General features: G+C 64.3%; 215 protein-coding genes, 3 tRNA genes and 3 pseudogenes (2 of these 221 running past the window's edge). 105 read left to right on the plus strand and 116 right to left on the minus strand.

The features are described 5' to 3' along the window. Both ggt (AC0L3B_RS04150) and AC0L3B_RS04155 read left to right on the plus strand, forming a co-directional pair. Nucleotides 1-343, plus strand: partial view of a gamma-glutamyltransferase gene (gene ggt / locus AC0L3B_RS04150; RefSeq protein ID WP_473380061.1) — the 3' end only. 1,409 nt of this gene lie to the left of the window's left edge; the window shows 343 of its 1,752 coding nt (coding positions 1,410-1,752); the start codon falls outside the window, past its left edge; the stop codon is at nt 341-343. Nucleotides 344-454: 111 nt separating this feature from the next. Next, nucleotides 455-1,749: pseudogene (locus AC0L3B_RS04155) on the plus strand (MFS transporter). Between the two features lie 10 nt (nt 1,750-1,759). Here AC0L3B_RS04155 and AC0L3B_RS04160 read toward each other — a convergent pair. Next, nucleotides 1,760-2,425, minus strand: a complete 666-nt coding sequence (locus AC0L3B_RS04160) for a glutathione S-transferase family protein (protein ID WP_018459684.1) — start codon at nt 2,423-2,425, stop codon at nt 1,760-1,762. 151 nt (nt 2,426-2,576) lie between these two features. Between AC0L3B_RS04160 and AC0L3B_RS04165 the strand changes: the two genes are divergently transcribed. The 4 genes from AC0L3B_RS04165 (at nt 2,577) to panE (ending at nt 6,423) form a co-directional block, all read left to right on the plus strand. Then, nucleotides 2,577-3,173, plus strand: a complete 597-nt coding sequence (locus AC0L3B_RS04165) for a DUF2239 family protein (RefSeq protein WP_085349217.1) — start codon at nt 2,577-2,579, stop codon at nt 3,171-3,173. A gap of 86 nt (nt 3,174-3,259) precedes the next feature. Next, a complete protein-coding gene (locus tag AC0L3B_RS04170) occupies nt 3,260-4,609 on the plus strand; it encodes an MATE family efflux transporter (RefSeq protein WP_026233859.1) in 1,350 nt (449 codons plus the stop codon). Nucleotides 4,610-4,698: 89 nt separating this feature from the next. After that, nucleotides 4,699-5,313 carry a 2-hydroxychromene-2-carboxylate isomerase gene (locus AC0L3B_RS04175; RefSeq protein WP_018459681.1) on the plus strand — a complete coding sequence of 205 codons (615 nt, stop codon included), beginning with the start codon at nt 4,699-4,701 and terminating at the stop codon, nt 5,311-5,313. 186 nt (nt 5,314-5,499) lie between these two features. Continuing rightward, the gene (gene panE / locus AC0L3B_RS04180) at nt 5,500-6,423 is read left to right on the plus strand and encodes a 2-dehydropantoate 2-reductase (protein ID WP_018459680.1); all 924 of its coding nucleotides are present in this window, start codon (nt 5,500-5,502) and stop codon (nt 6,421-6,423) included. A 12-nt stretch (nt 6,424-6,435) separates the two neighbouring features. Here panE and AC0L3B_RS04185 read toward each other — a convergent pair whose 3' ends face one another. From AC0L3B_RS04185 to AC0L3B_RS04200, 4 genes are all read right to left on the minus strand, one after another. Then, nucleotides 6,436-7,029, minus strand: a complete 594-nt coding sequence (locus tag AC0L3B_RS04185; RefSeq protein ID WP_018459679.1) for a c-type cytochrome — start codon at nt 7,027-7,029, stop codon at nt 6,436-6,438. A 216-nt stretch (nt 7,030-7,245) separates the two neighbouring features. Further along, a complete protein-coding gene (locus tag AC0L3B_RS04190; protein ID WP_085349220.1) occupies nt 7,246-8,526 on the minus strand; it encodes a PQQ-dependent sugar dehydrogenase in 1,281 nt (426 codons plus the stop codon). A 378-nt stretch (nt 8,527-8,904) separates the two neighbouring features. Continuing rightward, nucleotides 8,905-9,891 (minus strand): NAD-dependent epimerase/dehydratase family protein, encoded by a 987-nt coding sequence (locus AC0L3B_RS04195; protein ID WP_018459677.1) that lies wholly within the window; start codon nt 9,889-9,891, stop codon nt 8,905-8,907. A 75-nt stretch (nt 9,892-9,966) separates the two neighbouring features. Then, nucleotides 9,967-10,041 (minus strand) — tRNA-Gly (locus AC0L3B_RS04200). 276 nt (nt 10,042-10,317) lie between these two features. Between AC0L3B_RS04200 and trxA (AC0L3B_RS04205) the strand changes: the two genes are divergently transcribed. Beyond that, nucleotides 10,318-11,241, plus strand: coding sequence for a thioredoxin (gene trxA, locus AC0L3B_RS04205; protein WP_007598659.1), 924 nt, complete (start codon nt 10,318-10,320; stop codon nt 11,239-11,241). A gap of 31 nt (nt 11,242-11,272) precedes the next feature. Next, nucleotides 11,273-11,950, plus strand: coding sequence for an LON peptidase substrate-binding domain-containing protein (locus AC0L3B_RS04210; protein WP_018459676.1), 678 nt, complete (start codon nt 11,273-11,275; stop codon nt 11,948-11,950). 12 nt (nt 11,951-11,962) lie between these two features. On the opposite strand, the gene AC0L3B_RS04215 is transcribed toward AC0L3B_RS04210, so the two are convergent. Then, nucleotides 11,963-14,347: an EAL domain-containing protein gene (locus AC0L3B_RS04215; protein ID WP_473380062.1), complete on the minus strand. Its 2,385-nt coding sequence runs from the start codon at nt 14,345-14,347 to the stop codon at nt 11,963-11,965. Between the two features lie 9 nt (nt 14,348-14,356). Between AC0L3B_RS04215 and AC0L3B_RS04220 the strand changes: the two genes are divergently transcribed. Then, entirely contained in the window at nt 14,357-14,524 is a 168-nt protein-coding gene (locus AC0L3B_RS04220) for a hypothetical protein (protein ID WP_231191005.1), read from the plus strand. Between the two features lie 231 nt (nt 14,525-14,755). Here the strand turns inward: AC0L3B_RS04220 and AC0L3B_RS04225 are convergent, their stop codons facing one another. The 3 genes from AC0L3B_RS04225 to AC0L3B_RS04235 all read right to left on the minus strand — a co-directional run bounded on the left by AC0L3B_RS04225 (nt 14,756) and on the right by AC0L3B_RS04235 (nt 16,247). Then, the gene (locus tag AC0L3B_RS04225; RefSeq protein WP_198959232.1) at nt 14,756-15,349 is read right to left on the minus strand and encodes a cytochrome b/b6 domain-containing protein; all 594 of its coding nucleotides are present in this window, start codon (nt 15,347-15,349) and stop codon (nt 14,756-14,758) included. A gap of 47 nt (nt 15,350-15,396) precedes the next feature. Beyond that, complete coding sequence (locus tag AC0L3B_RS04230) at nt 15,397-15,675, minus strand: PepSY domain-containing protein (RefSeq protein WP_007598654.1); 279 nt, start codon at nt 15,673-15,675, stop codon at nt 15,397-15,399. Between the two features lie 221 nt (nt 15,676-15,896). After that, the gene (locus AC0L3B_RS04235; protein ID WP_473380063.1) at nt 15,897-16,247 is read right to left on the minus strand and encodes a hypothetical protein; all 351 of its coding nucleotides are present in this window, start codon (nt 16,245-16,247) and stop codon (nt 15,897-15,899) included. 104 nt (nt 16,248-16,351) lie between these two features. On the opposite strand from AC0L3B_RS04235, the gene AC0L3B_RS04240 reads away from it, so the two are divergent. Then, nucleotides 16,352-16,882 (plus strand): TetR/AcrR family transcriptional regulator, encoded by a 531-nt coding sequence (locus AC0L3B_RS04240; RefSeq protein ID WP_473380064.1) that lies wholly within the window; start codon nt 16,352-16,354, stop codon nt 16,880-16,882. Nucleotides 16,883-16,942: 60 nt separating this feature from the next. Then, the gene (locus tag AC0L3B_RS04245; RefSeq protein ID WP_007598651.1) at nt 16,943-17,140 is read left to right on the plus strand and encodes a Trm112 family protein; all 198 of its coding nucleotides are present in this window, start codon (nt 16,943-16,945) and stop codon (nt 17,138-17,140) included. Nucleotides 17,141-17,259: 119 nt separating this feature from the next. On the opposite strand, the gene AC0L3B_RS04250 is transcribed toward AC0L3B_RS04245, so the two are convergent. Continuing rightward, the gene (locus tag AC0L3B_RS04250) at nt 17,260-18,480 is read right to left on the minus strand and encodes a ubiquinone biosynthesis hydroxylase (RefSeq protein WP_085349222.1); all 1,221 of its coding nucleotides are present in this window, start codon (nt 18,478-18,480) and stop codon (nt 17,260-17,262) included. 139 nt (nt 18,481-18,619) lie between these two features. On the opposite strand from AC0L3B_RS04250, the gene tesB reads away from it, so the two are divergent. Continuing rightward, nucleotides 18,620-19,483 (plus strand): acyl-CoA thioesterase II, encoded by an 864-nt coding sequence (gene tesB, locus AC0L3B_RS04255; protein ID WP_473380065.1) that lies wholly within the window; start codon nt 18,620-18,622, stop codon nt 19,481-19,483. A 40-nt stretch (nt 19,484-19,523) separates the two neighbouring features. Here the strand turns inward: tesB and AC0L3B_RS04260 are convergent, their stop codons facing one another. Then, nucleotides 19,524-20,414 (minus strand): DUF4339 domain-containing protein, encoded by an 891-nt coding sequence (locus AC0L3B_RS04260; protein WP_018459667.1) that lies wholly within the window; start codon nt 20,412-20,414, stop codon nt 19,524-19,526. Between the two features lie 238 nt (nt 20,415-20,652). On the opposite strand from AC0L3B_RS04260, the gene AC0L3B_RS04265 reads away from it, so the two are divergent. The 13 genes from AC0L3B_RS04265 to xth all read left to right on the plus strand — a co-directional run bounded on the left by AC0L3B_RS04265 (nt 20,653) and on the right by xth (nt 34,253). Then, the gene (locus tag AC0L3B_RS04265) at nt 20,653-20,991 is read left to right on the plus strand and encodes a P-II family nitrogen regulator (protein WP_007598647.1); all 339 of its coding nucleotides are present in this window, start codon (nt 20,653-20,655) and stop codon (nt 20,989-20,991) included. Nucleotides 20,992-21,116: 125 nt separating this feature from the next. After that, a complete protein-coding gene (locus AC0L3B_RS04270) occupies nt 21,117-22,418 on the plus strand; it encodes an ammonium transporter (protein WP_368508978.1) in 1,302 nt (433 codons plus the stop codon). A 41-nt stretch (nt 22,419-22,459) separates the two neighbouring features. Then, nucleotides 22,460-22,774: an ArsR/SmtB family transcription factor gene (locus AC0L3B_RS04275; RefSeq protein WP_018459665.1), complete on the plus strand. Its 315-nt coding sequence runs from the start codon at nt 22,460-22,462 to the stop codon at nt 22,772-22,774. Next, nucleotides 22,771-23,145 (plus strand): SRPBCC family protein, encoded by a 375-nt coding sequence (locus AC0L3B_RS04280; RefSeq protein WP_085349225.1) that lies wholly within the window; start codon nt 22,771-22,773, stop codon nt 23,143-23,145. Before AC0L3B_RS04275 ends, AC0L3B_RS04280 begins: the two co-directional genes overlap by 4 nt. A gap of 42 nt (nt 23,146-23,187) precedes the next feature. After that, on the plus strand, nt 23,188-23,790 hold the full coding sequence (locus AC0L3B_RS04285; protein WP_018459663.1) for an ATP-dependent Clp protease proteolytic subunit: 603 nt from the start codon (nt 23,188-23,190) through the stop codon (nt 23,788-23,790). 435 nt (nt 23,791-24,225) lie between these two features. Beyond that, on the plus strand, nt 24,226-24,564 hold the full coding sequence (locus tag AC0L3B_RS04290; protein WP_007598642.1) for a P-II family nitrogen regulator: 339 nt from the start codon (nt 24,226-24,228) through the stop codon (nt 24,562-24,564). Nucleotides 24,565-24,602: 38 nt separating this feature from the next. Next, complete coding sequence (locus AC0L3B_RS04295; RefSeq protein ID WP_018459661.1) at nt 24,603-26,051, plus strand: ammonium transporter; 1,449 nt, start codon at nt 24,603-24,605, stop codon at nt 26,049-26,051. A gap of 204 nt (nt 26,052-26,255) precedes the next feature. Then, nucleotides 26,256-27,854: a caspase family protein gene (locus AC0L3B_RS04300; RefSeq protein ID WP_473380066.1), complete on the plus strand. Its 1,599-nt coding sequence runs from the start codon at nt 26,256-26,258 to the stop codon at nt 27,852-27,854. Nucleotides 27,855-27,973: 119 nt separating this feature from the next. Beyond that, nucleotides 27,974-28,378: a GFA family protein gene (locus tag AC0L3B_RS04305; RefSeq protein WP_018459659.1), complete on the plus strand. Its 405-nt coding sequence runs from the start codon at nt 27,974-27,976 to the stop codon at nt 28,376-28,378. Nucleotides 28,379-28,688: 310 nt separating this feature from the next. Beyond that, complete coding sequence (locus AC0L3B_RS04310; protein WP_026233857.1) at nt 28,689-29,903, plus strand: aminotransferase class I/II-fold pyridoxal phosphate-dependent enzyme; 1,215 nt, start codon at nt 28,689-28,691, stop codon at nt 29,901-29,903. Nucleotides 29,904-29,912: 9 nt separating this feature from the next. Continuing rightward, nucleotides 29,913-32,387 (plus strand): DNA translocase FtsK, encoded by a 2,475-nt coding sequence (locus AC0L3B_RS04315; RefSeq protein ID WP_204512914.1) that lies wholly within the window; start codon nt 29,913-29,915, stop codon nt 32,385-32,387. A gap of 151 nt (nt 32,388-32,538) precedes the next feature. After that, a complete protein-coding gene (locus AC0L3B_RS04320) occupies nt 32,539-33,294 on the plus strand; it encodes an outer membrane lipoprotein carrier protein LolA (RefSeq protein ID WP_018459655.1) in 756 nt (251 codons plus the stop codon). Nucleotides 33,295-33,437: 143 nt separating this feature from the next. Next, nucleotides 33,438-34,253 (plus strand): exodeoxyribonuclease III, encoded by an 816-nt coding sequence (xth, locus tag AC0L3B_RS04325; protein ID WP_368508975.1) that lies wholly within the window; start codon nt 33,438-33,440, stop codon nt 34,251-34,253. 121 nt (nt 34,254-34,374) lie between these two features. Here the strand turns inward: xth and AC0L3B_RS04330 are convergent, their stop codons facing one another. Further along, nucleotides 34,375-34,818 (minus strand): cyclic nucleotide-binding domain-containing protein, encoded by a 444-nt coding sequence (locus AC0L3B_RS04330; protein ID WP_007598631.1) that lies wholly within the window; start codon nt 34,816-34,818, stop codon nt 34,375-34,377. 58 nt (nt 34,819-34,876) lie between these two features. Continuing rightward, nucleotides 34,877-35,563, minus strand: coding sequence for a response regulator transcription factor (locus AC0L3B_RS04335; RefSeq protein WP_007598630.1), 687 nt, complete (start codon nt 35,561-35,563; stop codon nt 34,877-34,879). A 235-nt stretch (nt 35,564-35,798) separates the two neighbouring features. On the opposite strand from AC0L3B_RS04335, the gene AC0L3B_RS04340 reads away from it, so the two are divergent. Further along, entirely contained in the window at nt 35,799-36,335 is a 537-nt protein-coding gene (locus AC0L3B_RS04340) for a L,D-transpeptidase family protein (RefSeq protein WP_240543268.1), read from the plus strand. Nucleotides 36,336-36,341: 6 nt separating this feature from the next. After that, complete coding sequence (locus tag AC0L3B_RS04345; protein WP_204512915.1) at nt 36,342-37,115, plus strand: 2-keto-4-pentenoate hydratase; 774 nt, start codon at nt 36,342-36,344, stop codon at nt 37,113-37,115. A gap of 138 nt (nt 37,116-37,253) precedes the next feature. On the opposite strand, the gene AC0L3B_RS04350 is transcribed toward AC0L3B_RS04345, so the two are convergent. Further along, nucleotides 37,254-37,943, minus strand: a complete 690-nt coding sequence (locus AC0L3B_RS04350) for a YggS family pyridoxal phosphate-dependent enzyme (RefSeq protein WP_368508972.1) — start codon at nt 37,941-37,943, stop codon at nt 37,254-37,256. 108 nt (nt 37,944-38,051) lie between these two features. On the opposite strand from AC0L3B_RS04350, the gene AC0L3B_RS04355 reads away from it, so the two are divergent. The 4 genes from AC0L3B_RS04355 to holA all read left to right on the plus strand — a co-directional run bounded on the left by AC0L3B_RS04355 (nt 38,052) and on the right by holA (nt 44,188). Next, nucleotides 38,052-39,749, plus strand: coding sequence for a diguanylate cyclase domain-containing protein (locus AC0L3B_RS04355; RefSeq protein ID WP_018459650.1), 1,698 nt, complete (start codon nt 38,052-38,054; stop codon nt 39,747-39,749). Between the two features lie 197 nt (nt 39,750-39,946). Further along, nucleotides 39,947-42,574, plus strand: coding sequence for a leucine--tRNA ligase (gene leuS / locus AC0L3B_RS04360; RefSeq protein WP_473380067.1), 2,628 nt, complete (start codon nt 39,947-39,949; stop codon nt 42,572-42,574). After that, nucleotides 42,561-43,112 (plus strand): LPS assembly lipoprotein LptE, encoded by a 552-nt coding sequence (lptE, locus tag AC0L3B_RS04365; RefSeq protein ID WP_473380068.1) that lies wholly within the window; start codon nt 42,561-42,563, stop codon nt 43,110-43,112. Before leuS ends, lptE begins: the two co-directional genes overlap by 14 nt. A gap of 47 nt (nt 43,113-43,159) precedes the next feature. Next, nucleotides 43,160-44,188 (plus strand): DNA polymerase III subunit delta, encoded by a 1,029-nt coding sequence (holA, locus tag AC0L3B_RS04370; RefSeq protein ID WP_473380069.1) that lies wholly within the window; start codon nt 43,160-43,162, stop codon nt 44,186-44,188. 170 nt (nt 44,189-44,358) lie between these two features. On the opposite strand, the gene AC0L3B_RS04375 is transcribed toward holA, so the two are convergent. The 7 genes from AC0L3B_RS04375 to hemJ all read right to left on the minus strand — a co-directional run bounded on the left by AC0L3B_RS04375 (nt 44,359) and on the right by hemJ (nt 52,917). After that, nucleotides 44,359-45,243, minus strand: coding sequence for a ParB/RepB/Spo0J family partition protein (locus tag AC0L3B_RS04375; protein WP_473380070.1), 885 nt, complete (start codon nt 45,241-45,243; stop codon nt 44,359-44,361). A 79-nt stretch (nt 45,244-45,322) separates the two neighbouring features. Next, entirely contained in the window at nt 45,323-46,177 is an 855-nt protein-coding gene (locus AC0L3B_RS04380; RefSeq protein WP_018459645.1) for a ParA family protein, read from the minus strand. 30 nt (nt 46,178-46,207) lie between these two features. Further along, the gene (gene rsmG / locus AC0L3B_RS04385) at nt 46,208-46,981 is read right to left on the minus strand and encodes a 16S rRNA (guanine(527)-N(7))-methyltransferase RsmG (RefSeq protein ID WP_473380071.1); all 774 of its coding nucleotides are present in this window, start codon (nt 46,979-46,981) and stop codon (nt 46,208-46,210) included. 7 nt (nt 46,982-46,988) lie between these two features. Beyond that, a complete protein-coding gene (gene mnmG / locus AC0L3B_RS04390) occupies nt 46,989-48,869 on the minus strand; it encodes a tRNA uridine-5-carboxymethylaminomethyl(34) synthesis enzyme MnmG (RefSeq protein WP_018459643.1) in 1,881 nt (626 codons plus the stop codon). Between the two features lie 435 nt (nt 48,870-49,304). Next, a complete protein-coding gene (gene mnmE / locus AC0L3B_RS04395) occupies nt 49,305-50,663 on the minus strand; it encodes a tRNA uridine-5-carboxymethylaminomethyl(34) synthesis GTPase MnmE (protein ID WP_473380072.1) in 1,359 nt (452 codons plus the stop codon). A 306-nt stretch (nt 50,664-50,969) separates the two neighbouring features. Beyond that, nucleotides 50,970-52,235 carry a transcription termination factor Rho gene (rho, locus tag AC0L3B_RS04400; protein ID WP_007598612.1) on the minus strand — a complete coding sequence of 422 codons (1,266 nt, stop codon included), beginning with the start codon at nt 52,233-52,235 and terminating at the stop codon, nt 50,970-50,972. Nucleotides 52,236-52,482: 247 nt separating this feature from the next. Next, complete coding sequence (gene hemJ / locus AC0L3B_RS04405) at nt 52,483-52,917, minus strand: protoporphyrinogen oxidase HemJ (protein ID WP_018459641.1); 435 nt, start codon at nt 52,915-52,917, stop codon at nt 52,483-52,485. A 460-nt stretch (nt 52,918-53,377) separates the two neighbouring features. Here hemJ and AC0L3B_RS04410 point away from each other — a divergent pair, with 460 nt between their 5' ends. The 4 genes from AC0L3B_RS04410 to dnaQ are packed head-to-tail and all read left to right on the plus strand — an operon-like array spanning nt 53,378 to nt 56,212. Beyond that, nucleotides 53,378-54,217 (plus strand): pyruvate, water dikinase regulatory protein, encoded by an 840-nt coding sequence (locus AC0L3B_RS04410; protein ID WP_018459640.1) that lies wholly within the window; start codon nt 53,378-53,380, stop codon nt 54,215-54,217. An 18-nt stretch (nt 54,218-54,235) separates the two neighbouring features. Continuing rightward, nucleotides 54,236-54,844, plus strand: coding sequence for a Maf family protein (locus tag AC0L3B_RS04415; protein ID WP_473380073.1), 609 nt, complete (start codon nt 54,236-54,238; stop codon nt 54,842-54,844). Nucleotides 54,845-54,867: 23 nt separating this feature from the next. After that, nucleotides 54,868-55,467: a dephospho-CoA kinase gene (gene coaE, locus AC0L3B_RS04420; RefSeq protein WP_085349243.1), complete on the plus strand. Its 600-nt coding sequence runs from the start codon at nt 54,868-54,870 to the stop codon at nt 55,465-55,467. Nucleotides 55,468-55,495: 28 nt separating this feature from the next. Further along, nucleotides 55,496-56,212, plus strand: coding sequence for a DNA polymerase III subunit epsilon (gene dnaQ / locus AC0L3B_RS04425; RefSeq protein ID WP_085349244.1), 717 nt, complete (start codon nt 55,496-55,498; stop codon nt 56,210-56,212). Here dnaQ and secB read toward each other — a convergent pair. Beyond that, a complete protein-coding gene (secB, locus tag AC0L3B_RS04430) occupies nt 56,209-56,691 on the minus strand; it encodes a protein-export chaperone SecB (protein WP_007598595.1) in 483 nt (160 codons plus the stop codon). The genes dnaQ and secB overlap by 4 nt on opposite strands. A 415-nt stretch (nt 56,692-57,106) precedes the next feature. On the opposite strand from secB, the gene AC0L3B_RS04435 reads away from it, so the two are divergent. Genes AC0L3B_RS04435 through AC0L3B_RS04445 form a run of 3 tightly spaced genes read left to right on the plus strand, consistent with a single transcriptional unit; the run spans nt 57,107 to nt 59,890 of the window. Continuing rightward, nucleotides 57,107-57,802, plus strand: a complete 696-nt coding sequence (locus AC0L3B_RS04435; RefSeq protein WP_473380074.1) for a Tim44/TimA family putative adaptor protein — start codon at nt 57,107-57,109, stop codon at nt 57,800-57,802. Continuing rightward, entirely contained in the window at nt 57,780-59,303 is a 1,524-nt protein-coding gene (mltA, locus tag AC0L3B_RS04440) for a murein transglycosylase A (protein ID WP_473380075.1), read from the plus strand. Before AC0L3B_RS04435 ends, mltA begins: the two co-directional genes overlap by 23 nt. Continuing rightward, nucleotides 59,300-59,890, plus strand: coding sequence for a Smr/MutS family protein (locus tag AC0L3B_RS04445; RefSeq protein ID WP_473380076.1), 591 nt, complete (start codon nt 59,300-59,302; stop codon nt 59,888-59,890). The genes mltA and AC0L3B_RS04445 overlap by 4 nt, the downstream gene beginning before the upstream one ends. Here AC0L3B_RS04445 and AC0L3B_RS04450 read toward each other — a convergent pair. The 5 genes from AC0L3B_RS04450 to hslV are packed head-to-tail and all read right to left on the minus strand — an operon-like array spanning nt 59,887 to nt 64,061. After that, complete coding sequence (locus tag AC0L3B_RS04450) at nt 59,887-61,011, minus strand: hypothetical protein (protein WP_473380077.1); 1,125 nt, start codon at nt 61,009-61,011, stop codon at nt 59,887-59,889. The genes AC0L3B_RS04445 and AC0L3B_RS04450 overlap by 4 nt on opposite strands. Nucleotides 61,012-61,039: 28 nt before the next feature. Further along, the gene (gene hslU / locus AC0L3B_RS04455; RefSeq protein ID WP_018459633.1) at nt 61,040-62,344 is read right to left on the minus strand and encodes an ATP-dependent protease ATPase subunit HslU; all 1,305 of its coding nucleotides are present in this window, start codon (nt 62,342-62,344) and stop codon (nt 61,040-61,042) included. A 53-nt stretch (nt 62,345-62,397) separates the two neighbouring features. Continuing rightward, nucleotides 62,398-63,015, minus strand: a complete 618-nt coding sequence (locus AC0L3B_RS04460) for a DUF2585 domain-containing protein (RefSeq protein ID WP_085349248.1) — start codon at nt 63,013-63,015, stop codon at nt 62,398-62,400. Next, a complete protein-coding gene (locus AC0L3B_RS04465) occupies nt 63,012-63,497 on the minus strand; it encodes a GNAT family N-acetyltransferase (RefSeq protein WP_085359563.1) in 486 nt (161 codons plus the stop codon). The genes AC0L3B_RS04460 and AC0L3B_RS04465 overlap by 4 nt, the downstream gene beginning before the upstream one ends. Before the next feature lie 3 nt (nt 63,498-63,500). Continuing rightward, on the minus strand, nt 63,501-64,061 hold the full coding sequence (hslV, locus tag AC0L3B_RS04470; protein ID WP_018459630.1) for an ATP-dependent protease subunit HslV: 561 nt from the start codon (nt 64,059-64,061) through the stop codon (nt 63,501-63,503). 189 nt (nt 64,062-64,250) lie between these two features. Here hslV and hisB point away from each other — a divergent pair, with 189 nt between their 5' ends. From hisB to AC0L3B_RS04510, 8 genes are all read left to right on the plus strand, one after another. Beyond that, nucleotides 64,251-64,844, plus strand: coding sequence for an imidazoleglycerol-phosphate dehydratase HisB (gene hisB / locus AC0L3B_RS04475; protein WP_007604059.1), 594 nt, complete (start codon nt 64,251-64,253; stop codon nt 64,842-64,844). Between the two features lie 66 nt (nt 64,845-64,910). Then, entirely contained in the window at nt 64,911-65,441 is a 531-nt protein-coding gene (locus AC0L3B_RS04480; protein WP_377786764.1) for a DUF2628 domain-containing protein, read from the plus strand. After that, nucleotides 65,438-66,088, plus strand: coding sequence for an imidazole glycerol phosphate synthase subunit HisH (gene hisH / locus AC0L3B_RS04485; RefSeq protein ID WP_018459628.1), 651 nt, complete (start codon nt 65,438-65,440; stop codon nt 66,086-66,088). The genes AC0L3B_RS04480 and hisH overlap by 4 nt, the downstream gene beginning before the upstream one ends. Further along, nucleotides 66,076-66,822 (plus strand): 1-(5-phosphoribosyl)-5-[(5-phosphoribosylamino)methylideneamino]imidazole-4-carboxamide isomerase, encoded by a 747-nt coding sequence (gene hisA / locus AC0L3B_RS04490; protein WP_166517632.1) that lies wholly within the window; start codon nt 66,076-66,078, stop codon nt 66,820-66,822. Before hisH ends, hisA begins: the two co-directional genes overlap by 13 nt. Before the next feature lie 10 nt (nt 66,823-66,832). Continuing rightward, a complete protein-coding gene (gene hisF, locus AC0L3B_RS04495; RefSeq protein WP_085359559.1) occupies nt 66,833-67,609 on the plus strand; it encodes an imidazole glycerol phosphate synthase subunit HisF in 777 nt (258 codons plus the stop codon). Between the two features lie 100 nt (nt 67,610-67,709). Next, on the plus strand, nt 67,710-68,036 hold the full coding sequence (locus AC0L3B_RS04500; RefSeq protein ID WP_007598445.1) for a phosphoribosyl-ATP diphosphatase: 327 nt from the start codon (nt 67,710-67,712) through the stop codon (nt 68,034-68,036). Between the two features lie 20 nt (nt 68,037-68,056). After that, complete coding sequence (gene coaA, locus AC0L3B_RS04505; RefSeq protein ID WP_007598451.1) at nt 68,057-69,013, plus strand: type I pantothenate kinase; 957 nt, start codon at nt 68,057-68,059, stop codon at nt 69,011-69,013. 106 nt (nt 69,014-69,119) lie between these two features. Next, nucleotides 69,120-69,359, plus strand: a complete 240-nt coding sequence (locus AC0L3B_RS04510) for a hypothetical protein (protein WP_018459625.1) — start codon at nt 69,120-69,122, stop codon at nt 69,357-69,359. Nucleotides 69,360-69,443: 84 nt separating this feature from the next. On the opposite strand, the gene AC0L3B_RS04515 is transcribed toward AC0L3B_RS04510, so the two are convergent. From AC0L3B_RS04515 to AC0L3B_RS04535, 5 genes are all read right to left on the minus strand, one after another. Further along, nucleotides 69,444-70,073, minus strand: a complete 630-nt coding sequence (locus tag AC0L3B_RS04515) for a histidine phosphatase family protein (protein ID WP_018459624.1) — start codon at nt 70,071-70,073, stop codon at nt 69,444-69,446. A gap of 101 nt (nt 70,074-70,174) precedes the next feature. Then, entirely contained in the window at nt 70,175-72,400 is a 2,226-nt protein-coding gene (locus AC0L3B_RS04520; protein ID WP_473380078.1) for an ATP-binding protein, read from the minus strand. A gap of 140 nt (nt 72,401-72,540) precedes the next feature. Then, nucleotides 72,541-73,008 carry a hypothetical protein gene (locus AC0L3B_RS04525; protein WP_085349256.1) on the minus strand — a complete coding sequence of 156 codons (468 nt, stop codon included), beginning with the start codon at nt 73,006-73,008 and terminating at the stop codon, nt 72,541-72,543. A 119-nt stretch (nt 73,009-73,127) separates the two neighbouring features. Further along, a complete protein-coding gene (locus tag AC0L3B_RS04530; RefSeq protein ID WP_018459621.1) occupies nt 73,128-73,469 on the minus strand; it encodes a hypothetical protein in 342 nt (113 codons plus the stop codon). 55 nt (nt 73,470-73,524) lie between these two features. Next, on the minus strand, nt 73,525-75,063 hold the full coding sequence (locus tag AC0L3B_RS04535) for a YifB family Mg chelatase-like AAA ATPase (RefSeq protein WP_473380079.1): 1,539 nt from the start codon (nt 75,061-75,063) through the stop codon (nt 73,525-73,527). A 228-nt stretch (nt 75,064-75,291) separates the two neighbouring features. On the opposite strand from AC0L3B_RS04535, the gene AC0L3B_RS04540 reads away from it, so the two are divergent. Both AC0L3B_RS04540 and AC0L3B_RS04545 read left to right on the plus strand, forming a co-directional pair. Then, complete coding sequence (locus AC0L3B_RS04540) at nt 75,292-75,537, plus strand: PilZ domain-containing protein (RefSeq protein ID WP_007598461.1); 246 nt, start codon at nt 75,292-75,294, stop codon at nt 75,535-75,537. 80 nt (nt 75,538-75,617) lie between these two features. After that, nucleotides 75,618-76,403, plus strand: a complete 786-nt coding sequence (locus tag AC0L3B_RS04545; RefSeq protein WP_018459619.1) for a tetratricopeptide repeat protein — start codon at nt 75,618-75,620, stop codon at nt 76,401-76,403. A gap of 69 nt (nt 76,404-76,472) precedes the next feature. Here the strand turns inward: AC0L3B_RS04545 and AC0L3B_RS04550 are convergent, their stop codons facing one another. From AC0L3B_RS04550 to rsmI, 7 genes are all read right to left on the minus strand, one after another. Further along, a complete protein-coding gene (locus tag AC0L3B_RS04550) occupies nt 76,473-77,762 on the minus strand; it encodes a CpaE/TadZ family protein (RefSeq protein ID WP_018459618.1) in 1,290 nt (429 codons plus the stop codon). Continuing rightward, complete coding sequence (locus tag AC0L3B_RS04555; protein ID WP_018459617.1) at nt 77,759-78,493, minus strand: CpaD family pilus assembly protein; 735 nt, start codon at nt 78,491-78,493, stop codon at nt 77,759-77,761. Before AC0L3B_RS04555 ends, AC0L3B_RS04550 begins: the two co-directional genes overlap by 4 nt. A 57-nt stretch (nt 78,494-78,550) precedes the next feature. Then, nucleotides 78,551-80,068, minus strand: a complete 1,518-nt coding sequence (locus AC0L3B_RS04560; protein ID WP_026233853.1) for a type II and III secretion system protein family protein — start codon at nt 80,066-80,068, stop codon at nt 78,551-78,553. Nucleotides 80,069-80,078: 10 nt separating this feature from the next. Further along, nucleotides 80,079-80,882 (minus strand): Flp pilus assembly protein CpaB, encoded by an 804-nt coding sequence (gene cpaB / locus AC0L3B_RS04565; protein WP_018459615.1) that lies wholly within the window; start codon nt 80,880-80,882, stop codon nt 80,079-80,081. A 364-nt stretch (nt 80,883-81,246) separates the two neighbouring features. Continuing rightward, nucleotides 81,247-82,191: a glutathione synthase gene (gshB, locus tag AC0L3B_RS04570; protein ID WP_018459614.1), complete on the minus strand. Its 945-nt coding sequence runs from the start codon at nt 82,189-82,191 to the stop codon at nt 81,247-81,249. A 10-nt stretch (nt 82,192-82,201) separates the two neighbouring features. Beyond that, nucleotides 82,202-82,603 (minus strand): YraN family protein, encoded by a 402-nt coding sequence (locus tag AC0L3B_RS04575; protein WP_018459613.1) that lies wholly within the window; start codon nt 82,601-82,603, stop codon nt 82,202-82,204. Beyond that, on the minus strand, nt 82,590-83,540 hold the full coding sequence (rsmI, locus tag AC0L3B_RS04580) for a 16S rRNA (cytidine(1402)-2'-O)-methyltransferase (protein WP_018459612.1): 951 nt from the start codon (nt 83,538-83,540) through the stop codon (nt 82,590-82,592). Before rsmI ends, AC0L3B_RS04575 begins: the two co-directional genes overlap by 14 nt. Before the next feature lie 345 nt (nt 83,541-83,885). On the opposite strand from rsmI, the gene AC0L3B_RS04585 reads away from it, so the two are divergent. Next, nucleotides 83,886-85,139 (plus strand): penicillin-binding protein activator, encoded by a 1,254-nt coding sequence (locus AC0L3B_RS04585; RefSeq protein WP_026233852.1) that lies wholly within the window; start codon nt 83,886-83,888, stop codon nt 85,137-85,139. 51 nt (nt 85,140-85,190) lie between these two features. Here the strand turns inward: AC0L3B_RS04585 and hemW are convergent, their stop codons facing one another. From hemW to rph, 3 genes are read right to left on the minus strand one after another with little or no spacing between them, the layout of a single operon-like run. After that, entirely contained in the window at nt 85,191-86,345 is a 1,155-nt protein-coding gene (gene hemW, locus AC0L3B_RS04590) for a radical SAM family heme chaperone HemW (RefSeq protein WP_018459610.1), read from the minus strand. Continuing rightward, on the minus strand, nt 86,332-86,967 hold the full coding sequence (gene rdgB / locus AC0L3B_RS04595) for an RdgB/HAM1 family non-canonical purine NTP pyrophosphatase (RefSeq protein ID WP_018459609.1): 636 nt from the start codon (nt 86,965-86,967) through the stop codon (nt 86,332-86,334). The genes hemW and rdgB overlap by 14 nt, the downstream gene beginning before the upstream one ends. Before the next feature lie 11 nt (nt 86,968-86,978). Continuing rightward, complete coding sequence (gene rph, locus AC0L3B_RS04600; protein ID WP_007598482.1) at nt 86,979-87,692, minus strand: ribonuclease PH; 714 nt, start codon at nt 87,690-87,692, stop codon at nt 86,979-86,981. 180 nt (nt 87,693-87,872) lie between these two features. Here rph and hrcA point away from each other — a divergent pair, with 180 nt between their 5' ends. Beyond that, nucleotides 87,873-88,961 carry a heat-inducible transcriptional repressor HrcA gene (gene hrcA, locus AC0L3B_RS04605; protein ID WP_085349937.1) on the plus strand — a complete coding sequence of 363 codons (1,089 nt, stop codon included), beginning with the start codon at nt 87,873-87,875 and terminating at the stop codon, nt 88,959-88,961. Between the two features lie 95 nt (nt 88,962-89,056). Continuing rightward, nucleotides 89,057-89,674, plus strand: a complete 618-nt coding sequence (gene grpE, locus AC0L3B_RS04610) for a nucleotide exchange factor GrpE (protein ID WP_085349936.1) — start codon at nt 89,057-89,059, stop codon at nt 89,672-89,674. Nucleotides 89,675-89,815: 141 nt separating this feature from the next. Here the strand turns inward: grpE and pncA are convergent, their stop codons facing one another. Continuing rightward, entirely contained in the window at nt 89,816-90,538 is a 723-nt protein-coding gene (gene pncA, locus AC0L3B_RS04615) for a bifunctional nicotinamidase/pyrazinamidase (protein WP_473380133.1), read from the minus strand. Between the two features lie 146 nt (nt 90,539-90,684). Continuing rightward, a complete protein-coding gene (locus AC0L3B_RS04620; protein WP_473380080.1) occupies nt 90,685-91,626 on the minus strand; it encodes a hypothetical protein in 942 nt (313 codons plus the stop codon). A gap of 394 nt (nt 91,627-92,020) precedes the next feature. On the opposite strand from AC0L3B_RS04620, the gene dnaK reads away from it, so the two are divergent. The 8 genes from dnaK to AC0L3B_RS04660 all read left to right on the plus strand — a co-directional run bounded on the left by dnaK (nt 92,021) and on the right by AC0L3B_RS04660 (nt 99,501). Further along, nucleotides 92,021-93,922, plus strand: coding sequence for a molecular chaperone DnaK (dnaK, locus tag AC0L3B_RS04625; RefSeq protein ID WP_007598490.1), 1,902 nt, complete (start codon nt 92,021-92,023; stop codon nt 93,920-93,922). Between the two features lie 290 nt (nt 93,923-94,212). Beyond that, on the plus strand, nt 94,213-95,346 hold the full coding sequence (dnaJ, locus tag AC0L3B_RS04630; RefSeq protein ID WP_085359537.1) for a molecular chaperone DnaJ: 1,134 nt from the start codon (nt 94,213-94,215) through the stop codon (nt 95,344-95,346). Between the two features lie 88 nt (nt 95,347-95,434). After that, complete coding sequence (locus AC0L3B_RS04635) at nt 95,435-96,034, plus strand: class I SAM-dependent methyltransferase (RefSeq protein ID WP_085349933.1); 600 nt, start codon at nt 95,435-95,437, stop codon at nt 96,032-96,034. A 57-nt stretch (nt 96,035-96,091) separates the two neighbouring features. Beyond that, a complete protein-coding gene (locus AC0L3B_RS04640; protein WP_085359535.1) occupies nt 96,092-96,670 on the plus strand; it encodes an NADPH-dependent FMN reductase in 579 nt (192 codons plus the stop codon). 6 nt (nt 96,671-96,676) lie between these two features. Next, nucleotides 96,677-97,387: an orotidine-5'-phosphate decarboxylase gene (pyrF, locus tag AC0L3B_RS04645; protein WP_018459602.1), complete on the plus strand. Its 711-nt coding sequence runs from the start codon at nt 96,677-96,679 to the stop codon at nt 97,385-97,387. Between the two features lie 23 nt (nt 97,388-97,410). After that, a complete protein-coding gene (locus AC0L3B_RS04650) occupies nt 97,411-97,722 on the plus strand; it encodes a DUF1330 domain-containing protein (protein WP_027566211.1) in 312 nt (103 codons plus the stop codon). Nucleotides 97,723-97,980: 258 nt separating this feature from the next. After that, nucleotides 97,981-98,796 (plus strand): 4-hydroxy-tetrahydrodipicolinate reductase, encoded by an 816-nt coding sequence (gene dapB, locus AC0L3B_RS04655; RefSeq protein WP_018459600.1) that lies wholly within the window; start codon nt 97,981-97,983, stop codon nt 98,794-98,796. 81 nt (nt 98,797-98,877) lie between these two features. After that, on the plus strand, nt 98,878-99,501 hold the full coding sequence (locus AC0L3B_RS04660) for a 2,3-bisphosphoglycerate-dependent phosphoglycerate mutase (RefSeq protein WP_018459599.1): 624 nt from the start codon (nt 98,878-98,880) through the stop codon (nt 99,499-99,501). Between the two features lie 94 nt (nt 99,502-99,595). On the opposite strand, the gene AC0L3B_RS04665 is transcribed toward AC0L3B_RS04660, so the two are convergent. Together AC0L3B_RS04665 and AC0L3B_RS04670 are read right to left on the minus strand one after the other, a co-directional pair. Continuing rightward, entirely contained in the window at nt 99,596-100,492 is an 897-nt protein-coding gene (locus AC0L3B_RS04665; protein ID WP_018459598.1) for a methylated-DNA--[protein]-cysteine S-methyltransferase, read from the minus strand. Nucleotides 100,493-100,548: 56 nt separating this feature from the next. Beyond that, entirely contained in the window at nt 100,549-101,082 is a 534-nt protein-coding gene (locus AC0L3B_RS04670; RefSeq protein ID WP_018459597.1) for a DUF2244 domain-containing protein, read from the minus strand. Nucleotides 101,083-101,104: 22 nt separating this feature from the next. Between AC0L3B_RS04670 and nth the strand changes: the two genes are divergently transcribed. The 3 genes from nth to AC0L3B_RS04685 are packed head-to-tail and all read left to right on the plus strand — an operon-like array spanning nt 101,105 to nt 104,643. After that, complete coding sequence (gene nth / locus AC0L3B_RS04675; RefSeq protein ID WP_377786738.1) at nt 101,105-101,857, plus strand: endonuclease III; 753 nt, start codon at nt 101,105-101,107, stop codon at nt 101,855-101,857. Between the two features lie 34 nt (nt 101,858-101,891). Then, nucleotides 101,892-103,028, plus strand: coding sequence for an HlyD family secretion protein (locus AC0L3B_RS04680; RefSeq protein ID WP_473380081.1), 1,137 nt, complete (start codon nt 101,892-101,894; stop codon nt 103,026-103,028). After that, a complete protein-coding gene (locus AC0L3B_RS04685; protein ID WP_473380082.1) occupies nt 103,015-104,643 on the plus strand; it encodes an MFS transporter in 1,629 nt (542 codons plus the stop codon). Before AC0L3B_RS04680 ends, AC0L3B_RS04685 begins: the two co-directional genes overlap by 14 nt. Before the next feature lie 53 nt (nt 104,644-104,696). Here AC0L3B_RS04685 and AC0L3B_RS04690 read toward each other — a convergent pair whose 3' ends face one another. Further along, nucleotides 104,697-105,488, minus strand: a complete 792-nt coding sequence (locus AC0L3B_RS04690; RefSeq protein ID WP_473380083.1) for a phytanoyl-CoA dioxygenase family protein — start codon at nt 105,486-105,488, stop codon at nt 104,697-104,699. A 219-nt stretch (nt 105,489-105,707) separates the two neighbouring features. Then, the gene (locus AC0L3B_RS04695; protein WP_018459591.1) at nt 105,708-106,448 is read right to left on the minus strand and encodes a sulfate transporter family protein; all 741 of its coding nucleotides are present in this window, start codon (nt 106,446-106,448) and stop codon (nt 105,708-105,710) included. Nucleotides 106,449-106,640: 192 nt separating this feature from the next. Here AC0L3B_RS04695 and AC0L3B_RS04700 point away from each other — a divergent pair, with 192 nt between their 5' ends. After that, nucleotides 106,641-107,834 carry a CoA transferase gene (locus tag AC0L3B_RS04700; protein ID WP_377786733.1) on the plus strand — a complete coding sequence of 398 codons (1,194 nt, stop codon included), beginning with the start codon at nt 106,641-106,643 and terminating at the stop codon, nt 107,832-107,834. Then, nucleotides 107,831-108,778, plus strand: a complete 948-nt coding sequence (locus tag AC0L3B_RS04705) for a hydroxymethylglutaryl-CoA lyase (protein WP_368508956.1) — start codon at nt 107,831-107,833, stop codon at nt 108,776-108,778. The genes AC0L3B_RS04700 and AC0L3B_RS04705 overlap by 4 nt, the downstream gene beginning before the upstream one ends. Nucleotides 108,779-109,079: 301 nt before the next feature. On the opposite strand, the gene AC0L3B_RS04710 is transcribed toward AC0L3B_RS04705, so the two are convergent. Beyond that, nucleotides 109,080-111,515 (minus strand): heavy metal translocating P-type ATPase, encoded by a 2,436-nt coding sequence (locus AC0L3B_RS04710; protein WP_473380084.1) that lies wholly within the window; start codon nt 111,513-111,515, stop codon nt 109,080-109,082. Nucleotides 111,516-111,565: 50 nt separating this feature from the next. Between AC0L3B_RS04710 and AC0L3B_RS04715 the strand changes: the two genes are divergently transcribed. Continuing rightward, entirely contained in the window at nt 111,566-111,841 is a 276-nt protein-coding gene (locus AC0L3B_RS04715; protein ID WP_007598521.1) for a metal-sensitive transcriptional regulator, read from the plus strand. Nucleotides 111,842-111,947: 106 nt separating this feature from the next. On the opposite strand, the gene AC0L3B_RS04720 is transcribed toward AC0L3B_RS04715, so the two are convergent. Then, nucleotides 111,948-112,925 carry a YiiX/YebB-like N1pC/P60 family cysteine hydrolase gene (locus AC0L3B_RS04720; RefSeq protein ID WP_473380085.1) on the minus strand — a complete coding sequence of 326 codons (978 nt, stop codon included), beginning with the start codon at nt 112,923-112,925 and terminating at the stop codon, nt 111,948-111,950. 192 nt (nt 112,926-113,117) lie between these two features. On the opposite strand from AC0L3B_RS04720, the gene AC0L3B_RS04725 reads away from it, so the two are divergent. Beyond that, entirely contained in the window at nt 113,118-114,506 is a 1,389-nt protein-coding gene (locus tag AC0L3B_RS04725; protein ID WP_473380086.1) for a flavin monoamine oxidase family protein, read from the plus strand. A gap of 142 nt (nt 114,507-114,648) precedes the next feature. Here AC0L3B_RS04725 and AC0L3B_RS04730 read toward each other — a convergent pair whose 3' ends face one another. The 3 genes from AC0L3B_RS04730 to pheS are packed head-to-tail and all read right to left on the minus strand — an operon-like array spanning nt 114,649 to nt 118,929. Then, nucleotides 114,649-115,419, minus strand: coding sequence for a sulfite exporter TauE/SafE family protein (locus AC0L3B_RS04730; RefSeq protein WP_473380087.1), 771 nt, complete (start codon nt 115,417-115,419; stop codon nt 114,649-114,651). A 22-nt stretch (nt 115,420-115,441) separates the two neighbouring features. Continuing rightward, nucleotides 115,442-117,850 carry a phenylalanine--tRNA ligase subunit beta gene (pheT, locus tag AC0L3B_RS04735; RefSeq protein WP_473380088.1) on the minus strand — a complete coding sequence of 803 codons (2,409 nt, stop codon included), beginning with the start codon at nt 117,848-117,850 and terminating at the stop codon, nt 115,442-115,444. Further along, nucleotides 117,847-118,929: a phenylalanine--tRNA ligase subunit alpha gene (gene pheS, locus AC0L3B_RS04740; RefSeq protein ID WP_026233010.1), complete on the minus strand. Its 1,083-nt coding sequence runs from the start codon at nt 118,927-118,929 to the stop codon at nt 117,847-117,849. Before pheS ends, pheT begins: the two co-directional genes overlap by 4 nt. Before the next feature lie 31 nt (nt 118,930-118,960). On the opposite strand from pheS, the gene AC0L3B_RS04745 reads away from it, so the two are divergent. After that, nucleotides 118,961-119,491 carry a hypothetical protein gene (locus tag AC0L3B_RS04745; RefSeq protein WP_371258536.1) on the plus strand — a complete coding sequence of 177 codons (531 nt, stop codon included), beginning with the start codon at nt 118,961-118,963 and terminating at the stop codon, nt 119,489-119,491. A 1-nt stretch (nt 119,492) separates the two neighbouring features. Here the strand turns inward: AC0L3B_RS04745 and rplT are convergent, their stop codons facing one another. Continuing rightward, a complete protein-coding gene (gene rplT, locus AC0L3B_RS04750; RefSeq protein WP_007598538.1) occupies nt 119,493-119,852 on the minus strand; it encodes a 50S ribosomal protein L20 in 360 nt (119 codons plus the stop codon). Between the two features lie 81 nt (nt 119,853-119,933). After that, nucleotides 119,934-120,134 (minus strand): 50S ribosomal protein L35, encoded by a 201-nt coding sequence (gene rpmI, locus AC0L3B_RS04755; RefSeq protein ID WP_007598540.1) that lies wholly within the window; start codon nt 120,132-120,134, stop codon nt 119,934-119,936. A 270-nt stretch (nt 120,135-120,404) separates the two neighbouring features. Between rpmI and AC0L3B_RS04760 the strand changes: the two genes are divergently transcribed. Next, entirely contained in the window at nt 120,405-120,809 is a 405-nt protein-coding gene (locus tag AC0L3B_RS04760) for a hypothetical protein (protein ID WP_085385562.1), read from the plus strand. Nucleotides 120,810-120,926: 117 nt separating this feature from the next. Here the strand turns inward: AC0L3B_RS04760 and infC are convergent, their stop codons facing one another. Further along, entirely contained in the window at nt 120,927-121,466 is a 540-nt protein-coding gene (gene infC / locus AC0L3B_RS04765) for a translation initiation factor IF-3 (RefSeq protein ID WP_085349942.1), read from the minus strand. Between the two features lie 249 nt (nt 121,467-121,715). On the opposite strand from infC, the gene AC0L3B_RS04770 reads away from it, so the two are divergent. Both AC0L3B_RS04770 and AC0L3B_RS04775 read left to right on the plus strand, forming a co-directional pair. Continuing rightward, entirely contained in the window at nt 121,716-122,528 is an 813-nt protein-coding gene (locus tag AC0L3B_RS04770) for an alpha/beta hydrolase (protein WP_085362038.1), read from the plus strand. Nucleotides 122,529-122,672: 144 nt separating this feature from the next. Next, nucleotides 122,673-123,140 (plus strand): nuclear transport factor 2 family protein, encoded by a 468-nt coding sequence (locus AC0L3B_RS04775; RefSeq protein WP_018455732.1) that lies wholly within the window; start codon nt 122,673-122,675, stop codon nt 123,138-123,140. A 17-nt stretch (nt 123,141-123,157) separates the two neighbouring features. Here the strand turns inward: AC0L3B_RS04775 and AC0L3B_RS04780 are convergent, their stop codons facing one another. From AC0L3B_RS04780 to AC0L3B_RS04790, 3 genes are all read right to left on the minus strand, one after another. Continuing rightward, nucleotides 123,158-123,955: an acyl-CoA thioesterase domain-containing protein gene (locus AC0L3B_RS04780; protein WP_018455733.1), complete on the minus strand. Its 798-nt coding sequence runs from the start codon at nt 123,953-123,955 to the stop codon at nt 123,158-123,160. 200 nt (nt 123,956-124,155) lie between these two features. Continuing rightward, nucleotides 124,156-125,346 carry a tRNA epoxyqueuosine(34) reductase QueG gene (queG, locus tag AC0L3B_RS04785; RefSeq protein ID WP_473380089.1) on the minus strand — a complete coding sequence of 397 codons (1,191 nt, stop codon included), beginning with the start codon at nt 125,344-125,346 and terminating at the stop codon, nt 124,156-124,158. Next, nucleotides 125,295-125,987, minus strand: coding sequence for a glutathione S-transferase family protein (locus AC0L3B_RS04790; RefSeq protein WP_473380090.1), 693 nt, complete (start codon nt 125,985-125,987; stop codon nt 125,295-125,297). Before AC0L3B_RS04790 ends, queG begins: the two co-directional genes overlap by 52 nt. A gap of 170 nt (nt 125,988-126,157) precedes the next feature. Here AC0L3B_RS04790 and AC0L3B_RS04795 point away from each other — a divergent pair, with 170 nt between their 5' ends. After that, nucleotides 126,158-126,964, plus strand: a complete 807-nt coding sequence (locus tag AC0L3B_RS04795) for an undecaprenyl-diphosphate phosphatase (protein ID WP_473380091.1) — start codon at nt 126,158-126,160, stop codon at nt 126,962-126,964. A 33-nt stretch (nt 126,965-126,997) separates the two neighbouring features. Here the strand turns inward: AC0L3B_RS04795 and AC0L3B_RS04800 are convergent, their stop codons facing one another. Further along, complete coding sequence (locus AC0L3B_RS04800; protein WP_018455737.1) at nt 126,998-127,963, minus strand: complex I NDUFA9 subunit family protein; 966 nt, start codon at nt 127,961-127,963, stop codon at nt 126,998-127,000. A 163-nt stretch (nt 127,964-128,126) separates the two neighbouring features. On the opposite strand from AC0L3B_RS04800, the gene AC0L3B_RS04805 reads away from it, so the two are divergent. Then, nucleotides 128,127-128,213, plus strand: a tRNA-Leu gene (locus AC0L3B_RS04805). Between the two features lie 301 nt (nt 128,214-128,514). Here the strand turns inward: AC0L3B_RS04805 and AC0L3B_RS04810 are convergent. Beyond that, nucleotides 128,515-128,976, minus strand: coding sequence for a lysozyme inhibitor LprI family protein (locus tag AC0L3B_RS04810; RefSeq protein WP_240543373.1), 462 nt, complete (start codon nt 128,974-128,976; stop codon nt 128,515-128,517). Nucleotides 128,977-129,778: 802 nt separating this feature from the next. Here AC0L3B_RS04810 and AC0L3B_RS04815 point away from each other — a divergent pair. The 10 genes and pseudogenes from AC0L3B_RS04815 (at nt 129,779) to AC0L3B_RS04860 (ending at nt 140,624) form a co-directional block, all read left to right on the plus strand. Then, entirely contained in the window at nt 129,779-131,302 is a 1,524-nt protein-coding gene (locus tag AC0L3B_RS04815) for a hypothetical protein (RefSeq protein ID WP_473380092.1), read from the plus strand. Between the two features lie 147 nt (nt 131,303-131,449). After that, on the plus strand, nt 131,450-132,064 hold the full coding sequence (locus tag AC0L3B_RS04820; protein ID WP_007598566.1) for a ribonuclease D: 615 nt from the start codon (nt 131,450-131,452) through the stop codon (nt 132,062-132,064). 143 nt (nt 132,065-132,207) lie between these two features. After that, the gene (lptC, locus tag AC0L3B_RS04825; protein ID WP_085362035.1) at nt 132,208-132,936 is read left to right on the plus strand and encodes an LPS export ABC transporter periplasmic protein LptC; all 729 of its coding nucleotides are present in this window, start codon (nt 132,208-132,210) and stop codon (nt 132,934-132,936) included. Nucleotides 132,937-132,941: 5 nt separating this feature from the next. Beyond that, complete coding sequence (locus tag AC0L3B_RS04830; protein WP_473380093.1) at nt 132,942-133,652, plus strand: LptA/OstA family protein; 711 nt, start codon at nt 132,942-132,944, stop codon at nt 133,650-133,652. Between the two features lie 266 nt (nt 133,653-133,918). After that, nucleotides 133,919-134,917 (plus strand): LPS export ABC transporter ATP-binding protein, encoded by a 999-nt coding sequence (gene lptB / locus AC0L3B_RS04835; RefSeq protein ID WP_018455742.1) that lies wholly within the window; start codon nt 133,919-133,921, stop codon nt 134,915-134,917. A 90-nt stretch (nt 134,918-135,007) separates the two neighbouring features. Beyond that, nucleotides 135,008-136,621: an RNA polymerase factor sigma-54 gene (gene rpoN, locus AC0L3B_RS04840; protein ID WP_085349908.1), complete on the plus strand. Its 1,614-nt coding sequence runs from the start codon at nt 135,008-135,010 to the stop codon at nt 136,619-136,621. Nucleotides 136,622-136,702: 81 nt separating this feature from the next. Next, nucleotides 136,703-137,320, plus strand: a complete 618-nt coding sequence (hpf, locus tag AC0L3B_RS04845) for a ribosome hibernation-promoting factor, HPF/YfiA family (protein WP_026233016.1) — start codon at nt 136,703-136,705, stop codon at nt 137,318-137,320. A gap of 238 nt (nt 137,321-137,558) precedes the next feature. After that, a complete protein-coding gene (gene ptsN / locus AC0L3B_RS04850) occupies nt 137,559-138,020 on the plus strand; it encodes a PTS IIA-like nitrogen regulatory protein PtsN (RefSeq protein ID WP_018455745.1) in 462 nt (153 codons plus the stop codon). Between the two features lie 450 nt (nt 138,021-138,470). Further along, a pseudogene (locus AC0L3B_RS04855) lies at nt 138,471-139,605 on the plus strand (O-antigen ligase family protein). Further along, on the plus strand, nt 139,602-140,624 hold the full coding sequence (locus AC0L3B_RS04860; RefSeq protein ID WP_085349906.1) for a glycoside hydrolase family 5 protein: 1,023 nt from the start codon (nt 139,602-139,604) through the stop codon (nt 140,622-140,624). Before AC0L3B_RS04855 ends, AC0L3B_RS04860 begins: the two are co-directional and overlap by 4 nt. A gap of 165 nt (nt 140,625-140,789) precedes the next feature. Here the strand turns inward: AC0L3B_RS04860 and AC0L3B_RS04865 are convergent, their stop codons facing one another. The 8 genes from AC0L3B_RS04865 to AC0L3B_RS04900 all read right to left on the minus strand — a co-directional run bounded on the left by AC0L3B_RS04865 (nt 140,790) and on the right by AC0L3B_RS04900 (nt 148,051). Further along, a complete protein-coding gene (locus AC0L3B_RS04865; RefSeq protein WP_473380094.1) occupies nt 140,790-141,062 on the minus strand; it encodes a BQ00720 family protein in 273 nt (90 codons plus the stop codon). A gap of 51 nt (nt 141,063-141,113) precedes the next feature. Further along, a complete protein-coding gene (locus tag AC0L3B_RS04870) occupies nt 141,114-141,539 on the minus strand; it encodes an Hsp20 family protein (protein WP_007598583.1) in 426 nt (141 codons plus the stop codon). Between the two features lie 294 nt (nt 141,540-141,833). Next, nucleotides 141,834-142,913, minus strand: coding sequence for a sn-glycerol-3-phosphate import ATP-binding protein UgpC (locus AC0L3B_RS04875; RefSeq protein ID WP_085362033.1), 1,080 nt, complete (start codon nt 142,911-142,913; stop codon nt 141,834-141,836). Between the two features lie 5 nt (nt 142,914-142,918). Continuing rightward, nucleotides 142,919-143,767: a sn-glycerol-3-phosphate ABC transporter permease UgpE gene (gene ugpE, locus AC0L3B_RS04880; protein WP_027514732.1), complete on the minus strand. Its 849-nt coding sequence runs from the start codon at nt 143,765-143,767 to the stop codon at nt 142,919-142,921. Next, a complete protein-coding gene (ugpA, locus tag AC0L3B_RS04885; RefSeq protein WP_018455751.1) occupies nt 143,767-144,648 on the minus strand; it encodes a sn-glycerol-3-phosphate ABC transporter permease UgpA in 882 nt (293 codons plus the stop codon). The genes ugpE and ugpA overlap by 1 nt, the downstream gene beginning before the upstream one ends. A 47-nt stretch (nt 144,649-144,695) precedes the next feature. Beyond that, nucleotides 144,696-146,012 (minus strand): sn-glycerol-3-phosphate ABC transporter substrate-binding protein UgpB, encoded by a 1,317-nt coding sequence (ugpB, locus tag AC0L3B_RS04890; protein ID WP_085349940.1) that lies wholly within the window; start codon nt 146,010-146,012, stop codon nt 144,696-144,698. Between the two features lie 220 nt (nt 146,013-146,232). Further along, a complete protein-coding gene (locus AC0L3B_RS04895; RefSeq protein WP_026233020.1) occupies nt 146,233-147,450 on the minus strand; it encodes a CaiB/BaiF CoA transferase family protein in 1,218 nt (405 codons plus the stop codon). A 175-nt stretch (nt 147,451-147,625) separates the two neighbouring features. Continuing rightward, nucleotides 147,626-148,051 (minus strand): organic hydroperoxide resistance protein, encoded by a 426-nt coding sequence (locus AC0L3B_RS04900; protein ID WP_007598424.1) that lies wholly within the window; start codon nt 148,049-148,051, stop codon nt 147,626-147,628. Nucleotides 148,052-148,206: 155 nt separating this feature from the next. Between AC0L3B_RS04900 and AC0L3B_RS04905 the strand changes: the two genes are divergently transcribed. Continuing rightward, the gene (locus AC0L3B_RS04905; RefSeq protein WP_018455754.1) at nt 148,207-148,668 is read left to right on the plus strand and encodes a MarR family winged helix-turn-helix transcriptional regulator; all 462 of its coding nucleotides are present in this window, start codon (nt 148,207-148,209) and stop codon (nt 148,666-148,668) included. A gap of 16 nt (nt 148,669-148,684) precedes the next feature. Here AC0L3B_RS04905 and AC0L3B_RS04910 read toward each other — a convergent pair. The 3 genes and pseudogenes from AC0L3B_RS04910 to AC0L3B_RS04920 form a co-directional block, all read right to left on the minus strand. Then, nucleotides 148,685-148,926, minus strand: a pseudogene (locus AC0L3B_RS04910) (GIY-YIG nuclease family protein). Between the two features lie 135 nt (nt 148,927-149,061). Beyond that, nucleotides 149,062-149,137: transfer RNA gene (locus AC0L3B_RS04915), tRNA-Ala, on the minus strand. Nucleotides 149,138-149,203: 66 nt separating this feature from the next. Next, the gene (locus tag AC0L3B_RS04920) at nt 149,204-149,614 is read right to left on the minus strand and encodes a TIGR02300 family protein (protein ID WP_007598417.1); all 411 of its coding nucleotides are present in this window, start codon (nt 149,612-149,614) and stop codon (nt 149,204-149,206) included. 112 nt (nt 149,615-149,726) lie between these two features. Between AC0L3B_RS04920 and aroA the strand changes: the two genes are divergently transcribed. The 12 genes from aroA to AC0L3B_RS04980 all read left to right on the plus strand — a co-directional run bounded on the left by aroA (nt 149,727) and on the right by AC0L3B_RS04980 (nt 161,899). Continuing rightward, entirely contained in the window at nt 149,727-151,124 is a 1,398-nt protein-coding gene (aroA, locus tag AC0L3B_RS04925; RefSeq protein WP_143273208.1) for a 3-phosphoshikimate 1-carboxyvinyltransferase, read from the plus strand. Further along, nucleotides 151,121-151,759, plus strand: coding sequence for a (d)CMP kinase (cmk, locus tag AC0L3B_RS04930; protein ID WP_018455758.1), 639 nt, complete (start codon nt 151,121-151,123; stop codon nt 151,757-151,759). Before aroA ends, cmk begins: the two co-directional genes overlap by 4 nt. A 267-nt stretch (nt 151,760-152,026) precedes the next feature. After that, on the plus strand, nt 152,027-153,733 hold the full coding sequence (gene rpsA / locus AC0L3B_RS04935; protein ID WP_027566167.1) for a 30S ribosomal protein S1: 1,707 nt from the start codon (nt 152,027-152,029) through the stop codon (nt 153,731-153,733). Between the two features lie 264 nt (nt 153,734-153,997). Next, nucleotides 153,998-154,978, plus strand: coding sequence for a signal peptide peptidase SppA (gene sppA / locus AC0L3B_RS04940; RefSeq protein ID WP_018455760.1), 981 nt, complete (start codon nt 153,998-154,000; stop codon nt 154,976-154,978). A 172-nt stretch (nt 154,979-155,150) separates the two neighbouring features. Continuing rightward, nucleotides 155,151-155,456 (plus strand): integration host factor subunit beta, encoded by a 306-nt coding sequence (locus tag AC0L3B_RS04945; protein WP_007598410.1) that lies wholly within the window; start codon nt 155,151-155,153, stop codon nt 155,454-155,456. Between the two features lie 71 nt (nt 155,457-155,527). After that, a complete protein-coding gene (locus tag AC0L3B_RS04950; protein ID WP_204513028.1) occupies nt 155,528-155,920 on the plus strand; it encodes a lipopolysaccharide assembly protein LapA domain-containing protein in 393 nt (130 codons plus the stop codon). A gap of 82 nt (nt 155,921-156,002) precedes the next feature. Continuing rightward, nucleotides 156,003-156,674, plus strand: coding sequence for a phosphoribosylanthranilate isomerase (locus AC0L3B_RS04955; RefSeq protein WP_018455762.1), 672 nt, complete (start codon nt 156,003-156,005; stop codon nt 156,672-156,674). Further along, nucleotides 156,671-157,888 (plus strand): tryptophan synthase subunit beta, encoded by a 1,218-nt coding sequence (trpB, locus tag AC0L3B_RS04960; protein WP_018455763.1) that lies wholly within the window; start codon nt 156,671-156,673, stop codon nt 157,886-157,888. The genes AC0L3B_RS04955 and trpB overlap by 4 nt, the downstream gene beginning before the upstream one ends. Then, nucleotides 157,885-158,721: a tryptophan synthase subunit alpha gene (gene trpA / locus AC0L3B_RS04965; RefSeq protein WP_018455764.1), complete on the plus strand. Its 837-nt coding sequence runs from the start codon at nt 157,885-157,887 to the stop codon at nt 158,719-158,721. Before trpB ends, trpA begins: the two co-directional genes overlap by 4 nt. A 124-nt stretch (nt 158,722-158,845) precedes the next feature. Continuing rightward, nucleotides 158,846-159,787, plus strand: coding sequence for an acetyl-CoA carboxylase, carboxyltransferase subunit beta (accD, locus tag AC0L3B_RS04970; RefSeq protein WP_085362028.1), 942 nt, complete (start codon nt 158,846-158,848; stop codon nt 159,785-159,787). Then, on the plus strand, nt 159,784-161,127 hold the full coding sequence (locus AC0L3B_RS04975; protein WP_473380095.1) for a bifunctional folylpolyglutamate synthase/dihydrofolate synthase: 1,344 nt from the start codon (nt 159,784-159,786) through the stop codon (nt 161,125-161,127). The genes accD and AC0L3B_RS04975 overlap by 4 nt, the downstream gene beginning before the upstream one ends. A 31-nt stretch (nt 161,128-161,158) precedes the next feature. Continuing rightward, nucleotides 161,159-161,899: a metallophosphoesterase family protein gene (locus AC0L3B_RS04980; protein ID WP_473380096.1), complete on the plus strand. Its 741-nt coding sequence runs from the start codon at nt 161,159-161,161 to the stop codon at nt 161,897-161,899. 9 nt (nt 161,900-161,908) lie between these two features. Here the strand turns inward: AC0L3B_RS04980 and AC0L3B_RS04985 are convergent, their stop codons facing one another. The 12 genes from AC0L3B_RS04985 to ubiE form a co-directional block, all read right to left on the minus strand. Further along, nucleotides 161,909-162,922, minus strand: coding sequence for an ATP-dependent DNA ligase (locus tag AC0L3B_RS04985; RefSeq protein WP_473380134.1), 1,014 nt, complete (start codon nt 162,920-162,922; stop codon nt 161,909-161,911). A gap of 145 nt (nt 162,923-163,067) precedes the next feature. After that, entirely contained in the window at nt 163,068-163,388 is a 321-nt protein-coding gene (trxA, locus tag AC0L3B_RS04990) for a thioredoxin (protein ID WP_007598398.1), read from the minus strand. A 62-nt stretch (nt 163,389-163,450) separates the two neighbouring features. Further along, nucleotides 163,451-166,960 carry a double-strand break repair helicase AddA gene (gene addA, locus AC0L3B_RS04995; RefSeq protein WP_473380097.1) on the minus strand — a complete coding sequence of 1,170 codons (3,510 nt, stop codon included), beginning with the start codon at nt 166,958-166,960 and terminating at the stop codon, nt 163,451-163,453. Then, nucleotides 166,954-170,100, minus strand: coding sequence for a double-strand break repair protein AddB (gene addB, locus AC0L3B_RS05000; protein WP_473380098.1), 3,147 nt, complete (start codon nt 170,098-170,100; stop codon nt 166,954-166,956). The genes addA and addB overlap by 7 nt, the downstream gene beginning before the upstream one ends. Nucleotides 170,101-170,227: 127 nt before the next feature. Beyond that, complete coding sequence (locus tag AC0L3B_RS05005) at nt 170,228-170,950, minus strand: nucleotidyltransferase family protein (protein ID WP_018455770.1); 723 nt, start codon at nt 170,948-170,950, stop codon at nt 170,228-170,230. 124 nt (nt 170,951-171,074) lie between these two features. Then, on the minus strand, nt 171,075-171,392 hold the full coding sequence (locus AC0L3B_RS05010) for a PilZ domain-containing protein (protein WP_018455771.1): 318 nt from the start codon (nt 171,390-171,392) through the stop codon (nt 171,075-171,077). A gap of 129 nt (nt 171,393-171,521) precedes the next feature. Next, nucleotides 171,522-173,066 (minus strand): tRNA (adenosine(37)-N6)-threonylcarbamoyltransferase complex ATPase subunit type 1 TsaE, encoded by a 1,545-nt coding sequence (gene tsaE, locus AC0L3B_RS05015; RefSeq protein ID WP_473380099.1) that lies wholly within the window; start codon nt 173,064-173,066, stop codon nt 171,522-171,524. Then, nucleotides 173,063-175,567: a sensor histidine kinase gene (locus tag AC0L3B_RS05020; protein WP_018455773.1), complete on the minus strand. Its 2,505-nt coding sequence runs from the start codon at nt 175,565-175,567 to the stop codon at nt 173,063-173,065. Before AC0L3B_RS05020 ends, tsaE begins: the two co-directional genes overlap by 4 nt. Nucleotides 175,568-175,745: 178 nt before the next feature. Next, on the minus strand, nt 175,746-176,204 hold the full coding sequence (dut, locus tag AC0L3B_RS05025) for a dUTP diphosphatase (RefSeq protein WP_018455774.1): 459 nt from the start codon (nt 176,202-176,204) through the stop codon (nt 175,746-175,748). Continuing rightward, nucleotides 176,201-177,661, minus strand: coding sequence for a bifunctional phosphopantothenoylcysteine decarboxylase/phosphopantothenate--cysteine ligase CoaBC (gene coaBC / locus AC0L3B_RS05030; protein WP_473380100.1), 1,461 nt, complete (start codon nt 177,659-177,661; stop codon nt 176,201-176,203). The genes dut and coaBC overlap by 4 nt, the downstream gene beginning before the upstream one ends. Nucleotides 177,662-177,717: 56 nt before the next feature. Further along, nucleotides 177,718-179,292, minus strand: coding sequence for a 2-polyprenylphenol 6-hydroxylase (gene ubiB, locus AC0L3B_RS05035; protein ID WP_026233022.1), 1,575 nt, complete (start codon nt 179,290-179,292; stop codon nt 177,718-177,720). Beyond that, entirely contained in the window at nt 179,289-180,050 is a 762-nt protein-coding gene (ubiE, locus tag AC0L3B_RS05040) for a bifunctional demethylmenaquinone methyltransferase/2-methoxy-6-polyprenyl-1,4-benzoquinol methylase UbiE (protein ID WP_085349891.1), read from the minus strand. The genes ubiB and ubiE overlap by 4 nt, the downstream gene beginning before the upstream one ends. 81 nt (nt 180,051-180,131) lie before the next feature. On the opposite strand from ubiE, the gene mutM reads away from it, so the two are divergent. Continuing rightward, nucleotides 180,132-181,037 (plus strand): bifunctional DNA-formamidopyrimidine glycosylase/DNA-(apurinic or apyrimidinic site) lyase, encoded by a 906-nt coding sequence (gene mutM / locus AC0L3B_RS05045; protein WP_473380101.1) that lies wholly within the window; start codon nt 180,132-180,134, stop codon nt 181,035-181,037. A 273-nt stretch (nt 181,038-181,310) separates the two neighbouring features. Here the strand turns inward: mutM and AC0L3B_RS05050 are convergent, their stop codons facing one another. After that, nucleotides 181,311-182,051: a nucleotide-binding protein gene (locus tag AC0L3B_RS05050; RefSeq protein ID WP_473380102.1), complete on the minus strand. Its 741-nt coding sequence runs from the start codon at nt 182,049-182,051 to the stop codon at nt 181,311-181,313. A 238-nt stretch (nt 182,052-182,289) separates the two neighbouring features. On the opposite strand from AC0L3B_RS05050, the gene ggt (AC0L3B_RS05055) reads away from it, so the two are divergent. Next, nucleotides 182,290-183,969 carry a gamma-glutamyltransferase gene (gene ggt / locus AC0L3B_RS05055; RefSeq protein WP_473380103.1) on the plus strand — a complete coding sequence of 560 codons (1,680 nt, stop codon included), beginning with the start codon at nt 182,290-182,292 and terminating at the stop codon, nt 183,967-183,969. 77 nt (nt 183,970-184,046) lie between these two features. Here ggt (AC0L3B_RS05055) and AC0L3B_RS05060 read toward each other — a convergent pair whose 3' ends face one another. Next, entirely contained in the window at nt 184,047-185,405 is a 1,359-nt protein-coding gene (locus AC0L3B_RS05060) for a serine protease (RefSeq protein ID WP_026233023.1), read from the minus strand. Between the two features lie 229 nt (nt 185,406-185,634). On the opposite strand from AC0L3B_RS05060, the gene AC0L3B_RS05065 reads away from it, so the two are divergent. Beyond that, a complete protein-coding gene (locus tag AC0L3B_RS05065; RefSeq protein ID WP_204513039.1) occupies nt 185,635-186,438 on the plus strand; it encodes a HesA/MoeB/ThiF family protein in 804 nt (267 codons plus the stop codon). Nucleotides 186,439-186,447: 9 nt separating this feature from the next. On the opposite strand, the gene AC0L3B_RS05070 is transcribed toward AC0L3B_RS05065, so the two are convergent. Then, nucleotides 186,448-187,455 (minus strand): aldo/keto reductase, encoded by a 1,008-nt coding sequence (locus tag AC0L3B_RS05070; protein WP_018455783.1) that lies wholly within the window; start codon nt 187,453-187,455, stop codon nt 186,448-186,450. Nucleotides 187,456-187,570: 115 nt separating this feature from the next. Here AC0L3B_RS05070 and AC0L3B_RS05075 point away from each other — a divergent pair, with 115 nt between their 5' ends. Beyond that, nucleotides 187,571-188,482, plus strand: coding sequence for a LysR family transcriptional regulator (locus AC0L3B_RS05075; protein ID WP_473380104.1), 912 nt, complete (start codon nt 187,571-187,573; stop codon nt 188,480-188,482). 3 nt (nt 188,483-188,485) lie between these two features. Here the strand turns inward: AC0L3B_RS05075 and AC0L3B_RS05080 are convergent, their stop codons facing one another. Further along, nucleotides 188,486-189,487, minus strand: a complete 1,002-nt coding sequence (locus AC0L3B_RS05080; RefSeq protein WP_018455785.1) for a 2-hydroxyacid dehydrogenase — start codon at nt 189,485-189,487, stop codon at nt 188,486-188,488. A 327-nt stretch (nt 189,488-189,814) separates the two neighbouring features. Between AC0L3B_RS05080 and AC0L3B_RS05085 the strand changes: the two genes are divergently transcribed. Next, nucleotides 189,815-190,345, plus strand: a complete 531-nt coding sequence (locus AC0L3B_RS05085; RefSeq protein WP_026233024.1) for an SH3 domain-containing protein — start codon at nt 189,815-189,817, stop codon at nt 190,343-190,345. 133 nt (nt 190,346-190,478) lie between these two features. On the opposite strand, the gene irrA is transcribed toward AC0L3B_RS05085, so the two are convergent. After that, a complete protein-coding gene (irrA, locus tag AC0L3B_RS05090) occupies nt 190,479-190,970 on the minus strand; it encodes an iron response transcriptional regulator IrrA (protein WP_018455787.1) in 492 nt (163 codons plus the stop codon). Nucleotides 190,971-191,325: 355 nt separating this feature from the next. Here irrA and fabA point away from each other — a divergent pair, with 355 nt between their 5' ends. The 3 genes from fabA to fabI all read left to right on the plus strand — a co-directional run bounded on the left by fabA (nt 191,326) and on the right by fabI (nt 194,087). Then, nucleotides 191,326-191,847, plus strand: coding sequence for a bifunctional 3-hydroxydecanoyl-ACP dehydratase/trans-2-decenoyl-ACP isomerase (gene fabA, locus AC0L3B_RS05095; protein WP_007603915.1), 522 nt, complete (start codon nt 191,326-191,328; stop codon nt 191,845-191,847). 39 nt (nt 191,848-191,886) lie between these two features. Further along, nucleotides 191,887-193,110 carry a beta-ketoacyl-ACP synthase I gene (gene fabB / locus AC0L3B_RS05100; protein ID WP_026233025.1) on the plus strand — a complete coding sequence of 408 codons (1,224 nt, stop codon included), beginning with the start codon at nt 191,887-191,889 and terminating at the stop codon, nt 193,108-193,110. Between the two features lie 176 nt (nt 193,111-193,286). Then, the gene (gene fabI, locus AC0L3B_RS05105; protein ID WP_026233026.1) at nt 193,287-194,087 is read left to right on the plus strand and encodes an enoyl-ACP reductase FabI; all 801 of its coding nucleotides are present in this window, start codon (nt 193,287-193,289) and stop codon (nt 194,085-194,087) included. A gap of 86 nt (nt 194,088-194,173) precedes the next feature. Here fabI and AC0L3B_RS05110 read toward each other — a convergent pair whose 3' ends face one another. The 4 genes from AC0L3B_RS05110 to AC0L3B_RS05125 all read right to left on the minus strand — a co-directional run bounded on the left by AC0L3B_RS05110 (nt 194,174) and on the right by AC0L3B_RS05125 (nt 197,461). Beyond that, on the minus strand, nt 194,174-195,061 hold the full coding sequence (locus AC0L3B_RS05110) for a hypothetical protein (RefSeq protein WP_240550533.1): 888 nt from the start codon (nt 195,059-195,061) through the stop codon (nt 194,174-194,176). Nucleotides 195,062-195,133: 72 nt separating this feature from the next. Further along, nucleotides 195,134-196,090 carry a hypothetical protein gene (locus AC0L3B_RS05115; protein ID WP_456652947.1) on the minus strand — a complete coding sequence of 319 codons (957 nt, stop codon included), beginning with the start codon at nt 196,088-196,090 and terminating at the stop codon, nt 195,134-195,136. Further along, nucleotides 196,063-196,527, minus strand: a complete 465-nt coding sequence (locus AC0L3B_RS05120; protein ID WP_456652946.1) for a GNAT family N-acetyltransferase — start codon at nt 196,525-196,527, stop codon at nt 196,063-196,065. The genes AC0L3B_RS05115 and AC0L3B_RS05120 overlap by 28 nt, the downstream gene beginning before the upstream one ends. Nucleotides 196,528-196,534: 7 nt before the next feature. Continuing rightward, nucleotides 196,535-197,461: a hydrogen peroxide-inducible genes activator gene (locus AC0L3B_RS05125; protein ID WP_018455793.1), complete on the minus strand. Its 927-nt coding sequence runs from the start codon at nt 197,459-197,461 to the stop codon at nt 196,535-196,537. Between the two features lie 114 nt (nt 197,462-197,575). Between AC0L3B_RS05125 and katG the strand changes: the two genes are divergently transcribed. Then, entirely contained in the window at nt 197,576-199,744 is a 2,169-nt protein-coding gene (gene katG / locus AC0L3B_RS05130; protein ID WP_085362008.1) for a catalase/peroxidase HPI, read from the plus strand. Nucleotides 199,745-199,820: 76 nt separating this feature from the next. On the opposite strand, the gene pnp is transcribed toward katG, so the two are convergent. From pnp to rimP, 8 genes are all read right to left on the minus strand, one after another. Next, complete coding sequence (gene pnp, locus AC0L3B_RS05135; protein WP_018455795.1) at nt 199,821-201,974, minus strand: polyribonucleotide nucleotidyltransferase; 2,154 nt, start codon at nt 201,972-201,974, stop codon at nt 199,821-199,823. Nucleotides 201,975-202,350: 376 nt separating this feature from the next. Next, a complete protein-coding gene (rpsO, locus tag AC0L3B_RS05140) occupies nt 202,351-202,620 on the minus strand; it encodes a 30S ribosomal protein S15 (RefSeq protein WP_007598346.1) in 270 nt (89 codons plus the stop codon). Nucleotides 202,621-202,622: 2 nt separating this feature from the next. After that, nucleotides 202,623-203,741 carry a tRNA pseudouridine(55) synthase TruB gene (gene truB, locus AC0L3B_RS05145; RefSeq protein ID WP_018455796.1) on the minus strand — a complete coding sequence of 373 codons (1,119 nt, stop codon included), beginning with the start codon at nt 203,739-203,741 and terminating at the stop codon, nt 202,623-202,625. Continuing rightward, on the minus strand, nt 203,738-204,169 hold the full coding sequence (gene rbfA, locus AC0L3B_RS05150; protein ID WP_026233028.1) for a 30S ribosome-binding factor RbfA: 432 nt from the start codon (nt 204,167-204,169) through the stop codon (nt 203,738-203,740). The genes truB and rbfA overlap by 4 nt, the downstream gene beginning before the upstream one ends. A 156-nt stretch (nt 204,170-204,325) precedes the next feature. Then, nucleotides 204,326-207,028 (minus strand): translation initiation factor IF-2, encoded by a 2,703-nt coding sequence (infB, locus tag AC0L3B_RS05155; RefSeq protein ID WP_018455798.1) that lies wholly within the window; start codon nt 207,026-207,028, stop codon nt 204,326-204,328. Between the two features lie 70 nt (nt 207,029-207,098). Then, on the minus strand, nt 207,099-207,782 hold the full coding sequence (locus AC0L3B_RS05160) for an RNA-binding protein (RefSeq protein WP_018455799.1): 684 nt from the start codon (nt 207,780-207,782) through the stop codon (nt 207,099-207,101). A 22-nt stretch (nt 207,783-207,804) separates the two neighbouring features. Next, nucleotides 207,805-209,415, minus strand: a complete 1,611-nt coding sequence (gene nusA / locus AC0L3B_RS05165) for a transcription termination factor NusA (protein WP_007603900.1) — start codon at nt 209,413-209,415, stop codon at nt 207,805-207,807. Between the two features lie 2 nt (nt 209,416-209,417). Next, the gene (rimP, locus tag AC0L3B_RS05170) at nt 209,418-210,197 is read right to left on the minus strand and encodes a ribosome maturation factor RimP (RefSeq protein ID WP_018455800.1); all 780 of its coding nucleotides are present in this window, start codon (nt 210,195-210,197) and stop codon (nt 209,418-209,420) included. A 364-nt stretch (nt 210,198-210,561) separates the two neighbouring features. Between rimP and AC0L3B_RS05175 the strand changes: the two genes are divergently transcribed. Further along, nucleotides 210,562-211,644 carry a DUF2336 domain-containing protein gene (locus AC0L3B_RS05175; RefSeq protein ID WP_085362006.1) on the plus strand — a complete coding sequence of 361 codons (1,083 nt, stop codon included), beginning with the start codon at nt 210,562-210,564 and terminating at the stop codon, nt 211,642-211,644. On the opposite strand, the gene AC0L3B_RS05180 is transcribed toward AC0L3B_RS05175, so the two are convergent. The 15 genes from AC0L3B_RS05180 to trpS form a co-directional block, all read right to left on the minus strand. Beyond that, nucleotides 211,641-212,351: a tRNA (guanine(46)-N(7))-methyltransferase TrmB gene (locus AC0L3B_RS05180; RefSeq protein WP_085362005.1), complete on the minus strand. Its 711-nt coding sequence runs from the start codon at nt 212,349-212,351 to the stop codon at nt 211,641-211,643. The two genes, AC0L3B_RS05175 and AC0L3B_RS05180, sit on opposite strands and share 4 nt — an antisense overlap. Further along, on the minus strand, nt 212,348-213,505 hold the full coding sequence (locus tag AC0L3B_RS05185; protein WP_085362004.1) for a M20 family metallopeptidase: 1,158 nt from the start codon (nt 213,503-213,505) through the stop codon (nt 212,348-212,350). Before AC0L3B_RS05185 ends, AC0L3B_RS05180 begins: the two co-directional genes overlap by 4 nt. A gap of 85 nt (nt 213,506-213,590) precedes the next feature. Beyond that, nucleotides 213,591-214,004, minus strand: coding sequence for a helix-turn-helix domain-containing protein (locus tag AC0L3B_RS05190; protein ID WP_007598327.1), 414 nt, complete (start codon nt 214,002-214,004; stop codon nt 213,591-213,593). Nucleotides 214,005-214,214: 210 nt separating this feature from the next. Next, nucleotides 214,215-215,828, minus strand: a complete 1,614-nt coding sequence (gene lnt / locus AC0L3B_RS05195; RefSeq protein WP_247475031.1) for an apolipoprotein N-acyltransferase — start codon at nt 215,826-215,828, stop codon at nt 214,215-214,217. Then, nucleotides 215,825-216,943 carry a hemolysin family protein gene (locus AC0L3B_RS05200; RefSeq protein WP_026233030.1) on the minus strand — a complete coding sequence of 373 codons (1,119 nt, stop codon included), beginning with the start codon at nt 216,941-216,943 and terminating at the stop codon, nt 215,825-215,827. The genes lnt and AC0L3B_RS05200 overlap by 4 nt, the downstream gene beginning before the upstream one ends. A gap of 1 nt (nt 216,944) precedes the next feature. Continuing rightward, the gene (gene ybeY, locus AC0L3B_RS05205) at nt 216,945-217,454 is read right to left on the minus strand and encodes an rRNA maturation RNase YbeY (RefSeq protein WP_204513050.1); all 510 of its coding nucleotides are present in this window, start codon (nt 217,452-217,454) and stop codon (nt 216,945-216,947) included. 61 nt (nt 217,455-217,515) lie between these two features. Beyond that, nucleotides 217,516-218,574, minus strand: a complete 1,059-nt coding sequence (locus AC0L3B_RS05210) for a PhoH family protein (RefSeq protein ID WP_081747794.1) — start codon at nt 218,572-218,574, stop codon at nt 217,516-217,518. Nucleotides 218,575-218,578: 4 nt separating this feature from the next. Next, nucleotides 218,579-219,967 (minus strand): tRNA (N6-isopentenyl adenosine(37)-C2)-methylthiotransferase MiaB, encoded by a 1,389-nt coding sequence (miaB, locus tag AC0L3B_RS05215; RefSeq protein ID WP_473380105.1) that lies wholly within the window; start codon nt 219,965-219,967, stop codon nt 218,579-218,581. 192 nt (nt 219,968-220,159) lie between these two features. Further along, on the minus strand, nt 220,160-220,840 hold the full coding sequence (locus AC0L3B_RS05220; protein WP_018455809.1) for an HAD family hydrolase: 681 nt from the start codon (nt 220,838-220,840) through the stop codon (nt 220,160-220,162). Further along, entirely contained in the window at nt 220,841-221,296 is a 456-nt protein-coding gene (locus tag AC0L3B_RS05225) for a Fur family transcriptional regulator (protein WP_473380106.1), read from the minus strand. Between the two features lie 38 nt (nt 221,297-221,334). Further along, nucleotides 221,335-221,817: a ribosomal protein S18-alanine N-acetyltransferase gene (gene rimI, locus AC0L3B_RS05230; RefSeq protein WP_018455811.1), complete on the minus strand. Its 483-nt coding sequence runs from the start codon at nt 221,815-221,817 to the stop codon at nt 221,335-221,337. Then, nucleotides 221,814-222,512, minus strand: coding sequence for a tRNA (adenosine(37)-N6)-threonylcarbamoyltransferase complex dimerization subunit type 1 TsaB (gene tsaB / locus AC0L3B_RS05235; protein ID WP_018455812.1), 699 nt, complete (start codon nt 222,510-222,512; stop codon nt 221,814-221,816). The genes rimI and tsaB overlap by 4 nt, the downstream gene beginning before the upstream one ends. 85 nt (nt 222,513-222,597) lie before the next feature. After that, a complete protein-coding gene (locus tag AC0L3B_RS05240) occupies nt 222,598-223,167 on the minus strand; it encodes a NifU family protein (protein WP_026233032.1) in 570 nt (189 codons plus the stop codon). Nucleotides 223,168-223,341: 174 nt separating this feature from the next. After that, nucleotides 223,342-223,836 carry a universal stress protein gene (locus AC0L3B_RS05245; RefSeq protein ID WP_018455814.1) on the minus strand — a complete coding sequence of 165 codons (495 nt, stop codon included), beginning with the start codon at nt 223,834-223,836 and terminating at the stop codon, nt 223,342-223,344. A gap of 108 nt (nt 223,837-223,944) precedes the next feature. Next, nucleotides 223,945-224,015, minus strand: partial view of a tryptophan--tRNA ligase gene (gene trpS / locus AC0L3B_RS05250; RefSeq protein ID WP_018455815.1) — the end only. It continues 982 nt past the right edge of the window; the window shows 71 of its 1,053 coding nt (coding positions 983-1,053); its start codon lies off the right edge, out of view; its stop codon occupies nt 223,945-223,947.

Consider the following 224,015-nt stretch of genomic DNA (forward strand, 5'->3'; position numbering starts at 1 on the left):
GACCATCGTCCTGAAGGGCGGCAAGCCGGTGCTGGTGACGGGCTCGCCGGGCGGCAGCCGCATCATCTCGGCCGTGCTCCAGGTGATCGTCAACGTCCTCGATTACAAGATGGACGTCGCGGCTGCCGTGGCCGCGCCGCGGCTGCATCACCAATGGTTGCCCGACGAGGTCCGGGTCGAGAGCGGCTTTCCCGATGATGTGCTGCTCGAGCTGAAGGCGATGGATCATCTCATCGTCACGCCGATGGGGCAGACATCGGCGAATTCGATCGCGGTGACCGCCAACGGGCCGCTCGGCGCGCCCGATCCACGCACCCGGGGCGCGGAAGCAGCGGGGCAGTAACTCTGTACTTGCATGGCGCGAAGGCCGGCGGCCGGCTTGCGCGCGCCCCCGCGCGTGCTACCACCGCCAGGCCAGAGAAACTGCCAAAGAAAACACTGTCGGGAATCGCGCATGACCACCGTTGATCCGAACCAGCGCATCGAACGCGCCGAGATCGAGGACACCAGCCTTCTTGCCTTCTATCGCGACATGAACGCGCCGGAGCGGCGGACGTTCTGGGCGTGCGCCGCAGGCTGGGCGCTCGACGGCATGGACTTCATGATCTATCCGCTGGTGATCGGCACCATCATCGCGCTGTGGAAGGTCGATGCGGGGTCGGCCGGGCTCGCCGGCACCGTGACGCTGCTGGCCTCCGCGATCGGCGGCTGGCTCGGCGGCTATCTCTCCGACCATATCGGCCGGGTCAGAACGCTCCAGATCACCATCATCTGGTTCTCGTTCTTCTCGCTGGTCTGCGCGGTCGTGCAGAATTTCGAACAGCTCCTGATCGCACGCGCGGTGCTGGGCCTCGGCTTCGGCGGGGAGTGGGCGGCGGGCGCCGTGCTGATGGGTGAAGCGATCCGGCCGCAATATCGCGGGCGTGCAGTCGGCTCGGTGCAGTCGGGCTGGGCCGTCGGCTGGGGCCTCGCGGTGCTGTCGCAGGCGATCCTGTTCTCGGCTTTGCCGGCGGAGACAGCGTGGCGCTGGATGTTCGTGATCGGCGCGTTGCCCGCGCTGCTGGTGTTCTACATCCGCCGCTCGGTGACCGAGCCGGAGATCGCGGCTGAGGCCCGCGCCAAGCAGGCCGCGAGCGGCAATCGCCCGGCGCTCTGGGAGATTTTCTCGGGCCCGATCCTGAAGACCACGATCCTGGCGTCGCTGATGGCCACGGCTGCCAGGGCGGTTATTACGCCGTCACCTTCTGGGTGCCGCAGTTCTTGACCAAGGAGCGGCATCTGTCGATCGTCGGCTCGACCGGCTATCTCTCGACGCTGATCATCGGCTCCTTCATCGGCTATCTCACCGGCGCGTGGCTCGCCGACCGGATCGGACGGCGCAATCTCTTTCTGACCTTCTCGATCGGCGCGATAGCGGTTGTGCTGCTCTACACGCAGCTGCCGCTCACCAACGAGGTCCTGTGGGTGCTCGGCTTCCCGCTCGGCTTTTTCGCCTCGGGCTATTTCTCCGGCGTCGGCGCGTTCCTGACCGAGCTTTATCCAACGCGACTGCGCGGCTCGGGCCAGGGCTTTTGCTACAATTTCGGCCGCGGCATCGGCGCGCTGTTTCCGTTCCTGGTCGGAGCGCTATCGGCGACGACGTCGCTTGCGAATGCGATCGCCATCTTCGCGGTGGTGGCTTACGCGCTGTTCTTCATCGCCGCCTTCGCGCTCCCGGAGACGCGCGGGCGCGTGCTGCACGCGGACTGATGAAAGCTAACTATCGACCGACCTGATACGGCCCGCCCTTTTCGAGGGCGCGGCTGTACGCCGGCCGTGCATGAATGCGCTCCAGGAACGCCATCGCGTTGGGATGGCCGAGCTCCAGCCCGCCGCGCGCCTGGGCTGCCTCAAGCGGAAAGCTCATCTGAATGTCGGCGGCGGTGAACTCGTTGCCGGCGAACCACTCGCTCTTGCCGAGCTCGCCTTCCCAATAGTCCATGTGCTGCTTCAGCTGCGGATTGACCAGCGCAGTAAGCGCCTGGTTCGAGACCTTGCGCACCAGCGGGCGGAGCAACGCCGGCGCGCGCTTCGGCATCAGCGTGAACAGCAGCTTGAGCAGCAGCGGCTGCATCGCCGAGCCTTCCGCATAGTGCAGCCAGTAGGTGAAGCGCAGCCGCTCCGGCGTGTTCGGCGGCGGGACCAGCCGGCCGTTGCCATAGGTGGCGATGAGATATTCGATGATCGCGCCGGATTCGGCGATGGTGTTGCCGTTGTCCGTGATAACGGGCGACTTGCCGAGTGGATGGATGGCGCGGAGCTCCTTCGGCGCGCGCATGTCCGGCTGGCGCTGATAGCGCACGATCTCGTAAGGCACGCCCAACTCTTCGAGCAGCCACAGCACGCGCTGCGAGCGGGAATTGTTGAGGTGATGAACGGTCAGCATCGCGTGGTCCCCGGGGCTAGGCATGGTTCGATCGGCCGCGCGTTCGTGCCAGCCCGGGAACGCAATGTCGAGCCATCCGGTCGGGTATTTTAACCCGGGTATATTGACCTTAGCAATTTACCCGGGTATTAAAGCTGCCATCGCGACCAATATGGCAATGATTCCAATGCAGAAGACTTTCACCGCTTTCCAAGGGCATCGCCGTCTGGTCTCCGGGCCGGCAGGAGAGGTCGCGCTGGTCATCAAGAGGATGACGGAGCGGCCGGACGAGCCCATCATCATCTTCGAGGACGCCACGGGCAGATCGATCGACTTCGATCTGCGCGGCGGAGACCGCGAGGTGCTGGCGCGACTGGCGAAGCTGGTCCCGCCCCCGGTTGAGGAGACCCCATCGCCGAGCGAGCCGCGCGGTCGCGGCCGGCCGAAGCTCGGCGTGGTCGCGCGCGAGGTGACGCTGCTGCCGCGGCACTGGGAGTGGCTCAGCGCGCAAGCAGGCGGCGCCTCGGTCGCACTACGGAAACTTGTCGAAGAGGCGCGGCGTGCCAGCGGCGACAAGGACCGCGAGCGGCAGGCGCGCGATGCGGCCTATCACTTCATGTCGACCATGGCCGGCAATCTGCCGCAGTTCGAGGAAGCATCGCGCGCGCTGTTTGCGGATGATCGGCGGCGTTTCACCGGACTGATCGCAGATTGGCCCGCCGACATCCGCGACCACATTGTCAAGCTCGCCTACAGCGACCGCGCTTAGGTGCGCGCCTTCTCACAACCCCATCGACGGCCAGGCCACGCGCATTGCGCGTGGCGACGGTTTCGCAGGCCCTGAAAGGCCAATCCATGTCCGCAGCCAAGCCGCTCTGGAAAAGTTTTCTGCGCTTCCTCGCGCCGTTGATGCTGAGCAACGCGCTGCAATCACTGTTCGGCACCGTCAGCAACGTCTATCTCGGCCAGATGATCGGGATCGACGCGCTTGCATCGGTCTCGGTGTTCTTTCCGGTGATGTTCTTCCTTTTCGCCTTCGTCATGGGGCTGAGCACCGGCGCCACGGTGCTGATCGGCCAGGCCTATGGTGCGGGCGAGCAGGGCCGGATCAAGCTCATCGTCGGCACGACGCTCGCAATCGGCCTGCTGCTCTCGATTGCAATTGCACTGATCGGCGGCATCTTCAGCCGGCAATTGATGATGATGCTCGCAACGCCCGCAGACATTCTCGACCAGGCTAGCGCCTATGCCCGCATCATGCTGCTCACCATGCCGCTCGGCTTCGTCTTCCTGCTGATGACGGCGATGATCCGCGGCGTCGGTGACGCGCTGACGCCTTTGCTGGCGCTGGCCTTGTCGACCGCGATCGGCTTGATCCTGACGCCGATGCTGATCCGCGGGTCGTTCGGATTGCCGGCGGCCGGCATCACCAGCCCGGCCTGGGCGGCAGCGATCGCCAACGCGCTGACGCTGGTCGCGCTGGCGGCCTATCTGCTGCGGAGAAAACATGCCTTGGCACCGGACGCTGCACTGCTGCGCCATCTGCGGCTCAATCGTGTGGTGCTGGGACAGATCCTCGGCATTGGACTGCCGAGCGCGATCGGCATGGTGGTGATGGCGATCGCCGAGCTGGTGCTGCTCGGCCTCGTCAACGGCTTCGGCTCGAACGCCACCGCAGCCTATGGCGCGGTCAACCAGGTGATGGGCTACACGCAGTTCACGGCGATGTCGATTTCGATAGCAGTCTCCATCCTCGGCGCCCAAGCGGTCGGCCGCGGCGACAGAGCGGGGCTCGACGGCATCGTGCGCACCGGACTTGCGTTCAACATCGTCCTGACGGGCGGACTGGTGGCGCTGATCTATCTCGCGCCGCGCGCCGTGCTCGGCATCTTCATCACTGATGACACCGTGCTCGAGCTGGCGAAGAGCTTGCTCAACATCGCACTGTGGAGCTCGGTGCCGTTCGGCCTGGCGACGGTATTTTCCGGCGCGATGCGCGCTGCCGGCGTGGCACTGACGCCAATGCTGCTCGCGGTCTTCGCCATTATGGCGATCGAGCTGCCATCCGCAGTGATCCTGAGCCGCACGATTGGCCTTCAGGGTGTGTGGGCCGCCTATCCGATCGTGTTCTGCGCCATGTTCCTTTTGCAGATGGGCTATTACCTTCTGGTGTGGCGCAAGCGGACGATCCGGCGCCTGACCTGACCAAATCATCAAGAGATTATGACCGTCATTAAACGGTAGACCCGCGGCGCGCGCTGCGCCACAATGCGAAAAAAGCGACGTCAGGGAGCATGATTTTGACCCGCACAGCCCCGCAATTCCTGTTCGATTTCGGCAGTCCGAACGCCTATCTCAGCCATCTCGCGATCCCCGCCATCGAGCAGCGCATCGGCGTCAAATTCGAATATGTGCCGATCCTGCTCGGCGGCATCTTCAAATCGACCAACAACAAGTCCCCCGCCGAGACGCTTGCCGGCATCAAGAACAAGCGCGAATTCCACGCGGTCGAGACCGAGCGCTTCGTCAAGCGCTTCCAGGTGCAGCCCTATGTCATGAATCCGTTCTTCCCCGTCAACACGCTGAACCTGATGCGCGCAGCGATCGCGGCGCAGCTCGAGGGCGTGTTCGAAGCATATGTCGAAGCCGCCTTCCATCACATGTGGGGCGAGCCGAAGAAGATGGACGATCCGGAAATCGCCGCGAAGGCGCTGGCGTCCTCCGGCCTCGACGCGCAAAAGCTGTTCGCTCGCGCCGGGGAACCGGAGGTGAAGGGCAGACTGATCAAGAACACCGAGGAAGCTGTCGCGCGGGGCGCGTTCGGCTCGCCGACCTTCTTCGTCGGCAACGAGATGTTCTTCGGCAAGGAGCAGTTGCGCGAGGTCGAGGAGATGGTGTCGGGGAAGTGATTTTCTCGAAGCAGGGAAACCGAACAATGTCCTCGACGTCATCTTGGCGAAAGCCAGGACCCATAACCACCGGATCGCGTTTGGCGATAGGCGGGGGCTCCGACTTGTCCGACAAGAGGCAGTCGGGGTAATGGGTCCTGGCTTTCGCCAAGACGACGAAAAAGAACCAACAACAAGGACAATCCCATGCGTATCCTCGTGGTCGGCGCTGGCGCCATCGGCGGCTATTTTGGTGGCAGGCTGTTGCAGGCCGGCCGCGACGTCACCTTCCTGGTCCGGCCGCGGCGCGCCAGCGAGCTCGCGAGCGCCGGCCTCGTCATCAAAAGCCCGAACGGCGACGTGACCTTGAAAAATCCGCCGACCATTCAGGCCGACGCGCTCAAGGACAAGTTCGACGTCGTGCTGCTGAGCTGCAAGGCCTTCGACCTCGACGACGCCATCAAGTCGTTCGCGGCAGCAGTCGGGCCCAATACGGCGATCATCCCGATGCTCAACGGCATGAAGCATCTCGATATCCTCGACGACAAGTTCGGCAAGGAGCGCGTGCTCGGTGGCCTCTGCGCCATCGCCGCGACGCTCAACGAGAAGCGCGAGGTGGTGCAGCTCCAGCCGATGCAGTCGATCAATTACGGCGAGCGCGACGGCGAGCTGTCGGATCGCGTCAAGGCGATCGACGAGGCCTTCAAGAGCGGCATCGCTGGGGCCACCGCCAGCCAGAACATCATGCAAGACATGTGGGAAAAGTGGGTGTTCCTGTCCTCGCTGGCCGCGTCCACCAGCCTGATGCGCACCTCCGTCGGCAATATTCTCGCCGCTCCCGGCGGCAGGGATTTCCTGCTCGGCATGCTGGACGAGACCAGCGCGATCGCCACCGCGTCGGGCTACACGCCGGGCGGGCCGTTCTTCGAGCGCGTGAAGGGCAACCTCACCACCGAGGGTTCACCGATGACGGCCTCGATGTTCCGCGACGTCAAGGCGGGCCTGCCGGTCGAGGCCGATCACGTCATCGGCGACCTCATCGCTCGCGCCGATGCCGCCAAGGTGCCGGTGCCGAAGCTGCGCATCGCCTACACGCATTTGAAAGCGTATGAGAAGCAGCGGGTGGGGTAGCCGCAGCTTCCGCTATTTGAAATACGCGAGATAGTGCGAGACGGCGGTGATTTCCTCATCGCTCATGTGATAGGCGACATCGGCCATCGCAGCGCCACCGCCGCCGACGCGCTGGCTGCTCTTGTAGTCGTGCAGCGCCTTGACCAGGTATTCCTCGCGCTGGCCCGCCAGCCGCGCGACGGCCTTGGTGCCGGCAAAGCTATCCGTATGACATGAGGCGCAGCGGCGGCCGGCGGCAACTTGGGCGCCCTTTTTCGACAGGTCCGGATCCTTGTCCTCCGCCGCTGTGGGCGGCGTCAGCGCGGCGAAATAGGCGCCGAGATTGCGGACGTCCTCGTTGGTGATTTCCTCGGCGATGGGTTGCATCTGGTCGTTCTTGCGCGAGCCGGCGCGGAAAAACACGAGCTGCCATTGCAGAAATTGATCGGGCTGGCCCGCGAGCGAAGGAATGTTCTCGGTCTGCGAGATGCCGTTCTCGCCGTGACAGCCGGCGCAGACGGCGGCCTTCTCCTTGATCGCGGCATTGTCGGCGGCGCTCGTGGGGAGAGAACCGAGCGCGAGGAGCGCGACCGCGCTGATTGCGTGCGAGATGAACTGCCGGCGCATGATTGGAATTCCGATCTATCGAACGCGTCATTCCGGGGCGAAGAAGCGCGAGCTATGATGCGCAATGACGCATCTGAGAATTCGATAACCCGCGTTCGTGGCCAAGGGTTCCGGACTTGCGCGCAAGCGGTGCGCGATCGGAAACGACAGCGTGCGAAATTGAAATGAGAAAGGCTGCGGCGCCCTCTCGGCACCGCAGCCTCGCGTCGTCTTACGCTACTTCTTGCTGTAGCTGATGCGGTAGATCGCGCCGGCCCAGTCGTCGGCGACCAGGATCGAGCCGTCCTTGGCGAGAATGATGTCGTCGGGACGGCCGAGATAGCCTTGGTCGCCCTCGATCCAGCCGGAGGCGAACACCTCCTGCTTGGCGTTCTTGCCATCGGGACCGACGATCACGCGCATGATGCGGCCGCCCTGGTACTTGTGACGATTCCAGGAGCCGTGCTCGGCGATCAGGATGTTGTTCTTGTACTCGGCCGGGAATTGGTCGCCGGTATAGAACTTCATGCCCAGCGGAGCGACGTGAGCGCCGAGGTTCAGCACGGGCGGCGTGAACTCGGAGCATTTGTGGCCCATCGCGAACTTGGTATCCGGCAGATCACCCTGGTGACAGTAGGGATAACCGAAGTGCTCGCCGATCTTGCTGATCATGTTCAGCTTGTCTGAGGGCAGATCGTCGCTGATCCAGTCGCGGGCATTCTCGGTGAACCAGAACTTGCCGGTGCGCGGATCGACGTCGCCCCCGACCGAGTTGCGAACGCCGAGCGCATAGATTTCCGCATTGCCGGTCTTGGGATCGACGCGGCGGATCTGCGACACGCTGGTCGGGGGAATGCCGATGTTGAAGGGCGGTCCGAACGGAATGTAGAACCAGCCTTCCTTGTCGACCGCGATGTATTTCCAGCCATGCGCGGCATAGGACGGCATGTCGTCATAGACGACCTTGCCCTCGCCGGGATTGTCGAGCTTGTTTTCGATGTCGTCGTAGCGGATCAGCTTGTCGACCGCGATGACGTAGAGGGCACCGTCCTTGACGGCCAGACCCGTGGGCATGTTCAGGCCCTTGAGGATCGTCTTGACCTCTTTCTTTCCGTTGTTGTCCTTAATCGCATAGACGTTGCCGAGGCCGAATGAGCCGACGAACAGCGTGCCCTTGTCACCCCAGGCCATCTGCCGCGCGGCCAGCACGCCGGAGGCGTAGACCTCCATCTTGAAGCCCGGCGGCAGCTTGACCTTCTTGACGATATTGGCGAGCTCGGCGTCGGACGCGCCGGTGGGCGGACCCGACGGCGGCGCCAGGCCCTTCTGCGCCTCGGTCTCGTCGCCGAGGAACCAGTCGTCCGGCGGATGGGTCCAGAACTCCTTGGTGCCGGATTCGTATTTCTTGAGCGGCTTGTTCTTGTCCTGCTGCTGCGCGTGACCGACGCTTGTCCCCGCGAGAAGGGCAACCGCTGCAAGCGCCAGGACGGATTGAAAGACGGATCGATGGAATTTCATCGCGTCACTCCCCTAAGGCAGCCATCAGGGCTGCACATTTATTTTATTTTGCTATCGAGAGGCGAAGTTCGGACTCTGTCGAGAGGACAGACGCAGAAGGTTAGCACATCTGCGAGCGGTGAGAAGCGCGCCGCGTGCGCTGCGATAGCCCTCAGTAAAAATTGAGACGGAAAGGCAATGATCGCGAATGCCGCTACGACAACGCTCTCGCTGCAGCGCGGAATCGAGATCATGCGCGGCTAATTTGCAGGCAGCAGGAGGTCTGGAACAAAAAAACGCGAAAACAACCCCATGCAAAGTAGAACGGCTCCGGCCATCTTGCTGCCGGTGACTCCGGGTAGACATCTGACGGATCGAGCGAATTAGCAAAGGTGGCGGCTACGGGGCGACGGGGTAAGGACCATCGTCGAAAATCGTCTCATGATAGCCTTTCGACCCGACATCGCGCGCCAGCGTGCTGCGAAAATCGCGGTCATCGCGAAGGCATTTCAGGACATGCGCAAAGTCGAATTCGGGCCGCCAGCCGAGTTCGTGCCGCGCGCGCTCGTTGACATAGACGCGGTCAATCGCGGGGAACAGCCGCCAGTCTCGCGCCGCATAGAGCTCCGCACAATCCGGACAGAGCTCGTGCACCACACCGGCCGCGTCGCGCGCCAGTGCGGCGAGATGGCGCTGCTCGAACGGGCTCGTGGCTGACAGGATGTAGCGGGCAAACCCGATGTCCGGCGCGCGCTCGGCGGCGAGCAGATGGGCGCTCACCGCGTCCGCGATATCCAGCCGGCGATAGAGCAGCTCGTTGGCCTGCGCATTCTCCGGCGCGTAAGCCGACCGCATCGCCGGATCGTCATCGTCTTCCAGGAAGAAGCGCGAGGTCCTCAAGACCACGACAGGCAGGCCGCGCTCGCGACAGAACAGCTCGCAGAGATTTTCGGCCATCAGCTTGGTCGTGCCGTAGATGTTCTTCGGAATCGGCGGCAGGTCCTCGGTGACCCACACCGCGGCTTGGCCCGCCTCGGGGCGAAGCTGCGAGCCAAACGCGCTGGTGGTACTGGTGAAGACAAAACTGCGCACGCCGGCGGCCACGGCCGCTTCAAGCAGGTTGAGCGTGCCGGTGACGTTGGTGTCGACAAAGTCTTGCTTGCTGTGGGTCGCCACATGCGGCTTGTGCAGGGTCGCGGTGTGGATCACCGCGGTGACGCCGTCCATCTGGGCCCGGACGAAGTCGGAATCGACGATCGAGCCCACGGCATCGGTGAAGGGCGATGGCTTCAGGTCGATCCCACGCACAGACGAATCGCGCCCGCGGAGCGTGCGGAGAAGACCCTCGCCGAGATGGCCCGCGCTGCCTGTGACCAGAATTGTCATTCGAGACCCAAACGGCCGCCAGAGGCGTGGAAAACCACGTGCCCATCCGGCTCACTGGATGCTTTGGGAGAAAATTGGAGCGGGCGAAGGGGCTCGAACCCTCGACCCCGACCTTGGCAAGGTCGTGCTCTACCACTGAGCTACACCCGCATCCTGTGTCGGTCGCATGACTGCGCCGGCAACGGCTGTCGTATGCCAAAAGCGGGAGGGGAATGCAACAGCTACCGGCGGCATAGATGCGCAATCGGAGGCCCGATATGGACCCGAACGCGGCCAAATGCCCCAAAAAAGGCGCCGGAACCGGCGAATCGGCCCACACGGATTGAAATTCGGCCGTCCCGGCCCAATTTAGGGCCAACAGCGAAGCATATGAATTGGCGACGTGCTAAAGACCCGCCAATTCCAGACATCAGACGAGGGGATCCCGTGACGATCATCGACCAGGGTAACGGAGCAGCGGGCCCGGCTGCCGCCGATCTGATCAAGGACACGACTACCCAGACCTTCGTGAAGGACGTCATCGAGGAATCGAAGCGCCAGCCGGTGCTGATCGACTTCTGGGCGGAGTGGTGTGGCCCCTGCAAGCAGCTCACGCCCTTGCTGGAAAAAGCGGTCAAGGCCGCCAAGGGCAAGGTCAAGCTGGTCAAGATGAACATCGACCAGCACCCGGCGATCCCGGGCCAGATGGGCATCCAGTCGATTCCGGCGGTGATCGCCTTCGTCAACGGCCAGCCGGCCGACGGCTTCATGGGTGCGGTCCCGGAGAGCCAGCTCAACGCCTTCATCGAGAAGCTGACCAAGGGCGTGACCGCGCCGGGTGAGCCGAATATCGCGGAGATCCTCCAGGAAGCCGAGGCCGTGCTCGCAGAGGGCGATGCCGCCGCGGCCGCCCAGATCTACGCGGAGGTGTTGCAGCTCGAATCGACCAACATTGCGGCCCTCGCCGGGCTCGCGAAATGCTACGCCGTCTCCGGCGCGATGGAGCAGGCCAAGCAGACGCTGGCCATGGTCCCGGAATCCAAGCGCAACGACCCGGCTGTGAAAGCCGTGCAGACCGCGATCGATCTGGCCGAGCAGGCGGAACAGCTCGGGCCCGTCGCCGAGCTGGAACAGAAAGTCGCCGCAAACCCGCTCGATCATCAGGCCCGATTCGACCTCGCGATCGCGCTCAACGCGCAAGGCAACCGGGCAGCGGCCACCGAGCAGCTGCTCGCGATCGTCAAGCGCGACCGCAAATGGAACGACGACGGCGCCCGCAAGCAGCTGGTACAGTTCTTCGAGGCCTGGGGCGGCACGGACGATGCAACCGTCGAGGGACGCAAGCGCTTGTCGATCATCCTGTTTTCCTGACGCGCGCTGGCAAGGCCAGGGGACCCGGCAGATGCCGATCAACATCGAATATCGCGGGCCCGCCGACCTTCCGGAGATCCTTCCGGTGTTTCCGCTGCCGGGCGCGCTGCTGCTGCCGCGCGGGCAGATGCCGCTCAACATCTTCGAGCCGCGCTACCTCGCGATGATCGACGATGCCTTTCGCGACGGCCATCGCTTGATCGGCATGATCCAGCCCGACATCGCGCATTCGCCCAAGAATTCCGACAAGCCGGCGCTGTTCCGTGTCGGCTGTGTCGGCCGCATCACCCAGCTCGCGGAATCCGGCGACGGCCGCTACATCCTCGAGCTCACCGGTGTCTCGCGCTTCAAGGTCGTCGAGGAGCTTGAGGTTCTCACCGCCTACCGGCAGTGCAAGGTGGATTTCTTTGCCTTCGTCGACGACTTCACGCCGCGCATGGGCGAGGAGGAGGTCGATCGCGAAGCACTGCTGACGGTGCTGGCGGACTTTCTGAAGGCCAACAACCTCAAGGTTGACTGGGAGGGCGTCGAGACCGCTCCCAACGAAGCACTCGTCAACGCGCTGGCGATGATGTCGCCCTATGGCGTGGCCGAGAAGCAGGCGATGCTGGAAGCGCCCGACCTGAAGACCCGCGCCGAAATTTTGATCGCGGTGACCGAGATGGACCTCGCGAAGAAGCGCACCAGCGGCGATCCGCCGCTGCAGTGAGGGTAGGAATGCTCATGCAGCGTGGTAGGCCGCTTCGGCACCTCGCCGCAGCATGCTGGTGATGCTGGATGCAGGCATCGGCCGGCTGAAATAGTAGCCTTGTGTTTCGACGCAGCCTTCCTCACGGAGGATGTCCAGCTGCTCTTTCGTTTCGACGCCTTCGGCGGTCGTTATCTTGCCGAGGCTGACAGCAAAACGAACCACTGCTCGCGCAAGATGGTGCGCCTCTGCGCTCGGGCTGGATAGTTCGCTGACGAAACTGCGGTCGATCTTGATTTTGTCGAACGGGAATCTCTGCAGAAAGCTCAGAGACGAATAGCCGGTGCCGAAATCGTCCAGGGCAACTCGCACGCCAAGCTCGCGCAATTGTCCGAGCACCGCGAAAGCAGCCTCGCTATCGTGCATGATCACCGTCTCGGTGACCTCGAGCTCGAGCCTGTGTGGCGCCACTCCCGAACTCGCCAGCGCGCCGACAATGACAGCAACGAGTTCCTTGCTCCTGAATTGAGCGGGAGATAGGTTGATAGCGATCCTGACATGCGCAGGCCAATTGGCGGCTTCCGCACAGGCGGTCCGCAAGACCCATTCTCCCAGCGGCACGATAAGGCCTGTCTCCTCCGCAAGCGGGATGAATTCGCTCGGCGTGACCAGTCCTCGCTGTGGGTGATGCCAGCGGAGCAGGGCCTCGAAGCCGCGGGTCTCGCCGGTAGCGGCGCTGACGAACGGCTGATAGTGGAGCTCGAACTGACGATCGGCAAGGGCATCCCGCATATCGTGCTCCAGGTTGCGTCGCGCGTGCATGAGCTCGTCGAGTTCCGGCTCGAAGAAGCGGAATGCGCCACGTCCGCCACTTTTGGCGGAGTAGAGGGCGAGATCCGCGCTCTTCATGATCACGTCGGAATCGCTGCCATCGCGCGGCGCGATGGCGATTCCGATGCTGGTGCCGAGCGTGACCCGGTGATCGCCGAGATCGAAGGGCTCGCAAAGCGCCCTTCCGATGCTCTCGGCCAGGCCGGCAGCCTCCATGGCTGGATTGGTGACGTAATCGATCACTGCGAACTCGTCGCCGCCCAGTCGAGCGATCAACGCGGTTTCGGTGGTGCATTCGCGCAGGCGCGCGGCGACGGCGCGGAGCAGGGAATCCCCCGCCGGATGTCCAAGCGTGTCGTTGACTTCCTTGAAGCGGTCGAGGTCGAGCATGAGCACGGCCAAGTCGACGCCGCCGTTGCGGGTAACTGCGATGGCATGCTCCATCCGCTCCCTGAGCAGCACGCGGTTGGGCAGATCGGTCAACGCGTCATGTTGCGCCATATGAGTGATTTTGGCCTCAGACCGGCGCTGCTCGGTCACATCGAGATGTGTGGCAACCCATCCGCCACCGGCCATTGGCTGCCGCGTCACGCAGATCAACCGGCCGTCGGCAAACTCGTCGATCCTGCTTGAGACCGCATCGAACGGCAGCGCGGCCAGCTTCGAGATGAATTGCTCGGCAGCCCCCTCGCTGAGATCGCCCTTGAGGATTCCGTTCACGATGCGATGCCTGATGATGTCGGTGTGCGACGTCCCCGTCCGCAGCAGTTCCGGCGGCAGCCGATAGAGTCGGGCGTAGCGCTCGTTGCAGACGACAAGCCGCTTCTCGGCATCAAACATGCAAAGGCCCTCAACCATGTGGTTGATCGCGGTGTCCAGCCTGAGCGTCTGATCCTGCAACTCTCTCTGCGAGCCTTCGAGCTGCTGCCGGGCGATCGAAAGCTGGCTGATGATCTCCTCGAATTTGCTGGTTCTACTTGCCAGGCGGCGGTCGGCGAGTACGCCGATCAGGCTCATCCCAAGTACAGATAGTGCCACGCCGGCGATGGCGAGAGCGAGGAAAGTCGGCGAAAGCGACAGACTGTCGGTTGAACGCGTCGGATCTGGAACGATCTGCACGGCACCCATCGCCGTGAAGTGATGCGAGACGATAGCAAGGGTCAGCAGGACTGCCGCCAACAGTGCGCCCCAGGAGTTCTTGTACCTGACTGCAACAACGAGGGCGGCACAGCCGAGGCACATGCCCAGAATGACCGAGGCAAACACCAGATCCAGCGACCAGGTGACGCGGCCCGGCACTTCAAGTGCCCACATTCCGAGATAGTGCATGCTGGCGATGCCGCCGCCAATGACGACACCGCCTGCCGCGGCGCGCCACCGGCCGGAATAGCCGGCCGCAATGCCGAAGCCGCCGGACGTCAACAGCATTGCCGTAGCAAGTGAAAGCGCCGTCAGTACGATGCCGTAGCCGGTCGTAACGCCGGGTTCGTAGGCGAGCATCGCGACGAAATGCGTTGCCCAGATCCCATATCCGATGGCAGCGCCGGCAATCCCGATCCAGATCAACCGCGTTCTTGCGGGCGCCACGATCGCACGATGAAAGATACTGACCGCGACGCTACTCGCGAGCAAGCAGACCAGACCGGCGAGCAGGACAAGCCGCCAATCGTGCTCGACGGCAAGGCAAGCGAAAACCCGAAACATCCCAGCCGCTCCATCGTGGATATTGCCGATAGTGTGCGTGCTAATCCGCCTTCGCGTTAATTTTGTGCAACGCCTGATTGCATGCTTATTGGTTGCTTAACGTGGTCAGTGCAATTTGAAATCTGGCGGGCGCCCGCGCAGGACAATGCGCGCCACCGGTCGTAGAGCCAACCGAGAGCACTCTGGAACCGGCAGCGAGGCCTGGAGCGGAGGAAGGCGACACCGATTGGCGGGGGAGGAGACGCGCCGAACCGAAGCTTCGGTTCTGACACAATCAGAACCAATAGTGCTCTAGAGGTGATGACGGATGCGCTTACGTCCAGTGATCATCGCGCTGATCAGATTCTCGCGCTGAAGACGCCCCATCATCAGCACGCCCAAGACGTGCAGCACGATCAGGACGATGACCGCGTCGGATGAATAATGGTGAGTGTCCTCGACCCACCAGACACCGAAAAAGGTCACGGTCACCGACATCGCGCCCGTGATCGTCGAGACCGCCAGCGAGACCAGCAGCGCCACCAGCATCAACGTGCCGGCTGGATTGAGACCAATATAGCGGCCGGTGATGCCGCGGCGCAGATTCCAGAGATAACCCGGCGCGGCCCGAAGCCTGACGCCGACCATGCGAAAGCGCGAATAGCGGCTTCCCCAAAAACCCCAGACCAGACGGAACGCAAGAAGGCCGAGTACGGCATAACCGACGATGCGGTGAAGTCCGTCATAGACGGTCGGCGTGAACCACGCGGCCAGAACGCAAGCCGCGAGCGCCCAGTGCCAGAGCCGCAGCGGGAGGTCCCAGACCGCGACTGTCCGCGCGGCGGTTCGATCCGCGGGGGTCCGGTCGGACCCCCCGCGTGCGTGCGGCACCGTTTCTTCGATCAAGCGAGGACCACCCTCAGGCGTAGCATTGCGCAGACACTTCGCGCGGTCTACTTCGCAATCGTGTGCTTCAGGCTGAGATCTTCTGGGCTGTAGAACAGCTCGTAAAGCTTGCCTTCCTTGACGCCGTAGACCTCGTAGCACGAGCCTTCGATCTTGGAGCGCCGCACCTCGTAGCCGAGCGCCTTGGCCTTGGCTTCGGCGTCGCTCGCCGGCTTCCACGACGCCTTGTCGAGTTTGGTGCAGTCCTTGAAACCATCGGCCAAGGCTGCCGATCCCATGCCAATCCCGATCGTCAATGCAACGGCAACAACACGAATAACCTTCACGAACGTCTCCTCTTCTGTCGTGGGCGCTGCGCCGGCAGGCGAAGCGGGACCGAAGGAAGCAAAGCACATGATGAAGTCAATGCGGTTCGCGGCCAGTTCGCTTTAGAGTTATTCTAACGATCCGAAAAAGTTCAGCGCTCTCCGTATGCAGCGCGGATTTGAGACGACACTGCGGCCTTACGTCTCACGGTTTGACAGCAGGCTGATCCCGACGCGCAAGCTCAGTAGCCGGCGACCGCCATGACGACGACGGCCGTGAGCGCCATCCATCCAAAATGCCGGCCGCTTGTGGCCCATGCGTTGGCGAGAGCAGAGAAGCCGAACACACCGGCCATGGTGACGACGATCCAGTGACGCGCTGGCGCCGATTGCATCCAGGGCGCCGCGATCAGGAGCACACCGCCGCCGATCCCGGCGACGGTCGAGGCCTGCCAGACCAGACGGATCAGGGTGCGGAGCCGCTCCGGCTCGATGCGGGCGCGGGCAAAGACCTTGGTCTCGCCGAGAATGCCATGAATGAGGGCCACGGCAATGGTCAAGACCCCGGCGCACTGGAGCAAGAGATCACGCATCGGCAAAGCTCCCTGCATCTGGTCCATACAGTTGTGTATGGTGAGATAGGCGCTGGCCTGCCGGCTGTCAATACACTAGTGTATGTTTGCATCCGGAACCCGACATGGCCGAACAGCTGACCGCCGACAACTGGATCAAACAGGGCCTGAAGGCGCTCGCGAGAGACGGCTTCACCGCGCTGAAGGCCGATCCGCTGGCAAAAGCCATGGGGGTCTCGCGCGGCAGCTTCTATTGGCATTTCGCCGATCTCGGCGCGTTCCATGCTGCTCTCTTGAAGCGCTGGCGCGAGATCGCGGCCGAGCAGATCATCGCCGATGTCGAGGCGGACAGCGACGAGCCGCTGAAAGCGCTGCTGCGCAGGACTTTTGGCGCGCGGCTCGACCTCGAGCGCGCGGTGCGGAACTGGGCGGCCTTCGATGCGGCGGCACAAACGGCGGTGCGTGCCATCGACCGGCGCAGGCTCGACTATATCGAGGAGCTGCTGAGGAAGCGCGGGTTCGAGGCGGCGACAGCGCGAGCCCGCGCGCAAATCCTGTACTGGACGTTTCTCGGCTTCGCCCTGTCGGGCCCGCCAGCGCCGGCCGCGCGGCTTGAGGGCCTGCTCGACGAGATTCTGCGGATGGTTTCAGCTTGAGCGACGCGATGGGCTGTTACGATTTTTTATGCTAGAGGCAACCGACCGTCGGAGACCCCCATGAACGCGCCCACCGAACGCCCCGAAGCCAGCGTCGATCCCAAATTGCTGGAGATTTTGGTCTGCCCGCTGACCAAGGGCCCGCTGGAGTTCGATTCTGCAAAGCAGGAGCTGATCTCGCGCAGCGCCAAGCTCGCCTATCCGATCCGCGACGGCATCCCGATCATGCTGCCGGAAGAGGCCCGCAAGATCGATTGAGGGGACTCGTGGCCCGATGAGAGACTTGTAGCCCGGATGGAGCGCAGCGAAATCCGGGGTTCCTCGTATGACGCAGCGGCCCCGGAATACGCTGCGCTCCATCCGGGCTACCGAAAATCCTACAGCGCCTCGCCCTTCAACAGCCGCGGTATCTCACCGGTCAAACCCGCGGCTTGGCGGATAAAAAGATTCTTCAGCGGCGGGGCGCGATCGACGAGGCCGAGGCCGATGTCGCGGACGGTGCGCAGCAAGGTGGACTGGTTGGAGAACAGGAAGTTCAGCGAGTTGGTGGCAACGCCCATGGCCATGGTGTCGAAGCGGCGCCAGCGCTGATAACGTTCGAGCACGTCGACGCCGCCGATATCCATGCCGAGCCGCGCGGCATCGACCACGACCTCGGCCAGCGCGGCGACGTCCTTCAGCCCCATGTTGAGACCCTGGCCCGCGATTGGGTGGATGACGTGGGCGGAATCGCCGACCAGCGCGAGGCGCTGGGCAATGAAGGAGCGTGCGACGAAATAGGACAGCGGAAACGCGCGCGGCTTGTCGAGCACCTTCACCTCGCCGAGATGCAGGCCGAAGCGCTGCTCGAGCTCGCCGTGAAATTCCTCATCCCTCAACGCAATGATACGCGCGGCTTCGCTGCGGCGCTCGGTCCATACCAGCGAGGAGCGCTTGCCCGAAAGCGGCAGGATAGCAAACGGACCCGCCGGCAGAAAATGCTCTTCGGCGCGGCCTTCGTGATCGCGCTCATGGCCGACAGTGACGACGATGCCGGATTGATCATATTCCCAGCCGTGGGTGGCGATGCCGGCGCGCTCGCGCAGTTTCGACTTCGCACCGTCGGCCGCAACCAGGAGGCTCGCTGCAATCACGCTGCCATCACCGAGCGTCACGTCGATACCTTCGGCCCGCGCGTCGTAAGACGACACTGTGGTCGCGCGGAGATCGATGCCCTCGGCCTCGGCGCGCACCACCAGCGCATCAATGAGGCGGCGGTTCTCGACCATATGCGCGAAGGGCTCGCCCGGCGCGACGTCGCCGGCAAAGTTGAGGAACGCCGGACGGGTGGCGTCTTCCAGCTTGGAATCGGTGACGATCATGTCGAGGATCGGCTGCGCCTCGCCCCTGACGTCGTCCCAGGCGCCGATCGCCTCGAACAGGCGGCGGCAGGCGGCCACGATCGCGGTCGCGCGCGGGTCCCGGCTCGGACGTGTGGAGAGCGCGGGGTCGGCGACGATGACGGGGATCTCGGGGCCGAGCCCCTGGCGCAGCGCCAGGGCCAGCGCCAGGCCCGCAAACGCGCCGCCACCGATGACAATGCTACCCTGTACCGACATACCCAATTCCCGGCTAAATCCTGGCCTTGCTAGCAGACTTGAGGTGGGCGAAACAGTGCGGTGAAACAAGGGCGGATAGCCCCCATTGTGTCGATCCGGAGCAGCGAACCCCGGGGCGGCAAGGCGAAAGCTGAAATCCATGTCCAAGAGCCTGATCGACCTCATCTCGATCCTCGACCTCGAACAACTCGAGGTGAATCTGTTCCGCGGCAACAGTCCGAAGACCAGCTGGCAGCGGGTGTTCGGCGGCCAGGTGATCGGACAGGCGATGATTGCAGCGTGCCGCACCGTCGAGGGCAGGCTGCCGCATTCGCTGCATTGCTATTTCATCCTGCCGGGCGATCCGCAGATCCCGATCATCTATCAGGTCGAGCGCCTGCGCGACGGCAAGAGCTACTCGACGCGACGCGTCACCGCGATCCAGCATGGCAACGCGATCTTCTCGATCATGGTGTCGTTCCACGCGGAGGAAGAGAGCGCGTTCGATCATCAGGACAAGATGCCCGACGTGCCGCCGCCGGAAAAGCTGACGGCGGAGGAAGTCGCGAAGCAGCCGATGTTCAAGGAGATGCCGGAGTTCATCCGCCGCTATTATGAATCCGACCGTCCGATCGAGCTGCGCCCGGTCGAGCTCGGCCGTTATTTCGGTGAGAGGATCGAGGACGGCCGCATCCATGTCTGGATCAAGACCGCGGCAACGCTGCCGGACGATCCGGCGCTGCACATGTGCGCGCTGGCCTATGCGTCGGACTTCTCGCTGCTCGATGCGATTATGGCGCGCTACGGCCGCACCCTGTTCGACAAGCGCATGATGCCCGCGAGCCTCGACCACGCGATGTGGTTTCACCGCCCGTTCCGCGCCGACGAATGGCTGCTCTACGCACAGGATTCGCCGAGCGCGCGAAGCGGCCGCGGCTTGACCCGCGGCTCGATCTTCAAGCCTGACGGCACGCTGGTGGCCTCCGTCGCGCAGGAAGGCTCGGTGCGCGAACGGAGAGCCTAAGAGGCACAAGCACGATCGATCGCGCTTGTGCCTTTCGAGGTCAGGCCCGGAGCGATCCCCGCGGAGCCAGAACCGTCTCCGACGCGAACCAGTTCATGATCCAGCGATAGACCCACGGGATCGGGATAATGAAGCCGCACAGGAATGCGGCCACGATGCCCCGCCAGAGAATCCCGAGACCGCTGCCGTTGAACACGATCTCGCGCCGCGTGCCTTCGATGCTGCGGCAGAACCAGCGCATCTGAGCCGCGGCGACCCAGGCCCAGCCGATGATGGTGATGATGGAAATCGCGAACAGCAGGCTCCAGCCGACATAGGCCCAAACCGTGCCGGTGAAGCTCAGGCCGAGCGGCTGCCCATTGGAGGCGAGATTCGCGACCATCCATTTGATCAGGAGCCAGTACAGAACGAGCTGGGCGATGAACAGCAAATTGCTCAGCAAGGGAACGCCGATGTAGCCGATCACGACCGCCAGAACGATGAAGCCGAAATACCAGGGCACCAGCGCCATCGCATTGCCGGTGAAGCTGAGATTGGGCCGCCCGGGGACCTTCACGCAGGACACGATCCATTTCGTGTACCAGACGAACACCCACGGCACCGGGATGATGAAGCACATGCCGATCAGCATCACGATGCTGCGCCAGGTGAACTCGAGGATGCCGAAATCGACCGCCAGCGATCCTCCGGCGCCACCGCCGCCGTAGCCCCCGGAGCCCATCATCGGCGGGCCGCCAGCCGGCATCATCGGGGGCGCACCGCCCCCGCCGATCAGGCCGGGGATTTCGGCCGCCTTCTGCCAGCCGGCCATGCCGTCCGACCACACCAGCGTATCCGGACGCACGACTCCCTGGGCGACGAGGTCACGGAATTGCCCTTCCGGATAGGGCCCCTGCTGCTTGCCCTCGGATGCGTAGAACCAACTCGCCATGAAGCGTCCCCCTCGAACATAGTTTTGTACCGGCCGCGACGCTTGGGTTCATCGCATCCATGCCAAAAACGCATTGTGGAGGATGAACGGCTGCCCTGTACAGAGGCGGCCGTTCACATGGCCCAACGATTTTCCGCTTCAATCTGCAAGTTTTTTATGCCATTTGCCCGGAAAGATGCCAGATTGACGCTGCGCCGGGGACATACGGCGCGGCGCATCCCGGGGAATAGGCCTGACCATGAAACTCGTCGTCGCGATCATCAAACCCTTCAAGCTCGATGAGGTCCGTCAGGCCCTGACGGCGATCGGCGTCCACGGCATGACCGTGACCGAAGTGAAGGGCTATGGCCGCCAAAAGGGCCACACCGAGATCTATCGCGGCGCCGAATATGTCGTGAATTTCCTGCCGAAGCTGCGGATCGAGATCGCGGTTGCCTCCGATATCGCCGAGAAGGCCGTCGCGGTCATCACCGCGACCGCGCGCACCGGCCAGATCGGCGACGGCAAGATCTTCGTCACGCCGATCGATCACGCGACCCGCATTCGCACCGGCGAGACCGACAGCGACGCGCTCTAGATTTTTGCTTTGACGCGTTTTCTTTTCGCGAACCGGTAACCGCTTCGCTCGACAACGCTCTTCTTCGATCGCACCGGGCAACGGCGCCACGGCGTGCGACACAATCAATAGCTGGGGGAAACGACATGGCGGGATTGTTGCGCCGCGCGGCTGCTATCGCCGCGCCGATCGGGCTTGGGTCGATCATGGCTTCGCCGGCGCGTGCCGCGGGCTCCGAGATCAACACTGCCGACACCGCCTGGATGATCGTCGCCACCGCGCTGGTGCTGATGATGACGATCCCGGGGCTCGCGCTGTTCTATTCCGGCATGGTGCGCAAGAAGAACGTCCTCGCCACCATGGCGCAGAGCCTCGCCGCAGTGACGATCATCTCCATTCTCTGGGTCGCGTTCGGCTATTCGTTGTGCTTCGTCGGCGACGGCCCGTGGATCGGCACGCTCGACCGCTGGTTTCTCTCCGGTATGACCATGGACAGCGTCAACCCGGCGGCGAAGACGATCCCGGAAGCGCTGTTCATGCTGTACCAGATGACGTTTGCGATCATCACGGTGGCGCTGGTCGCGGGCGCGGTGGCCGACCGGATGCGGTTCTCCGCTTATCTCCTCTTTTCCGTGGCCTGGTTCATCTTCGTCTACATTCCACTCGCGCATTGGGTGTGGGGCGGCGGCTTCCTCGCCGGAATGGGCGTGCTGGATTTCGCCGGCGGCCTCGTGGTGCATCTGTCGGCCGGCACCGCCGGCCTCGTCGCGGCGAAGGTGATGGGACGCCGTCACGGCTACGGCACCGAAAATCTCTCGCCGTTCGATCTGTCGCTTGCGGTGATGGGCACCGGCCTGTTGTGGGTCGGCTGGTTCGGCTTCAACGGCGGCTCGGCGGGCGCAGCCAATTCGCGCGCGGTGCTGGCGATCATCGCGACCCATCTCGCAGCCTGCTCCGGCGCGCTGACCTGGGGCGCGATCGAATGGTCGACGCGGCGCAAGCCGTCCGTGCTCGGCATGATCTCCGGCGCGGTGGCCGGGCTCGGCACCATCACGCCGGCCTCGGGATTCGTGGCGCCCTGGCACGGCATCGTCATCGGCGTGATCGCAGGCCTCGTCTGCTACTGGGCCTGCACCTGGCTGAAGCACCGCTTCGACTATGACGATTCGCTCGACGTGTTCGGGGTCCACGGCATCGGGGGGATGACCGGGACCCTGCTGGCCGGCGTGTTCGCAACGAGCGCGATCGGCGGCACCGCCGGCGTGCTCGAAGGCCATCCGCAGCAGCTTTTTATCCAGCTCTACGGGGTCGCCGTCACCTTCGTCTGGTCGGCAGGCATGAGCTTCGTCCTGCTCAAGCTGGTCGGTCTGTTCGTGCCGTTGCGGGTCTCCCGCGAGCACGAACTCGAGGGCCTGGATATTTCGCAGCACGGCGAGGCGCTGCAGTAATTGGGCTTGCGCAACATATAAGCGTATGCTTATGTGTCGCCATGATCGAAGCCGACATCTTCAAAGCGCTGGCCGACCCGACCCGCCGCAAGGTCTTTGAGAAGCTTGCCGGCGGAAGCCTGAATGCCAGCGCCTTGCGCGACGGATTGGAGATCAGCCAACCGGCGATGTCGCAGCATCTCGCGGTGCTGCGCGGCGCGGGCCTGGTGCGCGAACAGCGGCAGGGCCGCTTTGTGAATTACGAAGTCGATCCCGAAGGAATCTCCGCGATCGGGGCCTGGCTTGCGCGCTACCGCGCCTATTGGCCGAAACGCATGGATGCCCTCGCCGATCTCTTGAAGGAGATGGATCAATGAGCGACGCCGTGAAGCCTGATCCCTCCGACGCAGACTTGGCGCTCAAAACAGACTTGGTGCTCGAATATGAATTCGATGCGCCGCCGGCCAAGGTCTGGCGCGCGGTGACCATTCCGGCTTTGCGCGAGCGCTGGTTGCCGGATTGCGATCTTGCGGGCGCCGAGCCGGAATCAGCGATCCCGGGCCAGGAGGTGCGCTACCGGCTTCGCGATTCCGAACCGCCGTTTCGCGAAACCCATGTCATCTTCCGGATCGAGCCGAACGAGGACGGCGGCACCCGCTTTCGCATCATCCAGCAAGCCTGCGAGATCCGTATGAAGCTGCCGCAGCCGGCCAACAGCAATGGCTGCCTGATGCGCGCGGCCGCCTGACACCAACACCACTTCATCACCCGCAGAAAATGGAGGTCGCCGATGCGCGACATGCTTCAGCTCGTCCCTATGGTCGTCGAACAATCCGCCCGCGGCGAGCGATCCTTCGACATCTATTCGCGCCTGTTGCGCGAGCGCATCATCTTCCTCAATGGCGAGGTCAATGATGCGATGTCCGGACTGGTCTGCGCGCAGCTCCTGTTTCTGGAGGCGGAGAATCCGAACAAGCCGATCAATCTCTACATCAATTCCTATGGCGGCGTGGTCACCAGCGGCCTTGCGATGTACGACACCATGCAATTCATCAAGGCGCCGGTGCATACGCTGTGCATGGGCACCGCGCGCTCGATGGGCTCGTTTCTGCTGATGGCCGGCGAGCCCGGTCACCGCGCCGCCCTGCCCAATGCGAGCCTTCACGTGCATCAGCCGCTCGGCGGCTTTCAGGGCCAGGCGTCCGACATCCTGATCCACGCCACCGAAATGCAGGAAACCAAGCGGCGCATCATCCGGCTCTATGCCCAGCATTGCGGGCGCCCCGAACCGGACGTGGAACGGACCTTGGACCGCGACCATTTCATGACCGCGCAGCAGGCGGTCGACTGGGGGCTGATCGACCGGGTCTTCGCGGAACGCAGCGCCGCCTGACGGTCTCTGCCGGGGACCCGTCCGGCAAGTCTCGCCCGCTCAAGCGGGTTGGCCGGTTGCGCGCATTCCGTGAGCACAAGTGCGAGGGGCCCGATATTTCGCGGCACGACAAGCCCTGCAATAGGCGTGCGCCTTACGGAAATACCTTTCTGCTGCCCTACGTGTGAGCACCAATGTGTCGACAGCCTGTCGTGCCTTTATTTTAATCAGGCATGGTCAGGTATTGAGCGCGGCGTAATGGCGCACTGCACCGCACTACGCGTCAAACGCGAAAACACCCGTTTTCATAGTCCGTTAGGCAACACGCCCGATCTGGCACGGCATTTGATTCTAAGGGTCCTGGCTGTGCCCGCGTAGTGAACTTTCTCCCTCGTGGCGAACCAGTCGAGAAGCGCCCGGCCACGTCCGGACCGGGCCCAAGCGGGGATAGGACCCATGAAAATTGTTATGGCGATTATTAAGCCATTCAAGCTGGAAGAAGTCCGTGACGCCCTGACCGCCATCGGCGTTCACGGTCTCACGGTGACGGAAGTCAAGGGATATGGCCGCCAGAAGGGCCATACGGAAATCTATCGCGGCGCCGAATATGCCGTGAGCTTCCTGCCCAAGATCAAGATCGAGGTCGCTGTCGCCTCCGACCAGGTCGACAAGACCATCGACGCCATCACGACCGCCGCGAAAACCGGACAGATCGGCGACGGCAAGATCTTCGTCATCAATCTCGACCATGCGGTTCGCATCCGCACCGGCGAGGCCGATGCTGCGGCCCTTTGATTTCGCGCTCAATCAAAATTCAATCAGGAGTAAATGAAATGACGTTTAAGCGTCCCTATGGCGCGGGATTGGCGGCTCTCGCAGTCGGCCTGTTCGCTGCGACCGCAGCCTACGCCGAGCCAACGGTCAACAAGGGAGACAACGCCTGGATGCTGACATCGACAGTGCTCGTGCTGTTGATGACGATCCCCGGCCTCGCGCTGTTCTACGGCGGCCTCGTCCGTTCCAAGAACATGCTCTCCGTCCTGATGCAGGTGTTCTACACCGTCTGCGTCGTCACCGTGATCTGGGCCGTGTACGGCTACAGCCTCACCTTCACCGGCGGTTCCGACTTCATCGGCGGCTTCTCCAAGGCCTTCATGATGGGCGTCACCACCGACTCGAAGGCCGCGACCTTCTCGGTCGACGCCAACATCTCGGAGCTCATCTATATGTGCTTCCAGATGACCTTCGCCGCGATCACGCCCGCCCTCATCGTCGGCGCCTTCGCCGAACGCATGAAGTTCGCGGCGCTCGCGCTCTTCGTCCCGCTCTGGGTCACGCTGATCTACTTCCCGATCGCGCACATGGTCTGGTACTGGCCCGGCCCGGACATGATCCAGGACGCAGCCAAGGCTCTGGCTGCTGCGGCTGATGGCGCGGCGAAGACCGCAGCGCAGGCCAAGCTCGATGAGATCAACGCCGACGCAGGCTGGATCTTCAAGAAGGGCGCGATCGACTTCGCGGGCGGCACCGTGGTGCACATCAACGCCGGCATCGCAGGCCTCGTCGGCGCCCTGCTGATCGGCAAGCGCGTCGGCTACGGCAAGGAGCTGATGGCTCCGCACTCGCTGACGATGTCGATGATCGGCGCCTCGCTGCTCTGGGTCGGCTGGTTCGGCTTCAACGCCGGCTCCAACCTCGAAGCCAACGGCGGCGCAGCCCTCGCCATGACCAACTCCTTCGTCGCCACCGCAGCCGCCGCGCTGTCGTGGATGTTCGCGGAGTGGATCATCAAGGGTCACCCGTCGGTGCTCGGCGTCATCTCCGGCGCTGTCGCGGGCCTCGTGGCCGTCACGCCTGCCGCCGGCTTCTCCGGCGTGATGGGTGCAATCGTCCTCGGCCTCGTGGTCGGCGTGGTCTGCCTGTTCTTCTGCACCGTCGTGAAGAACGCGCTCGGCTACGATGACTCCCTCGATGTGTTCGGCGTGCACTGCGTCGGCGGCATCATCGGCGCCCTCGGCACCGGCATCCTCGTCAATCCGGCGCTGGGTGGTGCGGGCATCATCGACTACACCGCGATCCCGCCGAAGGTTGCCGATTACGACTTCGCGGCGCAGATGATCTCCCAGGTCTGGGGCGTCGGCACCACGCTGGTGTGGTCGGGCATCGGTTCGGCGATTCTCTACAAGGTCGTCGATGTGATCGTTGGCCTCCGCGCCAATGTCGAGAGCGAGCGTGAAGGCCTCGACATCACCGAGCACACAGAGCGCGCCTACAACATGTAAGTCTCCTCCCGGGCGGGGCCTCCTCGGAGGTCGCGCTCACAACTACGGTTTGGGGCACATACCCGGCAATGTCCCGACCGTTGAGGGGCTCCAGCGCAAGTTGGAGCCCCTTTCTTTTGGTCCCGTGCCGCTGGGCCGTCATAAGTTAAATTGCATTGCTGCGAGCTTGCTGAATATCATGCTCCCCGTTTGGAGCAGGATTTCATGCGTCTGCCCTATTGCCTGGTCTGGTGTTTCCTGTTGCTCGCTTTGTCGAGCCTCGATGCCCGTGCGGACAAGCGCGTCGCGCTGGTGATTGGCAACGGCGCCTACCGAAACGTTCCCCCGCTCGCCAATCCGACCAACGATGCGGCCGATGTCGGCGCGGCCCTCAAGCGATCGGGGTTCGATCCTGTGGTCGCGACCGACCTCGACCAGTCCGCCATGCAGGACACCATTCTTCGCTTCGCGCGTGAGGCCCGCGGCGCCGATGTCGCCCTGTTCTATTACAGTGGGCACGCGCTCCAGTTCGCCGGCGTCAACTATCTGGTGCCTGTCGATGCCGTCGTTCGCGACGAGGTCGATCTGCGCCGTCTGGTGCGCGCCGACGAGATCCTGGCGGATCTGCAGCAGGCCAAGAACCTGCGCATCCTCGTGCTCGACGCCTGCCGCGACAATCCATTTGCCGACGAGTTGCGGCGAAACGTCGGACAGGGCCGTGGCGTCACCGTCTCACGCGGCCTTGCCAAGATGGAAAGTCCCGAGGGCACCATCATTTCCTACGCGACACAGGCCGGCCGGACCGCCGACGACGGCAGCGGCCGCAACAGCCCCTACACCAGCGCGTTCCTGGAGCACATCGGCGACAAGGGCAACGTCAACACGGTATTTCAGACGATCAGCGCCGGCGTCTACCAGCGCTCCAAAGGCTCGCAAGTACCGGAGCTGTCGCTGTCGTTCTTCGGCGAGTTCTACCTGAACGGCAAGCCCGAGACGGCGGCGTTGTCGCCTGCGACGCCTCAGGTCGATCCCTGCGCGGAGGCCGGAGACCATTGGCGTAGCGCGGAAGCGCTGGGAACGCTCGCGGCATTCAAGGATCACCTCGCACGCTTCCCGGCCTGCGCGTTCGCAGATCTGGCGAAATCGCGCGTCGAGACCTTGGCGAAACCATCAGACACCGCCAAGCGCGTAACCGCATTCGATGGAACCTGGATCGCGAAGGAGACTTGCGAGAACAAGCCCCCATTTCCCGAGGCCTATTTCCAGTATGCCCTGCGCGTCAAGGATGGCGTGCTGCACACTCTCTCCGGGGAAGAGGGCAAGCCCGGTGCCACAATCTATGACGGGAAGATTGAAGCGGATGGCAGCGCGACTGTCACCGTCAACGGGCTGATTGGCGAGAAGGATCCGCTGCGCCGCACAGCCGGCGCGCCCTATCAGTACAAGCTCGCACTCGAGCTGAAAGGAACCACCGGCGCCGGCGTCCGCACCGATACCAGCCGACCGTGTCGAATGGAACTCTCCAAGCTGACGACACAGAGCCCCGCTGCAAGTCCGGGCCAACCTGATTCGAAGCGGGCGCCCAAGCGCGAGGACAAGACGGCCGTGCTGCCGCCAGATCAGGCCGGAGCAGGGCAACCGCGGCAGACCGGAAGCGGCATGAGCTGTTCGTTCATGCGAAGCAGGTGCGCCACGGCATGCGTCGGTATGGGTGGCCGCGCGGATTGCGCTTCAACCGCTTGTCCACGGCTGGAAGCCGAGTGCATGAGCAGCGGGTGCTGGCGCGGCCGGGGATTCAACGGCTGCGGACTTGCCAAGAGATAGATGCACGAACCGGCTGCAGGAGGTCTGTCTTGGTCCGTCCAGGCGAAAGAAAAAGATTGCCATTCCACACCGCCCGCGCAGAAATATCGACCACAAGAAACAACAATCGGGAGGTCGTCATGCGTTTGGAAGGCGGATGCTATTGCGGCGAAGTGCGCTATGTCGCCGAGGGCGACCCGATGATGCAGGCGCAGTGTCATTGCCGCGAGTGCCAGTACATCTCGGGCGGCGCGCCCAACACCTTCATCGCGATGCCGGCGGCTGGCTTCAGCTACATCACCGGGCAACCCAAGCAATTCGCGCGCAAGGACCTCGAACGCGCCGTCACGCGCGAATTCTGCGCTCAATGCGGGACCCATCTGGTGACCAAGGTTCCCGGCCTGCCGGCGGCGATCCTGAAGGTCGGCACGCTGGACGAGCCTGCGCAGTTCCATCCGCAGATGGCGATCTACACCTGCGACAAGCAGGACTTCCACGCGATCCCCGCGGGCATGGCGACATTCGAGAAGCTGCCGGGGCATTAGGGCGCCTATCCGCCAAAGCCGTCATAAGCCGTCATGCCCGGGCTTGTCCCGGCATCCACGTTCTTGGACGCCGTCGGAAAGGCCGTGGGTGGCCGGGACAGGCCCGGCCATGACATCGCCAAGACGTCCACCCTCTCGCAATGGCATGACCAGCTCCGAGAGCCGCCCGTGGCCTCATTATTCCTGCTCTGGACCGAGGCGGCGACCGATGGTTAATCGCGTCTTAACCTCGCCCTATCTATGGTGAACTGAACCGCTTCCCGTCGGCGCCGTGCTGCGACCGGCTGTTCCAAGAGTGCTGGCGTCCAGAATGGCTATGACCGCTTCATCCCGTGCGCCGCAGGACAGTGGAAGCTCCGATAGCGAACGCTCTCCCTTCGTCCGGCTGAACGAGCTGCTGGCACCGCATCAGCCCGGCAAGCCTTTGATTTCGCTTGCCGTCGGCGAGCCGCAGCATCCGGTGCCTGATTTCGTCGGCCCGGTACTGGCCAAGCACATCGCCGATTTCGGCCGTTACCCCGCGAACAAGGGCACCGACCCGTTCCGCTTGGCCGCGGGCGCCTGGCTGTCGTCGCGTTTCAAGCTGCCGCGACCGCTCAATCCGGAGAGCGAGATTCTCGTCCTCAATGGCAGCCGCGAGGGGCTGTTCCTCGCCGCCATCGCGGCTGCGCGCTATGTCGGCCCGCGTCCCGGCAAGCCCGCGATCCTGATGCCGAACCCGTTCTATCCGGTCTATGGCGCCGGCGCCCGCGCCGCTGCTTGCGAGCCGGTCTACCTGCCGACCACCGCCGAGAACGGCTTCCTGCCCGATCTCGACGCCATCGACGAGGCGACGCTGGCGCGCACGGTGGCGTTCTATCTGGCCTCGCCCGCCAACCCGCAGGGATCGGTGGCCTCGCGCGATTATTTCATTCGCCTGAAGCAGCTCGCCGACCGCTACGGCTTCGTGATCCTCAGCGACGAGTGCTATTCGGAGATCTACACCCGCGAAGCGCCCGGCAGCGCGCTCGAATGCGCTGGCCCTGATTTCACCCGCGTGGTCGCGTTCCAGTCGCTGTCCAAGCGCTCGAACCTGCCGGGCCTGCGCGTCGGCTTCGCCGCCGGCGACAAAAAACTCATCGGCATGTTCCTCGAATTGCGCAACATCGCGGCGCCGCAGGTGCCGGTCCCGTTGCAGCATGTCGCGACCGTTGCTTACGGCGACGAGGCGCATGTCGAGGAGAACCGCAGGCTCTACCGCATCAAGTTCGATCTCGCCGACCAGATCATCGGCAATCGTTACGGCTATCGCCGGCCCGATGCCGGCTTCTGCGTCTGGCTCAACACGTCCGAAATCGGCGACGATGTGTCTGTGTGCCTGAAACTCTTCAAGGAAGCAGGCGTGCGCGTGGTGCCCGGCAGCTATCTGGCGCGGCTCCAGCCCGACGGCTTCAATCCCGGCGCAGGCTACATTCGCCTTGCGCTGGTGCAGGATGGCGAGACCACGGCGCAGGCGCTGCACCGCCTGGTCGAGACTCTGGGTTAGGCGGGGCCCATGAGCATGTCGACAATCGAACGTGTCATTCCCTTGGTCAGCCATCTGCCGCCCTCGATCCGCGAGGGGCTGGCGCGGCGCGTGCGCGAGCTCAGCGGTCTCGGCCTGATCGCATTGTCGGGCGTCGCCTCGGCGGCGCTGATGACCTGGTCAGTGCAGGATCCCAGCCTCAGCCACGCAACGTCGCGGCCGATCCGCAATATTCTCGGCTATGCCGGCGCGATCGGCGCCGACCTTGCGATGCAGATCCTCGGGCTCGGCGCGATCATGCTGGTCCTGACCGTCGCGGTCTGGGGCTGGCGCATGCTGACCCATCGCCCGTTCGACCGCGAGGCGCTGCGGCTCGGCTGCTGGATTCTCTGCACGGTGATCGCGGCGGGCTTCGTCAGCTGCTGGCCACATGGCGGCGCCTGGCCGCTGCCGACAGGCCTCGGCGGCGTGGTCGGCGATGCCCTGGTTCGCGCGCCCGCGGTGATCTTCGGACCGCCGGGCATGATCTATCGCATCGTGCTCGGCACGATCCTGTTCGCCGCGATGGCGGCGACCTTCCTGATCGCCTGCGGCCTCGGCGCACGCGAGCATGACGACGAACTCGCTGAGATCGAGGACGATGACAAGCCGCTCGACCTGGACGAGGAGAGCGATCGCGGTTCGGTATCGCTGGGCTGGCTGTTCCACGCCTTGATGAGCACGAAGGCACGGCTGATCTGGTTGCTTGGCGCGGCCTACCGCTCGCTGGTCTCGAGCGGACCGAAGACCAAGGCCGTTGCCTTCAGCCGTCAGGAGCCGAAGCTCGGTGGCGGCCGCGCCGCGCCGCCGATCTCGCCGCAGTCCGAAGACGAGCACGACGAGGACGAGCACGAAGAAGACCACGAGGAGGAAGAGGAGGAGGAGCCCGCCGCGCGCGCGCCGCGCAAGAAGGCTGCTCCAAAGGCTGCTTCCAAGAAATCTTCCGACAAGTTCGAGCTTCCGTCCGTGTCGGTGCTGGCCGCGCCCAAGGCCGGCGATCGTCAGCCGCTCAGCAAGGCCGAGCTGGAAACCAATTCGCGCGCGCTCGAAGGCGTGCTGCAGGATTTCGGCGTTCGCGGCGAGATCGTGAAGGCCCATCCGGGTCCCGTGGTCACGCTGTACGAGCTGGAGCCGGCGCCGGGGATCAAATCGTCGCGCGTGATCGGACTTTCCGACGACATCGCCCGTTCGATGAGCGCGCTGTCGGCGCGCGTCGCCGTCGTGCCGGGCCGCAACGCCATCGGCATCGAGCTGCCGAACGCGCATCGCGAAAAGGTCTATCTGCGCGAGCTGCTGGTCGCCAAGGAGACTGTCGATTCGGTTGCGAAACTGCCGCTCTGCCTCGGCAAGACCATCGGCGGTGATCCCGTCATCATCGACCTCGCACGCACGCCGCACATGCTGATCGCCGGTACCACCGGCTCCGGCAAGTCGGTCGCCATCAACACCATGATCCTCAGCTTGGTCTATCGGCTGCGCCCGGACCAGTGCCGCCTGATCATGGTCGATCCGAAGATGCTCGAACTCTCCGTCTATGACGGCATTCCCCATCTGCTCACGCCCGTCGTGACCGACCCAAAGAAGGCGGTGGTCGCGCTGAAATGGGCCGTGCGCGAGATGGAAGAGCGCTACAAGAACATGGCCAAGCTCGGTGTGCGCAACATCGACGGTTACAACACGCGCTTGCTCGAATTGAAGGCCAAGGGCGAAGAGCCGACGCGCACGGTGCACACCGGCTTCGACAAGGAAACCGGCAAGGCGATCTACGAGGAAGAGAAGCTCTCGCTCGACCCGCTGCCCTACATCGTCATCATCGTCGACGAAATGGCCGACCTGATGATGGTTGCCGGCAAGGACATCGAAGGCGCGGTGCAGCGCCTCGCGCAGATGGCGCGCGCCGCCGGCCTGCACGTGATCCTCGCAACGCAGCGTCCATCGGTCGACGTCATCACCGGTACCATCAAGGCGAACTTCCCAACCCGCATCGCCTTCCAGGTGACGTCCAAGATCGACAGCCGCACGATTCTCGGCGAGATGGGTGCCGAGCAGCTGCTCGGCCAGGGCGACATGCTCTACATGGCCGGGGGCGGTCGCATCAGCCGCGTGCACGGACCTTTCGCGTCGGACGAGGAAGTCGAGAAGGTGGTGCGCCACCTCAAGACGCAGGGACAGCCGGAATATCTCGAAGCCGTCACGGCCGAAGAACCCAGCGAAGACGAGGACGGCGCGGTGTTCGACGCGTCCGCCATGGGCGCGGATGGCGGCGGCGATTTGTTCTCGCAGGCTGTTGCGATCGTCAAACGCGACCGTAAGGCCTCTACCAGCTATATCCAGCGCCGCCTGCAGATCGGCTATAACCGCGCCGCATCGCTGATGGAGCGCATGGAACTGGAGGGCATCGTCGGACCCGCCAACCACGCCGGCAAGCGCGAGATACTGGTCGAGGAAGAAGACAGCCATATGTGAGGCGAGCCGCCTCAAACCATCATTCACGCAAAAACGTTATCTGCTTTTGGCCGAAATCACGCTAAAAGGGCGCCCAGCCACACAGGACGACGCGTTGATCAGACATCCGGACATTCGATTCGCTGCCATTGTCGCCGCGCGGAGCGCGCGCATGGCCGGCGTAATTCTCGTCACCGCCGCGATGGTGATCACGGCGTCGTTCGCGCAGACCGTTCCCGTGCCGAAGCCTGCACCGAAGGGCCGCGACGGCGGTCCGGCCGTTGGAGGGCCCGCGGTCACCGGCGCGACCCAGACGCCGCCCAATCCGGTGATTCCGGATCCACGCCGCAACGTGCCGAGCAGCATCTTCCAGACCTTCGATGCGAACCAGAAGGCCCAGGCCGCCAAGGTCAGCGCCTATTTGTCGTCATTGTCGACGCTGGTCGGGAATTTCGTCCAGGTCGGCCCCGACGGCAGCAAGACGCAAGGCGACTTCTACATCCAGAAGCCGGGCAAGGTGCGCTTCGAATATGACGCGCCGAGCCCGATCGACATCGTCGCCGACGGATCGTCGCTGGTGGTGCGCGACCGCAAGCTCGCGACGCAGGACGTCTATCCGCTGTCACAGACACCGCTGCGTTTCCTGCTGTCCGACCGCATCGACCTGATGAAGGACACCAACGTCGTCAACGTCTCGGCCGACGACGTCTTCGTCAGCGTCACCATCGAGGAGAAGCAGGCGCTGGTCGGCACCAGTCGCCTCTTGCTGATGTTCGGCGCCAAGGACGGCCAGTTGAAGCAGTGGACCGTCACCGACCCGCAGGGCTACGACACCACGATCGCGGTCTATAATCTGGATACGAGCAAGAAGCTCGATCCCGGCATGTTCAAGATCGATTTTACCAATTACGGCCCGTCGCCGGGCTGAGACTTACTCGCTGCTGCGATGATCGTCATGCCCGGGCTTGTCCCGGGCATCCACGTTCTGGACCTACAATCTGGACCTACAAAAAGGCGTGGATGGCCGGGTCAAGCCCGGCCATGACGGATGGAGTTTGTTAGATCAATCTCATGCGTTTTTCCCTGACAACCTGGAACATCAATTCGGTGCGGCTGCGCATCGATCTGGTCGCAAAATTTCTCAAGAGCGCGCGGCCGGACGTGCTGTGTCTCCAGGAGACCAAGTGCATCGACGACGCTTTTCCGCTGAAGCGCTTCAAGCGGCTCGGCTACGAGCATGTCGCGTTGAACGGCCAGAAGGGTTATCACGGCGTCGCCATCGTCTCGAGGATTCCGTTCGAGTCGAAGGACATCCGCACCTTCTGCGACAAGGTGGATTCACGCCACATCTCGGTATCGTTCGGTGAGAGGGCCGGGATCGCAAAGCCGCTGGTGGTGCATAATTTCTACGTGCCGGCCGGCGGCGACATTCCCGATCCCGCGCTGAACGAGAAATTCGATCACAAGCTCCGCTTCCTCGACGAGATGAAGGCGTGCGAGCCGTTGCATCCGCGCGGCGAGGATCGCCACATCCTGGTCGGCGATCTCAACGTTGCCCCGCATGAGAATGACGTCTGGTCGCACAAGCAGCTTCTGAAAGTGGTGTCGCACACGCCCATCGAAACCGAGAAGCTGCAAGCCGCGCTCGCCGCCGGCGAATGGGTCGATGTCGCGCGCGATCGCATTCCGATGTCGGAAAAGGTCTACACGTGGTGGAGCTACCGCTCCGCCGATTGGACTGTCGGCGACCGCGGCCGCAGGCTCGACCACATCTGGGTCTCGCGCGCGCTGAAAGATGCGGTGAGTGATTTCAAGATTTTGCGCGATGCGCGGAGCTGGGAGCGTCCGTCGGATCATGTGCCGGTGACGGTGACGCTCGAGGTTTAATGTCGCTCTGGCGAAAGCCAGGCCCATTACCACCAATCTTCGTTGTTGCGCGAGGACATCGGCAATCGCACCAAGCCAGAAACATTTGGGATGACGGGTCCTGGCCTTCGCCAGGACGACATCACGACGTCAGCTTCGCACCCGCCATCAATATATCGCTGGCGATCTGGCTGGAGCGCACCGCGAATTCGTCGCGCAGGCGGACGGCGGCGGCGGGGTCGCTTTCGAGCACACGCTGAAACAGGCTGCGCGCGACGCGGATGACGGAGGCGTGCTCGATCGCGATCGCGCTCGACGGCCGCTTCATCGGCACGATCAGCGCGAGCTCGCCGATCAACGCACCGGGACTTGCGATCATCTCCGCACCGGCGCCGTCGTCGACCCGGAAGGCGCCGCGCTGGACCACGAAGCCGGCATCGGCATCGTCGCCGAGATTGAACAAGACGTCGCCGCGGACGAAGTCACGCTGCTCGGAGCCGATCGCCAGCATGCGCAACGAAGCGTCTCCCAACAGGCGCAGTGTCGGGACACGCTCGAGAAGCGCTACATCATCGTCGATTGACATTCAGGTCCGGGGCTCAAGGGCACGCAATCTAAAACGATTCGCACGCCCCTGAAGCGTATCACGGCACCAGCTTGTAGCCACCGGCTTCCGTGACCAGGATTTCCGGGTTCGCGGCGTCCTTCTCGATCTTCTGGCGAAGCCGGTAAATGTGGGTTTCCAGCGTGTGGGTGGTGACGCCGGAATTGTAGCCCCAGACCTCCTGGAGCAGGGTCTCGCGCGAGACCGGCATCTGGCCGGCCCGGTAGAGGAAGCGGAGGATGGCGGTTTCCTTCTCCGTCAGCCGGACCTTGCGCGCATTGGCGGCGGTCAGCATCTTGGAGCCGGGCCGGAAAGAGTAGGGGCCGACCGAGAACACTGCGTCCTCGCTGGCTTCGTGCTGCCGGAGCTGGGCGCGGATGCGCGCCAGCAGTACGGCGAAGCGGAAGGGTTTTGCGACATAGTCGTTGGCGCCGGATTCCAGCCCCAAAATCGTGTCGGAGTCGGTGTCATGCCCGGTGAGCATGATGATCGGAGCCTTGAACCCGCCCTTGCGTAAGGAACGGACCACTTCGCGGCCATCGGTGTCGGGCAGGCCAACATCCATCAGGACGAGATCGGGGGCATTGGCCTTCGCGGCGCTCGCGCCCTTGGCGCCGGTATCGACCGCGGAGGCTTCAAATTCTTCGTGCAGCGACAATTGCTCCACCAACGTATCGCGCAGATCGGTATCGTCATCCACGATCAGGATCTTGCGGGCATTGGCCATAGGGGGTCATCCTTTTGGGGTCCGGCGCGGCGCGCATCCATGCTGCACCCAGCCGAGAGGGAAGTTTAGGGGTCGCCGTTATTATTGTTGTTCGTCTTGAAGTAGTGGGCTGTTACCGATTCACAAGCCAGAACCACTCTAACCTAGAATAGCAGGCCGTTTTGATGAATGTCCTGTAATGAATTCGACATCGCACGTTCACATGAAAAATAAAGCTGCTTCAGCTAGTTACACCATGAACCGGAGCGCCGGGCCGCTCTCGGTGATCCGCGTTAAGCCTGCCGCCGGGAAGCCGCGCCGGGGCTGGCTGACCGCCGGAGCGCTGACGATTCCGGTGGCGCTCGGACGCGGCGGCATTCTGGCGAACAAGCGCGAGGGCGATGGCGGCACCCCGCGGGGCAGCTTCCGTCCGAGGCGATTGTGGTGGCGGGGCGACCGGCACAGCCGCCCGCAGACCTTCCTGCCGGCCCGGATCATCACCGGCGAGGACGCCTGGTGCGAGGATCCCAAGGACCGTCATTACAATCAGGGAATCCGCCTCGGCGAGGGGCAGGGCGGCGACCGGCTCAAGCGGGCCGACCATCTCTATGACTTCATCATCGAAATCGACCACAATACGAGGCCGCGGATCGCCGGCCGGGGCAGCGCGGTGTTCTTGCATCTGGCCCGCGACAATTTCGGTCCCACCGCAGGCTGCGTCTCGATGACCGAAGCGGCGATGCGACAATTGCTGCGGCGGCTTGGACCAAAAACAAAAATCATCATCGGATGAGGACACATGCTCGACAAGGATCAGATCGCCGCCGCTTCGCAGGTCCTGGTCAAACATTGGCGCGACGGCACCAAGCTTGACGCGCTGGAGCCAGAGTTGCGGCCTCAGAACCGCACCGAGGCTTACGCCGTGCAGGCTGCGCTCAGCGGGACTTTGTTCGGCTGGAAGATCGCGGCAACGAGCGAGTCCGGACAGAAGCACATCAATGTCGCGGGACCGTTGGCCGGTCGGATCATGAGCGACACCGTGATCGCCGATGGCGGCACCGCCTCGATGAAGGGCAACGCGATGCGCGTCGGCGAACCGGAGTTCGCTTTCGGCATGGGGCGCGATCTGCCGCCGCGCGCGGCGCCATATACTGTCGACGAGGTGCTCGCCGCCGTGGACAGCTTGCATCCCGCGATCGAGATTCCCGATTCGCGCTTTGCCGATTTCGCCAGCGCCGGCGAGGCGCAGCTCATCGCCGACAACGCCTGTGCGCATCTGTTCGTGCTGGGCGCAGCGACGAATGCGAACTGGCGTGCCATGGATCTCGTCGAAGAGCGGCCGCAGATCACGCTACGCGGCCAGCGCTATCTCGGCCACGGCAAGAACGTGCTCGGCGATCCCCGCATTGCCCTGGCCTGGCTGGCCAACGAGCTGCGTGGCCTCGGCATCACCTTGCGGGCAGGGGAGGTTGTGACCACGGGCACGTGCCATCCGCCGCTTCCGATCCAGGCGGGTGATCGGTTTGTCGCGGACTTTGGCGCGCTGGGGAAGGTGGCAGTGGGGTTTGAATAGGCCCCACATACACCACCGTCATTGCGAGCGCAGCGAAGCAATCCAGAATCTTTCTGCAGAGGGACTCTGGATTGCTTCGCTCCGCTCGCAATGACGAAATCGAGAGTTCGTATGGCGCTCTGCCGTCGCTAACGGCTCTCACCGGCGCCCGAAGATCGCACTGCCCACGCGCACATGGGTGGCGCCGAGCATGATCGCGGTCGCATAATCCGCGCTCATGCCCATCGAGAGCTTCTTCAATCCATTGCGCGCGGCGACCTTGGCGGTCAGCGCGAAATGCGCCGCCGGCGGCTCGTCTACCGGCGGGATGCACATCAACCCCGAGATCGTCAGCCCGTAGGTGTCGCGGCAGCTCGCGATGAAAGCATCGGCCTCGCCGGGCGCGATGCCCGCCTTCTGCGGCTCCTCACCGATATTGATCTGCACGAACAATTCCGGGTGCTTGTTCTGGGATTCGATTTCCTTGGCTAACGCCTGGCAAATGCTCGGGCGATCGACCGAATGGATGGCATCGAACAGCGCGACTGCCTCTTTCGCCTTGTTGGATTGCAGCGGGCCGATCAGATGCAGCGCGATATCGGGGTAAACAGAAGTTAACGCGGGCCACTTGCCTTTGGCCTCCTGCACGCGATTCTCCCCGAATACGCGCTGCCCGGCGTCGATGACCGGGGTAATTGCATCCGCGGCGAAAGTTTTCGACACCGCGATCAGCGTCACGGAGGCACGCTCGCGCCGCGCATCCTTGCAGGCGCGCGCGATTTCGGCTTCGACCGCGGCGAGCGCGTTTGGTGAATGGCCGGTTAGCGGCGCGGCGTTGGCTTCAGTCATGATGTCGCATCGGAGCTGGTTGTTGCGGAGCTAGTTCTAATTTTACCGAGTTCAAGAAAGAGTTTTTGAACCCCTCGCTTTACCTTAGCCGCGGGGTGGGCAGCGAAGATGTCAAACGTCAGTTTCAACCGCAAACGAGCGAAACTCAAGCAGGTTCTCGGAATCCGGGCGCGGCTTGCGTTGCTCGCGGTGATTCTGGTGACGCCTTTGATGTTCGAACGCATCCGATCGCTGGAAGACACGCGCACACGGCAGATCGCACAGGCCACAGCCGAATTCACCACCGTTGCAAGACACAGCGCCGATGCGCAGCGCGAGGTGATCTCGTCGGTCGAGACCATCCTGAAATCGGAAGCTTTCATCCGCGCCTCCGCCGGCGGCATCAGCAAGAGCTGTGACGTGCTGCGCGCGAGCCTGCCGTCGAATCTTCCCTGGATCCGCACGCTTCTGATCGCCGGCCAGGACGGGCGCATCCAGTGCGCCACCAACAACATGTATGTCGGCCTGGACCTCAGTGACCGCCCGTATTTCCAGCAGGCGCAGGAAACCGGCCGCTTCGTCCTGAGCGACTTCATCCTATCGCGCCCGGTGCTGACACCGACCGTCATGGCGGTTTACCCGGTGTCCGCCTTCAGCGGCGTAGCGGATGCCGTCGTGCTCGCCACCGTCAACCTCGACTGGATGTCGAAGGTCATGAGCAATCTGGGGGGTCGCGCCGGCATCACGGCCGTGCTGGTCGACAGCACCGGCACCGTGCTGGCGGCACCGGCCGACCAGCATAGTGCGATCGGCCGTCCGCTCGACAACATGCCGCTGATGTCCGCGATCGCCGACAAGGCGCTGAGGTCTGACCAGGACGAAGGTTCACTCTCTTTCCTCGCTGCCGACGGCTCCCGCCGCGCGGTCAGCTATATCCGCATCGCCGGAACTAATGCCCGCCTGATCGCCAGCATCGACGAGGACAAGGTGTCCGCGGCCGTGAGCCGCGACATCCGCACCGCCTATCTCCAGCTCGGTTTCGTCGTCGTATTCGTGCTGCTCGGCGCGCTGATCGCAGCCGAGAAACTGGTGATCAAGCCGATCAGGATGCTCGCCGACATGGCCAAGCGTCTGGGCGAGGGCGATCTGTCGGCGCGTGCCGCGCGCAATCGCCTGCCGGCCGAGTTCGTGCCGCTCGCCCGCGCGTTCAACGCGATGGCCGCACAGCTCAGCCAGCGCGAACGCGAGCTGATGGCGAGCAATGACCGACTCACGGTGATGGCCTCGATCGACATGTTGTCGGGGCTTGCCAACCGCCGCGGCTTCCAGAGCCGCCTCGATTTCGAATGGATGCGCGCGCAGCAATATGGCAGCGACCTAGCGCTGTTGATGATCGACGTCGACCATTTCAAGCTGTTCAACGACACCTACGGCCATCTCGAAGGCGATTCTTGCCTGACCAGGCTCGGCGAATCGCTGTCCGGCATCGCCGCCGACACGATGGGCTTCGCGGCCCGCTACGGCGGCGAGGAATTCTGCCTGTTGCTGCCGAACACCGACGTGGCGCGCGCCGTCGAAATTGGCGAACAGGCGCGTGCGGCCGTGCTGAAGCTGGGCCTGCCGCACATCACCTCCGACCACATGATCGTCACCGTCTCGATCGGCGTTGCCGCGACCAAGCCCAACGAGAGCTTGCGTCCGGGCGATTTGATCGAAGCCGCCGACGCCGCGCTCTACGCCGCCAAGCACCGCGGTCGCAACAACGTCGTCGAGCATGGCATCACGGTGATCGACAACGGCGCGGCGGAAATGATGATGGCGGGCTGAGGGCTAACCCGCAGCCCGGACGCGATCGACCTCGCTCTCGGTGACCAGGCCCGGCGAGCCGAACAGGACTCTCCGTATTTTTGCGGAGCAGCCTTGCGGCGCCGCGCCGCCAGCGGCAACCCATTGACCCCCCGAGGACTTCTATGGCCTAGTCCGCCGTCTTTAGACGGCCAGATCCACGAAAACCCAACGATTCCATGACCTCCGAACGCTACAACGCCCGCGACGCCGAACCGCGCTGGCAAGCCGCCTGGGACCAACAGGCGATCTTCGTCTCCAAAAACGACGATCCGCGGCCGAAATACTATGTGCTTGAGATGTTCCCCTACCCGTCGGGGCGCATCCATATCGGCCATGTCCGCAATTACACGCTTGGCGACGTACTGGCCCGCTTCATGCGAGCCAAGGGTTTCAACGTGCTGCACCCGATGGGCTGGGACGCTTTCGGCCTGCCGGCCGAGAACGCCGCGATCGAGCGCAAGGTCGCACCGAAGGCCTGGACCTACGCCAACATCGCCGCGATGAAGAAGCAGCTCCGTTCGATCGGACTGTCGCTGGACTGGAGCCGCGAGATCGCGACCTGCGATCCCTCCTATTACAAACACCAGCAGAAGATGTTTCTGGACTTCCTGCGCGAAGGCCTCGCCGAGCGCGAGAAGCGCAAGGTGAACTGGGACCCCGTCGACATGACCGTGCTCGCCAACGAGCAGGTGATCGACGGGAAGGGCTGGCGTTCGGGTGCCGTTGTCGAGCAACGGGAAATGAACCAGTGGGTCTTCAAGATCACGAAGTACTCGCAGGAGCTGCTGTCTGCACTGGATACGCTGGACCGCTGGCCCGACAAGGTGCGGCTGATGCAGCGCAACTGGATCGGCCGGTCCGAGGGCCTGCTGATCCGCTTCGCGCTCGACGCGGCGACGACGCCGGCCGGCGAGAGCGAGCTGAAGATTTTTACGACACGCCCGGACACGCTGTTCGGCGCGAAGTTCATGGCGATCTCGGCCGATCATCCGCTGGCGCAGGCAGCCGCGGCTAAGAATCCGAAGCTTGCCGAGTTCATCGGCGAGATCAAGCGGATGGGCACGGCGCAGGAGATCATCGACACCGCCGAGAAGCAGGGATTCGATACCGGCATCCGCGCGGTCCACCCGTTCGATCCGAGCTGGAAGCTGCCGGTCTATGTCGCCAACTTCGTGCTGATGGAATACGGCACCGGCGCCATTTTCGGCTGTCCCGCACACGACCAGCGCGACCTCGACTTCGTCAACAAGTACGCTCTCGGCAACACGCCGGTGGTGTGCCCCGAGGGCCAGGATCCGAAATCATTCGTCATCACCGATACCGCCTATGACGGTGACGGCCGCATGATCAATTCGCGTTTCCTTGACGGCATGACCATCGATCAGGCCAAGGACGAGGTGGCGAAGCGTCTCGAGACCGAGCTGCGCGGCAACGCGCCGGTCGGCGAGCGCCAGGTCAATTTCCGCCTGCGCGACTGGGGCATTTCGCGCCAGCGCTATTGGGGCTGCCCGATCCCCGTCATCCATTGCCCGAAATGCGACGTCGTGCCGGTGCCGGATGCCGATCTGCCCGTCGAACTGCCGGACGATGCGACCTTCGACAAGCCGGGCAACGCGCTCGATCATCATCCGACCTGGAAGCACGTCACCTGTCCGCAATGCGGCGGCAAGGCTAGCCGCGAAACTGACACCATGGACACCTTCGTGGATTCGTCCTGGTACTTTGCGCGTTTCACCGATCCCTGGAACGAGAACGCGCCGACGACGCCCGCGGTCGCCAACCGCATGCTGCCGGTCGACCAGTATATCGGCGGCGTCGAGCACGCGATCCTGCATCTGCTCTACAGCCGCTTCTTCACCCGCGCGATGAAGGCGACCGGGCACATCGCCCTGGACGAGCCGTTCGCGGGCATGTTCACGCAGGGCATGGTAGTGCACGAGACCTACCAGAAGGCCGACGGCACCTACGTCCAGCCGGTCGAGGTGAAGGTCGAGACCGGCGCCAACGGCCGCCGCGCCACGCTGCTGACGTCAGGCGAAGACATCCAGATCGGCCCGATCGAGAAGATGTCGAAGTCGAAGAAGAACACGGTCGACCCCGACGACATCATCGAGACCTACGGCGCCGACGTCGCCCGCTGGTTCATGCTGTCGGACTCCCCGCCCGAGCGCGACGTGATCTGGAGCGATGAGCGCGTCCAGGGCGCCTCGCGCTTCGTGCAGCGGCTGTGGCGGCTGGTGAACGACTCTGTCGAAGCCGGCAAGGCCGCGCCGGCGGCGGCCCGGCCCGCCAGCTTCGGCCCGGACGCCACCGCCTTGCGCAAGGCCGCCCATGGCGCGCTGGACAAGGTCACCACCGGGATCGAGCGGCTGCACTTCAACGTCTGCCTCGCCCATATCCGCGAATTCACTAACGCGTTTGCGGAGATCTTGCAGCGTCCCGGCCAGCCGGCTCCAGATTTGGCCTGGGCGATCCGGGAGGCCAGCCAGATCCTGGTCCAGCTGTTCTCCCCGATGATGCCGCATTTGGCCGAGGAGTGTTGGCAGGTTCTGGGCCAGAGCGGGCTGGTTTCCGAGGCCAATTGGCCCCAAATCGAACGCGATTTGCTGGTTGAAGACAGTGTGACCCTGGTGGTCCAGGTCAACGGTAAGAAGCGGGGCGAGGTCACAGTTGCAACAGCGGCCGAGAATCCGGAAATCGAGGCTGCCGTTTTGGCCCTCGATGCGGTAAAACTGGCCTTGGATGGCAAACCCGTCCGCAAGGTGATTATCGTCCCCAAGAGGATCGTGAATGTTGTCGGCTAGGATCCGCATCGCAGCCCGCTTGCTGGCGGTCGCCGCACTGGCGGCCATGACGGCCGGCTGCTTCCACCCGATGTATGCCGAGCACACCGACGGCACCCCCGGTCTGCGCGAGAAGCTGATGGGGGTCGATCTGCCCCCGATCGCCAAAGCCAATGCCTCACGCGAGGCCCGGGTCGGCGTCGAGGTCCGCAACGCACTGGCCTTCAAGCTCTATGGCACTGCCACCGGCATGCCGCCAACCCACCGCCTCGAGATCCGCTTCGCAAGCAGCAAGACGTCGCTGATCGTCGATCCCAACACCGGCCTGCCGAGCAGCGAAAACTACGGTCTCGACGCCCAGTACAATCTGATCGAGGTCGTCAGCGGCAAGTCGGTGATGACCGGCACCACGTTCGCCCGCGTGTCCTACGACATGCCCGGCTCCTATCAGCGTTTCAGCCGCAACCGCGCGGTACGTGATGCTGAGGATCGTGCCGCCAACGAGATCGCCGAGAACATCACGACTCGACTCGCCTCGTTCTTCACCGCGGGCACTTAATTCATCCCGTCACCCCGGTTCGCCCGGAATGACGAGTCCCAGGCAACATGGTCGCGCTGCGCGGAAAAGAGATCGACGCCTTTCTCGCCCGCCCCGATGCGGGCCGTCCGATCATCCTGCTCTATGGTCCCGACGCCGGCCTGGTCCGCGAACGCGCGGATGCGCTGATCGCCTCGGCCGTCGACGATCCCAATGATCCCTTCTCGCTGGTCAAGGTCGATGGCGACGAGCTCTCCGCCGAGCCGTCGCGCCTCGTCGACGAGGCCATGACGGTGCCGCTGTTCGGCGGCCGCCGCGCCATCCGCGTGCGCGCCGGCTCGCGCAGCTTTGCCAGTGCTATCGACACGCTGGCGGAGATGGGCGTCAGGGATTGCCGCATCGTGATCGAGGCCGGCGAGCTGCGCCCGGAATCGCCACTGCGCAAGGCCTGCGAACGCGCCAAGACGGCCGTCGCGATCGCCTGCTATCCCGATACCGAGCGCGATCTCGCCAAGCTGATGGAAGACGAGCTCCGCATCGCCAATTTGCGCATCGCGCAAGATGCCCGCGCGGCGCTGATGTCGTTCCTCGGCGGCGACCGGCAGGCCTCGCGCAACGAGCTGCGCAAGCTCACGCTCTATGCCCATGGCAAGGGCGAGATCACCCTGGATGACGTGATGGCTGTCGTCGCCGATGCGTCGGAGCTGAAACTCGATCCGATCGTCGATGGCGCCTTCGCCGGCCGGCCCGAGATCGTCGAGAACGAGTTTGCCAAAGCCATGATCGCCGGCACCTACCCTGGCGTGATCATCTCCGCCGCGCAGCGTCAGGCGGCGTGGCTGCACAAATCGGCGCTCGCAATCGCCGACGGCACGCCTGCTTCTGCCGTGCTCGACAGCGGCTATCCACGGCTGCATTTTTCGCGGAAGCCCGCGGTCGAAACTGCACTGCGCAATTTCAGCGTGGCGCGGCTCGCCGCCATCATCGAGCAGCTCGCGACCGCCGCGCTCGACACCCGCAAGCAATCCACCCTCGCCGCCGCCATCGCCCAGCGCACCCTGATGGCGATCGCGGCCAATGCGAAGCGGCGGGGCTGAGCTTCCCAATGTAGCCCTGGCCTAGTGCGCAATTGCGCACGGGAGCCAGGACCCATTACCCCAGGGAGAGGTTTGGGGAAAATTCGTAGTCCGGTATTGCGACCAGCTCCAATCGAGACATCACGCGGTGTGGGTCCTGCCCTTCGCCAGGACGACACCGAGGGTGGAAGCTACACCGCGCCCTTCGCCAGCCGTCGCATCACCTCGTCGAGCTGATCGAGGTTGCGGTAGTTGATCTGCACGGAGCCGCCGGGGTCGCGGTGGCTCACCGTGACCTTGAGCCCGAGCGCATCACTGACGCGCTTTTCTAGATCGATCGTGTCAGGGTCTTTTTCCTTCGCCCCCGAGCGCGCCTTCTGCGGCTTGCGCTCCGGCACGCCCTCTTCATGCGCCAGCGCCTCGGCCTGGCGGACGTTGAGGCCCTCCTCGACGATGCGCTTGGCGGCCGCGAGCGGATCAGGCACGCCGATCAGCGCGCGGGCATGACCTGCGGTCAGCTCGCCGCTCGTGATCAGGGTTTGCACCTCGGCGGGAAGCTTCGTCAGCCGCATCATGTTGGCGATGTGGCTGCGGCTCTTGCCGACGACTTTGGCGATGTCGTCCTGGCTGCGTTTGAACTCGTTGGCGAGCGCGTGATAGCCGAGCGCCTCTTCCATCGGATTGAGGTCTTCGCGCTGCACGTTCTCGACGATCGCGAACTCCAGCGCATCGCTGTCGCTGATGTCGACGGGGACGATCGGCACTTCGTGCAGGCCGGCCATTTGCGAGGCGCGCCAGCGCCGTTCGCCGGCGATGATCTCGAAGCGGTCCTGCGCACCCTTCACCGGGCGCACCACGATCGGCTGGATCACGCCATGCTGCCTGATCGAATCGCTGAGCTCCCTGAGCTCGCTCTCCGAAAAGGTGCGGCGCGGGTTGCGCGGATTGGGCTTGATGAACTCGATCGGCACCTTGCGTTGCGCGCGCGGCCGATCGACATGCTGAGCCTCGCCGCCGACGTCACCGATTAGACTCGCAAGACCCCGGCCCAGTCGCGAACGCGCTTCGTCGGCCATCGCCAGCTCCCTTGGATTCACGATGCAGCACTCCAGAACTGAATTGTCGAAACTCGTAACTCGTAGGATCAACGCCGCTTCAATGCGTCGTCCGAAGCTCGCGCTCGCGCTGGATCACTTCGGTGGCGAGCCGCAAGTAGGCTTCGCTGCCGACGCATTTGAGATCGTAGACCAGCACCGGCTTGCCGTAGGACGGCGCCTCCGAGATGCGCACGTTGCGCGGGATCATGGTCTTGTAGACCTTCTCGCCCATGAACTGCCGGACGTCGGCAACGACCTGGTTCGAGAGATTGTTGCGCGAGTCGAACATGGTCAGCACGATGCCGTGGATCGACAGGCTCGGATTGAGCGTCGAGCGCACCTGCTCCACCGTCTGCAGCAATTGCGACAGACCTTCGAGCGCGAAGAACTCGCACTGGAGCGGCACCAGGATTGCGTCGGAAGCCGCCATCGCGTTCACGGTGATCAAGTTGAGCGAGGGCGGACAGTCGATCAGCACGTAAGTGTAATCGGCGTCGGGCGAGACGTTGTTGTTGAGCGCGCTGATCGCATCGCGCAGCTTGTACGCACGACCCGGCGTGGTGCCGAGCTCGAGCTCAAGGCCGGAGAGATCCATGGTCGAGGGCGCGATATGCAGCCGCGGCACTGCCGTCGACACCACCGCTTCCCGCAGGCTCGCCTCGCCGATCAGAACGTCATAGGTCGAGCAGGAGCGGTTGCGGCGATCGATGCCGAGTCCGGTCGAGGCATTGCCCTGCGGATCGAGATCGACGATCAGGACGCGCTCGCCGATCGCAGCGAGCGCCGTGCCGAGATTGATCGCCGTGGTTGTTTTTCCCACGCCGCCCTTCTGATTCGCCAGCGCCAGGATGCGCGGATGGCCCTGCGGGACGGCGGCGGTCTGTTCTTGCTGCGGTTCGTCAATCACGCTCATCGCAAATTCCCCCACTCGGCCCCTGACGCCTCACCCGCGCCGTTCGACGGAAGCCAGCTCGACGATCCAACCGTCGCCTGTACGGCTGTGGTGGAGCTGCGGCTGAATATTCCAATATTTAGTGGCTTCGGTCAATTCAGCCTCTACATCTTGACCCTTGAGAAACAACGCCTTTGCGCCCCGGCGCATCAGCGGCTCCGCAAAGCCGATGAGTTGATGTAGCGGAGCCAGCGCACGCGCGGTGACGCAATCGACCGGGCCGGTGATTCTATCCACATTATCCCCGATCTCAGCGAGATGTACGACTCCCGGAGATGTCGTGACGCGCACGGCTTCGCGCAGGAAGGCCGCCTTCTTGGCGATTCGCTCGACCAGATGGACGCTCGCCCCGGCCGTCCCGGCCATGGCGCAGGCCAGGACGATCCCGGGAAAGCCGCCACCGCTGCCGAGGTCGGCCCAACGTTTGGCCGATGGGGCGAGAGCGACGAGCTGAAGAGAGTCGGCGATGTGCCGGGTCCAGAGGTACGGCAATGTCGAGGGCGCGACGAGGTTGGTCTTGGCCTGCCACTCCCGCAGCAGTGCGATGTAGCGATCGAGCCGGGCTTCCGTTTCATGTGAAACAGGCGCGAGGTTGAGCGCCGCAACCTTGTCGGCTGCAATGACGACGTCCCACGATCGATCGTTGGCGCTGGCCTTGTCGATCTTTGGCCGGGCAGGCGCCGGTTCGGAGCGAACACCGGCACCCTCACCCGCCGAGGGTTTTCCTGAAGACGATCTGCCGCCGCCCGGCCCGCGCTGTTTCACGTGAAACCTATGCGATTACTTTGGAAGTCTTCCGCGCTTCGCGGCGGAGATAGGCCGCAAGAATGCCGAGCGCGGCAGGCGTCATGCCGTCGATTCGGCCGGCCTGGCCAACGGTGAACGGCCGCGCGTTCTCCAGCTTGGCCCGCACCTCATTGGAGAGACCGGGGACCTGCTGGTAATCGACGTCCGACAACACCATCCCCTCGTCCCGCCTGAAGGCTTCGACGTCCGCGCTCTGGCGCTCCAGATAGACATCGTACTTCGCGTCGATCTCGAGATGGGTGGCAATGACGGGATCAATGCCGGACAGCTCGGGCCAGATCGCACGGACCTGGCTCCAGCCAATATCGGGATAGGCCATCAGTTCGAAAGCCGAGCGCCGCTGGCCGTCCCGGTTCAGGGACAGACCATGCTTGATCGCTTCGTTCGGAGTGATCGTCAGCGACTTCGAGAGCGCTCGTGCCGCATTCAGGGCGTCCATCTTGGCGCGATGATGCACCGTCCGGGCGCTGCCAACGCAGCCCAGAGCGACGCCCTTCTCGGTCAAACGCTGATCGGCATTGTCGGCACGCAGTGTCAGGCGGTACTCGGCCCTGGAGGTGAACATCCGATAGGGTTCGCTGATGCCGCGGGTGACGAGGTCGTCGACCATGACGCCAAGATAGCCATCAGCTCGGTCGAACACTGTCAGCGCGGCGCCGCTCGCAGCCAATGCCGCGTTCAGCCCGGCCACGATGCCCTGGCCGGCAGCTTCCTCGTACCCCGTGGTGCCATTGATCTGGCCGGCCAGGAACAGACCGCGCAGGCGCTTGGTCTGGAGGGTCGGATCGAGCTCACGCGGATCGATGTGGTCGTATTCGATGGCATAGCCCGGCCGGACCATCTTCACCCGCTCCAGGCCGGGAATGGTTGCGAGAATGGCGAGCTGAACGTCCTCCGGCAGCGAGGTCGAGATGCCGTTGGGATAGACAGTGCTGTCGTCGAGCCCTTCCGGCTCCAGGAAGATCTGGTGACCGTCGCGATCGCCGAAGCGAACGATCTTGTCCTCGATCGAGGGGCAATAGCGCGGTCCGGAGCTCTTGATCTGGCCGGAGTACATCGGAGAGCGATGAACATTGGCCCGGATCACCTCATGGGTGGCGGAATTGGTTCGGGTGATTCCGCACTGGATCTGCGGCGTCGTGATCCGCTCGGTCACCATCGAAAACGGCTCCGGAGGCTCGTCCCCCGGCTGCATCTCGACCGCCGACCAGTCGATCGTCGTGCCATCCAGACGCGGCGGAGTGCCCGTCTTGAGCCGTCCAAGGGTGAATCCGGCGCGCTCGAACGAGGTCGAAAGGCCCATCGCAGGCGCCTCGCCGACCCTGCCGGCGGGCCAATTCTTCTCTCCGAGATGGATCAGACCGCGAAGGAAGGTGCCGGTGGTGACGACGACAGCCCCTGCCCGAAGCTCGCGGCCATCTGCCAGGCGCAGGCCGATCACCCGTCCCTCGACCACGATCAGCTCGTCCGCTTCGCCTTCGACCACGGAAAGACCCTCGGTCTCCCGGATCGCCGCCTGCATCGCGGCCGCATAGAGCTTCCGGTCGGCCTGCGCGCGCGGACCACGGACCGCTGGGCCCTTACGACGATTGAGAACGCGAAACTGAATACCGCCGGCGTCGCCGACCCGGCCCATCAGACCATCGAGCGCGTCGACCTCGCGAACCAGATGGCCCTTGCCGAGACCGCCAATGGCGGGATTGCAGGACATCGCGCCGACCGTGGAGAAGCGGTGCGTCACCAGAGCGGTCGCCGCGCCCATCCGGGCAGAGGCAGAAGCGGCCTCACAGCCGGCATGGCCGCCGCCAATCACAATGACGTCGAAGCTCTCTCGCTCTGTTCGCATGGACGGACTTCTAGCTCAGAGGCGGGGAAGCCGGAAGCGGAAACTGGAAAGGGCGGTTGTTTCACGTGAAACGGTGCAAGCGGAGCCCAGATGTTTTTCGCGAAAACAACCCCATGCACAGTAGAACCGCCCTTGGAAAGATTATCATTTTCAGTGGGAGAAAACGGAGCTCCCGAAGCATAAAGTGTCTACTGAAGGGCCGTAACGTCCAGATGCGGCCCGGTCTCCGAAGCTCGATGGCAGCGGCATACTCCCATCATCGCGAGCGGAGTGATCCGGGATCTCTCCGCTCACCCGCTCCCTTAGCTGCCACGTTTGCCAGCAAATATGGGTAATGGAGTCACGTTTCACGTGAAACGTCTCGGAACGCGAAGCAGTGTTTCACGTGAAACGAAGAAGTGGAACAAAGGCTAGTTCTACAATGAAGAACTAGGGCTACTTCCCAACGCAGAACTTCTGAAAAATCGCCCCCAGGACGTCCTCGACATCCACCCGACCCAGCAGCCGGCCCAAGGCATAGGCCGCAGCGCGCAGCTCTTCGGCGGCAAGCTCCTCGCCGTCTTCTACAAGCTCTAGACTCCGCCGCAAGCTGTCCGACGCTCGGCGCAGCAAATCCCGCTGCCGGGCCCGGGTCACCAACGCGCCCTCAGTCGTTCCGAAGAAGTCGGCGGCGAATTTCACCATAGCATCGACCAGCTCGGGAATGCCGTCCCCCCGGCTGGCGGCGATTCCGAACTCACCGTACAGGCCGACGTCCTCGACCCCGCCGAGATCGATCTTGTTGCGCACGATCCAGACCGAACCGCCGGAGCGGCTGCCTGCGTTGCCGGACTTCCCCAGCAACGGCATTGCGGCCGGATCGACCGCGCGCCCCGCCTCCACCAGCCACAACACGAGGTCGGCGTCTTTGGCTCGGGCTCGCGCCCGGCGAACACCCTCCTGCTCCACCGGATCGTCGGTCTCGCGAATGCCGGCCGTGTCGATCACCGTGACGGGATAGCCATCAAGATCGAGCTGCACCTCGATCACATCGCGTGTCGTGCCGGCATGCGGCGAGACGATCGCGACGTCGCGGCGCGCGAGCTGGTTGATCAGCGTCGACTTACCCACATTCGGCTCGCCCGCGATCGCAACCATCAGGCCGTCGCGCAAGCGTTCAGCTTGTCCCTGTGCCGCAAGGACTTCTGCGATTTCGTCATGCAGCGCACTGATCGCCTTGACCGCAGGCGCTCTCAACTCGGCGGGCACATCGCCCTCGTCGGAGAAATCGATGCCGGCCTCGATCAAGGCCGAAGCCTCGATGATGCGCTCGCGCCAGTCGCGCGCGCGATTGCCGAGGAGACCCTGCAACTGCCGCAACGCCTGGCGGCGCTGGCGGTCGGTGTCGGCATGAATGAGATCGTCGAGGCCCTCCGCCTCGGTCAGGTCGAGCTTGCCGTTCTCGAAGGCGCGCCGGGTGAATTCGCCCGGTTCGGCAGCTCGCATATTCGGAATTACGGAAATTGCGGCAAACAGTGCGGCCAGCACCGCGCGGCCGCCATGGACGTGAAATTCGGCGACGTCCTCGCCGGTCGCGCTGCCGGGCCCCGGAAACCACAACACCACCGAATCGTCGATCGGCTGGCCCACGCCGTCATGAAGGAGCCGGCGGCTGGCCTGCCTCGGCGCCGGCAGCTTGCCCGCCAGCGTCGTCAGCACCAGGCTGGCGCCTGGCCCGGAGACACGCACCGCCGCAAGCGCACTTGGCGGACGGCCAGACGACAGTGCAAAGATGGTGTGGTCTCGCGGATACATAGCCTATTTGTCCGGCTGAAAGGGAAAAGGCAAACATCCGTTTCGGCTGACAAATCGAGCGATTATGCTGCTTGGATCTCGCAAAACGAATGGTGCGATGCAATACATTCGCGAGCGTCTCCTGCAAGACCCACTTCCAACGGAATGAGCGGCATCCCTCGATCCCGCTATTCATAAATTATATCAACATCTTAGACGACGCCTACTCCAGACGACAAACGCCCGCCATGCTGCAGCTCGCTGCAACAAAGGCGCACAAAGAAAAAGGGCGCCCGAAGGCGCCCTTTGGATCATGTTGCAGTGCAATCAGGTGTTCATCGAATCGAAGAACTCGGAATTGCTCTTGGTCGAGCGCAGCTTGTCGAGCAGGAAGTCGATGCCGTCCATCGTCCCCATCGGATTCAGGATGCGGCGGAGTACGTACATCTTCTTCAGAACCACCGGATCGGTGATCAGCTCTTCCTTACGGGTGCCGGAGCGCGAAATGTCGATCGCCGGGAAGGTCCGCTTGTCCGACACCTTGCGATCGAGGATCAGCTCGGAGTTGCCGGTGCCTTTGAACTCTTCGAAGATGACTTCGTCCATACGGCTGCCGGTATCAACCAGCGCAGTCGCGATGATCGTCAGCGAGCCGCCCTCTTCGATGTTGCGGGCGGCGCCGAAGAACCGCTTCGGCCGCTGCAGCGCGTTGGCATCGACACCGCCGGTCAGCACCTTGCCCGATGACGGCACCACGGTGTTGTAGGCGCGGCCGAGGCGCGTGATGGAGTCCAGCAGGATCACGACGTCGCGGCCATGCTCGACCAGACGCTTGGCCTTCTCGATCACCATCTCGGCGACCTGGACATGGCGCACCGCCGGCTCGTCGAAGGTCGAGGAGACGACCTCGCCCTTCACCGAGCGCTGCATGTCCGTGACTTCTTCCGGACGTTCGTCGATCAGGAGCACGATCAGATAGCACTCGGGATGATTATGCGCGATCGAGTGCGCGATGTTCTGCATCAGCACGGTCTTGCCCGTGCGCGGCGGCGCGACGATCAGCGCGCGCTGACCCTTGCCGATCGGCGCAACGATGTCGATCACCCTTGCAGACAGGTCTTTCCGCGTGGGGTCGTCGATTTCCATGCGGAAGCGCTGATTCGGAAACAGCGGCGTGAGGTTGTCGAAATTGACCTTGTGCTTGGCCTTTTCCGGGTCCTCGAAATTGAGCGTGTTGACCTTCAGCAGCGCGAAATAGCGCTCGCCCTCCTTCGGGCTGCGGATGTGGCCTTCGATAGTGTCGCCGGTGCGCAGGCCAAAACGGCGGATCTGCGAGGGCGAAACGTAGATGTCATCCGGGCCCGGCAGATAATTCGCATCGGGCGAGCGGAGGAAGCCGAAGCCGTCGGAGAGAACCTCGACGACGCCTTCTCCGACGATGTCGGTCTCGGCGAGCGCAAGCTGCTTGAGGATGGCGAACAGCAGCTCCTGCTTGCGCATGGTGCTGGCATTCTCGACCCCATTCTCTTCCGCGAACGAGACGAGCTCGGCCGGCGTCTTCGACTTGAGGTCCTGGAGTTTGATTTCCCGCATTGGGGTGGTCCTGTGGGGTAACCTGGGAGGGGGGTGCGAGGAGGCTCTGAAATGCGGACGCGAAAAGGTAAGGTCCGCAGGTCTGGCAAGGAGAGCGCCGGTGAGGCTTCAAACCTGATGGGGTGTCCGGCCTCTGGAAAGCTCAGACACGACCACATCCGCCTGCGTTGGGTGGGATATCGCTAATATAGAAAATCGCCTCACACTCCGCAAGCAGAAGCACTGAGCGATTGTTCGCGACCGCTGCCTAGAACGGCTTCACGATCACCATGATGACGATCAGAATCATCAAGGCAGTTGGTACCTCGTTGATAATCCGATAGAATTTCTGGCTCCGGGGGCGCCGGTCCGCCGCGAAATCCTTCAGCCAGCGCGAAAAAAAGCCGTGGACCGCGGACATCGCCAGGACCAGTGCCAGTTTTACGTGCAGCCAGCCGAAAGTGAACCAGTGTCCAGCCCAGGCGAGGTAGAGCCCGGCGAGCCAGGTCACGATCATAGCGGGGTTGATGATCGCCTTGAACAGCCGCCGTTCCATGATCTTGAACGTTTCCGACTGCTGCGAGCCGACTTCAGCCTCGCAATGATAAACGAACAGCCGTGGCAAATAGAGCATGCCCGCCATCCAGGAAATGACGGCGATCACATGCAGCGCCTTGATCCAGAGGTAGACGTCTTCAAACATGTCTGGGGGTCCGGATTCCTGCCCAGCCGAGGGGAACGCTGGGGATAGTAAGAACTCGTTAAGGTCTTGCCTGCACACATATCCGTCCGTAGCGCCCTTCTCCAATAAGAATCTTAGATTCTTAAGGTTTGAGTCTATGTGACGGTGAATTGGACTCACACATTTCCGTCCGCCCGTTCACACGCGCTTGTTCACATCCATCAACATATCCTCTGACAGCTCCGGCCGCTTTCGATAAGTCGGTCAGCTTCAAAGGCTTGCGCGTTTCTGTCGGCAGCTTATCAAGAGGGTTATCGACGCAATCCCGTTTCCCTTTCGGGAGGGCGTCGAAGTTGTTCTCAGGGGCAGCGGTGTGAAGAAAATCGGCCGTTGTCCCGCCCCCGGTGTCGCACATCCCTTTCCGGGAGGTTAAGCTCCACAGAAATCCACAAACCACACCGACTCCATACAAAGGGCTTTTGTGCCGACTTCGAACAATTATTTCCATCTGCACCTCGTCTCCGACTCCACCGGTGAGACGCTGATCACGGTCGCGCGCGCCGTTGCCGCCCAGTACGCCAACGTGACCCCGGTCGAGCACGTCTATCCGCTGGTGCGCAGCCAGAAACAGCTCGATCGCGTGCTCGACGAGATCGAGGAAGCGCCGGGAATCGTGCTGTTCACGCTGCTCGAGAAGGATCTGGTTTCGAGGCTCGAGGATAAGTGCAAGGGGATCAATGTTCCGAGCCTGTCGATCATCGGGCCGGTGATGCAGTTGTTCGAGGCCTATCTCGGAGCTGCCACGACCGGCCGGGTCGGCGCCCAGCACGTGCTCAATGCCGAATACTTCAAGCGTATCGACGCGTTGAACTACACGATGATCCACGATGACGGCCAGCATGTCGAAGGGCTCGACGACGCGGACGTGGTGCTCGTCGGCGTTTCCCGCACCTCCAAGACCCCGACGTCGATCTACCTTGCCAACCGAGGCATCCGCACTGCCAACGTGCCGCTGGTTCCAGGCATTCCGGTGCCCTCGCAACTGGAGACGTTGACGCGACCGCTGGTGGTGAGCTTGCATGCGACGCCGGAACGATTGATCCAGGTGCGCACGAACCGCCTGCTCTCCATGGGGGCCGATTCCAGCAGCGACACTTATACCGACAAGCAGTCGGTCGCCGAGGAGGTCGCATTTGCCCGCAAGCTGAGCGCCAAGCACGATTGGCCGCTGCTCGACGTCACGCGGCGCTCGATCGAGGAAACCGCCGCGGCGATCATGAAACTCTACAGCGATCGTCAGCGTAACCGGCCTTCTGAATAGCTTTGGGATAGTTTCGCGATGGGTCTGTGGCTCGGCAAATTTTCGTTGATCCTGGCCTCGCAGAGCAGCGCGAGAAAGATGCTCCTGGCCAATACCGGGCTCGAGTTCAAGGCGATCACGGCTGATATCGACGAGCGCGGCATCCAGGCCGCCTCCGGGCTTTCTGGTCCGCGCGAGATTGCCCTGCTGCTGGCGCGCGAAAAAGCCAAGGCAGTCTCGGCCCATCACGCTGGAAGCACCGTCATTGGTGCGGATCAAACGCTGGCGCTTGGCGATCGCCTCTTCAACAAGCCTGCGGGCCGCGCCCAGGCGCTGGCGCAGCTGCGCGATCTCTCCGGCCATAGCCATGAGCTGAATTCCGCCGTGGCGATCGCACGCGATGGCGAGATCATCTTCGAGGACGTCTCGGTTGCCCGCCTCACGATGCGGCAGATGACCGAGGCCGAGCTTTCGGCCTATCTCGACATCGCCGGCGGCGCCGTCAGCACCAGCGTCGGCGGCTATCAGCTCGAAAGCCTGGGGATCCATTTGTTCGAGCGTATCGAGGGCGACCACTTCACCATTCTCGGCTTGCCGCTGCTGCCGCTGCTTGCGTTCCTGCGGCGCGAGCGGCTAGTTGCGGTGTGACTGGCAGATATGGTTGGGCGCTGATGCGGATCCTGGGACTGACCGGCTCGATCGGGATGGGCAAATCGACCACCGCGAAATTGTTCGCGGAGGCTGGCGTGCCTGTCTACGATGCCGATGCGGCCGTCCATCAGCTCTATGAGGGCGAGGCCGCACCCGCGATCGAGGCCGCCTTCCCCGGCACTACCGCGAACGGCAAGGTTGATCGGCCAAAACTCTCGGCGCGTGTGGTGCACGATCCTGCGGCCATCAAGCAGCTCGAGCAGATCGTCCATCCGATGCTCGGCGCTTCCCGGAAAAAGTTCTTCGCCGACGCCGAAGCCGCCAACGCGCCGGTCGTGGTGCTGGACATACCGCTGCTGTTCGAGACGGGTGGCGAGACGCGGGTCGATGCCGTAGTCGTCGTCACCACGTCTCCGGAACTGCAGCGCGAGCGGGTGCTGGCGCGCGGCACGATGGACGAGGCCAAGCTCGACGCCATCATCGCCAAGCAGACACCCGATGCGGAAAAGCGCAGGCGTGCCGATTTCGTGGTGGATACATCCCACGGACTCGAACCGGTGCGCGCCCAAATCGCGCACATCCTCGCCGACGTCGTTAAGATGCCGCAGCGGCGCGCCTGATTCGCCGCCTGACACGGCTTCCCAGATCATGCGCGAAATCGTTCTCGACACAGAAACCACCGGCCTTGACCCGTTGCGGGGAGATCGCCTGGTCGAAATCGGCTGCGTCGAGATGCTCAATCGCATGCCGACGGGGCAGAGTTTCCACGTCTACATCAATCCCGAAAGGGACATGCCGGCAGAAGCCTTTGCGGTGCACGGGCTGTCGGCCGAATTCCTGGCGACGAAGCAGCTGTTTCACGAGGTCGTCGACGATTTTCTGGAGTTCATCGGCGACGCGCCGCTGGTGATCCACAATGCCTCGTTCGACATCAGCTTCATCAATGCCGAGCTCGACCGGATCAAGCGCCCGGCGATCCCGCGCGAGCGGCTGGTCGATACGCTGCTGCTGGCTCGGCGCAAGCATCCCGGCGTGTCGAACCGGCTCGACGATCTCTGCTCACGCTATGCGATCGACAATTCACGCCGCACCAAGCACGGCGCATTGCTCGACGCCGAGCTGCTTGCGGAAGTCTATGTGGATCTGGTCGGGGCGCGGCAGTCGCAGCTGCTGCTTGCTTCGGAATCCGAAGAGACTCGCGCCAATGGGGCTGCCGATGCGCCTCGGCGGCAACGGCCGGCGCCGCTCACCCCGCGCATTTCGGACGCCGAGCGCGAGGCCCACCGGGCCTTCATCACAACGCTCGGCGACAAGGCGATCTGGAACGAGTTCTTGCCCGCTCCAGCCGCCCCTTTGGCTGGTTAAGCCTGGCCGCTCGGCTGAGCGGCCATTTGCCGCTCCATGTTCTGGCGATAGAGGCCGACGAAGTCGACCGGATCCAGCATCAAAGGCGGGAACCCGCCGTCGCGCACGGCAGTGGCGATGATCTCACGGGCAAACGGGAACAGCAGGCGCGGGCATTCGATCATGACCAGCGGATGCAAATTGTCCTTCGGCACGTTGGAGATGCGGAAGACGCCGGCATAAGCGAGCTCGAACGAGAACATGATCTTGCCGGCGGTCTCGGCCTTGCCCTCGACCGACAGCGTCACCTCGAACTCCTGTTCGCTGAGATTGTTGGCGCTGACATTGATCTGGATGTTGATCTGGGGCGGCTGGCTCTGCTGCTGGAGCGAGCTGGGCGCATTCGGATTTTCGAACGAGAGGTCCTTGGTATATTGCGCCAGGACGTTGAGCTGGGGAGCCTGGGCCGCCTCGGGAGGGGTGCCGTTACCGTTGGTCATAAGAGTGTCTCCTTACCCGATTGGGCTGAATTTCGCGGCGGTTGGCTAACATAGGGCTACCTCGTTCCACAAGGACGAACGGTCCCGGATGGGGAAATCCGGCCACGCCCACAACTGTGGCGTTCACCCCGGCGATCCCGCGCAACTGCGCCTTAAACGATTGAAGATGCGCGATTTCCGGGCAGGATCGGGTTTCCCCTTAAGCATAAAACGCGCTACACTCGGTGCTGTGCCAAAAGGCGCCATTGGTCGGGCAAGATTTCGTGCCTACATCCCACGGACCTGACGCGCGGACCCAAAATGGTGATGTAGACTTGCCGTTCCGGTATGGAACGGTCTACTGGCCGGATCGATTTTCCCGGCACGATCCTTTCGAGACGGCCCCTTCTACAGACGACCAGAAAGCGAATACGACGTGGACATCTACACCATCATCTTCCTGGCGCTGGCGGTCTTCATCTTTCTGAGGCTGCGCAGCGTGCTGGGGCAGCGCACGGGCAACGAGCGGCCGCCGTTCGACCGCAACGCGCTCCAGGGCGCCCAGGACAAGAACATCGTCACCATGCCGGGCAAGGTCATCGACCAGGCTCCCTTGGCGCCGACGGCCGAGCCGACCCCGCCCTCCGACCGTTGGAAGGGCCTGACCGAGCCGGGCACCGTGCTCGCCCAGGGTCTCGACGCCATCGTCGAAAAGGATTCCACCTTCGATCCGCGGCATTTCATCTCCGGCGCCCGCGGCGCCTATGAGATGATCGTGCTGGCCTTTGCCAATGGCGACCGCCGCGCGCTGCGCGACCTGCTGTCGTCGGAGGTCTATGAAAGCTTCGATGCCGCGATCAAGGAGCGCGAGAAGAACGAGCAGAAGACCGAGACGCGTTTTGTCTCGATCGACAAGGCCGAGCTCGTCGGCGCCGAACTGCGCGACCGCACCGCCCAACTCACGATCCGCTTCGTCTCGCAGATGATCTCGGCCACCCGGGACAAGGCCGGCAACATCGTCGACGGAAGCGCCGACACGGTCGCCGACATCACCGACATCTGGACTTTCGCCCGCGACATCACTTCTCGCGATCCGAACTGGAAGCTGGTTGGCACCGGAAGCGCGAATTAAGGTTTTCCTGAAGACCAGCGCGACGGCGCTTTGCGCAGGTGCCGTCGCGCTGTCGTCGTTTTCACTCGGCGCTGAGGCGGCGCGGCGCCACTATCGCAGCCATCACCATCATCTCCCGGAATTGCCTGCCGCGCCGCCGCGCGCCTTGCCATATCCGCAGCTTCCCCTGCCGCTCGAAATTCCCGGCGCCCAATATCTGCCGCTGGCCTGGGCCGACGTGAAGGGCTGGGGCGACGACAATCATCTCGCCGCCTACAAGACCTTTCGCGCGAGTTGCCGTCCGATCAACGCGCAGACCGGCGCTCCCGAACCGAAGGCTTTGGGCGCCTCGCTGGGCGAACCCTGCCGGGTCGCCAAATCGCGCGAGCTTACCGACGACGCTCGGGCCAAAACCTTCTTCGAGGAGAATTTTGCGCCGCTGCGGATTTCGCGCCTCGGCGAGCCCGATGGTTTCGTCACCGGCTATTACGAACCGGTGCTGGAGGGATCGCGCACGCAGACCGACGTCTACAATGTCCCGGTCTATCGCCGCCCCTCGAATCTCTTTGTGCGCGGTTACAAGCAGGATTCGGTCAGCCTGCCCAACAAGGGCCCGGTCTATCGCAAGATCGGCCGCCGCAAGCTCGTGCCTTATTACGACCGCGCCGAGATCGAGGACGGCAAGATCGCCGGCCGCGGACTCGAGATTGCCTGGCTGAAGGACCCGACCGATCTGCTGTTCGCCCAGATCCAGGGTTCGGCGCGGATCAAGTTCGACGACGGCGGCACGGTCCGGCTCAACTACGACGCCTATAACGGCTATCCCTATACGGCGCTCGGTCGCATCCTGATCGAGCGCGGCATCATTCCAAAGGAAGAGATGTCGATGCAGAAGATCAGGGAGTGGATGGCGCAGACCCCTGACGGTGCCAAGGAGCTGCGCCGCCAGAACCGCTCCTACATCTTCTTTCGCGAGGTCAATCTATCCGACAAGGAGGAGGCGGTCGGCGCGCAAGGCATTCCGTTGACGGCCGGCCGCTCGATCGCGGTCGACAAATCGCTCCACGTCTACGGCACCCCGTTTTTCATCGAAGGCGAGCTGCCGATCGATTCCGAACGCGCGAAGACGCCGTTCCATCGGTTGATGATCGCGCAGGACACGGGCTCGGCCATCATCGGTCCGGCGCGCGCCGATCTTTATTTCGGCGCGGGTCAGGATGCCGGCCGGGTCTCCGGGCGGCTGCGCCATGCCATGCATTTCGTGATGCTGGTGCCGAAGAGCCTCGATCCAACAACGCGCGGCGCGCGGCTCCCGGTGCCGGACCCGCGGCCCTCGGAGAAGATCGCAAAGCTGTTTCCGCAAACGGAGCCTGCGAAGGACAAGCCGCCTGCCGAGCTGCAAAGCAAGAGCGAGACGGTCGCTGTCGCCGGTCCAGTCCCGCTGCCGGTGCCGCGTCCCGTGATCGAGCCAGTTCAGGAGCCGCGGCGGCCCGTGAAAAATCGCTCCCATCGGCAACAATGAAGCGATCGTCCCGTCCGCCCGTGCTGGAGCCTCGTCCCTCGCCGCGCCGTCGCGCGGTGAGTGAGGAAGAGCGCGCGCTGTGGGATAAGGTCGCAAAGCAGGTCAAGCCGCTGAGAAAGCATCGTGCGGCGAAGGCGCAAGCTGCACCACGCACCGAGTCTTCGCCTGCAGCGCCCGCCCCTCGGCTTGCGCCGTCGCCACGTCCGATTGCCGCTGCCCCGGCACCGCGCGCAGCGAAGCCGGCGGTGCCGCCGCTGGCGCCGCTCGGCAAGCGCGAGCGCACAAAGCTGTCGCGCGGGCGCAGCGAGATCGAGGCGCGGCTCGATCTGCACGGCATGACCCAGATGCGTGCCCACCGCGCGCTGAGCGGCTTCCTGCACCGCGCCCATCATGACGGCCTGACCTTCGTGCTGGTCATCACCGGCAAGGGCCGAAGCGGCGGCGAAAGCGGCGTGCTGCGCCGTCAGGTGCCGGAATGGCTGAGCCTGCCGGAATTCCGGGCCTTCGTCGTCGGGTTCGAAGAGGCCGGTATCGGCCATGGCGGCGAGGGCGCGCTCTACGTGCGGATCAGGCGGGCGAGATATTAGAACGGCCGCACGATTCCGACGCGCGGGATCAATGTGACAATCAGGCCGAAGATATTTGTCGTCTGATCTTCCGCCGAAATCAGCGGCGTCTCGCGTGCGGCGGGCAGCATCTTCACCGCGTGCAGGATCAGGAACATGCAGACTGCCCAGTTCGAGATCCAGCGCGAATAGTCGAATACCATCACGAACATCACGACACAGGCGAGGCTGACGCCGATCAGCGCCGCAATGACGAGGCGGCGATGCGTGTCGCTTGCGAGCGCGCCGATCAAATTCGCAAAATAGCGCCACAGCGGTGTGTGCAGCCAGATCAGCAGCGCGAACACGGGCACGCCGAGGATGTTGTGCGGCAGGCGGCCCCAGGTGTCGGAAATCTCCTTCGCCAACGGCTGATACCAGATGTAGGCAAACTGCAGCAGGTCGGTCCGCGACGGATCGGCCATCCGGCTCTTCAGATAGGCGACGAAATCCGCCTCCGGGACCGGCATCGTTCCCCAAAACTGCGCGGCGAAGAACAGCGCGGAGACGGCCAGCAGGGCCATGATGCCGAACGCGACATTGGTGCGATCGCAGCCATGCGCTAGATAGTGCCTGATCACGACGATGGTGATGATGGTCGGCACATACATCAAGAGATGGATGTGGTGGATCAGGACGAGAACGATCGAGAACAGCGCAGCCAGCGCCACGAATAGCAGCGAGCCGGCCGGCACCAGCAGCAGGACGATCGCCAGCGCGCAGCCATAGATGTCGAAATGGCCGAGCGTGTGCATGAAGTTCTTGAGGAAGAACGGCGAGCCCGCGATGAAGACGAACGTCGGCAATGTCTTCGCGGTGAAGCCGAACGTTGTCTGGAATAGTCTTGCGTACAGCCCGAGCGTCACCAGCCATGTCGCGCCGCCGAGCGCGAACACCAGCCATAGCGGCACCTTGTCGGTGAACAGCGCGACGATCGTCCCGATCAGCGCGCGCTTGATGAAGCCAAAATGGTAATCGACGAGGAGGTGGATGTAGGGGACGTAAGGCGGCAGCTGGATCTTGTGAACGAAGACGCCAACGATGATTGCCGCGTTGATCGCGAGCAGCAGGCGCCAGGGGTTTTGCAGGAAGCGTGCGGTCACGCCGCATCCATAGCGCGACCGTCCGGAATTACAAAATGAACCGGCTCAAATCCGCGTTCTTGGCGAGGTCGCCGACGTGCTTCTGCACGAAATCGGCGTCGACCCTGACGGTCTCGCCGCTGCGATCTGGGGCGGTGAAGGAGATCTCGTCCAGCACCCGCTCCATCACGGTCTGCAGCCGCCGCGCGCCGATGTTCTCGACGGTGGAATTCACGGCCACCGCGACGTCCGCAAGCGCGTCGATGGCGTTGTCGGTGATGTCGAGCGTGACGCCTTCGGTCTGCATCAAAGCGACATATTGCTTGATCAACGAGGCCTCGGGCTCGGTCAGGATGCGGCGCATGTCGTCGCGGGTCAGCGCCTGCAGCTCGACGCGGATCGGCAGGCGGCCCTGCAGTTCCGGCAACAGGTCGGACGGTTTGGCGACGTGGAAGGCGCCTGAGGCAATGAACAGGATGTGGTCGGTCTTCACCGCGCCGTGCTTGGTCGAGACGGTGGTGCCCTCGATCAGCGGCAGCAGGTCGCGCTGCACGCCCTCGCGCGAGACGTCGCCGCCGGCGCGGCCTTCGCGGGCGCAGATCTTGTCGATCTCGTCCAGGAATACGATGCCGTTGTTCTCGACCGCGCTGATCGCCTCCATCGTCAACTGATCGCTGTCGAGCAGCTTGTCGGATTCCTCGTTGATGAGGATCTCGTGCGAGCTCTCCACCGTCAGCCGCCGCGTCTTGCTGCGGCCGCCGAGCTTGCCGAAGATATCGCCGATCGACACCGCGCCCATCTGCGCGCCAGGCATGCCCGGGATCTCGAACATCGGAAAGCCGCTGCCGCCGCCTTGCGTCTCGATCTCGATTTCCTTGTCGTTGAGCTCGCCCGCGCGCAGCTTCTTGCGGAAGGAGTCCCGCGTCGCGGCGCTGGAATTGGCGCCGACCAGGGCATCAAGTACGCGCTCCTCAGCGGCGAGCTGCGCACGTGCCTGCACGTCTTTGCGCTTGCGCTCGCGGACCTGGGAAATCGCGACCTCGACGAGATCGCGCACGATCTGCTCGACGTCGCGGCCGACATAGCCGACCTCGGTGAATTTCGTCGCCTCGACCTTCAGGAACGGCGCGTTGGCAAGCTTGGCGAGCCGCCGCGCGATCTCGGTCTTGCCGACCCCGGTCGGGCCGATCATCAGGATGTTCTTCGGCAGCACCTCTTCGCGCAAGGAGCCTTCGAGCTGCTGCCGCCGCCAGCGGTTGCGCAGCGCGATCGAGACGGCGCGCTTGGCATCGGCCTGGCCGACGATGAAACGGTCGAGTTCGGAAACGATTTCGCGGGGGGAGAAGTCTGTCATGGGACCTTAGCTAGGATCAGATGCGGGGCGGGACAAGCCGCTTTTTTTTGCCGTCAGATGATCGGCGGACCCGATTGCCATAGTTTCACGGCCTCGATCGGATGGATCAGCATCAGGATATTGAGCGTCAGATTGTCGCGAATATGCAGCGCCAGCATGATTTCGAAGGCGAGCCCAAGCAGGATGGTCACTGATACAGGCAGCAGGCGCGCTACGAGGAAACCCAGCATCATGGACAAATTGTCAGAGATCGAATTGACGATGCTGTCGCCGAAATAATCCAGCGAGATCGTGCCGGCGCGGTAGCGTTCGATGATGAAGGGCGAGTTCTCGACGATCTCCCAGGCACCTTCGATCAGAATGGCGATGATCAGGCGGGCGGGCCAGGACAGAGACACGAACGGCAGCCGCGCGAACAGCAGCCAGGTCAGCCCGTAAAACAGGAAGCCGTGCAGGATGTGCGAGAAGGTGTACCAGTCGGCGATGTGCTGCGAATTCTCCGAGCTGTTCACCACGCCATGCCACAGCTTGACATAGCCGCAGGTGCAGATCGGCACCCGGCCCATCGCAAGCAGGATCGAGGCCTGCATCGCCAGCAGCAGCAGCGCGATGCCGACCCAGGCGAGCGGCGGAAACGCGGCCCTGCTCTCATGCGTGGTTGCCAGCGTCATGGCTCGCGCACCATCAGGAGTGCGGGCCCGTCGGGCGTCTCGACCATGCGTTCCCGGACAAAGCCGGCCTTCTCATAGGCGCGCACGGCGCGCGCGTTGAGCGGATCAGGATCAGTGACGATGCGCGGCAGGCCCTGCCGCAACTGCGCGTCGGCGAATTGCCGGATGAATGCCGAACCGTGCCCGCGCGCGATCATGTCGCTTTCGCCGATGAACTGATCGATGCCACGGGTGGCCTCCGGTTGCGGCCCAAGACCCGTATTCCAGGCGGTCAGGCGGTAGCATTGAAGATAGCCGAACGGCTTGCCGTCGGCCAACACGATGAACTGGTCCATTGCCGGCTCGCCGAGATCGCCGCTCACGAGCGCGAACTGCTCGTCCGGATCGCCCCACCATTCCCGCACATGCGCTTCGCCCAGCCATCGCCGAATCAGCGGCAGAACGGCCGCGGTCATCGGGCGGAAGGTGTAGGCGAGGGCCATGGCCTACCCGGCCGACAGCGCTTCGATGGTCACATTGCGGTTGGTGTAGACGCAGATATCGGCGGCGATGTCGAGGGAGCGGCGGACGATGGTCTCGGCGTCCTTGTCGGTGTCGAGTAGGGCGCGGGCGGCCGCCAGCGCGTAATTCCCGCCGGAGCCGATCGCCATGACGCCGGCTTCGGGCTCCAACACGTCGCCGGTGCCTGTCAGCACCAGGGAGACGTCCTTGTCGGCGACGATCATCATGGCCTCCAGCCGCCGCAAATAACGGTCGGTGCGCCAGTCCTTGGCGAGCTCGACGGCGGCCCGGGTCAATTGCCCCGGATATTGCTCGAGTTTGGCTTCCAAACGCTCGAACAGCGTGAAGGCGTCGGCGGTGGCGCCGGCAAAGCCGCCGATGACGTCGCCCTTGCCGAGTTTCCGGACCTTCCTGGCGTTGTGCTTGATCACGGTCTGGCCGATCGAGACCTGGCCGTCGCCGCCGACCACCACCTTGCCGCCCTTGCGGACCGTCAAAATCGTGGTGCCGTGCCAGCCCGGCGAGCTGTTTGGGGAGTCCTGCATGAATGATCCTCGTTGACCGGGCTGATTTAGGCGGTCGGGAGCGGGGGCACAACGGGCCGCTCCGGGCCCAATTCGCTCACCATAGGCAGAAGTAGAGGCCCGGCCAGCCGTTGCCGCAGTAGCGAAGGCGTCATTTGGCTGTTAAAAGACCGGCGTTTTCGGCCCGAACTAGGATGGAAGCGTGTTTTGATGCGCACCGCGACGATCAAGCGCAAGACCAAGGAAACCGACATCGAGGTCACCGTGAACCTCGATGGCTCCGGCGTGTCCAATATCGCGACCGGCATCGGCTTTTTCGACCATATGCTCGATCTCCTCGCCCGCCATTCCCGCATTGACCTCACGGTCAAGGCGGTCGGCGATTTGCACATCGATCATCACCATACCACCGAAGACACCGGCATCGCGCTCGGCCAGGCCGTCAAGCAGGCGCTCGGCAACATGGCGGGCATCACCCGCTATGCCGGCGTGCACATGCCCATGGACGAGACGCTGTCACGCGTGGTCATCGACATCTCGGGCCGCCCGGTCCTGGTGTTCAAGGTCGACTTTCCCCGCGACAAGATCGGCGAGTTCGACACCGAGCTGGTGCGCGAGTGGTTCCAGGCCTTCGCCATGAACGCCGGCGTGACTCTTCACGTCGAGACCCTATATGGCGATAACAGCCACCATATCGCCGAGTCCTGCTTCAAGGGTCTGGCACGGGCGCTGCGCACCGCCGTCGCGATCGATCCGAAGGCGGTGGGCGAAATCCCGTCCACCAAGGGCTCGCTCGGCGGCTGACATCTTTCGGCCCGCGGCGCGCGCCGTTTGCGGTATCACTGTATTCCTAGGGAACGGGCCATCGCCATGTCCGTCTACACAGTTCATGCTCCCTCCCCCGCAGGAGCCGATCTGCGCGCGACCGACAAGTTCGTCTTCGTGCGCGACGGCTTCCATTTTTGGGCGATGATCTTCGGACCGCTCTGGCTGCTGTGGAATCGGCTGTGGCTGGCGCTGATCGGCTGGGTGATCTTCGTTGCCGCGTTCAACGTCGGGCTGTCCAGCCTTGGCGTCGGCCGGTCGTCGATCGTCTTCGCCGACGTCATCGTCGCGCTGCTGATGGGATTCGAGGCCTCTAGCCTGCGCCGCTGGACGCTCTCGCGCGGTAAATGGCGGCAGCTCGACGTGGTGATTTCCGACGACGAGGACACCGCCGAGCGCCGCTTCTTCGAGCGCTGGAGCCAGAAGCAGCGCGGCATCGTCAACGATCAATGGGCCGTCGATCGCGGTGGCCCGCCGCCGACCCGCAACGTGCCGGGTCAGCAATTCTCCAACCCGCCGCCAATGCCGGCAGGTGGCATCATTGGTTTGTTTCCAGAACCGGGAGGGTCAAGATGAGCGTCGCCATCATCGATTACGGTTCCGGCAATCTGCATTCGGCCGCCAAGGCGTTCGAGCGCGCCGCGCGCGGCATGGACAACCCGCAAAAGGTGTTCGTCACCAGCGATCCAGACCAGGCCTACAGCGCCGACCGTCTGGTACTGCCGGGCGTCGGTGCCTTCGCTGATTGCCGGCGCGGGCTCGATGCCGTCAACGGCATGGTCGAGGCGATCACCGAAGCGGTGCGCGTCAAGGCGCGGCCGATGTTCGGCATCTGCGTCGGCATGCAGCTGTTCGCCACTCGCGGCAAGGAGCATGTGATCACGCAAGGGCTGAACTGGATCGGCGGCGACGTCGAGAAGATCACGCCGAACGACGAGAGGCTGAAGATCCCGCACATGGGATGGAATACGCTCGATGTGCTGCGCGAGCATCCGGTGCTGGACAGGCTGCCGCTCGGCCCCAAGGGCCAGCACGCTTATTTCGTGCACTCCTACCACCTCAACGCCACCAACGAGGCGGACGTGCTCGCGCGTGCCGATTACGGCGGGCCTGTCACCGCGATCGTCGGCAAGGACACGGCGATCGGGACGCAGTTTCACCCCGAGAAGAGCCAGCGCTTTGGCCTCGCCCTGATCTCGAATTTTTTGCGATGGAAACCGTGATTCTCTTTCCCGCGATCGACCTCAAGAACGGCCAATGCGTGCGCCTCGAGCAGGGCGACATGGCGCGCGCGACCGTGTTCAACCTCAATCCCGCAGCGCAGGCGGCGAGCTTCGTCGCGCAAGGCTTTGAGTATCTCCACGTCGTCGACCTCGACGGCGCGTTTGCCGGGAAGCCTGTGAACGCGCAGGCCGTCGAGGCGATGCTGAAGACGATCACGATTCCGGTGCAGCTCGGTGGCGGCATTCGCGATCTCGCGACTGTCGAAGCCTGGCTCGAAAAGGGCATCACCCGCGTCATCATCGGCACCGCCGCGGTGCGCGACCCCGAATTGGTGAAGGCTGCCGCCAGGAAATTCCCCGGCCGCGTCGCGGTCGGGCTCGATGCACGTGACGGCAAGGTCGCGGTCGAAGGCTGGGCCGAGACCTCGCAGGTGACGGTGCTGGAGATCGCACGGCGTTTCGAGGATGCCGGCGTTGCCGCCATCATCTTCACCGACATCGCGCGCGACGGCCTGCTCAAAGGCTTGAATCTCGATGCGACCATTGCGCTGGCGGATGCGATCTCGATTCCCGTGATCGCCTCCGGCGGCCTCGCCTCGATCGAGGACGTCAAGGCGATGCTGACGCCGCGCGCGAAAAAGCTCGCCGGCGCGATCGCCGGCCGCGCGCTCTATGACGGCCGGCTCGATCCTGCGTCCGCCCTCGCCCTGATCCGTAACGCAGGCGCTGCCTAGGAGACCTCCGATGTTCAAGGTGCGCGTGATCCCCTGCCTCGACGTCAAGGACGGCCGGGTCGTCAAGGGCGTCAACTTCGTCGATTTGCGCGATGCCGGTGACCCCGTCGAAGCGGCGATCGCCTATGACGCCGCCGGCGCCGACGAGCTCACCTTCCTCGACATCACCGCGACCCATGAGAATCGCGGCATCATGCTGGACGTGGTCCGGCGCACTGCGGAAGCCTGCTTCATGCCCCTCACCGTCGGCGGCGGCGTGCGCGAGGTGAACGACATCAAGACCCTGCTGCGCGCGGGCGCCGACAAGGTCTCGATCAACAGCGCCGCGGTGTCACGGCGTGAGTTCGTCAAGGAAGCCGCCGAGAAATTCGGCGGGCAATGCGTGGTGGTCGCGATCGACGCCAAGCGGGTCAAGCGCGCCGGTGGCGGAGAGCGCTGGGAGATCTTCACCCATGGCGGCCGCAATTCGACCGGCATCGACGCCATCGAATATGCCCAGGAAGTGGTCTCGCTCGGTGCCGGTGAAATCCTGCTCACCTCGATGGACCGCGACGGCACGCGGCAGGGTTTTGACATCCCGCTGACCCGGGCGATCGCCGACAGCATTCCCGTTCCTGTGATCGCCTCGGGCGGCGTCGGCAATCTCGACCACCTCGTCGACGGTATTCGCGACGGCCACGCCACCGCCGTGCTGGCCGCCTCGATCTTCCATTTCGGGGAATTCACCATCCGCGAAGCCAAGGAGCACATGTCCCGGCGCGGGCTGCCCATGCGCCTCGATGCCTGACGACTCCCGTTCCTAAAAATGCTAAATCATCGGCGGGAACCGGCTTATCCCGTCAGAAACCGGCCAATCATCGGCCAAGGCGCGTTTTCCGAGTATTTGTATGCCGCGTTTCACCATCCACGATCTGGCCGAGACCATCGACGCCCGCGCGGCAGCGGGTGGCGAGGCGTCCTATACCCGCAAGCTCCTCGACAAGGGCGCCGAACATTGCGCCAAAAAGTTCGGTGAGGAGGCAGTCGAAACCGTAATCGCAGCAGTCGAAAACGATCGCGCGCATCTGATCGCCGAAGGCGCCGACCTGCTCTATCATTTCCTTGTGCTGCTCAAGGCCCGCGGCGTAAAGCTGGAAGAGGTCGAGGCCGCATTGGACAAGCGGACCAATATGTCAGGGTTGGAAGAAAAGGCGTCGCGTAAGGGCGGCAGCTAGCCGAGGTGGAGAGTCGCGTCATGGATATCCGCGCACCCGAGCAGCAGTATAATCCGTACCGCGTCTATACGCGCGAGGAGTGGTCGCGACTGCGCGACGACACGCCGATGACGCTGGAGCCGGGCGAGTTCGACCGGCTACGCTCGCTGCACGACCGCCTCGATTTGCAGGAGGTCGAGGACATCTACCTGCCGCTGTCGCGCCTGCTGTCGATTTATGTCGATGCGATGCAGCGGCTTTATTACGCGGAGCGCCAGTTCCTCAACATCCGCGACCGCAAGATGCCCTACATCATCGGCGTCGCCGGTTCGGTCGCGGTTGGAAAATCCACCACGGCCCGCGTGCTTCAGGCGCTGCTGGCGCGCTGGTCGCCGCGTCCCAAGGTCGAGCTGATCACCACCGACGGATTTCTGTATCCCAACGCCGTGCTGGAGCGGCAGGGCATCATGCAGAAGAAGGGCTTTCCGGAGAGCTACGACCTGCCGCTGCTGCTCAGCTTCCTCTCCGACATCAAGGCCGGCCGCCGCCATGTGCGCGCGCCGGTCTATTCGCATTTGACCTACGACATCGTGCCGAACCAGTGGGCCGAGATCGACCAGCCCGACATCCTGATCGTCGAGGGCGTCAACGTGCTGCAGACCGGCAAGCTGCCGCGTGACGGCAAGGCCGTGCCCGTGGTGTCCGACTTCTTCGATTTCTCGGTCTATATCGACGCGGACGAGGCGGCGCTGCGGCAGTGGTACATCAGGCGCTTCCTGTCGCTGCGCGACACCGCGTTCACCAATCCAAAATCCTACTTCAATCGCTACGCGCTGTTGTCGGACGAGGAAGCCACCGCCACCGCGATCGCGATCTGGGAACGCACCAACCTCGCAAATCTCGAGGACAACATCCTGCCGACTCGTCCCCGCGCGACCCTGATCCTGAAGAAGGGCGCCGATCACACGGTGGCGAGCGTGGCGCTCAGGCGGCTGTAGCAGCCTTGATGGACGGCGCCCTTTGTCAAATTTCGGGCTGAGTATCTTTTGTTGCAGACCGGCGAGGGGTATTTGGTTATGGCTTTCGGAAACGCAAACGGGCCCCATGGTTGATCGTCTCAGAAGCGCCGCCGAGCATCTCGAAGCACCGACCTGCCCGGACTGCCATATCGAGATGAAGTGGTTCCGCTCCGAACTGCTCGCGGACGAGCCGACCCCGATCATCGCGCATCTCTTCGTGTGTCCGCATTGCAAGCGCGCCGCCCAGGTAGACACCATGTTCAGGGGAGGCCAGGCGCCGCATGACAAGCTGTCTGCGCCGCGGTTTATGGCTTATGCCGCATAACGGTTCATCCCGTCGGAGCGCGCAGTGATGCCGGGCTCCCGGCCTGCTCCGCACCCAAGCTGACGTGCGTCGCCGGCAGGTGGCTCACTTGCCTGCCTTCGCGATCCAATCCGCAGGCTTGATGCGTCCTGCAAAGGTTGCGGGACCCGAGCCGCCGGCCTTGTAGACGAAGGCTTCACCTTCCTGCACGTCCCCGGCCTCCTTGCCGAAGGCATCGGCGATGTTGGTCTTGTGGGTGACCAGGAAGGTGTTTGTGCCGGCCTTGGGCGGCGCATCGACGAACTGCCGCACGGCCTGGCCCGCCTTTGCATTTGCACCGGTCGGATTTGCCATGCCCGACGCACTCGCGTTACTGCTGTCCGTCAATGCGTCGACCGGCTTGATCTCGCGGCCGGAGATCAGTCTGCCGGCCTCGATCGCGCGGTTCAGCCGGCTGGTGTAGACGTCGCCGATCGGGATCGCGAGTTCCTTGATGGCCGTCCCGATCTGGCGCGCCATGTCCCGGCCCTTTTCACTGAGCTGACGCTGGGCGCTCATGTCGTCGAATTTGAAAGGGTAGACATCCTTTTGGCTGTCGTCGGTAGCGGTGTGGCGAAACACCAGCACGTAGCCGCCTTGCTTGAGCGAGGCGATCAGTTGCGAGCTATCGGCCGCGGCGGCTTGAGTGGAACCACAGAGAAGGATCACGAAAGCGAGGCGGCAAAGCACGTTCATGCGAAATCCTCTGTTTAAATGCCCCAGAGGATGGTGACGTGCGACGCGGTCGATTTCAATTGTCGATTACCGGCCGAGATCAGGTTCCTATGAAATCCGAATCAAACCGCGAGCTGCCGCGCCGCCGCCAGTCCGGCCAGCGCCTCTTCCAGCTTCTCGCGATCGAGCGGCTTGATCAGAAACCCGTTCATGCCCGCTTCAAAGCAGGCGTAGCGATCTTCCACCAGCGTATTGGCGGTGAGCGCGAGGATCGGCGTGTGATGGCCGCCTCTAGCTGCCTCATGCGCACGGATTCGCTTTGTCGTTTCGATGCCGTCAAGCTGCGGCATCTGGATGTCCATCAGCACGAGATCATAGGGCGTGCCGACCGATGCCGCGCCGAGCCAGGATTCCAGCGCGGCCTCGCCATTGATCGCGATGACGACGCGGTGGCCGAGTTTCGTCAGCAGCGAGCGCATCAACAGCGCGTTGATCTCGTTGTCCTCGGCGACGAGAACCGACAGGCCTTTCGCCGGTACCGCGGCGGTGGATGGGGCCGAGGGCTCCGGCGCGAGATCGGGCGAGGCGACCTCCGGGGGTAGCGTGAGGCGTGCGGCGAGCGAGGCCGCGCGCAGCGGCTTCACCAGGAAGCCCGTGAAGGCCGGCGAAAGTTTCTCGTGGCGCGAGCCGGACGTCAGCAGCACGAGGCGTTGCGTCGCATGACTGCGTGCGGCTTCGCCGAGGCGGTCGGCGGTGGCAGCGCCGAGCGCGCGATCGATCAGGACCGAATGCCATGAGCGTTCCGGCAGCAGCGCTTCCGCCACCGCGACGTCCGTCACCATGCAGGTCTGGCCGCCCCAGCGCTCCAGCCGGCGCGCGATCAAGGAGGCCTCGATGCCGTCGGCGATCAGCAGGATCGACTTGCCGGTGAGATCGGGGACGGGGAACGCCGTCTGTTCTGCGCCAGCGTGCGCTGGCGCGAGCGGAATCGCGACCTCGAAGGTCGAACCCTTGCCCGGCTCGCTCGTGAGCGTGATGCGGCCGCCCATGCGCTTGACGATGCGCTCGCTGATGGCGAGACCGAGGCCGGTGCCGCCATAGGTGCGGGCGACGCGTTCGTCGGCCTGCTCGAATTCGCGGAAGATGCGCTGTTGCGCGTCGGCTGCGATGCCGATGCCGGTGTCGCGCACCAGAAAACTGATCTCGTTCGGCCAGATGCCGAGCTCGACGATCAGCGCGACGCCGCCGCTCGCAGTGAACTTGATGGCGTTGCCGGCGAGGTTGAGCAGCACCTGGCGCAGCCGCGCGGCGTCGCCGACCACTTCGAGCGGCAGCCGCTCGTCGACATAGGCGGCGATCTCGAGCTGCTTCGCCTGCGCGCGCGGCGCGAGCAGCTCGGTGATGTCCTCGATCAGGGCCGAGAGCGAAAAGGGACGCGGCTCGAGATCGAGCTTGCCGGCTTCGATCTTGGAATAGTCGAGCAACTCCTCGATCAGCGCCATCAGCGCTTCGCCGGAGGTCTTCACGGCCTTGGCGTAGGTCGACTGCTCAGGCGTCAGCGTGGTGTCGAGCAGCAGCCCGCCCATACCGATGATGCCGTTCAGCGGCGTGCGGATCTCGTGCGACGCCATCGCCAGGAAGCGCGATTTGGCCCGGTTGGCGGCGTCGGCCTGATCGCGGGCGTCGGACAGCGCGCGCTCGGTCTCGGTGCGGTCGGTGACGTCGCGTCCGACGCTCTGCAATTCGGCGGGCTGGCCGGCGTCGAGGCGAACATAGCCTTCGCGCCAGGCGATCCAGCGCGCGCCGAGCGGGGTTGTGATCTTCTGGTCGTGAATGCGCGTGCCGTTGCTCTCGCGGGCGCTGTCGCCCTGCTCCAGCACGGCGAAATCAAAGCGCGTGCCGACCAGCGCGCCGCGCGCCTGTCCGGCAAGCGCGCAATAGGCGTCGTTGGCGAAGGTGATGCAGCCATTTGTGTCGCGCAGCACGATCAGATCGCCCTGCTGTTCGAACAGGCTGCGGGCGCGTTCTTCCGCTTCCTTCAGCTCCCAATTGCGGTCGATCAGCGTTTCGTTGTGGGCAGCCAGCGCCCGCATCCGCTTGTTGACGAAGCGCAGGCGCATGCTGAGCGTGGCGAGGCCGAGGCAGGCGAGCGCGAACAGGAAGCTGACGCCGATCGCAAATGCATTGGGATCGTAGCCGGACGTCTCGGACCGGCTGCCGGAGACAAACCCATAGGCGCCGCCGAAGGTCGCCGAGAAGATCATGAAGGAGCGGATCGCAAAGGCGATTCGGGGGTGCTGTCGCCTGAAGCGGCGCATGCGCACCTTGATCCGGAACGTCCGACCCATCGCCACCGACCCGACTGTTTTCTTAAAACGCTACGCTCGCTGTAAACGACGATGTGCCGCCGACCTTGCGAACAGTTTGAGGCCCTGCGACCGCCTCCAAACAGGGTTGACGAGGCGTTAACGGCGCAAAGCGACGCGGCTCAAAGCGAGGCGGCCTGGAGACGGCGGTGGCCGCCGCGGGCGCCGACGATCAGCGCCGCCGCCTCGCGCTGCGAGAAGGTTTTCGAGCGCACATAGACACGGTAATCCGCCGGCCCCTCGGTGGAGAGATAGATCACCTGACCGCCGTCGACGGGCTGCGCGGCAATCGAGATCAGGCGAGTCGAGGGGTTGGCCTGGCAGGACTCCGATTCCGAGCCGAGGCCGTCGTCGACGACGGCGAAGTCGGCCGCGTCCGCATCCTCGGTGATCTGAACCCGCACCGTGGCGCGCGCGGGATCATCGGTGAAGGCGACATGCACGCCGGCGGTCCAGAACAGCGACGTCAGCTCGACCGAGGTGTCGCCGAGGGCGATGCAGGGATGCGAGACCGATCCGATCTCGCTTCGGGCAAACACCGCGGCCGCCAACAGGGGAACAACCGACGCCAGGATCTTGAAACGCAACATGACGCGCTACTCGCCGGGCCCGGTACGGGGAACTGATGGGCCTTATGGTTTGCAGAGCGTAAAGGAAACTCGTTACCGCCGGGTTGATGCCGGTATCCGGGGATGAGGATCTCAGTCGGTCAGGCGCTTCTGTTCGTTTTTCGCTCGACTTCAGTGAGAACCAAATAGCTGTTTTTGCCGAAGCTGATCGCCCACAGCGCCGCCCAGGCACCCCACCTGTTCCTGACCTCGATCTCGACGGTTTGGCCGGGAGTGGTGCGAACGACGAGCGGCTGGCTCCTGCCCCAATCAATGGTCGCCTCGATCGTGCAGGCGCCGGCCGGCAGCGTGATCTCCAACACGCCGTTGCGCGCAAGCTTCCCAACGCTGGTCCCGTTGACCCACAGCTCGTATGACCTCAGCCAATCAGCGTATTGGGACGCACGAACAAATCTGATGGTGCAGGCATTGGCGTCGGTCATAGCTTCACTCTCGGGGAACGTGCTGTTCGTCAGGAAGATGCCGCGGGCGTATCGGTCAGGCGATCTGGCGCACATCCTCCGCGAGTGCGCGGTAGGACAAGGCCTCGGCGAGATGCAGCCGGCCGATCCTGTCCGCATGATCGAGATCGGCCAGCGTGCGCGCCACCCGCAACACGCGGTGATAGCCGCGCGCCGACAGCCGCATGGTCTCGGCGGCGTCGCGCAGCAGCTTCTGGCCTTGCGCATCCGGTTTGGCAATCTCCTCCAGCACCGAGGCCGGCGCTTCGGCATTGGTGCGAACCTTCGGCAGGCCGGCGTCCGCGTAGCGGGCGAGCTGGATATCCCGCGCCGCCGCCATGCGCGCGGCGACTTCGGCCGAGCCCTCTGCGGGCGGCGGCAGGATCAAATCGGCCGCGGTCACCGCGGGAACCTCGATGCGCAAATCGATGCGGTCCATCAGCGGCCCCGAGATGCGGGCCTGGTAGTCGCCCGTGCAGCGATCGATGCGGCCGCGCTTGCAGGCATAGCCGGGCTCGAACGCATTGCCGCAGCGGCAGGGATTCATCGCCGCGACCAGCATGAAGCGTGCGGGATAGGTGACGCGGTGATTGGCGCGGGACACCGAGACCTCGCCGTTCTCCAGCGGCTGGCGCAGCGAATCCAGCACGCGCGGATCGAATTCGGGGAGCTCGTCGAGGAACAGCACGCCCTGATGCGCGAGCGAGATCTCGCCGGGCCGGGCGCGCATGCCGCCGCCGGTGAGCGCAGCCATGCTGGCGGAATGATGCGGCGAGCGAAACGGCCGCCGCGCCGTCAGTGCGCCGCCCTCGATCTCGCCGGCAACAGAGGCGATCATCGAGACCTCGAGCAACTCGCCCGGTGACAGCGGCGGCAGGATCGAGGGCAGGCGTGCCGCCAGCATCGATTTGCCGGCGCCGGGCGCGCCGATCATCAGCAGGTGATGGCCGCCGGCGGCCGCGATCTCCAGCGCCCGCTTGGCGCTCTCCTGGCCCTTGATGTCGCGCAGGTCGAGCGGCGAGCTTGCTGCTTCATGCACCTTCGGCACAGGCCGCGACAGCACCTGCGTTCCCTTGAAATGGTTGGCTATCTGGATCAGCGAACTTGCGGCGATGATCTGGATGTCCGGGCTCGCCCATGCCGCTTCCGAGCCGCAAGCCGCCGGACAAATCAGCCCCTCCTCGCGCACATTGGCGCCGATCGCGGCGGGAAGAACACCGGCCACCGGCGCGATCGATCCGTCGAGGCCAAGCTCGCCCAGAACGGTGAAGCCGGACAGCGCATCCGGAGGGATCGCGCCGATCGCCCCCATCAGGCCGAGCGCGATCGGCAGGTCATAATGGCTGCCCTCCTTGGGCAAATCGGCGGGCGCGAGATTGACGGTGATCCGCCGCGCCGGCAGCGCCAGCCCCGAGGCGATCAGCGCCGAGCGGACCCGCTCGCGCGCCTCCGACACCGCCTTGTCCGGGAGACCGACGATCGCGAAGGCCGGCAGACCGGGCGCGACCTGCACCTGCACGTCGACCGCGCGGGCCTCGATCCCCTCAAAGGCGACGGTAGAAACCCGCTGAACCATGCCCGAACCAGCCTGCCCTTTTGCACAATTAGGGGTAGCAGAGCGGGCCAATTCTTGCAAGAACAATACAGGAACGGGTCGAGGGGCGCCGGAAGGTCCTAACCAATCGTAAACACGACGAAGACACTACGCCTCGAATGCAAGCTGCTCTGCTCAGCACATTCCAACGAATGTCCGCTACTCCTAGGGGTGCGGGATGGGCCGTGGTCTAACGGGTGAACAATTCAAATGCTTGCAAATCGCCGGAGAAGCGAACGACGGATGTGCACGCGGCTCGCCAAGATTCATTTTGGCGCGGGTTCGCTGCCGCGGGACTGCACGATCACGGATATTTCGGATGGCGGCGTGAAAGTCGTGGCGGAATTTCTGGAAGTGCCGCCGCAATTCACCATCATCTTCGCGCCCGACTATTCCCGGCAGTGCCGCCTGCGCTGGCGCATCGGCTGCGAGTTCGGCGCTGAATTCACCGACTGAGCTTTCGGAAGCGCCCCGCCTTAACGGGACTTTAGCGTTAATCGGTAAGCATCTCTGATCAGTCGCCGAGTGATCAGAGTATGTCCAAGCGTTTGTCCGTCGCCTCTCTTCCGGCGAGATATCTGTTTTCCGCGCTTCTGATCCTGGCCCTCGGCGGCTGTCAGACAACCGGCATCGAGGACATCACCGGCGCGCTCGGCGGAAAGTCGGACACGGCTGGCAGGGCCGAGGCCAAGCCGGACGTGAAGCCGGACATGGATGCGCTGCGCGAGCGCTATCGCGCCAAGCCTGGCGATCCCAACGTCGCGCTCGAATACGGCAAGGCGTTGCGCCAGACCGGCCAGCGCGCGCAGGCGCTCGCGGTGCTGGAGCAGGCCGTGCTCGCCCATTCCAGCAACAAGGCGCTGCTCGCCGGCTACGGCCGTGCGCTCGCCGACAGCGGCAGTTTCCAGCAGGCGTTCGACGTCCTCGGCCGCGCGCATTCGCCCGAGGATCCCGACTGGCATATCCTGTCGGCGCAAGGCGCCGCGCTCGATCAGCTCGGTCGCAACGAGGAGGCGCAGCAATATTACGCCGCCGCGCTGAAGATCGTGCCGGACGAGCCGTCGGTGCTGTCCAATCTCGGACTGTCCTACATGCTGCAGAACAATCTGCCGCGGGCTGAGGAAACGATGCGCCGGGCGCACGAGCGCAATCCCGCCGATTTCCGCGTGCGCGCCAATCTCGCGCTCGTGCTGGGACTCGAAGGAAAGCAGGCCGAGGCCGAAGCCATCGTGAAGGCGGACCTGCCGCCGGATCAGGCGGCGGCCAAGGTCACGGCGCTGCGGCAGTTGCTGGTGAAGAAGCAGCAGCGGGCGGAGAAGTAACTCGCTCGCGCGCGTCAGGATGCCGTGTCAGGAAGCCTTGGTCCGAACGCCTTGCTCAGAACGCCTTGCTCAGGATGCCTTGCGATGCGGGGCTGACCCGCGACCCGACCTGCCCTTCAGCTTCTTCAGCAGCGGCCCGAGCAGCGAGCGCTTCGGCTTCTTCACTTCGCCCCGCCCGGCGAGGCGGTTCGCCATGTTCTGGAACAGCTCGGTGGTGCGGTGGCTCTTGGAGACCTCCGCGATCATCTGGCCGTTGTTGGCCGCGGTCGAGAACAGCTTCGAATCGAACGGGATCACCGCGATCGGCTGGCTCTCCATGGTCTTGGCGAAGGCCTTGACCTCGATCTCCGCCCGCTTGGGCATGCCGACCTGGTTGATGCAGTAGAGCGGCGGCCGGTCGTTCGGCCGCGCCGCCTTCAAGACGTTCAGCATGTTCTTGGTGTTGCGCAGGTTCGCAAGATCGGGCTCGGCCACGATGACGATGTCGTCCGCGTTGACCAGCGCGCGACGGGTCCAGCCCGACCATTGATGGGGAACATCGAGCACGATGCAGGGCGTGGTCATGCGCAGCGTGTCGAACACCGCGTCAAAGGCCTCCGCGCCGAAATCGTAGACGCGGTCAAGGGTGGCGGGCGCAGCAAGCAGGCTGAGACGCTCGGTGCATTTGGAGAGCAGACGCTCTATCAGGGCCGTGTCCGGCCGATCCTGCGACAGCACCGCATTGGCGATGCCTTGCACCGGGTCCTGGTTGTAGTCGAGACCCGCGGTGCCGAAGGCGAGGTCGAGATCGATCACGACGGAATCGAGCGCGAGGTCGCGGGCGATGGTCCAGGCCACATTGTGCGCGACGGTGGAGGCACCGACACCGCCCTTGGCCCCGACCACCGCGATGACGCGGCCGGTGATGATGGTTTCGGACGCCGAGAACAGGCTGCAGATCGAGCGGACGACGTCGAGCGTTTCGACCGGTCCCACCACATAGTCGTTGACGCCGCGGCGGACCAACTCGCGATAGGGCGCGGTGTCGTTGGGATTGCCGATCACGACCACACGGGTGCCGGGATCGCAGACGCCGGCGAGGTCGTCGAGGCCCTCGAGGATGTCGCGGGTGCCGTCGGATTCGATCACGATGACGTTCGGCGTCGGCATCGTTTCATAGACTTCGATTGCCGCCGCGAGGCCACCGTCCTTGGCCGTGAGATGCGCCTTGGCGAGACGGCGATCCTGCCCGGCCGCGGTCACCGCGGCGAGCGTCTGCGCGGTCTCGCAAAAGGCTTGCACGGAGATGCGAGGAACCGGCGCAATGTGTTCCTCGGGGTGCTGCGGATCGTCCGCTTCTTCGTCGTGGACGCGTGTCATCTGCCTGTATCGCTGAGTTTGGCCTTGTCGGCGTCTGGATTGCTGCTCGCGATCGGCGTGCCCTTGCGATAGCGCTCGAAGGCCATGTCACGCCGTGCGTTATAGACCGGCGTCTCGGACCGCGGCTGCTCCAGGTCGGCCGGATTGTCGATCATGGCCGCGAGGTTGCGCTGGCTGGCGCAGCCCAGATTGAAATAGGGCCGGTTCTCGTTGTAGCCGGGGTCGAGGATGGAGGGGCCGATATCTTCCGGCCACAGCCCGCAGGGGCCGGCGACCGCGGCGATCCGGGAATAGCTCAGGCGGATGGTGGGCAGCAGCCCTGGATCCTCGGGCCGATAGGGATGCTGGACGATGGCACGCGATGGCACGCCGACGGATGCGAGCACGGAACGGATCTCGTGATAGGTCGCCGCCGCCGCGCGCGAATTCGCCGCGTTGACCGGGACGTCGACCACGACCGAGCCGGTGCCTTCGCGCACCCAGTCCCGGGCAATGCCGGCGACGTCCGCGTGCTGCGCGGCCGAGAGGCCGCCGCGAGCCTTGCCGACGAAGATCACGATCGACTTCTTGGCTTCCTCGACCGCGATCGGGTGACGCTGGCGATAGTCGGTCGGCACCGTCTGGGTGACGATCTCGCCGGTGGTGTTGCAGGCGCCCAGCATGACGGAGAGCCCCGTCAGTGCCAGCGCGACGCTCAACCCGCGACGTCGATCGGCCATGGTCTTCGTCATCGCTTCATCCCCTCGTGCCCCGTCTCTTGCCCCGTTCCCCAACCTGTCCGTTCGTCGTCAGTCGATGATGAAGCCGAAATCGCCGGGCGTGCCCGCGATCGGATCGACGCGGCGCGCGACGCCATAGAGGCGGTTCATGCGACCGAGCAGCGCCGTCTGGGCGTCAGACGCCGGGGCGAAGCCGTCGTCGGGGCGGGACAGCTCCTTCTGAGCCACCGCGCGCACCACATAGGGCGTCACGATCACCATCAGCTCGGTTTCGTTGTTGACGAAGTCCTGGCTGCGGAACAGCGCGCCGATGATCGGCACCTGGTCGACGCCGGGCAGGCCGTTGATCGCCTGTTTGGTCTGCTGCTGGATCAGGCCGGCCATGGCCATCGAGCCGCCCGAGGGAATTTCCAGCGTCGTTTCGGCGCGGCGGGTCTGGATCGAGGGGATGGTGATCGAGTTGGTCGAGCTCGACGACAGCGCCTGGGTCACCGTGATGGCGCTTTGGTTCGACAGCTCGGACACCTCGGTCATCACCCGCAGGCTGATCCGTCCCTCGCTCAGCACGACCGGGGTGAAGTTCAGGGAGATGCCGAACTTCTTGTAGGTGATCTGGGTGGTGCAAACGTGGGTGACGGGATCGCAGGCATAGCCCGAGGGAATGGGGAATTCGCCGCCGGCGATGAAGGTGGCGGATTCGCCGGAGATCGCGGTCAGGCTCGGCTCGGCGAGCGTGCGCATGACACCGGCACTTTCCATCGCGCGCATCGTGGCGCTGACGGTCGCGAAGCCTTTGGTGAGACCGGCGACACCTAATCCGTTGTTGCTGACGATCGGTCCGCCGCTGACCGAGAACGGGTTGGAATTGTTGAAGTTCACCACCGCGGTGCCGGCGTTCAGACTGGCGCTGAGATCGACGCCCAACTGCTTGACGATATCGCGGCGCACTTCGCCGACGACGACCTTGAGCATCACCTGGTCGCGGCCGCGCACGATGATGTTATTGACCACCTTGTCGGAGCCGCCGACCAGTTTCGCGGCGACGTCGCCGGCCTGCTGGGCCTCGACCGGGCTCGATACCGAGCCTGTCAGCATCACGCTGTCGCCGACGCCTTCGATCTGCACGCCCGGCAGCGACTGGCGCAGCGCCGTGCGCATGCCGTTGAGATCGCGCTTCACCGCGATATCGTAGGCGGCGACCTGCTGGCCGTCTGCGGCGAAGAACACGACGTTGGTCTGGCCGACCTGTCCGCCGATGATATAGGCGCGTTGGGCCGAGCGGATCACGGCATTGGCGATCTTGGGATCGGCGACCAGCACGTCCTTGACGTCGCGCGGCAGGTCGATGACGGCGGACTTGCCGACGCCGAGCGACAGGAAGCGCGTCTTCGCCGGCGCGATCGTCCCGACCGGCGAAACATCGAGATCGGCTGCCTGCATCGGCGCCTGGTCGCCGACCGGCGCATCTGCGGCGCTGACGACATCGGGGGCTGCGAGGAGCCCCAGGGTCAGCATCGTCCCCGTCCAGAACGAGCGCGCGCGATTCCCCCGAATGCGCATGCCCGTCCGATCATCCCCGTAGTTCATCATGTCCCCATCACTTCTGTGACGTCAGTTGCCGCGCCTGTACGCCGTAGCGGATCACGTTGACCCCGCCGGACCGCTTGCTCGCCTGGTCCTCGGGCGTGCTGTCGACCGAGTTGGCATCGACGATGCTGCGCAGCGCGAGTGTCAGCGTGCCGCCCTGGCGCGCTGCCGATAGCGCGGCGACCTGGTCGGGTTTAAGCTCGAGCGTGACGGTCCTGCCGACGACGGCGTTCTGGCCGTCCTTTTCCTTCGGCGCCTGGTCGATCGCGAGCACGCGGATATTGGTCAGGATCGCTTCGGATAGGATGAGGTCGTTACCGGCGGCCCCGTCAGGATTCTTCAGGCGGCGGGTCAGCATGATGTCGACGCGGTCATTCGGCAGGATGAAGCCGCCGGCGGCAGTCTCGGCTGAAATCTCGGTGGAGACGGCGCGCATGCCCGACGGCAGGATCGCGGCCATGAAGCCGGAGCCGTCGGCCCTGACCAGCTTCTGCTCGCGGATTGGCTCGCCCTGCATCAACGGCACGCGTGCGATCGAGCCTGCAATCTGGATCTGCGCCTCGGGCCTGTTGTCGCGGCGGATGAAGGCGCTGCTCGCGGTCGCCGCCGGCCAGAGCTGCCATTGCAGGTCCTCGGGCTTCACGGCTTGACCGAGCTGGATGTCGTTCTTGGCGACCAGGACCTCGACCGTCGGCAGCTTCTCGGCGACGGGGAGAACGGGCGCGGGCTTGTTGTCATAGCCGCTCGCCAGATACGCAGCGACGCCGCCGGCGCCCAGTGCGATGACGAGAACGACAATGCGTGCGGTGTTCATACGCTTCTACTCTACGCGGGGCACTCGAACCGCACCTGGCGGGCTCCCCGACATCGATGAGTAGGCAGCAAAAGTATAAGCGGTGTTGCGAGGCCGAATGTGATCGACGGCCGCGCTGTGGTCTTTCGGCAGATGGTGAACGTCGCGTTAGCCGGTCGGCCACCGGCCCCGTAGTTTCACGCAGTGCGGCCACTGCGTTCGAATGATGCGCGCGGCGTCATGGTGAATGGGTGGTTAGTGGTGTGTGGGGTGATGCCGCGCATGCATTACGTAGCCTGGATGGAGCGAAGCGCAATCCGGGGCCGCTGAACATGATGTGGCATCCCGGATTTCGCTGCGCTCCATCCGGGCTACGGGCCGGCGGCTACTTCGCGCGCTTTTGCTCGATCACGTCCCAGAGCTTTGCGGCAACGTCCGGTCCGCCGAGCCGCGCGATGGCGCGGATGCCGGTCGGCGAGGTCACGTTGATCTCGGTGAGGTTGCCGTTGATGACGTCGATGCCGACGAACAACAGCCCGCGCTCGCGCAGCGCCGGGCCGACGGTAGCGCAGATCTCGCGCTCGCGCGGCGTGAGCTCGGTCTCCTGCGCAGCGCCGCCGCGCACCATGTTGGAGCGGAGGTCGTCGGCGGCCGGGACACGATTCACCGCGCCCGCGAACTCGCCGTTGATCAGGATGATGCGCTTGTCGCCGTGCTTCACCTCGGGGATGAACTGCTGGATCACCCAGGCTTCCTTGAATGTCACCGAGAACATGTCGAACAGCGAGCCGAAATTCATGTCCTGCGGCATCACGCGGAACACCGCAGCGCCGCCATGGCCGTGCAGCGGCTTCATGACGACGGCGCCATGCCTGTCGCGAAAGGCGTTGATCTCGTCGAGATCGCGCGAGATCAGCGTCGGCGGCATCAGTTGCGGGAAGTTCATCACGAACAGCTTTTCCGGCGCGTTGCGCACCGATGCGGGGTCATTGACGACGAGTGTCTTCGGATGGATGCGTTCGAGAAGGTGCGTCGAGGTGATGTAGGCGAGGTCGAACGGCGGATCCTGGCGCAGCAACACCACGTCGAAGCTGTTGAGCGCCTCGCGCCTGGGTTCGCCCAGGGTGAAATGATTGCCGGGCTCGTCGCGCACGGTGAGCAGCTGAACCGGAGCGACGATTTCCTCGCCGACCATCGAGAGCTTGTCGGGCGTGTAATAGGACAGGCCGTGGCCGCGCTTCTGCGCCTCCAGGAGCAGCGCAAAGGTGGAATCGCCCTTGATGTTGATGCGGGCGATGGGGTCCATCTGGACGGCGACGTTCAGTTTCATGGTCTGCCTTTCAGGTCGAGGCGTCGAATGCCGCCAACACATGGCGTGGAAGTCGTTTCGGCGCAATCAGCATGGCATCGAATCGCATTTCAAATTCCGCATGCTCGGGATGCGCGACGAGCCAGCCTTGCGCGGCATCGATGATGCGCTGCTGCTGGCGCGGCGTCACGGCGAAGGCGGCGTCGTCCAGCGTCGCGCGCGCCTTGACCTCGACGAAGGCGATCAAATTGCGGCGGCGCGCCACGATGTCGATCTCGCCATGCGGCGTGCGGTAACGTTTGGCGAGGATGCGGTAGCCCTTGGCCATGAGATAAGCCGCAGCGCGGCTTTCCGCAGAGATGCCGGTGTGGAACGCGGCGACGCGCTCGGGCGAGGCGATTTTCGGTTCCGACGGGACGTCAGTCTTCGCCATCGCCGCCCCGCAGATCTTTGGCAAGCTCAAGCGCGCGGGCATAGACCTCGCGGCGCGGCCGGCCCGAGAGGGCGACCGCATGCGCCACCGCATCCTTGACGCTGTTCGCGGCAAGCTGCTCACGCAGGACGTCGTCGAGCGCATCCGATGTCAGCATCTCGGCATCCGCCGCAGGCGGAGCGATCACCAGCACGAATTCGCCGCGCGTCTCCAGCGTGTCGGCATCGCGCGCCAGCTCACGCAGCGTCGCGCGCGAAATCTGCTCGTGCAGTTTGGTCAGCTCGCGGCAAATCGCGGCTTCCCGGGTCCCCATGATCTCGGCGAGCTCGGCGAGCGTGTCCTGCACGCGGTTGCCGGAATCGAACATCACCAGCGTCGCATCGATGCGCGCAAGCTCGGCCACGCGCGACTTTCGCGCGGCGGATTTCGAAGGCAGAAAGCCTTCGAAGAAGAAGCGGTCGGTCGGCAGCGCTGCGACCGATAGCGCCGCCAGCACCGAGGACGGGCCGGGCAGCGCGTAGACCGCGTGGCCGGCGGCGCAGACCTCGCGCACCAGCTTGTAGCCGGGGTCCGAGATCAACGGCGTGCCGGCATCCGACACCAGCGCGATCGAGCCGCCCTGCGAAAGCCGCTCCAGGATCTTCGGACGGGCCGCTTCAGCGTTGTGCTCGTGATACTGCTTGAGCTGCGCAGAGATGTCGTAGCGCTCGGTCAGACGCCGCGTGATGCGGGTGTCCTCGCAGGCGATGACGTCGACCCCGGCGAGGGTCTGCAGCGCCCGCAGCGTGATGTCACCGAGATTGCCGATGGGGGTCGCCACCAGGTGCAGGCCAGGCGCGGCCTTCGGCGCGACAAGCCGATGGGCGTCGACGGAGAAACCGCGCGAGGCGGCCTCCGTCGTCTCAGGTGTGTTTGTCGGGGACGGCTTTGCGCGCATAATCAGACGAACTTAGGTATGATCCCCGGGGCTGGGAACCGGTCCCCGGAAAAAGATCGTGCCTGGGCGAGGCAAGGGGCGAGGCAGGACTGGAATGTGATCCATTCGGCATCACATTCTCCAGGGAATGAAGCGTCAGCGCCATATTCGCGGCGGAAACGCCGCCTTGATGCTGGGTGACGGACGGCGGACAGCTAGCCAGAACTTGAAAGGAAGCCGCGTTAAGCGGGCATTATCCTTTTGTTTGAGTTAACTATTTGCCGACAATATGCCTGAATCCATGGCCGGTGTCGTGGAAAGAATGTCGTGACCGGCTGGCGACGGTCGGTCGGAAGAGAAACTGTCATGACGGGCCCACGTGATCCCAGATCCTCCTTTTCGGAGGAGTCTCCCGTTCAGGGGCCCCTGATGTCAGGGGCGACGCGGCGAAGCGCGCTCGGTCTGTTGCTCGGCGCGCCGCTGCTGTCGGCCTGCGCCGGCGTGCAGCAGAGCCTGAGCCAGTTCTCCAATCCGTTCAGCAGTTCCTCCCCGCCTCCGGCCCAGCCGGCCGGCCCGCCGCAACAGGCGACGACCGCCGGCACCGGCGGGGTGAAGGTTGCCGTGATCCTGCCGCTGTCGGCATCTGGCAATGCCGGCCTTGCCGCGCAGTCGATGCGCAACGCCGCCGAGATGGCGCTGGCCGAGTTCCAGAATCCCAACATCCAGCTCCTGATCAAGGACGACAATGGTAGCCCGCAGGGCGCGCAGGCCAGTGCGCAGCAGGCGGTCGATGAGGGCGCCGAGATCATCCTGGGGCCGCTATTCGCGCAGTCGGTGCCTGCGGTGGCGCAGATCGCGCGCACGCGCGGCATCCCGGTGATGGCGTTCTCGACCGATTCCAGCATCGCCGGCCGCGGTGTCTATCTGCTGAGCTTCCTGCCGGAGTCCGACGTCAACCGCATCGTCGAATATTCCGCCAGCATCGGGAAGCGCTCCGTCGCCGTGCTCGTGCCCGACAATGCCTATGGCAATGTGGTCGAGGCCGCGGTGAAGGCGGCGGTGCCGCGCCGCGGAGGGCGCATCGTCGCGTTCGAGAAATACGGCGCCGATCGCGCCACGCCGGCCCGGACCGTGGCGCAGCAGCTCGGCAGCGCCGATGCGCTGTTCATCGCCGATGATGGCGACGCCGTCGTCTCGGTCGCCGATGCGATGAGCGCGGCGGGTGCGAATCTGCGCAATATCCAGCTGCTCGGCACCGGCCTGTGGGACAGTCCGCGCGTCTATGCCAGCTCCAACTTGCAAGGCGGCCTCTACGCCGCGCCGGACCCGGCCGGCTTCCGCGCCTTCTCCGGCCGCTATCGCACCAAATATGGCGCCGAGCCCGTGCGCACCGCCACGCTTGCCTATGATGCGGTCGCCCTGGTGGCCGCGCTGGCGCGTACGCAGGGCACGACGCGCTTTTCGTCGGACGTGCTCACCAATCCCTCCGGCTTTGCCGGCATCGACGGCCTGTTCCGCTTTCGCGCCGACGGCACCAATGAGCGGGGCTTGGCGGTGATGAAGGTCACGACCGGCGGCGGCGTTGCGGTCGCGGGCTCGCCGAAGAGCTTTGGGGCGTAGCTGTTTCCTCGACGTCGTCCTGGCTTTCGCCAGGACGACGATGGAGAGACTTTACGCCGCGAGATCCGCGACCACCGCGTCCAGCACCGGAAAACCGCTGCTCGTCACGCGCAGCCGTCCCGTTGCATCCACCGTGATTGCACCTTCTTCGCTCAGCAGCGTGATGCGCTTGGGATCGAGTGAGCGGCCGGAGAGCGCTTTGTAACGCTCGGGGTCGATGCCCTCGGCGAGGCGCAATCCCATAAGCAGGAATTCGTCGGCGCGCTCTTCGCTGTTGAGGAGATCGTCGGTGACGACGCCGTGGCCGTTGGTCTCGACCCGCATCAGCCAGGCTTCGGGGCGCTTCTCGGTGGCGGTCGCGTGCCTGATACCGTCGATGTCGAGGCGGCCATGGGCGCCGGGGCCGATGCCGGCATATTCTTCGCCGCGCCAGTAGACCAGATTGTGCCGGCACTCGGCGCCGCGCCGCGCGTGATTTGAAATCTCGTAGGCGGGCAGGCCGAGCCTGTCGCAGGTCTCCTGCGTGACGTCGTAGAGCGCGCGTGCGACCGCTTCATCCGGCGTCTTCAGCTTGCCGGCTTGATGTAGGCCGAAGAACGGCGTGCCTTCTTCGATCGTCAATTGATAGAGCGACAGATGCTCGGCCGCCTCGCCGATCGCGAGACGCAATTCATCGGCCCACATCGCCGGCGTCTGGTCGGGACGGGCGTAGATCAGGTCGAACGAATAGCGATCGAACGAGCGGCGCGCGATAGCGACGGCATCGAGGGCCTCGCGCGCGCTGTGCATGCGGCCGAGCGCTTTCAGCGAGGCATCGTCGAGCGCCTGCACGCCGAGCGAGACGCGGTTGACGCCGGCGGCGCGATAGCCGGCGAAGCGCGTAGCCTCGACGCTGGTCGGGTTTGCCTCCAGCGTGACTTCGACGTCTTTCGCCACGGTCCAGTGCTTGCCGATGGCGTCGAGCACAGCGCCGACGGTTGCAGGCTGCATGAGCGAGGGCGTACCGCCGCCGAGAAAGATCGAGGTGACTTCGCGTCCGGGCGCGCGCTCGGCGGTCGCAGCGATTTCGCGCGCGAATGCTGACGCAAACCGCGGCTCGTCGATCGGGGCGTGGCGAACGTGGCTGTTGAAGTCGCAATAGGGGCACTTCGACAGGCAGAACGGCCAGTGCACGTAGACGCCGAAGGCTTCCTTAGCGCGGCTCAAGGCAGATCTCCGCCAGTTTCACGAAGGCGCGGGCACGATGCGACAGGCCGAGACCGAGCGGCGGCAGGCCGTGCTTCTCGATGCTCTCCATCTCGCCGAAGGTGCGGCTATGGCCGTCGGGCAAAAACATCGGGTCGTAGCCGAAGCCGGCGGTGCCGCGCGGCGGCCACACCAGCGTGCCGTCGACGCGCCCCTCGACCTCTTCGAGATGATCGTCGGGCCATGCAACGCAGAGCGCGGAAACGAAGTGCGCCTTGCGTTTGGCCGGCGTGGTCGCGCCGCGCTCCTGCAACAGACGCTCGATCTGCGCCATCGCTGCGGCAAAATCCTTGTTCGGGCCGGCCCAGCGCGCCGAGTAGATGCCGGGCGCGCCGTCGAGCGCGTCGACCACGATGCCGGAATCATCGGCGAAAGACGGCAGCTTCGTTGCCTGCGCCGCCGCGATCGCCTTGATCGCGGCATTGCTGCGGAAATCGTTTCCGGTTTCTTCCGGCTCGGGAAGGCCGAGCTCGCCGGCCGACACTGCTTCGATGCCGTAAGGCGCGAGTAGCTCCTTCATCTCGGCGAGCTTGCCGGGATTATGGGTCGCGATAACCAGCTTTCCGGTGATTCGGCGGTGCATCGGGCTATTGACTACGCTACCGCCAGTTTCTGCAAGTCCACGAGACGCGCGACGCCCTTGCGCGCCAGCGCCATCAACGCCAGGAACTCGGCTTCCGTGAACGGCTCGCGTTCCGCGGTGCCCTGGACCTCGATGATGCGGCCATCGCCGGTCATGACGAAATTGGCGTCGGTGTCGGCTTCGGAGTCCTCGGCATAGTCGAGGTCGAGCACGGGCGTGCCCTTGTAGATGCCGCAGGAGATCGCGGCGACGTTGTCGCGCAACACATTGGCCTTGACCATGTTGCGCGCCTTCATCCAGCTGACGCAATCGGCGAGCGCGACCCAGGCACCGGTGATCGAGGCGGTGCGGGTGCCGCCGTCGGCCTGGAGCACGTCGCAATCGACCGTGATCTGGCGCTCACCGAGCGCTTCGAGATTGATGATGGTGCGAAGCGAGCGGCCGATCAGGCGCTGGATTTCGACGGTGCGGCCGCTCTGCTTTCCGGCGGAGGCCTCGCGGCGGGTGCGTTCCGAGGTCGCGCGCGGCAGCATGCCGTATTCGGCGGTGACCCAGCCGCGGCCCTGGCCCTTCAGCCATGGCGGCAGGCGGTCTTCCAGCGTGGCGGTGACCAGCACGTGGGTGTCGCCGAATTTCACCAGGCACGAGCCTTCCGCATATTTGACCACGCCGCGCTCCAGCGTCACGGGGCGCAATTCGTCGGGCGCACGGCGGCTTGGCCGCATGGGAAATCCTCCAAAACTCTCGGAAAAGGGCTGTTGGCGGTGCTTGTAGGGGGGGTGAGGGTGGGCGGCAAGGGGGAAGATCGAGGCCTTCTTCACCCCCGATTTCCAATCCGCCAACGCCACGCTTGTCAGAAGCATCCGGGATAGACAAATTACCTGTGTCTAGAGGAGTTACCGTCTGTGGCCCATCACGATCCGATCCATCTGATCGCGCCGCGCGCGGGCCTCGCCCAGCTCAACGAGCGTTCCCGCGACATCTTTCGTCAAATCGTCGAAAGCTATCTCGCGACCGGGGAGCCGGTGGGCTCGCGCAATATTTCGCGCCTGATTGCCATGCCGCTTTCGCCCGCCTCGGTCCGCAACGTCATGGCCGATCTGGAACAGCTTGGCCTGATCTACGCCCCGCACACCTCCGCCGGCCGATTGCCGACGGAACTCGGCCTGCGGTTCTTCGTCGATGCCCTGATGCAGGTCGGCGACCTCAATGACAGTGAACGGCAGGCGATCCAGAGCCAGTTGACCTCCGTCGGCCACGCGCAATCGGTGGAGGCTGCGCTCGAGGAGGCATTGACGCGGCTCTCCGGCCTGACCCGCGCGGCCGCGGTCGTGCTGACGCCGAAATCCAATGCGCGGCTGAAACATATCGAATTCGTCCGCTTGGAACCGGAAAAGGCATTGGTGATCCTGGTCGGCGAGGACGGGCAGGTCGAAAATCGCGTGTTGACGCTGCCGCCGGGAGTTCCATCCTCGGCGTTGACCGAAGCCAGCAACTTCCTCAATGCCCGCATTCGGGGCCGGACCTTGGCCGAGGCGCGGCTGGAGCTCGAGACCGCGCTCGGAGAGGCGCGCACCGAGCTCGATCAGCTGACGCACAAGGTGATCTCGGCCGGCATCGCCAGCTGGTCCGGCGGCGAGAACGAGGATCGTCAGCTCATCGTCCGCGGCCACGCCAATCTGCTCGAGGATTTGCATGCGCTGGAGGATCTCGAGCGCGTTCGCCTGCTGTTCGACGATCTCGAGACCAAGCGCGGCGTGATCGACCTGCTCGGCCGGGCCGAAACCGCGGAAGGCGTGCGGATCTTCATTGGCAGTGAGAACAAGCTGTTCTCGCTGTCGGGTTCGTCCACCATCATCTCGCCCTATCGGGACGCCGCCGGCCATATCGTCGGCGTTTTGGGCGTGATCGGGCCGACGCGGCTGAATTATGCCCGCGTGATCCCCACCGTGGACTACGCTGCCCGCATCGTCAGCCGGCTCTTGGGGGGCTGACCGGCGGCCGGCCGATCACGGGCGCTTGATTTTCGCCGCCCAAAGCACGATATCCGGGCCAGAAACCCCCTGTGACGAATGCGAAAAGAGAGCCGATGACCGATCGAGACCGGCAACCCGAAGACACGAGTGCTGCGGCCGGCGAGCCCGTGGTGTCAAAACCGTACATCATGCCCGACGATCCCGAGCCCGGCTCGGTCGAGCTTCTGCAGAAGGAAGTCGCCGAGGCGCGCGACCGCATGCTGCGGACGCTGGCCGAGATGGAGAATCTGCGCAAGCGGACTACCAAGGAGGTCGCGGATGCCCGCCTCTACGGCATCACCGGCTTTGCCCGCGACGTGCTCGACATCGCCGACAACCTCCAGCGCGCGCTCGATGCCGTTCCGGCCGAAGCCCGTGCGGCGGCCGATGCAGGCCTCGCCTCGCTGATCGAGGGCGTCGAGCTGACCGAGCGCTCGCTGCTCAGCGCGCTGGAAAAACACGGCGTGAAGAAGTTCGACCCCTCGGGCCAGAAGTTCGACCCGAACTTCCAGCAGGCGATGTTCGAGGTGCCCGATGCGTCGGTGCCCGCGGGCACCGTCGTGCAGGTCATGCAGGCCGGCTACACCATCGGCGAGCGCGTGCTGCGTCCCGCCTTGGTCGGTGTCGCCAAGGGTGGCGCCAAGGCCGCGCCGGCTGCCAACAGCAACGAGCCGAACGGCGCGGCCAACTAGTTGATCCTCATGGGGAGGAGGCGCGTCAGCGCCGTCTCAAACCATGCAGGTCGCGCTGCTGCAGCGGGGCCTTCATCTTTCGAGACGCGCGCGGAGAAGCGCGCTCCTCAGGATGAGGGTCTTGCAGTTTTTTGACCGGGCCTACGCGCTCGCCGCGATATCCGCAGACTGAATCCGCTTCACGCCGGCCTTGGCCATGTCGGCCAAGGCTTTTGCCAGCGAACCCTGATTGTCGATGCCGCGGCAGGCGTCTTCCACCACATAGACCTCGAAGCCCGCCTTGCGCGCGTCGAGCGCGGTCCAGGCGACGCAGAAATCCGTCGCCAGCCCCGCGACGAAGACGCGCTTGATCTTGCGCGCCTTCAGATAGCCGGCGAGACCGGTCGAGGTCTTGCCGTCGGCTTCGAGGAAGGCCGAATAGCTGTCGACGTCCTTGTGAAAACCCTTGCGGATGATGAGCTCGGCGTGCGGGATCGCAAGGTCTTTCGACAGCGCGGCGCCGTCGGTGCCCTGCACGCAATGGTCGGGCCACAGCACCTGCTTGCCGTAGGGAAGATCGACGGTCTCGAACGGCTTCTTGCCGGCGTGGACTGACGCAAAGGAAATATGGCCTTGCGTGTGCCAGTCCTGCGTCATCACCACATTCGAAAATGCTTTCGAGATCTTGTTGATGACGGGCACCACCTGCTCGCCTTCCTTCACGGCAAGGCTGCCGCCGGGCAGGAAGCAGTTCTGCACGTCGATCACGAGCAGCGCGGATGCATCGTCCGGCTTGATCGATGCCGCTGCCAGAATTGCCGTGGGCGCGAGCGCCACGAGCGCGCTCGTCCCGAGCGCCGCCAAGACTTGTCGCCGATCCAGCATCATTCGCCTCCCTCCAGGATGAACTCAACGGAAGGGGAGCCTAGTTCCGTTCGTATACGAACAGAAGCCCGAAAATGCAGCCGGCTTTGGTGAGTGGTTGGGCTTGAGCCGCGGGTTCGGTGCACCTCTCCCGCTTGCGGATGCTGCTAGCCCTTCGGCTGGATGCCGTCGCGGACCGCGCGGAAGCGGGTGAAGGCGGCCGGCCATTGCTCGCGCGGGGCGCTGGCGATGATGCGCAGCGAGGCGCCGCCGCTGCTGAAGCGGATCCACTGCACCACGGTCACCGGCGTCTTGTCCTTGCCGCTGACGCCGTCGATCCGGGTCTCGAAACCCTGCTGGCCGCTGATGCGGATCGGCTCGGACATGGTGACGCGCGACTCGCGCACGCCGGGAATCTGGAGCGCCGCCTCCTGGGCGAAGCGGGCGCGGTCGTCGGCGGCTTGCGGGGTGGCGCCAATCACGCCGAGGATGATAAACGGCTTCGATTCATAGCCGGAGCTCTCGTCGCCGTCGGCCAGGATGATGCTCGAGCCCGGCGCCAGCGTGCGGACGTCCTTGAAGTCGGCGAGATCGGTGATCTTGAACGGCATCAGTGCGATCTGCTCTTCGGCCGAGACCTGCTTCCGGGTGACGACGCTCGCGAACATCTGCCGCACCGCCTCGTCGGTGTAGATCTTGATCGCATTCTCCGGAATCTGCACCGCGACATAGCCGGAGAAGCCGGCGCCCGGCACGATCATCGAATAGCGCCGCACTGGCGTCTCGCCGGCCTTGCCGCTCTCCGTGGTGAAATAGGCCACGCCCGCGGGCGTCTCGATCTTGTCCTGCTTGACGCCGTTGGTGCCGGCCGGATTGGAGTTGAAGGCGGTCACGACCTCGCCATAGGCGGCCGGCGGCAGCTCCGTGATCAGCACCTTGACGTTGCCGTCCTCGCTCTCGAAGCCGGGAAAGGTCTTGGCCGTGCTGAGGCCGACCAATGGCACCATGCCGAGGCGCAAGCCGGGTGGGAAAACGGCGTCGGCGGCCAGAGCCGGAAGCGTAGAGGCGACGAGGAGGGCGAGCGCGGCGAGGGGGCGGATCAGCTTCATGGGCACTCTGATTGGTTCACATTGAGGCCGTTCGATGGTGGCCAGCCGGCCGCTTTGTCGCGCGAGGCAGCCCGAAGACGAGCCCGGCCGGCTGCCCGCCTTTTAGCGGTTTTGGTCTGGCCGCAACAGGGCGGGGCGGGATGCGGTAGCGGATGCCGGCCGATCGCGGACCTGTTAATAATTTCTCACCCGCAAGGGCGGTGCAGCCCGGATATGTTCTTCCAAAACCCAATGTTTTCACGGCCGAAACTTGCGTTCGGTCCTTGCAGGCACCTCCCCCCCTCCTATATGACCCCCAACCATCGCAATATCGCGAATGTTTGATCTTAGGGGGTTTCGGTTCGGGTGCCTTCTGGGCCCAGCCAGCCTGCCGCAAAAACAAGGATACAGGACCATGGGAAAGGTCATCGGGATCGACCTCGGCACCACGAATTCGTGCGTCGCCGTAATGGATGGCAAGAACGCCAAAGTCATCGAGAATTCCGAAGGCATGCGCACGACGCCTTCGATCGTCGCCGTGACGGACGACGGTGAGCGCCTCGTCGGCCAGCCGGCCAAGCGCCAGGCCGTCACCAATCCCGAGCGCACGTTCTTCGCAGTGAAGCGCCTGATCGGCCGCCGCTACGACGACCCGATGGTCGAGAAGGACAAGAAGCTCGTTCCGTACAAGATCGTGAAGGCTTCCAACGGCGACGCCTGGGTCGAGGCCGACGGCCAGACCTACTCGCCCTCGCAGGTCTCGGCGTTCATCTTGCAGAAGATGAAGGAGACCGCGGAAGCCCATCTCGGCCAGAAGGTCGACCAGGCCGTCATCACCGTGCCCGCCTACTTCAACGACGCCCAGCGCCAGGCGACCAAGGACGCCGGCAAGATCGCGGGCCTTGAAGTGCTGCGCATCATCAACGAGCCGACCGCGGCCGCGCTCGCCTACGGCCTCGACAAGACCAAGGCCGGTACGATCGCCGTGTACGATCTCGGCGGCGGCACGTTCGATATCTCGATTCTCGAAATCGGCGACGGCGTGTTCGAGGTGAAGTCGACCAACGGCGACACCTTCCTCGGCGGCGAAGACTTCGACATGCGCCTGGTCGGCTATCTCGCCGACGAATTCCAGAAGGAGCAGGGCATCAACCTGCGCAACGACAAGCTCGCGTTGCAGCGCCTGAAGGAAGCCGCCGAAAAGGCCAAGATCGAGCTGTCGTCGACGACGCAGACCGAGATCAACCTGCCCTTCATCACCGCGGACCAGACCGGCCCGAAGCATCTGACGATGAAGCTCACCCGCGCCAAGTTCGAGGCGCTGGTCGATGACCTCGTTCAGAAGACCGTCGAGCCCTGCCGCAAGGCGCTGAAGGATGCCGGCCTCACCGCCGCCGAGATCGGCGAAGTGGTGCTGGTCGGCGGCATGTCGCGCATGCCGAAAGTCCAGGAAGTCGTGAAGCAGCTGTTCGGCAAGGAGCCGCATAAGGGCGTCAACCCGGACGAAGTCGTGGCGATCGGCGCCGCGATCCAGGCCGGCGTGCTTCAGGGCGACGTCAAGGACGTGCTGCTGCTCGACGTGACCCCGCTGTCGCTGGGCATCGAGACTCTGGGCGGCGTGTTCACCCGCATCATCGACCGCAACACCACGATCCCGACCAAGAAGAGCCAGGTGTTCTCGACCGCCGAGGACAGCCAGAACGCGGTCACCATCCGCGTCTTCCAGGGCGAGCGTGAAATGGCGGCCGACAACAAGATGCTCGGCCAGTTCGACCTGATGGGCATTCCGCCGGCCCCGCGCGGCATGCCGCAGATCGAGGTGACCTTCGACATCGACGCCAACGGTATCGTCAACGTCTCGGCCAAGGACAAGGCCACGTCCAAGGAGCAGCAGATCCGCATCCAGGCCTCCGGCGGTCTGTCGGAAGCCGACATCGAGAAGATGGTCAAGGACGCCGAGGCCAATGCCGAGGCGGACAAGAAGCGCCGCGAGGCCGTGACTGCCAAGAACGACGCGGATGGACTGGTGCATTCGACTGAGAAGGCACTGGCCGAGCACGGTTCGAAGGTCGCCGAGACCGAGCGCCGCGCCATCGAGGATGCCGTCAGCGACCTCAAGGAAGCGCTGAAGGGCGACGATGCCGAAGCGATCAAGGCCAAGACCCAAACGCTGGCCCAGGCTTCGATGAAGCTCGGCGAGGCCATGTACAAGCAGCAGGCCGAGGCCGACGCCAAGAAGGATGCGGCCAAGGACGACGTCGTCGACGCGGAATTCACCGAAGTCGACGACGACAAGACCAACAAGAAGTCCGCCTGAACCCCGCGAGGGTGATGATGCGGACGGCTTGGACCCCACACGCGCCAACGGCCTCCTCCCTCGCGGGGGAGGCCATCGTGTCGGGCTCGGCGGGCCAAGAGTCTTTGAAAATCGGCTCTGCGAAAATCGGCTCTGTTAAATTCGGGCCCGTTACGATCGATCAATTCCCAGCCGTTATTCTGAACACTGCCGTGCAATCCTCTGCCGCGAGGCCGAAGGCTGCCTATATCGTTGCATGGCGACGTTGCGTCGCTCCGACTTGAATCGCGATCGGATAGACTGAGCTCATCATGTCCACGTCCACCAAGCGCTGCTACTACGAAACCCTCGAAGTCGAACGCGATGCCGACGATTCCGCGCTGAAATCGTCGTTCCGCAAGCTGGCGATGAAGTTTCACCCCGACCGCAATCCCGGGGACAACACCAGCGAAGTCAAGTTCAAGGAAATCAACGAGGCCTACGAGGTCCTGAAAGACAAGGACAAGCGCGCCGCATATGACCGTTACGGCCATGCCGCCTTCGAGCAGGGCGGCGGCGGTGGTGCCGGTTTCGGTGCGGGCTTCGCCTCCTCTTTTTCCGACATTTTCGAAGATCTGTTCGGCATGGCCGGACAGCGCGGGGGCCGTGGCGGCCGCGAGCGCGGCGCCGACCTGCGCTACAACATGGAAATCACGCTCGAGGAAGCTTTTGGCGGCAAGACCGCGCAGATCGAGATCCCGGTCTCGGTCACTTGCGAGGCCTGTTCGGGCATCGGGGCCAAGGCCGGCACCAAGCCGAAGACCTGCTCGACCTGCGGCGGCGCCGGACGCGTACGGCAGTCGCAGGGCTTCTTCACGCTGGAGCGCACCTGTCCGGGCTGCCAGGGCCGCGGCCAGATGATCGAGGACGCCTGCCCGTCCTGCTCGGGTCAGGGGCGCGTCACCCGCGAGCGGACGCTGTCGGTCAACATTCCCCCTGGAGTCGAGGACGGCACCAGGATCAGGCTTGCCGGCGAAGGCGAGGCCGGGGTCCGCGGCGGTCCGCCTGGGGACCTCTACATCTTCCTGTCGTTGGCCCAGCATCAGTTCTTCCAGCGCGACGGCGCCGATCTGCATTGTCGTGTGCCGATCTCGATGGTGACGGCGGCGCTTGGCGGCGAGTTCGAGGTGCCGACCATCGACAAGGGCAAGACCAAGGTGAAGGTCCCCGCGGGCACCCAGTCCAGCCGCCGATTCCGCATTGCATCAAAAGGCATGCCGGTGCTGCGCTCGCGCCAGATGGGCGACATGTACGTTCAAGTCGTGGTCGAGACCCCGCAGAACCTCACCAAGAAGCAGCAGGAATTGCTGGCCGAGTTCGACAAGCTCTCCTCCGGCAATACCCAGCCGGAATCCGAGGGTTTCTTCACCAAGGTCAAGGATTTCTTCGGTAATCGGGCGAGTTGACGCGTCTTGACCGTGCCGCCTTCGGCCTATACGTCTTTATGACCATTTTCTGACACGCCGCGGTCACGCGGTCCCGGCCGGTCCCGACATGCCATTGCCATCGTCCGCGCGTGCGTTGAAGAAGCCCCGTCTCGATGACGAGGTGCGTTTTCTCCGGTCATGGATCGAAAAGCCTCTCCACATGGGCGCAGTGATGCCGTCGGGCAAGCTGCTGGCCCGGACCATGGCCCATTACGTCGACGTCAATTCGGACTCACCGGTGGTCGAGCTCGGGCCCGGCACCGGCGCCATCACCTCGGCCCTGGTCGAGCGCGGCGTCGACCAGAAGCGTCTCGTCCTCGTCGAATACAATCCAGGCTTCTGCGCCCTGCTGCGCGACCGCTATCCGCAGGCCAAGGTGGTGCAGGGCGATGCCTATCGTCTGCGCGACACCCTGTGGAACGTGCTGAGCGCGCCGGCCTCCGCGGTCGTCTCCGGCCTGCCGCTGGTTACAAAACCGATGCTAACGCGGCTGCGGCTCATCCGCGACGCCTTCACGGCCCTGGCGCCCGGTGCGCCCTTCGTCCAGTTCACCTATGCGGTGGTGCCGCCGATTCCGAAATCGCTGCCCGGCGTGTCCACAGAGGCCTCCGAACGGATCTGGATGAACCTTCCGCCGGCCCGCGTCTGGGTGTATCGCAAGGACTAATTCCGCCGGCGTTCCTGTTTGCGTGGCGGTCTCGTTTCGCCGAACGCATGGAAGCGGATGTCCGCACCGAAAATTCTGATCATTCCCGGCTCCCTGCGCACCGGCTCGCACAATGCGAAGCTGGCAGCGGTCGCTGCCTATGCATTCGATCAGGCCGGTGTCGACGTCACCCGGATCTCGCTCGCCGATTTTCCGCTGCCGATTTATGACGGCGACCTGCAGGCCAAATCCGGTGTGCCGAAGCACGCGATCAATCTCAAGCGCATGATCGGCGCGCATCATGGCGTGTTGATCGTCTCGCCCGAATACAACGCCTCGGTGCCGCCGCTGCTGAAGAACGCGATCGACTGGGTCAGCCGCGTGCATGAGCTGCACGAGCCGCGCGGCGAGGTGTTCCGCAACCGCGTCTTCGCGCTCGCCGGCGCCTCGCAGAGCCGGCTTGGCGCGGCTCGCGCGCTGCAGGCGTTGCGGCTGATCCTGACCTCCTGCCACGCCAATGTGATTGCCAGCCAGCTGACGCTCGCCTTTGCCGACCAGGCCTATGACGATATGGACAGGCTGAAGCACGAGGGCGATATCGCCGCGTTGAAGGAACTGGTGCGGCAGTTGATCGACGTTTCCCAACGCATGATGTGAGGTGACATGACGCCAGCCGAGATTGCCCCGAAAGACCGCCTGATCGTCGCGCTCGATCTGCCCAGCGTTGATGCCGCGGAAGCTATGGTCAACCGGCTCGGCGACAGCGTCACCTTCTACAAGATCGGCTATCGGCTCGCTTATGCCGGCGGCTTGCCGCTGGTCGGCAAGCTCGCCGACCAGGGCAAGAAGGTCTTTCTCGATCTCAAGCTGCACGACATCGGCAACACCGTGGCGCAGGGCGTCGACAGCATCACAAGGCTCGGCGCGACCTTCCTCACCGTGCACGCTTATCCGCAGACCATGAAGGGTGCCGTCGAAGGTCGCGGCAGCTCGAACCTGAAGATCCTCGCCGTCACTGTTCTGACGTCCTACAATGAGGACGATCTGCACGCGGCAGGCTTCCGGCTCGGCGTCTCCGAGCTCGTCGAAGCGCGCGCGCAGCAGGCGCAGGTGCTCGGCATCGACGGGCTGGTATCGTCGCCCGAGGAGGTCGGAGCCTTGCGCAAGATCGTCGGCCACCAGATGAGCCTCGTCACCCCCGGCATCCGGCCGGCGGGCGCCGCGAGCGGCGACCAGAAACGCATCATGACGCCGGGCCGCGCGATTGCGGCCGGCGCGGATTATCTCGTGGTCGGGCGGCCGGTGGTGGAAGCCACGGACTCCAGGGCGATCGCCGAGGCCATCCAGGCCGAGATCGCGCAAGCGCTCGGCTAACTAACAACACAGGGAGACGAACAATGGCAAAAGGCTACTGGATCGGACGCGTCGACGTGAGCAGTGACGAGGGCTACAAGCCCTATGCCGTCGCCAATGGTCCGATCTTCAAGAAATGGGGTGGCCGCTTCGTCGTCCGCGCCGGCAAGTTCACCACCGTCGAAGGCGCCAGCCGCACCCGCAATGTCGTGATCGAATTCCCGGACTACGAGACCGCGATCGCCTGCTACAACTCGCCGGAATACCAGGCCAACATCAAGGTGCGCCAGCCGCACTCCGTCGCCGACCTCATCATCATCGAGGGCTATGACGGCCCGCAACCGTCAGACGGCTGAGGCGCGAACTCCTCTTATTACTCTTGCCGAAATGCTCGGCCTGCATGGTTCGCCCGGCGATGCAGAGCATCGTCCGGAACGCCCGCCTTGCGGGCTCCTCACCATGAGGGTCTGATATCTTGCCGCAAGACGCGACCTCATCCTGAGGGCCGCCACAGGCGGGCGTCTCGAAGGATGGCCGCAGGCGACCTGCCCCTAATCCCCCTCGGTTGCCGGAACTGCATCCCCCCGCTACAACGGCCGTGAGAGGATCGCACCATGTCCGATATGCGCTTGATCGTTGCTGGAGCCGGCGGCCGGATGGGCCGGGCGCTGACGCGGGCGATTGCCGAGACCAAAGGCGCGGTGCTGGCCGGCGCGCTGGAGGCGCCGGGCTCGGAGCTGCTCGGCAAGGATGCCGGCGTGCTGGCAGGTCTGCCGGCCAATGGCATCAAACTCTCCGGCGATCTCTGGGCGATGTCGAAGGACGCCGACGGCATTCTGGATTTCACCGTGCCCGCGGCGACCCTCGCCAATGTCGCGATCGCCGCCGAGCGCGGCCTCGTGCACGTGGTCGGAACGACCGGCCTGTCGGGCTCCGACAACGCCGTGATCAAGAGCGTCACCAACCGCGCCGTCGTGGTGCAGTCCGGCAATATGAGCCTGGGTGTCAATCTGCTTGCCGCTGTGGTCAAGCGAGTCGCCAAGGCGCTCGACGAGAGCTTCGACATCGAGATCGTCGAGACCCATCACCGCATGAAGATCGACGCGCCCTCGGGCACGGCACTGATGCTGGGCCAGGCCGCAGCTAGCGGCCGCGGCATCGCGCTCGACGAGCATGCAGACCGCGGCCGCGACGGCATCACCGGCGCACGCAAGCCCGGCGACATCGGCTTTGCGTCGTTGCGCGGCGGCACCGCGGCCGGCGATCACAGCGTGAGCTTCCTCGGCGCGTTCGAGCGCCTGACGCTGTCGCATCACGCGGAGGATCGCATGCTGTTCGCCCACGGCGCGCTGAAAGCCGCGCTCTGGGCGCATGGCAAGAAGCCGGGGCACTACTCCATGGCCGACGTACTCGGCCTGTCCGACATCTGAACGAAGCATGATCCGGAAAAGTGTGAAGCGGTTTTCCGACAAGATCATGCTTAAACAACGAACGAAACGGAAAAGCAGTCGATGAGCGAACGTCTTCTCGTGCTGGTGCGGCACGGCCAGAGCGAATGGAATCTGAAGAACCTCTTCACGGGCTGGAAGGATCCTGATCTCACCGAGCTCGGCGTCAAGGAAGCCTCGGAAGCCGGCCGCAAGCTGAAGGCGCAGGGTCTCGTGTTCGACGTTGCATACACCTCGGTCTTGACGCGCGCACAGCACACGCTCGATCTCATTCTCGGCGAGCTCGACCAGAAGGGCCTGTCGACGACGAAGAACCTCGCGCTGAACGAGCGCGACTATGGCGATCTCTCCGGTCTCAACAAGGATGACGCCCGCAAGAAATGGGGCGAGGACCAGGTGCTGATCTGGCGCCGCTCCTACGACGTGCCGCCGCCCGGTGGCGAAAGCCTGAAGGACACGCTGGCGCGCGCGCTGCCGTATTACGTGCAGGAGATCCTGCCCGGCGTGCTCAACGGCAAGCGCACATTGGTCGCGGCTCACGGCAATTCGCTGCGCGCGCTGATCATGGTGCTGGAAAAGCTCTCGCCCGAAGGCATTTTGAAGCGCGAGCTCGCCACCGGCGTGCCGATCATCTACCGGCTCAATGCGGATTCGACGGTGGCATCGAAGCTGGATCTGGCGGGTTAAAGACGTTCGCGCGCGACTGAGTCCCGCCAAGCACTCGGTGTCGTCCTGGCTTTCGCCAGGACGACTAAGTGGGGCAGTTTACGCGTGGCAACTCTTACTGCAGCCCCAGCTGCCCGGCCTCCCAGCCCAGCATCGCCTGCTTGCGAGTGATGCCCCAGTGGTAGCCGGTGAGCGTGCCGCTCTTGCCGAGCGCGCGGTGGCAGGGCACGACGAAGGACACCGGGTTCTTGCCGACGGCGGCGCCGACGGCGCGTGACGCTTTCGGGCTGTTGATGTTGCAGGCGATGTCCGAATAGGACACCGCGCGGCCCATCGGGATCTTCAGCAAGGTCTCCCACACCCGCACCTCGAAATCGGTACCGATCATCACCACGCGCAGCGGCTGGTCCGGCCGCCAGAGTTTTGTGTCGAAGATGCGCTGTGCCAATGGTGCGGTACCTTCGTGATCCTCGACGTAAGTTGCGTTCCGCCATCGCCGCGTCATATCGGCAAGCGCCACCTGTTCCTCACCGGGATCGGCGAAAGCGAGTCCCGACAATCCGCGATCGGTCGCGATCACGATCGCGGTGCCGAACGGCGAGTGATGGAAGCCGTAGCGCAAGGTGAGGCCGGCGCCGCCGTTCTTCCATTCGCCCGGCGACATCGCCTCATGGGTGACGAAGAGATCGTGCAACCGGCCCGGACCCGACAGGCCCGAGTCGAGCGCCGCATCGAGGATGCTTGCGGAGTCCCGTAGCAGGCCCTTGGCGTGATCGAGCGTGAGCGCCTGCATAAAAGCCTTCGGCGTGATCGAGGCCCAGCGGCGGAACAGATGGTGCAGCTCGTCCGGGGTGACGCCGGCCGCATCCGCCATCGCCTCGATGGTCGGCTGCGTGCGCCATTTTTCGGAGATGAAGGCGATCGCCCGGCGCACGGAATCATAGTCGCGCATCGCGGCGTTCTGGGAGCCCGGCCCGGCCAGGCGCTGGTCATGTATCGCGAGTGTCATCATGCCTGGAAATGTAGGAGGGGGCGGGGTACGAAACCACCCGATTTCCGATCCGCAAATCAGGTCACCGGATTGTAGGTCGGACCGCGCCTGGCGGCATTTAAGGCCTCAACCAAACCCTTGTAGAAACTTGCCTTTTCGTCCGGCCCCAGGAAGCGGGCGATCTGGATCTGGTGACCTCGCGAGATCAGATAGAGGTGCTCGATGCCAAAATCCTCGTCGATTTCCATGTCGAGTCGAACCCAGAGCGGATTGAAGGTCCATTCGACGACCTGGCCATGCTGGCTGACGCGCCGCACGCGCAATTCAGATGGCGTGACCACGATCTCCTCGCTGGCCCGCGCCGCACGGAAATTGGCCTTGAAAGCCCACCAGATCACCAGCACGTCGAGGCCGAAAAAGCCGAACACCGGCCAGGCGCCCATCATCAGGAAGACGAGGCCGGTGACGAAGCTGACGGCGCTCAGGAACAGCATCACGGCGAGGAAGCCGGTGCGGTTCAGCGAGCGGTGCGGCGTCAGGCGCGCGGAAAAGATCTGAGGCTCAGCCTCGCTTGCAGATCGTTCGCGCTCAATTTCATTGCCTGTGCTCATCGTCCCTCAGTATATCCCGATCATGGCGAAAATCACCCGCAAGCCGGCCCCCCGCAAAACGTCCGTGCCGAAGAAAAAGGCGAAGGCGGCCGCCGCGAAGCCTAAGGCCCCCGGCAAGAAATCCCTCAAGGCCACGAAACCCTGGACGCCGCCCGAGGTGCACGAGGTCTTCAGCCGTTTCCGCAAGGCCAACCCGGAGCCAAAGGGGGAGCTCGAGCACGTCAATCCCTTCACGCTGCTGGTCGCCGTGGTGCTGTCCGCACAGGCGACTGACGCCGGCGTCAACAAGGCGACGCGTGCGCTGTTTGCGGTCGCCGACACACCGCAGAAGATGCTCGACCTGGGCGAGGAACGCCTGCGCGAGTACATCAAGACCATCGGCCTCTACCGCACCAAGGCGAAAAACGTGATCGCGCTGTCGGCGAAGCTGCTCAGCGAGTTCGGCGGCGAGGTGCCGCGCACGCGCGCCGGGATCGAGTCGCTGCCGGGCGCCGGGCGCAAGACCGCCAATGTCGTGCTCAACATGGCCTTCGGCGAGCACACCATGGCGGTCGATACGCATGTCTTCCGCGTCGGCAACCGGACCGGACTTGCGCCCGGCAAGACGCCGCTGGAGGTCGAGCTCGGTCTCGAAAAGGTGATCCCGGCCGAGTTCATGCTGCATGCCCATCATTGGCTGATCCTGCATGGCCGCTATACTTGCCTCGCGCGCAAGCCGCGCTGCGAGGTTTGCCTGATCAACGATCTCTGCCGGTGGCCGGAAAAGACGGTCTGAAAATAGCGTTCGGGAAAGTGGTTTGGAGTCTAGCGTGAGTCAGCAGGAACAAATCTCGCCATCGCCACCTCCTGCTACACCGGCGCCGCCACCGAAGCCAACGCAGCCACCGGCGAGTTCGCTCTGGAGCCGGCTCGCGATTCCGCTGTTCGCGGTGATCGTCGCGCTCGGCTTCGTCGCGCTTGCAACGCAGCGCTTCGACGAATGGGTCGGCAATTCGGTGGTCCAGACCACCAACGACGCCTATGTGCGCGCCGAGCTGACGCGGCTCGCCAGTCGCGTCTCCGGCGAAGTGCTGACCGTCGGGGTCACCGACTTCCAGCGCGTCAAGGCCGGCGATCTCCTGATCCGGATCGATCCTGCCGACTATGAGACGCAAGTCGCGCAGGCCGAAGCGGCGGTCGCCGCTGCGCAGGCCGTGCTCGACAATCTGGCGAACCAGATCGAGCTGCAATATGCGACGATCGCGCAGGCGCAAGCCGCGCGGCTCTCGGCCGAAGCCGTGGAGGTCGAGGCGCGGCAGGAGCAGGAGCGTCAGCAGTCGCTGTCGCAGACCGAATCCGGTACGCGGCAGCGCTTCGAACAGGCGGTCGCAGGCTATGCCAAGGCGCAGGCCGACGTGCGCGCGAGCCGCGCCGTGATCGCGGCCCAGCAGCACCAGCTCGAAGTCCTGCAAGGCACCAGGAAGCAGCGCGCGGCCGATCTCGAAGCGACCAAGGCGACGCTGGCGAGCGCGAAGCTAAAGCTCGGCTACACCAAGATATCCGCGCCGTTCGATGGCGTCGTCGGCGAGCGACAGGTCCAGCCCGGCGACTACGTCAACATCGGCACCAACCTCATCAACGTCGTGCCGTTGCCGAAGGTCTATGTGATCGCGAATTACAAGGAGACCCAGCTTACCCACGTCGCACCGGGTCAGCCGGTCGAGATCACCGTCGACAGTTTCCCGCGCGAGAAGCTGCGCGGCCGGGTCGAGCGCATTGCGCCCGCGACCGGCGCGCAGGTCGCGCTGCTGCCACCGGACAACGCAACCGGCAACTTCACCAAAGTCGTGCAGCGCATTCCCGTGCGCATCCAGTTCGACGACAACCAGCCGCTGCTGGCGCGGCTGGTGCCGGGCATGTCGGTCGTCACCAGCATCGACACCAAGGCCGGCAATGGCGGAAAATGACGATTCCAGTCGCGGACCGCTCTCGCGCGGCGGCGTCGCCCCGCAGCCGCTGTTTGCGGTGGCGGCGGTGCTGCTCGGCTCGTTCCTCGCCAATTTTGACAGCCGGCTGACCACGATTGGCCTGCCGGACCTGCGCGGCGCGTTCTCGCTCTCGTTCGACGAAGGCGCATGGCTCTCCACGGCGGGCATCGGCTCGCAGATATTCATCGCGCCCGCGGTGGCCTGGCTTGCCACCGTATTCGGCCTGCGTCGCGTGCTGGGTATCCCCAGCCTCGTCTATGCCGCGGTCTCGCTGATCATCCCGTTCGTGCACGACTATCCGACATTGCTCGCGCTCAGCCTCGTGCATGGCCTCCTGCTCGGCACCTTCGTGCCGGCGACGCTGATGATCGTGTTCCGCAATTTACCGATCCGCTGGTGGCTTCCGGCGATCTCGATCTATTCGATCCGCGTCGGCTTCGCGCTCGATACCTCGAGCTCGCTGGTCGGCTTCTATGTCGACCATCTCGGCTGGCAATGGCTGTACTGGCAGAGCGTCCTGATCGCGCCGCTGATGGGCCTGATGGTCTATTGGGGCACGCCGAACGAGCCGGTGAATCGCGCTTTGCTGCGCGACGCCGATTGGGGCGGCATGCTGCTGCTCGGCGCCGGCGTCTCGATGATCTATGCCGGGCTCGACCAGGGCAACCGTCTGGACTGGCTGGGGTCGGGGACTGTGATGGCGTTGATCATTGCCGGCGCGGTGCTGGTCGCGGGCTTCCTCGTCAACGAGTCCCTGGTGCGGCAGCCCTGGGCGCATGTGAACGTCTTGTTCTCGCGCAATATCGGCCTGGGGCTGGTCCTGATCCTGCTCTACACGCTGACCAGCCTCTCCAACGCGTCGCTGGTGCCGAACTTCCTCGCCACCATCGCCCTGCTCAGGCCGGAGCAGAGTGGCTTGCTGCTGCTCACCTATGGCGCCTTGCCAATGTTCGTGCTGGTGCCGCTCTCGATCTGGCTGCTGCGGCACTTCGATACGCGGACGGTGGTGGTCGTGGGATTTGCCTGTTTCGCTGCCGCCAATCTCTGGGGCACGCAGCTCAGCCATGATTGGGCGCGCGAGGATTTCGCGGGCATCGTGCTGCTCCAGGCGATCGGGCAGTCGCTGACCTTGCTGCCGCTGATCATCACGCTGCTGTCCAACTCCGATCCGAGCCGTGCCACCTCGTTTGCCGCCTATATCCAGATCATGCGGCTCGGTGGCGCCGAGATCGGCGTCGCGTTGATGGGGACGTGGCTGCGCGTCCGCGAGCAGATCCATTCCTTCTATCTCGGCCAGAATCTCGGTGTCGGCGACGTCGACGTGGTCCGCATGCTGAAACAGCTCGCCGACCATTTTGCGGCCCATGGTGCCGGCTCGGCACAGGCACGCGCGGTCGGTACGCTCGCCGGCCTCGTCCAGCGCGAGGCCAATGTGCTCGCCTATATCGACGGCTTCTGGCTGTGCTTCTGGGTCGCGATGGCGGCGCTCGGCGTCGTCGCCCTAGTCACCCGTGCCCCGCCCGGCCCGTTCACGCCGGCGCCGTTCGGCTTCGCCAGGATGCTGTTGCGCAGATGCGGAGTGCCCCTGACGTAGGTTCAGGATCCAGACGACCCACGCGCCGAGCGACGGTCGCGGGTTGGCTCTGACTATAACGTCAGACCACAAGCCCGACGGATGGCGATCTGAACCGGCGAGGGTGGCAACGCCGGGTCGAACTCGCCTGTTGGCAGCAGCGGCGGCTGTGCCATGAAACGCGGGCGCTTCCCCCGGTGAGGTTGCGCGGCGTGAACCAGGAATGGATGGCAGAGATAAACGGTCCCTGCCGCACCGATTGCCAGTTCAACGTCGCAATCTTCCGTAGAAGCGTAACCGTTGGCAGAGATTTGCTCCAGCGTTGCGCCTGCATCGCCATAGGGCAGCAGCTCCCGGGCGATGGTGGCGTGCGAACCTTTCCGTATCTTCGTTGGCGCATCCTCAGGGCCTACGTCCGAGAACAGGAAGAGCATCAGCAATGCGCGTCCGCTGCTCTTCACATTGACGCGCCACTGCATGAAATCCGGATTATCGAAGCCGAAACTCATGTCCACATGCCAGCCATCATCACCAGTGGACTCCGGTGAGGGAAAGCGGATTGGAAAAGTTCCGAGCGCTTTGGGCGCGATCCAGCGGCGGTCACCCGCGAGTTGGTCATAGGCTTCGTGCAGGATCGGCGCATTGGCGGCTTCAATGAATGGTGGCGAAGACTTCGATCCCACCCGAATGACCGGCTGGGTCCAGCTTTCGGGCTCGTGTGGCGACAGACCAATATCCGCCCACAATTCGTCCCTGCATTGTTCCGCAAGGTGCGTGCTGAAGGCGTTCTCGATCTTGATGAAACCGTCGTCGATGAAGTTTAGGACCCGATGAGAGGTCACGCCGATGCGCTCGGTTTTGGGCATTGCACATTTCTCCGTTCGGCCACCGCGTCAGCGCAGCCGTCTTGATCTGATTGGCGCGATACGCCGGAACGACTTGGTCGCTCAGATCAGCGGGAAGAATGTGGACATGAAAATCATGCTGCGTACCTTACGGCGGCGGAGAGCAAAATCAAGACAAGCGGGACGCAGAGCGCCTCTACGAGGGGGCGTCGTACGAGCGCGCCGCCAAGTCCGCTTGACCTACCGCATCTGCCGCGCCGGCTCGATCAGCTCGGGCCGCGGACCTGACAGCCGCTTGTGCATGTGAACCATGAAGGCCATGGCGAAGATCGGCGTCGCCAGATTGACGATCGGGATCGAGACGAAGGCTGCGATGAACAGGCCCGCGGTGAAGATGGTGGCGGCGTTGTCGCGCCGCATCGCCTTGGCTTCCTCCGGCGAGCGAAACCGCATCGCCGCGAGCTCGAAATATTCGCGGCCGAGCAGCCAGGCCGTGGCGAGGAAGAAGACCAGGAAACCGGCGCCGGCGAAAAGCACCAGCGGTAATGCGACCAGATAGACCAGGATCGTCAGCAGCGCGGTCTTGACGCCCTCGTAGATCGCCTGGCTGAACGGCAGCGCGATCCCCGGCCGCTCCGCCGGATAGTGCTCGCGCTCGACGATGTCGGCGACGTCGTCGACGAACACGCTCGCAACCAGGGAGGTGATCGCGGGCATCAGGAACACAGCCCCGAACACGACGCCGAGGCCCGCGGCGATCGAAATGATCCAGGACAACACCTCGAGCGATGAGTGCCAACCCGGACCGAGCAGGCCTTCCAGCCACGCCTCGCCATAGGTCGCAAACCAGCTCAGCAGCCGCTGCAAGCCGATCGCCAGCACGATGATCAGCACCAGTGCGACGCCGATCGACCGCCACAGGATCGAGCGCATCGGCGGCGAGATCATTTGTGACAGCGCCTTGACGGCGGCATCCAGCATGGGAGTTCCTCTCACGAAATCACCCGCGAGAGGTAGACACCCCGGGCCACTTCGGCAAGGGAGATCGGCGGCACCGCTTATGGCCGGATTGACCGCTGGCATCAACGAAGCCACGATGAATTCGGCAAGACCGTTGCTCCACCAACCCGCTTGACAACAAGCGGAACCAGCGCGGCAAAGGAACAGGCGCATATGGCGATGGAAGAATCGGCGGACGGATTGCCGCTTGCAGGCGTGCGCGTGGTCGAGATGACCCACATGGTCATGGGCCCGACCTGCGGCATGATCCTGGCGCAGCTCGGAGCCGACGTGATCAAGGTCGAGCCGCCTGCGGGCGACAAGACCCGGAGCTTGGGGGGCATGGGGACCGCCTTTTTCCCATTGTTCAACCGCGGCAAGCGCAGCGTGGTGCTGGATTTCGAGAAGACTGAGGATCGCGACACCATGCACCGGCTGCTGGCGACCGCCGACGTGTTCCTTGAGAATTTTCGCGACGGCCAGCTCGGTAAGCAGGGGCTTGGCGCGGACGAATTGCGCCGCCGGCATCCGGGTCTGATCATTGCCGGCCACAAGGGATTCCTCTCCGGTCCCTACGAGCACCGCCCCGCGCTCGACGAGGTGGTGCAGATGATGGCGGGCCTCGCCGCCATGACCGGCACCAGCGAAAAGCCCCAGCGCGTCGGCTCGTCCGCCAACGACATCATGGGCGGCATGTTCGGTGTGATCGCGATCCTCGCGGCGCTCTATCAGAAGCGCGGAGGAAAACGCGACGGCGCCGACATCCGCATCGGCCTGTTCGAGAACTGCCTGTTTCTGGTTGCCCAGCACATGGTCGAATACGAGATGACCGGCAACAAGCCGCGCTCGATGCCGGAGCGCGAGCATGCCTGGCCAATCTATGACATCTTCGAGACCGCCGGCGGCGAGCGCATCTTCATCGGCGTCGTCACCGAAGGCCATTGGCAGAGCTTTTGCCGCGAGTTCGGGCTGACTAAATTCCTCGATGATCCCGCCTTGCGCACCACGACCGATCGCATCCTGGCGCGCGGGCGGATCATTCCGCGCGCGGCCGGGATCATCAGGCAGTGGGACGTGGCAAAACTGTCGCAGAGGCTGGATGCGCTCAACATCTGCTTTTCGCCGATCAACCGGCCCGAGGATCTCTTCACCGATCCGCATGTGCTGCGGCCGGGCGGGCTCGTCAACAATGTCACCGCCGACGGCAGGCCGTTCCGGGTGCCGGCGCTGCCGATCGAATGGAACGGCAGCCATATCGGCGAAGGCCTGAAGGTCGCGCCGCTCGGCGCCGACACTGCGGCCGTTCGCGCCGAGATCGACAATGAAAATGAAGATGCCACGTCAAAAACAACAGGGAGGCGCGGATGAGCCGGATTCAGGAGATTTACCCCTCAGGGCGCGTCAGCCTGCGCGAAGTCGGCCTGCGCGACGGGCTCCAGCTCGTGAAGAAAATTCCGTCGACCGACGCCAAGCAACGCTGGGTGCGCGAGGAATATGCCGCCGGCGTGCGGCATTTCGAGGTCGGCTCGTTCCTGCCGGCGAAGACTTTTCCGCAATTCGTCGATGTTCGTGATGTCGTCGCGACCGTCGCTTCATTGTCCGGCGCGCATGGCATCGCGCTTGCGCTCAACGAACGCGGCGTGAACGAGGCGCTGGAATCCGGCGTCGGCGAAATCGCCTCCGTGATCTCGGCGACGGAAGAGCACAGCCAGGCCAATGCGCACCGTTCGCGCGAGTCCGCCATCGTCAATCTGAAACGCCTGTGCGAGATGCGCGATGCCACCAGCCACAAGCCGCTCGTCAACGCGGCGATCTCGATGGCGCTGGGCTGCTCGATCACCGGGGCGGTCGACCCTGCAGAAGTGCTGCGGCTGGTCGACAAATGCCTCGAAGCCGGTGTCGATTTCGTCGGCATCGCCGACACCGTGGGCTATGCCGGGCCGAAGCAGGTGGCGGAGCTGACGCGCGCCGCGGTGAAGCTCGCAGGGTCGAAGCCGATCTGCATCCATCTCCACGATACCCGCGGCATGGGCATCGCGAACGCGGCCGCGGCGCTCGACGAAGGCGCGCGGATCCTCGACGGCTCGCTCGGCGGCCTCGGTGGCTGCCCCTTCGCCCCCGGTGCGACCGGCAATGTCGTGTTCGAGGATCTCGTGTTCCTGTGCGAGAGCAAGGGCTTTGCGACCGGCATCGATTTGGAGAAGCTGATCATGGTGCGCAGGATCCTGCGCGAGGAGATGCCGAACGAGCAGCTCTACGGCGGCCTCGCTCGGGCGGGATTGCCGGGTGGGAGCGCGGCGAAGGCGGCTTAAATCCGCAAGCGGAACGCCCTTCCCTTCTCTCCCTTGCGGGAGAAGGTGGCGCGAAGCGCCGGATGAGGGGTCTCTCTCCGCAAGCTCGAAGGAAAGTAGTCGCGGAGACATACCCCTCACCCGTCTCGCCGCTTCGCGGCGAGCCACCCTTTCCCACAAGGGGAAGAGGGGAACGCACCGCCTGCGCGGCAAATCTACTCATGCCGGTGCGCGTGCTGGCGTGCCTTCGTCGGCTCCGCTTCGTCCAGGCTACGCGCATCTTACCGCGTTTCGTGAACGGTGCGAGAGAGAAGGCGCTCGCTCACAGCCGCGTTGCCCGTAGCCGCAGCGCGTTTCCAACGACGCTGACCGAGGACAGCGCCATCGCGGCCGCGGCGATGATCGGCGACAGCAGCACGCCGAACGTTGGATAAAGGGTTCCGGCCGCGATCGGAATGCCTGCGGCGTTGTAGATGAAGGCAAAGAACAGGTTTTGCCGGATGTTGCTCATCGTCGCCTGCGACAATTTTCGCGCACGCACGATGCCGGTCAGATCGCCCTTCAGCAAGGTGACGCCGGCGCTCTCCATCGCCACGTCCGTGCCGGTGCCCATGGCGATGCCGACTTCGGCTGCGGCCAGCGCTGGCGCGTCGTTGACGCCGTCGCCAGCCATCGCGACGCTGCGGCCGGCCTTCTGCAGCTTTGTCACCACCGCGCTCTTCTGATCCGGCAGCACCTCGGCCTCGACATCGGCGATGCCGAGCCTGCGCGCGACAGCCTCCGCCGTCGTGCGGTTGTCGCCGGTCAGCATGATGACCTTGATGCCTTCGGCCGCGAGTGCCTTCAGCGCCTCCGGCGTGGAAGCCTTGACCGGATCGGCGATCGCGAACAGGCCGGCGAGCCGGCCGTCGACGGCCATGTTGATCACTGTCGCGCCATCGCCGCGCAGCCGTTCGGCCTCGCCATCGAGCGTTTTGGTGTCGATGCCGATCGACATCAGATATTTGGCATTGCCGAGCACGATGGTTTTGGCGTCGACCTTGCCGGTGGCGCCCTTGCCTGTCGGCGAATCGAATTGCTCGACCTGGCCCAGCGCGAGCTGCTTCTCCTTCGCCGCGCGCATGATCGCGTCGGCCAGAGGATGCTCGCTGGCGCGCTCCACGCTGGCGGCCAAGCGGAGGATGTCATCTTCCGCAAAGCCGGCCGCCGGCACGATCGCGACCACCTTCGGCTTGCCCTCGGTCAGCGTGCCGGTCTTGTCGACCACCAGGGTGTCGATCTTCTCCATCCGTTCCAACGCCTCGGCGTTCTTGATCAGCACGCCTGCCTGCGCGCCGCGGCCGACGCCGACCATGATCGACATCGGAGTCGCCAGGCCAAGCGCGCAGGGGCAGGCGATGATCAGCACGCTGACGGCGGCGACGAGGCCGAAGGCCAGCCGCGGCTCCGGTCCGAACCAGGCCCAGGCTGCGAACGCGATGACGGCAACGGCGATCACCGCCGGCACGAACCAGCCCGCGACCTGGTCGGCGAGACGCTGGATCGGCGCGCGCGAGCGCTGCGCGTCCGCGACCATCTGCACGATCTGCGACAGCAGCGTCTCACGCCCGACCTTGTCGGCGCGCATGATGAAGCTGCCGGACTGGTTGAGCGTGCCCGCGATGACCTTCGCGCCCGTCTCCTTGGTGACCGGCATGGACTCGCCTGTTACCAGCGACTCGTCGAGCGAGGAACGGCCCTCCAGAATGACGCCGTCGACCGGCACTTTTTCGCCCGGACGCACGCGCAAGCGGTCACCGGCATGAAGGGCGTCGATCTCGACCTCGTGCTCGCCGCCGTCGGTATCGATGCGGCGCGCGGTCTTCGGGGCGAGCTGCAGCAGCGCCTTGATCGCACCCGACGTCGCATCGCGGGCGCGCAGCTCCAGCACCTGACCGAGCAGCACCAGCACGGTGATGACGGCCGCTGCCTCGAAATAAACCGCGACCGCGCCTTCGTGGCCGCGGAAGGTGGCAGGGAAAATCTGCGGCGTGATGGTGCCGATCAGGCTGTAGACATAGGCGACGCCCGTGCCCATCGCGATCAGCGTGAACATGTTGAGGTTGCGCGTCAGCAGCGACTGCCAGCCGCGGACGAAGAACGGCCAGCCGGCCCACAGCACCACTGGCGTTGCAAAGACGAGCTGGATCCGATTCGACAGCGTCGCATCGATCCAATTGTGCGGGCCCGCGAGATGGCCGCCCATCTCCAGCACGACGGCCGGCAAAGCCAGCGCGCCGCCGATCCAGAACCGCCGCGTCATGTCGGCAAGCTCGGGATTGGGACCGGTCTCCAGGCTCGCCACTTCCGGCTCCAGCGCCATGCCGCAGATCGGGCAGGTGCCGGGTCCGGCCTGGCGGATCTGCGGATGCATCGGGCAGGTGTAGATCGTGCCTGCGGGCATCTCGGGTTGGGGTGTCTTCTCCTTGGCGAGATATTTTGCGGGGTCGGCAGCGAATTTGGTGCGGCAGCCGGCCGAGCAGAAATGGAAGGTCTCGCCGTGATGGTCGAACCGGTGTTTTGAGGTCGCAGGATCGACCGTCATGCCGCAGACGGGATCGCGGACTGTTGCCGCGGCGCCGTGGTCATGCGCGTGATCGCCGTGCCCGCCGCAGCAGGAGGAGGCCGCGGGCTTGGCGAGCGGCGGAGCTTTGCTGCCACAGCCGCATCCGGAACGTGTTTCCGCGTTGTGACGGTGCTCGAGTTCGGCGTCGTTCATTGCCACGCTCCGGCCTTGCAAGTCATACCCTGGGGGGGTATATAGTCCGCATGCGCAAGGACATCAAGGCATCTGTCGGAAAACGTCTCGGCCGGATCGAGGGACAGGTTCGCGGCCTCTCGAAAATGGTCGAGGAGGACCGCTATTGCATCGACATCGTCACGCAGATCTCGGCGGTGCGCGCCGCCTTGCGCCGGGTCGAGGAAGAGGTTCTGAAAGATCACGTCGCCCATTGCGTCGAGCATGCGATCGCGAGCGGCGACAAGGCGGACCAGCGCGAGAAGATCGCGGAGCTGATGGCGGTGATCGGGCGGGCGGAGCGGTAGATCGCCGTCATTGCGAGGAGCGTGGCGACGAAGCAATCCGGACTGCTCAGGCAGAGACAGTCTGGATTGCTTCGCTGCGCTCGCAATGACGATAGTGGAGTGACGGCTACGCCGCCCTTTCGCGCGCCCGACCGCGCCGCCTTGGGCGGTCCATGGCCAGCTTCTTCAGCCGCCGGAAGCGCTCCGAGACGGTGACGCGCTCGACCATCTCCGCTGGGTGCGCGCTCACTTCTTCAGCCGGAATCGGCGCCTCTTCGTCAATCGTTTCAGGAACGAGCGGCGGCGCACGGAACGTTTCTGGAAACACACCGAAGGTGCCGGCTACCTCCTCGAGCGGCTTCTGCTTGTCGGCCCAGTGCAAGGCGGTGTAGTCGAAGCCGTGCACGATGGTGGGTTTGACGACTTCGAAATAGGGCGAGATGTCGAAGTCGCGGGGCATGTAGAGCGAGGAATCGCGGATGTGCAGGATCTCGCGGCGGGCAGCACGGCTGCCGGCCTTGGTGATCTTGGGCAGGATCGGGTAACGCACGGCGTCGAACGCTTGCGCGATCAGGGCCGAGCAGATGATCTTGGTGGGATCGCCCGAGCCGATCGAGATCATGCGCCGCCGCCAGCGCTGCGGGATCGGCAGCGGAAACAGAAAGCGCATCAGGTCGACGATGTTCTTGGTGTCGTAGCCGAAGCCGATGCGGTTGATTGCATAGCGGCAGACCGTGGTGCGGTCCTCATAGGACAGCCCGACCGGCCGGCAGACGCGGGTGTGATAGGGGAAATATTTCGACAGCGGCGCGGAGGTGACGCCTTCGCCGATATTGGCCTCGATCAGCACGTGCGGCTCGCCGTCGGGCTCTTCCGCACCCTCGATCGGGCCGACATAGAGTGCGCCGTGGGACCAGGTCGACTGCGTCAGATATTTGATGATGCCCGAGATGCGGTTGTTGCCCTCGACCAGCAGCACGTCGCCGGGCTCAATGACGCCGCGGAGGTGCTCCGGGTCGCTCGGCGTGAACGGCTCATAGCCCGGCACCTCCTTCGAGAGGTACGCGGCAATCAGCTTGCCGACTGAGTCCAGGACCGTCCCCATTTCAAAACTCCCCCACGGCCTTTTCCGGCCGTCTTTTTCTCTTCTCTACCATGGTCGGAACGTCTTGCAATTCGGTTCATCGATTTGTGACATCAAGCACGATTGATTCACCATGATGGTTGCCGCGCAACATTAGATACGGCAAGGTTCGCTAGCTGTTCCCGTTTGCCGCAAGTCTCCGGAAACCATGACATGACAATCACGCGCCGCAGCTTCCTATCGGCGTCGGCGGGCCTTGCCGCGATGCCGGTCCTGCGCGCAACCGCCGCGACCCTGCCGCGCGAGGCTGACATTGTCGTGATCGGCGCGGGCGCGGCGGGAATTGCCGCGGCGCGGCGTATCATGGCGGCCAATCGCAAGGTCGTGGTGGTGGAGGCTGCGTCGCAGATCGGCGGCCGCTGCATCACGGATACGACCACCTTAGACACGCCGTTCGATCGCGGCGCGCGCTGGATGCACAATCCCGACACCAATCCGATGATCCGGCTGGCGCGCAGTGCCGGGCTCGACGTTCTGCCGGCGCCCTCAGGCCAGAAGATGCGCATCGGCCGCCGCAACGCACGGGCCGGCGAGACCGAGGAGTTCCTGGCGGCGTTGGTCCGGGCCAACCGCGCCATCGACGAGGCCGCGCGCGGCAAGCTCGATACCGCCTGCGCCTCGGTGCTGCCGAAGGATCTCGGCGACTGGGCCGGGGCGGCCGAGTTCATGCTGGGTGTGAGCTTCGCCAGCAAGGACCTGAAGGAGCTGTCTGTGATCGACAAGGCGCGTGCACAGGATCGCAACGCCGCGATCGCCTGCCGCCAGGGCCTGGGGACCCTGATCACCAAACTGGGTGAGCAGGCGCCGGTCGCACTGTCGACACCGGCGAGCCGGATCGTCTGGAGCAATCGCGACGTCAGCGTGGAGACACAGGCCGGCAGGATCGCCGCCCGCGCGGCCATCATTACGGTCTCGACTAATGTCCTGACCTCGGGCGCGATCAAGTTCGGGCCTGACATTCCGAAGCGCACGCTCGATGCCGCATCAAAGCTCACGCTCGGGAGCTACGATCACATCGTGCTGCAGCTACCGGGCAATCCGCTCGGCCTGTCGCGCGACGACATCCTGATCGAGCAGAGCAACTCGACGCGCACGGCGCTGATGTTCGCCAATATCGGCGGCTCCTCGCTGTGCTCGATCGATGTCGGCGGCTCGTTCGGCCGTGATCTCACCCAGCAAGGCGAGAAGGCGATGACGGCCTTCGCCAGAGAATGGATCACGAAGCTGTTCGGCAGCGAAGTCGCCGCAGCCGTGCAGAAAGTCAGCGTGACGCGCTGGAATGCCTCGCCGTTCGTGATGGGTGCGATGTCGGCGGCCTCGCCCGGCGGTCAGTTCTCGCGAAAAATCCTGACCGAGCCGATCGGCAACATGTTCCTCGCCGGCGAAGCCACGCACGAGACGCTCTGGGGCACCGTCGACGGCGCCTGGGAAAGCGGCGAGCGCGCCGCGGACGCGGCCTTGCGCAAGATCGGCGCGCTCAAGGACGAGCCGGCCGATGTCCCGACGCAGTCCACGAAGAAGCGGCGAGCGCCGCGGCAATAGGCAATTGACCTGGACAAGCGCAGCGCAGATCCAGGACCCATGACCCCAGAAGTCGTTTGGCGAAGACTTTTGGTGGCCAGCTCGCGGTACAAACGCTGGGGTAATGGGTCCTGGCTTTCGCCAGGACGACTCGCGGAGAGACTTACCGTAACACCCCGTCCAGCAGCGGCAGTCCCGCGATCACCGCGAGCGCGATCAGCGCGTAGCAGATGGCGCGAAACACTTTCTCGCTGGCACGGCCGAACAGCGACGCGCCGAAGGCGACGCCGATCGCATAGACCGGACCGACGATGAGCGAGAGCACAAGCGATTCGCGCGAGATCAGGCCGGTGGTCGCGTAACTGATCATCGAGAAGAAATCAGACGCGCCGAAGAACAGCAAGATGTTGGCGCGCGCGACGATCGATGCGACCGGGCGGCCGAGCCAATAGCCGACGATCGGCGGGCCGCCGGTCTGGGCGAGGCCGCTACAGAAGCCGGAGAGGCTGCCGATGCCGACCGAGAGCCACGCGTGGTCCTTGCCGCGATAGCGCCAGCCCGACAGCAGCAAGAGCAACAGCGCGGCGACGAAGCAGGAGATGATCCACCGCGTCGTAACGGGTTCGAGCACGTTGAGGAAATAGGTGCCGACGGGCACGCCGACCAGCGCGCCCAGCACGATCACGGCGGTGGCCTTGCGGTCGGCCTTGCGCCAGGCGTCAGGCAGCAGCGGCGCGGCCGCGACGAAATCGATCACGAGGAGCAGCGCGGCAACCAGACGCGGCGCCGCGATGCTGCTCGCCAACGGCATGAAGATCAGCGCCGAGCCGAAGCCGGAGAAGCCGCGCGCGGTGCCCGAAACGAAAGCGACGGCGCAGAGCGCCATCGCAATGGTGAGGCTGACGTCTTTTGGAAGAAAGTCAGTGAGATTCATGCTCTATGATTCTCGAGCATGATCATGCTCTCAAAGTGCCGCCGGTCTTCTTCGTCACCTCCGCCACGATTTTCGCGGCGACGGCCTCGATCTCCTGGTCGGTCAGGGTCTTTTCGCGCGGCTGAATCGTCACCGCGATCGCGATCGACTTCTTGCCGTCGTCGATGCCCTTACCTTCGTAGACGTCGAACACGTTCACAGCGGTGATCAGCTTCTTGTCGACGCTCTGAGCCGCGCGCACGATGTCGCCGCCCTTCACGGTGCGGTCGACGATGAAGGCGAAGTCACGCGACACAGGCTGGAATGCCGACAGCTCGATCACGGGCTTGGCACGGGTCGGCTTTTTCTTCGCCTCGGGGATGCGGTCGAGGATCACCTCGAACACCATCAGCGGGCCGCCGGCACCGAGCGCCTCGAGCGCGCGCGGATTCATCTCGCCGAAATAGCCGAGCACGTTTTGCGGCCCGATCTGGATCGTACCGGAGCGCCCGGGATGCAGCCAGGACGGGCCGCCCGCGACGATCTGAAGGGCCTGCATTGGTGCGCCGGCGGCGGCGAGTACCGCGAGCGCATCGGCCTTGGCATCGAACACGTCAGCCTGCGCCGAACCCGACCAGTGTCGTCCCAGACCTTGCGACGACGCAAAGCCGCGGCGGAGGCCGCTTGCTGCCATGAACTGATCCTGCGGGCGATCGCCCTTGAACACCTGCCCGACCTCGAATAGCGCGACATCGCTCAAGCCGCGATCGGCATTGGCCTGCGCCGCCGCGATCAGGCCGGCCAACAGGGTCGGGCGCATGTCGGACAAATCCGACGCGATCGGGTTGGCGACCTCGAGTTCGCGCTGGCCACCGCCGAACAGCTTTGCGGCAGACTTGGTGATGAAGGACCAGGTCACCGCTTCGATGATGCCGCGGCTCGCCAGCGCGCGCCTGGCGCGGCGGGTGCGGAGCTGGAGCGGGGTCAGCACGGATTTGCGTGCGTCCTCGCCGCGCTCGAACGGTGTCATCGGCACCTTGTCGACGCCGTAGATGCGGACGACTTCCTCGACGATGTCGGCCTTGCCGTGCACGTCGGTACGCCACGACGGCACCGCGACCTTCACGACGGGGCCGGGGCCCGCCATCATGAAGCCGAGATGGGTCAGGATGCGCTTCATCCCCGGCATCGGCACCTCGATGCCCGAGAGGCGCTTGACCTCGGTCACCGGAAAATCGATCACGCGGTCGTCGCCGAAGCTCTTGCCGACCACGACGTTCTCGGACGGCGTGCCGCCGCACATCTCCATCACGAGTTTTGTCGCGAGCTCCAGCCCCGGCACCATGAAAGCCGGATCGACACCGCGCTCGAAGCGGTAGCGCGCGTCCGAATTGATGCCGAGCTTGCGGCCGGTCTGGGCGATGTTGATCTCGTTCCAAAGCGCCGATTCGATCAGCACGTCGGTGGTAGTCTCGTCGCAGCCCGAGGCCTCGCCGCCCATGATGCCGGCGAGCGATTCGACGCCGTGCTCGTCCGCGATGACGCAAATCGCGGGATCGAGATTGTAGCTGCGGCCGTCAAGCGCGAGCAGCGTCTCGCCGTCGCGGGCGCGGCGCACCACGAGATTGCCCTTCACTTTCTTCGCGTCGAACACGTGCAATGGCCGTGCGCGGTCGTAGGTCATGAAGTTGGTGATGTCGACCAGCGCGTTGATCGGGCGCAGCCCGATGGCGGTCAGTCGCTTCTGCAGCCATTCCGGCGACGGCCCGTTCTTCACGCCACGCACGAGCCGCAGCGCGAAGCCTGGGCACAGCGCCGCGTCCTCGACCGTGACCTTCACCGGGCAGGGGAATTCGCCCTTGATCGGCTTGATGGTGGGATCCTTGAACTTGCCCATGTCGGCGGCGGCAAGATCGCGCGCGATACCATGCACGCCGGTGCAGTCCTGCCGGTTCGGGGTCAGATTGATCTCGACCACGGGATCGCCGAGGCCGGCCCATGCGGCGTAAGCAGCGCCGATCGGCGCATCCGCGGGCAATTCCATGATGCCATCGTGGTCGTTGGAAATCTGCAATTCAGCCGCCGAGCACAGCATGCCGCGGCTCTCGACGCCGCGGATGGTGCCGACACCGAGCGTGATGTCCTTGCCGGGAATGTAGGTGCCAGGGGGCGAGAACACGCTGACGAGACCCGTCCGCGCATTCGGCGCGCCGCACACCACCTGCACGGGCGCGCCACCGTCGCCGGTGTCGACCATGCAGACGCGCAGCCGATCCGCGTTCGGATGCTGCTCGGCGGAAATCACCTTCGCGATAGTGAACGGCTTCAGCGCCTTCGCCTTGTCCTCGATGTTCTCGACCTCGAGCCCGATCATGGTGAGCTTCTCGGCGAGCTTGTCCAGCGGCTCGTCGGTGTCGAGATGTTCCTTCAGCCAGGAGAAAGTGAATTTCACGAGCTCAGCCCTCCCGCGAGGGTCGGTACTTCGAGCGGCTTGAAGCCGTAATGGGACAGCCAGCGGACGTCGCTGTCGAACAGCTGGCGCAAATCGGCGATGCCGTATTTCAGCATGGCGATGCGGTCGATGCCCATGCCCCAGGCAAAGCCCTGGTACTCGTCGGGATCGATGCCGCAGGCGCGCAGCACGTTCGGATGCACCATGCCGCAGCCGAGAATCTCGAGCCAGTCCTCGCCCTCGCCGAAGCGGATCTCGCCCTTGTCGCGGCGGCACTGGATGTCGACTTCCAGCGACGGCTCCGTGAACGGGAAGAACGAGGGCCGAAAGCGCATGTTGATGTGGTCCACCTCGAAGAACGCCTTGCAGAACTCGTGCAGGATCCATTTGAGATGGCCGAGATGGGAGTGCTTGTCGATGACGAGGCCTTCGACCTGGTGGAATTGCGGCGTGTGGGTCGCGTCCGAATCGATGCGATAGGTGCGGCCCGGGCAGATCACGCGGATCGGCGGCTTCTGGCTCAGCATGGTGCGCACCTGCACCGGCGAGGTGTGGGTGCGCAACAGCATGCGGGAGCCGTCCTCCTTCGGGTGGAAGAAGAAGGTGTCGTGCATCTCGCGCGCGGGATGGCCTTCCGGAAAATTCAGCTTGGTGAAGTTGTAGTCGTCGGTTTCGATATCGGGGCCTTCGGCAACCGAGAATCCCATGTCGGCGAAGATCGTGGTCAGCTCGTCCCAGACCTGGCTCAGCGGATGGATGCGGCCGGCCTCGGCGGGCGCATCGCGCAGCGGCAGGGTGACGTCGATGGTTTCCGACGCAAGCCGCGCGTCGAGCGCCGCCGATTTCAAGACGTCGCGCCGCGCCGCGAGCGCCTCAGTGACCTTGTCCTTGGCCTGGTTGATCGCGGCGCCTTGCGTCTTGCGCTCGTCCGGGGACATTTTTCCGAGCGTGGCAAGAAGCGCCGAGATCGAACCCTTCTTGCCGAGGGCTGCGACGCGCACCGCTTCGAGGGCGGCCTCATCGCCGGCTGCGGCGATGTGGTCGAGGATGGATGTTTCGAGCATTGCGAGGTCGGACACGGTCAAATCCCTGCTGCCAAATTCGGCTGGGTTGTCGCCGCCCGAAGGCTGTAACGTCAAGCGAAAAGCCGGTCATTTCGGGCTGACGAGCGGCTGGGTTGAACCTCGCGCGGGGGCCTGGCACCAAGGGGGATACGAGGAGGCTTTCGCGATGCTCTCAAGATCCGGTCTGGCTGCTGTCGCCGCCGTTCTCTTGGTCGCCGGCAACCCGGCGCGCGCCATGGTGTGCATGGAGAAATCCATGACGCTGGACGAGGTCGTCGACACCATCGCTGCTCAGAAGGGCTGCGAAAGCGCGATCAAGGTGTTTCAGGATTGCCAATTGACCGCGAGCGGCGATGTCCAGCTCGGCGCCGCCGTCGAGAAGAAATGCGAGGCGGACTTCATGCCCGGCCTCAACATGGCGCGGAAACAGGCTTACCAACGCGAGATGCGCGTGTGTGACCGGAAGTACCGGAATAAATCCGGCACCATGTATCTGTCGTTCACGGCATTCTGCCGGGCGGAGGTCGCCCGGCGCTACTCGCAACGCGCGCTGAAGGCCGGCGGAGCCGGCCGCTAGCTCAGGCCGCCAGAGCGGCCTTGGCCTTCTCGGCGATCGCCTGGAACGACGCGGGCTCGTTGATCGCGAGATCCGACAGCACCTTGCGGTCCACGGTGATCCCGGACTTGGCCATGCCATCGATAAAGCGGCTGTAGGTCAGGCCGAACGGACGCACGGCGGCGTTGATGCGCTGGATCCAGAGCGCGCGGAACGTCCGCTTCTTGCGCTTGCGATCACGGAAGGCATAGACGAGAGCCTTCTCGACCGCCGGCTTGGCGGTGCGGATCGTGTTCTTGCGGCGGCCGCGGAAACCCTTGGCGGCCTTGTAGACTTTCTTGTGCTTGGCGTGGGCGGTCACACCGCGTTTGACGCGAGCCATGACAAAAATCCTTCGAAAGATGACTTGATGTTCGGATCGCCGCGAAAGCCGCGGCGCGGGTGGCAATGATCGTGGACGCGATCAGGCGTTCGGCAAGAAGTACTTCTTGACGTTGTCGCCGTCGGTCTTGAACAGCACGGCGGTGCCGCGCAGCTGCCGGATCTGCTTCTTCGTCCGCTTGATCATGCCGTGACGCTTGCTACGATGCGCGAACATCACTTTGCCGGTGGCAGTCACCTTGAAGCGCTTTTTAGCGCCCGATTTGGTCTTCAGCTTGGGCATTTGGCTCTCCTAATGGCCATAGCAATCCGCCCGCAAAGGCGGCTGGCCGTCAAAATGCTCGTTAGAGCGTTGATTGTGCTCAGGTTTTACGAACAAGCGCGAAACCCGCACGGACACCGCCACGGCAGCCCTTAATCAGCCGGGCAATGAAGGCTGGGCTTATGACAGAGGACGGGCGAATTGGCAACGATGAACCGGTGGAACCTAGCCGGCGACTATCCGGAATTGCTAACCTCATGTCCGAGCCGTGTGACCCGGAGCAGGACCAGAATGCCCCCTTTTTCCCAAACGCTGTCGTCCTTGACTGATGTCGCTCGCCCGCGCTGCCTGGCGCTGTTGGCCGTGCTCGCCATGGCCGCGTGTCCGTCGAGTGCCAATGCGCGCATCCGCGGCTATGACGGCGTCTGGAACGTCACCTTCGCCACCACCCGCGGCAATTGCAGCTCGGGCTACAGCGTCCCCTTCACCGTCACCGGCAGCCGGGTGTCGTCCGCCGGCGGCGGTCGGGTCTCCGGCAAGGTCAATCGCAGCGGTACCGTCGCGGTCCAGGTCTCGGTCGGGGCCTCCCATGCCAGCGGCGGCGGCCGCCTCGCTGGCGTGAACGGCGCCGGTTCGTGGAGGGGTATCATCTCCGGCGATCAGTGCAGCGGCACCTGGCATGCGACGAGGACGTAATTATCGCCTCCAGAGGACGGTGCGCTCTCTCTTGCGCAAGCGGGAGAGGCAAAAAAACAAAACGGCCCGCCGGAGATCCGGACGGGCCGTTGAATTCTTCAGCCTAAAGAACCAGCGTCAGCGCGGCGCCAGCACCATGACGACCTGACGGCCCTCGAACCGCGCGTCCTGCTCCACCTTGGCGAGCTCGGCGACGTCGGTCTTGATCTTGTCGAGCAGCTTGGTGCCGATCTCCTGGTGCGCCATTTCGCGGCCACGATAGCGCAGGGTGATCTTGACCTTGTCGCCTTCTTCGAAGAACCGCTGCATGGCGCGCATCTTCACTTCGTAATCGTGGTCGTCGATCATCGGGCGGAGCTTGATCTCCTTGATCTCGACGATCTTCTGCCGCTTGCGGGCTTCGGCGGCTTTTTTCTGCGCGGAATACTTATACTTCCCGTAGTCCATGATCTTGCAGACGGGAGGGCTGACGTTCGGCGAGATCTCGACCAAATCCATGCCGGCTTCCTGGGCCAAGCGGATAGCCGCGACGGTCTCGATGGTGCCCTTGTTGTCACCGGTCTGATCGATCAGCTGGATCTGCGCATTGCGAATATCGTCATTGATGCGCGGCCCGTCTTTGGCGGCAGTGGGCGGGGCTTTATTTGGACGGCGAATGGGTGGTTCTCCAAAGTTATGAAAAGAGGCGGCTATTTTGCAGGAAGATACGGTTGCCGGCAAGCAATCGCTCGTGCGGCGGTCGAAAAAGCCTCAAATGCGAGGCATTTTGGCCACGGCGGGGCACGCAGAGGGACATAGACACCTTGCTTCTGTTCCGCAAGCGTCCCAAAGGGCCAATGACGACGTCCGGCTGCGCTGCGGAGCACGTCCGGACAGCTCAAACCGCACAGCCAGAGTAAACGTTCCATGAATCACCCAATTCCCGATGCCGTGCTCGACTTCATCGATGTGGGCGAAGGCCCGTCCGCACGCCGGATCGCGGCGCGCCGCCGCGCGGCCCAAGAATCAAGTCAAGGACCTGGGCTGGTCTGGCTCGGCGGTTTCAAGTCGGACATGCAGGGCAGCAAGGCCGTGGCGCTGGACGAATGGGCCCGGGATCACGGCCGCGCCGTGGTCCGGTTCGATTATTCCGGCCACGGCGAATCCGGTGGCGATTTCGTCGACGGAACCATCGGGCGCTGGCTCGAGGAAAGCGTCGCGGTATTCGAGCGGTTCTGCGACGGCCCGCAAATCCTGATCGGCTCGTCCATGGGCGGCTGGATGGCGCTGCTGCTCGCGCGCGAGATCAAAAAGCGGCAAAAGAAACTGCAAGCCAAAGCCTCGCTGGCGGGCCTGGTGCTGATCGCGCCGGCGCCCGATTTCACCGAGGAGCTGATGTGGAAGAATTTTCCGGCCGCGGTGAAGAAAGAAATCGAGACCAAAGGCGTCTGGCTGAGACCGTCGAACTATGGCGACGGCTTGCCCTATCCGATCACGCGGAATCTAATCGAGGAGGGACGCAACCACCTCCTGCTCGGCAGCGCCATCGATCTCGGCTGTCCCGTCCGCATCCTGCAAGGTGCGCAGGATCCTGACGTGCCCTGGCAGCACGCGTTCGCCCTGACCCATCGCCTGCCGGCCGACGACGTCGTGCTGACCATGATCCAGGACGGCGATCACCGCCTCTCGCGCCCGCAGGACATCGCCCGCATTCTTGCCGCCGTGGCCGAGATCGGGTGAAATCGTCACCTAGCACTCGGTGTCATCGCCCGACTTGATCGGGCGATGCAGTATTCCAGAGGCGCTCGTGCTCAAGCCGAGAAGCCGCGGCGTACTGGATGCCCCGGTCGGGGCATGACTGAGAATGGGAGGGGAGAATCGCCGATGACCACCACCGCCATGCTGCGCGCCTTCTGCGACGCCGTCGAACAACGCAACGGAAAAGCCTTTGCGGATCTCTTCACCGAGGACGGCGTCTATCACGACGTGTTCTATGGCGCCTTCGCCGGCCGCGAGAAGATCGCCGCGATGATCGACGACTGGTTCTATCGCACGGCGACCGACTTTCGCTGGGACATGCACGACCCGGTGTCGAACGGCACCACGCTCTATGCGCGCTACACGTTCAGCTATCGCTCGATCTTGCCGGAGGCTGATGGCGCGCGGGCGATGTTCGAGGGCGTGGCGATCATGACGCTCCGGGACGGAAGGATCGTCAGCTATCACGAGGTCGCCAACACCGCGCCGGCGTTTGTCGATTTGAAGTTTGCGCCGGAACGGATTGCGAAGATCGTCGCCAGACAGGGCGCGGAGCTCAAGGCGCGGCCGGAGATGAAGCGACATTTGGGTTAGCCGTCGTTCTTGCGCACCTACCGCTTCGACGGATTTACCATCGGCTTGCGCTGCGCCAGCGCCGCGACAGTGGCGGTGCCGATCGGGCCCTGCTCGTCATAGAGCCAGCATTCGCCGATCGCCACACCGTCGGTGGCCTGGTGGTTCACCACCTCGAAGCCGATCCAGTTCGTCACCGGCAGGCGGTGCAGATAGATCGTGACGTCGCTGTTGATGTAGCCGAGCCCCTTGTCGCCGGCGTTCGCGAACGGACTGGCGAAGTCCGCGCCGATGGCGACATGGACGAACGGCGTCATCGGCACGCCCGCGACCAGCTCGCGCACCTCGCTCATCCAGAGCTTTCGTGGCCCGAGCGAGCCCATGTGACCGACGATCGGTCGCGTGGTCCATTTGCCGTTCATGCCGAGCCTGGGATCGGTCGGCTTGGGAATGTCGGCCGGCTTCGGCACGTCCCAGTTCGGCGGCGACCAGACATTGCCGTCGGGATTCTGCGTTCGCCGTAACAGCTGGCACGAGGCGCGCGCCATGCCGATGCCGCCGGAAAAGAACTCTGCTTCCACGACGCGGATGCGCATCCCGTCGCGCACCAGCCGTGTCGTCACCTCGATCGGCTTGTCGATGGTGGGCAGCCGAAACATATCGACGGTCAGCCGCGCCGGCACGAATTCAGGACCGGAATGGCGCTCCTCGATGGCGAAGCCGAGCAGGCCGACGATGACGCGTCCGTGCAGCGATGTCGGATCCCACGGCCCATTGGCGACTTCCGTCGGGTGGAATGTGTCGCCGTCGCGGGTGAAGAAAGGCATGTTTGTCATGACGCGCGAGCTTGGAGGAACGTGCGGGGAAATCAAGATGCTCAATCCTCGTGGTGAGGAGGCGCGAAGCGCTCTTACCACAACAACGGTGTCATCGTCCGGCTTGACCGGGCGATCCAGTACTCCGCGGCGCTCGTGATTGAATCGATAGGCCGCGGCGTACTGGATGCCCCGGTCAAGCCGGGGCATGACACCGAGGATTAGGAAGCGAGCTCCCACTCCTCGCGCACGCCGTCATCACGCTCGCGCGTTATGGCGGTTGCTCTCATCGTTTCGAACTCATCCCGCGGCACCAACTGCCCCAGCGCCCATACCGCAGCCCCGCGTACCAGCGCGCTCTCATCCTCCAGCAATCGCCGCGCCTCGTCCGCCAGTGCCGCATCACCGGAGTTGCCGATCGCGATCAGCACGTTGCGCAAAAAGCGGTCGCGGCCGATGCGTTTCACCGGCGATTTGGTGAACAGCGCGCGAAACGCAGCGTCGTCGAGCCGTGCGAGCTCGGCAAGACCTGGCGCGCGCAAAGCGTCACGTGCGGCGAGCTTGGCCTCACGGCCCTCCTGCGCGAACTTGTTCCAGGGACAGGCGGCGAGGCAATCGTCGCAACCATAGATGCGGTTGCCGATGCTTTTACGAAATTCGCGCGGGATCGGGCCCTTGTTCTCGATGGTGAGATACGAGATGCAGCGCCGCGCATCGAGCCTGTAGGGCGCGGGAAAGGCCGCGGTCGGGCAGATGTCGAGGCACGCCCGGCACGAGCCGCAATGATCGATCTCGGCGTCGTCGCGCGGCAGTTCCAGCGTGGTGTAGATCGCGCCGAGAAACAGCCATGAGCCGAATTCGCGCGAGACCAGATTGGTATGCTTGCCCTGCCAGCCCAGATGCGCGGCTTGCGCCAGCGGTTTCTCCATCACGGCCGCAGTGTCGACGAATACTTTCACTTCGCAAGGCTTCACCTCACAAGTTGCGGTCGCGACCAGCCATCGCGCCAGTGCCTTCAGGCGCTTCTTGATGAGGTCGTGATAGTCGTCGCCCTGCGCATAGACCGAGATCGCCGCGCGCGTGCGCTGTTGCAGGATCGCGAGCGGATCCTGGTCGGGGCCGTAATTGACGCCGAGCATGATGACGCTGCGCACGTCCTGCCACAGCCCGCGGGGATCGACCCGGCGCTCCGGCTGCGCGGCGAGCCAGTCCATGTCGCCATGGCCGCCGGATGCGATGAATTCGAGAAAGTGTTTTCCGGCGCTTTCGATCGTGCCGGGCTCCGTAATGCCGATGCAGTCGAAGCCGAGCGCACGTGCTTCGTTTGCCAGCGCCGTCTTCAGTTCGGTCGGATCGGAGTTCAGAAGTCCAGGTCCACGTAGGTCCGCGACGCCGGCACGCCCGCCAGCCATTCGCTCAACAGCGGACGGAACGACGGGCGGGATTTCACCCGTGCGTACCAGGCCTTTGCCGCGTCGTCCTCGCTCCATGGCACGTCGCCCAGATAGTCGATCGCCGAGAGGTGCGCCGCGGCGGCGAGATCCGCGTAGGTGAGCCGGTCGCCGGCGAGGAAATTACGCGTCTGCGCCAGCCAGCCGATATAGGCCAGATGATAGCGCACGTTTGCCTTGGCGGCGCGCATCACGTCGGCCGAGGGCGGGCCCCCGCCGTTGTCCTCGCTCATGAAGCGCTTGTAGATGCGCTCGGTGACGAGCGGGTGGGAGACTTCCTCGAAAAACTTTTCGTTGAACCAGGCCATCAGCCGGCGGACCTCGACGCGCTCGCCGATCGTGTCCGGCATCAGGCGCTTCAGTCCCATCTCGGAGCCATAGGCCTCGTCGACATATTCGGCGATGATCGCCGCGCCCGGGATCGGCGGCTGCTCGTCGTCCACCAGGACGGGCGTCGTGCCCGCCGCATTGAGCAGCAGAAATGCTTCGCGCCGCTCCCAGCTGCGCTCTTCGATCAGCTTCAGCTCAAGCCCGTATTCTCCCGCGATCAGGCGGATGAACCGCGAATGCGGACAGAACGGATGATGAAACAGCGTAAACATGAAGCCTTTGACTATGTGATGGTGCTTAAGAATCCATCAATGTTTTGTGCGGCGCCACACTAGTCATTCAAAACCGCGAAGCAAGGGCGCGACGCCGCATTTTGCGATTGCAGCAAGGGAGCGGATGGGCGAGAAGAGCCCCGCTTTTCCAGCCGAAATGGACCGTAAATATGTCAGATGCAATACGGGCAGTGATCCTCGGCATCATCGAGGGTGTGACCGAGTTCCTTCCCGTGTCCTCGACCGGCCATTTGCTGCTTGCTGAGCGCTTTTTCCATCTCGGCGAAGGCGCGTTCTGGGATTCGTTTACGGTCCTGATCCAGCTCGGCGCGATCCTCGCGATCGTCGTGTTGTACTTCAAGAAATTGTGGGACGTCGCGATCGGGATGTTCACGGGTGACGTCTATGCACGCCGCTTCGTGATCGGCGTGCTGGTGGCGTTCCTTCCCGCCGTCATCGTCGGTCTCGTCGGCGGCAAATACATCAAGAGTCTGCTGTTCAATCCCTGGGTGGTGTGCTTCTCGCTGATCGTCGGCGGCGCCATCCTGCTCTGGGTCGACAAGCTCGATCTCAAGGCGCGCGAGCATGACGCCACCCGGTTTCCGCTGCTGATGTATCTTTACATCGGTATCGCGCAGTGTCTGGCGATGATCCCGGGCGTGTCGCGCTCCGGCGCAACCATTGTCTCCGCCATGCTGCTCGGGGCCGATAAGCGCGCGGCGGCGGAGTTCTCGTTCTTCCTCGCCATTCCCACCATGATCGGCGCGTTCGCCTACGATTTCTACAAGAACCGCTCCGAGATGACGATGGACCACATGGGCATCGTCGCGATCGGCTTCGTGGTGTCGTTCGTCACCGCCATCATCGTGGTGAAGACGTTCCTGGAATACGTCACCCGCCACGGCTTCGTGGTGTTCGCCTGGTGGCGCGTGATCGTCGGCACCCTCGGCCTGATCGTGCTGGCACTGGGGCGGTAACCCCGAACTTCAAACAATTGACTGCGGGGATGGTTACGCGCTCTTGCGCTGGAATTGCCCGGCGGCGCGGAAACGCCAGAGATATTGCGGGGCGATCGCTTCAAGCGAGTCGGGCGCGATGCCGAGGCCTTCCAGCGTTAGCCCAGCGGCCTTCGCCGCGTCCGACACGACATTGTCGCGCGCGAGCAGCGTGACCTGGTCCGGCGTCAGCTTCAGCGCGCCCGGCGCGAATTGCAGGAAGTTGGCCTTGAAGCGGGCGAGGCCAAACGGCAGCGGCATCAGCATCGGCTTGCGATCGGCAATCGCGAGAATGGCCTCGATGATCTCGCGCATGGTCAGGACTTCCGGGCCGCCGAGCTCGTAGGTCGCGCCCGCCTTGGCCTTGCCGTCGACGGCATCCGCGACCGCGGTGGCGACGTCGCCGACATAGACCGGCTGCATCTTCGTGTCGCCGCCGATCAGCGGCAGCACCGGCGACATCCGCGCCAGCGCCGCGAAGCGGTTGGTGAATTGGTCCTCGGGGCCGAACATCACGGAGGGGCGGAAGATCGTCGCCGACGGCACCGCGGCCAGGACCGCGGCTTCTCCGGCCGCCTTGGCCCTGGCATAGCGCGAGGGCGATTCCGCGTCGGCGCCGATCGCCGAGACATGGATCAGCTGTGCCCCCGCGGCCGCGGCCGCCTTGGCGATGGTCTCGGCGCCCTTGGCCTGGACGGCGTCAAAACTCTGCGCGCCACCCTCGGCGAGGATGCCGACCAGATTGATCACGATCTGCGAATCACGCAGTGCCGCCTCAATCGAGGCCGGATAACGGACATTCGCCTGCACGGTGTGGACCTGCCCGACCTTGCCGGAGGGCTGGAGGTACCCGGCCAGCTCCGGCCGCCGCACCGCGACCCGGACCCGGTAGTCGCGCCGGCACAGCGCGCGGACGACATTCCGGCCCAAAAACCCCGATCCGCCGAAAACCGTGACGAGCGTGTCCAGATTCGATGCCATGGGATCCATTCCTGGGGTCCATATCCTGCGGGAAGAGTGCGTCTCGTCAGGCTTGTATCGGGCCGGTTTGCGATGCGCAATCCGCATCCCGAAGCGGGGTTCAAGCATGAATTGACAACCGCGTCACCGAACCGTAGTAACCGCCTCCGTGCCTAACCGGCATGCCCAGGTGGTGGAATTGGTAGACGCGCTGGCTTCAGGTGCCAGTGGCTTAACGGCCGTGAAGGTTCGAGTCCTTTCCTGGGCACCATCTCCTACTCAAGCGATTGAAATCGCTTTTGCAGGGAATTTGAGCTGCTGACCGGTACTCAAAACCGAGGCACGGCGCTCATGGCGTACCGAATGGCCTACATCGCTCGTCGGGTCGGCTCGGATCGCAGGCGATCTGGAGGCGGCTGGCTTCAGTCGCTCAGGGAAGCGCTACGCGCCGACAGCCGTTGCCCGGATACCAGGTGAGCTATGAACGACGTCCACCGCGCTCGCGGCCGAAGCCGTCATCGCTATGTGGGAAAAGGTCGGCAAAGCTGATGACCCCAAGCGCCTAAGAGCTCTCAGTGCTCGTTGACCGCGGCGCCGAGCTTGATCAGGCTCAGCGAGCGGTTCGCGGTCTCGCGCAGGCGGCAGTAGCTCGCGCTGCCCCGGTACATGCCGGGATCGACCTTGTCGAAGACCGCGCAGAAGCCATCACGCGACGCGGCGAAAGTTTTCTGCGAGTCATTGACCGCCTTGATCACGTCGGCGAACCCGCCGGCCTGAACCTTCTTTAGCGCCTCATTGGTTTTCAGCGTCCAAATGGCGAGTTCGCGCGCCGCGCAGGCTTTCCATTTGGCGACATCGTCATTCGCGCCCTCTGCCGCTTTGATGCAGGGGTCGGCGACGAGCCCAACGCACGCGCCGCCGAAACCGCCGGTTTTCTCCGCGGTCTTCAGGCAGCCATCGATCACCGCAAGTTCGGCTGGCGCGATGCCTTGGGCGAAAGCCATCGATGCGATCGGGAGGCTTGCGGCGAGCATCGCGACGGCAAGTTTGAGCTTCATTGGAGATCTCCGTTCGACGCATCGAAAATATGGAACAGAACACCACTGCGAGCGCATGAAGCTCAGCGAGACGGTAGACCGGCGGATGTGGCGGAAGGGCCGGACGGCGAGTGCGAAGGGAAAACGAGGGGGTATGCGGCTTCGGCTACGCCCTCTCCAATCAATGCCTTTGATGTGCCTTGACCTGACTTACGGGATTTTCGACCAATAGGTGATACATGCAACTTTGGTCATCGAAGGCCCAGCGTTGGTTCACCTGAATGTGGAACAGGAGCTACGCTGACGAATAATGACGGCGGGACCGCTTAAGGCACGCACTGGCGATCTCCACGCTGCGCGGTCGCGGTCTCGCGGGGGCCTCCATTTGGACAACTGAAGGTGACGATCGAGTCTTTTCCTGGGCACCACACCCAACCCAAGTCGTTGAATCGCTCCCGCCGGTGACACCACCTCCGCCCCCGAAGCCGGTGACTGCGGCCGCCGCCGCCGCCGAAACCGGTAGCTGAAGCGATTTCGGGCATTTTCCGGCAATGCGATTAATAACAGCTCGGGGATGAGACGATGCAGGTTCGCTTCGAAGATTTCCAAGTGTAAACAGCTGCTTGGGAGGCCTCGGAAGCCCGCCGTTGAGCGGAATTTCATTCCGCCAATCCCCCCTCGGTTGCATCGTCCGAATTTACCCCGCTTTAGACAAACTAGCTCTAAGTCAGCGGGCAGGCTCGCATCCGGCCGTCGGCGAGCGCGGAGCCATCGGGCTCGCTTTGTCGTGGGGGAAGCGGTGGATCAGCATCAGGTCTGGCACGAGCCGGCATTCGACAAGGCTGCGAACGCGATCAGCCCGTTTCTCCTGAGATCGGGAATTTATCTGTTCCTGATCTCGTTCATCTGCCTGTTCTACGTCTTGAACGCGCCGCTTCTGCTCGGCCATTACGATCTGGGCTGGCATCTGGCGGCCGGAGATATCATCCGGGAACGCAACGCCATCCCGCTCCGCGACCCCTGGTCGTTCACCCACGGCGACAAGCCATGGCTCAACCTGTCCTGGGTCTGGGACGCGCTTGCCAGTGCGACGTTTCAATACGCAGGCTTTGGCGGCCTCGTCCTGCTGACGGTGGCCTGCGGCGCAGCGATCGTCGGCATCCTGACCGCGATCTCTCTCGGCTACGGCGCGTCGGCGATCGCGGTCTGCGTCTCGGTCTTCTTGGCCTGCCTGCTCTATCCCGCTTACGAAGCTTCGCCGAACATGTATCTCGCGGTCTCGCCGAATGCTTGCACGATGTTGTTCTGCGTCGTCTTCTATCGCGAATGCCTGCGACGAACGCGATGGTTCGTGCTTCCCGTGTTGATGGTGCTCTGGGCCAATCTGCACGGCGGTTTTCTGCTCGGCTTTTTCGTGATCGGCGTCTTCTGCGGCGGCGCCGTGCTCAGAGCGGCCTGGGCCGACCTCAGGATTCTTGCTCTCGCGGGGATCGGGTGCCTTGCCGCGACCTTCGTCAATCCGCTTGGCTGGAATATCTATGCCGGTGCCGCCGCGACTATGGGGCACTTCGTCCAGGGCAATATCGGCGAATGGCTGTCCTACTATCACAACATGGAAATGCCGGGCAGCATTCCCGGCATACTGTACATGTTGGCCTTCGTCGCGCTCGAGCTTCGCTACAGAAACTCCAGACCGATCCCGCTCGAGCCGAGATTGATGTCCTGGCTGTTCCTGATTCTGGGGCTGTATCAGTTCAGGTACATCGCTTTTTTCTTCATCTTCTCGACCGCGCCGATGGCGCTTCACCTCAGCCGCTTGCTGCCTGAGCGTCTCACCGGTCGGGACGTGAGGGGAGCGTTGCTGGCCGCCGGCATCGTCGGTCTCGGCACCCTGCCGATGGCCTATTTGAACGTTGCGCCGGCGCTCGCACTTCCGCCGATGCTGTCGAGCGAAGATGCCGGCTATCTGCAAAAGCATCTCGCAGGTCGGCGGGTCCTGAACAATTGGAACGTCGGTGGCTACCTGATCTTCGCGACGCACGGCACCGTCCCCCCATTCGTCGATGGTCGCGCCGCGACCGCCTATCCGGACGATTTGCTGCGCGACTATTTCAAGCTGGTGAGCTGGGAGATCGACGAAGCCGCGTGGGACATGGTGCTCGACAAATACCGGATCGACGCCGTGCTGTGGGTGAAGGCGCACGAACAGCTGCGGCGATTTCTGGTGGAGCGGCGAGGCTGGCGCGAGCAATACACCGGCGCTTACGAGACCGTTTACGTCAGGCCGCAATCCGGTTTGGCCGGCGAAGCCAAAAGACAATGACGACTGGCGCCGCGGCTCTGTATGACCAGCCGCGCCTGATGCTTGCGCCGGCGGCTGCCAGCGGATACATCGCGGCCGGCCCTCGCCAGCATCTGTCCCGGGGATTAGCCTGCAAAGCGCACCGATTCGATTGAGGTTTGAAACGCCATGACCGTACGCCTGCACCGCGGCGACCTGCCCGATCTGTCCCGCTATACCGGAGCGGTGGCGATCGACACCGAGACCATGGGCCTGAACCCGCATCGCGACCGGCTCTGCGTGGTGCAGCTCTCGCCCGGCGACGGCAGCGCGGACGTGGTGCAGATCCCCAAAGGTCATACCGACGCGCCGAACTTGAAGGCGCTTTTGGCCAATCCCGCGAACACGAAAATCTTCCATTTTGCGCGGTTCGACGTCGCGGTGCTGTACCAGACGTTTGGTGTCATGACCGGGCCGATCTACTGCACCAAGATCGCCTCCCGCCTGATCCGCACCTATACCGACCGCCATGGCCTCAAGGACCTCGTGCGCGAGGTACTCAATGTCGACCTCTCCAAGCAGCAGCAATCGAGCGATTGGGGTTCCGACAGCCTGACCGAGCCGCAGCTCGCCTACGCCGCCTCCGATGTGCTGCATCTGCACGGCTTGCGCGAGCGGCTCGATGCCATGCTGGCGCGGGAAGGCCGCACGGCGCTGGCCAAAGCCTGTTTCGACTTCCTGCCGACCCGCGCTTTGCTCGATCTCCAGGGCTGGGCCGAAGAGGACATTTTCGCGCATTCCTAGAGTTTAGCGCGGCGGCAAGCTGGGCGGTCGCCCCGTTTCAGACACTTTCGTAACGGCCTGTCGCGGGCTGCATATTTTGGCGTTGCCGGCTACAATGGGGCGCCCGCCAGCCGGACCAGGCGAGCGACACCTCAGGAGCCCAGGTGAATTCGGCCCATAATCCCACCTACGACGCCGCACTTGCGGCGAAGTTCGCCAGCGCGGCGCGCCACAGCCGCCTGGTGCGGATTCTGCGCATCGCGGTGCCGACGACAGTGGCCGCGGCCATGGGTCTGCTCGTCCTCATCTCGACCATTTTCAACCCGTTCCAGATCCCCGTGAAGCTCGACTCCGGAAATCTCGTGGTCACTGGCACGAAGATCACGATGGAATCGCCGCACATGTCCGGCTTCACGCCGGACCAGCGGCCCTACGAGCTCTGGGCCAAGACCGCGACCCAGGACATCACCGATCCCGATCATGTCGATCTCCATGATTTGCGCGCGAAGGTGCTGATGGAAGACCAATCGACGCTGTTCCTCGATGCCCGCACTGGACGGTTCGACAACAAGCAGCAGCAGCTCGACCTGCACAAGGACATCTTCCTGCGCACCTCGACCGGCTACGAGGCGCGGCTGAACTCGGCCTTCGTCGACATGGGCAAGGGCACGGTCTCCTCGGACGAGCATGTCGACGTCAAGCTGACCAACGGAACGCTGACCGCCGATCGGCTGCGGATCACGGAGGGCGGCGACGTCATCCGCTTCGAGGGCAATGTGGTGATGCACCTCGACAAGCTGGACGATCCTGCCGCCGCTCAGCCCGCGCCGACTGAACCCGCGCCGGCTGCGAAGACACGTACGCCCCAAAACAAGTCCGCCAATTCAAAGTGATTTTTATGATCAGGTTTTTTCCGCGCAACAATGACAAGCGGCGCGTCATCCCAGGTGCGGCCGTGCTCGCCGTCGGCATCGCACTGGCCGCAACGGGTGCGGCCATCGCGCAGAGCACGATGCAAGGCGTGCCCAACGCGATGCAGGGCTTCTCCCAGAACCGCGATCAGCCGATCCAGATCGAAGCCGCCTCGCTCGAGATGCGTGACAAGAAAAAGGAAGCGACCTTCTCCGGCAATGTGAAGGTCATTCAGGGCGACACCACCATGACCTCGAAGACGCTGGTGGTGTTTTACGATTCGGGCGGCGACAAGCCGGCCACGCCACAGCCTGCGGCAAAGGCGGCAAAGGGGGCGCCGATGCAGTCGGCGACGCCGGGACCGGGCGGCAACTCCTCGATCAAGCGACTGGAGGCGCGCGGCAATGTCGTCGTCACCCAGAAGGACCAGGTGGTCACGGGCGAGACCGCCGTGTTCGACACCCGCACCAACCTCATCACCATGCTCGGGGGCGTCGTCTTGACGCAGTGCAAGAACGTGCTGCGCGGCGACCGGCTGGCGGTCGACATGACCACGGGCGTGTCGCGTGTGGAATCCGATAGCGGCCGGGTGCAGGCGCTGCTGCCGCAGGGCGGCGGCAATGATTGCGGATCCGGAGGCGCGGGCAAGCCCGGCGCGGGACCTCTGCAATTGCCTGGCGCAACTAAACCCAAATAAGTCAGCGTAGACCCAAGCCCGTCAAAGTAAATTTGAAGAATGATTTCAGACGCTTGGGTCGATCATCGCCGATCCGAGGTTGAAGCTTGCGTGCCGAGACTGTATCTAGCGCGAAGGGCTTTCGAAGCGGGCTTCGCCGCTTTTCGGGCGTGTTTCACTGGGCATGAGACATCCCTTCATTCATGCTGCGTCGGCGAATCCTGAAGCCGGCGCGGCAGATCGCGCGAAGACCGCGCAGGATCGTCGCGAAAGGCTAGAAGGCGGGGATGGTCGATCTCTTCAGCATGTTCCGTCGGCGCCCCGCCAAACGCGGCCGGCCAGGATTTGCGCGCCAGGACATCACCGCGCTCGCTGACAGCGTCGGCGGCCTCGTGGCCAGCCCTGTCAGGGACGCGCCGCCGATCGCCCGTAACCAGCCGATGCACGCACCCGATCAGTTCCAAGGGGACTATCAAGCCGAGCAGCCCCGGGCCCAGGCGGTTCATCCCGTGAGGGCTGCCGGCAGGCCCAACGGTTCCGGCGGGCCTCAGCTCTTGAAGCGGCCGGGCTTCCTGGCTGTGCATAGCGTGGAAAAGAGTTTTGGCAGCCGCCAGGTCGTGCGCGGCGTCAGCATCTATGTGCGCCGTGGCGAAGCGGTCGGCCTGCTCGGCCCCAACGGCGCCGGCAAGACCACCGTGTTCTACATGATCACCGGCCTGATCAAGGCCGATCGCGGCGCGATCGAGCTCGACGGCCACGACGTCACCAAGCTGCCGATGTATCAGCGCGCGCGGCTCGGGATCGGCTATCTGCCGCAGGAGGCCTCGATCTTCCGCGGTCTCACCGTCGAGCAGAACATCCGCGCGGTGCTCGAAGTGGTCGAGCCGTCGCGCAAGAAGCGCGAGCAGCAGCTCGACTCGCTGCTCGACGAATTCAACATCACGCGCCTAAGGAAATCGCCGTCGATTGCGTTGTCCGGCGGTGAGCGGCGCCGCGTCGAGATCGCGCGCGCACTGGCGACGCGTCCGAACTACATGCTGCTCGACGAGCCCTTTGCCGGCATCGATCCGATCGCGGTCGGCGACATCCAGGACCTCGTCCGCCATCTCACCAACCGCGGCATCGGCGTGCTGATCACCGACCACAATGTGCGCGAGACGCTCGGCCTCACCGATCGCGCCTACATCGTCTATGCCGGTGAGATCCTGACCGAGGGGAGCCCGGATGAGATCGTCGCCGATCCGGACGTGCGCCGCCTTTACCTTGGCGAGGAATTCCGCCTCTAGCCCGTTTTTCCAATTCGTCAAGACGTGTACATCGGGCTTGGACTAGGATAAGCAAAAATCGGACCAACTTTTGGGATCGGTTCTTGCTTCATGGCGCTTTCGCAGAGATTAGAGTTCCGGCAATCGCAGTCGCTGGTCATGACGCCGCAGTTGATGCAGGCGATCAAGCTGCTGCAATTGTCCAATCTCGATCTCACGACGTTCGTCGAAGAGGAACTCGAGCGTAATCCCCTGCTGGAACGGGCCAATGACGAGCCGCCCGCGGGCGAGGGCCCGGCCGAGACCGGCCAGTTCAATGACAGCGACGGCGGCCACAACGACGAGCCGGGCGGCGGCCCGGGCGAAGCCTTCGAGCCCGGCCAGGAAGAGTGGATGAGCAAGGATCTCGGCACCCGCGCCGAGATCGAGCAGACCATGGACACCGGGCTGGACAACGTCTTCTCCGAGGAACCGGCCGAGGCGGCCGCGCGCAACGCCCAGGATGCGGCGCCGACCACCTATACCGAATGGGGCGGCGGCGCCTCCGGTGACGAGGACTACAATCTCGAAGCCTTTGTCGCCGCGGAGACCACGCTCGGCGACCATCTCGCCGAGCAGCTCTCGGTTGCCTTCACCGGGGCCGCGCAGCGCATGATCGGCCAGTATCTGATCGACCTCGTCGACGAAGCCGGCTATCTGCCGCCGGATCTCGGCCAGGCCGCCGAACGGCTGGGCGCATCGCAACAGGACGTCGAGAACGTTCTTGCCGTACTGCAGAAATTCGATCCGCCCGGCGTCTGCGCGCGCAATTTGAGCGAATGCCTGGCGATCCAGCTCCGCGAGCTCGACCGCTACGATCCCGCGATGCAGGCCCTGGTCGAGCATCTCGACCTCCTCGCCAAGCGCGACATCGGAGCCTTGCGCAAGGTCTGCGGCGTCGACGATGAGGACATCGCCGACATGATCGGCGAGATCCGCCGGCTCAATCCCAAGCCCGGCATGAAGTTCGGCACGGCCCGGCTCCAAACCATGGTGCCCGATGTCTATGTCCGCCCGGGACCCGATGGCGGCTGGCATGTCGAGCTCAACAGCGACACCTTGCCGCGCGTGCTGGTCAACCAGACCTACTATTCGCAGCTCTCGAAGAAGATCGGCAAGGACGGCGACAAATCGTATTTCACCGATGCGCTTCAGAACGCGACCTGGCTGGTGCGTGCGCTCGACCAGCGCGCCCGCACCATCCTGAAAGTCGCAACCGAAATCGTGCGCCAGCAGGACGGCTTCTTCACCCATGGTGTGGCGCATCTGCGACCGCTGAATCTGAAGGCCGTCGCCGACGCCATTCAGATGCATGAATCCACGGTGTCGCGCGTCACCGCCAACAAATACATGGCGACCAATCGCGGCACGTTTGAGCTGAAATATTTCTTCACGGCCTCGATTGCCTCGGCCGATGGCGGCGAGGCTCATTCGGCCGAAGCCGTGCGCCACCACATCAAGCAGCTGATCGATGCGGAGGCGCCCTCCGCGATCCTGTCCGACGACACCATCGTGGAACGCTTGCGCGGCTCGGGCATTGATATCGCCCGCCGCACGGTCGCGAAGTACCGCGAAGCCATGCGCATTCCTTCCTCGGTGCAACGCCGTCGCGACAAGCAGAGCGCTCTTGGTAACGTCGTCTCCACCGCCATGGCCGATCGCTCCCGCAATCCCGAACCGGCCTGATTGCGCCGGCGCCAAATCGCGCTACTCTCGATCTGCTATCGGGCCCAAATCCAGGCCAGGCACGAACCAAGTGAGGTTCACATGACTCTCCGCATCTCGGGAAAGAGCGTCAACGTCGGCGAGGCCCTGCGCGGCCGCGTCAACGACCGGACTGAAGAGGTCCTGCGCAAATATTTCGACGGCAATTACTCTGGTCACATCACGCTGAGCAAGGACGGCTTCGGCTTCCGCACCGACTGTGCGCTGCATCTTGATTCGGGAATCACGCTCGAGGCCGATTCCAACGCACCGGACGCCTATGCCAGTGCCGACCAGGCGCTGGTGATGATCGAGAAGCGGCTCAAGCGCTACAAGAGCCGGCTCAAGGATCGCTCCGCCCGCAAGGCCCATGTCGCCTCCGCGGCGCTGGCCGCGATGGATGCCACCAGCTACGTGCTGGAGGCACCGGGCGAGGGTGAGGATGAGGACGAGATCACCGGCTACAGCCCCGTCATCATCGCCGAGGCCACCACCTCGCTGAAGCCGCTGTCCGTGAGCGAAGCGGTCATGGAACTCGACCTCAGCGGGGCGCCCTGCCTGGTGTTTCAGCACGGCTCCTCCGGCCGGGTGAACATCATTTACCGCCGGGCCGACGGCAATGTCGGCTGGATAGACCCCCCGGGGGTCAAGACGGACGGCAAGGTGGGTGGCAAGGCGTGAGGCCGTCGGGCGACGCTCTGGGGGCCCCGCACCGGGGCCCCTTTCCGCCTTAACAATGACCGGGGCAAAGCTGCACGCGGGAGTTGGCACCGGGATTGCGTTGGAGTAGAAGCCCCCCACATCAGGGGCGAGCTAAGTCCGCCTCCTGCTTCATCTTCTTGACGTCGGCCCGCCCAGGTTCTTTGTCCAGGCTGGCCAATTCGGAACCTGACGTTTTCATTCACCTCGGAAAACTTCCATGCCGATTACCGATCTGGTCGCGCCCGAGGCGATTCTCCCGGCATTGAAGGTCAACAGCAAGAAGCAGGCGCTTCAGGAACTCGCGGCCAAGGCCGCCGAGTTGACCGGGCAGAACGAGCGTTCCGTGTTCGAGGTACTCCTGCAACGCGAGAAGCTCGGCACCACTGCGGTCGGCTACGGCGTCGCCATTCCCCACGGCAAGCTGCCCAAGCTGGAAAAGATCTTCGGCATGTTCGCCCGCCTCGATCGCCCGATCGATTTCGAATCGATGGACGGCCAGCCGGTCGATCTCGTCTTCCTGCTGCTCGCCCCCGAAGGCGCCGGTGCCGATCACCTCAAGGCGCTGGCCCGCATCGCCCGCCTGCTCCGCGACCAGGACATCGCCAAGAAGCTCCGCGCCTCGCGCGATGCCCAGGCGATCTATTCGGTGCTCGCGCTGCCGCCGGCGACCGCGGCGTAACTCCCCTCCTTCTTGCAGGATAAGGCCCGATCGATTCTGGCACCTGGATTGCGCGGCGCGCAGCAATCTCGTCATGCTCATCTTGATCTCGAAGGTAGAAGACGCGAATATCTTCCCGTTTGAGACGTAGGGCATATGGGGCGGCCCTCACATCGTTAAGGGCCGTTCGCCGTTATGGACTGAGTGCACGTGACTGGGAATGGAAGGGCGCCGCTGCACATCGGTGCCGGGGCGGAAGAGCGGCCCGCGGCCGTGCTTCAGGGCGGTCAGCTTGGCGCCGGACTGCATACCGCAGCGGACTCCGATGCATATGAAAGCGCGATCTGGAAAGCGCCAAGCGCCGGCGTGGAACGGCTGGCCAGAAACGTGATCCGCAGCTCGATCACCGTGAACGTGATCGCATCAATGGGTGTTCTTCACCCCGCATTACTACCTTCAGAGTGGAGCTATGTGCAGCAGGCGGTCGCGCTGCTGATGTGGATCGTCTCGATCTATGCCAGTGTCTTCGTACGGCCGCGCGTCCGGATCCAGCCCAATCCAGATCTCATCGCGTTGGTCACATTTTATGCCCTCGCGGCCGTTTCCGTTCTCTGGACCACGCTTTCCATCGCAGCGATCATGAAGAGCGTTGCACTTGTGGTGACGACTTTCGGTGCGTATTGCCTCATCACGTCGTATCGACATCGACGAGATCGTCGGATCCACGGCGCTCGGGCTGTTCGTTCTGGTCGCCGCCTCGGCGTTGTGCGCCGTCTTCGTGCCCGAGATCGGCGTCGACCAGAGCTGGATGCACAACGGCCAGTGGCAAGGAATCTACGAATCGAAGCAGACGCTCGGCTTTATCAGCGCATATCTGATGTTCTTTGCCTGTTATCAGAAGATCACGGGGCCGGGATGGATTGCATTCCTCGTGTCGCTTGTTCTGGCATCGACCTGCGTCATCGCCTCGGAGTCGCGTGGTGCCGGCGCTGTCGCATTCGCGGCGGGCGGGCTGCTCGTGACTTCCATGTGGTCGATCCGCTGCATGAAAATCTATGCGGTGTTGCCATTCATCATGTGCATCCTGGCCGCTCTGCTGATGCTGTATTTTTACGTGACGGGGTACGATTCCATCCGTCTCGGCGAGGCGACCGTCGATTTGACCGAGCGGACCTTCATTTGGCAGTACGCCATCGGCCATTTCAACGATGCGCCGCTGCTGGGCTTCGGCATCAACGGATTCTGGACGCGCCCCGCGATCTACGACTATTTCAACCAGAATCATGGCTGGGTGCTCGACAATTATCATAGCGGTTACATCGCGGTCGCGATTGAAACTGGATTTCTGGGATATTTGCTGTTCGTCACGAGCGTTTATCTGTTCTCGGAAAAGGTCCTCTATTTAATCGCCACCCGGTCGATCGATCGGTATCACTGCGCGCTGATCATCGGCTTCGTCGTCCTGAGCTTTCAATCGAACTTCACGGAGACGATGTTTCTTCGCTCGACAATGTTCACGTCGGTGCTGCTCGTCGCATTCTTCTTCGCAGTGTGCAGGCCGGTGCCCCAGCAGGGGCCTGCAGCAATGACGGGGCAAACAGGATGAATGCCATCCGCGTCCGCTGGACGATAGCCTTTCGTCTTGTCTTGGCACTATCCGTGCTTCCGATCTGCTTCCGGACCGAGGCAGCCGGACAGGCCAACACGCCCCCTGCTCCAAAATTGGGGCGCGGCATCAACATCCTCGGCTACGACGGCGTCTGGGAGGGAGGCCGAAACGCGCCATTTCGTCTGGACAACCTCACTGCGATCAGACGCGCCGGGTTCTCGCACGTTCGGATCAATTTCTTCGGCTTTAAATTCATGAATCCGGAGAAGGTAATGGATGAAGTCGTCTTGAGGCGGCTCGATGGCGTCATCGAGGAAGTGCTCGCCCGAAATCTCATCCCCATCCTGGACGAGCACGATACCCATGTTTGTCAGCGCGACATCTCCGAGTGCACAGACAAGCTGAAATCGTTCTGGACCCAAATCGCCGCGCGCTATGCCGGGAAATATCCAGCACTTGTCTTCGAGGTCCTCAACGAGCCGGGCGGGCAGATGTCGTCCACCGGCTGGAACGGCCTTCTGAACGAGTGCCTCAGCATCATCCGCGCCACCAATCCCCGGCGGACGGTCATCGCTTCGGTTCTCAACGTCGACGAGATGCCGGTCGAGGACCTGGTCCTGCCGTCGGATGACCGGAATCTGATCGTCACGTTTCACTATTACGCGCCGATCCGTTTCACCCATCAGGGCGCACCGTGGTCGCCCACATTCTCGCGAATCGGCCCGCTCGACTGGGGTACCCCGGAGGATAAACAGAAGGCCCGCGCCGATTTCGAGAAGATTCGGTCCTGGTCCCAAAGAGAAAAGCGCCCGATCTATCTCGGCGAGTTCGGCGTGTACGAGGCCGCTCCAGCCGAAGCACGGACCAGATATCTGTCATTCGTGGCGCGGAGCGCAGAGCGGCTTGGCTGGGCTTGGGCCTATTGGCAGTTCGATCATGATTTCGCGGCCTTCGACAGCGCGCGTCAAGCCTGGAAGCCGGACATCCTGCGGGCACTGCTTCCGGCCGGGCGTTGAGGTGCATCCGGGACGCGAGCCATCGCCGCACACTGCGTCATTGCGAGCGAGCGAAGCAATCCAAAATCTTGCCACGGAAAGATTCTGGATCCCCCAAAGCAAACGGGCAGGCCTTCCTGCGAAGGCATGCCCGCTTGAAACCCTATTCGTGCGACGCGCGCGTGCTCAGTGCACGCTCACCGCTTGCAGCTCGTGGCTCCAGGCGTTGGCGATCGCGGCTTCGCGGCTGTCGGTCAGCATGATCGGCGTGCCGTCGGCGGCGTGGAGCGCGAAGAGCTTGAGGCCCGGCGCGATCTTCGGCGCTTCGGGAAACAGGCCCGGCACATCCTCAGAGCGGATCTGCTTCACATAGGCGATATGGCCTTCGCCGAGGGTTGCCAGCGTCTCCGGCGAGACGTTCTTGGCTTCGTATTCGAACGCAACGTGACCTTCACTCATGGTCTCGACTCCTCTCTCGAAACTAAGCGGTCGAGTCCGCTACTCGTTCCATTATTCGTGCTCATTGATAGCGATTGTCTTAACGATCCTCTCCGGTTCCGGCCGGGCAAGATCGATCGCCAGCAATCCGTTCTTCAGATCCGCACCCAGCACCAGCATCCCCTCCGCCAGCACGAAAGTGCGCTGGAAGTGGCGCGCGGCGATGCCGCGATGGATGTATTGCCGGGTCTTGTCGTCCTGCTGCCGCCCGCGAATGACGAGCTGGTTTTCCTCAATGGTTACATCGAGTTGGTCGCGGGTGAATCCGGCGACCGCCAGCGTGATCCGCAGACGCTCGGGCTGGCCCTCCGACCGGTCGCACCTCTCGATATTGTAGGGAGGGTAACCGTCGGCGCCTTTGACGACCCGATCGAGCACGCGCTCGATCTCGTCGAAGCCCAGAAGGAAGGGACTGGAAAGCGTGGGAACACGAGACATAGTTTACAAAGTCCTCTCGAAGCGACTTTGGTGCATCAGGGCCCGTACAGGCACCCCTTGATCAGCAATATGGGCATATCCGCGTGTGGGTTCAAGGACGTAGCCGGGGCTGTGGACTGGCAGCTCACCCGCTCTGCCATGCACAAAAGCTGACTTGTCGCCATGGCGCGAAACGCCTGCCACAAGCCGGCCCGACGAAATTGCGGTGTGATTTTTCTCAACAAAAACAAACCCCCTTCTACTGTGCATGGGGTTGTTTTCGCGTTTTTTAATCGACGGCCCAGCGGAACCCGGTCAGGCCTCGATCCGCGTCCGCCCATCGCCGCTGAACAGATGCAGCTTTTGGCGCATTGCTGCGACGCGGATCTTCTCGCCGATCGGCGGCGCCTCTGAGCCGGGAATGCGGACGATGACCTCGCCGGGCGGCAGTTCGCCGGGGTTGGCGGCGATGCGCTGCTCGTCCTGGGCCCGCGTGCCGTAAACGAAGGTTTCGGCGCCGACGCGCTCGATCGCTTCCACGGTGAGCGGAAGGGCGACGCCGCCGGCCGGGGTCTGGTCGGTGATGACGAAATCCTCCGGGCGAATGCCGAGGATGCCGGCGTCGGTGCTGCCGAGCTGCGACTTGATCTCGTCGGCGCGAATGGACATCAGATTCATCGGTGGCGCGCCGATGAAGGAGGCGACGAAAGTCGTCGCCGGCTTCTCGTAGATCGCCAAGGGATTGCCGACCTGCTCGACCTGGCCGCCATTCATCACCACGAGAATGTCGGCGAGCGTCATCGCCTCCAGCTGGTCGTGGGTGACGTAGACCGAGGTGGTGTTGAGCCGGCGCTGCAATTTGCGGATCTCGACCCGCATCGCGATGCGGAGCTTTGCGTCGAGGTTGGACAGCGGCTCGTCGAACAGAAACACCTTCGGCTGGCGCACGATGGCGCGGCCCATGGCGACGCGCTGGCGCTGGCCGCCGGAGAGCTGGCGCGGCTTGCGCTCCAGCATCGAGGTGAGCTCGAGCACGCGGGCGGCTTCGTCGACGCGGGTCTTGACCTCGGCCTCCTTCATGCCGCGGTTGCGCAGGCCGTAAGCCATGTTGTTGAAGACGCTCATATGCGGATAGAGCGCGTAGTTCTGGAACACCATCGCGATGTCGCGGTCGGCGGGCTCGATCTGGTTGACGATGCGGCCGCCGATGTCGATCTCGCCGCCGGTGACGGTTTCGAGGCCTGCGACCATGCGCAGCAATGTCGACTTGCCGCAGCCGGAGGGCCCGACCAGCACGCAGAACTGGCCGTCGCCGACATCGACGTTGACGCCCTTGATGGCCTCGAAGCCGCCGGGATAGGTTTTGCGGACGTTGCGCAGGGTGACGTTAGCCATGGGATTTACTTTTCCGTCTCCACGAGTCCGCGCACGAACAGTTTCTGCATCACGACGACGACGAACACCGGCGGCAGCATCGCGAGCACGGCCGTCGCCATCACGATCGGCCATTCGGTCAGCGCGTCGGTGGTGGTGATCATCTTGCGGATGCCGACCTGGATGGTCTGCATGTCGTCGCGGGTGGTGATCAGCAGCGGCCAGAGATATTGATTCCAGCCGAGGATGAAGAGGATCACGAACAGCGCCGCCATGTTGGTGCGCGACAGCGGCAGCAGCGTATCCCAGAAGAAGCGCAGGGGACCGGCGCCGTCGATGCGCGAGGCCTCCAGCAGCTCGTCCGGCACAGTCATGAAGAACTGGCGAAACAGCAGCGTCGCGGTGGCGGAGGCGATCAGCGGCAGTGACAGGCCCGCATAGCTGTCGAGCATGTGCAGATCGGCGACGATCTTGTAGGTCGGATAGATGCGCACCTCGACCGGCAGCATCAGCGTGATGAAGATGATCCAGAAGATCGGCATCCGGAAGGGAAAGCGGAAATAGACGATCGCGTAGGCCGAGATGATCGAGATCGCGATCTTGCCGACCGCGATCAGCAGCGCCATCACCAGCGAGTTCAGCATCATGTTGCCGACGGGCTCGCGGGTCGATCCGCTCGTGCCGACGAAAATGGTCTGGTAGTAGACCTCGAAGAAATGGCCGCCCGGCAGCAGCGACATCTGCCCGTTGGCGATCAGCGCGTTGTCCTGGGTCGAGGCGACGAACGCGATGTAGACGGGGAAGGCGACGACCGCGATCCCGATCCAGAGGATGATGTGGGCGATGTAGCGCCGGAAGCCCTCTTCCTCGACCATCAGTAGGTCACCTTGCGTTCGACGAACCGGAACTGGATTCCGGTGAGCACGATGACCATGACCATCAGGATCACCGACTGCGCCGCCGAGCTGCCGAGATTGCCGCCGAGCAGGCCGTCGGAATAGACCTTGTAGACCAGCGTGACCGTCGACGTTCCGGGGCCGCCGCGGGTCATCGTGTCGATGATGCCGAACGTGTCGAAGAAGGCGTAGACGATGTTGACCACCAGCAGGAAGAAGATGGTCGGCGACAGCAACGGGAAGGTCACGGTCCAGAACCGCCGCATCGGACGGGCGCCGTCGATCGCGGCGGCCTCGAACACGCTCTTTGGGATCGCTTGCAGGCCGGCGAGGAAGAACAGGAAATTATAGGAGATCTGCTTCCACGCGGCGGCGAGGATGATCAGCGCCGCGGCCTGATCGCCGTCGAGCAGCGGATTCCAGTCGACGCCCATATTGCGCAGATAGCGCGAGAGCACGCCGAGCGAGGGATGCAGCATGAAGATCCAGAGCACGCCGACCACGGGCGGTGCCACCGCATAGGGCCAGATCAGGAGCGTGCGGTAGAGCATCGAGCCACGCAGCGGCTTGTCCGCCATCACGGCGAGCAGCAGCGCAAAGGACAGCGACGAGACGGCAATGGCGAACGAGAACAAGAAGGTCCGGACGATCGCCTCGAAATAGGCTGCGTCCTTGAACAGCTCGACGTAATTCTCGAACCAGACAAAGGTGGTCGACAGACCGAACGCATCCTGGAGCAGGAAGGACTGGATCACCGCCTGCAGGGCCGGCCAATAGAAGAAAATCAGGACGATCGCGAGCTGCGGCGCAACCAGCGCGTACGGTAACAGTCTTGACTGGAAGATGGCTTGCTTTTGCATGATGCCAGCAGAGCGGCAGGCCGGGTCGCGGCCTGCCGCTCATTGCCTCACTTGACGGCGGTCTTTTCGAACTGCCGCAGCATCGTGTTGCCGCGCTCGACGGCGGCATCGAGCGCCTGCTTGGCGGTCTTCTTGCCGGCCAGCGCCTGCTCAATCTCTTCCGACCAGACGTCACGCAGCTGCACCATGTTGCCGAGGCGCAGACCGCGCGAATTCTCGGTCGGCTCCTTGTTGGTCAGCTCGAGCAGCGGGGTCTCGAGATAGGGCTGATCCTTGTAGAAGCCTTCTTCCTTCGCCTTGGCGTAGGCCGCCTTGGTGATCGGCAGGTAGCCGGAGGCCTTGTGGATGTAGACCTGGCGATCGGTGTCGGAGAGGAAGGTCAGGAATTTCGCGACGCCCTTGTATTCCTCGGCCGACTTGCCGCCCATCACCCACAGCGAAGCGCCGCCGATGATCGAGTTCTGCGGCGCGCCCTTGACGTCCGGATAATACGGCATCGGCACGGCGGTGAAGTTGAACTTGGCCTGTGCCTTGACGTTGCCGAAGAACGCCGACGAGGTCAGGTAGATCGGGCATTCGCCGGAGGTGAAGCGACCCTCGCCGGTGTTGGTGCGGCCGGCGTAGTCATAGGTCTTGGTCTTCTGCAGCTCGACCAGGGTTTCGAGATGCTTGACCTGAAGCGGTCCGTTGAACTCGAGCACGGTGTCGAAGCCGTCGAGGCCGTTGGCCTTGCTGGCGAGCGGCACGTTGTGCCACGCCGAGAGCTGCTCGAGATTGACCCAGGTGATCCAGGAGCCCGAGAAGCCGCAGGTGTCATGACCGGCAGCCTTCAGCTTCTTGGCGGCCTCGAACGTTTCGGGCCAGGTCTTCGGGATCTCTACGTTCGCCTTCTTCAGCTCGTCGAGGTTCACCCACATCACGGTCGAGGACGAGTTGAAAGGGAAGGACAGCATCTCGCCCTTCGACGTCGAATAATAGCCGGTGATGGCGGGCAGGTAGATCTTGGGGTCGAACTTCTCGCCGGCGTCGGCCATCAGCTTGTAGACGGGCTTCACGGCGCCGGTCGCGGCCATCATGGTCGCGGTGCCGACTTCGAACACCTGCATGATGTGCGGGGCGTTGCCGGCGCGGAACGCCGCGATGCCGGCGTTCATCGTATCGGGATAGTTGCCCTTGTAGGTCGGGATCACCTTGTAGTCGCTCTGCGACGCGTTGAAGTCGGTGGCGAGCTTGACGATGACGTCGTTGTTGGCGCCGGTCATCGCGTGCCACCACTGGATTTCGGTCACGGCCAAGGCCGGCGAGGCCGACAGTCCAATCGTGAGTGCAATAGCGGCAGCCGCTCCAAAATGTCGAAGAGCCATCAAGTAAACCTCCCTTGGGCCGTCAAAAATGATCGCTTGCGCTAGCAGCGCCATATGACGTTCACATGACTGTGTAAGCGGCCGAAACGAAAGCGGCAAGCGCTGGAAAAGGGAAGCCGTCAAATAGGCGAATGCCGCGCGCGCAGCGTCCTCCGTTCGCGGTGCACAGAGCGCCCGCACCGCACTGCGGCATTGCCGTGGGATGTGGAAGGCGAGGGCGCTAGCGCTTGCGCTCGGGGCCGCAGACAGTGCCCTGCTCGACCATCGCGTCGATCTCGGACCTGGAGTAGCCGAATTCGCCCAGGACCTCGGCGGCGTGCTCGCTGAATTTCGGCGGCAGGCGCCGCAGGCTCGGCTTGCTGCGGTCGAGCCGGATCGGCGACGCCACGCCTTTGTACCAATCCTTCTCGATAATATCGCCGCGCGCGATCGTGTGCGGGTTGGTCAATGCCTGGTCGATCTTCTGCACGGGGCCGGCGGGCAGGCCCGCGGCGAGCAGGCGATTGCACAGCGGCTCGGCCTCGTGCTGGCTGAACACGGCGGCAAGCTCGGCCCGCAGCGCCTCGCGATTGCCGATGCGATCCTTGTTGCGCGCAAAGCGCGGATCGGTGCCGAGCTCGGGCTTGCCGATCTCCTTGGCGAGCTTGCGGAAGGTGCCGTCATTGCCGACGCCGATGAAGATGTCGTCGGTCTTGGTCGGGAAGATCGCATAGGGCACGAGGTTGGGATGCTCGTTGCCGGTGAGCGACGGCGGCTTGCCATGCATGAAATAATTCGCGGTGTGCGGATGCATGATGGCGAGACCGGTCTCGTACAGCGTGGTCTCCAGGAACTGGCCCTGGCCCGAGCGCTGCCGCTCCGACAGCGCCATCAAGATGCCGATCGCCGCATAGAGGCCGGTGCCGATGTCGACCAGCGGCACGCCGATCCGCATCGGTCCGCTCTCGGGCGAGCCGGTCGCCGCGATCATGCCGGTCATGGCCTGGATGATGGCGTCATAGCCGGGATTGCCGCCGCGCGGGCCGTCGGCGCCGAAGCCGCAGATCCGGCAATGCACGAGGCGCGGAAATTTCTCGCGTAACACCTCGTTGCCGATGCCCCATTTCTCCAGCGTGCCCGGCTTGAAGTTCTCGATCAGGACGTCGGCGCTCTCCAGCATCTTGAGCAGCACGGTCCGGCCGCCCTCGGAGGCGAGGTCGAGGCCGATCGAGCGCTTGTTGCGGTTGATGCCGATGAAATAGGCCGCGTCTTCCTCGTGGAAGGGAGGGCCCCAGTCGCGTACCTCGTCGCCTGCGGGCGGCTCGACCTTGATCACGTCGGCGCCATGGTCGGCGAGGATCTGGGTGCAATAGGGGCCGCCGAGCACGCGCGTCAGATCGATGACGCGCAGGCCGCTCATTGCACCCATGGCAGCTCCAGAACTGGCGGCTTCAGTCATGCCTTCGCGTCCCCTGTGTCGATGTGATCACAGGCCTAACGAGGTTCGTCCGAGCCGGCAATGGCTTCGCGCGTAGGGCGTCATGCAGGCCGCTCGCCGCAATCCCGCGAGATGGCAAATAAAGGGAAGCGGCCGGCCCGGGGGTATCCCGGGCCAGCCGCTTCACCGAAACCGGTCAGACCACCGTCAGGCGGACGTCGACATTGCCGCGCGTCGCGTTGGAATACGGGCACACCTGGTGCGCCTTCTCGACCAGCGCCTCGGCTTCCGCGCGGGCGAGGCCTGGCAGCGAGACGGCAAGGTCGATGTCGAGACCGAAGCCGCCGGCCGCGCGCGGGCCGATGCCGACGGTCGAAGTCACGGAGGCGTCGGCCGGAACCTTGGGGCCGCCCTGCGAGGACACGAACTTCATCGCGCCGATGAAGCAGGCGGCATAGCCCGCAGCAAACAGCTGCTCGGGATTGTTGCCGGCGCCGCCTCCGCCGCCGAGCTCCTTCGGCGTGGTGAGCTTGACGTCGAGCGCGCCGTCCAGGGTCGCGGCATGGCCGTCGCGGCCGCCGGTGGCCTTTGCGCTGGTCTTGTAGAGGACGTTCACTGACATTTTTGTCTCCCTGTGTTTTCGGGGTGGGGGCGCCATCTTTATCGCAGGCAATTAGATTGCGCGCAATTGAAATTATAGCGTCTCACATTTAATTGTTCGCAATTGAATGTAGCGACGGCCGGCCCCAGAATGGAGCAAGTCCTGTGAGATTCTCGATGCCCCGGAAACATTCGGCAGCGGACGCGCCGCTGCGCCTCGACAACCAGATCTGCTTCGCGGTCTATTCCGCCGCGCATGCGTTCAACCGCGTCTACAAGCCGCTGCTGGACCGGCTCGGCCTGACCTATCCGCAATATCTGGTGATGCTGGTGCTGTGGGAGCGCGACGACGTGCCGGTCAAGAGCATCGGCGAAAAGCTGCACCTGGATTCGGGCACGCTGACACCGCTGCTCAAGCGGCTCGAGGCGGCCCACCTCGTCAAGCGCACGCGCTCGAGCGAGGACGAGCGTCAGGTGCTGATCGCGTTGACGCCGCAGGGCCAGGCCTTGAAGGACAAGGCGCGGGCCGTGCCGCAATCGATTCTGGCGGCATCGGACTGCTCGGTCTCGGAGCTTGTCGCGATGAAGGACGAGATTGTGGCGTTGCGCGATCGGTTGAATGCGGTGATCGGGGAGTAGGGTTAGAGGTGCGCTCTTAGGACAGCCGCTTCTTTGTGAAGGCTCGGCCGGAGTGAGACTTCAGGTAGGTTCAAAAGCGAGCGCTTTGTGCTTGTCAGGGAAGGCGCAGTACCAGATCAGCTTCCAAGGCTTGAACTTGGCAGTGTGGGTGGATTTGCCAGCATTGTGCTCTGGAAACCGGCGCTTCAGATCTTCCGTAGCCCCAACGTATTCCTGCTCGGGAAATTCGATGCTGCGGAGGATGTAGACGTACCACATTGACGATTATCGCCCGGGCAGCCGCTGCGTGGGAGTCTCACCAGTCCGTCTTCGCCCTTCGGGCTTCGCCGGACACCACGCTTCGCCCTTCGAGCTCCGCGCGGCTGCGCCACGCGTAGCCCGAAGGGCGAAGCGTGGTGGAGCCAGGCGGGATCGAACCGCCGACCTCTTGCATGCCATGCAAGCGCTCTCCCAGCTGAGCTATGGCCCCTTAACCGTCCGACGCGCCTTGGGCGACGCGTCGGGAAAGACCCAGAACCACAGTTCTGGAATTATCTCAAGTCTCTTCGTCACCGCCGACATCACCAATGATGTCGGTGACGTCCTCATCGCCTTCTTCGTCGTCGGCGATAAAGGTCGAATCATCGTCGTCATCGTCCTCGATAGTTTCATCGACTTCGATGTCGTCCTCGGATTCGGGCACGACGGCCTTGACCTTGCCGGTGTTCTCCTCGGCATCGGCCTCCTCGAGCGAGACCTCCTCGACCTCCGCCGGCTCTGGCGTGGCGTCGGCGGCAGCGGCTGCGTGACGGGCTTCGGCACCGCGGGGTGCGCGAGCCGGCGCGATGGGCGCGATCGGCACGACTTCACCGGTATAGGGCGAGATCACCGGATTCTTGTTGAGGTCATAGAACTTTTTGCCCGTGGTCGGGCAAATACGTTTAGTTCCGAGTTCGGACTTGGCCACGGCAGAGGAATCCTGGAAATGTCTGAAAAGCGGTGCCTCACTTGGCTAGTTGGCGGCCCGCTGTCAATAGCGCATTGCGGGAGAACGACATGCCCGTGACGGCGGGGAGACCATGTGGTACCTGCCCCGCGAGTCCCACAGGGACGTTTCGGGCCTACCCAAGGACACAAACTTGACCGATTCCGACAAGCCGACGCCGCTCCAGTCGCGCGCCAGCGGTCCCCTGACCGGGAAAGTAAGGGTGCCCGGAGACAAGTCGATCTCCCACCGTGCCCTCATCCTCGGCGCGCTCGCGGTCGGAGAGACGCGGATTTCGGGCCTCCTGGAGGGCGAGGACGTCCTTAACACCGCCAAATCCATGCAGGCGCTCGGCGCCGGGGTCGAGCGTACCGGAGATTTCGCCTGGAAGGTGAACGGCGTGGGTGTCGCAGGCTTCGCGGAGCCCAAAGCGCCGCTGGATTTCGGCAACTCCGGCACCGGCTGCCGGCTCGTCATGGGCGCCGTCGCCGGCTGTCCGATCTCCGCGGTTTTCGACGGCGATGCCTCACTGCGCAGCCGGCCCATGCGCCGGATCCTGGATCCCCTGGAAAAGATGGGCGCGAAGGTCGTCTCCGGCGGCGCGGGCGGCCGTCTGCCGCTGACCGTCCAGGGTGCGCGCGATCCGCTGCCGATCACCTACAAGACGCCTGTGGCCTCGGCCCAGATCAAATCCGCCGTGCTGCTCGCGGGCCTGGCCGCGCCGGGCGCCACGACCGTCATCGAGACCGAGGCCAGTCGCGACCACACCGAACTGATGCTCAAGCATTTCGGCGCCGAGATCACCTCAGTGCAAGAAGGTCAGCACGGCCGCCGTATCACGCTCGTGGGGCAGCCGGAGCTGCATGGCGCCAATGTCGTCGTGCCCGCCGATCCCTCGTCGGCGGCGTTCCCTATCGTTGCTGCGCTGATCGTCGAAGGCTCCGAAATCGTCCTGTCCGACGTCATGACCAATCCGCTGCGCACCGGTCTTTTCACCACGCTGCGCGAAATGGGTGCCTCGATCGAGGAAAGCGAAGTTCGTGGCGACGCTGGCGAGCCGATGGCAAAGCTGCGGGTACGCGCCTCGAAATTGCGCGGTGTCGAGGTGCCGCCGGAGCGTGCACCGTCGATGATCGACGAATATCTGGTGCTGGCGGTGGCGGCCGCCTTTGCCGAGGGCACGACCATCATGCGCGGCCTCCAGGAGCTGCGCGTGAAGGAATCCGACCGTTTGGAGGCCACCGCCGCCATGCTCCGCGTCAACGGTGTCAAGGTCGAGGTCTGCGGCGACGATTTGATCGTCGAAGGCCGCGGCCACGTTCCCGGCGGCGGCGTGGTGGCCACCCACATGGATCATCGCATCGCGATGTCCGCGCTGGTGATGGGCTGCGCCTCCGATCAGCCGGTAACCGTCGATGACACCGCCTTCATCGCCACCAGTTTTCCGGATTTCATCCCGATGATGCGTTCGCTTGGGGCCGATTTTTCATGATCATTGCCATCGACGGGCCCGCGGCGTCGGGCAAGGGCACCCTCGGCAAGCGCCTTGCCCACCATTACGGCTACCGTCACCTTGATACCGGCGTGATCTATCGCGCGGTGGCCTATTCCCTGATGCAGTCCGGTCATGATCTCCGGGACGAGGCGGCGGCGGTCGCTGCGGCGCTGGAACTCGATCCCGAAAAGTTCGGCAATCCCGCCCTGAAGACCCAGAAGGCCGGCGAGGGCGCCTCGATCGTCTCGGCGATCCCCAAGGTGCGCGAGGCCCTCATCAACTTTCAGCGGCAATTCGCCGCCGATCCGCCCGGCGCCGTGCTCGATGGGCGCGATATTGGAACCGTGATCTGCCCCCATGCCGACGTGAAGATCTTCGTCGTCGCCGACCCCAAGGTCCGTGCCCGCCGCCGGACCATGGAGGCCAAGGCGCGGGGCGAGGAGGCGGACGAGGCGGCCGTGCTCGCCGATATCATCCAGCGCGACGAGCGCGACAAGAACCGGGCGATCGCCCCCCTGAAGCCGGCTCCGGATGCTTACTTGCTAGATAACTCCCAACTGGATATAGAAGGCGGCGTCCGGGCCGCCATCGACATTATCGAGGCCGTCCGAGCGGGCCGGTCGCGGGGTTAAGCCGCTGCCGTCATTGGAGGAAGCGCCCGCTCCCGCTCTTTGAGGTCGATACTCTCGGTCCCTGCTCGGGGCCGACGCGATCCAGGTTCCGGACAAAAGATTTCCACGTATCGAACGCGCGGGCCTCAGCCGGCCCGCTTCCGCTGTTCCGCCCTCCAGGTCGGAGCAGCGAGCGGTCGCTCGAAGGTTCTGCGGACCTTCCGACACTGCGCGTACGGTGCGCCCAAGAACCCAACGGCCGGCATGACATCCGCAACTGGAGAACAAATGGCTTCGACTTCTGCTGATACCTATAGCCCGTCGCGCGACGATTTCGCCGCGATGCTCGACGAGTCCTTCGCAGGCGGCAACCTGCAGGAAAGCTCAGTCATCAAGGGCAAGGTTGTTGCAATCGAAAAGGACATGGCCGTCATCGACGTCGGCCTGAAGACGGAGGGCCGCGTTGCCCTGCGCGAATTTTCCGGCCCCGGCCGTGACAGCGAGCTCAAGGTCGGCGACGAGGTGGAAGTGTTCCTCGATCGGATCGAGAACGCCCTCGGCGAAGCCGTGCTGTCGCGTGACAAGGCGCGCCGCGAAGAGAGCTGGGGCAAGCTCGAGAAGGCCTTCCAGAACAACGAGAAGGTCAACGGCGTCATCTTCAACCAGGTCAAGGGCGGCTTCACCGTCGACCTCGACGGTGCCGTGGCCTTCCTGCCGCGTTCGCAGGTCGACATCCGTCCGATCCGCGACGTTGCGCCGCTGATGAACAACTCGCAGCCGTTCCAGATCCTCAAGATGGACCGCCGCCGCGGCAACATCGTCGTGTCCCGCCGCACGGTTCTCGAAGAGACCCGCGCCGAGCAGCGTCAGGAGCTGGTGCAGAACCTCGAAGAGGGTCAGGTCATCGACGGCGTGGTCAAGAACATCACCGATTACGGTGCGTTCGTTGATCTCGGCGGCATCGACGGTCTGCTGCACGTCACCGACATCGCGTGGCGCCGCGTCAACCACCCGACCGAGGTGCTCTCGATCGGCCAGACCGTGAAGGTCAAGATCATCAAGATCAACCACGAGACGCACCGCATCTCGCTGGGCATGAAGCAGCTGTTGGACGATCCGTGGCAGGGCATCGAAGCCAAGTACCCGCTGGGTGCCCGCTTCACCGGTCGCGTCACCAACATCACCGACTACGGCGCGTTCGTCGAGCTCGAGCCGGGCATCGAAGGCCTGATCCACGTCTCCGAGATGTCGTGGACCAAGAAGAACATGCACCCCGGCAAGATCGTTTCGACCTCGCAGGAAGTCGAAGTGCAGGTGCTGGAAGTCGATTCCGTCAAGCGCCGCATCTCGCTCGGCCTCAAGCAGACCATGCGCAACCCGTGGGAGGTCTTCGTCGAAGGTCACCCGACCGGTTCGACGGTCGAGGGCGAGGTCAAGAACAAGACCGAATTCGGTTTGTTCCTGGGCCTCGAGGGCGACGTCGACGGCATGGTCCATCTCTCCGACCTCGACTGGAAGCAGCCGGGCGAGCAGGTGATCGACAACTACAAGAAGGGCGACATGGTGAAGGCCGTGGTGCTCGATGTGGACGTCGAGAAGGAGCGCATTTCTCTTGGAATCAAACAGCTTGAAGGCGACCCCTTCGCCGAGCCGGGCGATGTCAAGAAGGGCGCGGTCGTGACCTGCGAAGTGATCGAAGTGAAGGAGAGCGGCATCGAGGTGAAGATCACCGGTACCGACTTCACCACGTTCGTGAAGCGCTCGGAGCTCGCTCGTGACCGCAACGATCAGCGCGCCGAACGCTTCGCCGTCGGCGAGAAGGTCGATGCCCGCGTGATCCAGTTCGACAAGAAGGCCCGCAAGGTCCAGGTGTCGATCAAGGCGCTCGAAGTCGCCGAAGAGAAGGAAGCCATCGCGCAGTACGGCTCTTCCGATTCGGGAGCAACGCTCGGCGACATCCTCGGCACCGCGCTCAAGAACCGCGACACCAAGTAAGCGAAACGCAGGTTTCACTGCATCAAAGCCCCGGCGCGAGCCGGGGCTTTTTTGTAGTGAGGTCGTCGCCCGGATGGGGCGAAGTGAAATCCGGGAAAGCCTCTCCGTGAGGCGAGAACCCCGGATTACGCTTGCGCTCCATCCGGGCTACGCGGCAGCCGGCCTTGTTTTCTTCTAATTGCGCCGCAATTGATGTATCCAGATAAGCCAATGGCGACGCTGCGACGGCACAACGCGCCTGGCCTTTCATTTGGAGATATTGAGATGTCACTCGATTCGGACATCATCGTCGATCGCCGCAGGATCCGCCGCAAGCTGACGTTCTGGCGCGTATTGGCCGCGCTGATCGCGATCGCGGCGATCGCAGGCTTCGCGCTGGTCGCGACGCCTGGTGCGCGCGGCACGTTCGCGTCCGCCGGCTCGATCGCGCGGGTCCAGATCGAGGGCCTGATCCGCAGCGATTCCGATCGCACCCAGGCGCTCGAGCGGCTGGAGAATTCGCAGGCCGCCGCCGTCATCGTTCACATCAATTCGCCGGGCGGCACCACCGCCGGCTCCGAGCAGCTCTATGATTCGCTTGTACGGTTGAAGGCAAAGAAGCCGCTCGTTGTCGTCGTCGAAGGCCTCGCCGCCTCCGGCGGCTACATCACCGCGATCGCCAGCGATCACATCATCGCCCAGCAGAGCTCGCTGGTCGGCTCGATCGGCGTGCTGTTCCAGTTTCCGAACGTCTCGGAGCTGTTGAAGACCGTCGGCGTCAAGGTCGAGGAGGTAAAGTCCACGCCGCTGAAGGCCGCGCCCAACGGTTTCGAGCCAACCAGCCCTGAGGCACGGGCGGCGCTCGATGCGTTGGTGAAGGATTCCTATGCCTGGTTCAAGGGATTGGTGAAGGAACGGCGTGGCATGGATGACACGCAGCTCGAGAAAGTGGTTGATGGCCGTGTCTTCACCGGACGCCAGGCCATCGATCTCAAGCTGATCGATCAGATCGGCGACGAGAAGACCGCCGTGACCTGGCTGGTCGAGCAGAAGGGCGTCAAGAAGGGGCTCTCCGTGCGCGATTACAAGCTGCAGCCGCGCTTCAGCGATCTGCCGTTCCTCAAGACGGCGGCCGCAGTAACGCTGGAAGCACTGGGTTTAGGCTCGATTGCGCATCAAATCGGACAAACCGGCGTCGCACAGGCGGTCGATCGGCTCGGAATGGATGGAATGCTCGCCTTGTGGCAGCCGGCGGCGTCGAACTGACCGGAACCGGGCGAGCCACAGAGGTTTTTCCCGTTCGGCGCGTGTAGGTCCAGCCCGCTTTTTCGGCATTTGTCACGTGTTTTCACGACGCTCAACCCTCATTTAGCGTCTTGACAGATCACGGTATTTTCACGGAAATGGTCGTCCGCACGCTCCCGGGTCCTATCTCTCGATGATCAAATCCGAACTTGTTCAGCGTATCGCCGAGCACAACCCGCATCTGTACCAGCGGGATGTCGAGAACATTGTGAATGCGATTCTCGAAGAGATCGTAGCGGCTCTCGCGCGCGGTGATCGCGTCGAGTTGCGCGGCTTCGGTGCCTTCTCGGTCAAGCATCGCCCTGCGCGCGCAGGGCGCAATCCGCGCACCGGCGCCCATGTGCCTGTCGATCAGAAGAGCGTTCCGTTCTTCAAGACCGGCAAGGAAATGCGCGAACGGCTGAATCGCGACCATCCGGATCCAGGCGCGCCAGACTGAGGTCCACCTCAGGGTTTCCCGCGGTCGCCAGTGATGCGGCCGCAACCTTGATTCAAGGCGAGCGAGCCGAGATGCGAAAATTCCTGAGCGCGCTGGTCGTGATTCCGCTGGGCCTGGTCCTGATGGTCTTTGCCGTCGCCAACCGGCATTTCGTCACGGTCTCGTTCGATCCCTTCGTTTCCAACGACCCGTCATTCTCGGCAACGCTGCCGCTGTTCCTGCTCCTGATCGTGGTGGCTGCGCTCGGGGTCCTCGTGGGCGGGTGTGCCGTCTGGTTCGGCCAGCGGCACTGGCGGCGTGCGGCGCGCCGGCATGACGCGGATGCCCGGGCCGCGCGAGGCGAGCTGGCTGATCTGCGGGCCCAGTCTGCCGCAGCAAGGCCTGAGTCCCAGCGCCTCCCCGTTCCCTCCGGTGTGGGGCTTTACGGGCCCGTCGGGCGAGACAAGCAGCGCGCGACGTTGTAGAAGCGGCCGCAACCGAAAAGCCCGTTTTCCGGCCGCGGACCCGCGGCCCTCCATTTGCTTTGAGCCCATATCCGTCGAGAACATGTCCTTGCTCGTCAAAATCTGCGGCCTGTCCACGCCCGAGACGCTCGAAACGGCGCTCGAGGCGGGTGCCGACATGGTGGGCTTTGTGTTCTTCCCGCCGTCGCCGCGGCATTTGTCGCTGGAAGCCGGCCGGGAGCTCGGCCGGCAGGTGAAGCGGCGCGCGCTCAAGGTCGCGCTCACCGTCGATGCCGACGATGCCACGCTCGACAACATCATGGACGCGCTGTCGCCGGACATTTTCCAGCTTCATGGCACGGAGAGCGTGGCCCGGCTGCGCGACATCAGGCAACGGGTCGGTCGTCCGGTGATGAAGGTCGTGCCGGTCGCAACGTCAGCCGATCTCGCCGTGCTGCCCGGTTACGCCGAGATAGCCGAACGCATCCTGTTCGATGCGCGCGCACCGAAGGACGCAACGCGGCCAGGCGGCCTCGGCGCACCATTCGATTGGCATCTGCTCGGAAACCTGGAGCTCGCGTTGCCGTATATGGTCTCGGGCGGCCTCAGCGCCGACAACGTCGCCGAAGCCGTTCGCGTCACCCGGGCCGGTGGCGTCGACGTCTCCTCCGGTGTCGAGAGCGCCCCGGGCGTGAAGGACCCCGAGATGATCAAGGCCTTCATTCGCGCCGCGCGCGCAAGCCAAGATGCAAGTCAAGAGTTGAGCGTCCGATGAATGTTGCAAAACCCAATTCCTATCGCAGCGGCCCCGACGAGCGCGGCCATTTCGGCATTTTCGGCGGACGCTTCGTTGCCGAAACCCTGATGCCGCTGATCCTCGATCTGGAGAAAGCCTACACCGAGGCCAAGGTCGATCCGGCCTTCCAGATCGAGATGAACGGCTATCTCAAGAATTATGTCGGCCGGCCCTCGCCGCTCTATTTCGCCGAGCGTCTGACCGAGCATCTGGGCGGCGCCAAGATCTACCTCAAGCGCGAAGAGCTCAACCACACCGGCTCGCACAAGGTGAACAACGTGCTCGGCCAGATCATGCTGGCGCGACGCATGGGCAAGAAGCGCATCATCGCCGAGACCGGCGCCGGCCAGCACGGTGTCGCCACCGCGACGCTGTGTGCGCGCTTTGGCCTCGAATGCATCGTCTATATGGGCGCCGTCGACGTCGAGCGGCAGCAGCCCAACGTCATCCGCATGGAGATGTTGGGCGCAACGGTCATTCCAGTGCAGTCGGGCACGCGCACGCTGAAGGATGCCATGAACGAGGCGCTGCGCGACTGGGTCACCAACGTGCACAACACCTTCTACTGCATCGGCACCGTCGCAGGGCCCCATCCCTATCCGACGCTGGTGCGCGACTTCCAGTCGATCATCGGCAACGAGACCAAGGTGCAGATGCAGGAGATCGAAGGCCGCCTGCCGGATTCGCTGGTCGCCTGCATCGGCGGCGGCTCCAACGCGATGGGCCTGTTTCATCCGTTCCTCGACGATTCCACCGTCGAGATCTTCGGCGTCGAAGCTGCGGGCCACGGACTGACGCAACTGCATGCGGCATCGATCGCCGGCGGCCGTCCGGGCGTGCTGCACGGCAACCGCACTTATCTGCTGATGGACGCCGACGGCCAGATCCAGGACGCGCATTCGATCTCCGCCGGCCTCGACTATCCCGGCATCGGCCCCGAGCATTCCTGGCTGCACGAGATCGGCCGCGTGAACTATCTCTCCGCGACCGACGACGAGGCGCTCGCAGCGTTCCAGCTGCTGTCAAAGCTGGAAGGCATCATCCCCGCGCTCGAACCGGCACATGCCATCGCCAAGGTGATGGAGCTCGCGCCGAAGCGGACCAAAGATCACCTGATGGTCGTCAACCTCTCCGGCCGCGGCGACAAGGACGTCCCGCAGGTCGGCGACATCCTGAGGGGCAAGAGCAAGTGACCACGCGTATCGACACCCGTTTCGCCGAGCTGAAGAAAGCCGGCCGCTCGGCCTTCGTGACTTATGTGATGGCCGGCGATCCCGATCTCACGACGTCGCTCAATATCGTCAAGGCGTTGCCCAAGGCAGGCGCCGACGTGATCGAACTCGGTATTCCCTTCACCGATCCGATGGCGGATGGTCCCTCGATTCAGGCTGCCGGTCTGCGCGCGCTCAAGAACGGGATGACGTTGAAGAAGACGCTGGAACTGGTGCGTGATTTCCGCAAGGACGACAACGTCACGCCGCTGGTGCTGATGGGCTATTACAATCCGATCTACATCTACGGCGTCGACAAGTTTTTGGTTGATGCCAAGACGGCCGGGGTCGACGGCCTGATCATCGTCGATCTGCCACCCGAGGAAGACGAGGAGCTCTGCATTCCCGCGCTGAAGGCGGGCCTGAACTTCATTCGCCTGGCGACCCCGACCACCGACGACAAGCGCCTGCCCGCGGTGCTCGCGAACACGTCAGGTTTTGTCTACTATGTCTCTATCGCCGGCATCACCGGCGCAGCGGCGGCGGACGCCAATGCCGTTGGCGACGCGGTCGCGCGCATCAAGCGGCATACCAAGCTCCCGATATGCGTCGGTTTCGGCATCCGCACGCCGGAGGCGGCGCGCGCCATTGCCGAAAAGGCCAATGGCTCGGTAGTCGGCACCGCGCTGGTCGATGCGCTCAAGAACAGCCTCGATGCGGAAGGGCGCGCGACGGCCAAAACCGTCAACGCCGTCGCCGAGCTGACGGCGGCACTGGCCCAGGGCGTCAAGGGCGCGCAACAGGCGGCGGAATAGGCCTTAATTCCGCTGCCAAGTCCGACGAGCAAGGCGGACGATACGGCGGCTTGCCGGGCCGGGTCCCGGCCGCCATATATCCCTTCAGGTGGTCCCCAGGCGGGATCGCACATCGGAGCAAACCATGAACTGGCTTACCAATGTGGTCCGGCCGAAGATCCGCAACATGCTGCGGCGGGAGACGCCGGAGAATCTGTGGATCAAGTGCCCGGATTCCGGACAGCTCGTGTTCTACAAGGACGTCGAGGCCAACCAGTTCGTCATCCCCGGCTCGAACTATCATATGCGCATGAATGCGGTGGCGCGTCTGAAGTCGATTTTCGACAATGAGACCTGGTACGACGTCGCGCTGCCTGACGTCACGCCCGATCCGCTCAAGTTCCGTGACGAGAAGAAGTACGTCGATCGCATCAAGGATGCCCGCGCGCGGACCAATCTGAACGACGCGATCAAGGTCGGCTACGGCAAGCTCGAAGGTGCCGCCGTCGTCGTCGCGGTGCAGGATTTCGACTTCATGGGCGGCTCGCTCGGCATGGCCGCGGGCGAAGCCATCGTGCGCGGGCTCGAGCTCGCGGTCGAGAAGAAGTCACCCTTCATCGTGTTCGCCGCCAGTGGTGGCGCGCGCATGCAGGAAGGCATCTTGTCGCTGATGCAGATGCCGCGCACCACGGTCGCGGTGCAGATGCTGCGTGAAGCAAAACAGCCCTACATCGTCGTGCTGACCAACCCGACCACCGGCGGCGTCACCGCGTCCTATGCGATGCTCGGCGACGTCCAGATCGCCGAACCGGGTGCGCTGATCGGCTTTGCCGGCGCGCGCGTGATCGAGCAGACCATCCGCGAAAAACTCCCCGAGGGTTTTCAGCGCGCCGAATACCTCAAGGAGCACGGCATGATCGACATGGTCGTGCACCGCCACGAATTGCGCCCGACCCTGGCGCGGCTCTGCCGACTGTTGACCAGGGCACCTGCGCTTGAGGCCGCATCACAGCCGGTACAGCCGGTCGTCAGTCCGGCGCAGATCGTATCGGCTCCCGAAACGGCGCCGGCCGCGCCGCACGCGTGAACGCTTCCTCTGACAGCGCAAAGCCGCCGCTCGACGAATTGATCGGGCGGCTGTCGGCCCTGCACCATAAACGCATCGATCTCGGGCTGGAGCGGATGCACCGCCTCCTCGAGCGGCTCGGTCACCCCGAGCGCAAGCTGCCGCCGGTGATCCACATCGCCGGGACCAATGGCAAGGGCTCGACGCTCGCTTATCTGCGCGCGACGCTGGAGGCCGCAGGCTTGCGCGTCCACGCCTACACTTCGCCCTATCTCGTTCGCATCAACGAATGTTTCCGGCTCGGCCGGGTCGGTGGCGGCGTGCTGGTCGGTGATGACGAGCTGCGCGCGGCGCTGGAAGAGGTCGAGCGTGTCAATGCCGGCGAGCCGGCCACGGTGTTCGAGCTCAAGACGGCCGCTGCATTTTATCTGTTCGCGCAGAACCCGGCCGATGTGGTTCTGCTGGAGGTCGGCCTTGGCGGCCGACTTGATTCAACCAATGTGGTTGACGCGCCGGCGGCCTGCGTGATCACGCCTGTCAGCATGGACCACATGGATTTGCTCGGTGACACCTTGACGTCGATCGCGGGCGAAAAGGCTGGGATCATCAAGCGTGGCGTGCCCGTGGTTTGCGCCGAGCAGCCGGCTGAGGCGATGGCCGTGATCGAGGCGCAGGCCAGGCGCATGCGCGCGCCATTGTTTGCCGCGGGCGAGAGCTGGCATGTCAATGTCGAGAACGGGCGGCTGGTTTATTCCGATGAGCGCGGCTTGATGGATCTCACAGCGCCGCGCCTGTTCGGCCGGCACCAGTTCGACAATGCCGGTCTCGCCATCGCGACGTTGCGGGCCACCAACGCCTTCAAGATCAACCAGGCGGCGTTCGAGGCGGGGATCGTCGGTGCGGAATGGCCGGCGCGGATGCAGCGCATCGCTTCGGGCGAGCTGCTCGCTCTCGGCCCGCAGGGCTCGGAGATCTGGCTCGACGGCGGCCACAATGCGGAAGGCGGCCGCGTCGCGGCGGCCGCGCTCGGCGATCTCGAAGAGCGGGTGTCGCGGCCGCTGGTCGTGATCGCGGGCATGATGGCCAACAAGGACGCGAAAGGCTTTCTCGCCAATTTCGCCGGTCTGACCCGTCACATCATCGCGGTGCCGATTCCCGACACCGACAACGCGATGCCGGTCGACCGCCTTACGGATGCCGCGCGCAGCCTCGGCATGCGCGTCGAGCCCGCGCCCGGCGTGGAGGCCGCACTGCGCACCTTGGCGAAGCTCGCCTACGAAGTGCCGCCGCGCATTCTGATCACCGGCTCGCTCTATCTCGCCGGCCACGTGCTCGCCATCAACGGCACGCCTCCTGTATAGTCTTCGCTCCATCCGAGCTACGGGAAGACCCATGCGTTTTGCCGCGATCGCCGACGTTCACGGAAACTACCTCGCGCTGGAAGCTGTGCTCGCCGACATCCGCGCGCAAGGCGTCTCCGAGATCGTCGATCTCGGCGACATGCTGAGCGGCCCGCTCGATGCGCGACGGACCATCGAGATCCTGATGAAGCTTGATGCCGTGCACGTGCTCGGCAATCATGACCGCTATCTGCTCGATCGTCCGCCGGAGAAGATGGGCTCGTGGGATCGTCCGGCCCATGCGGCACTCGATGCCGCGCAACTCGACTGGCTGCGCGCGCAGCCGATGACGCGCGTCTTTCGCGATCAGGTGTTCCTCTGCCACGCGACGCCCGACAATGACGAAGTCTATTGGCTCGATACCGTGCATCCCGACGGCGCGGTGGCGCTGTCGCCGCTCGATCGCATCGAGAAATTTGCGCAAGGCATCACGCAATCGCTGATCCTGTGCGCCCACACCCATCTCGCCCGTGCCGTGCGACTTCGCGACGGAAGGCTGATCGTCAATCCCGGCAGCGTGGGCGGCCCGGGCTTCCGTGACAAGCATCCGTTCCCGCATGTCGTCGAGGCCGGCACGCCGCACGCGCGCTATGCGATCCTTGAGCTAACCGATGGTGCCTGGCAGGTCACGTTCCGCCATGTGGTCTATGATCACGAGGCGATGGCCACGCTCGCTCGCCGCAACGGCCAGCCGGAGTTGGCGAACGCGCTGGCGACGGGATGGCTTGCCTAGCGGCTACGGCTACGGCTGTTTTAGCAGCTTCATCGGATCCACCGCCTTCTGCTTCAGCTGCTCGAAGCTGCATTGCCGCGGGGCCTTGTCGAGGCGCCAGCGCAGGATCGAGGTGCCGTGGCGAAAGCGGTCGCCGCTGAAATGATCGTAGCAGACCTCGATCACCAGCTTCGGCTTGAGCGGACACCATTTTGCCGAGCGCTCGGTGGACCAGCGGCTCGGCCCGCCCGGCGCGTTGCCGGTGAATCCGGGCTCGCCGATCAGCGTCTCCAGCCGATCGGTCAGATCGGGCTTTTCCGTCGCCTTGATCGCCGAGGTGAAGCCGACATGGTGCAGGAGACCTCCGTCATCATAGAGTCCGAGCAGCAGCGACCCCACTACCTTGCGGCCGGCGATCTTGTTGGTGGCATAGCGGAAACCGCCAATCACGCAATCGGCACTGCGGAATTTCTTGATCTTCTGCATGCCGTCGCGATTTCCCGCCTGGTAGGGCAGGTCGATGCGCTTGGCGATGACGCCGTCCGAGCCGCCGCCGGATTGCGCCAGCCATTTTTTCGCAATGGCGTAGCTCGTCGTCGCCGGTGAGAGGCGGAAGATGCTGCTTTTCAGATTGGCCTTGGCAAACGCTTCCAGCGCCGGTCGTCGTTCGCTCAGCGGCTGCTCGGCAAGCTGCTTCTCCCTGGCCGTCGCAAGCAGATCGAAAGCGAGATAGAGCGCCGGCGTCTCATCCGAGAGCTTCTTCACGCGGCTCGCCGCAGGGTGAATGCGCTGCAGCAGCGCGTCGAAGGAAAACCCCTTGTCGTGCGGCACGACGATCTCGCCGTCGAGCGTGAAGCGATCCGCCTTCAGCTTCAGCGCTGCGGCGACGATCTCGGGGAAATAGCGCGCGAGGTCTTCGCCGGATTTCGAGCGCAGATCAATGTTGCTGCCGTTGCGCGACAGCAGGCAGCGGAAGCCATCCCATTTCGGCTCGTATTGCCACTCCTTGCCGCGCGGGATCGCGTCGACCGAGCGCGCCTCCATCGCCACGAGGGGGTCCGACTTTCGCGCGCGTTTTGCGGGAGGAGGAGGCAACAGGCGGGACTCATCATACGCTGGACATGTCCCATCAACGCGAAACGGCCGGCTTTCGCCGGCCGTTTCCAAAAATAATCTTGCGCGCGGCGGATCAGACCGCGGAAGTGATCCACTGCTGCAGCTTCGCCTTCGGCGCCGCGCCGACCTGGCGGGAGGCCATCTCGCCGCCCTTGAAGATCATCAGGGTCGGGATCGACATCACGCCATATTTCGACGCGGTCTTCGGGCTCTCGTCGACGTTGAGCTTCACGATCTTGACCTTGTCGCCCATCGCGCCGGCGATCTCGTCGAGCGCGGGTGCGATCATGCGGCAGGGGCCGCACCATTCAGCCCAGAAATCGACGACCACGGGGCCGTTTGCCTTGAGCACTTCGGCTTCGAAATCGGTGTCAGAAACCTTACCAACGGCCATGGGAGTACCTCGTACCTGAGAGAACGGCGCGACGGGAATCGCGCCAAGATCATGGCGTCAACCTATGAATGGCTCCTTGCCGGGTCAAGGACGCTCACACCGAGATGAAGAGATGCCAGCGCCGCGTCCAGCGCGGGAGCCGAAATCTCCATATATTCAAGGGCCTCGGTCCAAAGCAGGACGGCGCGGACAGGCTTTTGGGGATAAAGCCGCGATAGCACCGCCCGATAGAGCGCAAGCTGCCGGACATAGGCGGCGGGCGCCGCATTGGCGCTCCTGGGAGCCGCCTGATTGGTCTTGAAATCGACGATCAGGACCTCATCCGGCCGAACGACCAACCGGTCGATCTGCCCCGACACCAGCGCCCGGGCGTGGCCCGGCCGTTCCAGCCGGCCGACGATCGCGACCTCCGCCCGGCTGCCGGCCGCAAACACGGGCGCAAACCGTGGCTCGGCGATCAAGCTGAGCACCTTGTCGGCCAGCGCGGTCCGGTCGGCCTCCGCCCAATCCGCCGCGTTGCGCGCCATGAAGCCGAGCGCGGCCTCGCGTCGGCGCTCAGTGGCGATGTCGGGGAGCGATTGCAATAGCCGGTGCACCAGCGTGCCGCGTTGCAGCGCGAGCGCGCGGGACTGCACTGATTCGCCCGACTGCACGGCGCGGCCGTCCCCGGACGGCTGGCCGGAGGGGCGCACCGGATCGTCGTCGATGGTGTCGCGCGGTGCCGGCGTCCGCAGCCAGTCCGGGAGCGCGGTCGCCTGGTCCAACGAGGCCGCGGGCGTGCCCAGCGCCACGACATCCTCCGGTCGGGAGAAGCGCGTCGCCTTTCCCAGCGGCGTCTCGATCGTCTCTTTCGTCAGGCCCGAGCCGGCGAGCCCGGTGTCGACCAGATCGTACCAGCTCAGCTTGCGAACCGTCTTCATGTTGCCGGGCATGCAGCCGCCGACGATGAGCCGGTCGGCGGCGCGCGTCATCGCGACGTAGAGCAGGCGGCGATATTCGTCCTCGGTCTCCTCGAGCATCGCCTTGCGCGCCTCGACGACGGGTTTGGGATCATCCGCCTTGCGTCCGGCCCAGACCACCACCTCGCCGCCATTGCCGCGCGGGACATGGATCAGCCGCAGCCGCTGCGAATCCGCTGGCGACGATGTAGTGTCGACCATGAACACGACCGAGGCCTCCAGGCCCTTGGCGCCGTGCACGGTCATCACCCGCACCTCATCGCGCGAGATCTCCATGTCGCGCTTCACCTCCGTATCGGCCGAGCGCAGCCAGGCCATGAAACCCTGCAGCGAGGCGGGCGCCTTGCGCTCGTAGTTCAGCGCCAGCTCCAGGAACTCATCGAGCGCGTCATTGGCCTCATGACCGAGCCGGCGCAGCATGCGCGCGCGTCCGCCGTCTCCCCCGAGCAACCAGGCGTAAAAGGCGAACGGCGTCTCCTCGCGCGCCCGCGTTTCGCAGGCTTCGAGGCCTCGCAACGCCGCAGCGAATGTCTCGCTTGTCGTGGCATGCTCGCCAAGCGCGCGGCGCAGCGATCCCTTGCGGTCATGGGCCAGCTGGAACAGATCGTCGTCATCGAGCCCGAACAGCGGGCTCTTCAGCGCGACCGCGAGCGCGAGATCGTCCTGCGGTAGCAGCAGCGCATCGGCAAGGTTCATCAGGTCGATGATTCCGATGTGCTCGGTGAGCTTGAGCCGATCGGCGCCCGCGACCGGAACGTTGGCATGCTTCAGCGCCTGGATCACGGCATCGAACGCATTGCCGCGCCGGCGCACCAGGATCAGCATGTCGCCATAGCGCAAGGGACGCCGCTCGCCTTCGTGCCCGGTCAGCGTGCCGCTCTCGACCAGCCGCTTGATCTCGGTTTGGATCCGGCGCGCGAGCTTCACCTCGGGGCTGGTGGCGGCGACGCCGTCGAACGGCGCGCGCCAGCCCTCGATTTCCTGCCTGTCGTCGGCTTCCGCAAGGTCCCACAGCTCGATCACGCTGGGGCCGGCATCGCCGAGTGCATTGTGCAGGGGATGACCGGTCTCGAGCGAATGGATGCTCTTGTAGATCGCGGGCTCGCGGAAGACGTGGTCGACCGAATGCAGGATCGCGGCGCCGGAGCGGAACGAATAGGTGAAGGCGACCGGATCGAATTTCAGTCCGGCCGCCGTGAACTTGCGGTGCAGTTCGCGCCGGCGTGCATCGAATTCCCGGGGCTGGGCGCCCTGGAACGAGAAGATCGACTGCTTCTCGTCGCCGACAGCGAAGACGGTGCGGTTCAGGCCCTCGCGCGCACCTTCGCCGGCGGTGAACTCCGAGATGATGTGCGCGACGATGTCCCACTGCCGCGGACTTGTGTCCTGGGCTTCGTCGATCAGCACGTGATCGACGCCGCGGTCGAGCTTGTAATGCACCCAGCCCGAGGAAACGCGATCGAGCATCGCCAGCGTCTTGTCGATGAGGTCGTCATAGTCAAGCAGCCCGCGCTCCTGCTTCTCGCGGCGGTAGTTTGCGGCAGCCGCGGTCGCGATATGCAGCAGGGCCGCGGTGCGGTCGCGCATGGTCACCGCACGGCGCGTCTCGACCAATCCGGCGACGCGCTGCGCCTCGTTCTCGAACAGGCGGGCGACGGACGGGTTGTGATCGCAAAACTTCTTGGTCAGCACCGCCTTGCGCGGCAGCTTTTCGTCGGTGAGGAAAACGCTGAGATAGGCATCGACCTGCGCGGCGCCGGAAAAGACCTTTGCCTCGCGAAGCCGGCAGGCCTGGTCGTTGTCGGACTTGCTGCCGTCCTCCAGCGCAAAGGCGATCTCGTCCCAGCGCGATCGCGGCAGGAACGGACCGTCGACAATCTCCGTCTCGACGTCCTCGATGCGATCGTTCGCGTCCACCCCCAGCGCCGCTGCCATCTGCACGTCAGCCAGCTCCGCGCTGCCGGCTTCATCGGTCCAGGCCATGAAGTGATCGCGGCTCAGGCAAGCCTCGCGCACCACCTCCTTGAAGGTGACATCGGCGGCGCTCGCCATCGCGGTCAGCAGCGCGCGGCCGGTCACGCTGTCTGGGTCGCGCGCGGCCTCCAGCAGCACCTTCAGATTGGCGCGTTCCATCATGTCGGTCTGGTCGCGCTCGTCGATCACGGCGAAGCGCGCGGGGACATTGGCCTCGAACGGAAACTGCTGGAGCAAACGCGTGCACAGCGCGTGGATGGTCTGCACCTTGAGCCCGCCCGGCGTCTCCAGCGCACAGGCGAACAGCTTTCGTGCGTCGCGCCGCAATTTTGCAGTGGGATGCGGGATGCCGACCGCGCGGATCGCCGCATCGAGTGCCGTGTCGTCGAGCGTCACCCAATGCCCGAGCGTGGTGAACACGCGCTCGGCCATGTTGGCGGCAGCCGCCTTGGTGAAGGTAATGCAGAGGATCTTTTCCGGCGGCACGCCCGCGAGCAGCAGGCGGATCACGCGCTGCACCAGCACATGCGTCTTGCCCGAGCCGGCATTGGCCGACACGAAGGCCGACGCGGACGGGTCCGATGCGCGCGCTTGCCTGGCGCGCACCTCATCCGGGATGGGGCGCGGTGCCTTCACCATTCCTCGATCCCCAATCCACCGGCCGCGGACCATTCCTTGATCCGGGCGAGATCGTCATAGGCGCCGTAGCGATTGGTCCACATCGGCAGGTTCAACGAGGTATAGGGCTGGTTCTCGTCCTCGAAGGCGCGGATCAGCGCCTCGAGCTTGGCCTTGGCCTCGGCAGCCGCGGTGTCCGGCGGCTGCGGCTCGTCGCCCTGCTTGAACTTGAGTTCGAGAATGCGTTCTTCGCCCGGCGGATTGTTGCCGCTCAGGCGAACATAGACGAGCTGGCTCACGGACGCGCCGGCATCGATGTCGGGAAAACCACCCTCGCGCAGGATCGCGGCTTCCAGCGTGAGCTGCGGCGACAGGCCCATGCGGACCTGCTTGCCGGTCGGTGGCTGGCCGGTCTTGTAGTCGAGGATGGCGTAGCCGCCGCCCCGGCGCCGTTCGATGCGGTCGGCGCGCGCGGAGAGACGGAAGCTGCGCCCATGGTCGAGCGGGATCGAGATCTCGCCGCGAGTTTCCGCGGCGATCGCCTCGATCGCGTCGCGCCGCGCCGTCTCCCATTCGCCGAACCAGCGTGCGATGCGCTGGAAGCGCGGCCACCACAGCGCCCGCGCCTCGGGTCGCTCCATCAGCGGCTCAAAGTATTTTTCGCCGATCGCGCGCAGCACGCGCGCCGGATCGTCGGGCAGATCGGTGGCGTAGCGTTCCGTGAACTCTCCGAGCGCATCGTGGATCGCCGAGCCGCGGTCGGCGGCCGACAGCGGCATGTCGACGGGATCGAGCGCGTCGAGCCGCAAAATGTGTTTTGCGTAGATCGTATAGGGATCGCGCAGCCAGTCCTCGATCCCAGTCACAGACATCCTGAGCGGCCGGGTCGCGCGTGGCGGTCGCGGCTCGGGCTGCTTGATCGGCCTCACCTCGTCGGGCTGGTCCAGCGCGGCTGCGAACTGCACGTATTTCTCGCCCGCGCGAATCGCGGCCTTCCAGTGCGCATCGCCCGCGACCGCCTTCAACCGGTGCAGGAAGCGCGAGGCAACCGCCGGGGCACCGCCAGCCTTGGCGGAGTGGGTGAGGATGACCTCGTCGCCGCCCAGCAGTTGCGCAAAATCATGCGCGGAGAGGCCGATACGGCGTTCCGGCAGATCGAGGCCCAGCTGGTGCCGCATCGGCCGGCTCAGCCACGGATCGATGCGCGGCGCCGGTGGCCAGACCCCCTCGATCAGCCCGCCGACGATGATGCGGTCGGCCTGCATCAGGCGTGATTCCAGCGGTCCGTAGATCTGGAGCCGCGCGCCTGGCCTGTCCCGCCGCCGCACCGCGCGATCGCTGAACGCGGTCTGGAACACGTCTGCGTAGTCGGGCAGCGTGACCATCAGTCCGCTGGTCGTGCCGCCGCGCAGGAGATCGTCGAAGGCGCTCGCGAGCGCGAGGCCCTCGCGGTCCTCGAAGGCCACGGAAATGCCCTGCTCGTCGCGCGACAGCTCGATCATGATCTCGCGATGCCGATGCGCGAGTTCGGCGAAGTCATACGGTTTTGATGACGCAAGACTCTCGATCGGCGCCAAGGCTTGTCGTAAGGGATCGATCAGCGCCTGGATGCGATCGAGGTCTTCCGCCTTGAGACGTGCGCGCGGCTCGGCCTTATGCAGCGCGGAGACTTCGCTGCGCCACAGCTTGGCCAGCTCCTCGCGAAAGCGATTGAATTCGCGCAAGAGGCCGGCGGTGCCTGCAGGCGGGCGCGTGCCGCGCAACAAGGCGAGCTCCAGGCCTTCGATCGCAGCCTTCCATGCGCCAGGGGCCCGGCCGAGCCGGCATAGCGGATGCTTCAACATTGCGAGCAGCGTCGGCGGCTCCAGTCCCTTGGTCGCAGCCTCAGCTGTCAGTCGGGCAAAGACGCCGGCGGAGGTTTCCATCAGGACGTCGCCGCCGGAATCGTCGAATGCGAGATCCCACCGGGTCAGCGCGGCCATCACCCGCCGCGCCAGGGCGCGATCGGGCGTGACAAGTGCGGCGGATTTGTCGAGGTGCCGCGCCTCGCGCATCGCAATGGCGATGGCGAGCGCTTCCATTTCAGGGTTGGGAGCTTCGACAACCGCGAGGTTCTTCATACCGCCGGTGATCTTTAAGGCCACATCCGGCTGCTTCAACCGATCGTGCCAGATCTCGGTCTTGGCCGATGGCCGCATCGATTCGGAGGCGAGCAGATCGCGACCGCCTTCCGCCGGAGGCTTGAGGATATCGACGTCGCTGCGCTTGATGCCAAAGCGATCCAGCAGCGCGTGCATGGCATATTGCGGATGGTTCGAGACCGGATGCTCCGCGAACTTGCCGAGCGCATCGCGGACGCCGCCGATGCTGCGCCAGGCATCGTCATCGAGATCAGTGTCGAGGCCGGGCAGCACCACGGCGCCATGCGGCAGCGAAGCGACTGCGTGGAGAAATCTTGCCGTGGCCGGCATCGAGCCGGTCGAACCGGCCGCGATCACGGGGCCATGGCGATGCACGGTCAGCCGCCTGGCTTCGGCATTGATCAGGAGGTCGCGGCGGGCAGCGGGTTCGATGCGTTTGATTTCGGCGAGATGACCGGGCCAGGCGATGCGCGCGATGCGCAGGAATTCGAGCGAATGCTGCCAGTAGCGGTCGAGCATATCGGGCACGAGGCCATCGAGCGCGCTCCAGTCGACGCCGCGCGTGACCATGTCGTCGATCAGCCGCGCGAGATCGGACGCCAGTGCCAGCGTCGACGCGGGGCCGCCGACGACCAGCGGAGACAGCACCGGACCCTTGGCCCAGGCCGCGACGAGTTGCGCCAGTGTCAGCCGCCGTTCGAGCTCGCCGAGCCGCGGCGGAATGTCGAGCGGCGTTGCGCCGGAAAACTGTTCGCCCTCATCGGCGAAAGCGAGCTCATCCTCGTCGATGTCGCCGAGCGCGACGATCCGCGGCAGCACGACAGCCTCCGCCTTCATCTCGTCGAGGAAGATCTCGCGGACGACGCGCATGGCGCGCCGTGTCGGCAGGTACAGCGTGGCATCCGCCAGCCGTGCCGGCTCCTTGCGTGCCTCAAAGCCCTCGACCAGCCGGCCGTCGAGCAAGCCTGAGACGACGGTGCGCAGGAACGGAACTGAGATGGGAACGCTGAAAACGCGCATGAGCTGCCTGATTCGGGAATCAGGCGCCAATATAGGGAGGCGGAGTCAAATGGTCATGGGCGGAGGTGGGATAGTCCCCGCTGTTTGCCGGACCAGAACAGGTGCCGTAGGGGACAATGGCGCAGCCCTACGCCACGCTCTCCAGAAACGCCTCTTCCGCCGCGTGCACGGCATCAGGCGTGCCGACATGCATCCAGACGCCGTCGAGGCGAAGGCCGAACAGCCGCTCCTGCTCGTTGGCACGATCGAACATCTTGGTCAGCGAGAACTCGCCCGCGGGGGCATCGGCGAAGATCGACGGCGACAAAATCGCAGCGCCGGCATAGACGAACGGAACGACCTCTTTTTCCTTGCGCTTGCGCAGGGCACCGTCGGCCAGCATGCCGTAATCGCCGCGGCCGCTATAGCCGATGCTGGTCGCCGTCGGCGCCATCAGCAGCAAAATGTCCATCCGCGCGGGATCAAAGTTTTCGGCGAGCCGCGTCAGGTTGGAGCGTACGCCGTCGATCCACAGCGTGTCGGAATTGACGTGAAAGAACGGTGCGTCCCCGAGCAGCGGCAGTGCCTTGACCACGCCGCCGCCGGTGCCGAGCACCTGGTCGCGCTCGTCCGAGATGGTCACGCGCGGATGCTGGCGGGATGCGGTGTGATCGATGATCTGGTCCGGCAGGTAATGCACGTTGACCACCGCCTCGCTCACGCCGGCCCGACCGAGCTTGTCGAGCACATGGTCGAGCAGCGGCTGGCCGGCCACCGGAACCATCGGTTTCGGCATCTTGTCCGTCAACGGACGCATGCGCAGGCCGAACCCTGCGGCGAGCACCATGGCTTTGGTCGGTTTGACGGGCATCCTTCGCTTTCTCAGACCTACTGATCTCGCGTTCGCAGCAATCCTAACATGAGGTTCGACCGACCGCACCGCGTCTTAACCGCCTTAACCACCTGCCGTGACGCTTGTACGACAGGTGTTGCCGTTACGCCCCGATGGACGTTGACCGCGCCTTTTTCTTCTTGTCACCGAGCTTGAGAAAGTTGACGCCGATCTGGTCACCATTCACCCAGGCGAGCTCGCAGCGTCGGTACGCAAGTCCGGTGGACGACAGCAGCAGAAAAAACTCCTTCAGATGCAGGCCTTCGACTGAGCCGTCGATGGTCAATTTGGCGCCGCTGTCGGAGACGTCCTCCATGGTGCAATCGCGCCGCCAGGTGCCGTCGATACCCATCATCTGGGCCGCGATCCCGCGCTCGAAAACAACCCGGCTGTTGCCGCGCTGGTCCGTCTTCACCGCCATCTGCCCTGCTCCAGCCCCGTAATCATCCGGCTGCTCCGCCGCCAGATTACCGGCGTCTTGGCTAACAGCCGGTAAATCGAGCCCTGAATCAGCCTTTTCAGCCCCTACTAGCCTTTTCCGCCTTGGGCCTCAGCCTTGGGCCGGGCCTTGGGCCTGCCTTTGGGGCGGCGGGACGTTGGCGAGATACCAGTCGCGCAGATGGGCGAGCGCGGGATGCGCCAGGGAGCGCTGGAGATAGGTCCAGATCCGCGGCTGGTGACGCAGATAATGCGGCTTGCCGTCGCGGCGGTTGAGGCGGGCAAAGGTGCCGAGCAGACGCGTGTTCCGCTGCGCCGACATGATGGCGTAGAGCTCGGCGAAGCCGGCCGCATCGAAGCTCGCCTCGCTGGCGCGGCGCGCCTTGATGTAGCGCGACAGCAGCGTCAGCTCGATCGCCTCGGGCACGTCGATGCGGGCGTCCTGGAGCAGCGACACCACGTCGTAGGATTGCGGCCCCAGCACGGTGTCCTGGAAATCGATCAGGCCGACGCGTTCGATGCCGGTGCGATTGCCGAGCCAGATCAGGTTCGGCGAGTGATAATCACGGATGATCCAGGTCTTCGGCGACGCCTGCGCCTTCTGCAACAGCTCGCGCCACATCGCGAAAAATTCGGCGCGCTTCTCGTCGTCCAGCGGCGCGTTGCGATCAGGCAGGTACCATTCCGGCATCAAGCCGATTTCGATCAGCAGCGCCTCGGTATCGAAGACGGGAATGGCGTAGGTCTGCCCCCCGAGCGGCAGCGTTTCCGGCAGCGTCTTGCCGTGCAGCACGGCCAGCAAATCGGCCGCGGCTTCGTAGCGTTCGGGGATCGGGCGCGGCGGATCGCCCTCGATCACGCCTTCGGTCCCGAAGTCTTCGCTAATCAGGAATCCGTGGTCGAGGTCGGAATGATGGATCGCGGGCGCAGAGATTCCTCGCGCGCGCAGGCCCTCATCGATGGCGACGAAGGGTTTGATGTTTTCGGCGAGATGCACCGCGGCGCTGTAGGATTTTCCGTTGTACATGGCAGCACCATCGGGGCGCTGCGGCGAATTCATGAGGATGACGATCTCGTCGTCGCGCAGCAGCCGCGCATAGGAGCGGGTCGAGGCGTCGCCCGCCATGCGTTTGCGCGTTGCCTCCATGTAGCCGGATGAATCGAGGAATTCGCGCAGCGCCTGCAGCCGCGCGACGATGGCGGCAGCCTTGCCATGGCCGGTGATGTCGGCGGCGCGTGCATTCGAGCCCAGCGCCGGCCGGTGCGTCAGCGCGATGTCGATGCGGTCTTGAGGCATCGCCGACGGTGCGCGCTCCGGCCATTCGATCAGGACGAGGGTTGCTTCCGGCAGCGGCGCCAACCCGATCTCTTCGAGCTCGCTCTCGTCCTCGACGCGGTAGAGGTCGGCATGCATCACCGGGAACGGTGGCAGCTCGTAGCCCTGCACCAGCGTGAAGGTCGGGCTCGGCACTTCCAGTGCATCGTCACCGGCGAGGTAGCGGATCATGGCCCGCGCCGCCGCGGTCTTGCCGGCCCCGAGATCGCCGGTGAGCGTGATGACATCGCCGGGGCCGACCAGCAGCGCGAGGTCGGCCATCAGTTGCGCAGTGGCTGTCTCGTTGTGGAGCGCGACGGCGAATGTGGTTGGCGCAGTCATTCGGCGGCGTCGCGATGCGCCGCCTGGTCGGTCGGGAAGTCACAGATCACCACCGTGCCCCTGCCCACGATCGAATCCACCCGGATATTGCCGCCATGCAGCTCGACGAAGGAGCGCACCAGCGACAGGCCGAGCCCGGCGCCGCGATGACGCGAGCCCTGCGAGCGGCTTTCGAACCAGTTGAACACCTTGTCCTTCATGTCGGCAGGTATTCCAGGCCCGGAATCTGTCACAGTGAAGACCACACTGCGTTCGGTGCGGCGGGCGCTGATGCCGACGGTGGAATCCGGTGGAGAAAACCCGACGGCGTTGGCGAGGAGGTTATAGAGCACCTGCACCACGCGCTTCTCGTCGCCGGTGAAGCTGCCGACATCGGGCGCGATCTCGACCTTGAGGCGGATGCGGTCGGTGGCGAGCCGGTCCTGGAGACCCTCGGCGGCGAGCTCGATGGTCTTGCTGACGTCGACCGGACCGAGTTCCAGCTTCATGGCACCGGCGTCGATGGTGGCGAGATCCAGGATGTTGTTGGTCAGCGCCAGCAGCGCATTGGTCGATTTGGTGACGTAGTCGAGATATTCGGCCTGTTTCGGGGTCAGCGGCCCGGTCGAGGGATCGCTGAGGAAATGCGCAAAGCCGATGATGGTGGTGAGCGGCGAGCGCAGCTCGTAGGAGACGTGGTGGACGAAATCCACCTTCATCTGGTCGGCCGCCTCCAGCGCCTCGTTGCGCTCGCGCAGAGCGCGCTCGACGTTCTCGGTGTCGGTGATGTCCTGGAACGTCAGCATCGTGGCGCCGTCGTGCAGCGGCCGGATCATGCCGTCGAGCACGCTGCCGTCCTTGCGCTCAAGCTTCAGCGGAATGTCGGCGCGGCTCTCGATCGAGGTGACGGCCTCGCGGATCTGCCGCCAAACGATCGCGTCGTCGAACAGCTGATGGCACCAGCCCTCGACCGTCTGGATGTGCGGCTCGTCGCGCATGGCGTCAGCGGACAGCTTCCACATCCGGACGAACGCCGGGTTGAACAGCTGCGCCCTGCCATTGCTGCCGAACACCGCAACGCCCTCGGCGAGGCTATCCAGCGTCTCACGCTGGACCCGGATCATGCCGTCGAAGCGGCGGGCGAGCTCCAGGCTCTCGGTGACGTCGTCGAACAGATAGGTGACGCCGCCCTCGGGATTCGGCGTGGTGACGACGGAGAGCGCGCGCCCATCGGGCAGATACCAGGTGTCCTTGGCGGCCTCGACCGCCCGATAAGCCTCGTGCAGCTTGGCCTTCCAGGCGCGGAAGTCCGGCTGCTCCGGCAATTTGCGCGCGGCGCGAAGCTTGTCGAGCACGCTGGAATCATCGGGGTTGGCGTCGAGAAAGGTGCGGTCGAGGTCCCACAGCTGGCGGTAGGAATCATTGTAGAAGGCAAGCCGGCGCTGGCCGTCGAACACGGCAACGCCCGAGGAGAGCTGGTCCAGCGTACGGCGATGCGCCTCCGCCATCCGCACCAGCGCCGAGCTCAAGGCATCCGCCTCGCTGGCATCGATGGCAACGCCGACATTGCCGCCACCGACATTGACGGCGCGCACATCATAGATGCGCCGCTCGCCGCCGATCACGATCGGCAGCCGCGAGGTGAAATTGGCCGCTTCCTTCAGTCCCCGCTCCATCGCGGTGCGGTCGGCGCTGTCGAGCAGCTCGAGCTTGCGCTCCTGGGCGTCGGTGATGCTCGCCGCCTCGGTCGCACGGACATAGGCGGGATTGGCATAAGCCAGCGCGCCGTTCTCGCCCTTGGCCCAGATCGGCCAGGGGGCGGCGGTCGCGAAGCCGCGCAACATCTCCGTCTCGTCGGAAAGTGCCTTGTAACGCAGATTGGTCTCGGCCAGATCGCGGCGGAGCCCCGAGAGTTCGCGAATCCTGACGATGGCTTGGCCACCGATGGCGCGGCCGATGGCCTCGAGCGTGTGGCCATGCGCGGTGGTGAGCGTCAGCTGGAACCCGTCGCCGCGGTCGCGCAGCGCATCGACGGCGTGATCCATCTGCAGCGCCGGTTCCGGCGGCAACCAGGTTCCAAACGCGAGCACGCGCTGGGGAGAGGAGTCGCGCGGCAGCACCATGGAGATGTCACCGGAGATCTGCGCGCGATTGTCGCCGGCCGGCCAAGAGATCAGGATCTGCGGCTCGGCGAACAGCAATGCGCCGAAGCGGTCGGCCTGGAGCTGGAGTTCCCCGATCCGGGCGCGCAGCCGCGCCTCGTTCTTCGCCGTGCGCACGCGCGTGCGCATCAGGAGGATCGCGGCGACCACCGAGAAGCCGAGCAAGGCCAGCGCGGTGGCCAGCACCGCGAGCTCCTGCCGGTTGAAATCCAGCAACGTTGAGAGTGTGTCGACGAGGTCGGCGGCCTCAGCCGGCGCAGCCGGCAGCAGCGCCGCGAGAGCGCTTCCCAACAAGCCGTTGCGCACCAGCGATGTGCACGACAGCAGCGTCCGACGCATCGACACGATCACGCCTGACATAGTTGCCCCAAGATCGCACGAATTTGCGCGCGGCGACCCCCGTCGCGCGCGAATCAAACGACAATACCCTCACCGTGACTCCACCGGTAAGAGTCCAGATCGTGAACGCAACGGCGGTCCCAAAAAAATGCCGAAGGCGGTGTTCCAATTCGCGTAATTCCTCGGGTGATTCGGTGTGTTAGCGGCCGGTCGAGCCGAATCCGCTGGTCCCGCGATCGGTCGCGGACAATGTCGACACGGGAACCAGCGCGGCCTGCACCATTGGCGCAATCACCATCTGCGCGATGCGCTCGCCGCGCTTGACCACGAAGGCGGTCTGGCCGTGGTTGATCAGGATCACCTTGATCTCGCCGCGATAGTCCGCGTCGATCGTGCCCGGTGAGTTCAGCACGGTGACGCCGTGCTTGGCCGCAAGCCCGGAGCGCGGCCGCACCTGCGCCTCGTAGCCGGGCGGCAACGCGATCGCGAGTCCCGTCGGCACCAGCGCGTATTGGCCGGACGCGAGCGTCAGCGGCTCGTTCTCAGGCACCGCCGCCATCAGGTCGAGACCGGCGGCATCATTGGTCTGATAGGCCGGCAGCGGCAGCCCCTCCGCATGGGGCAGGCGTTGCAGTTCGACGGTGACTTTGGTGCTCAAGATGCGGGCTCCCGGGATTTGCCGGTCACGCTCTTTGCGATATGCGCGACCAATCGAATGGCGACCTGTTCCTTGGTCATCGCCGGCCAGGAATCAACTGCAATCTCGCCATCCTTCTCATCGTTCTTCTCACCGCTCTTGCTGATGAGGTGCACGGTGTTGCGGTCTCCGCCCATCACCCCGGTTGCGGGGGAGACGTCGTTGGCGACAATCCAGTCGCAGCCCTTGCGGGCAAGCTTCGACTTGGCGTTGTCGATGAGGTGCTCGGTCTCGGCGGCAAAGCCGATCACCAGTGGCGGCCGCTGGTCGGTCAGCTTGGAGATCGTCGCGAGGATGTCGGGGTTTTCGACCAGCTGGAGCGGCGGCATGCCGGCCGAAGTCTTCTTCAGCTTCTGCTCGCCTTCATTGGCGACCCGCCAGTCGGCGACGGCGGCGGCGAAGATCGCGATGTCAGCGGGGAGCGCGGCCTGCACCTGCTCCAGCATCTGCCGTGCCGATTCCACATGCTTGACTGTCACGCCCTGGGGATCGCTGAGATCGACCGGGCCGCTGACCAGGATTACCTCGGCGCCCGCGGCCTGTGCCGCGGCGGCGATCGCAAAGCCCTGCTTACCGGAGGATCGGTTGGCGATGTAGCGCACCGGATCGATCGGCTCGTGGGTCGGACCAGCCGTGATCAGCACGCGCTTGCCGGCGAGGGGGCGCGGCAACGGCGGCCGCAGCAGTCGCTCGGTGGCAGCCGCAATTTCGATCGCCTCGGACATGCGACCGATGCCGGCTTCACCGGCTTCCGCCATCTCGCCGGAATTCGGCCCGATCAGCATCACGCCGTCGCGTTGAAGTTGCGCGACGTTGCGCCGCGTCGCCGCGTTGTTCCACATCAGCGGGTTCATCGCCGGCGCGAGCAGGACCTTGCGGTTGGTCGCAAGCAGGATGGCGCTGGCGAGATCGTCGGCATGGCCGTTGGCCATCTTGGCCATCAAATCCGCGGTCGCAGGCGCCACCACGATCAGGTCGCACTCGCGCGCCAGCCGGATATGACCGGCGTCGAACTCGCTCTCGGGATCGAACAGGTCGGTGTGGACGCGCTCATGCGAGAGCGCGCTCACGGCCAATGCGGTGACGAATTGTTGCGCCGCCTTGGTCAGCACGCAGCGGACCTCGATCCGCCGCTCCTTGAGCCTGCGGATCAGGTCGAGCGATTTGTAGGCCGCGATCCCGCCGCCGATGATCAGGGTGACGTTGGCCTCGGGGAGGGCGCCGCTGCGCTGGGGCGTGGGGGTGGCGGAAGCCGCGGGCGGCGCCGTGAACGGCGTCAGGGGCTCCTCGCGGCCCTCGATCAGCTCGCCGAGGATGACCCGGACCTCTTCCTCGACCGACCTGCGGTTCCTGGCCGAGCGCAGCCTAAGGTAAGTTTTGATGCCTTCATCGAGCTTGCGAATGGTCAGGCTCGCCATGACGCCCCTCCAGCACAAATGATGGCGATGCTATCATTCGCATGATTGCACTGCAATCAAAGATTCCGGACGGCGATCAGGATGCCGATGAAGGTCGCGGCGATGATCCAGAGCGCCACGGTGCGCCAACGGTTCTTGCGGCCTTCGCTGCGGCCCATCGCCGCGATGCTCTCCGGCGACAGCCGGATGCCCTCCCGGGTCATGGTCTCCAGCTGTTCGAGCACCGTAACCGAGCGCGCGGCAATATCAGGCAGGCGCATCAGGATGCGCGCGAGATCGCCGGTGCCGGAGATCGCGCCCTGGACCCGGCCGATCGGACCGAGATTGCGCTCGATCCATTCCCGCACCACGGGGTCGGCGACCTTCCAGATGTCGAGCTTGGGATCGAAGCCGCGTGCCACGCCCTCGACCACCACCATTGTTTTCTGGAGCAGGATCAGCTCGGGCCGCGTGGTCATGTCGAACAGGCCGGTGACCTCGAGCAGCAGCGTCAGCAGCCGCGCCATCGAGATCTCTTCCGCCGTGCGGTTATGAATGGGCTCGCCGATGGCGCGGATCGCTTGCGCGAAGTTCTCGACCGAGTGATGCGCCGGGACGTAGCCTGCCTCGAAATGCACTTCCGCGACACGACGATAGTCGCGGGTGATGAAGCCGAGCAGGATTTCGGCAAGGAAGCGCCGCTCCTTCATGCCGAGCCGGCCCATGATGCCGAAATCAACCGCGACGAGGCGACCGGCGTCATCCAGGAACAGATTGCCCGGATGCATGTCGGCGTGGAAGAAGCCGTCGCGCAGCGCGTGGCGCAGGAAACTCTGAATCACCTTGCGGCCGAGATCGGGCAGGTCGACCTGCGACTCGGCCAGGCGCTTGTGATCGTTCAGCGCGATGCCGTCGATCCACTCCATCGTCAGCACGTTGTGCGTGGTGCGGTCCCAGTCCACGGTCGGTACGCGGAAATCAGGATCGTCGCGCGTGTTCTCCGCCATCTCCGACAGCGCCGCGGCCTCGAGGCGCAGGTCCATCTCCATCGCGACCGAGCGCGACATGGTGTTGATGACCTCGATGAGACGCAGGCGCCGCGCCTCGGACGAATAGGACTCGGCCTTGTATGCGACGAAGAAGAAGTCGGAGAGGTCGCGGCGGAAGCGTGCGGCCACGTTGGGGCGCAGCACTTTCACGGCGACTGCCTTGCGGATGCCATCGCGCAAGACTTCGCCGCGATGCACCTGTGCGATCGAGGCCGCTGCGACCGGCGCACTGAGGCTCGCGAATACGTCCGTCAGCGGACGCTCCAGCGACGTCGCGATCACGGCTTCCGCTTCGACTTGCGAAAACGGCGGCAGGCGATCCTGCAGGCTTTCCAGATCACGCGCCATGGCAACGCCGACGACATCGGGGCGCGTCGCCAGAAATTGCCCGAGCTTGAGATAGGCCGGGCCCATCCGGGTCAGCGCGCGCGACAGCCGAGGCCCGTCCTTAGGGCCGCCCCGTTCGACGATGCGCGCAAGCTTCAGCGCGAGCTGTCCGGGCGGCGGCACCAGGCTGGGATCGACGGCGCCGAACACGCCCTCGCGCGCGAATACGAACGCGGCGCGCATCAGGCGCGCACTATGGGTTATGGCAGAGATCACAAACGCCAGCCCGAATGCAGTGCGACGATGCCGCCGGACAATATCTGCCAGTTCACGCGGGCGAAGCCGGCATTACGGATCATATCGGCGAAGGCGTTGGGTCTTGGGAACTTGCGGATCGACTCGACCAAATATTGGTAGGACTCGGCGTCACCCGTGATCATGCGCCCGAGCGGCGGGATGACCTTGAACGAGAACAGGTCATAAAGACGATCGAGTCCGGGCATCTCGACGGTGGAGAATTCCAGACAGAGGAAGCGGCTGCCTGGCTTGAGCACGCGATAGGCCTCGGCCAGCGCGAGATCGATCCGAGGCACGTTGCGAATGCCGAAAGCGATTGTATATGCGTCGAAGCTGCGATCGGCGAAGGCGAGCGCTTCCGCATTGCCTTCGACGAAATCGACCTGGGTCTCGAGATGCCGCTTTGCGGCGCGCTCGCGGCCTACCTCCAGCATCCCGGAATTGATGTCGCAGACGGTGGCATGGAAGCCGGGGCCTGCGGCCTTGGCGGCGCGGAACGAGATGTCGCCGGTGCCGCCCGCAACGTCGAGCAGCGCGAACCGCCGGTCGCCTCGCGGCGGGTCGAGCGCGGTGATCATGATGTCCTTCCAGACCCGATGCAGGCCACCGGACATCAAATCGTTCATCAAATCATAGCGCGACGCCACGCTGTGAAACACATCGTTCACCAGCGTCTGCTTGTCGCCCAGGGGGACGTCCCTGAAGCCAAAATGCGTGGTTTCGCCCGGCCGATCCATTACTCTACTCCACGAGGCGGACCATAGCGCGCCCGCCGCAATGGCGCTATCACACCGCCCTCATAAGGTGAATGCCTGACCATGCCCGAATTGCCCGAAGTCGAGACCGTCCGCCGCGGCCTTCAGCCTGTCATGGAGGGTGCGAAAATCCTCGTGGCAGAGGCCCGCAGGCCCGATTTGCGCTTTCCGTTCCAGCCGGATTTCGTGGCCCGACTGAAGGGGCAGGTCGTCACGGGGCTCGGCCGCCGTGCAAAATATCTCATGGCCGATCTCGCCTCCGGCGACGTGCTGTTGATGCATCTGGGCATGTCGGGTTCGTTTCGCGTCATCAAGCCGGACAACGAGGCGGCGCCGGGTGAGTTTCACTATCCGCGAGCCAAGGACTCCGCGCACGATCACGTGCTGTTTCGGATGTCCTCCGGCGCCGACATCATCTTCAACGATCCGCGCCGCTTCGGTTACATGAAAGTGATCGCGCGCAGCGCGCTCGACGAGGAGCCGCTGCTGCGCGGGCTCGGGCCCGAGCCGCTTGGCAACGAATTTGACGCCGCGATGCTGGCGCGATCCTGCGCCGGCAAGACCACGAGCCTGAAAGCCGCGCTGCTCGATCAGCGCGTGGTCGCCGGGCTCGGCAATATCTATGTCTGCGAAGCCCTGCATCGCTCGCATCTGTCGCCGCGCCGGATCGCCGCGACGTTGTCGACCAAGGCCGGACAACGCAAGGGCGTTGCCGGGGGCGAGCCGACCGACCATGCAAAGCGACTGGTCGGCGCGATCCACACCGTGCTGAACGACGCCATCAAAGCCGGCGGCTCCAGCTTGCGCGACCATCGCCAGACCTCGGGCGAGCTCGGCTATTTCCAGCACTCCTTCAAGGTCTACGACCGTGAAGGCGAGAAATGCACCACGCCGCGCTGCGGCGGCACCGTGAAGCGTTTTACGCAGAACGGCCGATCGACGTTCTGGTGTCCGAAATGTCAGAAGTGAAAATCAGGCTCGTATCCGAGAGGTCGTAAGTTCAGCGGCGGTGACGAGCCCACCACGACCGTCATTGCGAGCGCAGCGAAGCAATCCAGAATCTTTCCAACGAAGCAGTCTGGATTGCTTCGTCGCAAAGCTCCTCGCAATGACAGTGGAGATAGAGTTTCCCAAAAACGCGAAGCGAAGCAATCCGGCCGGGCTGGTGGCCGGATTGCTTCGTCGCTAAGGCCGCCCTTCCGGATGGTGAAGGTCCGGCTGCCATCCGAGCGATACCCCCGCTCAGGACGCCAGTATCGTAGTTTCATCGGCGGCCAGCTCGGCGGCGACGTGCAACATTCCGTCCGCGGCCGCGATGACCTGGTCGATCAAGACATTGGTGGCGGCGAGCTCGAGCCGGGTCTCGATCCAGTGCCAGAGGCCGCGAATCTCATCTGCCGACTTGCCGTTCGGCGCGAATTCGCTCACCGCAAGGCCGCTGGCGAGCGAGTCCTGATGGTCGTTGCGCATCACGATCAGGGGACGCGCGAGCACCTCGGCGAGGTCGAGGGCTGCTTCCTCGGCGAGCGTGTTGGCGGCGTTGTCGATGCGCTGGCCGCGGATCGGGGTTTGGTTCAGCACGAAGCTGTAAGGCCGCTTCCAGGCGCGCGCGACGCTCAGCGTCGAAACGGTGGCTTCGATGTCGGCGACGCTCGGACGGGCCGGGATCAGGCAGAGGTCAGAATGGCGGATCGCGGCGGTGGTCGCTGCGCTGAGGCCGGCGGCGGTATCGACGATCGCGAGCTGGAGGCCGCTGTCGGCCAGCATCTTCAGGCGCGGTTCGATGTCGGCGGCGTGATAGATCGGCTCGACGACGAGATCATCGGTGGTGCGGCGGCGCTGCCAGTTGGACAGTGTGCCCTGCGGGTCGGTTTCGATCAGGCGAACGGTGAAGCCAGCCTGCTTGGCTGCCAGCGCGAGGCCGATGGCGAGCGTGCTCTTGCCGCTGCCACCCTTTTGGGTGGCCAGTGCGATCGTGTGCATTGAAGATCAATCCTTTGGAGTGCTTGGGTCTCGGGAAACGCCACGCGAACGTGCATCGATCTCGATGCTGAGCTCTTCTCGCTCAGGACGTGCCGGCCCAATCCAAAGGGGATCGCGGAGGTCCGAATCAGCAGTCACGATGATGTCGGAATCGGGAATGCCAACGATCCGTACCATTACTGGACCCGTACTCGTACGTGTGCTGTGCTTGCAGCCGTGAATAATAAGGACAAGCGGCATGGGCGGAAACTGGCGCGACCGGACGACGACGAATTTCAAATGCCAGAAGATGCCCGCGGTATCGAGCCGCGGCATGGTGGTCAGCAACCATCCACTGGCCTCCAGCGCCGGCGCGGAGATGCTGGCCGCCGGCGGCAACGCCATCGACGCCGCGATAGCGACCCTGTTCACGCTGACCGTGGTCGAGCCGATGATGGTGGGCATCATCGGCGGTGGCATGGCGCACATCCGGCTCGCCGACGGCAGCCACCGTTTCATCGACGGGCAGAGCACCGTGCCCGCGGCGGTGCTTGACACCAGCTACACCCCCACGCCGGGTTCCGCGCATGACGTGTTCGACACCGTCGGCAATGAAAACCTCAACGGACCAAAGGCGGTCGCTACGCCGGGCTCGCTGAAAGCCTGGTGCGAGACGCTGCGCCGCTTCGGCACCATGAGCCTTGCCGACGTCATGCAGCCCGCGATCAAGCACGCCGCGCGCGGCTATGCGACGACACCCTATCTGCACGAATGCATCACCGAGAGCGCCACCGAGATGCGCAAGGACAAGCCGATCGCGGCGATCTATCTGCCAGACGGCGAGCCGCTCAAGGTCGGCGAGCGCGTGGTACAGGCCGAATATGCCGAGACGTTGCGGCATATCGCCGACCACGGCGAAAAGGCGCTCTATGAGGGGCCGCTTGGCGATATCCTGGTCGACTATATGGAAAAGGCCGGCGGCTTCATCCGGCGCAACGATCTCACCAGCTACAAGACCGTCGAACGGCAGCCGATCCGCGCCGATTACCGCGGCTGGACTATCTTTGGCCCGCCGCCGCCCGCGGCTTCCGGCGTGCACATCGCACAGATGCTGAACATCCTGGAAGACTACGACATCCAAGGCCTCGGCTTCGGTACGCCCGAGACCATCCACTATCTTGCCGAGGTCCTGAAGATCGCATTCGCCGACCGCGCCGCGGCCAGCGGCGATCCTGATTATGTCGGCGTCCCCGTGGAGCGGCTGACCTCGAAGGCCTATGCCGAGGAGCGCCGCGCTGCGATCGATCCGGCACGGGCGCAGAGCTGGGGCGCCGGCGTGTCGCAGCTTGAAGGCGCTCACACCACGCACATGACGGCGGCGGATGCGTTCGGCAACGTGGTTGCGACCACGCAGACCATCAACAATCTTTTCGGCGCCAAGATCATGATCCCGGGCCTCGGCGCCATCGCCAACAACTACATGAACCTGTTCGATCCGCGTCCAGGCCACGCCCTGTCGCTGGCGCCAGGCAAGCGGGTGACGACCTCGATGTCGCCGATGATGGCGCTGCGTGACGGAAAGCTGCGCTATGCGCTGGGCTTGCCCGGCGGAAAACGAATCTTCCCGAGCGCGATGCAGGCGCTGCTCAATCTGATCGACCACGGTATGAGCTTGCAGGAAGCAGTCGAGGCGCCGCGGGTCTGGACCGAAGGCAATGCACTCGAGATCGAGCAGAGGGTGCCGGAGAGCGTGCGCGTGAAGCTCGCGGAGCTCGGCCACAAGGTGCAGCCTGTCGCGACAGTCGCCGGCGGCATGAACGGTATCGCCTTCCACGACGACGGCACCATGAGTGGCGCCGCTTGCTGGCGTGCGGACGGCACGCCGGTCGGGATCTCGGGTGGTCTTGCGAAGGCCGGGATCAGGTTCAGGCTGAGCTAGGTCTCATGCCCCGGACGCAGCGCAGCGCTTCTTCAGCGGCGCGCATTTCACGCCGCACCGCGCCCGGGACACGAGAGCTACTTGCGCACGCAGATCACGCGCACGACAGCGGCTTTCGCATCTGTGGACGTTCCGTTCGCCGCGACACCGTTCGCCTTCAGGAAATCGCGCACCGTCTCCGCGGAGACCATCACCGCCTGCGACGCCGGCACCGACGTCGCGGGGCCCGCAACCATCGCCGGCTTCAATAGTGCGATGCCGGCGAACTTGCCGTCGCCGTCGATGGCGGGGCTGCCGGAGAAGCCGACAGACGGTGGCGGTGAGAGTGGGGAATCGCCACCACCGACGGATGCCAGCGTAGCCTTGAGGCTCGACACACCCGCGGCTCCGCCCTGGCTCTGCGGATCCGCGATACCGATGACATCGACACTCGTCTTCGCTGCGCCGGCCGCGAGGTTGAGGGGCTCCAGGCCGCGGGCGCCGTAAATATGCAGCAGCGCGAGATCGTGTTCCCGGTCCTCCGCGAGACGGTCGGCGCTGCCATAGCCGGCGATCGTGATCGCGAGGCAGCTATCAGTGACGAGGCGGTCCGTGAGGATCGCGCCATCGTCGCTGACGACAATGCCGGTGCCATATTCGACGGTCTTGCGTGGCGGCGGCCCCGCCTGTGGCCCCGACGGAAACGCGTTGAAGGCGCTCGACATCGCGATCACGACCGGTTCGACCGTGTTCTCGGTCGCCTGATCGTAGAGGATCGTCATGATGCGGACCTCGTCACCCCTGGAGGTGCCGCGCAAATAGAATTTCTTCAGGCCCTGCAGACCCGACAGCACGAAGAAGTCGGGCTTTACCACGGTGTAGTCGACCTTGCGACCCGGCTCTTTCTTCTCCGCTTCGGCAAGCTTGGCTGTGGTCGGGTTCGCCTCCTTGCGGCGGCTGAGCAGAACCTGCACCGTGCCAGTGGGCGAGGTCCATTTCGAGCCGTTGGCGTCGGTCGCCTGCTGCGGCACCAGCTTTGAGGGAATGCCGAGCCGCGCGCCGCTGGTCATTTCCGTCACGATCTTCCAGCCGACGCTGTCCTGTTTGCGGCGCGCGGTCTCGGCGAGCGCTGCGCGTTCCTGCGGATTGAGCACGCCGGTCGCCTTGCCGCCCTTGGCCTTCTGATACTCCTTGATGGCCTCGACCAGGCGCGCGCTGACGTCGCCGGTGATGGCGCCGTTATACTGGCCGACCCAGGCGAGGTCGGACTGCAGCGACAGCCGCTCCGCCTGCGCCATGGCATCGGCCGTCGCAGCCGGCGTCTGCAATGCAGGAGGCCGGATCGGAACGGTCTGGACCGGCTTCGGCTTGGTGCCGGGAAGCTGCGGTGTCGTCATCTGGGCGTTCGCGCCTGTCGCAGCCGCAAACATCAGTGTTGCCGCAAGCATCGATCTCATGACAAATCCAGCCCGCCCATTGAACGCAATGCCATTGAAGCACATCTCGTTGGTCGCGAACAATGTTGCGGTGGTTCAGACCGGCAGGAGAGGTCTAGCTCCTCATCCTGAGGAGCCGCGTAAGCGGCGTCTCGAAGGATGAAGGCCGTGCAGCCGCAGCGGGGCCTGCATGGTTCGAGACGGCGCTTCGCGCCTCCTCACCATGAGGAGAGGATCTGGAAGGATAACGATGCTGAGCCCGGACGAACTCGAACGTTATGCCCGCCATATCGTGCTGCGCGATGTCGGTGGCCCCGGCCAGGCTGCGCTGAAGCGGGCCTCCGTGCTGGTGATCGGCGCCGGCGGGCTCGGTGCGCCCGCTTTGATGTATCTGGCGGCCGCCGGCATCGGTACGCTCGGCGTGGTCGATGACGACGTGGTGTCGCTGTCGAACCTCCAGCGCCAGGTCATTCACACCACGCCCGATATCGGCCGGCACAAGGTCGAGAGCGCGGCCGAACGGATCTCGGCGCTCAACCCGCATGTCCGCTTCGTCGGTCACGCCACCTGGCTCAATGCCCACAATGCGCTGTCGCTGATCGGGGACTATGACCTCGTGCTCGACGGCTCCGACAATTTCTCGACCCGCTATCTGGCCTCGGACGCCTGCTTCTTCGCCAAGAGGCCGCTGATCACGGCGGCGCTCGGCACCTTCGATGGCTCGCTGACCACCATCCGCGCGCATGAGACAAACGAGCAGGGCGAATTCAATCCGACCTATCGCTGCCTATTCCCGGAAGCGCCGCCGCCCGGGACCGTGCCGGCGTGCGCGGAAGCCGGCGTCATGGGCGCGCTCGCGGGCGTGATGGGCTCGATGATGGCGCTGGAGGCGATCCGCGAGATCGTCGGCTTTGGCGACGGCCTCGTCGGCCGCCTCCTGATGATCGATGCGCGCGCGATGCGCTTCGAGACGCTGCGTTACGCGCGCGATCCCGCCAATCCGCTCAATGGCGATGGGCCTGTGATCACCGATCTCAGCGCCCATCGCACTTGATTGCAGACGTTATGCTGTGGCCGGCTTCTCGCTGTCGAGATGCGCCATCTGCTCGGCGGCGTAACGCGTGCCGGCAGCGACATCGGGCGGGAAGGCCGTTGCCAGCACGGCGAGATGAGCCGGCGTCAGCGTGACCTTGGCCGCGCCGAGTGCTTCGGTGAGGCGGTTGCGGGTGCGGGCGCCGACCAGCGGCACGATCTGCTTGCCTTGCGCCGCCACCCAGGCGATCGCGACCTGTGCCGGCGTCGCGCCAATCTCAGCGGAGATGGCGCGCAGCTGCTCCACCAATGCGAGATTGGCATCGAGATTCGATCCCTGGAAGCGCGGCGTCATCAGCCGGTAGTCCTTGCCTGTCTTGCCGGAGTCCTTCGACCAATGGCCGCTGATGAGGCCGCGCGCCAACACGCCGTAAGCCGTGATGCCGATGCCGAGCTCGCGGCAGGTCGTCAGGATGTCGCGTTCGATGCCACGCTCGATCAGCGAATATTCGATCTGGAGATCGGCGATCGGGTGCACGGCATGCGCGCGGCGGATGGTGGCGGAGCCGACCTCGGACAGGCCGATATGTTTGATGTAGCCGGCCTTCACGAGATCGGCGATGCCGCCGATGGTCTCCTCGATCGGAATGTTGGGATCGAGCCGCGCCGGACGGTAGACGTCGATGTAGTCGGTGCCGAGCCGCTGCAGCGAATAGGCGAGGAAGTTCCTCGTTGCGGCCGGCCTCGTGTCCATGCCGGTGAATTCGCCAGCAGGACCGCGCAGCGCACCGAACTTGACACTGATCTGCACCTTGTCGCGCGGCACCTCCTTGAGCGCTTCGCGCACCAGCATTTCATTGTGGCCCATGGCGTAGAAATCGCCGGTGTCGACCAGGGTGATGCCGGCATCCAGTGCGGCGTGGATCGTGGCGATGCTCTCGCCGCGATCGGCGGGGCCGTAGACTTCGGACATGCCCATGCACCCGAGACCGAGAGCGGAGACGGTGGGACCGGTCGAACCGAGTTTGCGCTGTTCCATGATGGCTCTCCTCGAAAAGGCGCTGACTGCGCCGCGTGACGGGGCCTGATATGCGCCTGATCGATTGCGCCGATAAGCTGGACAATCGAGAATGCCTTGTTCACACTGGCGAACAATGGCTGAGCCCGACCTGCGTGATCTCGACGTCTTCATGGCGGTCGCCCGCACCCGCAATTTCCGGCGCGCGGCGATCGATATTCGCGTGTCGGTGTCGAGCCTTAGCCAACGATTGCGCGACCTCGAGGAGCGCCTCGGCGTCCGCCTGATGAACCGCACCACCCGCAGCGTTGCCCTGACCGAGGCGGGCGAGCTGCTGCTGTCGCGCTTGGCGCCGGCGCTGCGCGATGTCGGCGATGCCCTCGATCAGGTCCGCGGCCTGCGCGAGATGGCCTCGGGCCGGCTGCGCATCAACGCGCCGCCGCCCGCGGTCGATCTCGTGCTGGCCCCCATGATCGGGCCGTTCCTCAAGGCCTATCCGCAGGTCGACCTCGACATCGTCTCCGAGAGCGGGTTCGTCGATATCGTCAGCGCGGGCTTCGATGCCGGCGTGCGCTATGGCGAGCATCTCGCGCAGGACATGGTCGCGATCACGCTCAGCGGCCCGCAGAGCTATGTCGTGGTCGCTTCGCCCGATTACCTCGCGCGCCGCGGCAAGCCGGAGCATCCGAAGGATCTGCTCGACCATGATTGCATCCGCGCCCGCTACTCCAGCGGTGTCATGCACGATTGGGAGTTCGAGAAGGCCGGCCAGCTGGTGAAGGTCGATCCGCCGGCAAAGCTGATCTCGACCAACATGGGCCTTTCCATGCGCGCCGCGCTCGACGGCGCCGGCATCTGGGCGACGCTTGATGGTTATGTCGGTGAAGCCCTGAAGTCCGGCGCGCTGGTCAGTCTGATTCAGGATTGGTGCGAGCCGTTTCCCGGGCCGTTCCTGTACTATCCAAGCCGGCGACAAACGCCGCCGGCGCTGCGGGCCTTTATCGATTTCGTTGCCGACTGGCGCAAGCGCGAAACACGCAGCAAATAGACCTCACAGCATGCTCGGCAGCACGCGATCCGGCGGCTTGTGCGCATCGAGGAAGGTGCGGATGTTGATGATCACCTTCTCGCCCATCTCGACGCGGCCCTCGATCGTGGCCGAGCCCATATGCGGCAGCAACGTCACCTTGCCGGCCTTGGCGAGCCGCACCAGCTTCGGGTTCACCGCGGGCTCGTGCTCATAGACATCGAGGCCGGCGCCGCCGATCTCGCCGCCTTCGATCAGCTTGATCAGCGTGTCCTCGTCGGTGACCCCGCCGCGCGCGGTGTTGACGATGTAGGCGTCCTTGCGGATCAGCTTCAGCCGGCGCGCCGACAGCAGATGGTAGGTCGCCGGCGTGTGCGGACAGTTCACCGAGATGATGTCCATCCGCGCCAGCATCTGGTCGAGGCTTTCCCAATAGGTCGCGCCCAGCTCTTCGGCGATCTTCGGCGCCACCGGCCGGCGGTTGTGGTAGTGGATCTGCAAGCCGAAGGCGCGGGCGCGGCGCGCGACCGCCTGGCCGATCCGGCCCATGCCGATGATGCCGAGGCGCTTTCCGCCGATGCGATGACCGAGCATCCAGGTCGGCGACCAGCCCGGCCATGGTTTTCCTTCCGTCAGAATCGAGGCGCCTTCGATCATCCGCCTGGGCACGGCGAGGATCAGCGCCATGGTCATGTCGGCGGTGTCTTCGGTCAGAACTTTCGGCGTGTTGGTGACGGTGATGCCGCGGGCATGCGCGGCCTCGACATCGATGTTGTCGACGCCGTTGCCGAAATTCGCGATCAGTTTCAACCTGCAGTCGGGCTGGTTGACGATGTCGGCGGAGATGTGGTCGGTCACGGTTGGGACCAGCACGTCGGCGGTACGGGCGGCTTCCGCAATCTGCTCGGGCGACATCGGCGTGTCGTCGAGATTGATCCGCGCGTCGAACAGCTCGCGCATCCGGGTCTCGATCGAGTCCGGAAGCTTGCGCGTCACCACGACGAGGGGCTTTTTCTTCACCGACATGTCCTGCCCTCATGAGGCGTTGCGAGCCGCCTCTGTCGCCAAAGGCCGGCCGTTGAGGCCTCATTAACCCGGTTGTTCGACACTGCGCTTGCCGTGTCGTCCCCGGCGTTTCCTTAAAGCTCTCCCGACATTTCCGGCCGGAAAATCGGGACAAACCGGTTGTTCAGATGTCCGTCCTCTCTAGCAGAAGGCCGGGCCAAGACAAGAACCACGGGTAAAGGGCTCGGGAACACCCGCGTGGGGCGGGGTCAGGGGCGACAGCGGCCTGGTTTGGGAATTTAGGGGCGAGGGACCGGCTCGGCCGGACCTTCGACAGGAGACGGGTTGATGGCGTTGGGGCGTTTTTGTTCGGTGATGGCGCTCGTTTGCACCTGGTTGAGCGCTTCGGTCAGTCCCGGGCATTCGGCAAAGGACAACACCCCTCAGACGGCCTCGGGTCTCCCGGTGCCGCGCTACGTCAGCCTGAAATCGGATCACGTCAACGTCCGCGCCGGCCCGACCAAGGACAACGACGTCGCCTGGGTCTACACCCGTTCCGGCCTGCCGGTCGAAATCACCGCCGAGTTCGAGAACTGGCGCCGGGTCCGAGATTCCGAGGGCGCCGAGGGTTGGGTCTATCACTCGCTGCTGTCGGGCCGCCGTACGGCTGTCGTCACCATGAAGCACAAGGACGAGCTCGCGCCGATCTACGACCGCGCCGATCCCGAGAGCGCGGTTGCGGCCAGGCTCCAGGCCGGTGTCGTCACCCAGGTGAAGAAGTGCACTGCAAACTGGTGCCGCGTCAGCGGTAACGGCTTTGACGGCTGGATCCAGCAGGAGCGCCTCTGGGGCGTCTACTCGGACGAGCAGGTGAACTGATCTGGGCGGGAGCGGAGCTGTTGCTCCACCGTCATGCCCGGGCATCCACGCATTTTTTGACGCCTGACCGAATAACGTGGATAGCCGGGACAAGCCCGGCCATGACGATCAAATCAGCAGTTCAGGATAGATCTCAGCGCTTCTTGCGCAACCGTACGACCATGTCGATGCGGGCGATCTCGTAACCCGCGGGCACCTCAGGCATCTTGGACAGCGCCAGATGCGGATCCTCGATGTCGACCAGCTCATGGCTGTTCTCGAGGTAGTAGTGATGGTGGGTCGTGACGTTGGTGTCGAAATAGGTCTTGGTGCCGTCGACGCTGACCTGACGCAGCAGACCGGCATCGGTGAGCTGGTTCAGCGTGTTGTAGACGGTCGCCAGCGAGACCGGCACCTTGGCCAGCGTCGCTTCCTCGTAAAGCATTTCAGCCGTGAGGTGACGTGCACCCTTGCCGAACAGGAGCCAGCCGAGCGCCATGCGCTGGCGCGTGGGGCGGAGCCCTGCGGACTGGAGCATTTCGTTGACGTCGTGCCACGGGCAGCCGGTTAACGCCGGCTGGCGGCCCGACATAAGAGCCGCCGCATGGGCCTCTTCGTCGCGATGGGGCGCGTTATTTTCGTTCATTTCCAGCTTCGGGCACGCGTGAACACTGTCGTTGCCCAACATATATGGAGAGATAGATGCAGATGCAAGTTTCTCGCAACTAGAGTGGTTCTAATCAGGCAGGGAACCGGGGTGGCGGCCCGTCATTTTACCTTCATGAGAGCGCTTTGCTACCCGAAATGGCCTGTGTTAGAGAGCCCGCGGTTCCGCTTAACCCATTTTGGCGCGACCCGGCATTGAGGGCCGCTCGCTATCCATCCAGGGTCCTTCGGTATTCTCGTCTGACAATGGCAACAGATGTCGCCTTTCGAACAGGATGGGGCCCATTTTCGCCGGAAACGCCGCTCAATCGGGGTTTGAACACAAAGGCTTCCGCATGCTGAACAGGCGCAACGGTTACGAATATGAAGATCTGCTGGCATGTGCCCGCGGCGAGATGTTCGGCCCTGGCAATGCGCAATTGCCGCTGCCGCCGATGCTGATGTTCGACCGCATCACGGACATCAGCGAGACCGGCGGCGAATTCGGCAAGGGGGTGGTGCGCGCCGAGCTCGACGTGAAGCCCGACCTCTGGTTCTTCGGCTGCCACTTCAAGAACGATCCGGTGATGCCCGGCTGCCTCGGGCTCGATGCGCTGTGGCAAATGGTCGGCTTTTATCTGGGCTGGAGCGGCGGTGAAGGTCGCGGTCGCGCGCTTGGCCTGAACGAGCTGAAGTTCAGCGGCCAGGTGCTGCCGGAGGCCCGCAAGGTTGTGTACAACATCGATATCAAGCGCGTGATGCGTTCAAAGCTGGTGCTCGGTATCGCCGACGGATGGCTTTCGGTCGATGACCAGATTATCTATCGCGCAAAGGATTTGAAGGTCGGCCTGTTCAAGCAGGGCACGAGCCTGGGCTGAGCGCATCACCACGAAGACAACGATTGAGGCGAGGCTGTCATGAGGCGGGTTGTGGTCACCGGGATGGGCATTGTCTCCTCCATCGGAAACAACACCCAGGAAGTGCTTGCGAGCCTTCACGAGGCGAAGTCGGGCATTTCGCGGGCTGAGAAATATGCCGAGCTCGGCTTCCGCTCCCAGGTGCAGGGTGCGCCAACGCTCGATCCTTCGACGGTAGTCGACCGCCGCGCCATGCGTTTCCTCGGTCAGGGCGCGGCGTGGAATCACGTCGCGATGGAACAGGCGATCCAGGATTCCGGTCTTTCGCCCGACGAAATTTCCAATATTCGCACCGGCATCATCATGGGCTCCGGCGGTCCGTCGGCGCGCACCATCGTCGAAGCCGCCGACATCACCCGCACCAAGGGACCGAAGCGTGTCGGGCCGTTTGCAGTGCCGAAGGCGATGTCCTCCACGGCCTCCGCAACGCTTGCGACCTGGTTCAAGATCAAGGGCGTGAACTATTCGATCTCGTCGGCCTGCGCGACGTCGAACCATTGCGTCGGCAATGCCTATGAAACGATCCAGATCGGCAAGCAGGACGTCATCTTCGCCGGCGGCTGCGAGGAGCTGGACTGGTCGCTGTCGGTGCTGTTCGACGCCATGGGCGCGATGTCCTCGAAGTACAACGACACGCCTGCGACGGCCTCCCGTCCCTACGACGTCAACCGCGACGGCTTCGTGATTGCCGGCGGAGCCGGCGTGCTGGTGCTGGAAGAGCTCGAGCATGCCAAGGCGCGTGGCGCGCGCATTTACGGCGAGATCGTCGGCTATGGCGCGACGTCCGACGGCTACGACATGGTCGCACCATCAGGCGAGGGCGCCGAACGCTGCATGCGCATGGCGATGTCGACCGTGAAGACCAAGGTCGACTACATCAATCCGCACGCGACATCGACCCCGGCCGGCGATCCGCCGGAGATCGACGCACTCCGCAGGGTGTTCGGAAGCGGCGAGAAGTGCCCGCCGATCTCGGCGACCAAGGCGCTGACCGGTCACTCCCTGGGCGCAACCGGCGTGCAGGAAGCGATCTATTCGCTGCTGATGATGAACAATGGGTTCATCTGCGAGAGCGCCCACATCCAGGAGCTCGACCCCGTGTTCGCCGACATGCCGATCGTGCGCAAGCGCATTGACAACGTCAAAATCGGCACCGTGCTGTCGAACTCCTTCGGCTTCGGCGGCACCAACGCCACGCTGGTGTTCAGCCGGCTGGATGCGTAATTTTGGCACGCTGTCATGCCCCGCCTAGTGCGCAATTGCGCACGGGGGGCGGGGCATCCAGCACGCCGCAACTTCTCGATTTGCAGTAATCGCCTCGAAATACTGGATCGCCTGCCCCAGTGCGCAAGTGCGCACAAGGCGGGCGATGACGCCGGAATAATGGGAGCTATCAGGCAATGGAAGGTTTAATGAAAGGCAAGCGCGGTCTGATCATGGGCATCGCCAATGATCATTCGATCGCCTGGGGCATGGCGAAGACGCTGCATGCCCACGGCGCCGAGCTTGCCTTCACCTTCCAGGGCGAGGCGCTGGGCAAGCGTGTTAAGCCGCTGGCGGAGCAGCTTGGCGTCGACATGGTGCTGCCCTGCGACGTCGAGGACATCGCCAGCGTCGACGCCACATTCACGGCCTTGCGCGAAAAGTGGGGCCGGCTGGATTTCGTGATCCACGCGATCGGCTTCGCCGACAAGAACGAGCTCAAGGGTCGCTACGCCGACACCAGCCGCGAGAATTTTTCGCGCACCATGGTGATCTCCTGCTTCTCCTTCACGGAAGTGGCAAAACGCGCCGCCGAGCTGATGACGGAGGGCGGCAGCATGATCACGCTGACCTTCGGCGCCTCGGAACGCGCGATGCCGAACTACAACGTGATGGGCGTGGCCAAGGCGGCGCTGGAAGCCTCGGTGCGCTATCTCGCCTCGGATTTCGGACCGCGCGGCATCCGCGTCAACGCGATCTCCGCCGGCCCGATCCGCACGCTCGCCGGCTCCGGCATCGGCGAGGCGCGCGCCATGTTCGCCTTCATGCAAAAACATTCGCCGCTCCGCCGGGGCGTGACGCTCGACGAGCTCGGCGGCTCGGCGCTGTATCTGTTGTCGGATCTCTCCGGCGGCGTGACCGGCGAGATCCACTATGTCGATTCCGGCTACAACACCGTCCTGATGCCGCGGCCGGACGATTTGAAGGCGCAGGATTAGCTCTCGTAGAGTGGGCAAAGGCGCGCAAGCGACGTGCCCACGATTTCTCAATAATAGAGACCAGTTCCTGCTGAAGGACGTGTCGATCAGCGCGCGTCGCTGTTGCGCGCCGCTCGTTGAACCCCGATCAGCAGCGGCAGCGTCTTGTCGAGGCTTTCCGTCAGCATGGCACGCACGTCGTCGCGCAGTGCGGGATTGTCGGCGGCATCTTCAGGGCGGGTTGGAAACGATTCTGCGGGTAGTTCGCGATAGGGGCCGCCGATTTGCACGCCCAGGAGCCTCTGCACCATAAGGGAATGATGCGTGTTGATCAGCGCAGAACTCTGTCTGACAACGGAGAAGTCGCGCCCATCGAAGATGCGGACAAACGCCAGGGCGTAGAGATAGATGCGACGCCCGAGCACCACATCATGGTTGAGGATGCCGAAGCCGCGGACCGTATAGTTGGATGACCCGAAAGGGCTGATTGAATTGAGGATCTGGATGTAGTGCCGGCAATTCGTTCCTTTCACGACGTCGCGCATGTATTGGGCCAGCTCCGCATTGAGATCGCGGAACAACCTGTCCTTCAATGTGTCCTTGGACTCATCGCGGGGAGGAAATTTCGCCGGGTTGTAGGGGATTCTCAGAACGGACACGCCGGCAGGGATCGTGGCGCGAATCCGCGCGAAGATCAGATCATTGAGTCCCCAGCCCGGGATCGGGACGACCGTCTTCTTGTGCTGAAATACGGTCAGGCCGGTCGTCAGCACGGTGAACTCATCGCCGGTGGTGACGACGACACCGAAGTCGCACGGGCCGCCGACCACGGGAGCGGGTTTGCCCGTCGCTTCACGCCGCGTGGTCGTCTTGTTGTTGCTTTGCTTGACGGCTGATCCTGCCGTTTCCGCCCCTGGTGGTACCAATTTGGTCTGCGCCCAAGCAGATGTCGAAAAGCACCACGCGACAGCCGCAAGGACGACCAGCCGGGCCAAAACGTCAAATGCAGCGCAGCCGCAGGAAGCGGACGAGCGATAGCCTTTGTCGCGTCCCCTCGGCAAAGGCGCTTACTCGCCCTTGATATACGCGGGTAGATACCTGTCCAGCTGGGCCGTGAGCAGGCTGCGTGTGCTGTCACGCAGCAATGCACTGCTGGTCACCTGTTCAGGGGTCTTGGGAAATTCGAGATTGTTGAGGATTTGCATATTGTCGTTCTTGTTGGAGAAACTCGAAGCAATCACATCGCCGAAGCTGCGGGTAGGCGCCCGATGGATGTCGAAAGTCCGTCCGTCGAAAACGTTTATGCGGAAATAGGAAACCACGACGCCGCGCCCGGAAGGGCTCGCCCAATTCTTGTAGACCCCGAGGCCCTCGATTGATTGATTGGTGCCATCCACCGAAACGCGGGCTTTCGTGGCTACGACGTAGCGTTCGCAATTTGCAGCTCCGGCGATCTGCCGCACCAGCGCCGTCAGGTCGTCGCGGTCATTGCGGAACAGTTTCGCTTCCGGATGATAGTACGGCCTGAAGGCTCCGCTTGCGTAAGCGACCTTTCGGACAGCCGTGCCGGGAGCCGTGGCGCGAACCCTCGCGACGAACAGATCATCGATACCCCACGTCTCGATCGGCGTCTCCATATACTCGTTGCCGAACATCGTGAGGCCGACATGTTGCACCGAGAACTGGTCTCCGATCGCGGAAATGACGCCGATCTGACAGGGGCCGCTCTCCGCCGCAACGGGCTGTTGTGCAGCCGGTTTGGCCTTCGGCGCCGCCTTCTTGACTGCCTTCTTGGCTGGCGCCGCCGTCTGAGCGGGAGGCGCGGTGGTTGCGGGAGGGGTTTGCGCGGCTGCCGTAGTGAGCAGGGACAGCAACGCGATCAGCGAGACAGCAATTCGAAGCATCGATTCCGGGAGATCAGGGGGCAGGAGGACGGCGGATACGCCACAGTAAATTGGAACCGTGACAACCGCAAGCTGCACCAGGCGACCACTGCCTATCCGGCGGGTCGCTGCCGCCGCCACCGATAATACTTCATCATGAATCCGTTCGACGGCTCGACCTCTTCTTTCTCGAACACAAAGCCCTCGCGCTCGTACCAGCGCCAGGCTTTTTCGTTCTCGCGGATGCAGCGCAGAGACATCTCGTCGGGCATTTGTGTGCGCGTGAAGCCAAGCAATTTGCGGCCGAGCGATTGGCCCTGATAGGCGGGCGCGACGAACAGCATGTCGAGATAGAGTTTTGGCAAATGCAGCGCCAGCATTGCGGCGATCGTGCCGTTGTCGTCGGCGACGAACAGGCTCCAGCCGTCCTCGATCTCGCGCCGGATGCGTGCGCGCAGGTTGGCCAGCAGGAAGTCGCTCGTCTCGCCGAGGCCGGTCGAGACCCAGCTCTCCATCCAGACACGGCCGATCTCGTCGTATTCGTCCGCGCGGGCCGGGCGGATGAGGGGATGCGACATCGAGGCCTCAGGTCGGCTTGCTGCGCACGGATGGGCGTGCGCGTACCTTGCCCGCCGACAGGCACACCACCTCGGAGATTTGCAGCAGTTGCCGCGCCAGCGGGCTGGTCTTGCGCCAGACCATGCCGATGGTGCGTGACGGCTGCGGGTCGCGGAAGCGTGCCAGCGAGACCGAGGCCGATCGCGTCTCCACCGACACGGCCATCTCCGGGATCAACGTGACGCCGATGCCGGCGCTGACCATCTGGACCAGCGTCGACAGCGAATTGGCATCCAGCATCTCGCGCGGCGGCGCCGATTGCATGTTGCAGAATGACAGCGCCTGATCGCGGAAGCAGTGCCCCTCCTCGAGCAGCAGCAGCCGCATCTCGCGCATCATCTCCCGCGATGGTGCCGGCGTTCCCTCATCCGCGCTCGGCCGCACCAGCAGGAATTTTTCCTCGAACAGGGCGACCTCGGTGAGCGAGGGCTCGGACACCGGCAGCGCCACGATGGCGGTATCGAGCCGACCCTCCACCAGTTCCTGAATCAGCCGCGGCGTCATCGTCTCGCGCACGCGGATGTCGAGCTCCGGATGCATGCGCGTCAGATTCTTGGTGATCGTCGGCAGCAGATAGGGCGCGATCGTCGGAATCATGCCGATGCGCAGCCGTCCGGAGAACCGGTCCTGCGAGGCGCGGGCGAAATCGCCGAGCTCGTCGACCGAGCGCAAGATGTCGCGGACGCGCTGCGCGAGCTCCTCGCCAAATCGGGTCAAGGCCACCTGCCGGGCGCTGCGCTCGAGCAGCAGGCCGCCGAGCGCCTCCTCCAGCTCCTTGATTTGCATCGACAGGGCCGGCTGCGAGATTGAACAGGACTCAGCCGCGCGGCCGAAATGACTGTGACGGGCCAGGGCGTCGAAATACCGGAGCTGGCGCAGCGTAAGGTTTAGCATCAGAAAATCTTATCGCCGCGATCATTAAAGTCAACTTCCCCTGATCGAACGTGAAGCTTAGAGTGCCTCTACCTGGTCAAAGGCGCGAGTTCGACGCCACCAGAGGAGGTATTCATGGACGACACTTCAAAGTGCCCGTTTTCGGGTGGAAAACGTGTGCCGGCGAACCGCGATTGGTGGCCGACCCAGCTCAGCATCGAGATGCTGCACAAGAATTCCCCCAAGTCCGACCCGATGGACAAGGACTTCGACTACGCCAAGGAATTCAAGTCGCTCGACCTGAACGCGGTCATCAAGGACCTGACCGCTCTGATGACGGAATCGCAGGAATGGTGGCCCGCCGACTTCGGTCATTACGGCGGCCTCATGATCCGCATGGCCTGGCACAGCGCGGGCACCTACCGCACCACCGACGGTCGCGGTGGCGCCGGCGCCGGACAGCAGCGTTTCGCGCCGCTCAACAGCTGGCCCGATAACGCCAATCTCGACAAGGCACGCCGTCTGCTCTGGCCGATCAAGCAGAAATACGGCCGCAAGATTTCCTGGGCCGATCTGATGGTGCTGGCGGGCAACGTCGCGCTGGAGTCGATGGGCTTCAAGACCTTTGGCTTTGCCGGCGGCCGCGTCGACGTCTGGGAGCCGGAAGAGCTCTATTGGGGTCCCGAAGGCACGTGGCTGGGCGATGAGCGCTACAGCGGCGAACGCCAGCTCGCCGAGCCGCTCGGCGCGGTGCAGATGGGCCTCATCTACGTCAATCCGGAAGGCCCGAACGGCAAGCCGGATCCGATCGCCGCGGCCAAGGACATTCGCGAGACCTTTTTCCGCATGGCGATGAACGACGAGGAAACCGTCGCACTGATCGCCGGCGGCCACACCTTCGGCAAGACCCACGGCGCCGGCGATCCGTCGCTGGTCGGACCGGAGCCGGAAGCGGGCGCGCTCGAAGATCAGGGCCTCGGCTGGAAGAGCAAGCACGCGTCGGGCATTGGCGGCGATTCCATCACCAGCGGTCTCGAGGTGACCTGGACCACGACGCCGACGAAGTGGAGCAACAACTTCTTCGAGAACCTGTTCAAGTACGAATGGGAGCTGACTAAGAGCCCGGGCGGTGCGCAGCAGTGGACGGCCAAGGGCGCCGAGGCGATCATTCCCGATGCCTTCGACAAGTCCAAGAAGCATCGGCCGACGATGCTGACGACCGACCTCTCGCTGCGTATGGATCCGGCCTATGAGAAGATCTCGCGCCGCTTCCTCGAGAATCCCGATCAGTTCGCGGACGCCTTCGCCCGTGCCTGGTTCAAGCTCACCCATCGCGACATGGGTCCGGTGGTGCGCTATCTCGGTCCGCTGGTGCCGAAGGAAACCCTGATCTGGCAGGATCCGATCCCTGCTGTGAATCACGAGCTGGCCAGCGAGCAGGATATCGCCTCGCTGAAGACCAAGATCCTGGCCTCGGGTCTGTCGGTCTCGGAGCTGGTCTCGACCGCCTGGGCGTCGGCCTCGACGTTCCGCGGCTCGGACAAGCGCGGCGGCGCCAACGGCGCGCGTATCCGCCTCGCCCCGCAGAAGGATTGGGAAGTGAACGAGCCGGCTCAGCTCTCGAAGGTCCTGGGCAAGCTCGAAGCGATCCAGAAGGACTTCAACGCGTCATCCGGTGCGAAGAAGGTCTCGCTGGCGGACCTCATCGTGCTCGGCGGCACCGCCGCGGTCGAGAAGGCCGCCAAGGATGCCGGCGTCGACGTCAAGGTCGGCTTCACGCCGGGCCGCATGGATGCCTCGCAGGAGCAGACCGACGCCGCTTCGTTTGCTCCGCTGGAGCCGCGGGCCGATGGCTTCCGCAACTTCATCGGCAAGCGGCAGCAGTTCATGATGCCCGAGGAGGCTCTGGTCGATCGTGCGCAGCTGCTCCGGCTTACCGGCCCGGAGATGACGGTGCTCGTCGGCGGTCTGCGCGTGCTCGGTGCCAATGCGAACGGTTCGAAGAACGGCGTCCTCACCTCGAAGGTGGGAACGCTGAGCAACGACTTCTTCGTCAACCTGCTCGACATGAGCACGCAGTGGACGCCGGCCGGCACCGACGGCACCTATGAGGCCCGCGACCGCAAGACCAACGCGGTCAAGTGGACCGGCACGCGCGTCGACCTGATCTTCGGCGCACACTCGCAGCTTCGCGCCTACGCAGAGGTCTATGCCACGTCGGATTCCAAAGAGCAGTTCGTCAAGGACTTCGCCAAGGCCTGGACCAAGGTGATGAACCTCGATCGCTACGACATCGCGGCCTGATTCCAAAGTTCGGCAAGCGACAAACAAAAAGGGCGGCCGCGAGGCCGCCCTTCGTGTTTCTGGCAGGTAGCGAGATTTACTCGCCGGCCGCTTCGCGCGCGGGCTGCTGGCTCTCGCCCTTGCCCTCGAGGTCTTCGCCGGTCTCCTGGTCGACCACCTTCATCGACAGGCGGGTCTTGCCGCGGTCGTCGAAGCCGAGCAGCTTGACCTTGACCTTGTCGCCTTCCTTGACGACGTCGGAGGTCTTCTGCACTCGCGCCGAGGCGAGCTGGCTGATGTGGACAAGGCCGTCCTTGGAGCCGAAGAAGTTCACGAAAGCGCCGAACTCCATCACCTTGACGACGGTGCCGTCATAGATCTGGCCGACTTCCGGATCGGAGGCGATCGACTTGATCCACTTGATCGCGGCCTTCATCGCCTCGCCGTCGCTGGAGGCGACCTTCACGGTGCCGTCGTCCTCGATGTTGACCTTGGCGCCGGTCTTCTCGACGATCTCGCGGATCACCTTGCCGCCGGTGCCGATCACTTCGCGGATCTTGTCGGTGGCGATCTTGAAGGTCTCGATGCGCGGCGCGTATTCGCCGAGCTCGGCGCGGGCGTTGGTGAGCGCCTTCGACATCTCGCCGAGGATGTAGATACGCCCATCCTTAGCCTGACCGAGCGCGACCTTCATGATCTCCTCGGTGATGCCCTCGATCTTGATGTCCATCTGGAGCGAGGTGATGCCCTGCTCGGTACCGGCGACCTTGAAGTCCATGTCGCCGAGATGGTCCTCGTCACCGAGGATGTCCGAGAGAACCGCGAAGCGCTTGTCTTCGAGGATCAGGCCCATTGCGATGCCCGCGGTCGGCCGCTTCAACGGCACGCCGGCGTCCATCAGCGCGAGCGAGGCGCCGCAGACCGATGCCATCGACGAGGAGCCGTTGGATTCGGTGATCTCCGACACCACGCGCGTGGTGTAGGGGAATTCGTGGTGCGGCGGCAGCACCGGGTGGATCGCACGCCAGGCGAGCTTGCCGTGGCCGATCTCGCGGCGCTTGGTACCGCCGAGGCGGCCGGTCTCACCGACCGAGTAGGGAGGGAAATTGTAGTGCAGCAGGAACGTCTCTTTGTACGTTCCCGACAGCGCGTCGATGTACTGCTCGTCCTCGCCGGTGCCGAGCGTGGTCACGACCAGCGCCTGGGTCTCGCCGCGGGTGAACAGCGCCGAACCGTGGGCGCGGGGCAGCACGCCGACTTCGGCGACGATGTTGCGCACGGTCTTGGAATCGCGGCCGTCGATGCGCTTGCCGGTGTCGAGAATGTTCCAGCGAACGATCTTGGCTTCGAGCTCCTTGAACACGCCGCCGATGCGCAGCTTGTCGTATTTCGGCTCTTGGCCTTCCGGGAAGTAGTGCGCGATCACCTTTTCCTTGACCTTGCCGACCGCGGCGTAGCGATCCTGCTTGACCGGAATGGCGTAGGCGGCGCGCAGTTCCTGCTCGACCATGCCGAGCATTTCCTTTTCGAGCGCCGAATTGTCGATCGCGGTGACCTCGCGCGGCTCCTTCGCGGCCTTTTCGGCGAGCTCGATGATCGCGTTGATCACCGGCTGGAAGTGGCGGTGACCGAACATCACGGCGCCGAGCATGATCTCTTCGTTCAGCTCCTTGGCTTCCGATTCCACCATCAGCACGGCGTCCGCAGTGCCGGCGACGACGAGGTCGAGCTGAGTGTCGACCATCTCGTCGAGCGTCGGGTTGAGGATGAACTCGTCATTGGCGAAGCCGACGCGCGCGGCGCCGATCGGGCCCTTGAAGGGAGCGCCCGACAGGGTCAGCGCAGCCGATGAGGCCACCAGCGCGACGATATCGGGATCGTTCTCCATATCGTGCGAGAGCACGGTCACGATCACCTGGGTCTCGTTGCGCCAGCCGTCGACGAACAGCGGACGGATCGGACGGTCGATCAGGCGGGAGACCAGCGTTTCCTTCTCGGTCGGACGACCCTCGCGCTTGAAATAGCCACCGGGAATGCGGCCGGCTGCGTAGGTCTTCTCCTGGTAGTCGACGGTCAGTGGCAGGAAGTCGACGCCTTCACGCGGTGACTTCGCGGCAACGACGGTGGCGAGCACCACGGTCTCGCCGTAGGTCGCGACGACGGCGCCGTCGGCCTGGCGGGCGATCTTGCCGGTTTCAAGCTTGAGAGGGCGTCCACCCCAGTCGATCTCGACTGAATGCTTATTGAACATAGAGGTCTTCTTTCATGGGTTCTCGAAAGAAGGACGGGTCGAAAAACAAAAACCATGCGCAAGATTGCGGGACGTTGATCGAAGCGGGCGATCAGCGTCCTGCGATCCTGCCATGGTTTTTGGATTTCGGATGGCGTCCATCCCTTCGGGTCATACGGGCGCCTTGCCCGTTGTGCCCAGCCGCCGGATTGCTGCTGGACTGTCAGTCGGCACGAACGCGAACACCGAAGCGCGGTGTTCGCCCATCATGCCCGGATGCTCGCCGTCAACGGCTCGCATCCGACGCGCACGCAGCCTCGACGAAAAACCTTTAAACAAACGCTTTCGTTCGAAATCACGCGCGAAAACGCGCGCCGGTTGGCGCGCGCAAGAACTCTTAACGACGAATGTTGTGCTTCTCGAGCAGCGCCTTGTAGCGCGCCTCGTCCTTCTTCTTCACATAGTCGAGGAGCGAGCGGCGGGTCGAGACCAGCTTCAAGAGACCGCGACGCGAATGATTGTCCTTCACGTGGGTCTTGAAATGGTTGGTGAGGTTGGCGATGCGTTCCGACAGGATCGCGACCTGAACCTCTGGCGAGCCGGTATCGCCGGCCTTGTTGGCATTCGTCTTGATGACTTCCGCTTTGCGTTCTGCGGCAATCGACATCGTCAATTTCTCTCGTTGCGATCGGCGCTGGCAGTCAGGCCGGTCAGGTTGAACACACGCTTGGGGATGATTTCGCCATTGCCGACTTCGGCAAGCGCGAGAAGCCGGCCTGCCACCGTGACATAGACTGTGCCGCTACAAGTGGGCGCATCCCGTCCGCGCAACAAAACGGCCTGGCCCCGATGGAGCCTTGCCGCATCAGCCCGAGTGACGGCCAGTGCCGGGATGTCGTCCAGCGCGGTCTCAACGGGCATAAGCGCGTCGGCGAGGCTACCCTCGCCGGACGCGGCTCTATCGCACAAAGCCTCCAGCTGATCCAGCGGAATCATGTCGTTCTCGCCAAATGGGCCGACCAGGGTCCGCCGCAGTGCGCAGATATGGCCGTAAGTGCCGAGAATCCGGCCCATATCGCGGGCCAGCGCGCGGACATAGGTGCCCTTGCCGCACTCGGCCTCGAACACGGCCCGGTCGCTATCCGGTTGATCTACAAGGCTTAATCGGTGAATCTCGACCGGGCGCGAGGCCAGTTCCACGATCTCGCCGTCGCGGGCGAGGTCGTAGGCGCGCTCGCCCTGGACCTTGATCGCGGAATAGCGCGGCGGGATCTGCTGGATCACCCCGGTGAAACGGGGCAGCAGGGCCTCGATGGCCTCCCGAGTCGGGCGCTGGTCCGAGGTTGCGGTCGCCCGGCCCTCGATGTCGTCGGTGTCGCGCTCCTCGCCCCAGCACACCGTGAACCGGTAGCGCTTGCGGCCGTCCATGACGAAGGGGACGGTCTTGGTGGCCTCGCCGAGCGCGATCGGCAGGCCGCCGGAGGCCAGCGGATCTAGCGTGCCGGCATGGCCGGCGCGTTTGGCGTTGAACAGGCGCTTGAGCACGGCAACGGCCTGCGTCGAGGTCATGCCGATCGGCTTGTCGAGCACGACCCAGCCGTGGACGTCGCGACGGTCGCGGCGCGGCTGGTTGCCCTTCTGCTTGTTGGCGCGCGGATCGTTGTTGACGCGGCGCGGCTCTTGAGCGGGCTGAGAATTGCCGCTCATGTCCGCAAAATTATTCTTCTGCACGTCGAGCTGATCGGCCTCTTCGCCGCCGATCGTGCCGTGAGCCGGGTCCATCGTCATCGTTCTTCTTCCCGATCCGTATCCGGATCCTGTTCCAGGTCCTTCTGCACCGCGGGTGTTCGCAAAAGCTTCTCGATCCGTTCCGCTTCGTCGAATCGTTCGTCGACGCGGAAGCGAAGGTCAGGTGCAAATTTCAAGTTAACGCGCCGCGCGACCTCGCCGCGCAGGAATTTCTTGTTGCGCTCGAGCGCAGCGAGGACGATCTCGGTGTCGCGGCCACCGAGCGGCATCACGTAGACTGTTGCGAGCTTCAGGTCGGGCGACATCCGCACCTCCGGCACGGTGATGATGTGACCTTCGAGGTCAGCATCATGCACGCTGCCTTGCGCCAGAATCTCGGCTATCGCATGGCGAACCTGCTCGCCGACCCGCAACTGACGTTGCGAGCCGCCAGACGCGGAACTCTTTTTTTGATGATGGCGGGGCATGGTCTGAAAATCACCTCGTCATGCCCGCTTTTGGGACACGGGCATTGTCATTTGTCTTGCTGAAACGAAGAGGGGTGGATGGCCGGAAAAAATCCGGCCATCGTACTCCCGCAATTCAGTTCAAAAAAGATCCAGGCGCTTCGGTAAGATTTGGACTTACAGGGAGCGCTGGATCGTCTCCACGCGGTAACACTCGATGACGTCACCGGCGCGCATGTCGTGATAGTTCTCGAAGGCCATGCCGCATTCCTGACCGGACTGGACTTCCTTCACTTCGTCCTTGAAGCGCTTCAGCGTCGACAGCTTGCCTTCGTGCACGACGACGTTGTCGCGGATCAGGCGCACGTTGGCGCCGCGTTCCACGGTGCCGTCGGTGACGCGGCAGCCGGCGACCTTGCCGACCTTGGAGATGTTGAAGATCTCCAGGATCGCGGCATTGCCGAGCATGGTTTCCCGCAGGGTCGGCGCGAGCAGGCCGCTCATGGCCTTCTTCACGTCGTCCACGAGGTCGTAGATGATGTTGTAGTAGCGGATCTCGATGCCGTTGCGCTTGGCGGCCGCAGCGGCCTCCTTGTTCGCACGAACCGAGAAGCCGATGATCGCGGCGTTGAAGCCCTCCGCGAGCGTCACGTCCGATTCCGAGATGCCGCCGACACCCGCATGCAGGATGCGCGCGGCGACTTCGTCGGTGCCGAGCTTCTCCAGCGAGCCGAGGATCGCTTCCAGCGAGCCCTGCACGTCGGCCTTGATGATCAGCGGGAATTCCTTGCGGCCCGCCGTCTTCAACTGCGACATCATCTGCTCGAGCGAGCCGCGCATGCCGGAGATCGAGGCAGCCGCGTTCTCGCGCTTCTGGTGCGCGCGGTAGCTGGTGACCTGGCGGGCGCGGGCTTCGTTCTCGACCACGGCGAGACGATCGCCGGCTTCCGGCGGACCGTTGAAGCCGAGCACCTCGACCGGCACGGATGGACCTGCCTCCTGCACCGTCTCGCCCTGATCCGAGATCAGCGCGCGGACGCGGCCCATTTCGGCGCCGGCGACGATGATGTCACCGACACGGAGCGTGCCGCGCTGGACCAGAACGGTCGCGACCGGACCGCGGCCACGATCGAGCTTGGCTTCGATCACGGTGCCTTCGGCCGGACGATCCGAATTGGTCTTGAGGTCGAGGATGTCGGCCTGGAGCGCGATCATCTCGAGCAGCTTGTCGAGATTCGTCTTGTTCTTCGCCGACACTTCGACATCGACGACTTCGCCGCCGAAGGATTCGACCTGCACCTCGTGCTGGAGCAGCTCGGTGCGCACGCGCTCGGGCTTGGCGTCGGGCTTGTCGATCTTGTTGATGGCAACAATGATCGGCACCCGCGCCGCCTTGGCGTGGTTGATGGCTTCGATCGTCTGCGGCATCACGCCGTCGTCGGCCGCAACCACCAGCACGACAATGTCGGTCACCTTGGCGCCGCGCGCGCGCATCGCGGTGAACGCGGCGTGGCCGGGCGTGTCGATGAAGGTGATCTTCTTGCCGCTTTCGGGCGACAGCACCTGATAGGCGCCGATATGCTGGGTGATGCCGCCGGCTTCGCCGGAGACCACGTTGGCATGACGAAGCGCATCGAGCAGCGAGGTCTTGCCGTGGTCGACGTGACCCATCACCGTCACCACCGGCGAGCGCGGCTCGGTGTCGGTCGAATCGTCGATGGCGTCGAACAGGCCTTCTTCAACGTCGGACGCGGCAACGCGCTTGACGGTGTGACCAAGCTCCTCGGCGATCAGCTGCGCAGTGTCGGCATCGATCACGTCGGTGATCTTGTGGATCGCGCCCTGCTTCATCAGCATGCGGATGATTTCCACCGCGCGCTCCGACATGCGGTTGGCGAGCTCCTGGATGGTGATCGCTTCCGGAATGACCACCTCGCGGATGAGCTTTTCCTTCGGCTCGTTCGCGGCATGGCCCTTCAGGCGCTGGGTGCGGCGGCGGAACGAGGCGATCGAGCGCTCGCGGACGTCGTCGGCATTGAAGGCGGTGACGACCGTCAGGCGGCCGCGCTCCTTCTGCGGGCCGGGCTTGTGGGTGGGCTTGGGAGCGACCACAGGCCGCGCAGCGCCGCCGGGGCCGCGACGGATCTGGCGCGGACCGTCGTCCTCGTCCGGTCCGGCTGCGACGGCGGGGGCGCGGCCCACCGGGCCTCCCGGCCGCTGCGTGGTCGTTCCGGGTCGCGCGGTCGTTGTTCCCGGGCGTGCCGTGGTGGTTGTGCCGGGTCGCGCCATCGGCGCTCCGGGCCGCGCTGCAGGAGCGGCCGAGGTCCCCGTTGCAGGGCGCGCCACAGATTGCGGCTGCTCGCCTTCGCCAAAACGCTTCTTGGCCTCGGTTTCGGCCTTCCGCTTGGCTTCCTCCTCGTGACGGTGACGCTCCTCCTCGGCCTTGCGGCGGGCTTCGGCGGCCTCACGATCAGCACGCTCGGCGCTTTCGCGGACCGCGCGGCGCTGGGCCTCTTCCTCGGCATGGCGGCGCTCTTCGACTTCGCGCACCTTGGCATCGGCCAGCGCGCTGGCGCGGGCGGAACGTTCGTCCTCGGTCAGCGTGCGCAGCACCACGCCGGAGCCGGCGTTGCGCGGCGGCGCGGGGCGTGCCGGGGCAGGCTTGGGCGCGGCGGCCGGCGCGGGCTTCGCCACTTCGGCCACCTGCGGTTCAGGGCTGCCGTCGACACGGCGCTTGCCACGCTTCTCGACCACGACCTGCTTGCTACGGCCATGACTGAAGCTCTGGCGCACGGTGCCCGTTTCGACGCGCGGCTTGAGCGATAGCGTCTTGCTCGGAACGCTCAGCTTCTTGTCGCCAGGGGTCTTGGTATCAACCATTAAGCAGTCCTAATCCTGATCTTGTTGTCTTGTGCGTTGCCGCACCGTGCTATCGGGTGGTCGTTGTCTCTCAGAAATCCTGGCCGGGCTTTTCGGCAGTCCTGTCAGCGTCCGCCATCCGGTATCGGACCAGCATCTGGCTACGTGACAGGAATGACTTGCTCGCCGGGCCCGCGAGCAGGGCAGCATGTATCACATTTGACCGGGTAAGTGCCAAATCCAATTCTGTCGATTTTAGTGCAGTGACGACGGGAATCTCCGGCTTGGCGCCGCGATTTCCCTCATTTTGACGCGCCAGCATGTCCAATTTGCGGATTCCGTCCGCGGCCCCGTCGCTGGCATGGATCAGGACCTCGACCGTACCCTCCCGAAGCGCGCTTTCGACCTTGCCGAAACCGGCGACGATCTGGCGCGCCTTGGCCGCAATCCCAAGGGCTTCGACCACGCTCCGGACCAGGAGCGCCTCGAGGTCGGCGGGAAACGTCTGAGGGATGCGCAGCTCGCGCTTGAAGGCTTTCGTAAAATGGTGACGCCGAACGGCTTCCGCAACCACCTCGCGCGAGGCGGTGACCCACATGCCGCGTCCGGGCAGCTTGCGCTTGAGATCGGGAACTATGTGCCCTTGCGGCGAGACGACGAAGCGGATCAGCTCGTCGATCGGCCGGACCTCGCGGCTGACCGCACACATCCGCACGGTCGCGGACCTTTCGGTCCGCGGTCCATGGTCGAGTTCGGGGTCAGTATCGGCGAGCATCCGGGTGACATCCTCCTTCGCCCTAAGCCGGCTGATCTTCGGTCGCCTCGGCCTCTTCAGCAGGCTTGGCGAGATCGGCCTCGGTGATCCATCCGGCCTTGACGCGGGCCTGCATGATCATCGCTTCAGCATCGTCACGGGAGATCTCCAGGCCATCGAGCGCGCCCGGATATTTGGTCTGCTCGCCGCCTTCCTTGCGCTCGGTCCAGCCGACCAGATCGTCCGTGGCGCAACCGGCGAGGTCGTCGACCGTCTTGATGTCGTTCTCGCCGAACTTCACCAGCATCTTCGAGGTGACGCCGGGCACGTCCTTCACGGCGTCCTCGACGCCGAGTTCCTTGCGCCTGGCCTCGAGCTCGGCTTCCAGCTGTTCGAGATATTCCCGGGCGCGGTTCTGGAGTTCCTGCGCGGTCTCCTCGTCGAAACCTTCGATGCCGGCGAGTTCCTTGACGTCCACCATCGCGAGTTCCTCGACCGACGTGAAGCCTTCGGACGCCAGCAACTGGCCGACCACTTCGTCGACATTGAGCGATTCCATGAAGACGCGGGTGGAGTTCTCGAAGTCGGCCTGGCGGCGCTCCGATTCCTCCTGCTCGGTCAGGATGTCGATGTCCCAGCCGGTGAGCTGCGAGGCCAGACGCACATTCTGGCCGCGGCGGCCGATCGCCAGCGAGAGCTGGTTGTTGGTGTCGGGCACGACGACCTCGATGCGCTCGCGGTCTTCGTCGATGACGACCTTGGAGACTTCGGCCGGCGCCAGCGCGTTGACCACGAAGGTCGCGATGTCGGGCGACCAGGGGATGATGTCGATCTTCTCGCCCTGCAATTCGTTCACCACCGCCTGCACGCGCGAACCGCGCATACCGACGCAGGCGCCGACCGGATCGACCGAGGAATCACGAGAAATCACGCCGATTTTTGCGCGCGAGCCGGGATCGCGGGCGACCGCCTTGATCTCGACGATGCCGTCATAGATCTCGGGCACTTCCTGCGCGAACAGCTTTGCCATGAACTGCGGATGGGTGCGGGAGAGGAAGATCTGCGGCCCGCGGGTCTCGCGGCGGACATCGAAGATGTAGGCGCGGACGCGGTCGCCGTTGCGGAACACTTCGCGCGGCAGCATCTCGTCGCGGCGGATGATGGCCTCGCCGCGGCCGAGATCGACGATCACACTGCCATATTCGACGCGCTTGACGACGCCGTTGACGATGTCGCCGATGCGGTCCTTGAATTCCATATATTGCCGGTCGCGCTCGGCTTCGCGCACCTTTTGCACGATCACCTGCTTGGCGGATTGCGCGGCGATGCGGCCATATTCCAGCGGCGGCAGGGTGTCGGCGATGGTGTCGCCGACCTGGGCACCGGGATTGGCGCGCTGCGCATCCACCAGCGAAATCTGGTTGGAATGGTTTTCGACCGTCTCGACCACCAGCATGTGGCGCGACAGCCGCAGCTCGCCCTTCTTCGGGTCGATCTCGGCGTGAACGTCGGTCTCGCTGCCGTAGCGAGCCCGCGCCGCCTTGGCGATGGCATCCTCCATCGCCGCGATGACGATGCCGCGGTCGATCGATTTCTCGCGCGCAACGGCGTCGGCGATCTGAAGCAATTCAAGTCGATTGGCGCTGACTGCCATGGCTAGTCTCCTTCGTCAGGATCGATTTCGCCCCGTCGCGCGCGTTCGGCGGCCAGGCGATGTTTCTTGGTATTGGTCGGAGCCGGCTTCTTCGTCGCGGCCGGCGTCGGTTTCTTAGTCGGCTTGGTGTTCTTGGTCGTTTTTTCGCTGATGCTGGCGTGCGGCGCCGCCGGCGGCTCGAGGCCGAGATTGCGGCGCATTTCGCGGGCCTGGGCCTTGCCGCGGCGCATGGATTCCGCGATCAACTCGTCCGTCAGCACCAGCCGTGCCTCGGCGATGTCTTCCATCGTCAGGAGAACGTCGGCAGCCTCGCCCGCCTTGATGTCGTCGCGATGCAGATGCACGCGGTCGCCTTCGACGGGGCCGATCGTGCCGCGGAACCGCTTCCGCCCCTCATGGGCGACAGCCATTTCGACCTTCACCAGATGGCCGGCATAACGCTCGAAATCGGAGCGGCGCACCAGCGGGCGGTCGATCCCCGGTGAGGAGATTTCCAGCCGATAGGCGCGATCGACGGGATCGGCGACGTCGAGCACGGGCGACAGTGCCCGCGAGATCGCCTCGCAATCCTCGATCTGCATGGAGCCGTCCGGCCGCTCTGCCATAACCTGCACGGTGCAGCCGGATTCCCCGGAAATGCGGATCCGCACCAGGCGGTAGCCCATGCCTTCGAGCACCGGCCCCGCGACCGCGGACACCCGCGCCGCGACGCCCGGCTCGACCACGAGCCTCGGCTCGGCCAGCAATTCGGCATCCGTGGAACCAGGGTTCGGTTCGGTCATGTCAGAGGTCAAGGCGCTCGGTATGGTTAAGGCTTGGTTAAGCTTTCAAGCCCGCTTCGGAACTCTCCCGACAGATCGGCGGGCCGCACATCTTCCACCAGGCCGCGTTCAGGTAATAAAAAAGAGCGGGTCCTTTCGGGCCCACTCTCACTACGCGGATCGTATGAGAAGATGAATTGCCGGTGATATAGCCCTTTCCGCCCTCTCGGACAAGGCCCATTGCACGGCGCGCGAGGCTTTTTGCGCTCGCTGTGCGGCCCGCTGGCGCAACGCTTCCTTCACCTCCAAGGCCTAGATTCCCTGATTGTGGGGCGGCTTGGACCAGGGCGTACCCGCGGCGTGCCCCCTACGAGTTTGCGTTTTCATGACCGTTGCCACGTCGCTCATTCCCGGACTGGACGATATCGTCAAACGCGGCGACCCGCGGCGTCGCGGCGAGATCGCGCATGCCATTTCCCAATTGTTCTTTCAGGACGCCGAGAACCTCCGTCCCGATGTCATCGATCTCTTCGACAATCTGCTGATCGATCTCGTCCCGCATGCCGAGCTCGCCTCGCGCGTCGATCTCGCCGAACGCTTCTCGCGCCTGAACAACGCGCCGCGGCGTCTCGTGAGCGAGCTCGCGCGCGAAAACGAAATCGCGGTGGCGGGCCCCGTGCTGCGCCATTCGCCCGTGCTCGACGACGCCGCTCTCGTCGAAATCGCGCGACTGAAGGGCCAGGGACATCTGCTGGCGATGAGCGAACGCCCCACGCTGTCGGCTGTCATCACCGACGTGCTGGTCGAGCGCGGCGATCGCGACGTGGTGCGCCGCGCCGCGGGCAATGCCGGCGCGGTGTTCTCGCCTGGCAGCTATTCGGAGCTGATCAAGCGTGCCGCGCAGGATGGCGTGCTGACGCTCAGGATCGGCCAGCGCAGCGATCTTTCGGGTGAGAACCTGAAACAGCTTCTCGACGGTACGCTCGACGTCATCCGCCGTCGCCTCTCGAGCGTGGTCAATCCCGTGCGCCAGGTCGAGATCACGCGCGCCATGGCGGCCATCGAGGAAGCCACGCTGCCGCCGGGCCCGCGTCGCGATTTCTCGGGAGCGCAACGTACGGTGCTGGCCTTGCATCGCGGGGGCCATCTTGGCGAGAGCGCGCTGTTTGGCTTCGCGAAGGCTTACAAATACGAGGAGGCGATCGCTTCGCTCTCGGCGATGTCCGGAGTCCGCCTCTCGGTCCTCGACCGCCTGATCACGGGCGACCGCTACGATCCAATCCTGGTTCTGGGGCGTGTGCTGAATGTCAGCTGGCCGACGGTGCGGGCGCTGATCCTGATGTGGTACGGCCCGAATCGCACGCCAGCCGATGCCGATCTTGAGCAGGCGCGCGCGAATTTCACGCGCTTGATGCCGACGACCGCCGAGCGCGTCGTGAATTTCTGGCGCAACCGGCAGACGATCTAGACCCGCCTGAACCGCAGATACGCCGCCTTGCGCCCCTCGCGCGTGGCCTTTCGGCCGTAGCGCGTCATCGTGTATCCGGCCCACGGCAGGCGAAAATCATCGGCGCGCTCCGCGAGCCAGACAAAGTCCTGCGAGCGCGACAGATGCGACAGCGTCCAGGCGCAGTAATCGTCGATGTCGCAGACGAAACGAAATTCGCCGCCGGCTTTCAACACGCGCGCCATCGCGGCGATGGTCCGGTCCTGGACGAAGCGCCGCTTCCAGTGCCGCCGTTTCGGCCAGGGATCGGGATGGATCAGGTCAATCCGCGACAGCGAAGCTTCCGGCAGCCAGGCCAGGAGCTCGGCGGCATCGCCTGCGAACAGGCGGATGTTGCCGATCTCGGCGGCCTCGATCTGCGCGAGGATCTTCGCCATGCCGTTGACGTAAGGCTCGCAGCCAATGAAGCCGGTTGTGGCGAAGGTCTGCGCTTCCGCCGCAAGATGCTCGCCGCCGCCGAAGCCGATCTCGAGCCGCAAATCGTCGGCTGCGGGGGCGAAGATCTCGCGGGCATCCGCCGGTGCTGCGCGGTCGATGGCGAGCGCAAGACGCGGCAGCAGATGATCGATCAGCTCGGCTTGGTGCTGCCTGAGCTTGTGGCCCTTGCGGCGTCCGAAGAAGGCGCGCTCGCTGTCCTCGCGATCCGGATCTGATTTGCGCTCACTCATCGTAGCGTCTGGTAGAGGCGGTGGAGCAGCCGCGCGCGCGGTGCGAGCGACGAGACATAGAGCTGCTCATAATGGGTGTGCGCGCCCTTGCCGTCGACGCCGAGCCCGTCGAGCGTCGCGGTGTGGGCGGCGGTGAAATTGCCGTCCGAGCCGCCGCCGGTGTGAACGTCCACCAGATCGAAGCCGATCTCCGTGGCAACCGTCTTTGCATGTTCGTACAGCGAAGCGCCTGCATTGCTCTTCTCGTAAGGCGGACGATTGAGCCCGCCCGTGACCTTGACGGTGACGCCATCTGTCTTCGATGTCAAAGCGAGGATCTTGCCGACGAATTCATCCGCGTCCTTGAAGCTCGGCACGCGCAGATCGATTTCAGCATAGGCTTCTTCCGGGGTCACGTTGGGCCGCGTGCCGCCGCGCACCACGCCGACATTGACGGTGACGCCGCGCGCCAGATCGTTCATCGCCTCCAGCGCCAGGATGACGTTGGCAAGCTCGCGGATCGCGCTGCGGCCATCCTGGGGCCGCGTGCCGGCATGCGCGGGCACGCCCTTGATGAACACTTCGAATCGCCCGACGCCCTTGCGACCGGTGACGATCTTGCCGCCCTCGCGCGCCGGCTCCGTCACCAGCACGTATTTCGCCTTGCGCCCTTCGGTCTCGATGAGTGCGCGAGAGGTGGGGCTGCCGATCTCCTCGTCCGAAGTGAACAGATGGATGATGCCGAGCGGCGGGCGATCGGCCGTGGCGCAAAGCGCGCGAAAGGCGTGGTGGGCGATGTAGGCGCCGCCCTTCATGTCGTAGATGCCGGGACCGAACGCGCTGTCGCCTTCGACCTTGAACGGCAGGCGCTCGATGAATCCCATGGGGTGAACGGTATCGAGGTGGCTCAGCACCAGGATACCCGGCCGGTCCTGGCCCCAGGTCGAGCGCGCCACGAGATGATCGCCGCAACCATCGACACCGGCGATGCGCTCGAGCGTAACAGGGAGATCGCGGTATTGCTCCGCGACCATCGAGACGAGCTTGTTGACCTGTTCAGGCGTGTCCGTTGGCGTCTCGACCTCCACCCAGCGGCGGATGCCATCGAGAATAGTTTGAGAATCGAACCAATTGGAGCTGGCCATGGGCGCATCTGTGCCTTTGAATCGCATCATCAAGGAGGACGCGCATCAAAGCGCGGCCACAAATGACGACATAGGCCAGATTTGACGCAGTCTCAAATCGGATTGAGATGGCGCGTCAGCGCTTGTCGGGGCCTTCGCGGGCCGCAATCTGCTCGACGAGATCGACGATCGAGCGGCGCATCTTCGAATCGGTGATTCGGGTGAACGCCTTGGTCAAAGCGAGTCCTTCGGAAGTCGCGAGGAAATCCGAGACGTAAGACGGCGATGCGCCTTCTGCGAAGCCGTCCGGCCCCGCCACGCCGCTCGGACCGCCCTCGAACAGGAAGGACACCGGCACCTGGAGAATTTCGGCAATTTGCTGGATGCGGCTCGCGCCGACCCGGTTTGTGCCCTTCTCGTATTTCTGAACTTGTTGGAAAGTCAGGCCCAAAGCTTCACCGAGCTTTTCCTGGCTCATGCCCAACATGATGCGGCGCATCCGCACGCGACTGCCGACATATTTGTCAACAGGGTTGGGCGCTTTCGACATTTCCTCAGCCCTCCAAACATCACCTTCGGCGCAATCAGGAATGCCTGAGGTGTAAGCAACGTCAAAATCAGACCCTGTTATTGGGAAACATTGCGGAGAAATTTAGCAATACCCACTGTCTTTTGCAGCCGGTGCAGAATGAGGAGGCCGCGTGCAGTCTGTCAACCGTGGGACTACGGTTGTCAAAAGCTATCGGCCGCGGCTGCGTGATCAGGGATGCCGTTTGGCAACACGTCTGCGGACCGCCAGAAACACGGCGAGCGCGACAAACATGGCCGCGGGTACATCGCCCACGCGCGCATAGATAGTCGGCGGGATCGCGGCGGGCAGATTTGCATCCAAAATGCCTTCGATCCCGAGACCGAGGCTGGCGACGATGCGTCCCACCGGATCGATCACTGCGGAAACGCCGGTATTGGCGGAGCGAACCAGCGGCAATCCGAGCTCGATCGCGCGCATCCGCGCCTGTTCGAGGTGTTGGTAGGGGCCGGTCGAGATTCCGAACCAGCCGTCATTGGTGAGATTCACGATCCAGCCCGGACGTTCATTGCGTCCAGCCACCTCGCCGGGAAAGATTGCTTCGTAGCAGATCAGCGGCAGCGCGGACGGCGCGCCGGGGACCGGCAGCGCATGCCGCACGGTGCCGGCAATGAAGCCGCCGCGCACACGCGTGAGTTGCTCGAAACCGAGCTTCTCCATCAGACCCTGGTAGGGAAGAAACTCGCCGAACGGCACCAAATGCAGCTTGTCGTACATAGAGAGCACGCTGCCATCGTGGTCGATCACGTAGATCGAATTGTAGGCGCGTGTGATCGGCGTGCCCCGTGGCAGGTCGGGCGCGCGGACCGAGCCCGTGATCAGCACCGTGCCCTTGGGGAGAAGCTCCGCGATTTGCGCCATCGCATCGGCTTCGCGAGTCAGGAAGAACGGAAAGGCGGATTCCGGCCAGATCAGGATGGTGGCATCGCGCACGCCGGTCGATTGCGGTCCGGAGGCGCGGTCCGACAAGGCCAGATATTTCTTCATCACCTCCGCCTTGGCGGCGTAGTTGAATTTCGCGTCCTGCTGGAGATCCGGCTGCATCAGGCGCAATTTGGTGCCGGCGACCATCGTGGTCGGATGCAGCGACAGGCGGATCGCGCCGAAGATACTCATGACCAGCAGGACTGCCACGGCTGCGGCCGGCGCGCGCCACGCCAGGCGGCGATCGGGCGTGCGGTCGATCAGCGCCGCGGGGCTTGCGAAGATCGCAACCGTCAGGAACGTCATGCCCCACAGGCCGATCAGCGACGCCGTTTGTGCCAGCGGCAGCGGCTCGGACAGCGCATAGCCGAACGCGTTCCAGGGAAAGCCGGTCAGCGCATGACCCCGCAGCCATTCCGTGATGGTGAGGCTTGCCGCGAGCGCAAGCACGCGCGTCGCGTTCTTGGTCCAGAGCAGGCGGGCGAGCGCAAAGCCCATTGCCGTGAAGATCGACAGATAGGCCGGCAGGCCCAGCACGGCGAACGGCGTCAGCCAGGCGAATACATCGGCGTCGACGAAGAAGGCGTAGCCGATCCAGTAGAGGCCGGGCACGAAATAGCCGAGGCCGAACCAGTAGCCGGTAAGCGCCGCGGCGGGGACGCCGCGATATCGTCCGGCGCCGGCGCCGTCGATCAGCCAGACCAACACCGGGAAGGTGATGAACAGTACCGGGAAGGCGTTGAACGGCGCCAGCGCCAGCACCGAGAGCGCGCCGGCAGCCATCGCGACGAGCGCGCGCTTCCATCCCCAGGTCAGGATGATGGCAAGCGCGATCTGGCGAAATCGCTGGAAAGGGCTCACTGCGGACCGGTCCCGTCGCTTGGCGGCGGGGTGGGCGTGTCGCTGGCCGTCGGCTGGCTGCCATCCGGCGCAGCCTCGCGGCGCCGGCTCTCGCGCTGGGTGCGCGGCGCGGGGCGCTCCTTTCGCGTCGAGATCCGCAGTCGCTTGACCCGGCGCGGATCGGCATCGAGCACCTCGATCTCGTAATGGCCGGGACCCGAGATCACCTCGCCGCGCACCGGCAGGCGCCCGACGAAGCTGACGAGATAGCCGCCCAGCGTCTCCACTTCCTCGCCGGCCTCGCCGGTGACGAAGTCCTCGCCGATCACGGTGCGGACGTCGTCGAGGCTGGCGCGGGCGTCGGCGATGAAGGCGTTGTCGGGCAACCGCACGATCGAGGGTGGCTCGTCGCTGTCATGCTCGTCGTCGATCTCGCCGACGATCTGCTCGACGATGTCCTCGAGCGAGACCAGGCCATCACTGCCGCCATATTCGTCGACCACCAGCGCCAGATGGATGCGGGTGGCCTGCATCTGCGCGAGCAGGTCGATCGCCCGCATCGACGGCGGCACGTAGAGCAGCTTGCGGATGATGCGCGCTTCCTCGAGCGGCAGCGCGAGATCGACCGTACGCAGATCGAGCCCGGCCGGCAGAGGTTTCTTGCGCTTGGTTTTCGTGACCCCCGACACGCGCGCACGCGCGGTCATGAAGGCGAGCAGATCGCGGATATGGACGATGCCGACGGGATCGTCGAGCGTCTCGTTGTAGACCACGAGGCGCGAATGGCCGGCGCTCTCGAAACGGTCCATCAACTCGCCGAGCGGGATGTCGCGCTTGACCGCGACGATGTCGGCGCGATGCACCATGACGTCGGCGATGCGACGCTCGTGCAGGCCGAGGATGTTGCGCAGCATGGTGCGCTCGACCGTCGAGAAGCCGGTGTCGTCGGGCGTCGTCGCGTCGAGCACGACCTGGAGGTCGTCGCGCACCGAACCCGCCTTCCAGCCGAACAGGCTGCGAATGGCACGCAGCAGCCAGCCCTCCGCGGTCGGGCGCATCACCTCGCCGGAGGTCACCACGACCGGTAAATTGGCCGTGTTGCGCGGATTGTCGTGAGTCGGGTCCGAATCCGGCATCTCAATGCGTCCCTGGGCGGTCGGCATAGGGGTCGGGAATGCCGAGATGAGCCAGGATCTCTCGTTCGAGCGCTTCCATTTCCTCGGCGTCGTCTTCGTTTTCGTGGTCGTAGCCGACCAGATGCAGGAAACCGTGCACGGCGAGATGGCTCAAATGATGATCGAACGGCTTTTGTTCCTCGTCCGCCTCACGCCGCGTGGTCTCGTAGGCGATCGCGATGTCGCCCAGCATGCGCGGCGCATCGCCAGGCTTCCAGTCGCCTTCCGGCTGCAGCGCGGGAAACGACAGCACGTTGGTCGGCTTGTCGATGCCGCGCCAGTTGCTGTTCAGGGTGCGGATGCCGGCATCATCGGTCAGCATCACCGCCACTTCCGCCTCCGCAACGTCTTCGTCGACATTCTCGGCGGCGGCCGCCACGGCGCGCTGGATCACGGCTTCGGATTCGGGCTCCCGCTGCCAGCAATCGGCGACGACGAGGACCTCGGTGATGGGAAGGTTGGGGTGTGACATTGTCCTTGTTCCGAACGAAGGGGCGCCGTGTCCGCGCCCATATGGTCCGGTTGCTGTCTCGTCAGGATTTACCGGCGGCCGGCCGCTGCGGCGACCCTTCGTAGGCGGAGACGATCCGCGCCACGAGCTCGTGGCGGATCACGTCTTCGGCCTTGAAATGAACTTGCGCAATGCCTTCGACGCCGCTCAGCAGGCGCGTCGCCTCGGCGAGGCCCGAGGTCTGGCCGTTCGGCAAGTCGATCTGCGAGGGATCGCCGGTGACGATCATGCGGCTGTTCTCGCCAAGGCGGGTCAAGAACATCTTCATCTGCATGGACGTGGTGTTTTGCGCCTCGTCCAGGATGATGGCCGCGTTGGTCAGCGTGCGACCGCGCATGAAGGCGAGTGGCGCGATCTCGATCTCGCCGGTCTGCAGCGCGCGCTCGACAATGCGCGCGTCCATCAGGTCATAGAGCGCGTCGTAGATCGGGCGGAGATAAGGATCGACCTTCTCGCGGAGATCGCCGGGCAAAAAGCCGAGCCGCTCGCCGGCTTCCACCGCCGGGCGCGACAGGATGATCTTGTCGACTTCCTTGCGCTCGAATAGCTGCGCGGCATGCGCGACCGCGAGCCAGGTCTTGCCGGTGCCGGCGGGGCCGATGCCGAACACCAGCTCGTGGCGCTTCAGCGCGCGGATATAGGAATCCTGCGCCGCCGTGCGCGCACGCACCGGGCGCTTGCGCAGATTGATGCTGTCGAAGGTGGATTTGGCCGACTTGGCGTCGAACTCGAACAGCGAGCCCTGCGCGATCACGGCTCGGATCGCGCCCTCGACCTCGCCCTGGTCGAGATCCTGTCCCTTCACGGCCTGGGCGTAGAGCGTCTCCAGCACCCGGCGCGCGGCATCGCAGCCGTCGCGCGAGCCGCCAATCGTGATGTGGTTGCCCTTGGAATCGACGACGACGCCAAGCCGCCGTTCGATCTGTGCCAGATGCTGGCCATAAGGGCCAACTAGCGCGGACGCGGCGCGGTTGTCGTCGAAGTCGATGACGACCTGGGTCTCGGGCGGAACCTGCATGTCGCGGTCAAATTTGCGGCTGGGAGCGATGGAAGAAGACGAATCCGATGCGCTTTTTGGCAAGGGTTCAGGCTCCAGTGGCGATGGGCGATAAAGCGGGCACGCGCGCCATGGCGAGCTCGCCGAGGAAGCTGTAGCGTTCGAGACTGTCGATCCGGACCGGCAGGATCTGTCCGATGATGTCGGGGGAGGCCATCACATGCGCGGGCTGGAGGAAGGCGGTGCGGCCGACGATCTGGCCGTCCTTGCGGGCCGGGCGCTCGAACAGCACATCGACCGTTGAGCCAATCGCAGCCTTGTTGAAGGCCGATTGCTGGCTGTCGATCAGTTCCTGGAGCCGCTCCAATCGCTGGTCCATCTCGGAGGGGGACACCGTCTCCTGCATGTCCGCGGCCGGCGTTCCCGGCCGGGCGGAGTATTTGAACGAATATGCCGCAGCGTAGCCGATTTGCGTGACAAGCGCGAGGGTCGCGAGAAAATCTTGCTCGCTCTCGCCGGGGAAGCCGACGATAAAATCTGATGAGAAAGCAATGTCTTGGCGTGCGGACCGGAAACGGTCGACGACACGCCGATAATCATCGGCGGTATGTTTCCGGTTCATGGCAGCCAGAATCCGGTCCGAGCCCGACTGCACCGGCAGGTGCACGAACGGCATCAAGGCATGGAGATCGCGATGGGCTGCAATCAGACTGTCATCGACATCGCGCGGATGGCTGGTCGAATAACGCAGCCGCGCGACGCCCGGGAGCGCCGCGAGGTGCTCCAGCAGCCTGCCGAGCGGCCAGCTTTTTCCGTCCGGTCCCTCGCCGTGATAGGCGTTGACGTTCTGTCCGATCAGCGTGAGCTCGCGCACGCCGTTCTCGGTGAGCCGCTTCACGTCGTCGACGATCTTTGTCACCGGCCGCGAGACTTCCGAGCCACGCGTGTAAGGCACGACGCAGAAGGTGCAGAACTTGTCGCAGCCTTCCTGCACCGTGACGAAAGCGGAAATGCCGCGGGCGCGGATCGCGCCGGGCTTGGGCTGGGCCAGGAAGCCGAACTTGTCCTGAGCCGGGAATTCGGTCTCGATGGCGCGGCCTTCATTGCCGGCGCGCTTCAACAGCTGCGGCAAATGATGATAGCTCTGCGGTCCCACCACGACGTCGACCGCGGGTGCACGGCGCACGATCTCCTCGCCCTCGGCCTGTGCCACGCAGCCTGCGACCGCGATCTGCATGGTACGCCCGTCGCGCGCGGCGGCGTCCTTGGCGACGCGCAGGCGGCCGAGCTCCGAATAGACCTTTTCCGAGGCCTTCTCGCGGATATGGCAGGTGTTGAGGATGACGAGGTCGGCGTCATCAGCGCTGGCCGTCTCCACGAATCCTTCCGGGGCCAGCGTGTCCACCATGCGCTGGGCATCGTAGACGTTCATCTGGCAGCCATATGATTTGATGTGCAGCTTGCGCGGCGGCGTCATGGAATCCGGAATTGAGGTGGAGGACCGCCCTCAGATATAGGCTGGGGAGGCGAAAATCCAGCGATTGGCGCCCTTTGGGCTGTCATTCCGGGGCGAGCGCTGGCGGGAAGTGCGGAATCCCGCCAAAACCTCGGGATTCCGGGCGTGTGCGTGTCCCGGCAGCCGCCAGCTGCACTCAGAAAATACCCTGAATCAGCCCGCCAGGGTGTCCGCCGCGACCCGCCGGACCAGCTCCGGCAATTGCCGCATATCGTCGAACGTCAATCCGGCCCCGGCGGCCCGGAGCCTTTCAGCGTGGCCCGGCGGGCAATGGCTGCCACCGTGAAAGCCCAGCACGGTCATCCCGGCGGCATGCGCGCCGGTCACCCCGGGGACGCTGTCCTCGATCACGAGGCACCGCTCCGGCGCGACTTTCATCTGCGCGGCGGCGAACAGAAAAAGATCGGGCGCGGGCTTGCCGCGCGCGACCTGGCTCGCGGAAAAGATGTTCGGCGCAAGCAGATCGTAGAGACCGGCGCAGGTCAGGCCATGATGGATCTTCTCCGGTGTGCCGCTCGACGCAACGCATTTGGGCAAATCGATTGCGCCAATCGCTGCGGCCACATGGGTGATCGGCTGCAAATCGCTGGCATAAAATTGCAGCGTCGCAGCATTCACTTGGCTTTCGAGATCATCGGGAAGATTGCGGCCGATCTCCTGTTCGACCATTCGCCGTGCATCTTTCTCGGATACGCCGAGGAAGCGGACCAGCACCTGCTCCGATGTGATCGGATAGCCGTGCCTCGACAGCACATCTGCATGCGCGCGACAGGAGATCACCTCGCTGTCCACGAGCACGCCGTCGCAATCGAAGATGACGAGATCGATCGCCACTTAACTTGTGGGTTTCTCGTCGTCGAGCGGGACGCAATAGAGTTCGAGCCGATGATCGACCAGCTTGTAGCCGAGCTTGCGGGCGATCTCCGCCTGGAGCTTCTCGATCTCCTCGGAGGTGAACTCGATCACCTTGCCGTCGCGCAGGTTGATGAGGTGGTCGTGATGGCTGTCGCGCATCTGCTCGTAGCGCGCGCGGCCTTCGCGGAAATCATGGCGCTCGATGATGCCCGCATCTTCGAACAGCTTGACGGTCCGATACACGGTCGAGATCGAGATCTTGTCGTCGACCGCGACACAGCGGCGATATAGTTCCTCCACATCGGGATGATCGACCGCCTCCGCGAGCACGCGGGCGATGACACGACGCTGCTCGGTCATGCGCATGCCTGTGGCGGCACAGCGCGCCTCGATGCCGGACGCCTTGGAAGCGGGGGAAGGTTTAAGACCAGTCATGTGATGTCCGCCTGACGGGGCGCTTTCTGCCATCAATGTTACGACAAGTCACGTCGCATCAGAAGTGCGTTCAATTGTTCCCCGTTCGGCTGCTTATAGTAGCGTTCGCGGCGTCCGACCACCATGAATCCGGCTCGGTCGTAGAGCCGCCGCGCCGGCTGGTTATTTTCCTCGACCTCAAGAAATATTGTGCGCACGCCGCGTCCTGCCAGGTGGCCGAGATGGGTCATCAGCAGCGTGCGAGAGAGGCCGCGGCCGCGATGGGCCTGATCGACCGCGATCGAGAGAATCTCTGCTTCGTCTGCGCCGATCCGCGACACCGCGAAGCCCACGGTCTTGCGGCCGAGCCGCAACCGGTGCACCAGCGTGTTGCGCTCGCTGAGCATGCTCTCGAACTCGCCTTCGCCCCAACCGCGCGCGAAGGAGGCGCCGTGGAGTTGCGCAAGCCGTGCGACGTCGCGCGCGACAGCCGGCTCGACGACGGCCGTACCGCCGCGCCACCATTCCGACAACCATTTCATCGTGAGCTTGCGGCTTGTGCTGCAAGCGGCAGTTGTGCGGGCGGCTTTGCGTCGGGCGCCCGCAGATAGAACGGCCGCGCCGGATTTGTCGCGGGATCGGCGGCGGCGCCAAGCCATGCGACCCAGCCGATGTCGGGCGCGGGCTGCGCGTCGACCGCGACCGGCTGCGGCATATCTTTCGGCCAGCGCTCGGCGAGGATCTTCGCGGCATTGCCGACCAGATGCGGCGCGCCGAATTGCGACGCCGCGATCGCCTCGTCGATGGGAGCGACGCCCGGCCGCACCAGCTGACTGCCGTCACCGGCCACGATCTGGAAATAGACGTGGTCGTGCCGCGCGTCGATCGCCGAGATCACCGGCGCCGCTCCGCTCTGGCCGACGACGGCGGCGGCATAGGCCGACAAGGTGGTCAGGCCGACGGCGGGCCGCTTCGCAGCAAGCGCAAGGCCGCGGGCGGCCGAAATGCCGACGCGCAGGCCGGTGAAACTTCCGGGGCCCATGGTGACCGCGATGCGCTCGAGCGCTGTGAAGGCGAGGTTGGCTGACTGCATCACGCGCGCGATCATCGGCATCAGCGCTTCGGCGTGGCCGCGCTTCATCAGAAGCTGCTCCTGCGCGAGGAGCTGGCCGGCATCGGTGTCGAGAACGGCAACCGCGCACGCTTCCAGCGCGGTATCGATGGCAAGGATCAGCATGGAACGATGGTAGCACCATCCGTCATGGAATGCTCGTCATCATGGCCGGGCTTGTCCCGGCCGTCCACGCCTTTGCGGCCCCAGCCTACATCGGCCGGACTTCGACCACGTCGGGGACGAAGTGCTTGAGCAGGTTCTGGATGCCGTGCTGGAGCGTCGCGGTCGATGACGGGCAGCCGGCGCAGGAGCCCTTCATGTTGAGATAGACGATACCATCCTTGAAGCCGCGGAAAGTGATGTCGCCGCCGTCATTGGCGACCGCTGGCCGCACGCGGGTCTCGATCAGATCCTTGATCATGTCGACCGTCTCGGCATCGGCTTCGTCAAAGAACTCGTCCTCTTCGTCGAGATCGACATCGCTCGCGGCCGCACCGTCGGCGAGCAGCGGCGCGCCGGACATGTAGTGCTCCATGATGGCGCCGAGGATCGCGGGCTTGAGCTGTTGCCATTCACCGTTCGCCTTGGTCACGGTGATGAAGTCCGAGCCGTAGAACACGCCGGTGACGCCGGGGACTTCGAACAGCTTTTCGGCGAGCGGCGAGCGTGCGGCCGATTCGCGGTTGGCAAATTCCATCGGTCCGCCGTCGACCACGACGCGGCCGGGAATGAACTTCAGCGTGGCGGGATTGGGGGTGGCTTCGGTTTGAATGAACATGGTTTTCTCCAGACGTCGCCGGTTCAAGGCCGGCGCGTGCTCTATCCACTAGCAGATGGCGACGGCGAACGCACGGTCAAGGGGTAAGCTGGCCGTTCACCTGTTATATCAGCGGGTTAGGGTACCCGCTTCTTCCCTCTGCCGGCTAACGGGGCGAGGCGAACGAGCAGCAGTCTAGGACAGCGAATCCACGCTCTGGTCGCTGAGCGCGCCGGAAATGACCGTCACCGGCACCGGGAACGTGCCCAGCGCGTGCGCGAGCAGCGCGACCAATGGCCCCGGGCCTTCCGCGCCCGGGTTCGCGGCGAGCACCAGCATGGCGATGTCGGGGTCCTCGTCGATCACCGCCAGCAGCTGTTCCATCGCAGCGCCTTCGCGGATCACCCGTTCCGGCGTGATCGCGGCGATGCCGTTGGCGCGGCCGGCGGCACGGTCGAGCGCGGCTTCGGCCGCCTCATGCGCTTCGGCGCGCATGATGTCGGCGACCCCCAGCCATTCCTGGCTCTGCTGTTCGGGCTCGATGATGCGGAGCATCACCACGCCGCCACCGGCCCGAATCGCCCAGCGGCTGGCGTAATAGACCGCGCGATCCCATTCGGCGGTGTCGTCGACGATGACGAGGCATTTGGGCTTGTGACCCGGCTCGAAGCAAAGTCGCTTGCTGGTCATGCATGTCCCGGAATGTCCACGCTGACATGCTGCCACACTCCGTCGTACTTGGGGAGAGCAGAAGCGAGCCGGCGCCGTGGCGTCGGCCGCGTTTTCGCGAACTTATTATCAGCGCCGACGGATGAAGCCCACGATGTCCTTCGAGAGCGTCATGGTCTCGTCGGCAATCGCGCGCGCGC

This window comes from Bradyrhizobium sp. Kon56, from assembly GCF_055807635.1.

Bases quoted from the DNA above. Each gene is read 5' to 3' on its own strand.
- AC0L3B_RS04160 (WP_018459684.1), bottom strand. From the start codon at position 2,425: ATGCTGACCGTTCATCACCTCAACAATTCCCGCTCGCAGCGCGTGCTG.
- AC0L3B_RS04165 (WP_085349217.1), top strand. From the start codon at position 2,577: ATGGCAATGATTCCAATGCAGAAGACTTTCACCGCTTTCCAAGGGCAT.
- AC0L3B_RS04170 (WP_026233859.1), top strand. From the start codon at position 3,260: ATGTCCGCAGCCAAGCCGCTCTGGAAAAGTTTTCTGCGCTTCCTCGCG.
- AC0L3B_RS04175 (WP_018459681.1), top strand. From the start codon at position 4,699: ATGATTTTGACCCGCACAGCCCCGCAATTCCTGTTCGATTTCGGCAGT.
- panE (WP_018459680.1), top strand. From the start codon at position 5,500: ATGCGTATCCTCGTGGTCGGCGCTGGCGCCATCGGCGGCTATTTTGGT.
- AC0L3B_RS04185 (WP_018459679.1), bottom strand. From the start codon at position 7,029: ATGCGCCGGCAGTTCATCTCGCACGCAATCAGCGCGGTCGCGCTCCTC.
- AC0L3B_RS04190 (WP_085349220.1), bottom strand. From the start codon at position 8,526: ATGAAATTCCATCGATCCGTCTTTCAATCCGTCCTGGCGCTTGCAGCG.
- AC0L3B_RS04195 (WP_018459677.1), bottom strand. From the start codon at position 9,891: ATGACAATTCTGGTCACAGGCAGCGCGGGCCATCTCGGCGAGGGTCTT.
- AC0L3B_RS04210 (WP_018459676.1), top strand. From the start codon at position 11,273: ATGCCGATCAACATCGAATATCGCGGGCCCGCCGACCTTCCGGAGATC.
- AC0L3B_RS04220 (WP_231191005.1), top strand. From the start codon at position 14,357: ATGAAAGATACTGACCGCGACGCTACTCGCGAGCAAGCAGACCAGACC.
- AC0L3B_RS04235 (WP_473380063.1), bottom strand. From the start codon at position 16,247: ATGCGTGATCTCTTGCTCCAGTGCGCCGGGGTCTTGACCATTGCCGTG.
- AC0L3B_RS04240 (WP_473380064.1), top strand. From the start codon at position 16,352: ATGGCCGAACAGCTGACCGCCGACAACTGGATCAAACAGGGCCTGAAG.
- AC0L3B_RS04245 (WP_007598651.1), top strand. From the start codon at position 16,943: ATGAACGCGCCCACCGAACGCCCCGAAGCCAGCGTCGATCCCAAATTG.
- AC0L3B_RS04250 (WP_085349222.1), bottom strand. From the start codon at position 18,480: ATGTCGGTACAGGGTAGCATTGTCATCGGTGGCGGCGCGTTTGCGGGC.
- tesB (WP_473380065.1), top strand. From the start codon at position 18,620: ATGTCCAAGAGCCTGATCGACCTCATCTCGATCCTCGACCTCGAACAA.
- AC0L3B_RS04260 (WP_018459667.1), bottom strand. From the start codon at position 20,414: ATGGCGAGTTGGTTCTACGCATCCGAGGGCAAGCAGCAGGGGCCCTAT.
- AC0L3B_RS04265 (WP_007598647.1), top strand. From the start codon at position 20,653: ATGAAACTCGTCGTCGCGATCATCAAACCCTTCAAGCTCGATGAGGTC.
- AC0L3B_RS04270 (WP_368508978.1), top strand. From the start codon at position 21,117: ATGGCGGGATTGTTGCGCCGCGCGGCTGCTATCGCCGCGCCGATCGGG.
- AC0L3B_RS04275 (WP_018459665.1), top strand. From the start codon at position 22,460: ATGATCGAAGCCGACATCTTCAAAGCGCTGGCCGACCCGACCCGCCGC.
- AC0L3B_RS04280 (WP_085349225.1), top strand. From the start codon at position 22,771: ATGAGCGACGCCGTGAAGCCTGATCCCTCCGACGCAGACTTGGCGCTC.
- AC0L3B_RS04285 (WP_018459663.1), top strand. From the start codon at position 23,188: ATGCGCGACATGCTTCAGCTCGTCCCTATGGTCGTCGAACAATCCGCC.
- AC0L3B_RS04290 (WP_007598642.1), top strand. From the start codon at position 24,226: ATGAAAATTGTTATGGCGATTATTAAGCCATTCAAGCTGGAAGAAGTC.
- AC0L3B_RS04295 (WP_018459661.1), top strand. From the start codon at position 24,603: ATGACGTTTAAGCGTCCCTATGGCGCGGGATTGGCGGCTCTCGCAGTC.
- AC0L3B_RS04300 (WP_473380066.1), top strand. From the start codon at position 26,256: ATGCGTCTGCCCTATTGCCTGGTCTGGTGTTTCCTGTTGCTCGCTTTG.
- AC0L3B_RS04305 (WP_018459659.1), top strand. From the start codon at position 27,974: ATGCGTTTGGAAGGCGGATGCTATTGCGGCGAAGTGCGCTATGTCGCC.
- AC0L3B_RS04310 (WP_026233857.1), top strand. From the start codon at position 28,689: ATGGCTATGACCGCTTCATCCCGTGCGCCGCAGGACAGTGGAAGCTCC.
- AC0L3B_RS04315 (WP_204512914.1), top strand. From the start codon at position 29,913: ATGAGCATGTCGACAATCGAACGTGTCATTCCCTTGGTCAGCCATCTG.
- AC0L3B_RS04320 (WP_018459655.1), top strand. From the start codon at position 32,539: ATGGCCGGCGTAATTCTCGTCACCGCCGCGATGGTGATCACGGCGTCG.
- xth (WP_368508975.1), top strand. From the start codon at position 33,438: ATGCGTTTTTCCCTGACAACCTGGAACATCAATTCGGTGCGGCTGCGC.
- AC0L3B_RS04330 (WP_007598631.1), bottom strand. From the start codon at position 34,818: ATGTCAATCGACGATGATGTAGCGCTTCTCGAGCGTGTCCCGACACTG.
- AC0L3B_RS04335 (WP_007598630.1), bottom strand. From the start codon at position 35,563: ATGGCCAATGCCCGCAAGATCCTGATCGTGGATGACGATACCGATCTG.
- AC0L3B_RS04340 (WP_240543268.1), top strand. From the start codon at position 35,799: ATGAACCGGAGCGCCGGGCCGCTCTCGGTGATCCGCGTTAAGCCTGCC.
- AC0L3B_RS04345 (WP_204512915.1), top strand. From the start codon at position 36,342: ATGCTCGACAAGGATCAGATCGCCGCCGCTTCGCAGGTCCTGGTCAAA.
- AC0L3B_RS04350 (WP_368508972.1), bottom strand. From the start codon at position 37,943: ATGACTGAAGCCAACGCCGCGCCGCTAACCGGCCATTCACCAAACGCG.
- AC0L3B_RS04355 (WP_018459650.1), top strand. From the start codon at position 38,052: ATGTCAAACGTCAGTTTCAACCGCAAACGAGCGAAACTCAAGCAGGTT.
- leuS (WP_473380067.1), top strand. From the start codon at position 39,947: ATGACCTCCGAACGCTACAACGCCCGCGACGCCGAACCGCGCTGGCAA.
- lptE (WP_473380068.1), top strand. From the start codon at position 42,561: ATGTTGTCGGCTAGGATCCGCATCGCAGCCCGCTTGCTGGCGGTCGCC.
- holA (WP_473380069.1), top strand. From the start codon at position 43,160: ATGGTCGCGCTGCGCGGAAAAGAGATCGACGCCTTTCTCGCCCGCCCC.
- AC0L3B_RS04375 (WP_473380070.1), bottom strand. From the start codon at position 45,243: ATGGCCGACGAAGCGCGTTCGCGACTGGGCCGGGGTCTTGCGAGTCTA.
- AC0L3B_RS04380 (WP_018459645.1), bottom strand. From the start codon at position 46,177: ATGAGCGTGATTGACGAACCGCAGCAAGAACAGACCGCCGCCGTCCCG.
- mnmG (WP_018459643.1), bottom strand. From the start codon at position 48,869: ATGCGAACAGAGCGAGAGAGCTTCGACGTCATTGTGATTGGCGGCGGC.
- mnmE (WP_473380072.1), bottom strand. From the start codon at position 50,663: ATGTATCCGCGAGACCACACCATCTTTGCACTGTCGTCTGGCCGTCCG.
- rho (WP_007598612.1), bottom strand. From the start codon at position 52,235: ATGCGGGAAATCAAACTCCAGGACCTCAAGTCGAAGACGCCGGCCGAG.
- hemJ (WP_018459641.1), bottom strand. From the start codon at position 52,917: ATGTTTGAAGACGTCTACCTCTGGATCAAGGCGCTGCATGTGATCGCC.
- AC0L3B_RS04415 (WP_473380073.1), top strand. From the start codon at position 54,236: ATGGGTCTGTGGCTCGGCAAATTTTCGTTGATCCTGGCCTCGCAGAGC.
- coaE (WP_085349243.1), top strand. From the start codon at position 54,868: ATGCGGATCCTGGGACTGACCGGCTCGATCGGGATGGGCAAATCGACC.
- dnaQ (WP_085349244.1), top strand. From the start codon at position 55,496: ATGCGCGAAATCGTTCTCGACACAGAAACCACCGGCCTTGACCCGTTG.
- secB (WP_007598595.1), bottom strand. From the start codon at position 56,691: ATGACCAACGGTAACGGCACCCCTCCCGAGGCGGCCCAGGCTCCCCAG.
- AC0L3B_RS04445 (WP_473380076.1), top strand. From the start codon at position 59,300: ATGAAGCGATCGTCCCGTCCGCCCGTGCTGGAGCCTCGTCCCTCGCCG.
- hslU (WP_018459633.1), bottom strand. From the start codon at position 62,344: ATGACAGACTTCTCCCCCCGCGAAATCGTTTCCGAACTCGACCGTTTC.
- AC0L3B_RS04460 (WP_085349248.1), bottom strand. From the start codon at position 63,015: ATGACGCTGGCAACCACGCATGAGAGCAGGGCCGCGTTTCCGCCGCTC.
- AC0L3B_RS04465 (WP_085359563.1), bottom strand. From the start codon at position 63,497: ATGGCCCTCGCCTACACCTTCCGCCCGATGACCGCGGCCGTTCTGCCG.
- hslV (WP_018459630.1), bottom strand. From the start codon at position 64,061: ATGCAGGACTCCCCAAACAGCTCGCCGGGCTGGCACGGCACCACGATT.
- hisB (WP_007604059.1), top strand. From the start codon at position 64,251: ATGCGCACCGCGACGATCAAGCGCAAGACCAAGGAAACCGACATCGAG.
- AC0L3B_RS04480 (WP_377786764.1), top strand. From the start codon at position 64,911: ATGTCCGTCTACACAGTTCATGCTCCCTCCCCCGCAGGAGCCGATCTG.
- hisH (WP_018459628.1), top strand. From the start codon at position 65,438: ATGAGCGTCGCCATCATCGATTACGGTTCCGGCAATCTGCATTCGGCC.
- hisA (WP_166517632.1), top strand. From the start codon at position 66,076: ATGGAAACCGTGATTCTCTTTCCCGCGATCGACCTCAAGAACGGCCAA.
- hisF (WP_085359559.1), top strand. From the start codon at position 66,833: ATGTTCAAGGTGCGCGTGATCCCCTGCCTCGACGTCAAGGACGGCCGG.
- AC0L3B_RS04500 (WP_007598445.1), top strand. From the start codon at position 67,710: ATGCCGCGTTTCACCATCCACGATCTGGCCGAGACCATCGACGCCCGC.
- coaA (WP_007598451.1), top strand. From the start codon at position 68,057: ATGGATATCCGCGCACCCGAGCAGCAGTATAATCCGTACCGCGTCTAT.
- AC0L3B_RS04510 (WP_018459625.1), top strand. From the start codon at position 69,120: ATGGTTGATCGTCTCAGAAGCGCCGCCGAGCATCTCGAAGCACCGACC.
- AC0L3B_RS04515 (WP_018459624.1), bottom strand. From the start codon at position 70,073: ATGAACGTGCTTTGCCGCCTCGCTTTCGTGATCCTTCTCTGTGGTTCC.
- AC0L3B_RS04520 (WP_473380078.1), bottom strand. From the start codon at position 72,400: ATGGGTCGGACGTTCCGGATCAAGGTGCGCATGCGCCGCTTCAGGCGA.
- AC0L3B_RS04525 (WP_085349256.1), bottom strand. From the start codon at position 73,008: ATGTTGCGTTTCAAGATCCTGGCGTCGGTTGTTCCCCTGTTGGCGGCC.
- AC0L3B_RS04530 (WP_018459621.1), bottom strand. From the start codon at position 73,469: ATGACCGACGCCAATGCCTGCACCATCAGATTTGTTCGTGCGTCCCAA.
- AC0L3B_RS04535 (WP_473380079.1), bottom strand. From the start codon at position 75,063: ATGGTTCAGCGGGTTTCTACCGTCGCCTTTGAGGGGATCGAGGCCCGC.
- AC0L3B_RS04540 (WP_007598461.1), top strand. From the start codon at position 75,292: ATGCTTGCAAATCGCCGGAGAAGCGAACGACGGATGTGCACGCGGCTC.
- AC0L3B_RS04545 (WP_018459619.1), top strand. From the start codon at position 75,618: ATGTCCAAGCGTTTGTCCGTCGCCTCTCTTCCGGCGAGATATCTGTTT.
- AC0L3B_RS04550 (WP_018459618.1), bottom strand. From the start codon at position 77,762: ATGACACGCGTCCACGACGAAGAAGCGGACGATCCGCAGCACCCCGAG.
- AC0L3B_RS04555 (WP_018459617.1), bottom strand. From the start codon at position 78,493: ATGACGAAGACCATGGCCGATCGACGTCGCGGGTTGAGCGTCGCGCTG.
- AC0L3B_RS04560 (WP_026233853.1), bottom strand. From the start codon at position 80,068: ATGAACTACGGGGATGATCGGACGGGCATGCGCATTCGGGGGAATCGC.
- cpaB (WP_018459615.1), bottom strand. From the start codon at position 80,882: ATGAACACCGCACGCATTGTCGTTCTCGTCATCGCACTGGGCGCCGGC.
- gshB (WP_018459614.1), bottom strand. From the start codon at position 82,191: ATGAAACTGAACGTCGCCGTCCAGATGGACCCCATCGCCCGCATCAAC.
- AC0L3B_RS04575 (WP_018459613.1), bottom strand. From the start codon at position 82,603: ATGGCGAAGACTGACGTCCCGTCGGAACCGAAAATCGCCTCGCCCGAG.
- rsmI (WP_018459612.1), bottom strand. From the start codon at position 83,540: ATGCGCGCAAAGCCGTCCCCGACAAACACACCTGAGACGACGGAGGCC.
- AC0L3B_RS04585 (WP_026233852.1), top strand. From the start codon at position 83,886: ATGACGGGCCCACGTGATCCCAGATCCTCCTTTTCGGAGGAGTCTCCC.
- rdgB (WP_018459609.1), bottom strand. From the start codon at position 86,967: ATGCACCGCCGAATCACCGGAAAGCTGGTTATCGCGACCCATAATCCC.
- rph (WP_007598482.1), bottom strand. From the start codon at position 87,692: ATGCGGCCAAGCCGCCGTGCGCCCGACGAATTGCGCCCCGTGACGCTG.
- grpE (WP_085349936.1), top strand. From the start codon at position 89,057: ATGACCGATCGAGACCGGCAACCCGAAGACACGAGTGCTGCGGCCGGC.
- pncA (WP_473380133.1), bottom strand. From the start codon at position 90,538: ATGCTGGATCGGCGACAAGTCTTGGCGGCGCTCGGGACGAGCGCGCTC.
- AC0L3B_RS04620 (WP_473380080.1), bottom strand. From the start codon at position 91,626: ATGAAGCTGATCCGCCCCCTCGCCGCGCTCGCCCTCCTCGTCGCCTCT.
- dnaK (WP_007598490.1), top strand. From the start codon at position 92,021: ATGGGAAAGGTCATCGGGATCGACCTCGGCACCACGAATTCGTGCGTC.
- dnaJ (WP_085359537.1), top strand. From the start codon at position 94,213: ATGTCCACGTCCACCAAGCGCTGCTACTACGAAACCCTCGAAGTCGAA.
- AC0L3B_RS04635 (WP_085349933.1), top strand. From the start codon at position 95,435: ATGCCATTGCCATCGTCCGCGCGTGCGTTGAAGAAGCCCCGTCTCGAT.
- AC0L3B_RS04640 (WP_085359535.1), top strand. From the start codon at position 96,092: ATGTCCGCACCGAAAATTCTGATCATTCCCGGCTCCCTGCGCACCGGC.
- pyrF (WP_018459602.1), top strand. From the start codon at position 96,677: ATGACGCCAGCCGAGATTGCCCCGAAAGACCGCCTGATCGTCGCGCTC.
- AC0L3B_RS04650 (WP_027566211.1), top strand. From the start codon at position 97,411: ATGGCAAAAGGCTACTGGATCGGACGCGTCGACGTGAGCAGTGACGAG.
- dapB (WP_018459600.1), top strand. From the start codon at position 97,981: ATGTCCGATATGCGCTTGATCGTTGCTGGAGCCGGCGGCCGGATGGGC.
- AC0L3B_RS04660 (WP_018459599.1), top strand. From the start codon at position 98,878: ATGAGCGAACGTCTTCTCGTGCTGGTGCGGCACGGCCAGAGCGAATGG.
- AC0L3B_RS04665 (WP_018459598.1), bottom strand. From the start codon at position 100,492: ATGATGACACTCGCGATACATGACCAGCGCCTGGCCGGGCCGGGCTCC.
- AC0L3B_RS04670 (WP_018459597.1), bottom strand. From the start codon at position 101,082: ATGAGCACAGGCAATGAAATTGAGCGCGAACGATCTGCAAGCGAGGCT.
- nth (WP_377786738.1), top strand. From the start codon at position 101,105: ATGGCGAAAATCACCCGCAAGCCGGCCCCCCGCAAAACGTCCGTGCCG.
- AC0L3B_RS04685 (WP_473380082.1), top strand. From the start codon at position 103,015: ATGGCGGAAAATGACGATTCCAGTCGCGGACCGCTCTCGCGCGGCGGC.
- AC0L3B_RS04690 (WP_473380083.1), bottom strand. From the start codon at position 105,488: ATGCCCAAAACCGAGCGCATCGGCGTGACCTCTCATCGGGTCCTAAAC.
- AC0L3B_RS04695 (WP_018459591.1), bottom strand. From the start codon at position 106,448: ATGCTGGATGCCGCCGTCAAGGCGCTGTCACAAATGATCTCGCCGCCG.
- AC0L3B_RS04700 (WP_377786733.1), top strand. From the start codon at position 106,641: ATGGCGATGGAAGAATCGGCGGACGGATTGCCGCTTGCAGGCGTGCGC.
- AC0L3B_RS04705 (WP_368508956.1), top strand. From the start codon at position 107,831: ATGAGCCGGATTCAGGAGATTTACCCCTCAGGGCGCGTCAGCCTGCGC.
- AC0L3B_RS04710 (WP_473380084.1), bottom strand. From the start codon at position 111,515: ATGAACGACGCCGAACTCGAGCACCGTCACAACGCGGAAACACGTTCC.
- AC0L3B_RS04715 (WP_007598521.1), top strand. From the start codon at position 111,566: ATGCGCAAGGACATCAAGGCATCTGTCGGAAAACGTCTCGGCCGGATC.
- AC0L3B_RS04720 (WP_473380085.1), bottom strand. From the start codon at position 112,925: ATGGGGACGGTCCTGGACTCAGTCGGCAAGCTGATTGCCGCGTACCTC.
- AC0L3B_RS04725 (WP_473380086.1), top strand. From the start codon at position 113,118: ATGACAATCACGCGCCGCAGCTTCCTATCGGCGTCGGCGGGCCTTGCC.
- AC0L3B_RS04730 (WP_473380087.1), bottom strand. From the start codon at position 115,419: ATGAATCTCACTGACTTTCTTCCAAAAGACGTCAGCCTCACCATTGCG.
- rplT (WP_007598538.1), bottom strand. From the start codon at position 119,852: ATGGCTCGCGTCAAACGCGGTGTGACCGCCCACGCCAAGCACAAGAAA.
- rpmI (WP_007598540.1), bottom strand. From the start codon at position 120,134: ATGCCCAAGCTGAAGACCAAATCGGGCGCTAAAAAGCGCTTCAAGGTG.
- AC0L3B_RS04760 (WP_085385562.1), top strand. From the start codon at position 120,405: ATGCCCCCTTTTTCCCAAACGCTGTCGTCCTTGACTGATGTCGCTCGC.
- AC0L3B_RS04770 (WP_085362038.1), top strand. From the start codon at position 121,716: ATGAATCACCCAATTCCCGATGCCGTGCTCGACTTCATCGATGTGGGC.
- AC0L3B_RS04775 (WP_018455732.1), top strand. From the start codon at position 122,673: ATGACCACCACCGCCATGCTGCGCGCCTTCTGCGACGCCGTCGAACAA.
- AC0L3B_RS04780 (WP_018455733.1), bottom strand. From the start codon at position 123,955: ATGACAAACATGCCTTTCTTCACCCGCGACGGCGACACATTCCACCCG.
- queG (WP_473380089.1), bottom strand. From the start codon at position 125,346: ATGGCTGGCGGGCGTGCCGGCGTCGCGGACCTACGTGGACCTGGACTT.
- AC0L3B_RS04790 (WP_473380090.1), bottom strand. From the start codon at position 125,987: ATGTTTACGCTGTTTCATCATCCGTTCTGTCCGCATTCGCGGTTCATC.
- AC0L3B_RS04795 (WP_473380091.1), top strand. From the start codon at position 126,158: ATGTCAGATGCAATACGGGCAGTGATCCTCGGCATCATCGAGGGTGTG.
- AC0L3B_RS04800 (WP_018455737.1), bottom strand. From the start codon at position 127,963: ATGGCATCGAATCTGGACACGCTCGTCACGGTTTTCGGCGGATCGGGG.
- AC0L3B_RS04810 (WP_240543373.1), bottom strand. From the start codon at position 128,976: ATGCTCGCCGCAAGCCTCCCGATCGCATCGATGGCTTTCGCCCAAGGC.
- AC0L3B_RS04820 (WP_007598566.1), top strand. From the start codon at position 131,450: ATGACCGTACGCCTGCACCGCGGCGACCTGCCCGATCTGTCCCGCTAT.
- AC0L3B_RS04830 (WP_473380093.1), top strand. From the start codon at position 132,942: ATGATCAGGTTTTTTCCGCGCAACAATGACAAGCGGCGCGTCATCCCA.
- lptB (WP_018455742.1), top strand. From the start codon at position 133,919: ATGGTCGATCTCTTCAGCATGTTCCGTCGGCGCCCCGCCAAACGCGGC.
- rpoN (WP_085349908.1), top strand. From the start codon at position 135,008: ATGGCGCTTTCGCAGAGATTAGAGTTCCGGCAATCGCAGTCGCTGGTC.
- hpf (WP_026233016.1), top strand. From the start codon at position 136,703: ATGACTCTCCGCATCTCGGGAAAGAGCGTCAACGTCGGCGAGGCCCTG.
- ptsN (WP_018455745.1), top strand. From the start codon at position 137,559: ATGCCGATTACCGATCTGGTCGCGCCCGAGGCGATTCTCCCGGCATTG.
- AC0L3B_RS04860 (WP_085349906.1), top strand. From the start codon at position 139,602: ATGAATGCCATCCGCGTCCGCTGGACGATAGCCTTTCGTCTTGTCTTG.
- AC0L3B_RS04865 (WP_473380094.1), bottom strand. From the start codon at position 141,062: ATGAGTGAAGGTCACGTTGCGTTCGAATACGAAGCCAAGAACGTCTCG.
- AC0L3B_RS04870 (WP_007598583.1), bottom strand. From the start codon at position 141,539: ATGTCTCGTGTTCCCACGCTTTCCAGTCCCTTCCTTCTGGGCTTCGAC.
- AC0L3B_RS04875 (WP_085362033.1), bottom strand. From the start codon at position 142,913: ATGGCTAACGTCACCCTGCGCAACGTCCGCAAAACCTATCCCGGCGGC.
- ugpE (WP_027514732.1), bottom strand. From the start codon at position 143,767: ATGGTCGAGGAAGAGGGCTTCCGGCGCTACATCGCCCACATCATCCTC.
- ugpA (WP_018455751.1), bottom strand. From the start codon at position 144,648: ATGCAAAAGCAAGCCATCTTCCAGTCAAGACTGTTACCGTACGCGCTG.
- ugpB (WP_085349940.1), bottom strand. From the start codon at position 146,012: ATGGCTCTTCGACATTTTGGAGCGGCTGCCGCTATTGCACTCACGATT.
- AC0L3B_RS04895 (WP_026233020.1), bottom strand. From the start codon at position 147,450: ATGACTGAAGCCGCCAGTTCTGGAGCTGCCATGGGTGCAATGAGCGGC.
- AC0L3B_RS04900 (WP_007598424.1), bottom strand. From the start codon at position 148,051: ATGTCAGTGAACGTCCTCTACAAGACCAGCGCAAAGGCCACCGGCGGC.
- AC0L3B_RS04905 (WP_018455754.1), top strand. From the start codon at position 148,207: ATGCCCCGGAAACATTCGGCAGCGGACGCGCCGCTGCGCCTCGACAAC.
- aroA (WP_143273208.1), top strand. From the start codon at position 149,727: ATGTGGTACCTGCCCCGCGAGTCCCACAGGGACGTTTCGGGCCTACCC.
- cmk (WP_018455758.1), top strand. From the start codon at position 151,121: ATGATCATTGCCATCGACGGGCCCGCGGCGTCGGGCAAGGGCACCCTC.
- rpsA (WP_027566167.1), top strand. From the start codon at position 152,027: ATGGCTTCGACTTCTGCTGATACCTATAGCCCGTCGCGCGACGATTTC.
- sppA (WP_018455760.1), top strand. From the start codon at position 153,998: ATGTCACTCGATTCGGACATCATCGTCGATCGCCGCAGGATCCGCCGC.
- AC0L3B_RS04945 (WP_007598410.1), top strand. From the start codon at position 155,151: ATGATCAAATCCGAACTTGTTCAGCGTATCGCCGAGCACAACCCGCAT.
- AC0L3B_RS04950 (WP_204513028.1), top strand. From the start codon at position 155,528: ATGCGAAAATTCCTGAGCGCGCTGGTCGTGATTCCGCTGGGCCTGGTC.
- AC0L3B_RS04955 (WP_018455762.1), top strand. From the start codon at position 156,003: ATGTCCTTGCTCGTCAAAATCTGCGGCCTGTCCACGCCCGAGACGCTC.
- trpB (WP_018455763.1), top strand. From the start codon at position 156,671: ATGAATGTTGCAAAACCCAATTCCTATCGCAGCGGCCCCGACGAGCGC.
- accD (WP_085362028.1), top strand. From the start codon at position 158,846: ATGAACTGGCTTACCAATGTGGTCCGGCCGAAGATCCGCAACATGCTG.
- AC0L3B_RS04980 (WP_473380096.1), top strand. From the start codon at position 161,159: ATGCGTTTTGCCGCGATCGCCGACGTTCACGGAAACTACCTCGCGCTG.
- AC0L3B_RS04985 (WP_473380134.1), bottom strand. From the start codon at position 162,922: ATGGAGGCGCGCTCGGTCGACGCGATCCCGCGCGGCAAGGAGTGGCAA.
- trxA (WP_007598398.1), bottom strand. From the start codon at position 163,388: ATGGCCGTTGGTAAGGTTTCTGACACCGATTTCGAAGCCGAAGTGCTC.
- addA (WP_473380097.1), bottom strand. From the start codon at position 166,960: ATGGTGAAGGCACCGCGCCCCATCCCGGATGAGGTGCGCGCCAGGCAA.
- addB (WP_473380098.1), bottom strand. From the start codon at position 170,100: ATGCGCGTTTTCAGCGTTCCCATCTCAGTTCCGTTCCTGCGCACCGTC.
- AC0L3B_RS05005 (WP_018455770.1), bottom strand. From the start codon at position 170,950: ATGCCCGTCAAACCGACCAAAGCCATGGTGCTCGCCGCAGGGTTCGGC.
- AC0L3B_RS05010 (WP_018455771.1), bottom strand. From the start codon at position 171,392: ATGGCGGTGAAGACGGACCAGCGCGGCAACAGCCGGGTTGTTTTCGAG.
- tsaE (WP_473380099.1), bottom strand. From the start codon at position 173,066: ATGACTGCGCCAACCACATTCGCCGTCGCGCTCCACAACGAGACAGCC.
- AC0L3B_RS05020 (WP_018455773.1), bottom strand. From the start codon at position 175,567: ATGTCAGGCGTGATCGTGTCGATGCGTCGGACGCTGCTGTCGTGCACA.
- coaBC (WP_473380100.1), bottom strand. From the start codon at position 177,661: ATGGCGAGCCTGACCATTCGCAAGCTCGATGAAGGCATCAAAACTTAC.
- ubiE (WP_085349891.1), bottom strand. From the start codon at position 180,050: ATGGATCGGCCGGGCGAAACCACGCATTTTGGCTTCAGGGACGTCCCC.
- mutM (WP_473380101.1), top strand. From the start codon at position 180,132: ATGCCCGAATTGCCCGAAGTCGAGACCGTCCGCCGCGGCCTTCAGCCT.
- AC0L3B_RS05050 (WP_473380102.1), bottom strand. From the start codon at position 182,051: ATGCACACGATCGCACTGGCCACCCAAAAGGGTGGCAGCGGCAAGAGC.
- ggt (WP_473380103.1), top strand. From the start codon at position 182,290: ATGGGCGGAAACTGGCGCGACCGGACGACGACGAATTTCAAATGCCAG.
- AC0L3B_RS05060 (WP_026233023.1), bottom strand. From the start codon at position 185,405: ATGAGATCGATGCTTGCGGCAACACTGATGTTTGCGGCTGCGACAGGC.
- AC0L3B_RS05065 (WP_204513039.1), top strand. From the start codon at position 185,635: ATGCTGAGCCCGGACGAACTCGAACGTTATGCCCGCCATATCGTGCTG.
- AC0L3B_RS05070 (WP_018455783.1), bottom strand. From the start codon at position 187,455: ATGGAACAGCGCAAACTCGGTTCGACCGGTCCCACCGTCTCCGCTCTC.
- AC0L3B_RS05075 (WP_473380104.1), top strand. From the start codon at position 187,571: ATGGCTGAGCCCGACCTGCGTGATCTCGACGTCTTCATGGCGGTCGCC.
- AC0L3B_RS05080 (WP_018455785.1), bottom strand. From the start codon at position 189,487: ATGTCGGTGAAGAAAAAGCCCCTCGTCGTGGTGACGCGCAAGCTTCCG.
- AC0L3B_RS05085 (WP_026233024.1), top strand. From the start codon at position 189,815: ATGGCGTTGGGGCGTTTTTGTTCGGTGATGGCGCTCGTTTGCACCTGG.
- irrA (WP_018455787.1), bottom strand. From the start codon at position 190,970: ATGAACGAAAATAACGCGCCCCATCGCGACGAAGAGGCCCATGCGGCG.
- fabA (WP_007603915.1), top strand. From the start codon at position 191,326: ATGCTGAACAGGCGCAACGGTTACGAATATGAAGATCTGCTGGCATGT.
- fabB (WP_026233025.1), top strand. From the start codon at position 191,887: ATGAGGCGGGTTGTGGTCACCGGGATGGGCATTGTCTCCTCCATCGGA.
- fabI (WP_026233026.1), top strand. From the start codon at position 193,287: ATGGAAGGTTTAATGAAAGGCAAGCGCGGTCTGATCATGGGCATCGCC.
- AC0L3B_RS05120 (WP_456652946.1), bottom strand. From the start codon at position 196,527: ATGTCGCATCCCCTCATCCGCCCGGCCCGCGCGGACGAATACGACGAG.
- AC0L3B_RS05125 (WP_018455793.1), bottom strand. From the start codon at position 197,461: ATGCTAAACCTTACGCTGCGCCAGCTCCGGTATTTCGACGCCCTGGCC.
- katG (WP_085362008.1), top strand. From the start codon at position 197,576: ATGGACGACACTTCAAAGTGCCCGTTTTCGGGTGGAAAACGTGTGCCG.
- pnp (WP_018455795.1), bottom strand. From the start codon at position 201,974: ATGTTCAATAAGCATTCAGTCGAGATCGACTGGGGTGGACGCCCTCTC.
- rpsO (WP_007598346.1), bottom strand. From the start codon at position 202,620: ATGTCGATTGCCGCAGAACGCAAAGCGGAAGTCATCAAGACGAATGCC.
- truB (WP_018455796.1), bottom strand. From the start codon at position 203,741: ATGACGATGGACCCGGCTCACGGCACGATCGGCGGCGAAGAGGCCGAT.
- rbfA (WP_026233028.1), bottom strand. From the start codon at position 204,169: ATGCCCCGCCATCATCAAAAAAAGAGTTCCGCGTCTGGCGGCTCGCAA.
- infB (WP_018455798.1), bottom strand. From the start codon at position 207,028: ATGGTTGATACCAAGACCCCTGGCGACAAGAAGCTGAGCGTTCCGAGC.
- AC0L3B_RS05160 (WP_018455799.1), bottom strand. From the start codon at position 207,782: ATGCTCGCCGATACTGACCCCGAACTCGACCATGGACCGCGGACCGAA.
- nusA (WP_007603900.1), bottom strand. From the start codon at position 209,415: ATGGCAGTCAGCGCCAATCGACTTGAATTGCTTCAGATCGCCGACGCC.
- rimP (WP_018455800.1), bottom strand. From the start codon at position 210,197: ATGACCGAACCGAACCCTGGTTCCACGGATGCCGAATTGCTGGCCGAG.
- AC0L3B_RS05175 (WP_085362006.1), top strand. From the start codon at position 210,562: ATGACCGTTGCCACGTCGCTCATTCCCGGACTGGACGATATCGTCAAA.
- AC0L3B_RS05180 (WP_085362005.1), bottom strand. From the start codon at position 212,351: ATGAGTGAGCGCAAATCAGATCCGGATCGCGAGGACAGCGAGCGCGCC.
- AC0L3B_RS05185 (WP_085362004.1), bottom strand. From the start codon at position 213,505: ATGATGCGATTCAAAGGCACAGATGCGCCCATGGCCAGCTCCAATTGG.
- AC0L3B_RS05190 (WP_007598327.1), bottom strand. From the start codon at position 214,004: ATGTCGAAAGCGCCCAACCCTGTTGACAAATATGTCGGCAGTCGCGTG.
- AC0L3B_RS05200 (WP_026233030.1), bottom strand. From the start codon at position 216,943: ATGCCGGATTCGGACCCGACTCACGACAATCCGCGCAACACGGCCAAT.
- ybeY (WP_204513050.1), bottom strand. From the start codon at position 217,454: ATGTCACACCCCAACCTTCCCATCACCGAGGTCCTCGTCGTCGCCGAT.
- miaB (WP_473380105.1), bottom strand. From the start codon at position 219,967: ATGACGCCGCCGCGCAAGCTGCACATCAAATCATATGGCTGCCAGATG.
- AC0L3B_RS05225 (WP_473380106.1), bottom strand. From the start codon at position 221,296: ATGACTGGTCTTAAACCTTCCCCCGCTTCCAAGGCGTCCGGCATCGAG.
- rimI (WP_018455811.1), bottom strand. From the start codon at position 221,817: ATGAAATGGTTGTCGGAATGGTGGCGCGGCGGTACGGCCGTCGTCGAG.
- tsaB (WP_018455812.1), bottom strand. From the start codon at position 222,512: ATGCTGATCCTTGCCATCGATACCGCGCTGGAAGCGTGCGCGGTTGCC.
- AC0L3B_RS05240 (WP_026233032.1), bottom strand. From the start codon at position 223,167: ATGTTCATTCAAACCGAAGCCACCCCCAATCCCGCCACGCTGAAGTTC.
- AC0L3B_RS05245 (WP_018455814.1), bottom strand. From the start codon at position 223,836: ATGACCAGCAAGCGACTTTGCTTCGAGCCGGGTCACAAGCCCAAATGC.